Consider the following 226,711-nt stretch of genomic DNA (forward strand, 5'->3'; position numbering starts at 1 on the left):
CGCTGCCGCCTTCTTGGTTGCCGCCATGAGCATTCTCCTTGGCTGTCTGCGCCTCCTGCGCGCGGCAATCCACAGTCCGCCTAGGCCCTGTTGTATTGCTTGCGCTTGCGATACAGCGTCGAGCTGTCGATCTTCAACAGCTTCGCCGCCGCCTCCAGCGATGGCGAGGTCGCAACCACCGCTTCGATGTGCGCGCGCTCGAGATCCTCGAGGCTGACCGGATCGCCGGCGCGCAGGCCGCCCTGCGGCGCCACGGCGGCGCCGTTGAACGGCAGATGTTCGGGACGTACCGTGTCGCTGTCGCAGACGATCACCGCGCGCTCGATGGCGTTGCGCAGTTCGCGCAGGTTGCCGGGCCAGGCATGCGTGGCGAGCACCGCCGACGCGGCCGGCGACAGCAGCCGCGCCGGCCGGTCGTAGCGGCGCGCCAGCTCCACGATCAGCGTCTGCGCGATCGCCATGATGTCCTCGCGGCGCTCGCGCAGCGGCGGCAGCGACAGACTGACGACGTTGAGACGGTAGTACAGGTCTTCGCGGAAGCGCCCCTCGGCGACCATGCGCGAGAGATCCTGGTTGGTCGCGGCGATGACCCGCACGTTGGCCGTGCGCGTGTGCGGGTCGCCGACGCGCTCGTACTCGCGGTCCTGCAGGAAACGCAGCAGCCTGGGCTGCAGGCTCATCGGCAGATCGCCGATCTCGTCGAGGAACAGCGTGCCGCCCTCGGCGATCTGCACGCGGCCCGGCCGGTTGTCGGTCGCGCCGGTGAAGGCGCCGCGCACGTGGCCGAACAGCTCGCTGGCGAGCAGCTCGGCCGACAGCGAAGGACAGCTGACGGTCGCGAAGGCGGCGCGCCGGCGCGGGCTCCAGTCGTGGATGGCACGCGCCAGCATGGTCTTGCCGGTGCCGTTCTCGCCGAGGATCAGCACGCCGGCATCGGTGCCGGCGACGCGGCGCGCCAGATCGATGGCGTTGCGCAGCGCCGGGCTGGCGGTGGACAGGTCGGGCCGCTCCCTGGCCTCGCCCTCGCTCTCCAGCGCCTGCACGCGGCGTTCGAGGCGGCGCGCCTCGGCCTGCTGCGCGACGGCGTGGAGCAACTGCTCCGGCGTGCATGGCTTGACGAGATAGTCGCTGGCGCCGGCGCGCATCGCGTCGAGCGCGACCGCGACCTCGTCGGTCGCCGTCGCCATGATCACGCGCAGGCCGTGCGCGGTTTCGCGCAGCGCCGGCAGCAGTTCGATGCCGGAGCGATCGCCGAGATCGAGATCGAGCACGCAGATGTCGACCGGCGTGCGCCGCACGGCGAACTCGGCGTCCGCCGCGGACGACGCGGTCAGCACGCGATAGCCGGCGTCGTCGAGGCAGCGGCGGAACAGACGCAGCAGCGCCGCGTCGTCGTCCACCAGCAGAACGGTCAGCGCCTCGGCTTGCGTCGAGGTCGGGTCGGACCGGGTGCTGTCGGGCATGCTGTTCACCTTCCCTGGCAGGACGCCGCGAGGGCGTGGAATCGAATCGAGGCACGGCGCGTGCCACGTCGCGCGATGCGCGTCGCAGCTGCGGGATGCCGAACACGCGCGGCCGCGCGCTGCCTGCAGATTGCCGGCCCGGCGCCGGCGATCGTGCAGGCTGCAGGCAGGCGCCGCGCGTGCACCGATGCGCGCGCGGCGTGAGAAATCTGCGGCTCGGCGCCGACTGTTGAAGCGCCTTGCGATGCGCCGGCGGCTGGCACGAAGCATGAAGGAGCCGGTCTCCGCGCGGCGCCCGAACGCTGGCGTCGCCGCACGCTCGCAGCCGCCATGGAGGCATGCGTCCGCGCGGGCCGTTCCTTCTCTTTTGCGCGGCGCGCGGCGGTCACGAGGCCTCCATGAACGCCTGCTTCGGCAGCTCGATGCCGAACACGGCGCCGCCGCCGACGCGCGGTTCGTACCAGAGGTGGCCGCCCATCTGCATGACGTCCCGCTTGGCGATCGCCAGGCCCAGCCCGCTCGAATGCGGCGCAGCGGCGGGCGCCGCGGCTTCCTTGCCGAGCAGGCGCGCGTAGCGGCGGAACAGGCGGCCGCGCATCGCGTCGGGAATGCCGGGGCCGCGGTCCATCACCAGCAGGCGCGCGTGCCCGGTGCGCGTATCGCTGATCTCGATTTCGACCGGCGAGCGCTCCGGCGCGTAGCGGATGGCGTTCGACAGCAGGTTCTGCACGACGTTGCGCGCCACGAAAGGGTCGGCGCAGGCCTGCGCCGTGCCGCGCACGACGATGTCCATGCCGCGCGCCTCGGCGGCCGGCTTCTGCGCGCGCGCCGCGTGCACCGCGACCTCGCGCAACTCGATCGGCTCGGGGTGATAGCCGCGCAGGCGGCCCTCCTCCGGTCCGCAGAGAAAGCGCTGGATGAACTGCAGCGCCTGCTCGGCGCCGCCGACGATGTCGCCGAGCAGTTCGTCGCGGCGTTTCTCGTCGCGGGCGTCGCCGAGCAGGCGCGCGGCGAACAGCACGGCGCCGATCGGATTCTTGAGATCGTGCGCGACGATGTGCGCCACCTCCTCGCGCTCGCGCACCATCTCGGCGAGACGATCGCGGGCGATTTTCAGATCGAGATGCGTGCGCACGCGCGCCAGCAGCTCCTCCATGAGGAAGGGCTTGGTGATGTAGTCGACGGCGCCGGCGGCGAAGGCGTCGACCAGCACCGTGCCGTCGTTGGCGCCGGTGACGAAGATCACCGGCACGTCGGCGAAGCCGGCCTCGCGCAGCGCGCGACAGGTTGCGCGCCCGTCCATGCCGGGCATGAGGATATCGAGGAGAACCAGATCGGGCCGCCGCGCCTTGGCGCGCGCCAGGGCTTCGTCGCCGGAGCGCGCCGGCATGATCGCGTAGCCGGCCTGCTCGAGCGCGTCGCCGATCAGCTGAAGATTGATGTCGCGGTCGTCGGCGACCAGCACCAACGGGGCCCGCGCCTCATCCGCCATGGCGCCGCTCCATGGCGATCCGCTCGATGCGGATGGCAGTCAGGCCCTGCCAGCGATGCCGCAATCGCATGAATCGGTCTCCTCGCGCTCGTCCGTGAACGCCCCCGATTCCCCGATCCCCGACTTCGCGTCCTACTATGCCATGCAAAACGACAATCTCAAGCCTGCCGGAGCCATTCATCGGCGCGGCTCGGGCCGTCGCGCCGCGCCGCGTGCGGGCATCGCGCTTGCCGTCCGCCACGCACGACGACCGCATCGGCCGTCGCAATGAACGGAGAGCAGCATGGCCAGGGAACAGCAGCGCGGGCCCCGCGCCCGCAAGATCGAACTCGAACGCCGCCTCGACGCCAACGCCGAACTCGGTCGCGGCGCTGCGGCGAACGACGCCACGCCACCGCAGCAGGCGACGCCGCGCGGTCACAAGGCGCAGCAGGCGCAGCCGCATCGACCGGGCCGGCCGAGCGGCGGCAACATTCGCAATCCGCTCGACGAGGAATGAGCGGGCGCCGCGGCCGCATGCCGGCATCGGCATTCATTGCGCGCGCCGACAGTGCCGGCGCCGTGACGGACGCCGCGCGCGGCTTCAGCGGCAGACGGCGCCGCTGCCGGCGCAGGCCGTCTCTTCGATCTGGATGGTGCTGTGGGTGATGCCGAAGCGTTCCTGCAGGACGCGCTGGATGGCCTGCAGGACGGCGTCGCGACCGCCGTCGTCGCGCAGCGTGGCGTGCAGCGTGACGATCGGCCGATCGTCGCTGAGCGACCAGGCGTGGACATGGTGGATGCTGGCGACCGCGGCGATCTCGGCTTCGAGCGCGGTGGCGATCGAGCGCTCGTCGAGACCGTCCGGCGCGCCTTCGAGCAGCACGTGCGCCGACTGCCGCGCGATCGCCAAACCGCTGCGCACCATGAGCAGGGCGACGAGTGCCGAGAGCAGCGGATCGGCGGCCATCCAGCCACGCCACCAGATCAGGCCGCCGGCCAGCAGCGCGGCGACGCTGCCGAGCAGATCGCCGATCACATGCGCAAGGGCGCCGCGCACGTTGAGGTTCTGCTCGCCGCCGGAGAGGACCGCGAAAGCCGCGAGATTGACGAGCAGGCCGAGCACGGCGACGACGACGACCATGCGTCCCTGCACGTCCACCGGCTGCCAGAGCCGCAGGCCGGCTTCGACGAGGATCCACAGTGCGAGGGCGAGCAGGCCGAGGCCGTTGACGAAGGCCGCGAGCACCTGCCAGCGGTGATGGCCGTAGCTCATCGCCAGGGTCGCCGGGCGCCGCGCCGCGCGCACGGCGGCGAAGGCCATGGCCAGCGCCGCGGCGTCGGTCAGCATGTGCGCAGCGTCGGCGAGCAGCGCGAGCGAGCCGGAAATGATGCCGCCTGCCGTTTCGGCAAGCATGAAGCCCGCCGTCAGCCACAGCGCCCAGAACAGCTTGCGCTCCGAGGCGCCGGCGCCGTGCAGATGCGGTCCATGGGCGTGGCCATGCCCGTCGTGATCATGCGCGTGCCGCTGCCCGCCGGCCTGTTGCGTGCCCGGCGCGGCCCGCTCGTGACCGTGGTCGTGCCCATGGTCGTGCGCATCGTCGGCGTGGGCGTGATCGTGCGGCATGGTCGAAGCGGTGATGGCAGGGTCTACAGTATCGCCGCTCACCGCGATTCACGCACCGGCCGCCGCCGGCAGCTCGGCATCGCTGAAGCCGGCGGCACGACGCGCAGCGAGATTGAAGGGCGGATGCAGGCGCACGCCGTGTTCGGCGAGCAGGCGCGTCCAGGTGGCGTCGGGATCGAGGCGGCGTTCGGCGCAGAGATGGCGGAACCAGCGCGTGCCGATCTCGACGTGCCGCACTTCCTCGCGCAGGATCACCTCGAGCACGGCGACCGTGTCGCGATCGCCGACGTCGCGCAGGCGATCCATCATGCCCGGTGTCACGTCGAGGCCGCGCGCTTCCAGCACGCGCGGCACCAGGGCCATGCGCAGCAGCGGATCATGCGCGGTCTTCTCGGCCGCTTCCCAGAGGCCGTTGTGCGCCGGCAGCTCGCCATAGTCGCTGCCCAGCGCGCGCAGCCGCGCGCGCACCAGCAGGAAATGGCGCGCCTCGTCCTGCGCGACGCCGAGCCAGTCGGCGTAGTAGGCGGCCGGCAGCCCCGCGAAGCGCCAGCCGGCGTCGAGCGCGAGATTGACGGCGTTGAATTCGATGTGCGCGACCGCGTGCAGCAGCGCCGCCCGTCCCTCGCGCGTGCCGAGACCGCGCCGCGGCACGTCGCGCGGCGAGATCAGCACGGGCTTCGGCGGCCGGCCCGGCACCGCGCGCGGATCGTCGTCGCAGGCCGCGGCCACGTCGACGCGCAGCGCGGCGACGCGCGCGCACTTGAGATCGGCGTCGGTCTCCGCCAGGGCCGCATGCCAGGCTTTGCGCACTGCCGCGTCCATCGCCGGCTGCGTGCTGGCCTAGAGCCTGAGGCCGCGGCCGAGGTCGGCGGTGAGATCCCGCAGATCCTCGAGACCGACGGCGACCCGCAGCAGGCCCTCGCCGATGCCGGCGTGCGCGCGCGCCTCGGCGCTGATGCGGCCGTGCGTGGTGCTGGCCGGATGGGTGATCGTGGTGCGCGTGTCGCCGAGGTTGGCGGTGATCGAGATCAGCCGGGTGGCGTCGATCACCTTCCACGCCGCTTCGCGGCCGCCTTCGACCTCGAAGGCGACGACCGCGCCGTAGCCCTTCTGCTGCCGCTGCGCCAGCGCGTGCTGCGGATGCGTGTGCAGGCCCGGGTAGAACACGCGTTTGACGGTCGGCTGCTCGCTGAGCCATTCGGCGAGACCGTGCGCGTTCTCGCAGTGCGCCTTCATGCGCGCCGCCAGCGTCTCCAGGCCCTTGAGGAACACCCAGGCGTTGAACGGACTGAGGCAGGGTCCGGCCGTGCGCATGAAGCCGAACACGTCCTTGCCGACGCGCTGCGCGTCGCCGACGATCGCGCCGCCGACGCAGCGGCCCTGGCCGTCGATGTACTTGGTCGCCGAATGGATGACGAGATCGGCGCCGAGCTTGAGCGGCTGCTGCAGCACCGGGGTCAGGAAGCAGTTGTCGACGCAGAGCAGCGCGCCATGGCGATGCGCGATGTCGGCGAGCGCGGCGATGTCGACCAGCTCGACCAGCGGATTGGTCGGCGTCTCGGCGAACAGCAGGCGCGTGCTCGGACGCACCGCCTGCTCCCAGCCGGCGAGATCGCCCTGCGCGACGTAGCTGACTTCGATGCCGAACCTGCTCAGCACATTGTTGAACAGGTTGATCGTCGAGCCGAACAGGCCGCTCGAGGTGACGACGTGATCGCCCTGCCTGAGCAGCGACAGGCACAGCGTCAGCACCGCCGCCATGCCGCTCGCCGTCGCCACGCAGCTCTCGCCGCCTTCCATCGCCGCGAGGCGCTTCTCGAAGGCCTCGGTGGTCGGATTGGTGAAGCGCGAATAGATGTAGCCGGGCTCGCTGCCGGCGAACACCGCCGCCGCCTGCGCGGCGCTCTCGAAGACGTAGCTCGAGGTCATCGAGATCGACGCCGAATGCTCGCGGTTGCCGGTGCGCGGCTCGGCGGCGCGCACGCCGAGCGTGGCGCTGCCCCAGTCCGGATCGAAGAATTCGTTCACTGCCTCACTCCTGCGGGCAATGAAAAAGCCCGCCAGCATCGTTCCATGCCAAACGGGCTCGCGCCCCGTTTAGCGACATTTATTGGCGACCCGAGGCCGCCGCGCCTGCAAGCTGGGAGCAAATCGGCGCGCGCGCAAAGGTAAGACGAAAAGCTTCCGACGGCAAGGCTTTCGATGAAGCGCGAGACGGCGTCGCGAGCGGTTCGAGGCCGCGCTTGCCGCGCACAGCGGTGCCGAAGCACGGCGAGCACGGCCGGTGCAGGATCGGGCCGCGCCGCCGCCGGACCGCGCTGGGTCAAGCGTTCGGCAATTCGATGACGGTCTGCGCCTTGCGCCGCGCCGCCTTCGCCGCGTCCGAACGGAACAGCTCCAGCTGGTTGAGGTATTCGGTCGTGACGTCCTGGGTGATGTACTCGCCGGTGAACACCGAGCAGTCGAAGCGCGAGATGTTCGGGTTGCCGGCGCGCACCGCGTCGATCAGATCCTCGAGGTCCTGGTAGATCAGGCGGTCGGCGCCGAGCATCTTCTCGAGCTCGTCGACGCTGCGCCCGTGCGCGACCAGCTCGCTGGAGGTCGGCATGTCGATGCCGTAGACGTTCGGATAGCGCACCGGCGGCGACGCCGACGCGAAATAGACTTTCTTGGCGCCCGCCTCACGCGCCATCTCGATGATCTCCTTCGAGGTCGTGCCGCGCACGATGGAGTCGTCGACCAGCAGCACGTTCTTGCCGCGGAATTCGAGATCGACCGGGTTGAGCTTCTGGCGCACCGACTTCTTGCGCTGCGCCTGGCCCGGCATGATGAAGGTGCGGCCGATGTAGCGGTTCTTGATGAAGCCTTCGCGGTAATGCACGCCGAGACGCGCGGCGAGCTCGGCGCCGGCGACGCGCGAGGTGTCCGGAATCGGGATGACCACGTCGATGTCGTGGTCCGGCCACTCGCGCAGAATCTTCTCGGCCAGCTTCACGCCCATGCGCAGGCGCGCCTTGTAGACGTAGATGTCGTCGATCACCGAGTCCGGACGCGCCAGGTAGACGTGCTCGAAGATGCACGGCGAGTAGATCGGGTTGGCCGCGCACTGGCGCTTGTGCAGCTTGCCGTCGAGCGTGATCAGCACTGCCTCGCCGGGCAGGATGTCACCGAGCATTTCGTAACCGAGCGCGTTCAGGGCGACCGACTCCGAGGCGATCATGTAATCCGGCCCCTTGCTGGTCTCGCGCACGCCGTAGACGGCCGGGCGGATGCCGTAGGGATCGCGGAAGCCGACGACGCCGTAGCCGGTGATCATCGCCACGCAGGCATAGGCGCCGCGACAGCGCAGATGCACGCCGGATACCGCGGCGAAGACGTCGTCCGGCGTCAGGCGCAGCACGCCGCGCTGCAGCAGCTCGTGCGCGAAGACGTTGAGCAGCACTTCCGAGTCCGACTCGGTGTTGAGATGACGGCGGTCTTCGAGGAACAGCTCCTGCTTGAGCTCCTCGGCGTTGGTCAGATTGCCGTTGTGCGAGAGCGAGATGCCGAACGGCGTGTTGGTGTAGAACGGCTGCGCCTCGGCGGTGGTCGAGCTGCCGGCGGTCGGATAGCGCACATGGGCGACGCCCATGTTGCCGCGCAGCTTGGCCATCTGCTCGTCGGCGTTGAAGACGTCGCGCACCAGGCCGTTTTCCTTGCGCAGATACAGGCGATGGCCTTCATTGGTGATGATGCCGGCGGCGTCCTGGCCGCGGTGCTGCAGCATGGTCAGGGCGTCGAACAGATCCGAGTTGACGGCGGCGGTTTGCGAAACGATTCCGGCAATTCCACACATGGCTAAGAATCCGTAGAAGAAGTCGGTTTGGCAGCGGACGAGGCCGGCTCGAGGAAATCGAGCCAGCGCTGCGGAATGATGGTTTCGACGCCCTTGGCGATGCCGACGAAGTGCGGCACCACGGCCGACTGCTGCCACCAGCGATCCTGCGCGGCGCCCATGCGCCCGGCGATGAGCACGAACAGCACGAGGGCGATCGCCGCGCGCAGCACGCCGACGCCGCCGCCGAGCGTGCGGTCGGAAGCCGAGAAGCGGCTGTCGCGGACGGCCTGCACGGCGATGTGGGTCACGATGGCGCCGAACACCAGCGTGAGAAAGAAGACGATGCCGCAGGCCACCGCTTCGCGCAGCGCCGGATCGGCGATGCGCGCTTCGAGCAAGCCGGCCGCCTTGTCGCCGAACAGCGCCGCGACGGCGAAGGCGATGATCCAGGTCGAGAGGCTGAGCACCTCGCGCGTGAAGCCGCGCAGGATGCCGACCAGCACGGAAATCAGCGCAAGGGCGGCGATGCAGTAGTCGATCCAGGTCATGCGGGCGCGCGGCTTGGAGTGGCGGCGATTTTACCACTGCGTGACAGCCGCCGCCGAAGGAGAACTTCTCTTGCGGCCCCGCCGCGCGGCGACGCAGGGCAAGGGGCGCTTCCTCAATGGATGCGCGGCGCGGCCGTTCAAGCCCGCGCCGCGGCGATTCACGGCGCGACGACGCGCGCCTCCGGATAGCCGCCGCCCTTGAGCCTGCCCTGCGCCGCCTGCGCCGCCTCGCGCGTCGCATACGGGCCGGCACGCACGCGGTACAGCGTGCCCCTGGCGGTATCGAGCGGCGAGATGAAGCTGCTCTGCCCCAGCGCCTTCAGCTTGTCCTGCACGGCGCGCGCGCGCGCGATGTCGGAGAAGCCGCCGACCTGCACGGACCAGGCGCCCGTCTCCGGCTTGTCGCTCGCCCTGGCGGCGGTGGCCGGCTTGTCGGCGGGTTTGGCGGACGCCGGCGCCACGGCCTTCTCGACCGGCTTGCCGGCCGTCGGCGCTTTTTCCGCTGTCTTTTGCGCTGTCTTCGCCGCCGGCTTGTCGGCCGGCTTCGGTGCCGGCTTCGCGGCGCCGGCCTCGGCCGGCTTGCCCTCGGCCGCTTTCGGCGGCGGCGCGGCCGGCGCCGCTTCCTGTTCCTTCAGCGACGGCTCGAGCGCGAGCTGCACCGGCTTGCGCGCCTCGGCCTCGCCGCTGCCGTCGTCGTCGCCGGCGATGTCGGCCTCCTGCGCATCGGTGCCCTCGCCTTCATGCGCGGGCGCCGGCGTCGCCGGCGGCGGCGCGGCAAGCGTCGGCGGCATGTTGGCGGCCGAGGGCGGCGGCGGTTCGCCGCCGGCGACCTCGTGCAGCGGAATCGTCACCACGTCGACGCCCGGCTGCTGCGCCGCCTGCTCCGGCGTCGGCAGGATCGACACGATCACGAAGGTCGCGACCAGCAACACGGCGGCACCGGCGGCGCGGCGCCTGAACTTGTCATCCATCTGCATCAGGGTCGTGAAGCATCCAGTTCGTTGATCGCCGCGGCCACGGTCAGGAAGGAGCCGGTGGCGACGACGCTGCCGGCGTCGCCGACCGCGCGTCGCGCCCGGCGCAGCGCGTCGCCGATATTGTCGCAGGTCTGGCTGTCGACGCCGGCCTCGCGCAGCCGCGCCTGCAGCGCCGCGGCCGACAGGCCGCGCGGCCCGTCGAGGCCGACCGCGTACAGATGATCGGCCGCGCCGGCCAGCAGCCGGCCCACCTCGCCGACCGGCTTGTCGGCCAGCATGCCGAGCACCAGCGCGCGCGGCGCCGCCGTCTCGCGCCGCAGGAAGTCGGCGAGCACCTGCGCGGCCTCGGCGTTATGCGCGACGTCGAGCAGCACGCCGCGATACGACTCGCAACGGCCGCGCAGCCTGAGCAGCGCCAGGCCGCGCTCGCAATCGTCGCGGCGCAGCGGCCGGCGCTGCAGGCCGGCCTGCAGCGCGGCCAGGACGCCGGCGGCGTTCTGGTACTGCACGGCGCCGGCCAGCGCCGGGCGCGGCAGGCGCGTCCAGGTCTCGCTGCCGCAGCGCCAGCTCCAGCCGCCGTCCGGCAGCACGGCGTAATCGAACTCGCCGCCGAGGCGCAGCAGCGGCGCGCCGACATCCCGCGCGGCGTCGAGCACCGAGGCCGGCGGCGCGCGTTCGACGAGCACCGCCGGCCGCCCGGCGCGGAAAATGCCGGCCTTCTCGGCGCCGATCTGCTCGCGGCTGTCGCCGAGCCAGTCCCGATGATCGAGCCCGACATTGGTCAGCAGCGCGACGTCGGCGTCGACCAGGTTCACCGCGTCGAGCCGGCCGCCGAGACCGACTTCGAGCACCTGCACCTCGACGCGCGCGGCGCGGAACAGCCACAGCGCGGCCAGCGTGCCGAACTCGAAATAGGTCAGCGGCACATCACCGCGCGCGGCGTCGATCGCCTCGAAGGCGGCGCACAGCGCGGCATCGTCGGCGGTGCGGCCGTCGATCTGGATGCGCTCCGGGTAGCGCAGCACGTGCGGCGAGGTGTACAGCCCGACCCGGTAGCCCGCGGCGCGGTAGATGCCGGCGGCGAGCGTGGCGCTGGAACCCTTGCCGTTGGTGCCGGCGATGGTCAGCGTATGCGGGCCGCGATGCGGCAGGCCGAGACGCGCGGCGACGGCGCGCACGCGCTCGAGGCCGAGCGCTATCGAACGCGGATGCAAGGTCTCCTGGAACCGCAGCCACTCATCGAGACTGCGGGAGGAACGTACCGGCACTGCTCGGGTATCTATCGCGCTTCGCTGGGCGCCGCGTCGGACTTGGCGTCGGCCGGCGCGAAGTGCGTCAGCATCGCCAGAATGCGGAACAGTTTCTCGCGCATCTCGCGGCGGTCGACGATCATGTCAATCGCGCCCTTCTCGAGCAGGAACTCGGCGCGCTGGAAGCCTTCCGGCAGCTTCTGGCGCACGGTCTGCTCGATCACGCGCGGGCCGGCGAAGCCGATCAGCGCGCGCGGTTCAGCGATCTGGATGTCGCCGAGCTGCGCGAAGCTCGCCGACACGCCGCCCATGGTCGGATGCGTCAGCACCGACACGAACGGCAGGCCGCGATCGGCCAGCCGGGCCAGCGCCGCCGAGGTCTTCGCCATCTGGAACAGCGAGAACAGCGATTCCTGCATGCGCGCGCCGCCGGAGGCGTTGAAGACGATGTATGGCGTGCCGTGTTCGAGGCAGGCGTTGACGCCGCGCACGAACTTTTCGCCGACGACGCTGCCCATCGAGCCGCCCATGAAGCTGAATTCGAAGGCCGAGACCACGACCGGCAGGCCCATGACACGGCCGCGCATGACGACCAGCGCGTCTTTCTCGTCGGTATCGGCCTGCGCTTCCTTGATGCGCTCGGTGTACTTGCGGCTGTCCTTGAACTTCAGCGGATCGCGCGGGCCGATGTCGGCACCGAGTTCCTCGCGTCCGTCGACGTCGAGGAAGGTGTTGAGGCGCGCGCGCGCGCCGATCGGACGATGATTGCCGCACTTCGGGCAGACCTCGAGGGTCCGCTCCAGCTCGGCGCGGTAAAGCACCGACTGGCAGCTCTCGCACTTGGTCCACAGGCCCTCGGGAACGTTGCGCTTGCGGGCGCCCGAGGTCAGCAGCTTCGATCCAGCAACCTTGTCCAGCCAGCTCATCGATTCGGTCATGGGGTGTGGCGAAGCCAATATGTTAACCGGTCCGTCGGCCTTAGCGTTGTGCCGCGTCCGGGGCCAGGCTGTCAAGGGCGGCGCGTAGACTGGCGAGCTTTTCCTGCAGGATCCCCGGCAATGCCTGCGGCTGCAGCTGCAGGCGCTCGATTTCGGCGACCAGGGCGCTGCCGACCACGACGCCGTCGGCCAGCGCGCCGATCGCCCGCGCCGACGCCGCGTCGCGGATGCCGAAGCCGACCGCCAAGGGCAGGTCCGTGTGCCGGCGGATGCGCGCCAGCGCCGCCGCGACGCTGGCGACGTCGAGCGTCGCCGTGCCGGTCACGCCCTTCAGCGACACGTAGTAGAGATACCCGCTCGCCTCGCGCGCGATCGCCGCGATGCGGTCGTCGGGGCTGGTCGGCGCCAGCAGGAAGATGCAGTCGAGGCCGTGCGCGCGCAGGGTCGGCAGATAGCCGTCGGCTTCCTCGACGGCCAGATCGACCAGCAGCACGCCGTCGACGCCGCTCGCCTGCGCCTTTTTGGCGAAGGCCTCGACGCCGCGCGTCTCGAGCGGATTCAGGTAGCCCATCAGCACGACCGGCGTGTCGGCGTCGGTGCGGCGGAACTCGGCGACCATGTCGAGGATCTGCCAGAGCCCGGTGCCGTGCTTCAGCGCGCGCTCGCAGGCGAGCTGGATGGTCGGGCCGTCGGCCATCGGATCGGAGAACGGCACGCCGAGCTCGATGACGTCGGCGCCGCCGCGCACCAGCGCGTGCATCAGGCCGACGGTGACGTCCGGCTGCGGATCGCCGGCGGTGATGTACGGCACCAGCGCCTTGCGGTTCTGCGCCTTGAGCGCAGCAAAACGGGATTTGAGACGACTCATGTCAGCGAGATGCCTTCGAGCTTGGCGATCGTGAAAATGTCCTTGTCGCCGCGCCCCGAGAGATTGACGACGATGCGCTTGCCGGCGCCGAGCTTCGGCGCGAGCTTCTTCGCGTAGGCGATCGCGTGCGAGGATTCGAGCGCCGGGATGATGCCTTCCAGGCGCGTCAGCTCGTGGAAGGCGGCGAGCGCTTCATCGTCGGTGGCCGACACATAGCTGACGCGGCCGCTGTCCTTCAGCCAGGAATGCTCGGGCCCGACGCCCGGATAGTCGAGCCCGGCCGAGATCGAGTGCGTGCCGAGGATCTGGCCGTTCTCGTCGGCCATGATGTAGGTGCGGTTGCCGTGCAGGATGCCGGGCTTGCCGGCCGTCAGCGGCGCCGCGTGATCCGGCGTTTCCACGCCCTTGCCACCGGCTTCGACGCCATACATGGCGACCTTGTCGTAGCCGATGAAGGGATAGAACAGGCCGATCGCGTTCGAGCCGCCGCCGACGCAGGCGAGCAGCGCATCCGGCTGGGTGCCGAACTTCCTGGCGCTCTGCTCGATGACTTCGCGGCCGATCACCGACTGGAAGTCGCGCACCAGCATCGGATACGGATGCGGGCCGGCGACGGTGCCGATCACGTAGAAGGTGTCGTCGACATTGGTGACCCAGTCGCGCAGCGCCTCGTTCATGGCGTCCTTCAGCGTCTTCGTGCCGCTGTGCACCGGCCGCACTTCGGCGCCGAGCAGCTTCATGCGATAGACGTTCGGCGACTGGCGCTGCACATCCTCGGCGCCCATGTAGACCACGCACTTGAGGCCGAGTCGCGCGGCGATCGTCGCGCTGGCGACGCCGTGCTGGCCGGCGCCGGTCTCGGCGATGATGCGCGTCTTGCCGAGATGCTTGGCGAGCAGGGCCTGGCCGATGGTGTTGTTGACCTTGTGCGCGCCGGTGTGATTGAGATCCTCGCGCTTCAGCCAGATTTCCGCCCCGCCCCAGTTCCTCGTCAGGCGCTCGGCGTGATACAGCGGCGACGGCCGGCCGACGTAGTCGGCGAGATCGCGGTCGAACTCGGCGATGAAGGCGGGGTCGTCCTTGAGCCGCAGGTACGCCGCTTCCAGCTGGCGCAGCGGCTCCATCAGCGTTTCGGCGACGAACTGGCCACCGTAGGGGCCGAAATGGCCTTTCTTGTCGGGATAGTCGTAACTCATCACAGCTTCCTCATGGGCGACTCGCGCTCCAGTTTGCGTTCGGCCCGGCGCACGGCGGCGACGAAGGCCTGCATCTTGTCGGCGTCCTTGACGCCAGGCTTGCGTTCGATGCCGCTCGAGACGTCGACCGCATAGGGTTTCAGCGCGGCGATACCGCGCGCGACATTGTCGGGATTGAGCCCGCCGGCAAGGACCAGCGGCATCGCGACTTTCGGCAGCGCCTTCCATTCGAAGGTCTGGCCGCGCCCGCCCAGGCCGCCCGGCGCATGACTGTCGAGCAGCAGGCCCGCCGCGTCGCCGTAGCGCCGCGCTTCGCGACGCAAGGCAACCTTGCCGCCCATCGCGATCGCCTTCAGATAGCGCAGGCCGAAGCTGGCGCAGAAGTCCGCTTGCTCGGCGCCGTGGAACTGCAGCAGGTCCGGCTTCACGGCGTCGATCGCTTCCTGCACGAAGCCGGCATCGGGGTCCTTGAACAGCAGCACGCTGCTGACGAACGGCGGCAGGCGGCTGCGCAGTTTCGCGGCGAGTTCGAGATCGACGCAGCGCGGGCTCGCCGGCACCACGATCAGACCGATCGCATCGACGCCCAGCGCAACAGCGGCGTCGACGTCGCGGGCGCGACGCAGGCCACAGAACTTGATGCGGATGCGGGACACGGGAACCTTGTTCGTTGCTTCACGACCGCTGCGCGGCCCTCACGCCACCATTCGCCCCGCGAATGGTCCTCCCCCTCCCGCTGTGCGGGCGAGGGGCGGTGGCGTCGCTGCGCGACACTTACGCTCCCGGGAACCACGGCGTCGGCGGTTTCGGGAGCGCGAATTCTGCCGGATATTGCGGCCCCACGAAATAGAGCCCTTCGGCGGGCGCCGTCATGCCGCCCGCCGTGCGATCGCGCGCCGCCAGCACTGCCGCGACCCAGGCCGGCGGCCGCCTGCCGAGGCCGACTTCGACCAGCGTGCCGGTGATGTTGCGCACCATGTGATGCAGGAAGGCATTGCCGGCGATGTCGAGCACGACGAAGTCGCCGGCGCGCAACACGCTGATGCAATGCACCTTGCGCATCGGCGTCGGCGACTGGCACTGCGAATCGCGAAAGGAGGAAAAATCGTGCTCGCCGACCAGGGCCTGCGCGGCGGCGTGCATGGCCTCGGCGTCCAGCGTGCGCGGCCAATGCGCGGCGCGACCGAGCAGCAGCGCGCTGCGCGCGCGATGGTTGTGGATGACGTAGCGGTAGCGGCGTTCGAGCGCGCGGTACCGGGCATGGAATTCGAGCGGCACCGGCCGCACCCAGCGCAGGCTGATGTCGTCCGGCAGGTTCGAGTTCGTGCCGAGCAGCCAGGCGTAGTCGCTGCGCGTGGCGTCGGTGTCGAAATGGATGACCTGCTGCAGCGCATGCACGCCGGCGTCGGTGCGACCGGCGGCGGTGATCGTCACGACATGGTCGGCGACGCGGCCGAGCCCGCGTTCGAGCTCGGCCTGGACCGTGTGCCGGCCGCTGAGCGCCTGCCAGCCCGAGTAGGCGGTGCCGAGGTATTCGACGCCGGCCGCGTAACGCGCCACCCGCCTACCCTGCCCGCATCAGGCTGCGCGCGTCCGAGCCGTCTCTCAGCCGAGGCGGCCGAGCAGCTCGCGCGCATCCTGCTGCTGCGCCGTGCTGCCCTGCTGCAGCACTTCGTTGAGCAGGCCGCGCGCCATCTCGTTGTCGCCCATGTCGACGTAGGCCCGCGCCAGATCGAGCTTGGTGCCGGCCTCGTCGCCGGAAATCTCGCCGGCGTCGGTCGGCACCGCGTCGAAATCGAATTCGTCGAGGCGAATCTCCGCTGCCGGCGCGGGCGCCGGCGGCGGCGCGCTGGGCGGCGGATCGACATCGAAACCGCTCAGATCGAAGTCCAGCGTGTTGCCGCGATCGGCCGGGGTCGGCGCTGGCGGCGCGGCCGGTGCAGCCGGCGGCTCGCCCATGTCGAAATCGCCGAGATCGAATTCGACGGCATTGCCCGGCTCGGGCTTCGGCTCATCGAGCTTGCCGGCATCGAGCGAGGACAGTTCGAGATCGTCGAGCTGGAAGTCCAGCGTCGAGGCAGCAGGTGCGGCCGGGGCGGCCGGGGCGGCCGGCATCTCGGCTTCGGCCGTCGGCGCCGCGACTTCGGTCGCCGCGAAGCCGAGGTCGAGATCGGGTTCCAGCGTCGCGGTCGCGGCATCACCGAACAGCGGCGCGGCCGGATCGAGCTGCTGGCCCATGATCGCCAGCTTCTGCCACTCGGCCGGCGGCAGCCTGTCCTTGAGCGTCGCCGCCGTCTCCTCGAACTCCGCGACCTTGCCGGCTGCGAAATACGTCTCCGCCAGCTTGACGGCGATGTCGGTACGGCCCGGCTCCTTGGCCGCCGCCTGCTTCAGCAGCAGCGCCGCCTCGTCGTACAGACCGTAGGCCAGATGGAAATCCGCCTCCGACACCGGGTCGTTGGCATCGAGATCGATCTGCACGGTCTGCGCCGCGAACTGTCCGGTCAGGTCGAAATCGACCGGCGGCAGCGCGGCGGCCTCGGCGGCTGCGGGCGCCGCCGCCAGGGTCTGCGTCTGCAGCTGTTGCGTGGCGGCGATGTCGGCTTCCGACGCCGTATCCAGCGTTTTCTCCAGGCGCTCGAGTTCGGCCTTGGCGGAAGGCTTGTTGGTCGCCGCCGCGGCCGCGGCCGCCGCCACGCCCGCACCGGCAACACCCGCGGCCGCCATCTTGCCGGCCGAAGGCTGCGCCAGCGGCATGCGACGCGGCGCGGTCGGCGGCGGCGGCGCGACAGGCGCCGCCCGGCGCTGCTTCCAGCGCGAGTACAGATAGGCGATGCCGAACAGCAGCAGCAGGCCGAGAACGAGCGGAATCAGCAGGCTTTCGAGCAGCCCGCCCTCTTCACGCGGCGGCAGCGGCTGCGATTTCGTCGGGGCCGGTTCCGGCTCGGCGGCCGCCGGTGCCGGGGCCGGCGCCGCGGCGGCAACGCTGGCGGCGGGCGCCGGCGCCGCATCGCTCGCGCCCGGCGCGGCGGCCGTCGAAGACGCGACCGCCGGCCCGGAGGCCGGCGCGCCGGGCGGCGCGGCACCGGTCGCACTGACTGGCGGCGGCGGCGTCTCGGCTGCGGGCTGCGCGACCTTCGGCGATGCCGGTGGCGGCGGCGCGATATTGGCCGGCTCGATCTGTGGCCGGCGCGGCGGCGGCGCGGCGCGCACGGCCGACCCCGGCAGGCCGCGCAGGCGCGCGACTTCCGCCTTGGCATCGGCGGCCGGCGTGGCCTTCATCTCGTCGGCGCCGGGAACGCGCAGCATCGCGCCCTTCTGCAGGCCGTTGATGCTGCCGTCGAACGCGCGCGGATTGCCCCTGTAGATGGCGAGCAGGACCTGATCCATGGTGATGCCGGGATTCGGACGCATGCGCGTCGCGATGCTCCACAGCGTCTCGGCCGGCTTGACCGGCCCATAGAGCTCGCCCGGGTTGGCGGTGATGGCCTCGGCGCCGGACGTCGAAGGCGTCGGCACCGGCGCGGGTGCCGGCGCGGCGGGAGGCGGCGCCGGACGGGGCGCCGGCCTGGCCGGCGGCGGCTCGGCGGGCACCGCCGTCGCCTGTGCCGGCTCGACGTCGGCGATCGGCGTCGGCGTCGTGCGCCGCGCCGCGCTGTCGGCGACGCTGAATTCCGGCGGATCGAGCAGCACGGTGTATTGACGCAGGATGCGATTGCCGCCGCCGCGAATATCGAGCAGCAGCTGCACGTAGGGCTCGTGCGCGACCTGCTCGCTGCGGATCTCGATGCGCGGCGTGCCGTCCGTGCGCACGGCGAAGCGCAGGGTCGACAGATAGTCGGCATGCTCGATGCCGGCGCGCGCGAAGTCGTCGGCACCGGCGAGACCGACGCGCAGGCTCGCCGCCTCGTCGCTGCTCACCGAGCTCAGCGGAATGACCGCGTCGAAACGCTGGTTGAGGTGCGAGCGCACCTGGATCTCGCCGAGCCCGAGCGCGCTGGCGGCCGACAGCCAAAGACCGGTGACGACGCCCGCCACGGGAATCACGATGCGCTTCATAGTCCTCCAAGCCCCCCTTGGACTTCCGGCGACCGCCACAGGAGATTTCATGCTGCGGCTTAAATTACGCGTATAAGCCCTTTTATACATGATGATTTATAAATAGTCACGGATGACGATCTCGGCATTCGCCAATGCATTCAAGGCACTGCAGCGACGCACATTGTCCGCCACCAGCCATAGCTGCAGCGCATGTGCCTCGCCGCGCGGCACGCGCAGGCGGCCGACCCGGATTTCGGGGTTGAGCGCCGCGTCGGTGACCGGCGTGGCGCCGTCTTCGGCGACGCGCGAGGCTTCCACCGTGAAGCCGCTCAGGGCCTCGATCAGCGCCTGTGCCGCCGCCGCGTCAGGCGGCCGCGCGAAGCGCAGCTCGGCACTCGCCGCATATCCGTAGAACACCGGCACCTGCAGCAGCGTGGCCCGCACGGTGAGCTGCGGCAGCCCGAGCAGCATGGGCAACTCCTCGGCGATGCGGCGCTCGCGTTCGGTGCTGCCGTCGACGCCGGCGTCGCCGTCCTGGCCGAGCACGTTGAAGGCGATCTGCCGCGCGAAGTAGCGACGCTCGTAGAAGCGCGCGTTGAGCAGTGCCGTGGTTTCGCGCGCCAGATCCTCGAGCGCGGTGCGACCGCCGTCGGACGCCGGCAGAAGGCCGGTCAGCGAAACGTGCTCGAGCCCGAACCCGGCGTGCAACGCCGCCAGCACCGGCGCCAGGGCGACGTTGAGGCGGTCCGGCGAGGCGACGATGCCGCGCTCGTTGAAACGCGCCAGGGCTCTGGCGTTGACTTCCGGGACGACGAGCGGAATCGCCGAATCGCGCCAGGCCTGCCCGGTCGCGTCGATGACGACGGCGCCGGCGTCCGCCGCGCGCTCGGCCTGCGCCGACAGCTCCGCATCATCGTCGGCGAGAAACGCCAGCTGCACCTGCGTGAAATCGAAGGTGCGCGCGTCTTCGAGAAGGAGCGGCGCGCCGGCGAAGCGCACGTCGGCCTCGGACTGCGGATCCAGCACCAGCGCCGACGTCTCGCCGGCCGGAAACTTGCGTTCGGCCATCAGCTCGAACAGCGCCTCGGCAATCGGACTGTCGGCGCCGATGATGGCGATCTCGAACCGCTTGGACATGCACGCTCCTGAAAAACAAAACCCGTCCGCGAGGACGGGTTGCGGGGCGACATTCTAACGACGGCGCCGCGCCGGCGTTACGGGGCGGCTCCGGCATCAGGCGCCGAGCAGGATTCTCAGCATGCGCCGCAGCGGTTCCGCGGCGCCCCACAGCAGCTGGTCGCCGATCACGAAGGCCGACAGGTAGCCGGCGCCGAGATCGAGCTTGCGCACGCGGCCGACACCGATCTGCAGGCCGCCGGTGATCGAAGCCGGCGTGAGTTCCTTCACGGTCAGCGCGCGATCGTTCGGCACCCATTTCACCCAGTCGTTGCCGCTCTTGATGATCGCTTCGATCTCGTCGAGCGGCAGATCGCGCCTGAGCTTGATGGTCAGCGCCAGGCTATGGCAACGCATCGCGCCGATGCGCACGCACAGGCCGTCGACCGGAATCACCGACTCCGGCGTCGCCTTGCCGAGGATCTTGTTGACCTCGGCGCGGCCCTTCCACTCTTCCTTCGACTGGCCGTTCGGCAGCTGCGCGTCGATCCACGGAATCAGGCCGCCGGCCAGCGGCGCGCCGAAGAACTCGGTCGGCACGTCCTCGCGGATCGCCTTCGCCACCTTGCGGTCGATGTCGAGGATCGCCGAGGCCGGCGTCGCCAGTTCATCGGCGACCGCGGCGCTGACAACGCCCATGCCCTTGAGCAGCTCGCGCATGTGGCTGGCGCCGCCGCCCGACGCCGCCTGGTAGGTCATCGAGCTGATCCATTCGACGAGATTCTCGCGGAACAGGCCGCCGACGCCCATCAAGAGGATCGAATTCGTGCAGTTGCCGCCGATGTAGTTCTTCACGCCGCGGGCCAGCGCCGCGTCGATGACGTGGCGGTTGACCGGGTCGAGGATGATGACGGCGTCGTCCTTCATGCGCAGCGCCGAGGCCGCGTCGATCCAGTAGCCGTCCCAGCCGCTGGCGCGCAGCTTCGGATAGATCTCGTTCGTGTAGTCGCCGCCCTGGCAGGTGATGATGATGTCCATCGCCTTGAGCGCGTCGACGCTGTTCGCATCCTTCAGCGCCGGCGTCGGCTGGCCGGCTATCACCGGGCCGGCGCCGCCGACGCTCGAGGTGCTGTAGAAATGCGATTCCACCAGCGCGAAATCGTTCTCTTCCTGCATGCGCTGCATCAGCACCGAGCCGACCATGCCGCGCCAACCGACGAATCCGACCTTCTTCATCTCACTCACTCTTTGCATGCATTGCGGAGGACCATTTCATCCTCCCATTTGAAAGTCGCGTACAGGGATGTACGCGGCTTAGACAGGACGTCTCAAACTCGCAGCAATCGCATCGCCCATCTCGCGCGTGCCGATCACCGTCTCGCCCGCACTGGCGATGTCGCCGGTGCGCTTGCCGTCCTTCAGCACCCGCTTCACCGCGGCGTCGATGCGCCCGGCGATGTCGCCGCGGTTGAACGTGTACTTGAACATCATGGCCACCGACAGAATCGTCGCGATCGGATTGGCCTTGTTCTGGCCCATGATGTCCGGCGCGCTGCCATGGATCGGCTCGTACATGCCCTTGTTGTTCACGTCGAGCGAGGCCGACGGCAGCAGGCCGATCGAGCCGCACAGCATCGACGCTTCGTCCGAGAGAATGTCGCCGAAGATGTTGCCGGTGACGATCACGTCGAACTGCTTCGGACGGCGCACGAGCTGCATCGCCGCGTTGTCGACGTACTGGTGCGTCAGCTCGACGTCCGGATAGTCCTGGGCGACCTTGATCACCACTTCACGCCACAGGCGCGAGGTCTCGAGCACGTTTTCCTTGTCGACCGAGCAGACGCGCTTGCTGCGCTTGCGTGCCGCTTCGAAGGCGACGCGGGCGATGCGCTCCACTTCCGGTTCGCTGTAATGCATGGTGTCGTAGCCTTCGGCATGGCCTTCGGCATTGCTGCGCCGACCGCGTGGCTGGCCGAAGTAGATATCGCCGGTCAGCTCGCGCAGGATCAGGATGTCGAGACCCTCGATCACCTCGCGCTTCAGCGACGACGCATCGGCAAGCTCGTCGAAGGCCAGCGCCGGGCGCAGGTTGGCGAACAGGTTCAGATCCTTGCGGATGCCGAGCAGGCCGCGCTCCGGGCGCAGCTCGCGCGGCAGCTCGTCGTACTTCGGGCCACCGACCGCGCCGAGCAGGATCGCATCGGCCTCGCGCGCCGCCTTCTGCGTCGACGGCGGATACGGATGGCCTTCGGCGTCGTAGGCGGCGCCGCCGAGCTTGGCGAAGCTCCATTCGAGCGCTTCGCCTTCGGCGCGCAGCACTTCGAGGATCTTCACGGCCTCGGCCATGATCTCGGGGCCGATGCCGTCGCCGGGCAGGATCAGGATTTTCTTGGTCATCGTTTTTCGTCTTCTTCAGTCTTTAAGTCTTTGCGTGGTCTTTGCGCGCCTGCTCAACGCGCCTTCTTCACCGCGACGAAACGCAGGCGCACGTAGTCGGCGGTCCACTGCCCGACCGTGTTGGCGAGACGCTCGTGCAGGCTGCCCTGCACTTCGGCGATCAGCGCCGCGCGCTCGCCTTCCGGCACGATCGCCAGGAACGCCTGCGCGAACGTGCGCAGCCAGCCGCTGATGTCGCCGGGCAGCAAGGTCGGCCGCGGGAAGCTCTCGATGGCGACGACGTCGAAGCCGGCGGCCTGCAGGCGGCGGCGGTAATCGGCGAGCGTCGGGAAGAACCAGGGATCGGCCTGCGCCGCGTCGTAGCCGCGTCGCGCCATCGCATCGTGGATCGCGCCGCGGATCGCCGCGATGTTGCCGGCCGCGCCCATCTCGGCGACGAAGCGACCGCCCGGTTTCAGGGCACGCGCCACGCTGAGCAGCACGCCGTCGGGATCGCGCTTCATCCAGTGCAGCGCCGCGTTCGAGAACACCGCGTCGAACTCGTTCGCGAAGGTCAGCGCCTGCGCGTCGGCGAGCCGCGCGTCGACGCCGCGCTCGCGCGCGGCCGCGACCAGCTCGACGCTGGCGTCGATACCGACCACGCGCGCGCCGCTGGCCGACAGCTTCTCGGTCAGCGCGCCATCGCCGCAGCCCAGGTCGAGAATGCGCTCGCCGGCCTGCGGCGCGAGCCACTCGACGAGGCTCTCGGCGAGATCGGCGACGAAGCGGCCGTTCTTCGCGTAATCGCGCGCATCCCAGCTCTGGCCGGCCACGTCGGCGACGACCAGCGTGGTCATGACGCGAACAGCCACGGCGCCTGCTGCGCGCGCCGGGCCTCGTAGGCGCGGATCGCGTCGGCGTTCTTCAGCGTCAGGCCGATCTCGTCGAGACCCTCGACCAGGTTGTGCTTGCGGCCGGCGTCGATCTCGAACGAGAACGCATTGCCGCACGGCAGCTTCACCTGCTGCGCCGGCAGGTCGATGGTGAACTGCGCATCCGGATTCCGGGCGACGCCGTCGAAGATCGCCTGCACTTCCTCGGGCTTGAGCACGACCGGCAGCACGCCGTTCTTGAAGCAGTTCGAGAAGAAGATGTCGGCATAGCTCGGCGCGATCACGGCGCGGAAGCCGTAGTCGTCGAGCGCCCACACGGCATGCTCGCGCGACGAACCGCAACCGAAGTTGTCGCGCGCGATCAGGATCTGCGCGCCCTGGTGCTCGGCCTTGTTCAGCACGAAGTCCGGATTGACGCGGCGCGTGGCCGGATCGATCTCCAGATCGCCGGCATCGAGATAACGCCAGTCGTCGAACAGGAACGGGCCGAAGCCGGTGCGGCGGATCGACTTCAGGTACTGCTTGGGAATGATGGCGTCGGTATCGACGTTCGGACGATCCAGCGGCGCGATCTTGCTGCTGACGACAGTGAAAGCTCTCATGTTCGGGTTCCTCTAGAAGCTGCGCACGTCGACGAAGTGGCCGGCGATGCCGGCCGCCGCGGCCATCGCCGGCGACACCAGGTGCGTGCGACCGCCGGCGCCCTGGCGGCCTTCGAAATTGCGGTTGCTGGTCGAGGCGCAGCGCTCGCCCGGCTCCAGACGGTCGGCGTTCATCGCCAGGCACATCGAGCAGCCCGGCTCGCGCCACTCGAAGCCGGCGTCGCGGAAGATCTGGTCGAGACCTTCGGCCTCGGCCTGTTCCTTCACCAGACCCGAGCCGGGCACGACCATCGCCAGCTTGACGTTGGCCGCCTTCTTCCTGCCCTTGACGACCGCCGCGGCGGCACGCATGTCTTCGATGCGCGAATTGGTGCACGAGCCGATGAAGACCTTGTCGATCGCGATCTTCTCGATCGGCGTGCCCGCCTTCAGGCCCATGTAGGCGAGCGCCTTCTCCATGCCGTTGCGCTTGACCGGATCGGCCTCGTCGGCGGGATTCGGCACGGCGGCACCGACCGGCAGCACCATCTCCGGCGAGGTGCCCCAGGTCACCTGCGGCTGGATGCCGGCGGCGTCGATCTCGACGACGGCATCGAACGCGGCGCCGGCGTCGCTCTTCAGCGTCTTCCAGTACGCGACGGCGGCATCCCAGTGCTCGGCCTTCGGCGCGTAGGGACGGCCTTTCACGTAGGCGATGGTCTTGTCGTCGACGGCGACCAGGCCGGCGCGCGCGCCGCCCTCGATCGCCATGTTGCACAAGGTCATGCGGCCTTCCATCGACAGGTCTTCGATCGCCTCGCCGGCGTATTCGATGACGTGGCCGGTGCCGCCGGCGGTGCCGATGCGGCCGATGATCGCCAGCGTGATGTCCTTGGCCGTGACGCCCGGGCCGACGTGACCCTTGACGCGGACCAGCATCGTCCTGGCCTTCTTCAGCACCAGGGTCTGCGTCGCCAGCGCGTGCTCGACTTCCGACGTGCCGATGCCGAAAGCCAGCGCCCCGAACGCACCGTGCGTCGAGGTGTGCGAGTCGCCGCAGACCACGGTCATGCCCGGCAGGGTGGCGCCCTGCTCCGGGCCGATCACATGGACGATGCCCTGACGGCGGTCCATCAGGTCGAACTTGGTGATGCCGAACTCGGCGCAGTTGGCGTCCAGCGCGTCGAGCTGGGCACGCGAAATCGGGTCCTTGATGCCCTTGGCGCGATCGACGGTCGGCACGTTGTGGTCCGGCACCGCCAGATTCGCCGCCAGCCGCCAGGGCTGGCGGTGGTTCAGGCGCAGGCCGTCGAAGGCCTGCGGGCTGGTCACTTCATGAACCAGATGGCGGTCGATGTAGATGAGGGCCGAGCCGGCGCCCAGATCGCTGACGACGTGGTCGTCCCAGATCTTGTCGTACAGCGTTCTCGGCTTGTTGCTGCTGCTCATCGCGGCCTCTCCTGCAGATTTTGGGTGCGAAAGTGGCGGGCATTCTAGGAGCGCGTTACCCATAACTCCAATGAATCGTTTTCATAAAGTGCATTCCGATGCAGAATGAGTGGAATCTTTCCGCCGCACGCCGCCATGGAAACCCAGTTCCTCGCCGCCTTCGTCGAGATCGCCGACTGCGGCTCGTTCACGCAGGCCGCCGAATCCCTGCACCTGTCGCAGCCGGCGATCAGCAAGCGCATCACCGCGCTGGAGGCGCAGATCGGCCACGCGCTGTTCGACCGTGTCGGCCGCCGCGTCACGCTGACCGACGCCGGCCGCACGCTGCTGCCATACGCGAGGAAGACGCTGCAGGACATCGAGGACGGCAAGCGCGCGCTGTCGAACCTGCACGAGGAAGTCGCCGGCCGCCTGTCGTTCGGCACCAGCCACCACATCGGTCTGCATCGCCTGCCGCCGGTGCTGCGCGCGTACACGCTGCAGTACCCGAACGTCGATCTCGACATTCACTTCATGGATTCGGAAGTGGCCTGCGAGGCGGTGATCGCCGGCAAGCTCGAACTCGGCATCGTCACCCTGCCGACCACCCCGCTGCCGCAGCTCGAACAGCGCCTGGTCTGGCCGGACCCGATGGTGGTCGTCGTCGCCGCCCAGCATCCGCTCGCCGGCCGCCGCAACGTGCCGCTGCGCGAACTCGCCGAGCACCCGGCGGTGCTGCCGGACGAGGCGACGTACACGCATCGCATCGTCACCGCCGAACTCGAACGCCAGGGCGTCGCGCCGCGCGTGCGGCTGGCGACCAACTATCTCGAAACGCTGAAGATGCTGGCCGGCATCGGCCTCGGCTGGAGCGTGCTGCCGGCGTCGATGCTCGACGACACGCTGTGCGAAGTCGGCGTGCGCGGCCTCGCCCTGCATCGCGAGCTGGGCCTGGTCTGGCATCAGCGGCGCACGCTGTCCGGGGCGGCGCGCGCGCTGCTGACGCAATTGCCGGAAGCGAGTATCCGACAATGATTTCACCCGGACCGCCACGATCGGGCAATGAACGCCGCGATCCGAGTCCGTAGAATTCGCGATCCTCCAGGCCTGGGACCGAGATCCACGATGAATGCCGCCGCGCTGATCGAACGCTACTACGCCGCCTTCAATGCCGGCGACTGGAACGGTTTCTTCGAGCTGCTGGCCGACGACGTCGCGCACGACATCAACCAGGGCATACGCGAAACCGGCAAGGAAGCGTTCAGGAAATTCATCGAGCGCATGAACCACAGCTACCGCGAGCAGATCGTCGACATCGTCGTGATGAGCAATGCCGACGGCTCGCGCGCCGCGAGCGAATACACCGTGCTCGGCCAGTACCTGGCGACCGACACCGGCCTGCCGGAAGCGCGCGGCCAGACCTACCGGCTGCCGGGCGGCGCGTTCTTCGACCTTCGCGGCGGCAAGGTCGCGCGCGTGACCAACTACTACAATCTCGAAGACTGGCTCAAGCAGGTCGCCGCCTGATGGCCGAGCTTCGCATCGAGGCCTTGCGCGGCGCGGCGATCGCCACCCGGCTCGACGCCCTCGCCGCGCTGCGCATCCGCGTGTTCCGCGACTGGCCGTATCTGTACGACGGCACGCTCGCATACGAGACGAAGTATCTGCAGATGTACGTGCAGTGCCCGCGCAGCCTCGCCGTCCTGGTCTGGGACGGCGCGCAATGCGTCGGTGCCTCGACCGTGCTGCCGCTCGCCGACGCGCCCCGCGACATGCAGCAGCCTTTCCTCGACGCCGGGCTCGATCTGGCGCCGATCGACTACTTCGGCGAGTCGGTGCTGTTGCGCGAATATCGCGGCCGTGGCATCGGCGTGAAGTTCTTCGAGCTGCGCGAAGCGCATGCGCGCGAGCTGGGCCTGAGGCAGTGCGCGTTCTGCGCCGTCGAGCGCGATGACGGCGATGCACGCAAACCGGCCGGCTACGTCGGCAACGACGCGTTCTGGCACAAGCGCGGCTACCGCAAGGTGCCGGCGCTGCGCACGACGCTGGCGTGGCCGGACGTGGGCGAGACGGCATCGAGCGACAAGCCGATGACGTTCTGGCTGCGCGATCTGGAGACCGCATGATGAAGCTCGCGCTCGCGCAATTCCCGGTGTCCGAACCCCGGCAGTGGGACGATGTCGTCGCGCCGATCGAAGCCTGGGTCGGCGAAGCGGCGGCGGCCGGCGCGCAGCTGCTGGTATTTCCCGAATACGCGGCGATGAGTCTCGCCGCCCTGTTCGACAGCGCGACGCGCGCCGATCTGCAGGCGCAGGTCGATGCGATGCAGGCGCTGCGCGACGACTGGCTCGCCCTGCATCGCCGCCTCGCGCAGCGGCACGGCGTGTACATCGTCGCCGGCAGCTTTCCGTGGCGCCTGGCGCTGGAGTGCGTCGTCAACCGCGCCTGGTTCTGCGCGCCGCACGGCGGCCTCGGTTTCCAGGACAAGCAGATCATGACGCGCTTCGAGCGCGAGCGCTGGGACATCTCGGCCTCGCCCGACAGCGGCCTCAAGGTGTTCCGCACCGCGCTCGGCATGGTCGCGATCGACATCTGCTACGACAGCGAATTCCCGCTGCTGGCGCGCGCGCAGAGCGAGGCCGGCGCCGAGTTGATCCTCGTGCCGAGCTGCACCGACAGCGCCGCCGGCTATCACCGCGTGCGCGTCGGCTGCCAGGCACGCGCGCTCGAGAACCAGTGCTATGTCGCGCAGGCGCCGCTGGTCGGCGAAGCGCCGTGGTCGGCGGCGATCGACGTCAACGTCGGCCGCGCCGGCCTGTTCGGCCCGCCCGATCGCGGCTTTCCGGATTCCGGCGTGATTGTCGAAGGCGAATGGAACGCGCCGCAATGGATACACGCGGACATCGATCTCGGCGAGGTGCTGAAAGTCCGTAACGAAGGCCAGGTCTTCAATCACCGTCACTGGGCCGAGCAAGGCGAAATCGCCTTGCCGCGCGTCGAGATCGTCACGCTGTAGCACTCAACCGGGCAGGCGCTGGAATTTCGGCAGCGTTTCGAGCGCGTCGTCCCAGTTCGCGCGACTCGCGCAGAACAGATGGGCATCCGGGCGCAGTGGCAAGTCGCTGGCGAGACTGCCGGCGGCACGACGAGCATCGCACCGTTCATCTGCACGCTCGGCAGCGCCGAGCCGCAATGCGCGCAGAACGCGATGGTGGCGCGTGCCGGGCAACGTGAATTCGCCGACCTGATCCTGACCGGCCGTGCCGCACAGGCAGGAACCGTGGTGTCGCGCCGTCATCACGCCTCCATCGCCGATGCGCCGCACCGGCCGCGTCGCCTGCGGACAGGAATCGGAAGCAGGCGATCAGATGCGCGGCGTCGCCGGCACCACGTCGGCGTTCTGGCCGCGCTGGCGCAGCGCGTGGTCGATCAGCACCAGCGCCAGCATGGCCTCGCCGACCGGCGTCGCGCGCAGGCCGACGCAGGGATCGTGGCGGCCGGTCGTGCGCATCTCGGTGGCCTCGCCGCTCTCGTCGATGCTCTTGCCCGGCGTGGTGATGCTCGAGGTCGGCTTGATCGCGTAGCGCGCGTAGATGGTCTGGCCGCTCGAAATGCCGCCGGTGATGCCGCCGGAGTGATTGGCAAGAAAGCCCTGCGGCGACAGCTCGTCGCGGTGCTCGGTGCCGCGCATCCGCGCGACCGCCATGCCGTCGCCGATCTCGACACCCTTGACCGCGTTGATCGACATCAGCGCGTGGGCAATGTCGGCGTCGAGGCGATCGAACACCGGCTCGCCGAGACCGGGCGGCACGTTGGTCGCCTCGACATAAAGCCTGGCGCCGATCGAATCGCCCTCGCTGCGCAGGCGATCGATCAGCGCTTCGAGTTGCGGCACGCGCGGCGGGTCGGCGCAGAAGAACGGATTCTGCGCCACCGCGCTCCAGTCGCTCTGCGCGCAATGGATGTCGCCGATCTGTTCGATGCAGCCGCGGATCTCGATGCCGAACTTCTGGCGCAGCCATTTCTTCGCAATGGCGCCGGCGGCAACGCGCACCGCGGTTTCACGCGCGCTCGAACGTCCGCCGCCGCGGTGGTCACGAATGCCGTATTTCTGGATGTAGGCGTAGTCGGCGTGGTTCGGCCGGAACACCTGCTTGATCTTCTCGTAGTCGTAGCTGCGCTGATCGGTATTGCGGATCAAGAGCGCGATCGGCGTCCCGGTGGTCCTGCCTTCGAACACGCCGGACAGAATCTCGACCTGGTCGCCCTCCTTGCGCTGGGTGACGTACTTCGAGGTGCCCGGCTTGCGGCGATCGAGATCCGGCTGGATGTCGGCCTCGCTCAGCTCGAGACCCGGCGGGCAGCCGTCGACGACACAGCCGATGCCGGCGCCGTGCGACTCGCCGAAGCTGGTGACACAGAACAGCTTGCCGAAGGTGTTTCCGCTCATTTGACGTTCTCGACCAGGTCGGCGCGCGAGATGATGAACACGCCGGCATCGCTGCCGCCGTTGTCTTGTTCGAACTCGACCCAGGTCACCGGCAGATCGGGCCAGCGCGCTTCGAACTCGGCGACGCTGCCGCCGACTTCGCAGACCAGCCAGCCATCGTTGCTCAGATGGCGCGGCGCGTCATGCAGGATGCGCGCGACGATGTCCATGCCGTCGTCGCCGGCGGCCAGCGCCATCTTCGGCTCGTGGCGGTATTCGGCGGCGAGCGCCTTCCACTCGGCGTTCGGCACGTAGGGCGGGTTGCTGACGATCAGATCGTAGATCTCGTTGACCAGGCCATCGAAGACATCGGACTTGATCGCGCGCACGCGGTTGCCGAGAACGTGCTTTTCGATGTTGCGCCGCGCGACGGCGAGCGCCTTCGCGCTCAGGTCGGCGAGATCGACCTCGGCGTTCTCGAAGGTGGCCGCGCAGGCGATGCCGATGCAGCCGCTGCCGGTGCACAGATCGAGCACGCGCGCCGGCTCGTCGCGCAGCCAGGGCGCGAAGCCGCGCCGGATCAGCTCGCCGATCGGCGAGCGCGGAATCAGCACGTTCTCGTCGACCTCGAAATCGAGGCCGCAGAACTCGATGTGGCCGAGCAGATAGGCGGCCGGCTTGCGCGTGGTGACGCGCGCGCGCAGCAGCTTCAGGGCGGCGGCCCGCTCGCGCGGCGTGACATGGGCTTCGAGATAGATCGCCGGCACGTCGGCCGGCAGGTGCAGGGCGTGCAGCACGAGGTGGAAGGCCTCGTCGAGGGCGTTGTCGGTGCCGTGCCCGAACACCAGCCCGGCTTCGCCGAAGCGGCTGGCGCCCCAGCGCACCAGATCGCGCACCGTGACGAGGACCTCGGTTTCGCCGGCCGTCGCGCTGGCCGTCGCGGCGGAGCGGGCGGCAGGCCGGGCAATCTGGCGGGAGCGTGGCATAGGCCGTGGGCGCGGGGCGTGGCGACGATGGCGGAAAGGCGCGAATTATGCGGTGCGCCGCGGCACCACGACAAACGCTCGCGGTGGCGACGGCGCAAGCCTGTGGAATAATGCGCGTCATGTCGCCACGCGCGCTTCGCCGCCAAAAACCGGAATCCCGATGTCCTCGAACGCCTCCGCCAACCGCGGACTGCTGATCGCCGTCGCCAGTGCGACCGCGCTCGCGCTCGGCATGCTGGCGGCGATCTGGCTGCAGAAGCCGGCCACCGTCGCCTTGCAGTCGGGCACGCTGCTGCAGCAGCCGCGTCCGCTCGGCGAATTCCAGGCGGTCGATCAGGACGGCGCACCGGCGGGTCGCGCGCAGTTCGAAGGTCACTGGACGCTCATCTTTCCCGGCTTCACCTCGTGCCCGGACGTCTGCCCGACGACGCTGGCCTTGCTGAAGAACGTGATGGCCGGACTCGGCGACGACGCCGGCAAGCTCCGCGTCACCTTCCTGTCCGTCGACCCGGAACGCGACACGCCGGCCCGGCTCAAGCAGTACGTGCAGTACTTCGATCCAGCCTTCACCGCGCTGGCGCCGACGCCGGAGCAGCTGAAGGCCATCGCCCAGCAGCTCGGCGTGGCCTACGCCAAGGTGCCGGGCGCGACGCCGGACAGCTACACGATGGACCACTCGGCGGCGCTGATCCTGATCGATCCGCAGGCACGCATCGCCGGCTATCTCACGCCGCCGTTCGACGTCGCCCGCCTGAGCGCCGACCTGCGCACGCTCATCGACCGTCGCTGACCCCCTTTTCCGCACCCACTTCCGCACCATGACCGAGGCGACTCCCGCCAAGACCGACGCGCGCTTCGCCGACCGCGCCTTCGTCGCCCTGCAGCTCTGCCTGCCGACGCGCTGGCTGTCGCTGCTCGTCTTCAAGCTCACGCAGCTGCGCGCGCCGCGCTTCAAGAACGCGCTGATCCGCCTGTTCCTGCGCGGCTACACGATCGACCTGTCGGAGGCGGAATTCGACGACATCGAGCGCTACGACAGCTTCAACCACTTCTTCACCCGCGCCCTCAAGCCGGGCGCGCGGCCGATGCCGGGCAACGCGCAGGCCTTCGTCAGTCCGGTCGACGGCACCATCAGCCAGTTCGGCACGATCAGCGAAGACCGCATCATCCAGGCCAAGGGCCACAGCTTCAGCCTCTACGATCTGCTGCCCGGTGACGCCGACGCCGGCGATTTCGTCGGCGGCGAGTTCTGCACGATCTATCTGGCGCCGTACAACTACCATCGCATCCACATGCCGATCGACGGCCGCCTCGCGCACTGGAACTATGTTCCCGGCCGCCTGTTCAGCGTGAATGCGGCGACCGCGCGCGCGCTGCCGAACCTGTTCACGCGCAACGAGCGCCTCAATGCGCGCTTCGACACGCCGGCCGGGCCGGTCGCGCTGTCGATGGTCGGCGCGCTGTTCGTCGGCTCCCTGGAAACCGTGTGGTCCGGCCGCGTCACGCCGCCGCACCTGCGCCACGCCAGCGACGGCGGCCCGTACACGACCATGCAGCCGGTCGCGCTGGCACGCGGCGCGGAAATGGGCCGCTTCAACATGGGCTCGACCGTCATCCTGCTGGCGGCGCGTGGCGCGATCCGCTGGGCACAGGACATCGCGCCCGGCCAGCCGGTGCGGCTCGGCGCGACGCTCGGCAACTGGCGCCGTGCCGGCGCTTGAAGCGGCGGGCCGGCCGATCGAGACTGCGAGAACTTCCCGTCGTCCGGCGGCTCTAAGGCGCTGGATCTCAAAAGCCTGCGGAACCCGCCCCGGATGAATGCTGCAACACGATCAGCGCTGACGCGCGGCCTGCTGCCACTGGCGGTTGCGGCGCTCGTCCTGGGCAGCGGACGGGCGGCGGCGGTGTCGACCGCCGCGCTCGATCTGCCGCAACTCGGCGAGCCGGCCGACAACACGCTGTCGCCGATGCAGGAACGCGCGCTCGGCGCGCGCGTCACCGCCGAGCTTTACCGCGAGAACTACACGGTCGAAGACCCGCAGCTGATCGACTACATCAACGCGATCGGCTACAAGCTGGCCGGTGCCAGCAGCACCACGCCGCCGCCGCTGACCGTGTTCGTGGTGCAGGACCCGCGCATCAACGCCTTCGCCCTGCCCGGCGGCTACATGGGCATCAACGCCGGCACGCTGCTCGCCGCCGACAACGAGAGCGAACTGGCCGGCGTCATGGGCCACGAACTCGCGCACATCACGCAGCGCCACATCGCGCGTACCGCCGAGGATACCGAGGTCGGCACGATCGCCACCTGGCTGGCGGTGATCGCCGCGATCATCGCCGGTTCGGCCAATCCGGACGTGGTAATGGGCGCTCTCGCCGTCGGCCAGGGCATCAACTACCAGCGCCAGGTCAGCTACACGCGCGCGCACGAGCAGGAGGCCGACCGCATCGGCATCCAGACCATGGCCGCCGCCGGTTTCGATCCGAACGGCATGGCGAGCTTCTTCGGCAAGCTGCAGCAGCAGTCGCGCCTGTACGGCAACGGCATCCCGGAAATCCTGCTGACGCATCCGCTGAGCACGAATCGCATGGCCGAGGCCGCGGCGCGCGCCGCCGAGCTGCCGCGCATCCGCCACGAGGATCCGATCGAGTTCTTCGTGATGCGCGCCCGCGCGCGGGTGCTGTCGGCGGAAATGCCCGGCGAGGCGCTCGACTACTTCGCCAACGAACTCAAAGCGGGCCGCGACACGATCGAGAACCGCTACGGCCTCGCCTTCGCGCAGTTCAAGCAGAGCCAGGTCGTCGCCGCGATGCAGACGCTCGCACCGCTCGTCGACCGCTATCCGAAGCAGGCCAACATCCAGCTGCTCGACGCCGACCTGCTCGCGCAGAACGGCCGTCTCGATCGCGCGATGGACGTCTACCAGCGCCTGCTGCAGCTGTATCCGCGCTACGCGCCGGCGATGCTGGCTTATGCCGAGGCGCTGATGAACGCCGGCAAGCCCGACGCCGCGCGCCAGTACCTGCTGTCGCACGAGCAGGCGCAGGGCACGCAGCTGGCGACCTATCAGCTGCTGGCGCAGGCGGCGCGCGAGAGCGGCAATCTGGCGGAATCGGCCTACCAGATGGGCACCTACCTGCAGCTGCGCGGCGATCCGGGCAGCGCCCTCGCCCAGCTCGACGCCGGCCTGCGCCTGCCCGAACTCAGTGCCCAGGATCGCGCGCGCCTGGTCGCCAAGCGCACCGAGGTGCGCAACGCGCTGCCGGACAGCTACCTCGCCCGCTAGGGCAGCGCTCAGCGCTGCAGCAGGCCGGCCTCGTAGAGCCAGTCGCGGCAGTCGGTCAGCATGCATTCGAGGGTCTGCGGGCTGTAGCCCAGCTCGTCCTGCGCGCGCTGGCTGCTGCAGTAGAGATTCTCCGCGAGCAAGGCGACGGCATCGCGCGTGATGTCCGGTTCGCGCCCGAACAGGGGTGCCGCCCATTCCTCGACGGCGGCATAGGCGAGCAGCACGCGAGTCGGCAGCGTCTGCGGGCGGCGGCGCACCCCGAGCAGGCGGGCGATTTCGCGGACCAGGCCGACGTAGCTCGCCTGTGCGCCGCCGAGCAGATAGTTGGCGCCGATCCGGCCGCGCTCGGCCGCCGCGACATGCGCTCTGGCGACTTCATGCACATGGCAGAAACTGCCGCCGCCCGGCGGCATCGCCGGCAGACGGCGCTGCTGCACGAGGCGGAACATGCGCGACCAGGTCGAGGTGTCGTAGGGTCCGACGATGTTCGAGGGATTCATGATCACGGCCGGCAGGCCGGCGGTGATGCCCTTGCGCACCTCGCGCTCGGCAAGCGCCTTGCTGCGCACGTAGTTGATCGTCGCCGCGCTGCCGCGCGTCGGCGTGTCCTCGGTGATGGTGCCGCCGTGAATGCCGTAGGCGACGATGCTCGAGGTATGCACGAAGCGCTTGACGCGCGCCTCCAGCGCGGCGCGCACCACATTGCGCGTGCCCCGCACGTTCACCTTGATCTGCTCGACGTGCGTGCGATTCCACATGCTGGTGTTGCCGGCGACGTGGAACACGCAATCGACTTCGCGCGGAATGACGCCGCGCAGCGTGCGCAGGTCGGTCACGTCGCCGAACACGCGGCGCAGCCGCGGGTAGCGCGCCAGCGGCGCGACGTCCGACGTCGCGCGATGCAGGGCGACGATGTCCCAGCCCTGGGCATGCAACTCCGCAACGAGATTGAGGCCGACGAAGCCCGTCGCTCCGGTGACGAATGCCGTTTTCGTCAAGCGTTTCTCCTCCGCTGACGTTATGTTTATTGCCGCAGTCTAGCAGCGCTTCGACGCGACCGGCCGGATCGCGCGGCTCGATCGCCCGCGCCCGGTCCCGCGCGTTCTTGCGCATCGCCTGTCGGCGCGCGCTTGTTCGTCGGCCGGGCCCGCAGGAAAGCAGGTGCCGGACGCGACGGCGACAGCTCGACGCTCAGGCTCCCGGCAGGCGCATCGCCTCGTCGATCGGCGTGATCGTGCCCCAGCGCTTGCAGCTCGGGCACTGCCAGAACTGCTGGCGCGGCGAAAAGCCGCAATTGCCGCACTGATAGCGCGGCGAACTCTCCATCAGCCGCCGCAGCGCCTGGCGCAGGCTGGCGGCAGGCTTGTCGAGGCCGGCGGCGATGACCGCCGGCTGCTTCTCCAGGACCTCGAGGAACTGCGCCAGCACGGCGCGGCTCGGCCGCACTTCCAGGCCTGCGGCGAGACGGTCCATGGGGTCCATGCCCTCGTCGGCGAGCAGGCGCGCCTCGGCAACGTAAGGCAGGCTGCTCGACGAGATCTCCCGGGCGTCGCTGAGGAACTGCAGATAGCCCTGCTGATCGCCGGTCTTCTGCGCACAGCGGTACAGCGGCTCGATGACGTCCGGCAGGAAGCGTGGATCGAGCTGGAACGCGCGCAGGTACGCCTGCGCGGCGGCGCCGAACTCGCCCTTGCCCTCGTACAGCGCGCCGAGCAGCAGGTGCGCACGCACGCAGGCCGGATCCTCGTCGACGGCGCGCCGGGCGCGGCGCACGGCCTCGTCGACATTCTTGGCGCGGCGCGCCTCGTCGGCCATCTCGGCTTCGTACTGCGCCACCAGCGCACGCTTCGATTCGCCCTGCGCGGCCTCGAGACGGCGCGCGGCGGCGATGGCGTGCTCCCAGTCGCGGCCCTGCTCGTAGATGATGCGGATCTGGTCGAGCGATTCGGTGACGTAGCGGCCGTCGGCGACCAGTCTCTCGAACTGCGCCTCGGCGTGATCCATGACGCCGGCACGCATGTAGTCGAAGGCGAGTTCGCGGCGCACCTGCGCCTGGATATCCGGCGTCAGGTTCGGCCGCGTCAGCAGTGCCTCGTGGATGCGCAGGGCGCGATCGATCTCGCCGCGCTTGCGGAACAGATTGCCGAGCGTCAGGTGCAGTTCGACCGTCGAGTGATCGATTTCGGCCACCTGGGTCAGGGCCGCGATCGCCTGGTCGGGATCGTCGGATGCGAGCCGCGTGAGCAGGCCGCCGAGCTGTTCCGGCGCAATCGCGGCCGCCACCGCGGCGGGCTGTGCGCGCCGGCCGAGCACCCATCCCAGCACCAGTCCCAGCGGCAGCAGCAGCCAGGTGAACAGGGAGTCGAGCATGCTCAGCGCGTTTCGCTCGGCGAGGTGACGGGAAGATTGCGCAGGGTGCGCAGCTCGCCCTCGGCCTCGCGCAGCTGCTTGCGCAGGCGTCCGACCTCGAGCCGCATGCTGAACAGGCGCCCCGAGACGGCGGCGATGGTCAGCACGATGCCGATCGAGAACGCCGCGATCAGCACCGCGATCAAGGGAAACTCGGCCGTGCCGAACAGATAGTTGAACTGCACCGGCTGCGCATTGAAATAACCGATCGACGCGCCGAGCACGAGGATGACGAGCAGAACGATCAATACGGCGAGCCGGGACATGGCCGATCTCAGGCCAGGCCGACCGTCGGCTGCGACGATTCGCTCGCGGCCGCAGCATCTGCTTCGGCGCCCAGCGCGTTGACCCGCTCGCGCATTTCCTTGCCGGGCTTGAAGTGCGGCACGCGCTTCGGCGGAATCTGCACCGGCTCGCCGGTCTTCGGATTGCGCCCGACGCGCGCCGGGCGATGATGCAGCGCGAAGCTGCCGAAGCCGCGGATTTCCACGCGCTCGTCGCGCGCCAGCGCGTTGCTGATCTGGTCCAGAACCAGCTTGACGGCCAGCTCGACATCCTTGTGCATCAGATGCGTCTGCTTAGCAGCGAGCTGTTCGATGAGTTCAGACTTCGTCATAAGTCCCGGAACCATAAGCGATTTGACGCGCTAACGATAGTTAAAAAAAAAGGGCCGCGCAAGCGCGGCCCTTTCGTTTTTCCCAGAAATTCCGGGTAGATAGGCGTCAAACTTAATTATTGTTGCCGCCGATCTGTTCCTTCAGCAGGTCGCCCAGGCTGGTCTTGCCGGTCGACGCGTTGCGGCTGTACTCCGCGACGGCCTCCTGCTCTTCCTGGATTTCCTTCTCGCGCACCGACAGCATCACCGTGCGGCTCTTGCGGTCGACACCGACGAAGCGGGCATCGAGCGTATCGCCTTCCTTGAGCACCTTGGTGGCGTCGTCGATGCGGTCGCGCGACAGATCGCCCGCCTTGATGTAGCCCTCGACGCCGTTGCCGAGATCGATGACCGCACCGCGCGCATCGACCGTCTTGGCGATGCCCTTGACGATGACACCCTTGGTGTTCTTGGCGATGAACTCCGACAGCGGATCCTGCTGGACCTGCTTGACGCCCAGCGAGATGCGCTCGCGCGCACCGTCGATCGCCAGCACCACCGCGTCGAGCTCCTGGCCCTTCTGGTAGCGACGCACGGCGATTTCGCCCGGCTCGTTCCAGTCGAGATCCGACAGGTGCACGAGGCCGTCGATGCCGCCGTCGAGACCGATGAAGATGCCGAAATCGGTGATCGACTTGATCGCGCCATGGACGCGGTCGCCCTTCTGGTGGTTCTGCGCAAACTCTTCCCACGGATTCGGACGGCACTGCTTCATGCCGAGCGAGATGCGGCGGCGCTCGCCGTCGATGTCGAGGATCATGACCTCGACCTCGTCGCCGACCTGCACGACCTTGGCCGGGTTGACGTTCTTGTTGGTCCAGTCCATTTCCGAGACGTGCACCAGGCCTTCGACGCCCGGCTCGATCTCGACGAACGCACCGTAGTCGGTGATGTTGGTGACCTTGCCGAACAGGCGCGTGCGCTCCGGATAACGACGCTCGATGTCACTCCACGGATCGGCACCGAGCTGCTTGAGGCCGAGGCTGACGCGGCGGCGCTCGCGGTCGTACTTGAGGACCTTGACTTCGATTTCCTGGCCAACCTGCACGACTTCGGCCGGATCCTTGACGCGCTTCCACGTCATGTCGGTGATGTGCAGCAGGCCGTCGATGCCGCCGAGGTCGACGAAGGCGCCGTACTCGACGAGGTTCTTGACGACGCCCTTCAGCACCACGCCTTCCTGCAGGTTGGCGAGCAAGCTGTCACGCTCGGCCGAGTATTCGGCTTCGAGCACTTCGCGGCGCGAGACCACGACGTTGTTGCGCAGCTTGTCGAGCTTGATGACCTTGAACTCGAGCGGCTTGCCTTCGAGGTACGAGGTATCGCGGACCGGACGGACGTCGACCAGCGAACCCGGAAGGAACGCGCGGACCGTGCCGATGTCGACGGTGAAACCGCCCTTGACCTTGCCGGTGATGATGCCGATGACGGTTTCCTTGCCCTCGAACGCCTTGCCCAGGCGCTCCCAGGTCTTGATGCGCTCGGCCTTTTCCTTCGAGAACTTGGTCTCGCCGAAGCCGTCCTCAACGGTTTCCAGCGCCACTTCCACTTCGTCGCCGACCGCGACCTTGATCTCGCCGTCGACCGCGAATTCCTGCAGGGGAATCACGCCTTCGGACTTCAGGCCTGCGTCAACAATGACGACGTCGGGCTTCACGGCCAGCACGCGCGCATTGACGATGGTGCCGGACTGCATGGACTGGCCGCCCTTGAGGCTGGCCTCGAACAACTCAGCGAAACTCTCGCTCATCTAAAACACTCTTGAAATGGATGATTCCCCGCGCTTCCTGCTTGGGGTCCTGTCAGATAAAAAACGGCTCGCATCCTTGCTTGCCGGCCACAGGCGCAAAACTCGATGAGTCCGCCGCCGATGTTTCCTGCGCGGGACACGCGCTCAGACGAAACCGGACCTCTGCAATAAGACCTCCACTCGAGCCAGCACCTGGGTCGGTGAAAGTCCAGTCGTATCAACGACTTCAGCCCCAAGTGCCGGCCTGAGGGGGGCAATGGGGCGATTGCGGTCGCGCTCGTCGCGGGCGCGTATCTCCTCGCGAAGGGGGGCGAGTTTAGCCTCTATCCCCTTTGCGCTCAACTGCTTGAGCCGGCGCTGCGCGCGCTCCTCGGCGCTCGCGTCCATGAAGATCTTCAGCCGCGCGTCGGGGAACACGATCGTGCCCATGTCGCGACCGTCGGCGATCAGGCCCGGTGCCTCACGAAAATCGCGCTGCCTTTGCAGCAGCGCCGCGCGCACCGCCGGCTGCACCGCGATCAGCGAGGCCAGCGCGCCGGTCGATTCCTTGCGCACGTCATGCGTCCAGTCCTCGCCGTCGACCATGATCGCCTCGTCTTCTTCCGTGGTGCCGACGAAGCGGATCTCGAGCGCCGGCGCCAGGCCCGCGAGCATCGCGCCGTCGTGCGGATCGAGGTCGCGCCGGTGCGCGGCGAGCGCGAGGATGCGGTATAGCGCGCCGCTGTCGAGACGATGGAAGCCCAGCCGTTCGGCCAGCCAGCGCGTGACGAGGCCCTTGCCGACGCCGCTCGGGCCGTCGACGGTGATGACCGGAATGGCGCTCGGCCCGCTCATCCGCGAACGCGAAGATCGAGGCCGGCGCGACGCGCCAGCGCCGCGAAACCGGGAAACGAGGTGTTGACGTTGGCGCAGTCGAGGATGGTGATCGGCTGTTCGGCGCGCAGCGCGGCGATCGCGAACGACATGGCGATGCGATGATCGCCGCGCGCGTCGACCGTGCCGCCGCGCATGCGCCCGCCGGCGACGCGCATGCCGTCCGGCAAGGCGATCGCCGACACGCCGAGCGCGCGCAGGCCGTCGCACATGCTCTGGATGCGGTCGGATTCCTTGACGCGCAACTCCTCCGCGCCCTCGACGACGGTCTCGCCCTTGGCGAACGCGGCGGCGATGAAGATGATCGGGAACTCGTCGATCGCCGCGGCGACCAGCTCCTTGCCGATCTTCACGCCCGTAAGGCCCCGACCGCGCACGCGGATGTCGGCGACCGGCTCGTCGCCGAACTGCCGCGGATTCAGGAGTTCGATGTCGGCGCCCATGGCGCGCAGCACGTCGATGATGCCGGTGCGCGTCGGATTGACGCCGACCTCGGACAGTACGATCTCGCTGCCCGGCACGATCGCCGCGCCGACCATGAAGAAGGCCGCCGACGAAATATCGGCCGGCACCCGCACGTGCGTGGCGCGCAGAGGCTGGCCGCCTTCGAGCGCCGCGTAGCCGGGCCGCGCCTCGACGCGCACACCGAAGGCACGCAGCATGCGCTCGGTGTGATCGCGCGAGGCTTCCGGCTCGAACACCTCGGTCTTGCCGTCGGCGTAGAGGCCGGCGAGCAGGATGCCGGACTTGATCTGCGCGCTGGCGACCGGCGAGCGGTACGAGATGGCGTGCAGCTTCCTGTGCGGCAGGATGTTGAGCGGCGCCTTGCCGTCATTCGATTCGATGCGCGCGCCCATCTGCTCGAGCGGCGCGATGATGCGCTTCATCGGCCGCCGCGACAGCGAGGCGTCGCCGACCAGCGTGCCGGTGAAGGTCTGGCCCGACAGCAGGCCGGCCATCAGGCGCATCGAGGTGCCGGAATTGCCGAGATCGAGCGGACCGTCCGGCGACTTCAGCCCATGCAGGCCGGCACCGCGGATGCGCAGTGAAGTTTCGCCGGTGCGCTCGATGCGCACGCCCATCATCTGGAAGGCCTTCATCGTGCACAGGCAGTCTTCGCCGGTGAGAAAGCCCTCGACCGTGGTCTCGCCGTCCGCCAGGGCGCCGAACATGATCGAGCGGTGCGAAATCGACTTGTCGCCGGGCACGCGCAGCGTGCCGGCCAGGCGGCCGCCGGGATACGCGCAAAACGTCAAGGAACTCGAACTCATGGCTTTCCTGATTGCGCGCAACGAGCGCGCCACATTCGTTACTCGATCTGCGCCAGGTGGCGCTCGCGGGCGGCGCGGGCCCGCGCGAACAGCGCGCGGACCTCGTCCCAGCGCTCCTCGCGCATCAACTGGCGGATCTGCTGCAGCTCGTCGATCTGCCGGTCGAGCAGTTCGCCGACCGCCGCCGCATTGGCGCGCACGATGTCGTGCCACATCTCCGCCGAGCTGGAAGCGATGCGCGTGAAATCGCGAAAACCGCCGCCCGCGTTCGGAAAAATCGCGTCGCTGTGCGGCAGGCGCGCGAGCATGTCGACGAAGCTGTAGGCCAGCACGTGCGGCAGATGCGAGGTCGCCGCGAAGATCGCGTCGTGCCCGGCCGCATCCATCTCGACGACGCGCGCGCCGACCGCCTGCCACAGCTTCGTCACCAGCGCTTTCGCCGCCGGCGCCTGCGCCGCATGCGGCACGACGATGACGCGATGATTGCGGAACAGCTCGGCGACGCTGTTGGCGACGCCGCTCTTCTCGGTGCCGGCGATCGGATGCGCCGGCACGAACCAGGGCGGCAGCCACCCGCAAACCGCCTCGACCTCGCGCAGGACCGACTGCTTGGTGCTGCCGACATCCATGACCACGGCCTCGGCCTTGAGGCCCGGCAGGCAGGCGCGCAAGGCCTCGCCGGTGTGCAGCACCGGCACCGCGAGCACCACCAGATCGGCGTCGCGCACCGCGGCGTCCGCCGTTTCGTGCACGTGGTCGACGACGCCGAGCTTCATCGCCGCCTGACGCTGCGCGGCATCGGGATCGAAGCCGGAAATGCGCCCCACCTCGCCCGCCGCGCGCAGGGCGCGCGCAAACGATCCGCCGATCAGGCCGAGACCGATGACGGCGAGATGACGCACGCTCACGCCGCGAGCACCTTGCCCAGGGCTTCGAGGAAGCGCTCGTTCTCGGCCTCGGTGCCGATCGACACGCGCAGGAAGGTCGGCATCTCGTACGAGGCCAGCGGCCGCACGATCACGCCCTGCTCGAGCAGGCCCTGGTGGATCGGCTTGGCGTCGCGACCGAAGTCGATCGCCACGAAATTGGCCTGCGACGGCAGCACCCGCAGTCCGCGCTTGCCGAGTTCGCGCGTCAGGCGCGCCCGCTCGCGCGTGTTCAGATCGACCGAGCGCGCGACGTAGTCCTGGTCGTCGAGCGCGACTTCGGCGGCGAGCAGCGCCAGGCTGTTGTTGTTGAACGGCTGGCGCACGCGGTTCAGCACGTCGGCCAGCGCCGCGCTCGACAGCGAGTAGCCGACGCGCAGGCCGGCGAGGCCGTAGGCCTTGGAGAACGTGCGGAACACGATCAGGTTCGGATAGCGCTCGAGCCAGGCGCGCGTCGGCGGACGCAGCGCCGGATCGAGGTATTCGAAGTAGGCCTCGTCGAGCGCGACGATGACGTCGGCCGGCGCCTGATCGAGGAAGGCTTCGATCTCGGCCGGCGCCAGCACGGTGCCGGTCGGGTTGTTCGGGTTGGCGATGAACACCAGCGCGACGTCGGCATGGGCCTTCAGCGCGGCCGCCATCGCCGGCAGATCGTGTCCGTAGGGCTGCGCATCGCCGGCCGGGCGCGCCGGCACGACGACGGCGCGCGCGTCCTGCGCCTGCGTGATGATCGAATAGACCGCGAAGGCGTGCGCCGAGTACAGCGCGGCGCGGCCCGGGCCGAGGAAGACGCGGCCGAGCAGTTCGATGATGTCGTTCGAGCCGTTGCCGAGCGTGATGCGCTCGATGGCGATGTCGTGCAGCGCCGCGATCTTCTTTTTCAGGCGGTGACCGCTGCCGTCCGGATACAGCGCGATATTCTCCCGCGCGACGGCCGCGGCCAGCGCCGCGCGCACCCTGGCGCTCGGCCCGAGCGGGTTTTCGTTCGAGGCGAGCTTGATCGCGTTCGACACGCCGAGCCGGCGCTGCAGCTCGTCGATCGGCATGCCCGGCGAATAGGCCTCGAGGCTCAGCACGCCGCGCGCGGCATGGTTCAGGGTTTGATCGCTCATCTGGTTTTCTGCACCCATGACATCAGCTCTCACATCACCGCGCGCGGATAGGAACCGAGAATCTTGAAGAAGGCGGCGCTCGAACGCACGGTTTCGAGCACCTCGCGAACCTTCGCGTCGGTCTCGTGGCCGGCGAAGTCGACGAAGAAGTAGTAATCAGGCAGCACCGAGCCCTTGACCTGGCGCGATTCGAGCCGCGTCAGGTCGAGCCCCGCGTCGGCGAACGGCTGCAGCAGCTTGAACAGCGCGCCGGGCTGGTTGCGATGCGCGGTCATCACGATCGAGGTGATGTCGTCGCCGGTCGCCGCCGGCTCGTGCTTGCCGATGATCAGGAAGCGCGTCGTGTTGCTCGGGTCGTCCTCGATGTTCGAGGCGAGGATGTTGAGCCCGTTCAGGCGGCCGGCCTGCAGCGAAGCGACCGCCGCCACGCCCTTGCCTTCCGCCGCCGCGCGGCGCGCCGCCTCGCCATTGCTCGCGACTTCCTCGCGCTGCGCCTTGCCGAGATGCGCGTCGAGCCATTTGCGGCACTGCGCGAACGACTGCGGATGCGAATACACCTTGCGGATCGCCGCCGGATCGGTTTCGGCGGACAGCAGCTGGTGATGGATGCCGAGCGTGACCTCGCCGCAGATGCGCAGCTTGGTATGCACGAGCTCGTCGAGGGTGTTGCTGACGACGCCGCCGATCGAGTTGGCGACCGGCACCACGCCATAGTCGGCGGCGCCGGTTTCGACGTCGCGGAAGATCTCGTCGATGGCCCGCGTCGCGCGCGCCGTCACGCTGTCGCCGAAGTGCTTCTGCACGGCGGCCTGCGTATATGTGCCTTCCGGGCCCAGATAGGCGATCGTCAGCGGCGATTCGAGCGACAGGCACACCGACATGATCTCGCGCATCAGGCGCGCGATGGTCTCGTCGCTCAGCGGGCTGTCGCCGGCAGTGCGGTTGCGCTCCATCGCCCGGCGCAGCACTTCGGCCTCGCGCGACGGACGATAGTGATTGCCAGTGTCGCCGGAGCGCTGCTTGATGTGCGCCACTTCGAGCGCGATGCGGGCGCGCTGCGAAATCAGCGACTGAATCTGTTCGTCGAGCGCGTCGATCTCGGCACGCGCCTCGGCCAGGGTCTGCGGCACCTTCATCGGCGGCGGGTCTCTAGAAAAAGCGAAAGGCTGCGGATTCTAGCGGCAATCCGCAGCCTTCGGGCACCGCGCGCGCCTCAGCGCGCGGCGATCACGCGCGTCGCCAGCACGCCCGGAATCGCGGCGATCTCCTGCGCCGCGTCGGCCGGCACCGCCTGGTCGAGGTCGACGATCGTATAGGCGAGGTCGCCGCGCGACTTGTTGAGCAGGTCGGCGATGTTGAGCTGGCGCTTGGCCAGCGCCGTCGAGATCTGGCCGACCATGTTCGGCACGTTCTCGTTGACGATGCACAGGCGCGTCTTGCCCGGCAGCAGCGGCATCTGCGCTTCCGGGAAGTTCACCGAATTGCGGATCGTGCCGAGTTCGAGGAATTCGCGGATCTGGTCGGCGACCATCACCGCGCAATTGTCCTCGGCCTCGCCCGTCGAGGCGCCGAGATGCGGCGTGGCGATGACCTTCGGATGACCCTTCAGCGCGTTCGACGGGAAGTCGCAGGCGTAGGCGTGCAGATGGCCGGCGTTCAGCGCCTCGATGACGGCCGCTTCGTCGACGATCGCATCGCGCGCGAAATTGAGGATCACGCCCTGCTTCTTCATCAGCTTGATGCGCTCGGCATTGATCAGGCCGCGCGTCGCGTCGAGCAGCGGCACGTGCACCGAGATGAACTGCGATTTGCTGACCAGATCGTCGACCGACAATGCCTGGCGCACGCCGGAGTTCAGCTGCCAGGCGTTCTGCACCGTCATCGCCGGATCGTAGCCGTAGACCGTCATGCCGAGTTCGAGCGCGGCATTCGCCACCTTGACGCCGATCGCGCCGAGACCGATCACGCCCAGCGTGCGGCCCGGCAGCTCGAAGCCGACGAACTTCTTCTTGCCGGCTTCGACGGCCTCGTGCATGGCCTTGTCGTCGCCGTCGAGCTTCTTCACGAAGTCGAGCGACTGCGGGATGTTGCGCGCGGCGAGGAACATCGACGCCAGCACCAGTTCCTTGACGGCGTTGGCGTTGGCGCCCGGCGCGTTGAACACCGGCACGCCGCGCTTGCTCATCAAGGCGACGGGGATGTTGTTGGTACCGGCGCCGGCGCGGCCGATGGCCTTCACCGAGGCCGGGATCTCAAGCTTGTGCATGTCGGCCGAGCGCACGAGGATCGCGTCCGGGTTGGAGATTTCGGAAGCGATCTCGAAGCGCTCGCGCGGCAGGCGTTCGAGGCCGCTGACGGAGATGTTGTTGAGGGTCTGGATCTTGAACATGGCTTTATTCCTGATTGCTGTGCGGCGGCATCCCTGCCGCGACTCTGTCTCTTGATCCGGCCCCTGCCCGGCCATCCCTGGCCGGGCGTTCGCCGGGCCGAGTGCCATTCAAGGCACTCGGCTGGTTCCGGCTCAGCCGCGCGTGCGGGCAAATTCCTTCATGTAATCGACGAGCTGCTGCACGCCTTCGAGCGTCATCGCGTTGTAGATCGACGCGCGCATGCCGCCGACCGAGCGATGCCCCTTGAGGCCGTTCAGCCCGGCCGCCTTGGCGCCCTTGAGGAAGTCGGCATCGAGCTCGGCGTTGGCGAGCACGAACGGCACGTTCATGCGCGAGCGGTCCGCCTTGGCGACCGGGTTCTTGTAGAAGTCCTGCGCGTCGATGTAGCCGTACAGCAGCTCGGCCTTCTTGGCGTTGCGTTCGCCGATCGCCTTGAGACCGCCGTTGGCCTTGATCCACTTGAAGACCAGGCCCGACACGTACCAGGCGAAGCACGGCGGCGTGTTGAGCATCGACTCGTTGTCGGCCATCTGCTTGTAGTCGAAGATGCCCGGCGTGTTCGGCAGCGTCTGGCCGATCAGGTCGTCGCGGACGATGACGATGGTGACGCCGGCCGGGCCGATGTTCTTCTGCGCGCCGGCGTAGATCAGGCCGTACTTCGACACATCGAACGGCTTCGACAGGATGTTCGACGACATGTCGGCGACCAGCGGCACCGCGCCCGTATCCGGGTCGGCCGCGAACTCGACGCCGTGGATCGTCTCGTTCGAGGTCACGTGCACGTAGGCCGCGTTCGGGTCGAGCTTCCAGCCGGCGCGATCGGGAATGTGGGTGAACTTGTCGGCTTCGCTGCTCGCCGCGACATTGACCTTGGCATAGCGCGCCGCTTCCTTGGCCGCCTTCTTGCCCCAGTCCCCGGTCAGCACGAAATCGACGCTCTGCTTGCCGCGCAGCAGGTTCATCGGGATGAAGCTGAACTGGCCGGTGGCGCCGCCCTGCAGGAACAGCACCTTGTAGTTCGCCGGGATGCCGGCGACCTCGCGCAGATCCGCCTCGGCGGCCTGCGCGATGCTCATGAACTCCTTGTCGCGATGCGACATCTCCATCACCGACATGCCCGAGCCCTGCCAGTCGAGCAGCTCGGCCTGCACCTGCTGCAGGACTTCGAAGGGCAAGGTCGCCGGACCGGCGCTGAAGTTCACGACTCGTTTCATGTCTCTTCCTCTGCTTGAACCGCAATGTCTTTAATCGATGGCACGCCGGCTCAGGCCCAGCGCTCCACTTCCAGGTTCGGCACCGACGCGAACGTCGATTTCCGATCCGTGACCAGCACCAGTTGCCGCGCGACCGCCGTGGCGGCGAGCCACAGATCGAGCGGCGCCATCTTCTCGCCGGCGGCCTGCAGGTAGACGCCGAGCGTCACCGCCTGCTTCGCTTCCGCCGCGCCCAGCTCCAGGACCTGCACGCTCTGCAGGAACTCCTTCAGCAACTTGCCGTAGCGCGCCTGCGCGCGCGGGTTCAGGCGCAGCGCCGTCTCCGCTTCCGCCGCGCCGATCACCGATACCGCCACGTCGCTCGGTCGGAGCGCCTGCAGCTTCAGCACCACGGGCAGGCGGCCCTTGATCGCGGCGGCGATGGCGTCGGAATCGAGCAGGTATTTCATCGGCCCTTCACCAGCGGACCTGCGCCGCCTCCGGCAAGGCTTCGCGCCAGGCCTGGAAATCGAGCGTGTCCTCGGCCAGTTCGGGCGCCGGATTGCCGAAGTGGCGCTTCAGCGCCGCCGGCCAATCCTTCTCCTCGTTGTGCGCCAGCCAATCCTGCACGGCGAGCGTGATGACGCGATTGCGGGTCAAGCCGACCCGCGCCGCCGCCTGGTTGAGGCGATCGACCGTTTCATCATCGAGGTGAACGCTGAAATTCATGGCGCCGGACTTTAACCTAACATGACCTGTTAGTAAATATGGCGGCATGAATGGTGTAAGGTAAGCGCTTATCGTCAAACGATTTCAAGTGCCCTGTCCGGACCCCGTGCGCGGCTCATGCGCAGCCGGCCCATACGAAAACGGCGCCCGCTGGGCGCCGTCCGGTCCGGTCTATTCCGCTGCCGGGCCTTCCCCGCCCGCAACGTCCGCCGGCGGCGTGTCGCCGGCCCCGGCGGCCGCCACCGCCTCGGCGACCAGCTCGTCGTCGTCCTCGGCCAGGATGCGGTCGACGCCGACCAGCCGGTCGCCGTCCTGCGGGCGCATCAGACGCACGCCCTGCGTGTTGCGGCCCATGGTGCGCACGTCGGTGGTCTTGAAGCGGATCAGCACGCCGGACTCCGAGATCAGCATGACCTCGTGATTGTCGTCGACCGTCACGGCGCCGATCAGGCGGCCGGTCTTGTCGGACAGCGCCTGGCCGATGACGCCCTGGCCGCCGCGACCGCGACGCGGGAACTGGTCGATCGGCGTGCGCTTGCCGTAGCCGAGCTCCGACACGGTGAGGATGTCGCCGGCCTCGGCAACGATCAGCGCGATCACGCGAGCGCCGTCGCCGTTGTCGTCGCCGGCATCGGCAAGCTCCACCGCCTCCTCGACGCCGTTCTCCTCTTCGCTGCCGGCAAAGGCCTTGAGCAGGCGCATGCCGCGCACGCCGGTCGCGCCGCGCCCCATCGCGCGCACGTCGCCTTCATGGAAGCGAATCGCGCGGCCGGCGTCGGAAATCAGGATGATGTCGTTGTCGCCATGGGTCAGCGCCACGCCGACCAGTTCGTCGTCGACGCGCAGATCGACGGCGATGATGCCGTTGCTGCGCACGTTCTGGAACGCCGCCAGCGCCGTCTTCTTGACCGTGCCGCGCCGGGTCGCCATGAAGATGTACGGACCGCGCTCGACGCCTTCGACCGCGGCCTCGGCATTCTCGTCCTCGACGCCGAAGCCCTTGACCGGCAGCACGGCGTTGATCTTCTCGCCGGATTCCAGCGGCAGCAGGTTGTTGAACGGCTTGCCGCGCGAACCGCGTGAACCGGACGGCAGCTCGAACACGCGCAGCTTGTAGCACTTGCCGAGGCTGGAGAAGCACAGCAGCGTGTCGTGCGAATGCGCGACCCACAGGCGATCGACGAAATCCTCGTCCTTGGTCGTCGCCGCGATCTTGCCGCGGCCGCCGCGCTTCTGCGCCTGGTACTCGTCGAGCGCCACGCCCTTGACGTAGCCCTCGTGCGACAAGGTCACCACCATGTCGCGCGGCGCGATCAGATCCTCGTGCGCGATGTTCAGCGCGGCGTCGGTGATCTCGGTCCGGCGCTTGTCGCCGTAGGCCTGCTTGATCTCCAGAAGCTCGCCGCGGATCACCGACAGCAGGCGCGCCTCGGAGCCGAGGATGTCGAGGTAGTCGAGGATAGACTCGATCAGCTCCTGGAACTCGGCGTGGATCTTGTCCTGTTCGAGGCCGGTGAGCCGGTGCAGGCGCAGATCGAGGATCGCCTGGGCCTGGGCCTCGGAGAGCCGGTAGCCCGGCTGGCCGGGCGACCCCAGGCCATGCTCGCCGCCGTCGACGATGCCGAACTCGCGCGCCAGATCCTGCGGCCGCGACACATCGCCGCCGGCGCGCTCCAGCATCGCCGTCACCGGGCCCGGGTTCCAGACGCGCGACATCAGCCCGGCCTTGGCCTCGGCGGGCGTCGGCGAGCGGCGGATCAGCTCGATGATCTCGTCGATGTTGGCCAGCGCCACCGACAGGCCTTCTAACACATGCGCGCGCTCGCGCGCCTTGCGCAGCAGGTAGCGCGTGCGGCGGGTGACGACTTCGCGGCGATGGCGCACGAAGATTTCGAGCAGCTGCTTCAGTGACAGCAGGCGCGGCTGGCCGTTGTCGAGCGCCACCATGTTGAAGTTGAAGCTGTCCTGCAGCTGCGTCTGGCGGAACAGGTTGTTGAGCACGACGTCGGCGTTCTCGCCGCGGCGCAGCTCGATCACCATGCGCATGCCCGACTTGTCCGACTCGTCGCGCAGCTCGGTGATGCCCTCGATCTTCTTGTCCTTGACCAGCTCGGCGATCTTCTCGAGCAGGCGCGCCTTGTTCACCTGGTACGGCAGCTCGGTGACGATGATCGCCTGCTTGTCGCTGCCCTTGCCGCCGATGTCCTCGAAATGCGTGCGCGCGCGCACGACGATGCGGCCACGGCCGGTCGCGTAGGCCTCGGCGAGGCCGGCGGCGTCGAGCAAGAGGCCGGCGGTCGGGAAATCCGGCGCCGGGATGTGCTTCATGAGGCCGGCGAGATCGATGGCCGGGTCGTCGATCAGCGCCACGCAGCCGTCGATGACTTCCGAGAGATTGTGCGGCGGGATGTTGGTCGCCATGCCGACGGCGATGCCGGCGGCGCCGTTGACGAGCAGATGCGGAATGCGCGTCGGCAGGACCGTCGGCTCGCTCTCGGAGGCGTCGTAATTCGGCTGGAAATCGACGGTTTCCTTGTCGATGTCGGCGAGCAGTTCGTGGGCGAGCTTCGACATGCGCACTTCGGTGTAGCGCATGGCCGCCGGCATGTCGCCGTCGACCGAACCGAAGTTGCCCTGACCGTCGACCAGCATGTAGCGCATCGAGAAATCCTGCGCCATGCGCACCATCGTGTCGTAGACGGCGGTGTCGCCGTGCGGATGGTACTTACCGATGACGTCGCCGACGATGCGCGCCGACTTCTTGTACGGCTTGTTGTAGTCGTTGCCGAGTTCCTTCATCGCGTACAGCACGCGGCGGTGCACCGGCTTGAGGCCGTCGCGCGCGTCGGGCAAGGCGCGCCCGACGATCACGCTCATCGCATAGTCGAGATACGAACGGCGCATCTCGTCTTCGAGATTGACGCTGAGGATTTCCTTGGCGAAGTCGGTCATTGGCGGTCTTTGTCGGAGTCACGGCAGGGGCTGGGCGCCCGGCTGCGCGCGACGGTTCTGCACTCGTTTTCGACGGCGGAGAGAAGCTCTTGCGCAGCGCCGCTCGCGCGGCTCTGGACGAAGCTCTTATGGACCCGGAAATTCTAGCACGGACGAGGGCTTGGCAGCGCTTTTCGGCCGCCCCGCCGGACTTCGCGAACGGCCTTATTTTAGGACCGCGCGGACCCGCTCGCGATTGGGCTTTTCGATCACGCCGTGCTCGCAGACGATGGCGTCGATCAGCGCCGCCGGCGTCACGTCGAACACCGGGTTGAAGGCGTCGTAGCCCTCCGGCGCGACCGGCACGCCGCGGAACTCCGTCAGCTCCCTCGCCGTGCGCTCCTCGATGGGGATGTCGGCGCCGCCGCGGCAGCGCAGGTCGAAGGTTGAGCTCGGCGCGACGACCATGAACCTGACGCCGTGCTGCTTCGCGGCGACCGCCAGCGCGTAGGTGCCGATCTTGTTGGCGGTGTCGCCGTTCTCGGCGATGCGGTCGGCGCCGACGATGACCCAGTCGATCGTCTCGCGGCTCATCAGGTGCGCGATGGCGCCGTCGGCGACCAGCTTGCCCGGAATGCCTTCCTGCTGCAGTTCCCAGGCCGTCAGCCGCGCGCCCTGCAGCCAGGGCCGCGTCTCGGTGTTGTAGACGAGCTCGATGTGATGCTTCGCGTAGGCGCTGCGGATCACGCCGAGCGCGGTGCCGTGGCCGCCGGTCGCCAGCGCGCCGGTGTTGCAATGCGTGACGACGCGCGCGCCGGGGCCGATCAGCGCCGCACCGAGTTCGCCCATCTTCAGGTTCTGCGCCAGATCCTCGTCGTGGATGCGCACCGCCTCGGCCTCGAAAACAGCGAGATCCGGCTGCTTCAGCCAGGCACCGCGCATGCGCTCCAGCGCCCAGCGCAGGTTGACCGCGGTCGGCCGCGAGGCGGCCAGCGTCTCGAAGGCGCGCTCCAGCGAATCACGGTCGGCGCGCAGCGCCAGAACCATGCCGTAGGCGGCGGCGATGCCGATCGCCGGCGCGCCGCGCACCGCCATGCCGTGGATCGCCTCGGCGACGTCGGCGGCGCCGCGGCAGGCGATGTAGCGCACCTCGTGCGGCAGCACGCGCTGATCGAGCAGGCGCAGCTGGTCACCGTCCCAGATGATCGGGCTCACGTTCGAACGGGCGGCGGCGTTGCGCGACGCGGGCGTCAGCAGGGCGGACATGGCGGGCTCGGTTAAACTTCGGGCCGACATTCTATCCGCCCACGCCTTTCTCCTCCCTTCATGCAGACCGTCGACCTGCTGGTCACGCCGCGCTGGCTCATCCCGATCGAACCCGAAGGCCTGGTGCTCGAGGACCACGCGCTGGTCGTCGACGCCGGGCGCATCGCCGCCGTGCTGCCGCTGGCCGAGGCGCGGGCGCGCTACGCGCCGCGGCAGAGCGTCGCGCTGCCGCAGCACGCCCTGATGCCGGGTCTCGTCAACCTGCACACGCATGCGGCGATGAGCCTGCTGCGCGGCATCGCCGACGACCTGCCGCTGATGGACTGGCTGCAGAACCACATCTGGCCCGCGGAGGGCGCGCACGTCGGCGCGGCGTTCTGCGAAGACGGCGTGCGCCTGGCCTGCGCCGAGATGATCCGCGGCGGCACGACCTGCATCAACGACATGTATTTCTTCCCGGACGCGACCGCGCGCGTCGCCCAGCAGGCCGGCCTGCGCGCGACCGTCGGCCTCGTCGTCTTCGATTTCCCGACCGCCTGGGGCAGCGGCGCCGACGACTACATCCACAAGGGCCTCGAACTGCACGACGCGCTGCGCGACGCGCCGCTGATCCGCACGATGTTCGCGCCGCACGCGCCGTACACGGTGTCGGACGCGCCGCTGCTCAAGCTGCGCCGCTACGCCAACGAACTGGGCATCGGCATTCACATGCACGTGCACGAGACCGCGCACGAGGTCGAGACCGCGCTGGCCAGCACCGGCAAGCGGCCCTGGCAGCGGCTCAAGGAACTGGAACTGCTCGGCCCGGACTTCATCGCCGTGCACATGACGCAGCTGAGCGACACCGAGATCGCCGAGGTCGCCGAATACGGCGTGCACGTCGCGCACTGCCCGGAATCGAATCTCAAGCTGGCCAGCGGCTTCGCGCCGGTCGGCAAGCTGCTCGCGGCCGGCGCCAACGTCGGCATCGGCACCGACGGCGCAGCGAGCAACAACGATCTCGATCTGTTCGGCGAGCTGCGCACGGCGGCCCTGCTCGCCAAGGCCGTCAGCGGCGACACGCGGGCGCTGTCGGCGCCGACGGCGCTGCGCGCGGCGACGCTCGGCGGCGCGCGCGCGCTCGGCCTCGAGGCCGAGATCGGCTCGCTGGTCGCCGGCAAATCCGCCGACTTCATCGCCGTCGATCTCAGCGCCGCGGCGACCCAGCCGGTGTACAACGTCCTCTCGCAGCTCGCCTATGCGGTCGGCCGTGAACAGGTCAGCGACGTCTGGGTCGCCGGCCGGCCGCTGCTGCGCGACCGCCGGCTGACCACGCTCGACGAAACCGCCGTGATCGCCAAGGCCGGCGAATGGCAGCAGAAGATCCGCCCCTGAGCACGACATGAAGCACGCCATGAACGCAGAACCGGCAGCGCAGGCCAACGTCGACACGCGCGAGATCGCCAACTTCGAGCGGCTCGCCGCGCAGTGGTGGGATCCGCGCGGCGAGATGGCGACCCTGCATCAGATCAATCCGCCGCGCGTGCGCTATCTGGCGCAGTGCGCCGGCAGCCTGCGCGGCAAGACGGCCGTCGACATCGGCTGCGGCGGCGGCCTGCTCAGCGAGGCGCTGGCGGCCGAGGGCGCCGAGGTGCTCGGCATCGACATGGCCGCCGAGCTGATCGACGTCGCCAGGCTGCATGGCCTGGAATCCGGCCACACGCCGCCGCAGTTCACGCTCGACTACCGGCAGATCAGCGCCGAGGCCCTGGCCGCCGAACGGCCGGCGTCCTTCGATCTGGTCTGCTGCATGGAAATGCTCGAACACGTGCCCGACCCGGCCTCGGTGATCGCCGCCTGCGCGGCGCTCGCCAGGCCCGGCGCCGACCTGGTGTTCTCGACCATCAACCGCAATCCGAAGTCCTTCGCGCTGGCCGTGCTCGGTGCCGAATACCTGCTCAATCTCGTGCCGCGCGGCACGCACGACTACGAGAAGTTCATTCGCCCGTCCGAGCTCGCCGCCTGGGCGCGCGCCGCCGGCCTCGAGGTCGTCGGCATGAAGGGCCTGCGCTACAACCCGCTGCTGAAATCGGCGCGCCTGTCCGACGACATCGACGTCAACTACTTCATGCATTGCAGGAAGCCGCAATGACGATCGCCCGCGCCACCGACGCGCTCGCCCTGCCGCGCGCCGTGCTGTTCGATCTCGACGGCACGCTCGCCGACACCGCGCCCGATCTCGGCCACGCCGCGAATCTCGTGTGCGCCGAACTCGGCCTGCCGACGCTGCCGCTCGCCGACTACCGGCCGGTCGCCTCGGCCGGCGCGCGCGGCCTGCTCGGCAAGGCCCTCGGCATCACGCCCGAGCATGCCGACTACGCGCAGCGCGCCGAGCGCCTGCTCGCGCTGTATCGCGACAATCTGCTGCGGCACACGACGCTGTTCGACGGCATGGACGAGCTGCTGGCGACGATCGCCGCGCGCGGCCTCTCCTGGGGCATCGTCACCAACAAGCCGGCCTGGCTGACCGATCCGCTGGTCGAAGGCCTGCGCCTGCGCGCGGACTGCGTGGTCAGCGCCGACCAGGTCGCCCGCCCCAAGCCGGCGCCCGACGCCCTGCTGCGCGCCTGCGAGCGCCTCGGACTGCCGCCGCAGGCCTGCTGGTACGTCGGCGACGACCGCCGCGACATCGCCGCCGCGCAGGCCGCCGACATGCCGAGCATCGCCGCCGACTGGGGTTATCTCGGCGCCGACGCGCCGATCGGCGACTGGGGCGCGCAGCGCATCGCCGGCACGCCGCGCGACATCGCCGCGTGGTTGCGCGCGGCGGCGTAAGGACGGACAGCGCATGGCCTGGCGTTCCCCGAATCGCGGCGGTCTGCAAAGCCTCGACACCATGGCGCGGCTGCTGCGCGGACGCGCCAACCGCTATGCCTGGATCGGCCTCGGCGTGGCGACGCTGGCGATCGTCGCCGCCACCCTGCTGAGCTGCCAGTACGAGTTCGACGAATACACGCTCGACGGCATGCTCGCCGTGCAGCAGAAAAACCCGGCGCTGTGGCTGCTCGACCTGATGCCGATCGCCTTCCTGCTCTGGGGCCAGTACATCGGCAGCGTCATGTCGTACCAGGCCGGCGCCATGGTGCTCGACGAAACGCGCGAGCTGCGCGACGAAGCCAATCGCCTGCACTACGAGCTGAGCCGGCAGGCGGTGCCCGGCCAGTTCGGCAGCCTGCCGAACCGCCACGCCCTGCTCGGCGCCATCAACCGGCAGCTGAATCGTCCGGCTGCGCGCGGCGGCGGCGCGGCGGCCAACTTCGCGGTACTGGTACTCGGCACCGAGCACTACCACGAGATCGCGCAGGCGCACGGCGAGACGGCGGCGGCGCAGTACATCTCGCAGCTCGGCGAGCGGCTGCGCAGCGTGGTCGGCGAGGATGACGTGCTCGCGCACTTCGGCAACGACGACTTCGGCATCCTGCTGGCCACGGCCGCGGACGAAGCCGCCGCGCGCCACTACGCCAGCCGCCTGCAGCTGGCGCTCGACGTGCCGATCACCATGGGCCGCAGCGCCTTCTCGCTGCGCGCCAGCATCGGCATCGCGCTCTATCCGGCGCACGGCCCGGACGGCGAAACCCTGTTGCGCCACGCCGAGACGGCGAAGTACGCGGCGATCGCCGCGCGCCGCGACTACCTCGTCTACGATCCCGCGTTCGAGGACGCGCGCACCGAAGTCTCGCGCCTGACCGCCGAGCTGCACGGCGCGCTGTACAACGAGGGGCTCGGCGACGACTACCAGCCGCAGCAGCCGCTGCGCGCGGGCCTGCCGCCGCGCCTGCGCCTGATCCCGTACTGGGAGCACCCGCGCCGGGGGCGGCTGAACGAAGCCGATTTCCTGCATCTGCCCGATCGCGTCGGCCTCGTGCACGGCCTGACGACCTGGCTGCTGCGCGAGGGCCTCGCCCGCCTGAGCGGCTGGCGCGAAGGCGGCACGCGCGAGCTGCAGCTCGTGCTGCGCCTTCCGGACGCGGCGATCCGCGAACTCGGCTTCCACGATCTGATCCAGCGCATGCTGCGCTCGCACGACCTGCCCGGCGCCGCGCTCGTGCTCGAATTCAGCGAGGCGGCGCTGCTGCAGGCCAGCCCGACGCAGCGCGCGCAGCTCGCCGGCCTGCGGCAGTCCGGCGTCGGCCTGGCGCTGAGCGGCGTCGGCGGTCCCGGCGCGTCGGCGCTGTCGGCGCTGTATTTCCCGCTCGACGAGTACCGCCTGGCACCGACGCTGATCGAGCGCGCCGCGCGCGAGCCGCTGGCGCGCGACGTCCTGCGCAAGCTGGTCGAGCTGGCGGCCATGCTCAAGCTGCGCCTCGTCTATGCCGGTGTCGACAGCGACGCGCAGCGCCGGCTGGTCGACGAACTGGGCGGCGACTACGCCGAAGGCCTCGCCTGCCGCGCCACGCTGACGCCGCCGGCCGTCGAACGCTGGCTGACGCCGCGCCCGAGCGACGGCGCGGAGCGCGAGGCCTGAGGCGACGCGGCACGGCCGCGCGTGCTGCCGGCGCGGCATGGCCGCGCATCATGATGTACCCTGCGCGCCCCGCACGCGCCGCGCGTGCCCGAACGCGATCGCTCTTCTCCAGAATGGCCGTCATTCCCGCCGCCTACCAAGCCGCCGCCGACCTGCTCAAAGGCCGGCATCTCCTCGTCACCGGTGCCGGCGACGGCCTCGGCCGGGCCGCCGCCCTGGCGCTCGCACGACACGGTGCGACCGTCATCCTGCTCGGCCGCACGATCAGCAAGCTGGAAGCGGTCTACGACGAGATCGGCGCGGCCGGCGGCGGCGCCGCGATCTACCCGATGAATCTCGCCGGCGCGACCTGGGCCGACTACTTCGAGCTGGCCAGCACGATCGAGCGCGAGTTCGGCGGGCTTGACGGCATCCTGCACGGCGCCGCGCACTTCAAGGCTTTCACGCCGCTCTACGATCTCGAACCCAAGGAATGGGTCGAGAGCCTGCAGGTCAATCTCACCGCGCCGTTTTCGCTGACGCGGCACTGCCTGCCGCTGCTGATCAAGTCGCCGGACGCTTCCGTGGTCTTCGTCAGCGACCGCCCCGGCCGCGAGCCGCGTCCCTTCGCCGGCGCCTACGGCATCGCCAAGGCCGGCATCGAACAGATGGCGCAGATGTGGGCCGCGGAGCTGCAGTCGCATCCGCAGCTGCGCATCAACACCTTCCATCCGGGCCCGCTGCGCAGCGGCGTGCGCCTCAAGGGCTATCCCGGCGAGCTGATCGAGCAGTCGCCGCTGCCGGAAACGGCCACGCCGGCACTGCTCTGGCTGTTCGGCCCCGACAGCCGCGGCGTCAGCGGCGAGCGCTTCTGAGCGCGGCCGCGGCGCGCCACTGACGCTCAGCGCCGCGTGCGCGGCGGATGCTTCCTGCCGGCCGGGCGCGGACCGGCGCCGCGCGCCGGCCGCGCGCCGGCCGGCTTGCCGCGATCCGCGAGCTGCCGTTCGCCACGCGCGGCGGGCCGCGCATCGCCGCCGCGCCGCGCCGCCGTCGCACGCCCTTCGCGACCGCCGGCATCGCGGCCCTCGCCCGCACCGGCGAAGCGCGCCGGCGACCGGCCGCCACGCGCGTCGCCCTCGCCCCGGCCGCCAGCGCCGGCAGCGCGCGCCGCGCCCTTGGCGCCGCGGCCGCCGCGACCCTGATCGGCACGTGCCTCGCGCCGCCCTGCGGCGGCGGCGGCCGGCGGACGGGCGCCGGAACGCTCCTGCGCTTTGCCGCCGCGCGCATCGTCGCGCGTCTTGCGCGCCGCGCCGTCGCGTGACGGCCGACCGCCGCCCGACGCCGGACGCGCGGCGCGCGGCGCGCGGCGCGGACGCTCGTCCTCGTCGTCCTCGTCGTCCTCTTCGTCGTCATCGTCGTCGTAGAAGCGCGGCCCGCGCGACGGCGGCACGAACCGTCCGGCGCCGCGCGCCGGCGGCTTGCCGCCGGGTCCGGACTTGCGCGTCTCGAGGCCGGCTTCGGCTTCCGTGAGCCCGACCGCGTCGAGCACCGCGAGCAGCTCGGCCGCCGTCGCCTCGCGCGCCGTGCCGGACTTGTTGCCACGGCCGAGTTCGATGGGGCCATAGCTGATGCGGATGAGGCGGCTGACCTGCAGGCCCTGCGACTCGATCAGGCGACGCACGAGGCGGTTGCGGCCCTCGCGCACGCTGACGTGGAACCACTGGTTGGCACCCTCGCCGTCCTCGCTCTCGGACCGCTCGACGCGCTCGAAGCGCGCCATGCCGTCGTCGAGTTCGACGCCGGCCGTCCAGCGCGCGATCACCGCCTCGTCGACCGTGCCGAGCACGCGCGCCGCGTAGGTCCGCGGAATCTCGAAACTCGGATGCGTGAGGCGGCGCGCCAGTTCGCCGTGATTGGTGAACAGCAGCAGGCCGGAGGTGTTGATGTCGAGGCGACCGACCGCGATCCAGCGCCCGGACTCGAGGCGCGGCAGCTTGCGGAACACCGTGCGGCGGCCTTCGGGATCGTCGCGCGTGACGAGTTCGCCGACGCGCTTCTTGTAGATCAGCAGGCGCGCCGGATCGGCCTTGCGCTTGAGCGAGATCGCGCGGCCGTCGACGCGGATGTGGTCATTGTGATCGACGCGCTGGCCCGCCTCGGCCGGTCGGCCGTTGACGAGAATGCGGCCTTCCTCGATCAGTCGCTCGATCTCGCGACGCGATGCAACGCCGGCGGTGGCCAGCAGTTTCTGGATACGTTCACTCATGGCACGTCCTCCCGACGTTCCTGAAAGTTCGACTCCCCATGGACATGGGAGAGGCTTGGGGCGAGGGCTTGGCAGAGCGAGAGATGCGACGGGCATCGCCCCCTGACCCTCTCCCGCCGACATTCGTCGCCGGAGAGGGAACTCGTTTTGATGTGCGCTCTTAGCGCTGCTCGTCCTGGTCCGCTGCCGGCGCATCCGACGCGACGGCGTCACGATCGACGACACCATCATCCGGCGCCGCTTCCGGCACGACCGCGCCCGCTTCGCGCGCTTCGTCGTCGCCGGCAAGGTCGCCCTGCGGCGCTTCGAGCGCGTGCGGCTCGTGCAGCTGCTCGCCGAGCCGCGCGAGCGCCGTCTCCAGCTGCTGCGGGTCCTTGATCTCCGGCAGCGACGGCAGATCGTCGAGCGTGCGCAGGTTCAGGTCGTCGAGCAGCTGATGCGTGGTGCCGAACAGCGACGGCCGGCCCGGCACTTCCTTGACGCCGACTTCGCGAATCCAGCCGCGGTCGAGCAAGGTGCGGATGATGTTCGGCGACAGCGCGACGCCGCGCACGTCCTCGATCTCGCCGCGCGTGATCGGCTGGCGATAGCAGATCAGCGCCAGCGTCTCGAGCAGCGCGCGCGACAGGCGCGGCGGCTTTTCCTGGTAGAGCTTGCCGACCCACTCGGCATACTCGCGCTTGACCTGGATGCGCCAGCCGCTCGACACCTCGGCCAGCTCGGCGGCGCGCGTCGCCAGATCCTCGTTGAGCTTGGCGAGCGCCTCGCGGATGTCCTTCTTCGTCACGCCAAGCTCGTGGCCGAGCATGCGCTGCAGCTGCTCGGTCGGCAGCGGCTGCTCGGAGGCGAGCAGGATCGCTTCGAGAATGCGGTCGAGCTGGGCGATGCGCTCGTCGGCGGTGTTCTGGATGTCGAGGTCGGCTTGGCTGTCGACGGTTTCGCTCACGTCGGCGACTCCTGTTCGGTTTCTTCTTCGAGCGCGGCCGGTCGCGGCCGCGCCTGCATGACGAGGATCGGCGCGAACGGCCCCTGCTGTTCGATGTCGAGCATCGCCGAACGCGCCATCTCGAGGATGGCGAGGAAGCACACCACGACGCCGAGGCGGCCTTCCTCGGGATCGACGAGCTGGTCGAGCCGGGCCGGTCCCTGCTGGATGCGCGAGAGGATGTGCGTCATGCGCTCGCGCACGGACAGCGGCTCGCGCGACACCTCGTGATGCTTGAACAGTGCGGCGCGTTCCATGATGTCGCGGAAGGCCAGCACCAGTTCGCGCAGCGTCGGCATCGGCAGCTGCGTCGTCGTCGGGATGATCTCCGGACGCGCCTGCGCGAGGTACAGATCGCGGCCGATGCGCGGCAGCTTCTCGATCTCCTCGCTGGCGGTCTTGAAACGCTCGTATTCCTGCAGGCGGCGCACCAGCTCCATGCGCGGATCGCCCTGCTCCTGCGCCTCTTCCGGCGGCGGCCGCGGCAGCAGGATGCGCGACTTGATCTCGGCGAGCAGCGCCGCCATCACCAGATATTCGGCGGCCAGTTCGAGCTTCATGTCGCGCATCAGCTCGATGTACTGGATGTACTGCTGGGTGATCTTCAGGACCGGAATGTCGAGGATGTTCAGGTTCTGCTTGCGGATCAGGTACAGCAGCAGGTCGAGCGGGCCTTCGAAAGCATCGAGGAAGACCTCCATCGCGTCCGGCGGGATGTAGAGATCCTCGGGCATCTTGTCGAGGGCCCGGCCGTGCACCTTCGGCAGCTTGCTGACATCCGGCGCGACCACCGCGCCCTCCGCCGCCGCTTCCTGCGCTTCGTCGATCATGCCGCCACGCCCCGCTGCCAAAGCCAGACGACGCCATCCTGCGGGTCGCGCAGGCAGTCGCGCAAGCGGAAATCCAGCTTGCGCAGCACGCGCGTCGCCGCGCCTTCCCGCGCCGGCGTGCGCGCGGCGACCGTCGACGACGGCGCGTTGCGGTAGGCAAGGCCGAGCAGGCGCTGCACCATCGCCGTGGCGACGCCGCGTCCCTCGTGATGCTCGAAGGTCTGGAAGGCGATCTCGACCACACCGTCGCGCGGCGGCGTCACGAAGGCGCAGCTGCCGACGATCTCGCCGCCGCACAGCGCGAGATAGCCGATCCACGGCGGCGTGAAGCCCTCGTCGGCGTAGCGCAGCGCCGTGCCTTCGAGCACGTCGCGCGCCGCCGCCGGCATCTCGCCGGCGCAGAAGGCGGGCGTGCCGCCGTCGAGGATCGCGATCAGGCGCAGGTCGTCGGCGCGGATCGGCAGCACGGCCATCGTCATTCCGGGATGAAGCCGAGAACGTCGTGCACCTGCCTGAGGGTTGCGTCGGCCTTCGCCGAAGCCGCCTCGGCGCCGGCACGCAGGACCTGGCGCAGGCCGTCGATGTCCTCGCGCACCTCGCGGTACTTCTGCTGCACCGGCTCCAGGCAGGCGACGACCGCATCGGCGCAGGCCTGCTTGAACTTGCCGTAGCCCTGGCCGTTGTACTGCGCGACGATCGCCTCGAACGACTGGCCGCTCGCCGCGGCGAGAATCGACATCAGGTTCGACACGCCGGGCTTCTCGGCGATGTCGTAGCGGATCTCGTTGCCGGGATCGGTGACGGCGCGCTTGAGCTTGCGCGTGATCACGTCCGGCGGATCGAGCAGGTACAGGGCATTGGTTTCGGCGTCGTCCGACTTCGACATTTTCTTCGTCGGTTCCTGCAGGCCCATGATGCGCGCGCCGACCGGCGGGATCATCGGCTCCGGCACGGTGAACACCTGCCCGTAGAGATTGTTGAAGCGGAGCGCGACGTCGCGTGTCAGTTCGAGGTGCTGCTTCTGGTCGTCGCCGACCGGCACCTGCCTGGCCTGGTACAGCAGGATGTCGGCCGCCATCAGCACCGGGTAATCGAACAGACCGGCGTTGATGTTGTCGGCATGCTTGGCGCTCTTGTCCTTGAACTGCGTCATGCGGTTCAGCTCGCCCATCTGCGTGTAGCAGTTGAGGACCCAGGACAGCCGCGCGTGCGCCGGCACATGGCTCTGCACGAACAGCGTGTTCTTCGCGGGATCGAGCCCGCAGGCGATGTACAGCGCGAGGAACTCGTAGCAGCGCTCGCGCAGCACCGCCGGGTCCTGGCGCACGGTGATCGCGTGCAGATCGACCAGCATGTAGTAGCAGTCGTACTGCTCGGACAACGGCACCCAGTTCTTCAGCGCGCCGAGGTAATTGCCGAGCGTGAGACGGCCGGACGGCTGGATGCCGGACAGGACCACCGGCTTGGTGGCAGCGGGTTTCGGGTTTGCGGTGTTCACGAGCCGGACATCAGGACATCGCTCGACGTCATGCCGAGCAGGGAATAGAGAACGTATTCGGCGATCGACAGCGGCCAGTACAGGATGGCGCCGAGCAGGCCCGGAACCAGCACGAGGCCGAGCAGGATGAACATGCCGTAGGGCTCGAGCTTGGCGTACTGGTAGGCGGCGCGCGCCGGCAGCAGGCCGGTCAGTACCCGGCCGCCGTCGAGCGGCGGCAGCGGCAGGAGGTTCAGCACCATCAGCACCAGATTGATGACGATGCCGGCGACGGCCATGTAGCGCACGGCCATCCAGATACCAGCATCCGCGCCGACCGCCAGCGCCAGCTTCAGCAGCAGCCCCCAGCCGACCGCCATCAGGCCGTTCGACAAGGGACCGGCGGCGGCGACGATCGCCATGTCGCGGCGCGGATGCTTGAGATTGCGGTAGTCGACCGGCACCGGCTTGGCCCAGCCGAACAGGAAACCGCCGAGCAGCAACAGCAGCCCCGGCACGAGGATCGTGCCGACCGGGTCGATGTGGCGTATCGGATTGAAGCTCAGGCGCCCCAGCATCTGCGCGGTACGGTCACCCAGCGCGCGCGCCGCAAAACCATGCGCCGCCTCGTGAACGGTGATGGCGAAAATGACCGGCAGGGCCCAGACGGCGATCTTCTGGACCAGAGTGAGTTCGATCGGCATTCGGCCATTATATCGGGCGGCACCTGCGCCGGCCTCGCCGATCGGTGACCCGCGCGCGTTCAGAGCCCCAGCGCGTCGACCGGCCCCTTGCCCTCGCGCACCACGCGCACGCCGTCCTCGGACAGATCGAGCACCGTGGTCGGCACCGTGCCGCAGGGGCCGCCGTCGATGACGATGTCGACGAGATGGTCGAGCTGCTGGCGATGGTCCTGCGGCGCATTGACCGGCTCGTCGTCGCCGGGGAACTGCAGGGTGCAGGAGATCAGCGGCTCGTCGATGGTTTCCAGCAGGGCCTGGGCGACGACGTGATCCGGCACGCGGATGCCGATGGTCTTGCGCTTCTCGTGCGCGACGCGCTTCGGCAGCTCCTTGGTCGCCGCCAGGATGAAGGTGTACGGACCGGGCGTCAGCTGCTTGAGCAGGCGGAACTGGCGGTTGTCGACGCGCGCGTAGGTCGCGATCTCGGAAAGATCGCGGCAGACCAGCGTGAACTGGTGATGGCGGTCGAAGTCGCGGATGCGGCGCAGGCGGTCGGCGGCGTCCTTGTCGTCGAGATGACAGCCGAGCGCGTAGCAGGAATCGGTCGGATAGGCGACGACCGCACCCTCGCGGATGCGCTGCGCGACCTGTCCGAGCAGGCGCTTCTGCGGGTTGACGGGATGCAGCTCGATCCATTCGGCCACGGCGCACTCGGTTCTGGGGACTCGCCATTCTAGCCCCGCAAGCGGAGCGCCCGCCGCCGGTGCGACGCTACAATGCCGGCATGAACGCCCTGATCGATTTTCTGCCGGCCCTGCTGTTCCTCGGCGCCTATGCCGCCTACGGCATCTACGCCGCCACCGCCGTGCTGATCGTCGCCATGTTCGCGCTCGTCGCCTGGTACTGGTTCCGCGAGAAACGCCTGCACAAGGCGCATTTCGTCACCGCCCTGGTCGCGCTGGTGCTCGGCGGCCTGACGCTGTACGTGCACGATGCCAGCTTCATCAAGTTCAAGCCGACCGCCGTCTACGCGGTGTTCGCGCTCGTCCTGCTCGGCAGCCACGTGATCGGCGACAAGGTGCTGCTCGCGCGCCTGCCGCAGAAGACCATCGAGCTGCCGGACGCGGTCTGGCGCAAGGTGAATTTCGCCTGGGCGGTCTTCTTCGCGTTCTGCGCCGTGCTGAACCTCTATGTGGCATACAACTTCTCGGAAGCGGCCTGGGTCAAGTTCAAGACCTTCGGCTTCACCGCGCTGATGTTCGTCTTTCTCGTCGGCCACGCGCCGTTCCTCAAGCGCTATCTACCGCAGGAGTAAGCCGCGCGCATGCTCTACGCGATCATTTCCGACGACGTGCCCGACAGCCTCGCCAGGCGCCGCGCCCACCGCCCGGCGCATCTCGCGCGGCTCGAGCGCTTGCAGGAACAGGGGCGTCTCGTGCTCGCCGGCCCGCGGCCGCGCATCGATTCGAGCGACCCGGGCGACGCCGGCTTCTCCGGCAGCGTGGTCGTCGCCGAGTTCGAGAGCCTCGAAGCGGCGCGGGCCTGGGCGGCGGACGATCCCTTCGTGCACGCCGGCGTCTACGCGCAGGTGAACGTCTATCCGTTCGTGAAAACCCTGCCGAAGTGAACACGGTTCGCAGTGGGGGTCGCGTCGAGCGCATCCGCGCCGCCTTGCAGAGTGCCTTCGCGCCGACCGCGCTGCAGGTCATCGACGACAGCGCCGCGCATGCCGGCCACGCCGGCGCGGCGAGCGGCCGCGGGCATTTCCGCGTCGAAATCGTCGCGGCGGCGTTCGCCGGCATGCCGCCGCTGGCGCGGCATCGCGCCGTCTACGCCGCGCTCGGCGAACTGATGACGAGCGACATCCACGCGCTGTCGATCGCCGCCGCGACGCCGGACGAAGCGGCGCGCCGCGCGCCGGCATGACGCGCCGGCCCGCCGTCGCCGCCACGCTCGCTGCGCTGCTGAGCGCCGGCTTCGCCGCGCCCGCCGGTGCCGGCTGGCTGCCCGACCGCGAGCGCATCGACGCCCTGCTCGACAAGCTCGGCGGCGGCCAGCAGATCGACGAGAGCAAGAGCGTCGACTGGGGCGTGCTGCCCGGCCCGTTCTACATGCCGGAAACCAGCCTCGGCATCGGCGTCGCGCTGGTCGGCCTCTACCGCGCCGATCAGGAAAAGACCACGCCGCTGTCCTCGCTGACGCTGATGGGTTACGCCAGCGTCACCGGCGTGGTCGGCATCAAGTTCGACGACTACAGCTACTTCGACGGCGACCGCTGGCGCCTGTTCGTCGACGGCTCGCTGAGCAACGAGCCGAGCCGGTTCTGGGGCGTCGGCTACGCCGCCGGCCGCGACGACCATTGGCAGGAATACACGGCGCAGGGCTTCGGTCTCTGGCCGAAGGGCTTCGCGCGCATCGCGCCGGCGACCTGGGCCGGCCTCGGCTGGAGCGTCGTGCAGATGCACGCGAGCCAGCTCGAGGACGGCCAGGCCAATGCCATCCTCGCCACGCCGGCCGGTCGCTCCGACTTCGCCTCCGGCCTCAGTGCGCATCTGCTGCACGACACGCGCGACTTCGCGCCGAACCCGGCGCGCGGCCAGGTGCTGAGCCTCGACTATGCCGCCTACGCGCCGGCCTTCGGCGGCGAGGAACGCTTCGACGCGCTCACCGCGCGCTACGCGCTCTATCAGGCGCTCGACGCGCGCAGCATCCTCGCCTTCGAGCTGTACGGCGATTTCCGCAGCGGCGACGTGCCCTGGAACCTGCTGCCGGCGCTCGGCAACGACGCGCGCATGCGCGGCTACTACAACGGCCGCTACCGCGACCGCGATGTCGTCAGCACGCAACTCGAATGGCGCCACCAGTTCGCATGGCGGCACGGCATGACGCTGTGGGCCGGCGCCGGCACGCTGGCGCCTCGCCCCGGCGATCTCGGCGAGCACTGGCTGCCGAGCTTCGGCGCCGGCTACCGCTTCATGTTCAAGCCGCGCGTCAACGTGCGCCTCGATCTCGGCTTCGGCCGCGACAGCGCCGGCGTCTACTTCCAGGTCGGCGAAGCGTTCTGAAAGCGGCGCGCTTCAGCGCGCCGCATCTTCGTGCAGCCAGCCGCGACGACCGTCGTACTGCACGAAGGACCAGTCGCCCTCGCTGTTGTGGATACGCTGCAGGCTCTGGTAGCCGGCACCGGCCGGCAGCACGACGACCGTGCTCGCGTCACTGCGCGGCTGCAGCTTGAGCGGCAGCGGTTGCGCCGCGCGGGTGTCGCTCGCGGCCGGCGCTGGCACCGGCACCGGCGTCGGTGCGGGAGGCGGCGCCGGCTGCGCGTAGACCGGCGCCGGTTCGGGTGCGGGTGCGGGGGTCGCCACGTAGCCGTAGTCGACATCCGCGCGTCGCGCGGACGATGTGCGGCCGCCGTGGCCGAACTCCAGCATCAGGCCGGCGCTGAGAATGCCGATGTCCTTGTCGTCGGCGAAGTCCTTCGGACCGAACAGGGTTTCGTATTCGAGGCGCAGGCCGAACCAGTCGCTGAGCTTCCACACGAGGCCGAGGCCGAGGCTGCCGCCGTCGCTCGATTGTTTGGCGGTGCCGTATGCGCCGGGGTCCTGCGGAAGCGAACCGGCCGGCACCTTGATCTCGGTATCGCCGCTGTACCAGGCGCCGCGCAGCCAGAGTCCCGAGCCTTTCGGCGTCAGTTCGAGGAAATAGCCGGCGCCGAGCGTATAGCCGCTGAAATTCATCTTGATGCCGCCGTCGACATCGGCGTCGCCGGTATCGATGTAGCTCGCTTCGAGCATGATCGGCACCGGCGAGAAGCGGTAGCCGAGATACGCCTTGCCGCCATAGGCCGGATCGACGTCGGAATAATCGCTGCGATCCGCTTTCAGTCCGGAGGCGCCGACATAGAGACCGGCAAACGAGGACATCGGCGACAGCGCGGCGACGAGGCCGAGCGCCCTGATGAAGGACTTCATGAACTTCCCCTGATCGTTGTGGCGATGGCCGAAGGCCACGGCCGCGTCCCCGAACGCGGCGCAACGAGTCTAGCGACGAACGCGACGCCGCCCGGTGAACGACGTCTCAGATGCGCGGCGGCAGCAGGCCTTCGGGAACCGAGCGCAGGTGGACGTCCTGCTGCGGGAACGGCATCTCGATGTTCGCTTCGCGGAAGGCCTTGACGATGGCGAAACGCAGGTCGCTGGCGACGCTGCCCTTGGCGTCGGCATCGTCGATCGGCGCCATCAGTTCGAAGTCGAGCGAGCTGGGCCCGAAGTTGACGAACAGCACGACGGTCGCCGGCACTTTCAGCACGCGCGGATGGGCGGCGGCGATCGCCAGCAGCAGCTCGCGCACCTGCTCGGGATCGCTGCCGTAGGCGACGCCGACCGACAGCACGACGCGGCCGGCATGCGTGCGCAGATTGCGGTTCTGCACCGGATTCGACAGCAGGTTCGAGTTCGGCATGATGATCGTCTCGCGATCGCCGGTCTCGATTTCCGTGGCGCGGATGCGCATCTTGCGCACGACGCCCTCGGCGCCGCTGACGCTGATGTGATCGCCGGTGCGCACCGGGCGCTCGAAGAGCAGGATCAGGCCGGAGACGAAGTTGCTGACGATGTTCTGCAGGCCGAAGCCGATGCCGACCGACAGCGCGCCGGCGACGATCGCCAGATTCGAAAGGTCGAGCCCGGCGGAAGACACGCCGACCAGCGCGGCGATGACGAAGGTCACGTAGCCGAACAGCGTGGCCGCCGCGTCGCGCGTGCTCGGTTCGACGCCGGCGCGCACCAGCCAGTCGTATTCGAGCTTGCGGCGCAGCCAGCGCGTGAAGGTGAACAGCACGATGAACATCAGCACGCCGGCGATCAGCTTGCCGACGACGATGCGCACCCCGCCGATCTTGACGCCGCTGGAAAACAGCGTGTGCAGGAAGTCTTCGCCCTCGTCGTGCAGGCCCCAGATGTGCAGCAGCAGATAGACGACGAGCTGCCAGAGAAAGAAATGGATCGACACCAGCAGCCAGCGCAGCTCGCCGATGCGCTTGCCCTCGGCGACGCCGAGCCAGTGGCGCAGGCGGCGCTGCCAGCCGTAGCGCCCGCTGTCGAGCGTGCCGGCCAGCGCGTGCAGGGCCACGACGAAGCCGACCGCCAGCACGACGATCGCGAGCGTCGATGCACTCGGATAGAGCACCATCTGCGCCAGCAGCCGGCGGCCCGGATTCCAGTCGAACGACATCGTCAGTTTCCTTCGAGCAGGCGCTGCAGGCCGGCATAATCGAGCACCGGCACGCCGAGCTGTTCGGCCTTGGCGAGCTTCGAACCCGCCTCGTCGCCGGCGACGAGGTAGTCGGTTTTCTTCGAGACCGAGCCGCTGACCTTGCCGCCCGCCGCCTCGATCTGCGCGCCGACCTCGTCGCGCGACAGCGGCAGCGTGCCGGTGATGACGAAGGTCTTGCCGCGCAGCGGCCCTTCGACGGCGGCGCGCGGAGTCGCCGCCGCGCCCAGCAAGCCGAACTCGTGCGCCTGCGCCTCGAGCGCGAGCAGATGCTGGCGCGCGGCGGCCTTCGCGAAATGCTCGCGGACCGCGGCGGCGGTGCGCTCGTCGAGCACGCGCGCCAGCGCCACGTCGTTGTCGATGCGCGCCAGCAGGGCGGCGGCATCGTGCACGCCGCTCGCCAGCTTGTCGGCCTTGACCGGCCCCAGCCCGCGCACTTTCTGCTGCCGCAGCAGCCAGCCGACGGAGCACTGCTCGGCGGCCTCCGCCGACACCGGATGCTCGTCGCTGATCGCGATGTGCGCGAGCAGCGCGTCGACGGCGTGCGCGTTGTGGCGGTCCGCGAAGAACCAGCGGATCTCCTCGGCGGCCGCCTCGCCGATGCCCTCGACCAGCATCAGCACTTCCGGCAGCGCCTGGCGCACGCGCGCGAAGCTGCCGAGATGCCGGGCCAGATCCTTGGCGGTGGTCTCGCCGACCTGCGGGATGCCGAGCGCGTAGATGAAGCGTGCCAGCGTCAGCTCGCGGCGCGCGGCGATCGCGTCGATGATCTTGGCCGGCGCCACTTCCGCGGACTTGTACAGCGCGGCCACGTCGGCCACTTCGAGCGTGTACAGGTCGGCCGGCGTCTTCAGGCGCTCGCGCTCGACCAGCTCGGCGATCAGCGCTTCGCCGATGCCGTCGATGTCGGCGGCGCGGCGCGACACGAAGTGCTGCAGCAGCTGCTGCAGCTGCGCCTTGCAGACGAGGCGGCCGATGCAGCGGTAGATCGGCCCGTCCGGGTCCTTCTTCACTTCCGAACCGCAGACCGGGCAATGCGCGGGCATGACCACCGGCCGCGCATCGTGCGGGCGCTTGTCGATGACCACGCCCTTCACTTCCGGAATGACGTCGCCGGCGCGGCGCACGATCACGGTGTCGCCGATGCGCACGTCCTTGCGCGCGACCTCGTCCATGTTGTGCAGGGTCGCGTTGCTGACGTTGGCGCCGCCGACGAACACCGTGCGCAGGCGCGCGGTCGGCGTCAGCGCGCCGGTGCGGCCGACCTGGAAGTCGACGTTCTCGAGCACGGTCTCGGCTTCCTCGGCGGCGAACTTGTGCGCCACCGCCCAGCGCGGCGCGCGCGCCACGGAGCCGAGTTCGTCGCGGCCGTCGAGATCGTCGAGCTTGTAGACGACGCCGTCGATGTCGAAAGGCAGGCCGCCGCGCTTCGCCTGCATCGCCGCGTAATAGCGCAGGCAGCCGTCGACGCCGTGCACGCTCTCGATCAGCTCCGACACCGGAAAGCCCCAGGCGCGCAGCTGCGCCAGCACCTGCGCGTGCGTCGCCGGCCGCTGCCAGCCTTCGTGATAGCCGACCGCATAGGCATAGAAGGCCAGCGGCCGCAGGGCCGTCATCTTCGGGTCGAGCTGGCGCAGGCTGCCGGCGGCGGCGTTGCGCGGATTGACGTAGAGCTTGTCGCCGCGCGCCGCGGCTTCCTCGTTCATGCGCCTGAAGCCGGCATGCGGCAGATAGACCTCGCCGCGCACCTCGATCAGCGGCGGCGCGGCACCGCGCAGGCGCAGCGGGATCGCGCGGATCGTGCGCAGGTTGGCGCTGATGTCCTCGCCGGTCTCGCCGTCGCCGCGCGTGGCGCCCTGCGCGAACACGCCGTCGCGGTAGATCAGCGAAACGGCGAGCCCGTCGAGCTTCGGCTCGGCGACGTAGTCGACGGCCTCGCGATCCAGACCCTCGCGCACGCGGCGGTCGAAGTCGCGCAGCTCGTCCTCGCTGAAGACATTGCTCAGTGATTGCATCGGCTGGCGATGCCGCACCGGCGCGAACCTGTCGAGCGCCATGCCACCGACGCGCTGGGTCGGCGAATCGGCCGTCAGCAGCTCCGGATGCTGGCCCTCGAGTGCCTGCAGCTCGCGGAACAGCTGGTCGTACTCGGCGTCCGAGATGCTCGGATCATCGAGCACGTAGTAGCGGCGGTTGTGTTCGTGCAGCTGCTCGCGCAGCTCGGCCGCGCGGCGGCGCGCCGCTTCAGGGACGCTCACGGACCGCTCCGGCGCTCAAAGTCCGTTGCGCTTGGTCCAGGCGTCGACTTCGGCCACCAGCACACGTTGCGCCTCCGGCGTGAACACCTGGCGGTTGGCATCGAACACTTCCGCGTTGAGCTGCTCGGCCAGCGCCCGGCTCGTGGCGATGAAATCCTGCAGCGCCTCGCGCGGCTTGGCGCCGTTCGGCAGCACCATGAACACCGTCAGACCGGGCGTCGACAGGCTGTCCTGATCGGCGGGGTCGAGCGTGCCCGGCTTGATGAGGCTGGCGACGGAGAAGATCGGCCCGCTCACGCCCGGCCGGTGGTAGATCTTGCGGTCGCCGTAGACGAGGCCGACGCTGCCGAGCGCCTGGTGGATCTTCGCGCCGAAAATGGCGGTGCCTTCGCGCTCGGCGATCAGCAGGGTGACGATCTTTTCCTCGAAGACCTTCTTCGGCGCCTCGACGCTCGGCTCCTGCCGCGGCGAGGACGGCGCGCCGCCGAACAGCGGCGCCGTTTCACCCGGCTCGGTGCCCTCGCCGAAACCCGGCTCGATGCGCTTGCGCGGCTTGCCGACGCCGAACTCGTCGAACTCGCTGTCGCGCCTGGCCTCGAACATGTCCATCTGGTCCTGGCCCGGCAGCTTCGGCGCACGGCCGGCCGGCCCGCCACCGCCGCCCGGCGGCGCCCAGTCCTTCGGCAGCTTTTCGCCGCGCCGGCTCGTGATGTAGATGGCGATGACCGCCGCCGCGCCCAGCACCAGCAAGGCCCATTGCAACGCGCTCATGTCCCCGTTCCCGAACTGCTGTTGTCGGTCTGTGTGGTCAGCTCAACGGCCTGCTCGATGTCCACGCTGACGAGCCGCGACACGCCGGGCTCCTGCATGGTGACGCCGTGCAGCTGCTGGGCCAGCTCCATGGTGATCTTGTTGTGCGTGATGATAATGAACTGCACGTTCTGCGACATCTCGCGCACGACCTCGCAAAAACGGCCGACGTTGGCATCGTCGAGCGGCGCGTCGACTTCGTCCATCAGGCAGAACGGCGCCGGATTGAGCTGGAACAGGGCCAGCAGCAGCGCCGCCGCGGTCATCGCCTTCTCGCCGCCGGACAGCAGGTGGATGGTCGAGTTGCGCTTGCCGGGCGGGCGCGCCATCACGCGCACGCCGGTCTCCAGCATGTCGTCGCCGGTCAGTTCCAGATACGCCTCGCCGCCGCCGAACAGCTTCGGGAAGCGGTCGCGGAACACGCTGTCGACCTTGTCGAAGGTCTGCCTGAACAGTTCCTTGGTCTCGGTGTCGATCTTGCGGATCGCTTCCTCGAGCGTCTCCAGCGCGCCGTGCAGGTCGGCATGCTGCTCGGCCAGATACGTTTCGCGACCCTGCGCTTCCTCGAGCTCCTGGATCGCCGCGAGATTGATGGCGCCGAGGCGCTCGATGCGGCGCAGGGTCGTCGCCAGCTTCTCTTCCCAGTTCGGCAGCGTGGCTTCCGGATCGAGGGCGTCGAACAGCGCCTGGCGCTCGAAGCCGCTTTCGCGGATCTGCTCGTCGAGGCTCTCGCGGTGCGCGCGCAGGTTCTCGAATTCGAGGCGCGCCTGCTGCAGCTTCTCGACGGCGGCGTCCTTGTCGATCTCCGCGCCGCGCGCCGCCTCGATCGCCGCCTGCAGGGCCGCGTCGACGGCCGCCGCCGCCTCGCGCAGGGCACGCATCTGCTCGCGGGCGATGCCGACCTGCGCGCGCGCCTGCTCGACGCCTTGCGCCTGTTCTTCCAGCGGCTCGTTCAGCTCGGCGGCGCGCAGTTCCTCGTCGCCGCGCCGCGCCCGCAGCGACTCGCGGTTGGCCGCCAGGTCCTTGAGGCTCTGCTCGAGCGCCGACTGCGCGCTCTTGCGCCCGGCGAGATTGACCTGCAGCTGGCCGCGCGCCTGCTGCGACTGCTGCAGCGCGAGGCGCGCGCGGCCGACCAGATCGCGCTTGCGCTGCAGGGTCTGCTGCATCTCGGCGCGCTTGTCGCGCAGTTCCTGGGCGATCTGCTCCAGCGAGACCAGCCGCGTCTTCGATTCGTCGAGCTCGCGCAGCTGCTGCTCGCGCGCCTCGCGCAGCGCCTCGATTTCCTGGGTCAGCGTGCTGGCGCGCGCCTGCATCTGTTCGAGGCGCACCGCCTGCGACTGGCGGAACGCCATCTTCTGCGCCTGGCGATGGCGCAGCTGGTCGAACTTCGACGACAGGTCGCGGCGCTCCTGCTCCATCGCGTGCGTGCGAGCGCGCAGTTCGCCGAGCACACGCTCGCGATCGAGCACCTGCGCCTGCTGCTCCTCGACCTGCGCCTTCAGCTGCTTGAGCAGCTGGCCGCGGGCGATGACGCCGCCGCCGGCGTCGTCGCCGCGCTTCGGATAGCGCACCCAGTGCCGGCCGCGCCACAGGCCTTCGGCGGTGATCACCGATTCGCCCGAGGCCAGCGTCGCGGCGATGTTCCCGGCCTCGGCCGCGCTGCCGGCGATGCGGATGCCGGCGAGCCAGTCGAGCACGCCCTGCGGACCGCTGACCTTGGCGGCGAGACCGCTCGCGCCCTGCCCGCTCTGCCCGGCGATCAGCGCGACGCCGGCCTTCGGCGAGCCCGGAATGCCGCGCAGCCTGGCATCCAGATCGGCGACCAGCGGCGCCTGCAGCAGGCCTTCGAGAACCTGCTCGACCGCGGCTTCCCAGCCGGACTCGACCTGCAGCGCCGACGCAAGGCGCGGAGCGTCGGCGAGCTGGTGCTGGCGCAGCCATTGATTCAGTTCGGCATCGTCCTGGCGCAGCGCCGCCTGCTGCAGCGTCTCCAGCGAGGCCATGCGGCCGCGCGCCGACTGCAGCGACTGCCGCGTCTCGTGCAGCGCCGTTTCCGCCGCGGTGCGCTCGTCGCGCAGCTGCTGCAGGGTTTCATCCATTTCCTGCAGGCGCATCTCGGCGGCCTGCAACTCGTCGCCGAGGCCGCGCAGCTCGTGGTCGGCTTCCGCGAGGCTGGTCTGCACCGGGCCGATGTTGAGCGCCGCCAGCTCGTTCTCGAGGCGCTTGTAACGCTCCTCGCCCTGGAAGCGCGCGCGCTCGAGCTGCTGCACGCGCACGCGCTCGGCCTCGGTCTGCGTCAGCGGCGTCTCGGCGTCCTGCTGGAAGCTGTCCCAGCGGCGCTGCTCGGCCTGCGCGTCGTCCTCGGCCTCGATCAGCGCGCCCTGCGCGTTCGCCTCGTGTTCCTCGGCGGCGTAGACCTGCTGCTCCAGTTCGGTCAGCTGGCGCGCCGCCTCCTCGAGGCGCTGGCGCTCGCGCTGCTCGCGCGCTTCCAGTTCGGCAAGCTGGCGGTCGAGCTGATCCAGTTCGCGGACCTTCAGCTGCTGCAGCTCGCGCGCATGCCGCAGGCTCTGCTCCTGGCGCGCCAGCGCGGCTTCGGCCTCGTAGACCTTGCTCTGCTCCTCATTGAGTTTCTGCGCCTGCACGCGCTGCTCGATCTCGGCGGCGACGCGCGCCTCGCCGGTCTGCTGCACGCGCGTGCGCGCCGCTTCGAGCGCCGCCTCGTACTCGCCGATGGCATTCTCGTGGCCGCGACTCTGCTCCTCGAACTGCTTGACGCGCAGGGCGAGGATTTCGCCGCGCAGCTGGCGCTCGGCGGTCTTCAACTCGCGGTACTTCTCGGCGTTGGCGGCCTGCTTGGTCAGCACTTCGAGGCGCTGCGTGATCTCCGAGCGCAGGTCATTGAGGCGCGCCAGGTTCTCGCGCGTCTGCTTGATGCGCGACTCGGTTTCGCGGCGGCGGTCCTTGTATTTCGAGATGCCGGCCGCTTCCTCCAGCCACTGCCGCAGTTCCTCCGGCTTGGCCTCGATCATGCGCGAGACCATGCCCTGCTCGATGATCGCGTACTGGTTCTTGCCGCCCAGGCCGGTACCGAGGAACAGGTCGGTGACGTCGCGCTTCAGGCACTTGCGGCCGTTGAGGTAGTACTGCGAACTGCCGTCGCGGGTCAGCTCGCGGCGCACGGAGATTTCGGCGTAGGCGGCGTAATTGCCGCTGACCGTGCCGTCGGCGTTGTCGAAGATCAGCTCGACCGAGGCGCGGCCGACCGGCTTGCGCGTCTTGCTGCCGTTGAAGATCACGTCCTCGGCGTCCGAGGAGCGCAGGTTCTTCATGCTCGTTTCGCCGAGCACCCAGCGCACGGCGTCGATGACATTCGACTTGCCGCAGCCGTTCGGACCGACGACGCCGGTCAGGTTCGAAGGCAAAGGCAGATGCGTCGGGTCCACGAATGACTTGAACCCGGCGAGTTTGATACCCGAAAGTCGCATGCTTTTTTGGTTTGGGGTCTCGGGCCGGCGTTGACCGGCTGCATGGATAGGGCCGCCGCAGTCGGCGGCCGGCACTTCGGGCTAGTGTAAATTAAGCGCTTGGCCGTGGCAGCGGTCGCGCGGACGCCGCGCCGCGACGACTCCGGCGCAATGCCCGCGTGGCAACATTCTCCTTGACTTTGGACGGTTCCTTCCGATGAGTGCGCAGCCCAGCAAGACGCTGGAAACCTTCCCCAATCCGGCGCCGCAGCGCGATTTCTGCATCCGCATGCGCATTCCGGAATTCACCTGCCTGTGCCCGAAGACCGGCCAGCCCGACTTCGGCACGCTGTATCTCGAATACATCGCCGAGAAGAAGTGCGTGGAGCTGAAATCGCTGAAGCTGTACATCTGGAGCTTCCGCAACGAGGGCTGCTTCCATGAGGCGGTGACCAACCAGATCCTCGACGATCTGGTGAAGGCGCTCTCGCCGCGCTACATGCGCCTGACCGCGGTGTTCAACGTGCGCGGCGGCATCTACACGCACGTCACCGCCGAGCACCGCAAGAAGGGCTGGAAAGGCACGCTGCCGCCGCCGGCCTGGCACGTCGACCCGACCGGCGCCGGACAGACGCCCTGATCCCTGGCCCGGCCGCGCGCGCCGAAGGCGAGCCGCGCTAGGCCGGATAGCCGGTGATGCGGCGGATGCGCCGATAGAGCGGTTTCAGGCGGCCGTACATCGCGCGGTAGACCTCGCGGTACAGCGCGTCGTAGAGCTTCGCGGTCGCCGGATCGGGTTCGAAACGGCGGCCGACGCGCGTCATCGCCCGCACCGCGCTGGCGTGATCGGCGTGCCAGCCGAGCGCGACCGCCGCATTGATGGCGGCGCCGAGGCCCGAGGTCTCGTAGACGTGCGGACGTTCGGCGGGCCGGTTGAAGACGTCGGCGGTGATCTGCATCGCCGCGTCGGACTGCGAGCCGCCGCCGGACACGCGCAGCAGGCGCAGGCGCCGGCCGAGCTTGCGTTCGATCTGCTCGCCGCCGGCGCGCAGGCCGTAGACCAGGCCCTCGACGATCGCACGATAGACGTGCGCGCGCGTGTGCACATCGCCGAAGCCGATGATCGCGCCCTTGGCCTCCGGGCCCGGCTCGCGCACGCCGGGCGACCAGTACGGCTGCAGGGTCAGGCCCATGGCGCCGGCCGGCACGGCGCGGATCAGCTCGTCGAACAGCGATTCCACGGCGACGCCGCGCTCGGCCGCCAGCCGCGCTTCCTGCGCCGCGAACTCGCGCTTGAACCAGCTCACCATCCAGAAGCCGCGATAGATCTGGATCTCGGTGTTCCACGCCTGCGGCTGCGCGGCGGGATACGCCGGCACCAGGCGCTGCACTTCGACATAGCGCGGCTGCACGGTGTTGATCGTCGCCGTGGTGCCGAAGCTCAGCTGCGCGAGGTCCGGCTCGACCACGCCGGAGCCGAGCACCTCGCAGGCCTTGTCGGCGGCGGCGGCGATCAGCGGCGTGCCGGCCGGCAGGCCCAGCGCCCCGGCGGCGCCGCGCGTCAGGACGCCGAGCCGCCCGCCCGGCGCGATCAGTTCGGGCAATTGCCCGCGGCGCACGGCCAGCGCGCGCCACTTGAAATCGCCGGGCGCCGCCCACCGCAGGCGCCGGTAGTCGAACGGCAGGTAGCCGACCTGGCAGGCCGCGGAATCGACCCACTCGCCGCACAGCTTCCAGCTCAGCCAGCCGGACAGCAGCAGGTAGTGCGCGGTCTCGCGCCACAGCGCCGGCTCGTTCTCGGCCAGCCAGTTCGCCTCGGCCTCGCGCTGGAAGTGCGCGATCAGGGCGCGGGCGCCGAGCAGACGGAAGGCCGCATTCCAGGCGGGCCCGAGCGCGGGCGGATGGCGGGCGCGGCGCTGGTCGAGCCAGAGAATCGCCGGGCGCAGCACGCGGCCGCCGGCATCGCAGCAGACGACCGAGGCGCGCTGCGTGGTCAGCGCAACCGCGGCGACTTCGCCGGCGCGCGCCGGCGCCTCGCGCCACAGCGCCGCGCAGCAGTCCTGCAGCGCGCGCCAGTAGACGTCGGGGTCCTGTTCGGCGGCGCCGGGCTGCGGCGAGGCATACGTCGGCTCGAAGACCTCCTGCGCCTTGGCCAGCAGCGTACCCCGCGCGTCGAACAGCAGCGCCCGCGCGCTCTGCGTGCCGACGTCGAGACTGAGGACCAGGCCGGCGCTCATGCCCTGACCGTCGTGTCGATTGCCGGATGCGCGGCCCGCATGAGGGAGCGCGCTCCCGCACCCGTTTGCGCTGCGCGCAAAGCACCGTGTCGCGCGCTCATGGCGCGGGCGGTGCGTGGCGCTGCCGCCAGATCGTGCGATAGCGCTCGCGTTCGCGCTGCCACTGCGTCTCGTCCCAGCCGAGCTCGGCGCGGCACAGCGCGCCGACGCGCTCCAGGAAATCCTCGCCGCCGCGCGCGCTGACGAGGCCGAGGCGGGTGCGCCGCAGCAGCAGATCGTCGAGATGGTGAACGGCCTCGTGACGCAGCGCCCAGCGCAGTTCGGCGAGGCAGTACGGCGTCGCGCCGAGCGGCAGCAGTTCCTCGGCGCCGCCGGCGCGCATGCGCGCCGCCGCGCGCGCGCCGTAGCGCGCGGCGAGGCGATCGCCGGCCGCCGCCGCGGCGGCGTCGAAGACCGGCGCATCGCCGGCCTCGCGCAACGCCGGCAGCGTCCGCCGCGCGGCGCGCAGCACCTCGCCGGCGGTGACGCGGAAGGTCGTGAGCTTGCCGCCGGTCGCACCGATCAGGCCGGGCGCGATCCACAGGGCCGATTCGCGCGAAGCGCTCGAAGGCGCGCCCTCGCCGCCGCCGACCACCGGCCGCACGCCGGCGTAGACGGCGAGCGCGTCGCCGGCGCGCAGCGGATGATCGGGAAACTGCGCGCGCAATCCTTCGAGCAGATAGTCGAGTTCCGCGGGCTCGGCGAGCGGCGCTTCGAGCGGGCCGCGATGATCGACATCGGTGGTGCCGCAGAGCACGGCGCCTTCCCAGGGAAAGGCGAACACCGGCCGGCGGTCGCGGATGTGCAGCCACGACACGGCCTGACGCAGCGGCAGCCGCTCGGCGGCGAAGACCAGATGGCTGCCGCGCAGCGGACGCAGCGGCGGCGCGCCGTGCGGCGCACCCAGCAGGCGATCGGCCCAGGCGCCGGTCGCGTTGACGACCAGCGCGGCGTCGATCGCACGGCGCTCACCGTCTTTCGGGCGCTGCAGCTGCACGCCGCAGACACGCGCGTCGTCGCGGCGCAATTGCGCCGCGCAGTAGTTCAGGGCGACGCCGCCGGCGGCGACGGCGTCGCCGATCAGGCGCAGCACGAGGCGCGCATCGTCGGTGCTCGCGTCCTCGTAGAGCATCGCGCCACGCAGCTGTTCGCGGCGCAGGGCCGGTTCGCGGGCGAGCGCCGCGCCGGCCGGCAGCCAGCGCGAGCGGCGCACGCCGGCCATGGCGTCGTAGAGGCGCAGGCCGAACTGCATCAGCCAGCGGCCCGGCGGGCGATCGGCGTAGATCGGCATCACGAAGGGCAGCGGCTCGACCAGACCCGGCGCCTCGCGCAGCAGGCGCTGGCGCTCGCGCACCGACTCCAGCGTCAGCCGCCACTGGCCGTTCTTGAGATAGCGCAGGCCGCCATGCACCAGCTTCGACGAGGCCGACGAGGTGCCGGATGCGAAATCGCCGGCCTCGACCAGCAGCGCGCGCGCGCCGCGGCGCACCGCCTCGCGGAAGATGCCGGCGCCGGTGATGCCGCCGCCGACGATGACGAGGTCGTAGCGGGCGTCGAGCTGCGACAGCGTCGGCGGCGCGGGCATCGCGCTCAGACGAACAGCTTGCCGGGATTCATCATCTGCTGCGGATCGAGCTCGCGCGCCATCGCGCGCAGCAGATCGAGCCCGAGCGCGCCCTTCTCGTGCACGAGATACGGCGCATGATCGACACCGACGCCGTGCTGGTGGCTGATGGTGCCGCCGTGCGCGACGATGGCCTCCGACACGCGCGTCTTCAGCTGCCGCCAGCGCGCCAGGTCGCCGTCCGGATCGCCGCTCGAGCGGAACACGAAGGTCGAATAGACGCTGCAGCCCTGCCGGTAGACGTGCGAAAGATGCGTGAAGGCGTGCACGCGCTCGCCCTGCTCGTTCAGCACATCCTGCGCGGCCGCCTCGATCGCGCGCATCGTCGCCGTCGCCTGTGGCCAGTTGACGGCCGTCTCGACGGTATCGGCCGCGTAGCCGAGATCCCAAAGCGCATTGCGCAGCAGCGGGCCGCGGAAACGGTTCTTCGCCCAGCTCTTGCCGATCGACTTGCCGACGTGCACGCCGCGGAACTGCTTGGCGATCGCCAGCGCGTCGCGACGCATGCGGCGCGTCTCGCCGAGCGAACCCGTGGCGCCGAACACCATCATGCACTGGCCGCTGGCGATGCCGCGCATGCCGAGATAACGCTGCAACCACTTGATCAGCTCGGCATGGCCGGCGAGGCGCAGCTGCGTTTCGGTCTCGACCTCGTTCGACAGCCGCAGCATCGACAGCGGCACTTCGGCCTGCACGATCGCGCGCACCGCATCGACGCCGGCGTCCCAGCTCGGGAAGAACACGGCATGGAAATCCTCGGCCTGCGGCAGGCGGCGCACGCGCACCGTCGCCTCGGTGAGCAGGCCGAGCCGGCCTTCCGAGCCGAGCACCAGTTCGCGCAGATCCGGGCCGGCCGACGAGGCCGGCACGCCGCCAACCGCGAGCTCGCCGCGCGGCGTCAGCAGACGTCCGGCGGCGAACAGGTTCTCGATGCGTCCATAGCGCAGCGACTGCTGACCCGACGAGCGTGTCACCACCCAGCCGCCGAGCGTCGAGAACTCGTATGACTGCGGAAAGTGGCCGAGCAGGAAGCCGTGCCGGCGCAGCTGTGCCTCGATCTGCGGGCCCGGCGTGCCGGCGCCGAAGGTGGCCAGGAACGAGCGCTCGTCGAACGACAGCAGGCGGTCCATGCGCTCGAAGGAAATATTGAGCACGGGCCGCGCGCCGGCCGGCACCTGCAGATGACCGACGACGCTGGTGCCGCCGCCATAGGGCACGACGATGGCGCCGTGCTGCCGCGCCGCCTCGAGCATCGTGGCGGCTTCCTCGTGGGTGGCCGGCATCGCCACCGCGTCGGCGACCGGACCGAAGCGGCCGGCCTTCATCGCGACCCAGTCGGGAAAGCTCTGGCCGCGTGCGTGCAGCAGTCGCGCCTGCGGCGTGTCGTCGCAGCCGGCCACGCCGGACAGGCGGCTCGCCGGCACGCCGCGCAGCGCCATGTCGAGCGTCGCGTCGCGTGGCGGCGTACCGTCGCCGATGCGCGCGCGCAGGAACTCGTGCGCATCCTCGCCGAGCGCAAACTGATCGGATTCGTTACCCCAGCCGTTCCAGCGCCGCATCGCCGCTCCCCGCGTCGTGAGGGCCGAGTATAGACGGGGCGTCGCAACGATCCCGCGGCGCGACCGACAGCGCGATCGCTTCGCGGCGGCGACTCAGGCGGCGGCGCGCTTGTGCTCGGGCAGCTGCCGGCGCTCGGCGAGCACCGTGCGCAAGGTGTCGATGGTCACCCACGGCAGGCCGTCGAGGCGGCCCTTGAGCAGGCGCGTCGGCGCGCCCGGTTCGCCGAGGCTGCTGACGACGAGCGCGGCCTCGCTGAAGTCCTGCTGCAGGGTGTCGCGATTGATCGTCACCACGGCGGCGACGCCGGCGGCGGCGGCGGCTTCGAGGCCCATCTCCGAATCCTCGAGCGCGACGCATTCGTGCGGCTGCAGATTGAGCCGGCGCATGGCGAGCTGGTAGAGATCGGGCGCCGGCTTCTTGCGCTGTACCTCCTCGCCGCTGGCGATCACCTCGATCTCGGCAGCCAGCTCGGGCCCCATGCTGTATTTCAGCACCGGCTTGAGGGTCTTCAGGCTCGCGTTCGTGACGATCGCCAGCCGCAGGCCCGAGCGGCGCGCCTCGCGCATGATGCGCGCGATGCCGGGCCGCAAAGGCACGCGGCCATGGCGCATGTAACGCTTGAAGTAATGCGATTTGAGCGCGTGGACCTTGGCGACCCAGGCGTCGATGTTCTGCTGCGCCTCGGCGGCTTCGGCGCCGAGATCGGGCTGGTACTGCTGCAGATAGTGCTTGAGACGTTCGCGGCCGCCGGGCTGCTTGAGCAGCTTGCGATAGAGCTTGGGACCCCAGCGGAACGGCAGACCCAGGCTGCGAAAGGCGCGGTTGTAGGCGGGGCGATGGCCGAGCGCCTCGGTGTCCGCCAAGGTGCCGTCGACATCGAAAAGTACCGCTTTCAAACTCATGGCGTCCGCCCGGCGGCGAACGAGCCATGAGATCCATCAGGGTCCATGTCGTCATTCAGACAGTTACAAGCTGGAGCTAATGTAGCATGCGGCATCGGCCATTGCTGCACCGCGCACGCGGCCGGAACGACCGCCCGTTCGCGTTTTCATGACCGCTCATTCCATCGATCCGAGGCCGTATCGCGGCCGCTTCGCGCCGACACCGAGTGGCCTGCTGCACGAAGGTTCGCTGCTGACCGCGCTCGCCAGCTTTCTCGACGCACGCGCGCAGCGTGGCCGCTGGCTGCTGCGCATCGACGATCTCGACGCACCGCGCTGCGTCGCCGGTGCCGATCGCGGCATCCTCGCGCAACTCGAAGCGCATGGCCTGATCTGGGACGAGACACCGCGCTACCAGTCCGCGCATCTCGACGCCTATCGCGCCGCGCTGTCGCGCCTCGGGGAGAGCGGCCGGCTGTACGCCTGCCGTTGCACGCGCGCGACGCTCGCGCACGTGCAACACGAAGGGCCCGACGGGCCGGTCTACCCCGGCACCTGCCGCGACCTGCATCTGCCGCATACCGGCAACGCGCTGCGCTTCGCCTGCGACGATACGACGCTGAGCCTCGCCGATCGCATCCAGGGACCGCTGCGGCGCCGTCTCACCGAGGACGTCGGCGATTTCGTCGTGCGCCGGCGCGACGGCATCGTCGGCTATCACCTCGCCTGCGTGGTCGACGAGGCGGCGCAAGGCATCACGCACGTCGTGCGCGGCGCCGATCTGATCGGCGCCAGCTTCGCGCAGCTGGCGCTGGCGCAGGCGCTCGGCCTGCAGGCGCCGCGCTACATGCACGTTCCGGTCCTGCTCGGGCGCGACGGCCTGAAGCTGTCCAAACAGAACCACGCGCGACCGCTCGACGCCGAGCGTCCGGGCGACAATCTGCGGCGCTGCCTGACCCGGCTCGGGCAACGGCCGCCCGCCGAGCTCGGAACCGCGCCGGTTCGCGAACTGATCGACTGGGCTGTCGTGCATTGGCAAGCGGAGGCTGTCATGGCGCGAACAGTCATGACGGCCGGCGTCTAGTTCTGGCATGATGCTTTGCAGCAAACGCACTGCAGCAAAGCTGCCACGACTCCATGTCCGACATCCGCATCATCAAGAAGTACCCGAACCGGCGGCTGTACGACACACACATCAGCCGTTACATCACGCTCGAGGAAATCCGCCAGCTGGTGCTGCAGGACGTGCAGTTCCGCGTCGAGGACAAGCGCACGCACGAGGACATCACGCGCAGCATCCTGCTGCAGGTGATCGCCGAGCAGGAGGAAGGCGGCGATCCGATCTTCACGACCGAATTGCTCGAATTCATCATCCGCTACTACGGCGACCCGATGCAGAACAGCATCGGTCGCTATCTCGAACTGTCGGCGCGCCTGTTCCAGGAACAGCAGGGCCATTTCACCGATCAGCTGCGCAACATGCTCGGCCAGGCGCAGCAGCCGCTGCAGGTGCTCAAGGAAATGGCCGACCGCCAGGTGCCGATCTGGCGCTCCATCCGCAAGGAATTCCTCACCAACATCCAGGCCAGCGCCAAGGCCATCAAGCGCCGCGCCGGCATCGATGAGCACGCCGAAAAAGACGTGATGCCCTAGCGCCGGAGTGACGGGTGCGTCACATTTCCCCCGCTTTATTTTGCAACCACCTGAATAAGAAAGACATTCTTCAGCGTCAATGATTTGACGCCGCCTCCCTGCGTCCCCATACTGCGATGCAGCATGGATGCCGATCGTCGTCCCGGACGACCGGCCACCCCATCTCCTCCAGAGAGGCCGATGGCCTTTCTCGCACTAGCCCTCCGTCCGGAGGGCTTTCTTTTGGAATGGCGATTTTCCGCACGTGCAAACGACAACGGCGCACCGAAGTGCGCCGCGCCGGATGCTTCTGCTCGAGCTTCAGGCCGTCTCGGCGCCGACGTCCGCCGACTTCATCGACAGGCGGATCTTGCCGTCGCGGCTGACTTCGAGAACCTTGACGCGAACCTGCTGGCCTTCCTTGACGACGTCTTCGACCTTCTCGACGCGCTTGTCGGCGAGCTGCGAGATGTGCACGAGGCCGTCCTTGCCCGGCGCGATCGTCACGAACGCGCCGAAGTCCATGATCTTCGCGACCTTGCCTTCGTAGATCGTGCCGACTTCGACGTCACGGGTCAGCGCGTTGATGCGCGCGATCGCCGCTTCCGCCGCCTTGCCGTCGACCGCCGCGATCTTGATCGTGCCGTCGTCGGAGATGTCGATCTGCGTGCCGGTTTCCTTGGTGATCGACTGAATGGTCGCGCCACCCTTGCCGATCACTTCGCGAATCTTGTCCGGATTGATCTTGATGGTCGTGATGCGCGGCGCGTGCGGCGACAGCTGCGAACGCGGCGTCGGCAGCACCTGCACCATCTGGTCGAGGATCTGCAGGCGCGCGGCCTGCGCCTGCTGCAGGGCCTGGGCCATGATCTCGCCGGTGATGCCAGTGATCTTGATGTCCATCTGCAGGGCGGTGATGCCGTCCTTGGTGCCGGCGACCTTGAAGTCCATGTCGCCGAGGTGGTCTTCGTCACCGAGGATGTCGGTGAGAACCGCCCAGCGGCCTTCCTCGAGGATCAGGCCCATCGCCACGCCGGCGACCGGCGCCTTGATCGGCACACCGGCGTCCATCAGCGCGAGGCAGGCGCCGCAGACCGAGGCCATCGACGACGAGCCGTTCGACTCGGTGACTTCCGAGACGACGCGCACGACGTACGGGAATTCCCTGTCGAGGTCCGGCATGACCGCCGCCACGCCGCGCTTGGCGAGGCGGCCGTGGCCGATTTCGCGGCGCTTCGGCGCGTTCAGGCGGCCGGTTTCGCCGACGCAGTACGGCGGGAAGTTGTAGTGGAACATGAAATGCTCATGCCACTCGCCTTCGATCGCGTCGATGATCTGGTAATCCTTGCCGGTGCCGAGCGTGGTCACCGCCAGCACCTGCGTCTCGCCGCGCGTGAACAGCGCCGAGCCGTGGGTGCGCGGCAGCACGCCGGCCGACATCGCCAGCGGACGCACCGTGACGCGATCGCGGCCGTCGATGCGCGGTGCGCCGTCGAGGATACGGTTGCGGACGATCTTGGCCTTCAGCTCTTCGAGCTCGGCCTTCAGCTGGTTGTCGGTGAAGCCCGCATCAGTCGGGCGCGCGGCCTTGGCCTTCTTGGTGACTTCATCCAGCTTGCCGTAGCGTTCCTGCTTGTCGGTGTAGCCGTAGGCGGCGGCGATGTCGCCTTCGAACTGCGCGACGAAGGCCTTGACCGCCGAGCGGTCGGCCGGCTGCCAGTTCCACTTCGCCTTGCCGGCTTCGGCGGCGAATTCATTGATCGCCTGGATCGCGGCCTGCATTTGCTCATGGCCGAACAGCACGGCGCCGAGCATGACCGGCTCGGACAGCATCTTGGCTTCCGACTCGACCATCAGCACGGCGTCCTTGGTGCCGGCGACGACCAGTTCGAGATCCGACGTCTCCAGTTCGGTGGTCGTCGGGTTGAGGATGTAGTTGCCATCCTTGTAGCCGACCTTGGCCGCGCCGATCGGCCCCATGAACGGAATGCCGGACAGCGCCAGCGCCGCCGAGGCCCCGAGCATCGCCGGGATGTCGCCATCGATTTCCGGATTGAGCGACATCACCATCGCCACGATCTGGACTTCGTTGAAATAGCCTTCCGGGAACAGCGGACGCAGCGGGCGGTCGATCAGGCGCGAGATCAGCGTCTCCTTCTCGGTCGGACGGCCCTCGCGCTTGAAGAAGCCGCCGGGGATACGGCCGCCGGCGTAGAAGCGCTCCATGTAGTCGACGGTCAGTGGGAAGAAGTCCTGCTCGGGCTTGGCTTCCTTCTTGCCGACGACGCTGACGAAGACGACGGTGTCGTCGACGTGCACCATGACGGCGGCCGTCGCCTGGCGGGCGATCGCGGCGGTTTCGAGCGTGATGTTGTGCTTGCCGTAGCGGAACGTCTTCTTGACGGGCACGGCGGGAGTGGCAGGTACTGCCATGGTCTACCCCTGGATTCTGGCGGTAAAAACGACTGCGCCGCTGTTAGCGGCGCAGACCGAGCTCGGCGATGAGCTTCGTGTAACGGGCTTCGTCCTTACGCTTGAGGTAGTCGAGCATCTGACGACGCTGGTTGACCATCTTCAGCAGGCCGCGGCGCGAGTGATTGTCCTTCTTGTGTGCCTCGAAATGCGGGGCGAGCACATTGATGCGCTCGGTCAGCAGTGCAACCTGAACCTCGGGCGAGCCCGTGTCATTCTTGGCGCGCGCGTACTTCTTCACCACGTCCGCCTTGCGTTCAACCGTCAACGTCATTGCCATCCACTCCAAACTATTTTTCGATCTCTACAAAGTCCAATATATTAGCTTTTTTGCCGGCTTATTCACAAGTTAGGCCAACAACTCAGCTCCCCGAATCATCCTGCGGCGGCGCTTGCAGCCAGCGTTGCGGCCGCACCCAGCCCTCGGCGTCGCTCTCGGCTAGGCCGAGCAGGAACCCGCGCTCGTCGAGCACGGCCAGGCGCGCGTCGCGCACGACGCCGGCAATGCGCTGCGCGCGGCCACGCGACAGAGCCTGTGCGCGAACGGCGTCGACGGTGAGCGAAGGCCAGTGTGCGAGAGCCGCCGCGCAGCCAAGCAGATGAGCATCCAGCGCAGCGGCGCCGCCGCTTGCGGCCTCAGCTTCCAAGGCGTCCAGACCGACCATCGCGTGCCGCCAGAAAGGCGCCACGCCCGTGCGGCGCAAGGACGACAGGTGCGCGCGCTGCCCCACCGCGCCGGCCAGATCCTCGGCCAGGGTCCGGATGTAGGTGCCCTTCGAGCAGCACACCTCGATCTCGAATCGGCCCGGCTCGAAGCTCAACAGCCGCAGTTCGCGAATGACGATCTCGCGCGCTTCGCGTTCGACGCTCTCGCCGCGCCGCGCCAGCTCGTACAGCGGGCGGCCGTCGCGCTTCAGCGCCGAGTACATCGGCGGAATCTGCTTCTGCTTGCCGATGAAGCCGGCGATCGCCGCGCGCAGCCGCGCTTCGTCGAGCATGCCGGCATCGGACCGCGCGATCACCTCGCCTTCCGCATCGCCCGTGCTCGTCTGCGTGCCGACGCTCACCGTCGCACGATAGCGCTTGTCGGATTCGAGCAGCACGCCGCTGAGCTTGGTCGCCTCGCCCAGACAGATCGGCAGCATGCCGGTGGCGAGCGGATCGAGACTGCCGGTGTGTCCGGCCTTTTCGGCACGGAACAGGCGCTTGACGCGCTGCAGCGCATCGTTGGAACTCAGGTCCAGGGGCTTGTCGAGCAGCAGGACCCCGGAGATGCGCCGCCGCGGCGGGCGCGAGTGAACCGCCATCCGAGCTATTCGTCCTTGCCGGAATGATCGTCGCTGCGCACCGCGTCGCGAATCAGGGCGCTGATACGGTCGCCTTCGCGCATCGCCACGTCGGCCGTGAAATGCAGCTGCGGCACGTAACGCAGGCTGAGCCGTTCGCCGAGTTCATGGCGCAGCTTGCCGGCCGCATGCGCGAGACCCTTGATGGCGTCCTTGAGCTGCTGGTCGGAGCCGAGCAGGCTGACCGTGACGCGCGCATTGCGCAGATCGGGCGATACATCGACACCGGTCACCGTGATGCCCAGCACGCGCGGATCGGACAGCTCGTTGCGGATCAGCAGCGCAAGCTCGCCCTGAAGTTGGGTATTGAGGCGAAGCTTGCGGGGATACTCTTTCATCTTGGAAGGGGCGGGTGCGCCGTGAAAGGCGCACCCGCCGGATGCTCAGGCCGCGGCCTGCACCGTGCGGCGGACCTCGACGCGCTGGAAGCACTCGATCTGGTCGCCGGCCTTGACGTCGTTGTAGTCCTTGACGCCGATGCCGCACTCCGTGCCGGCCTCGACCTTCGACACGTCGTCCTTGAAGCGGCGCAACGATTCGAGCACGCCTTCGTAGACGACCGTCTGGTTGCGCAGCACGCGGATCGGCAGGTTGCGCTGCACCGAGCCTTCGATGACGAGGCAGCCGGCGATGTTGCCCAGCTTCGAGCTGCGGAACACCTCGCGGACCTGCGCGATGCCGACGATCTGCTCGCGCGTCTCGGTGCCGAGCAGGCCCGAGACGGCGTTGCTGACGTCGTCGATGATGTCGTAGATGATCGAGTAGTAACGAACGTCGACACCAGTGTCCTGGATGCGCTTGCGCGCCGTGCCGTCGGCGCGCACGTTGAAGCCGATGATGATCGCCTTCGATGCCATCGCCAGATCGATGTCGGATTCGTTGATGCCGCCGATCGCCGTCGACAGGACGTTGACCTTGACCTCTTCGCTCGGAATCTTGCGCAGCGCTTCGGTGATCGCTTCCGCCGAGCCTTGCACGTCGGCCTTGACCATGAGGTTGAGCGACTTCTGCTCGCCCTGGCCCATGTTGGCGAAGACCTGCTCCATGCGTACCGCCTGATTCTGCGCCAGCTTCTGCTCGCGCAGCTTCTGTTCGCGCAGCAGCGCCAGCTCGCGCGCCTTGCGCTCGTCGGCGACGACGACGACGTCGTCACCGGCGTCCGGCGCGCCGGACAGACCGAGCACCTGCACCGGAATCGACGGGCCGGCTTCCTTCACCGGCTTGCCGGCTTCGTCGAACATGGCACGCACACGGCCGAAGTGCGGGCCGGTGAGAATGACGTCGCCCTGCTTCAGCGTGCCGGCGCGCACCAGCACGGTCGCCACCGGGCCGCGGCCCTTCTCGACCGAGGCTTCGAGGATGTTGCCGCGAGCCGGGGCGTCGATCGGCGCCGCCAGCTCGAGGATTTCCGCCTGCACGAGGATCGCGTCGAGCAGGTCGTCGACACCTTCGCCGGTGAACGCCGAGACGCCGACGATCTGCGTATCGCCGCCCCAGTCTTCCGGAATGACGCCTTCCTTCGACAGTTCGTTCTTGACGCGATCGAGATCCGCTTCCGGCTTGTCGATCTTGGTGATCGCCACGATCATCGGCGCGCCCGCCGCCTTGGCGTGCTGGATCGCTTCCTTAGTCTGCGGCATCACGCCGTCGTCCGCCGCCACCACGAGGATGACGATGTCGGTGACCTGCGCGCCGCGCGCGCGCATGCGCGTGAACGCGGCGTGGCCCGGCGTGTCGAGGAAGGTGACGATGCCCTTCGGCGTCTGCACGTGATAGGCGCCGATGTGCTGCGTGATGCCGCCGGCTTCGCCGGCCGCGACGCGCGTCTTGCGGATGTAGTCGAGCAGCGAGGTCTTGCCGTGGTCGACATGGCCCATGATGGTGACGACCGGCGGGCGCGTCTCGCGCTCGCCCTCACTGTCGGCACCGGTCACCGCCTGTTCGAGGCTTTCCTCGAAGTCGGTCGCCTTGACGGTGCGCGCCTTGTGGCCCATTTCCTCGACCATCAGCGCCGCCGTGTCCTGGTCGAGCGTCTGGTTGATCGTCGCCATGATGCCGTTCTTCATCATGACCTTGATCAGCTCGACCGCCTTGACCGCCATGCGATTGGCGAGCTCGCCGACGGTGATCGCTTCCGGCACCTCGACTTCACGCACGATCGGCGCGACCGGCTTCTCGAAGCCGTGCGCGTTGTCGAACTTGATGCGGCCCGAAGGCTTCTTCTGCTTCTTGTCGCGCTTGCCGCCCTTGCCTTCCGACAGATGCAGTTCCTGGCGGTGCACGCGATCGTCGCGGCCGCCGCGGCCACGCTCGCCGGCCGGTGCCGGCGCGGGCGCGACCGCCGCCGCCGTGGCCGGTGCACGCACGTCGCCACGACCGGCCGGTGCCGGCTGCGGGCGCTGTGCCGCCGCCAGCTTGGCGGCTTCCGACGCGCGGCGGATGTTCTCGGCGGCGCGATTGCGGGCCTGTTCGCGCTCCCACTTCTCGCGATACAGCGGATCTTCCTTCAACAGGCGTTCGTGCTCGGTGCGACGCGCCTTCTCGGCGGCCTCCGTCTCGGCGCGCTGGCGTGCCACTTCCTCGTCGCGCTGCTGGCGGTCGAGCTCTTCCTGCCGACGCTTGGCTTCGGCCTCGGCCGCGGCCTGCGCCGCAGCCTCGCGACGCGCCTGTTCGGCCGCCGCAAGCTCTTCGGCGCGACGCTGTGCTTCCGGGTCGACCTCGACGACGGCCGGCGCCGGCGTCGCCGGAAGCACGCCGACGGTTCCCGCCGCTTCGGGCGCGGGCGTCTGCGGCAATTCGTCGCTCTTCACGAACGTGCGCTTCTTGCGCACTTCGATGCTGATGGTCTTGGACGGCGCACCACGGCCGCCGCCGAGCTTCAGCTCGGTCGTTTCCTTGCGCTTGAGCGTGATGCGGCGCGGCTCGTTGCTGACCAGACCGGTCTTCTGCTTCAGGTAATTGAGCAGAGCGACCTTGTCGTCGGCCGAAACCGCGGACTGCGCGTCGCGAACCGACACGCCCGCCTCATGAAATTGCGAGAGCAGCTCGTCCACGGGACGATTCAGCTCTTTGGCGAATTCTTGAACAGTTACGTTAGACATCCGTACTCCCCAGGCGCGAGCCCAGATTTCCTGATTCGTGTTAGGCGTACGCCTTGGCGCGCGCCGACATGATCAGCTTCGATGCACGTTCCTCGCCGAAATCCGGCAGCGTCTCGAGCAGTTCGTCGGTCGCGAGGTCGGCAAGCGCCTCGCAGGTGGTCACGCCAGCTTCGGCGAGCTGGTAGGCGGTATCCTCATCCATGCCGTCGACGGCCAGCAGATCTTCGGCAGGCTGCGCATGGGCGCGCTGCTCGGCCTTGGCGATCGCCTTCGTCAGCAGCACGTCACGTGCACGGTTGCGAAGCTCCTCGATGATCTGCTCATCGAATTCTTCGATCTGCATCATTTCCTGCGCCGGGACGTAGGCCACTTCCTCGAGCGTGGTGAAGCCTTCCTGCACCAGCACGCTGGCCACCTCGGCATCGACGTCGAGATGCTCCATGAACATCTGCAGGACCGACTGGTTCTCCTGTTCCTTCTTCGACTCGGCGTCGGCGGTGGTCATGACGTTGAGCGTCCAGCCCGTCAGCTCCGACGCGAGGCGCACGTTCTGGCCGCCGCGGCCGATCGCCTGCGCGAGTTTCTCCTCGGAGACGCCGATCGTCATCGAGTGCGCTTCTTCATCGACGACGATGGTTTCGACCTCGGCCGGTGCCATCGCGTTGATGACGAACTGCGCGACGTTGTCGTCCCAGGGCACGATGTCGACGCGTTCGCCGGCGAGTTCGTTCGACACGCTCTGCACGCGCGAGCCACGCATGCCGACGCAGGCCCCGACCGGATCGATGCGCTTGTCCTTGGCCTGCACGGCGATCTTGGCGCGCAGGCCCGGATCGCGGGCCGCGCCCTTGAGCTCGATCAGGCCCTGCGCGATTTCCGGCACCTCGAGCTTGAACAGCTCCATGAGGTATTCCGGCATCGTCCGCGACAGGAACAGCTGCGGACCTCGAACCTGCGGGCTGACCTCATACAGATAACCGCGGATGCGGTCGCTCGGACGGATCGGCTCGCGCGGGATGAGATGATCGCGCAGGATGATCGCTTCGGCGTTGCCGCCGAGATCGACGATCACGCTGCCACGTTCCAGACGCTTGACCTGGCCCGAGATCAGTTCGCCGACGCGATCCTGGAAGGCCGCGACGATCTGCGCCCGCTCGGCCTCGCGCACCTTCTGCACGATGACCTGCTTGGCCTTCTGCGCGCCGATGCGGCCGAAGTCGACCGACGCCACGCTGCGCTCGATCACATCGCCCGGCTGCGCATCCGGCTTCTCCTTCTGCGCGTACGACAGCTTGATCTGGCGTTCGGGAAACTCGAAATCCTCGCTGTCGTCCGCGAGTACGGTCCAGCGACGAAAAGTTTCGTACTCGCCGGTCTCGCGATCGATCGACACGCGCAGTTCCGACTCGTCGCCGTACTGTTCCTTGGCCGCCGAGGCCAACGCCGCTTCGAGCGCCTGGAAGATCAGCTCTTTCTCGACGCCCTTCTCGTTGGAGACGACATCGACCATCAGCAGGATGTTCTTGTTCATACCGTGCTTCACTCCTGATCGTAATCCGGCACGAGCCGCGCCCGCTCGATCTCGGACAGCGGAATTTCAGCCAAGCCTTCTTTGCATTCGAGCCGCAGCGTGTTGCCGTCGATGCCGCGGATGAAGCCGACGTAGCGGCGACGGCCATCGATCGGCGCGACCAGCTGCACGCGCGCCTGCTCGCCCAGGAAGCGCTCGAAATGCGCCGGCTTGACCAGCGGGCGATCGAGCCCGGGCGACGACACTTCGAGACGATAAGCGCTGCGGATCGGATCCTCGACGTCGAGCACGCCGGCGACTTCCTTGCTCACGCGCTCGCAATCATCGATGGTGATGCCGGCCGGAGCATCGATAAAGAGGCGCAGCATGGCATTGCGCGGGTGCGGACTGTATTCGAGCAACACGAGCTCATAGCCGAGGCTCTCCAGCACCGGCTCCAGCATCTGCTCCAGACGTTCCTGCATCGCCGCCAAAGGCACGCTCCGAAAACGCAAAAATTACCACGCAAAACAAAAAAGCCAATAAAAAAGGCCCGCAAGGGGCCCTTTTCAAGCCAACTCTTTGGAAGCGTCGATCGCCTACGCGGCGGCCGGGCGCCCCATTTATCTACCCCTGAGAAGCTAGATAAATGTGGTAGCGGGGGCAGGATTCGAACCTACGACCTTCGGGTTATGAGCCCGACGAGCTGCCAGACTGCTCCACCCCGCACCAGACAGACGATGATTATAGCGGCCCAGTCACCGCCATTACAAGGAAACTCCGCCTACTTGCATGATGTAACTGGTGAAATTTCCATAGCCCAATCGCGTACCGCTGCGCCCGGGGCGGCGAGTATAGACATATGGATGCGGGATTGCACCAAGTTTTTTGAGCGCCGCACATCGGCCGTGCCTTCCGAAATGCCGCGGCAGCGTGCAGCATCACCGCGCCTTCGCCGGCGGCCTGCTCGTTCACGGCGCCGGACTTCTCGATCCGGCCGGGCCGGCCGGGGAGGAGGCGGCGCGCTCGATGGTTCCCGGCGATGCCCGGTCGCCGCATCTTGCACAGCTCGGCTACCGGCTTCACGACCTGGGCAAGCTGTGATCTTTCGGCGAGCTGCGCCGCCACGTCTGTGGCCTGGCCGTGCGCCACGAAATCGCCACATCGAATTGCTGGCACTGCGCCTGCGCTGGCTGGAGCTGCGCGATCCCGGGCTGGCCACGGGCTTGCGCGCCGCTTTCGATTTTTTCGCGCCACCTTTTGGTGCACGGAAGATCCCGCGCTACCTCATGCCGAGGTCGTGGCGACGCTCGATCAGTGAAGCACAGGCCGCCATCACGGTCGCGATCTCGCCCACCTGCTGGTGCCGGGATGCCTCGGCGGCACGAGCCGCAACGATCGCGTCCACGTCATCAAGACGCGCCATGCTGGCCTAGGCTCACGCGTCGGGGAATACCGACCTTAATCTTTACCAGGGAATGCTCGATGAGTGACTGGCATCAGCTCGTGCCCGCGGCGGCGGACAAGATCGTGGCTTTACAAACCTAGTTCTTAACTATGTGATGGTCGTCGCCGAAGCATTTTGAGTCGCCGGACGACCCCTGCGCCGGATCGTAGTGGTTGAAGCTGAACATCCCTCAGTTATAGTGGCGCTCCAGTCGAGGAGCAGTCATGGATCTGAAGGGCAGCAACGTGGTGGTGACGGGCGCATTCGGCAGCCTGGGCGCTGCGGTCATGCGCGGCGCATTGGCCGCGGGCGCGAACGTGGCCGGCATCGACCGGATCGCCGCTGCGTCCGCGGCGGACGCGTTTGGAGCAGCGCGGCTGTATGGCGATGTCGATCTCGGTGACGCCCGCGCGGCAAGCGCTGCACTGGATCGCATCGCCGCCGACCTGGGCGGCATCGACGCGCTGGTCAACGTCGCGGGCGCGTTTCGCTGGGAAACCCTGCAAGGCGGCAAGCTCGAAACCTGGGACCTTCTCTACAACGTCAATGTCCGCACCGCCGCCGCAGCCAGCCAGGCCGCGCTGCCGCATCTGCTGAGGCGTGCGCCGGGCGGACGCATCGTCAACATCGGTGCAGCCGGCGCCATCAAGGCGGCCGCGGGAATGGGCGCCTACGCGGCGTCGAAGGCCGGCGTGGCCAAGCTGACCGAAGCGCTCGCGGAGGAACTCAAGGACCACGGCATCACCGTGAATGCCGTGCTGCCGAGCATCATCGACACGGCCCCCAACCGCGCCGACATGCGCGATGCGGACTTCAGCCGATGGGTCACTGTCGACCAGCTCACCGACGTGATCCTGTTCCTGCTGTCGCCCCGATCGCAGGCCGTCACGGGCGCGCTGATTCCGGTCGTCGGCCGCGTCTAGGCTGATTCGCGCGGCGCGCCGTGCGCCCGCACCAGCGAGCGCCGGTAGGCACCCGGCGACACGCCCCGCACGCGCTTGAACGCTTTGGAGAACGCGACTTCGGACTGGTAACCCAGCTGCTCGGCGATCATCGCGGTGCGGCGCTCTCCACCGGCCAGGCGCATGGCGGCCAGGTGCATGCGCCAGCGCGTGAGGTACTGGATCGGCGGCTCGCCGATGAGTTCCATGAAGCGTCCTGCGAGTGCCGAGCGCGACATGCCGGACCTGTCGGCCAGTGATTCCAGCGTCCAGGGCTTCTGGGGCGCCGAATGGATCGCCTGCAGCACTTTGCAGATCTTGGGATCGGCCAGACCGCGCAACCAGCCAGAGGTTTCTTCCGGCCGCTGCAGCCAGTGGGTCTGGATGATGCGCAGGAACAGCAGATCGCCGAGCCGCTTGCAAACCGCCTGGTTGCCCTGCTCGCTCGCGGCGGCCATATCGACCTCACCCAGGATCAGATTCATCAGCGGCTCCAGCCAGCGACGCGCCGCCGAGTCGCCGTAACTGCTCAGATGAATGAATTCGGGCAGGGCGTTGATCAACATGTCGCCGGCAACCTCTGGAAGATCGATGGCACCGCCGACAATGTCAGTTTCCGCTCCACCGCCGCCGGCGCGAATGATAAAGGGCGGTATATCGCGCAGCCGGATGCTGTAATCCGGCAGGTAGTGTTCCTGGATCAGTTCCACCAGCGGGCGCGGATTGGCTTTGGCGTCAGAAGTGAACGTGCTCTCGCCGCCGCGTGTGAACATCACGAAATCGCCCCGGCAGAGCTTCATCGGGGGCTGTCCGTTGCGGCTCAGCAGGCATTCGCCGGCAGTCACGCAGAGAAAATGCGCGGTCCTGTTCAACGGAATGTTGAACCCCCACGGCGCCGTCAGCTTGAGACAACCGAAAGAGGTGTTCTCGATCTGGACCGAAGAAAGAATCTCGCTGAGCAAATCCATCGGCGGCGAACGACCTCGTCCTGTGGTTGAGCGGCGGCCGAATCACCCGCCACCACGAAGCGTCGCATCGTCCCGGAAGGCGTTGCCGACCCGCTCGTATCGATCATGTCCGGCAACCCGGCGATACCGTTCCGGCAGGCGCAGTCCGACGCCTTGCCACTGTTTCCCACTCCGGCGCCGGGATATTACTGGCAGTCCACGGATGCTGTCCAAACGTCCAAACCTCGCCGCCCCCGGTTGAAGCTGACTATCTTTTAGTTTTAGCATCAATTTTATAACGACAAGATTTAGAGGGGAAGATAGATGCTGATCGCTGCCGCCTTCGGGCGCACACACGCCGGCAGACCACGTCAATCGCCAGGCCATCGGGCTGCTCAACGCTTGCGGCTGCGGCCCTGGCGCATCCGAAAGTCTGGTCATGCGCCCATTCACGGGACGCACGGCAGGCCCGCGTAATCGCCAGGCCCGTTCCGGGCACCTGGAAAACCCATTCAAAAACGAGCTGCGGCCTTGTGACCGACGGCTTTCGACTAGGAGAGTCCATCGTGATGAATCGAACGATTTTCGGCTGCTGCGTCCTGCTGACCGCCACGATTCCCCCGGCAATGGCGCAGATGGAGACGCCGGCACCGGACGGCGCCGCGCAGCAACCGCCAGCCAGCTCACCCGCTGTCCCGGAATCGGCACCGACGGTGTCGCCGGACGCGGCGTCCGCACCGCCCGCCGGTGCCACTGAGCTTTCGACGATCCCGGTTGACGTCCCCGCCGAGCCGACTCCTGCACCCCAGCGCGAAGCCCAATCCAATCGCCTGATCGAAGAAGTGATCGTCACGGCGCAAAAGCGTGAGCAGAACCTGCAGGACGTGCCGATCTCGATCCAGGCGTTCACGGCCGATCAGCTCGATGCCAGGGGCATCAACAACCCGACCGACCTGCAGAGCAGTACGCCTGGCCTGACGATGACGACGAACGCGGGCTTTGCGATCACCTATCTGCGCGGCGTCGGATCGGATGCCTTTCTGCTGGCCGATCCGAGTGTCGCGACCTATATCGATGGCATCTATTTTCCTTTTTCCAGCGGTCTCGCCCAGTCATTCGGCGCGCTCGAGCGCATCGAAGTGCTGAAAGGCCCGCAGGGCACGCTGTTCGGCCGCAACACCACCGGCGGCGCGATCAACATCATCACCAAATCGCCGAGCCAGACGGCGGAAACCGAAATCCAGAGCAGCTACGGCAGCTACAACACCTCGAAGACACGGCTCTATACCAATCTGCCGCTGACCGACACGCTGGCCGTCAGCGCCTCCGGCCTCTACGAGAGTACCGACAACTACTACAAACTCACCGACGAGTCGCCGTTGCAGAACATTCCGCGCGATGTCTCGCGCGGCGCACGCCTGAAGCTGCGCTGGCAACCGACCGACGACATCGACATGATGCTCGGTTACTTCCGCCTGGAGCAGGACGGCCTCAATTCCGCGCTGCAGCCCAATGTTGCGCCCAGCACGCTGTCGACCCTGCTAGGCGTCAAGCCGCAGCCTCGCAACTACACCGCCAGCGTCGATGCGCCGATCTCGTTCGAGATCGACAACAACGTGATCTATGGCGAGATCAAATGGACGACGCCGTGGTTCGACACCAAGTTGCTCGGCAGCGACCAGAAGATGCACAACGAGGGCCACACGGATTTCGACGGCGCACCGCAGCCGATCGCCGCGTTCTCGGCGCCGATTTACGCCGACATCGACACTGCCGAATTGCAGATCCTTTCCAACAAGGACACGCCCTGGCATGAGCATCTCGAGTGGATCGCCGGCGCTTATTTCATCAAGGCCCATCAGGGCCTGGACGCCAGCCTTGGCCTGCTGGGCGGCGAGCAGGCGGAACTGCTGGGCATTCCGCTGAGCGCGGTCGACATGCTCTACAGCCACCTGCCGACGGGTCTGCAGAATCTGCTCGGCGGCGTCCCGTCGCCGGCCGGCGTCAACGTCCGGCTGTCGGGCGCATCGGATCTCCAGTCGACCGCCTTCTTCGCACAGTTCACCGGCTATCTGACCGATGCGCTGTCCCTGATCCTCGGCGGACGCTATCAGACCGAGACCCGCGACCTGAAGCGCTCGAACTTCGGACTGCAGAATCTGGCCGGCGGTCAGACCACGCTGATCAACTATGCGCAGGACAGCCGCGATGAGTCGAACTTCTCGCCGAAGGTGTCGGTGAACTACAAGGTGCTCGACGACACGATGGTGTATGCATCGTGGCAGAAGGGTTTCAAGAGCGGCACCTTCAACGTCATCAATCTCTACAACACACCGGAGTACGTCAAGCCGGAGCAGATCGAGGCGATCGAGCTCGGCGTCAAGTCCGAATTTTTCGACAAGCGCGTGCGCCTGAACGTCGCCGCCTTCCAGAGCAAGATCGACAATCTGCAGGTGCAGTTCATGTCGCTGTTCGCGGGCGGTGCCGTCACGCTGGAGAACGCGGCGAGCGCACGCATTCGCGGGGCGGACTTCGACATGCTTGCACAGCTGTTCCCGGACACGATCGACGATCTGGTCCTGACGCTGTCCGGCTGCTACCTCGACGCCAAGTATCTCGATTATCCGAATGGCAGCGGCTACGACGCACCACTCTTGGGAATCGGCGCATTCGGCTTCTTCAACTTCAAGAGCGGCGACTACTCCGGCAACAATATGGTCCGCTCGCCGAAGTTCTCCGGCACGGTGGGCCTCAGCAAGACCTTCCATTCGACCTGGGGGCCGATCGAAGTCGCGAGCGATCTCTATTACACGGCGAAGTACTACTACCTGCCGCAGAATTCCAAGGTCTTCGAGGAACCCAGCTATATGACGGTCGGCGCGCACGTCAGTTATCTGTATGAACCGTGGGGCATGCGGTTCACGGTGTTCGGCGACAACCTTGGCGACACCAAGCATTCGTATGGCCAGTTCGAGACCGACTTCGGCGTGCTGGAGCCGCTCGCGCCACCGCGGACAGCAGGCGTGCGCGTCAACTGGACATTCTGATCTGCCCTACGGAACACGGGAGAAGCTTCGATGAAACAACTGTTCTCGAAAGGGCCTGCGGCCGGCCTGTGCATGGTGGCATTCGCCCTGCCGGCGGCGGCACTTGCCCAAGACACCGATTCGCCGCTGCGCAACGGTGCATATGTCGCGCCCATGGCGTCGTACGTCTGGAGCGACGACAAGCACATGGATGACGGTTTCGGCGGATCGTTGGCCCTGGGCTATCGCCAGGCCTGGTACGCGCTCGAACTCAGCGGCCTGTACCAGGCGATATCCGCCGGCGACGGCAACACCGCCAAGCTGACCGGGGCCGGCGTCAACGCGCTGCTGTTCCCGGCACCGCGCCTTTCCGGGCTTTACCTGCTGGTTGGCGCCGGCGGCATGCAGATCAAGAGCTATCCGACCGGCGGCGACTCGACGCAGTTCTCGAACACCTTCGTCAACGCCGGTCCCGGCTATCTGTTTCCGCTAAAGGCGGGCCGCTATGACTTCGCCGTCCGCACCGAAGTGCTGTACCGCTATGGACACCGGGACTCCAGCCCCTTGGATACCACGATGGCGCCCGACAACTTCAATTACGTGCTCGTCAACGTCGGCTTCCAGCTGCCGCTGAACCGGGCCGCCGCGCCACCGCCGCCGCCGGCCAGCGAACCGATCGCCGTGGTGCCGCCCGCGCCGCCGCCGGACAGCGACGGCGACGGCGTGCCGGACGACCGCGACCAGTGCCCCGGCACGGCGCAAGGTGCGCAGGTCGACGATGTGGGCTGTCCGCTGCCGCCGCCGTGCGAGGCGCCCGCGCCGGGGCAGAAGGCTGACCTCGCCGGCTGCGCGGCCGGCGACAGCATCTTGTTGCGGGGTGTGAACTTCGAATTCGACAAGGCCACGCTCACGCTAAATGCCAAGACCCTGCTCGACGGCATCGGCGACGCGCTGATCGCGGCACCGGCCATCAAGGTCGAAATCGCCGGATACACCGACGCCAGGGGCAGCGATGGATACAACCAGAAGCTGTCGCAGCAGCGCGCCGAATCGGTAGTGCAGTACCTGACGGACCGAGGCGTCGACGCCGGACGGATGACGGCCCGGGGCTATGGCGAGACGCAGCCGGTGGCGGACAACGACACCGATGAGGGCCGCGAGCTGAATCGCCGCGTGGAGCTGAAGGTAACCGAAGGCGCCGCCACCGCCACCACCGCCCCACCACTGGCCGCATTGCCGGCTGCAGACGCCGCCGCGACGGAAGCGCCGCCGCCGCCGGAAGTTCCCGCGGACGCGCCGGCCCCGGAAGTTCCGGCGGACAAGCCGCCGGTGCCGTAAACGCGGCGCGGCGACGGCGGCCCGTTTCAGCGGGCCGCCGCTCCCGGCATCGCGATCTCGCTGAAGCCCTGTTCGCCGAACGCGAACTGCTTCTTGCCCCAGCCCAGCGCGTACGTGGTGTTGGCGGCGGCGACGAAACGCAGGGTCTTGAACTTCCAGCCCTGCGCCGTGCGCACGTATTGCTCTGCGTAGGTACCCAGCGTCCACAGCGCTTCTCGATCCGGCATTGTCGCCGTCACCAGCACGTGCCAGTGGCCGGTCGCGGCATCGCCGTCGACCTCGATCAGCGGGTTGGTCACGTAGTGCACGATGAACGGCACCGCCGTGAAGCGCTCGAACAGTTCGCGGATGCCGTCGCGGCCCTCGGCATAACCCGCATTGGGCCGGCCGTCCCAGACACCGTCCTCGACGAACATGTCGGCGACCTCGGCGGCAAAGCGGTGCGTGCCGACGCCGCCCCAGCCGCCGTCGTTGAGATTCACGTAGCGTGCCTTGAGCCGCACGATGGCCTGCTGGTCTTCCAGCGCCTGTACGCGTTGTTCGAGCGTCTTGTCCACCGGATCGTTCTCCTTGATTGTTCGAGCCTGGGCGATGCTATTCCAGCAGCCGCTGCTGCAGCAGCCGGCGACGTTCGGCAGTAAGCCCGAACGCCTGTTCCAGATAGACGTCCACCGAGCCGTAGTCGACGCACAGCTGGTCGATCGCAGCGGCGAGGTACTCGCGCTGCACGCCGCAGACCAGGCGGATCAGCAGCGGATCGGGCTCGCGGTTCAGCGCCTTGGAAAGCAGCGTCTTGCCGTGCTCCCACATCGCCGCGACGCTGGCAGCACTGGACGACAGCAGGTAGTCGTCATAGATCGCCGGCTCCTCGACGTCCAGCGCGAGCAGCAGCATTGCCACCAGAAAACCCGTGCGATCCTTGCCAGCCGCGCAGTGGATCATGAGCGGCCGCGGCGGCCCGCTCAGCAGGTAATCCACGACCGCGCCGCAGCGGCCGTGGAATGCCTCGGGCATGCGCCGGTAGTTGTGCTGCATGAGCGCGAGCATCTTGGCCGCATCGGGTTCGGCGACGATGAGCTCGACGATGGCCTCGGTGGCGGCGCGCAGGTGATGATTGTTGACATCGACATGGGCGTCGTGGAGATCGAGCCCCTGCAGCCAGGCCTGTGGCGCACGTGCGCGCTCGTCCACGCCGCGCAGGTCGCAGACCATGCCCAAGCCTGCGGCCTGCAGGCGTTGCAGATCCTGTGCCGCGAGATGGTTCATGAGCGGCGCGCGGAAGATGCGTCCGCGCCGCAGCCGCCGGCCGTCGCGACTACGGCAGCCTCCCACGTCGCGGAAATTGGGAATGCCGTCGAGTAGCAAGCCTTGCTCGTGCATGTGTCCTTCGGGATGCAGGCGATGCCGCAGATCGTCTGCGCCTGCGCCGGCAAGCTGTGGCCGGGCCACGAGCGGGCCGTGCATCGCCGACGCCGGTGTCGTGTCCGTAGCGGTTTGTCTTGATCTCCTGTTGTTGACTTTATACTCGTAAAGATTTCATTGTCCACTAAAGCCCGGTGCTGCGACGCGCCGCGCACACATCGAAAACAGCACAAGACCGCAGAGGAGAACATTCGTGGCCCAGCCTTCATCGTTTTCGGATTCGCTTGCAGAACCGTTCCCCGAGTCAGTGTCGGATCTCACGCCGCAACGACTGACCGCGCTGATTTCCAGGCACCATCCCGGCACCGTGGTGCAGGGCTTCGAAGTGCTCAAGTCCAGCCAGTACGGCGAGGCCATGGTCTCCACCTCGGGACGCGCACTGTTGTCGCTCGACTATGCGCCAGGCACCGGCGCGGACCTGCCGCAACGCGCCATCCTCAAGCTGCCGCGCGAGATCAGCGAGATGATCGCGCCGATGTACGTCAACGAAGTGCGTTTCTACACGCAGATCGGCAATGAGATCGGCATCGAGACGCCGCGCCTGCTCGGCGGCACCTGCGATCCCAAGTCGGGCCGCTACGGTCTGCTGCTCGAAGACCTCACGCTGCGCAGCGCGCGCTTCCCCAACGTCACCGAAGAGATCACGCTGGCGCAGATCGAAACCCTGCTCGACACGCTGGCCGCGCTGCATGCCCGCTACTGGCAGAGCCCGCGCTTCGCGTCCGATCTTTCATGGTTCGAGACGCATGTCGATGGCCCGGTGTGCCGGCTGATGAACGACATCGTGCCGATGATCATCCAGCAGGAAATCGACAACAATCCGTTCAAGCGCGAACTGGTGCAGCGCCTGCGCACCAGCGGTCCGCAGCTGCTGGCGGGCACGCAGGCCGTGCAGCGGCATCAGGCGAAGCTGGCGCAGACCGTGCTGCACGGCGACACGCACCTGGGCAACACCTACCTGCTGCCCGACGGCCGCGCCGGCCTGCTCGACTGGCAGCTCACCGTGCGTGGCCATTGCGCGCACGACGTGAGCTACCTCATCACGACCGCCTTGAGCATCGGCATGCGCCGGCAGCACGAGCGCGAGCTGCTGCGCCGCTATCTGGATCGCCTCGCCGCGCTCGGCGTGGCGCAGCCGCCGAGTTTCGAGCAGCTGTGGGCCGAATACGCACGCGCGCTGGTGTGGGGCGTCTACATCGGCTGGCTGACCACGCCCGTGGTCAACTACGGCTGGGAGATCAACGTGGTGAACCTGCTGCGGCTGTCGACCGCCTACGAGGACCTGGACACTGCGCGGCGGGTCGCGGAAGTCCTGTAGGCGCTTTCAGTGGACTTCGGTGCGCCGTAATCGCGGAAGGAAGGCCTGGTTGCCGCTCCCGGAAGGAGCGGGAAACCAGCAAGGCTTTGCGCCACGCAAGAGCATCGGTCCCGGCAGCGAGGTGCGCCGCGTCATCGCCCCTCGAGGCCGGGACTGGCGCTCCTCCTGCAAACGCCGGTTCGGTGCGGCTTCGCGCCACTTCATTTGGCCTTCTTCACCGCCGCCTTTTTCGCAGGCGCCCTGCCCTTGCCTGGCGTGCTGCCCACACTGGGCGTCTGCAGCGCCAGGTAGATGAGATCGGCGACGTCGTCCTGCATCTTCGCCGACGGCAGCTTGCGCTCCTGCGAATGCAGCAGGAAGAACAGGCGATCCATCATGAGGATCAGCAGCACGAGTTTGTTCTGCACGCGTTCCTTGTCGGCAGGCGGGTAACTCTTGAGCAGCTTCTCGAGGCCGCCGGTGATGCGGTAGCCGTCGGTGATCACGTCGGCGGCAAGCTCCGGCTCCGCGCCCATCGCGTCCCACAGCGCCTCGCAGCGCACATGCGTGTTCGCCCACATCCGCGCATAGTCGTCGACCCAGGCGCGCACTTCCTTCCAGCCCGGGCTGGCGCTGGCGTCGAGCTTGGCCAGCATGACGTCCATCTCGGCATTGACCTCGTCGCGGAACAACCGCACGAGGTCGGCCTTGTTGCGGAAGTGCTGGTAGAACGTGGTGTGCGTGGTGCCCGCGCGCTGGGCGATCTGCTGGATGGTGGTGGGGCGAAAGCCCTGCGAGGCGAACAGCTCGGTTGCGGCCTTGATCAGCCGCTCGCGCGTAAGCTTCTTGAACTCCTCGCGCAGGGAAGTGCGCTGCCCGTCCGCCGCCGCTACCGCTTTCGCCATTGCTCCGCTTCCTTCGCCGATCGATCGGTGCCTAGCTTAGCAAGCAAGTCTCGACATGCGCTCACGGCCTGCGTTATCTTTACGACTATAAGGTTAGTTTCATCTATCGCATCCTTTCACTCGACTGTCACGGTCCGCAGTTCGGAGCCGGGCGGCAGAAAACCCAGAACGTACCGCAGCAGCGGAGGACCCCCATGAGCTCTGCACCCATCCCGGATCGCGCAATCCTGGTCGACATGTATCGCAAGATGACCACGATCAAGCAGAACGACGAGAAGTCGCGTGCGATCATCCTCAGCGGCAAGATCCCCATGGTCTACTACTCGCCGCGCGGACAGGAATGCATCCCCGCCGCGGTGTCGGTGAACCTCACGCCCGAAGACAACATCTGCACGATCTATCGCGGCACCCACGACATGATCGCCAAGGGCGTGCCGCTCAAGGACCTCTGGGCTGAGCTCGCGGGCCGCGCAACGGGCACTTGCAAGGGCAAGGGCGGCCCCATGCACATCACGCATCCGGCCTCCGGCGTGCTTGTGACCACCGGCATCGTCGGCTCCAGCCTGCCGATCGCCAACGGCGTGGCGCTGGCCTCGCAGATCCGCGGCGACAAGCGCGTGGCCGTAGCCTATTTCGGCGACGCGGCGTCCAACATCGGCGCCTTCCACGAGGCGCTCAACATGGCCGCGGTGTGGAAGCTGCCGGTGATCTTCGTCTGCCAGAACAATCGGTACGGCGAGCACACCAAGTACGAGAAAACCACGGCGGCCAAGCAGATCGCCGACCGCGGCGCCGCCTACTCGATGCCCGGCGTGCGCGTCGACGGCAACGACCCGGTGGCCATGTACAACGTGGCCAAGACCGCCATCGACCGCGCGCGCGCGGGCGAAGGCCCCACGCTGATCGAGGCCATGACCTTCCGCTTCTATGGCCACGTGTTCGGCGACGCCGACAAGTACATGGATCCGGGCGAGAAGAAGGCCGCGATGGCGGCCGACCCGGTTCCGCGCTACCGCCAGTGGCTCATCGACAACGGCCACATCACGGCCGGCGAACTCGAGACCATGGAGAAACAGATCGACGCCGAACTCACCGAGGCCATCGAAGCCGCCATCGACGCGCCGTGGCCGGAAGTCTCCGAGCTGCGCAAGGACGTCTTCGCCGAAGAAATCGCGGCCTGAGCTCGCGGCCCAAACGAGAACACCATGACAACCGAAAGTCCCAGCAAGCCCGCCGTCAAGAAGATCGGCATGATCCAGGCGCTCAACATGGCGCTGCACGAGGCCATGTCCAAGGACGAGCGCGTGATCGTGCTCGGCGAGGACGTGGCCGACCCTGAAGAAGGCGGCATCGTCGGCGTCACCAAGGGTCTGTCGACCGCCTACGGCGACCTGCGCTGCCGCTCCACGCCGATCTCCGAGCAGGCCATCGTCGGTGCCGCCATCGGCGCGGCCATCGTCGGCATGAAGCCGATCGCCGAAATCATGCTGATGAACTTCACCACGGTCGCGATGGACATGATCGTGAACCACGCGGCCAAGCTGCGCTTCATGTCCGGCGGACAGACCGGCGTGCCGCTGGTGATCCGCACCGCCACCGGCGCCGGCCTGTCGGTGGGCGGCCAGCACGCCGACTACTACGAGGCCTGGTTCGCGCACACGCCGGGCATCAAGGTGGTGATGGCCTCCACGCCCGCCGACGCCTACGGCCTGCTGCTGTCGGCCATCGACGATCCCGATCCCGTTATCTTCGTCGAGAACACGCTGCTGTACTTCTCGCAGGGCGAGCCGCCCGAGCCGGGCAAGCGCGTTCCGCTGAGTGTCGCCAACGTGGTCAAGCCCGGCAGCGACGTCAGCCTGGTGTGCTACGGCTCGCACGTGGCGCCGTCGCTGGCCGCGGCCGGCAAACTCGAAGCCGAAGGCATCTCGGTGGAAGTCATCGACCTGCGCACCATCTCCCCCTGGGACCGCAAGACCGTGCTGGCCTCGGTGGCCAAGACCGGCCGCGCGGTGATCACGCACGAGGCGGTCAAGCCCTTCGGCGTGGGCGCCGAGATCTCGTCGGTGATCCACGAGGAACTGTTCGACAAGCTCAAGGGCCCGGTGCAGCGCGTGGGCGCGCCCTACTGCCCGGTGCCCTACTCCAAGCCGCTCGAAGTCGCTTTCATGCAAGGTGCCGAGGCCATCGAGGCCGCCGTGCGCAAGACCCTGCAGGCGCGCGCCGCCGCCTGACCCACCTACTACCGAAAGAGAAATCATGGCCACACCCATCCTCATGCCCAAGGTCGGCTTTTCGATGAACGAAGGCACGGTCGCCGAATGGCTGGCCGCCGACGGCGCCCAGGTGACGCAAGGCGAGCCGCTGTTCAGCCTGGAGAGTGAGAAGTCGGTACAGGAAATCGAATCGCCGGCCACCGGCAAGCTGAAGATCATCGCCGTCCCCGGCGAGGTCTACGAGGTCGGGACCGTGCTTGGCGAAATCACGTGAGCACGCCCGCCGCGCCCGCGAGCCCGCCGACGCTGACCGAGGCGCTTGCCTCGCTGCCGCCGCTGCCGTCGATCGACTTCTCGCTGTTCGGCGAGGTGGAGAGCAAGCCGGTGACGCGCATCAAGCGGTTCACCGCCGCTTTCCTCGCGCGCAACTGGGTGACGATTCCGCACGTCACCCATCAGGACGAAGCCGACATCACCGCGCTGGAGGCGCTGCGCCGCAATCACGTGGCGCCGTCACCGGACGTCAAGATCACCGTGCTGCCGTTTCTGATGAAGGCGGTAGTCAAGGCACTCGCGCAGTATCCCCAGTTCAACGCTTCGCTCGACGCGACCGGCGCCAACCTCGTATTCAAGAAATATTTCCACATCGGCATCGCAGTCGATACGCCCCGCGGCCTGCTGGTGCCGGTGATCCGCAACGTCGATCGCAAGAGCATCGCCGAACTGTCCGCGGAACTTGCCGCGATCTCGCGCAAGGCACGCGAGAAAGGCCTGTCGATGGACGAAATGTCCGGCGGCTGCTTCTCCATCAGCTCGCTGGGCGGCATCGGCGGCACCGCGTTCACGCCCATCATCAACGCGCCGGAAGTCGCCATCCTCGGCGTCTGCCGCTCGTTCCAGAAACCCATGCCGAACCGCGACGACCCGCAGCGCATCGACTGGCGCACCATGCTGCCGCTGTCGCTGAGCTATGACCATCGCGTGATCGACGGCGCCGATGCCGCGCGTTTTTGTGCGTCCCTCGCCGCGAGCCTGGCCGAGCCGGAGTCGCTGGCCTAGTTCCGAACAAGCCCTCATCCGCGCCTGCAGGGCAGCCTCTCGCGCACGCGCAGAAGCAACGTCAAGCTCGCGCTATCGGGATGCAAGCCGCCTGGCTAGCGATGCGCTCGCCAGCCGTCGAGCAGCAGATCGACCACACTGGCGGCGCGCTTCTTGAGCACCGCGGCCGACGTCGGCGGATCGGCCAGCAGGAAGTTGAATCCGCCCATCGCGAGAATCGCGAGGTCCAGCGTCGCGGCTGCGGGATCGGCCACGCGCAGCAGGCCGTCGCGCACCGCCTGCCGCAGGTAAGCCGTCACGGGTTCGAACAGATGACCCACCTCGGCCAGCATGGCCGCGGCGATGTCCGGGAAGCGCTGCGACTCCGCGATCAGCAGGCGCGCGAGCCCGCGCAATACCGGATCGGCCGCCAGCGTCTGCACCTGGCGCACGATGCTCGTGAGCACCGATTCGAGCAGCTGATCACCCTGGATCGAGGTATCCAGTTCGCTGCGCACGCGCGCCAGGCCATGCAAGGCGGCGGTGCGGAACAGCTCGTTTTTGGTCTTGTATTGCAGATAGACCGTGTTCTTGCTGACTTTCGCGCGCCGCGCGATGCCGTCCATGCTCGCGCCTGCATAGCCCTGCTCCAGGAACACTTGCAGTGCGATGCCGAGCAGGTCCTCGCGGAAACGCAGCGCATCCGCATGCGACGGTCGGCCGCGCGGCCTGCGCTTGGGCGCGCCCTGCGCGGGCTTGTGTGCGGCGGCGGGCCGCCGGTTGTTCGGAGATGGCATGGCCGCCATTTTACGCGAGCCTTGCGGAGGTAATAATTGGACACTATAGTCCTATTAATAGGACCTTATGTCCTTCTTAAACAGACTGGAGAATCGCCATGAAAACGGCCGCCGCAACGCTTCCGCCCAAGCCCCGCTCCGCCGGTGCACAGCTGATCGAGTCCTGGCAATGGACCGCGAGCCAGATCGGCAAGGGCTTGTGGCTGGCGCTCAACGCGCCGCGGGAGATCAGCGCGCGCCCCGATCACGTGCCGGCCGATCGCGTGGTGGACTTCGACTTCGCCAACATGGAAGGCGCCGAGACCGACGTGCACGCGGCCTGGAAGCGCCTGCACGACGGCCCCAGCCTGTTCTGGACGCCGCGCAAGGGCGGCCACTGGGTGGTCACGCGCGCCGAACTCATCGATATGGTGCTGCGCGATCCCGAGACTTTCTCGAGCACCGAGGTGATCCTGCCGCGCGGCTCCAAGCCGCTGCGCCTGCTGCCCATCGAGGCCAACCCGCCCGACCATCAGCACTACCGCGCCCTGGTGATGAGCTGGTTCACACCCAAGGCGGTGGCGGCCATGAAGCCCGGCATCCAGGAGCGCACGATCGAGATCATCGAGGCGATGCTGCCGAACGGCCGCTGCGAATTCGTCTCGGAATTCGCCAAGCGCCTGCCGATCGCGATCTTCCTGCAACTCGTCAACCTGCCCATGGAAGACCGCGAGAAGCTGCTGGAATGGACCGAAACCGCGGTGCGTTCCAAGAACGCGCTGCATATCCTGTCGTCGTTCCTCAAGACCAACAACTACATCGAGGGCTGGATCCGCAGGCGCCGCGCGGAACCGGGCAACGACCTGTTCAGCGCCATCGTCAACGGCCGCATCCAGGGCCGCCCGCTGACGCACGCCGAGATCCAGGGCATGCTCACGGTGATCCTGTTCGGCGGGCTCGACACGGTGGCGGCCATGCTCGCGTTCATGACCAAGTTCCTGGCCGAGAACCCCGGCCATCGCCAGCAGCTCATCGACCGCCCGGAACTCATTCCCGGCGCCATCGACGAACTCATGCGCCGCTACGGCATCGTCAACCTGTCGCGCCTGGTGGCGCGCGACTGCGTGATGGACGGCGTGCGCCTGAAGAAGGGCGACATGATCCACATTCCCAACAGCCTCTATGGCGTGGACGAGCGCCGCCATGTGAATCCGCTGGACGTCGATTTCACCGCCCCGCTCAAGGCCGATCGCCACGCCTCGTTCGGCCTGGGCATCCACCGCTGCGCGGGCGCGCTGCTGGCGCGCATGGAACTCGCCATCTTTCTCGAAGAGTGGCTCAAGCGCATCCCCGACTTCTCGATCGCGCCGGGCGAGCGGGCGCGCACCGCCACCGGCCAGGTCAACGGCGTGACCTACCTGCCGCTGGTGTGGAAAACCGCCCGGGCGTGAAAGTGAAGCGGTCGCCCGGCGCGGCCGCCTTCACTGGAAGTAGGCCGAGCCCGCGCCGAGCCGCTCGCGGCATTCGAGCACGATGCGCCGGATCAGATCGGCGCAGCTCGGCACGTCGTCGATCAGGCCGATGACCTGGCCGCCCCAGACCAGGCCATTTTCCACCTCGCCGCTTTCCAGGGTCGCCCGTCCACGCGCGCCCGCAACCAGATGATGGATTTCGGCGAAGGCGACGCCGCCCGGGCGGCGCTCCATGGCCACCACCTCGTCGGAAATCGCGTTCTTCACACAGCGCGCCGAGTTGTTGAGCGTGCGGAAGATCAGGTTGGTGTCGCGCTCGCTCTTGTCGACCAGCAGCTGCTTGACCCTGGCATGGATCGGCGCCTCCTGCGTCGCGCAGAAGCGCGTGCCCATGTTGATGCCCTCGGCGCCCAGCACCAGCGCCGCCGCCAGGCCGCGGCCATCGGCGATGCCGCCCGAGGCGATCAGCGGCACTTGCAGCCTGCGGGCCGCAGCCGGAATCAGGACCAGGCCGCCGACGTCGTCCTCGCCCGGATGCCCGGCGCACTCGAAGCCGTCGATCGAAACCGCATCCACGCCGCGACGCTGCGCTGCCAGCGCATGCCGCACCGCCGTGCACTTGTGCACGATCTTCATGCCCGCCGCCTTGGCCTTGGCGATGAAGGCCTCCGGCACGTTGCCCGCGGTTTCCAGGATCTTCACGCCGCCGGCGATCGCCGCGTCGAGGTAAGCCTCGTAGGGCGGCGGAGCGGCGGCCGGCAACATGGTCAGGTTGACGCCGAAAGGCTGCGCCGTCATCGACCGGCAGCGCGCGATCTCGTCGGCGAGCGCCTCGGGCGTCGGCTGCGTCAGCGCGGTCAGTACACCCAGGCCGCCCGCGTTGGAGACCGCCGACGCCAGCTCCGCGCGTCCCACCCATTGCATGCCGCCCTGGATGATCGGAAAGCGGATGGCGAGCAACTCGGTGACGCGGGTGCGCATGCGCGGCTCGGCTGGGGCAACGCTGGGACGGGATTCTTGGTTCACGGCGATTCTTTGTCGAACTCTGGTTGCGGCTGGGGCGGTGTTATGACAGCATCTCATTTATTATGTTAGCCATACACACATAGCGTTAGTATTACACACTCTAGTAGCTCGGCCGGCATCGAGGCAAGACCGTCGGCACCGACATCCAGCGCGCCCGAGGAACACCATGCGAAGCGAGCACTACCCGAACCTGCTGGTCGAAGCCGAGCCCGGGCCCGAGATCGTCACCGTCGCCATCGACCGCGCCGACCGGCTCAACATGCTGGATGGCGAAACCCAGCGCTCGCTGGCGAGCTTCCTGTTCGACGTGTCGCACGATTCGGGAGTGAAGGTGGTGGTGCTGACCGGCGTCGGCGCGAGCTTCTGCAGCGGCGCCGACCGCGATCATCTGCATCAGCTGGCCGATCAGCCCGAGCAGCTGGCACGAGCGCTGAGCCAGACGCGACAACTGCTGCTCGCGTTGCTGGAGTGTCCCAAGGTAGTGATCGCCAAGCTCAACGGCGACGCCATCGGCCTCGGCGCCACCCTGGCCCTTTTCAGCGACATTGCGGTAGCGGCGGAGCACGCGCGCATCGGTGCCTGCCGCGTGCAGCCGCGTATCAGTGCCGGCGACGGCGGCGCCCTGCTGTGGCCCCATCTGGTCGGCTTCGCGCGTGCCAGGCAACCTTGGTATCGCGACGACCTGTTCAGTGCCACCGAAGCCGCCGAGATGCGGCTGATCGCCGACGCGGTGCCGGCCGAGGCACTCGATGCCGTGGTCGACGACTGCGCGCGGCGCCTGGGCAGTGGCGCAATCGAGGCGATCCGCGACAGCAAGGCGGCCGCCAACCAGCAGCTGACGCGCCTGTTGTATTCGGTGCTCAACGCGCCGGGCCTGTACGAGCGGCCCGAGCCCTGCCCCATGCAGCGCACCGGCGCCGCCGCGCCAGCGGCCTCGCCGCAGGTCAGCTGCGAATGAGCATCGCACCGGGCCGGCCGGGAATCCCGCGATGAACCTGCAACTGAGCACCGAGGACGAGCGCTTCCTCGCCGAGGTCCGCGCCTTCCTCCACGGCGCCTTGCCGGAGGACGTCCGCCGGCGTGCGCTCACGCCGCTGCATCCGCCGCACGAGGACGACCGCCGCTGGTGGAACCGCCAGCTCTACGAACGCGGCTGGGCCGCGCCAAGCTGGCCGGTGGAATACGGCGGCTGCGGCTGGTCGCCGCTGCGCGCGCACCTGTTCGAACAGGCCTGCTGCGAGGCCGGCGCGCCGGAGCTGCGCTGGCAGGGCCTGCGCCTGTTCGGGCCGGTGCTCTACACCTTCGGCACGGCCGAGCAGAAGGCGCGCTACCTGCCGGGCATCCTGCGCGGCGACACGCAGTGGGCGCAGGGCTTCTCCGAGCCCGGCGCCGGCTCCGACCTGGCCTCGCTCAAGACCTCGGCCGTGCGCGACGGCGCTCACTACATCGTCAGCGGCCAGAAGATCTGGACCAGCGAGGCGCACTACTCCGAGATGGGCTTCTTCCTGGTGCGCACCGATGCCTCGGTGAAGCCGCAGGCCGGGCTGTCGATGCTGATCATCGACCTGCGCAGTCCGGGCGTGACGGTGCGGCCCATCACCATGCTGCACGGCGACACGGCGGTGTCGGAAATCTTTCTCGACCAGGTACGGGTACCCGCCGAAAACCTGCTGGGCGAGCCGGGCAGCGGCTGGACGCAGGCCAAGTTCCTGCTCGGCAACGAGCGCACCGGCGGCGCCGAAACCCATCACTCGCGGCGCATGCTGCGGCGCGTGACCGCGCTGGCACGCACCCGCCTGCGCGAAGGCCGGCCGTTGATCGAGGACGCGCGCATCGCCGCGCGCATCGCCGACGTCGGCGCCGACCTCGAAGCCCTGGAGTGGTCGGTGCTGCGCGTGCTCTGCGGCGCGCCGCAGCGCTGGGCCGAGGCGGCCGTGACCAGCGCGCTCAAGGTGCGCGGATCGGAAATCCAGCAGCGCGTGTCCGAGCTCGGCATGGAGATTTTGGGCTTCGACGCGCTGCGCCAGTACGGCCGCGACGAGGGCTTCGCCAGCCGCGACCTCGCTGCCGGCATCACCGCCGACCTGCTCTACCAGCGCGCGTCCACCATCATGGGCGGCGCGCGCGAAGTGCAGAAGAACATCATCGCCAAGCTGGCCTTCGGCCTATGAACTTCGAACCCAGCGACGAGCAGCGCATGCTCGCCGAGGCCGCCGAGCGCTACCTGCGCGACCATGGCGACGGCGACCACGACCACTGGCGCGCCTTCGCCGACTTCGGCTGGCTGGCGCTGCCGCTGCCCGAGGACGCCGGCGGCCTCGGCGGCAGCGATCTCGACGTCGGCGTGATCTGCCAGGCCTTGGGCCGCGGCCTGCTGCGCCTGCCCTACGTCGACAGCGTGGTGCTGGGCGGCGGGCTGATCGCCGCGAGCCGCGATGCGGCGCTGCGCGGCGACCGCCTGCGCCGCATCGCGGCGGGCGAGGCGGTGGTGGCGCTGGCCCATCGCGAAGCGGCGATGCGCAGCGATTACGACCTCGCCGTCACCGCCACCGCGGCGCGCATCGACGCGCAGTGGAAGCTCGACGGCCGCAAGCCGGGCGTGGTGCACGGCGCGCGCGCCGATCACTGGCTGGTCTCGGCGCGCATCGGCGATCAGGGGGCCGCGCTGTTCGTGGTCGACCGCGACGCCGCCGCCATCGAGCAGGACTACGCGCTCATCGACGGCAGCCGCGCGGCCGACCTGCGACTCGAGGCCACGCCGGCGCGCCTGCTGCTGGAGCCCGCCGACCTGCCCGAGGCATTGGAAAAGGCGCTGGACCGCGCCGTCGTCGCCGCCAGCGCAGCCGCCGTCGGCCACATGGACGCGGTGCTCGAGCAGACCGCCGATTACCTGCAGCAGCGCCGCCAGTACGGGCGAGCGCTGGCGCAGTTCCAGGTGCTGCAGCATCACCTCGCCGATATGCTCATCGACTGCGAACAGGCGCGCTCCTCGCTGCTCGCCGCGCATGCCGCACTGCAGGCGGGCGACCCGGACCGGCGCCGCGGCGTGGTGTCGGGCACCAAGGCGCTGATCGGCAAGGCGGCGTTGTCGGTGGCCGCGCTCGGCATCCAGCTGCACGGCGGCATCGGCGTCACCGAGGAATACGCGGTGGGCCGCCGCTACAAGGCGCTGCTGGCCTATGCGCAGCGTTTCGGAGACCGCGAATTCCACCTGCTGCGACGCGCCGCGACCGCGGCGCCGTTATCATGAGTACGTTTGCGTTAGTGACAGTTACGCGATAATCTTTCCGCTAACGCAATGAACTGCGCGCGCCGTGACCGGCGGCGGCGTCGCACAAGGGCCGCCGATCGTAGTAGCGTTCGGGCAAACCTCAACAGGGCGGAATCGATGGCGGGCAAGGTGAGACTGAAAGTGGCAGCCAAGCTGCAACCCAAGACGGCGGTCAGGCCAGGCAGCGCGGCGGCGCCGTCCTCGCTGCGCGACGAGCACCGCCGCATCACGCGCGAACGCCTGGTGTCGGCTGCCAACGAGCTGTTCAAGACCCAGGGCTTCCGTGCCACCACGGTCGAGAACATCGCGCGCATGGCCGGCACCACGGTGACCACGTTCTACCGCTACTTCAACAGCAAGTCGGAGCTCGTGCACCTGTTGCAGGAGCAACTGTCTCTGGAGATGGCGGCCGTGGTCCAGCCGCTGGATTCCATCGCCCCCACGCGCGAGGCCGTGCGCCTGTGGATGAACAGTTACTACGCGATGTGGAAGCGCACCCACGTTCTCTGCGACGCCTACTGGGAAGCCGTGGGCGCCGACGCGGAACTGGCCTCGGACACCATTCCCGAGGGCTTGCGCCTGACCGCCCAGCTGCCCCGGCTCATCGGCCGATTCGAAGCCGCCACGCGCGACGAGGCGCAGCTGCGCGTGACCACGGTGATTCTCACGCTCGACCGCGTCTGCCTGCTGGTGCAATGCGAAAACAGGCCGGCCGAGAAGTCAGCCGTGCTCGATGCCTATACCGAGGTGCTCTGGCAGACGCTGTTCGGGCAGCGCGAGGCACCATGCAAGCGTAAATAAGTCACAACGGCACCGGCCCTGCGAACCGCGGGCCGGGCCTTTCGAAACAGGCGAGACCGACGACAGATCGATCCGCCGACGTATGAGGAGAAGACGATGGACGGAGACAAGAGGCAGTCTGCGCGCCGCATCCCCAAGGAGCGCTACCTCTCGCGCGAATTTTTGCAACGCGAGAAGGATCGGCTGTGGCCGCGCGTATGGCAGGTGGCCTGCCGGCTCGAGGAGATTCCCAAGGTCGGCGACTACGTCACCTACGACGTGGCCGACGAAACCATCGTGGTGGTGCGCACCGCGGCCGACCGCATCAAGGCCTATCACAACGTCTGCCCGCACCGTGGCCGTCAGCTCGTGCAGGGCTGCGGGCACGCGATCAACTTCCGCTGCCCCTATCACGGCTGGACCTTCAGCATCGAAGGCCGCAACGTGCATGTGCAGGATCGCCAGGATTACGGCGACACGCTGAACCCGTCGGAGCTCGACCTGCTCGAAGTCAAGCTCGATACCTGGGGTGGCTTCGTATTCGTCAACATGGACCCGGCCTGCGAGCCGCTGGCCGAGTTCCTCGATCCGCTGCCCGAATATCTCGACGACTTCGAATTCGAGAACATGCGCTATCGCTGGTACGTCACCACGGTGATGCCGGCCAACTGGAAAGCCACGCTCGAAGGCTTCATGGAGGGCTACCACGTCGCCGCCACGCATCCGCAGCTGCTGCGCTACCTGGGCGACGACTACACGCAGAGCTACGCGCTGGGCAAGCACGCGCACTTCGGCTACTGGGACATCAAGGCGCCGCCGGGCATGCCCTCACCGCGGCTCAAGGGCAGCGGCGAAGGCGGCGACGTGCGCGCGGGCGTGGTCGCCTTTTTCGAAATGTTCGAGCAGCAGCTCGCTGCCATCTGGACCGACCGCGACTACGAGGCCGCCAAGGCCGCGATGGCCAAGGCGCCCGCCGACATCGACGTGATAACCGCCTTCGGCATGGCCGTGGAAGCCGGCCGCGCCGCGGCCGAGGCCGAGGGCGCGGGCTATCCGCCGAAGCTCACCTTCGAGAAGCTCGCGCGGGCCGGCAGCGACTTCCACATCTTTCCCAACTGCGTGACGCTGCCCTGGTTCGACGGCACCCTGTGGTATCGCGCGCGCCCGAACGGCGACGATCCCGACAGCTGCATCTTCGACATCTGGTCGCTCAAGCGCTATGCGCCCGGCAAGGAGCCGCCGCTGCAGCGCCGCAAGGTGGATCTGAAGGCCGGCGACAGCGTCTGCGTGATCCTCGACCAGGACCTCAACAACCTTGACCACATCACGCGCGGCATGAAGTCGCGCGGGTTTTCCGCGGCGCGGCCCAACCCCGTGCAGGAAGTCGAGATCAGCCATTTCCATTCGACGCTCGACCGCTATCTCGACTAGACACCGCGCGCCTTCGCAAACAAGGCGCGTCGGGGCCGCCGTAACGGCGCAGGAGATCCTCCGCGATGAAGTTCGACCATCAGTACGATTTCGTGATCGTGGGCAGCGGCGCGGCGTCGATGTGCGCGGCGCTGGTCGTGCAGCAGCAGGGCAAGCGCGCCCTGGTAGTGGAGAAGACCGACCAGGTGGGCGGCTCCACGGCCATGTCCGGCGGCGTGGTGTGGATACCCGACAATCCCGCCATGAAACGCGCGGGCGTGGCCGACAGCTACGAAAAAGCGCGTGAATACCTCGATGCCTGCGTGGGCGACGTCGGGCCTGCGTCTTCGCCGCAGCGCCGGCATGCGTTCCTGAGCCAGGGTCCCAGGGCCATCGAGTTTCTCGAACGCCTGGGCATGGAGTTCGTGCACGCCGAGGGCTATTCGGACTACCACGAGGGAACCCGGCCCGGCGGCATTGCGCGCAGCCGCTCGCTGGTCGGCCGCATTTACGACGCGCGCCGCCTGGGCGCATGGCGATCCCGGCTGCGCCGTTATCCCGGCATCCCGCCCATGGAGATGCACGAGTCCGGGCCGCTGGGGCTCAACGGGCGCACCTGGGAATCGGCGCGCACGTTCGCACGCGTGGCGCTGCGCCTGCTGCGCAACAAGCTCGGCGCCGACCTGGTCGGCACCGGCGCGGCGCTGCAGGGACGCCTGCTCGAGATCGCGCTGCGCCACGAGGTTCCGATCTGGCTCGATGCGCCCGTGCAGCGCCTGATCACCGACGACGATCGCGTCGTCGGCGTGGAACTGCACAAGGACGGCAAGACGCTCCGCGTGGGCGCCGCCGACGGCGTGCTGCTCAACGTCGGCGGCTTCTCGCACAACCGGCAGATGCGCGAGCAGTATCAGCAACAGCCGACCGGCACCGATTGGACGCACGCCAATCCCGGTGATACCGGCGAACTGCTGCAAGCGGCGATCGGCCTGGGCGCGGACGTCGCCCTGATGGAACAGAGCTGGTGGGTTTCCACCTCGGTGACGCCGGACGGACAGCGGCTGATCCATCCGTTCGACATGTCCAAGCCGTACTGCATCCTCGTCGACAGCGGTGGCTCGCGCTACGTCAACGAATCCACCTCCTATATGGAAGTCGGCATCCGCATGTATGCACGCGACCGGATCGTACCGGCGGTGCCGAGCTGGCTGATCATGGACAGCCGCCACCGCAAGCGCTATCGCTGGGGAGGGCTGCCCGGCGGCGAACCGCCCAGGGCCTGGCTCGACAGCGGCTACATGATCCGCGCCGATTCGCTGGATGCGCTGGCGGAAAGCTGTGCGATTCCGGCCGCCACGCTGCGCGCCACGGTGGCGCGCTTCAACGATTTCGCGCGCAGCGGCGTGGACGCGGATTTCCAGCGCGGCATGAGCGCCTACGATCGCTGGCAGGGCGACCCGGCCGCCGGCCCGAATCCGAACCTGGGCAGCATCGAAAAGCCGCCGTTCTACGCCTGTCGCCTCTATCCGGGTGACGTCGGCACCTGCGGCGGCATGCTGACCGACGAATACGCGCGCGTGCTGCGCCAGAACGGCAGCACGATCGCAGGGCTCTATGCGACCGGCAACTGCACGGCTTCCGTCCTCGGGCGCGCCTATCCCGGCGCCGGCGCCAGCATTGGCGCCTCGCTGACGTTCGGCTACATCGCCGCCCGGCATGCCATCGACGCCTCGACCCCGGCCAGCGCCGGCCCTCACGTGTCCAAGAGCATCCATGAGTCTTGCCATGCCAGCTGAATCCGCCACGACCCCGGGATTTTCGAAACTCTTCGCACCGGGGCGCTTCGGCCCCCTGCAGGTCCGCAACCGCATCGTGATGGCGCCGATGACGCGCCAGCTCAGCCCGGGCGGCATGCCGCACGAAGGCGTGGCCCGCTACTACCGCCGTCGTGCGGAAGCCGACGTCGGCCTGATCATCACCGAGGGCTGCTGGATCGATCATCCGGGCGCGTCCAATGATCCCGGCGTTCCGCGCTTCTACGGCGATGCATTGGACGGCTGGCGCAAGGTACTGGCGGAGGTGCATGCCGCCGGCGCCAAAATCATCCCCCAGCTCTGGCATATCGGCCTCTACACGACTGCCGCCGTCGCCGGTTTCGAAAAGGTCAACGACCAGCTGCGGCCCGATCAGGTCGGGCCGTCCGGCTACTCGGGCACCATCGGCGTCGCGCCCACGCTGCGCGGCAAGCCGATGACCGACAGCGACATCGCCGACGTCATCCAGGCCTATGCGAAAAGCGCCGAGGCATCGCTGGCGCTCGGCTTCGACGGCATCGCGCTGCATGCGGCGCACGGCTATCTGATCGACCAGTTCTTCTGGGCCGAGACCAACCGGCGCGACGACCGCTACGGCGGCAGCATCGCGGCGAGAACCACCTTCGCCGCCGAGATCGTGCGCGAAATCCGCCGCCGTACTGCGCCGGACTTTCCCATCATGCTGCGCTTCTCCCAATGGAAACTGCAGAACTACGCGGCGAAGCTCGTCCAGACGCCGGACGAGCTGATGCAGTTTCTCGCCCCGCTGGTGGATGCCGGGGTCGACATCTTCGACTGCTCGCAGCGCCGCTTCTGGGAGCCCGAATTCGCCGGCAGTGAACTCAATCTTGCCGGGTGGACGCGCAAGCTGAGCGGCAAGCCGACCATGACGGTCGGCTCGGTCGGCCTCGACGGCGAACTGATTGCCAGCTTCAGCGGGGAAGCGAGCCATCCGGCGAGCCTGGAGAAGCTGTTCGCCCGCCTCGAACGCGACGAATTCGACCTGGTAGGCGTTGGCCGGGCGCTGCTCGCGGACGCGGAGTGGGCCAGGAAGGTGAGAGCCGGCCTCATCCACACGGCCAAACCCTACTCGGCCGCCGCGCTCGCCGAACTGGTGTGACAGACCACGGACCCGCCTACGGCGCAAGACGACACGAGGAGAACGAAATGCCGACGAAAGACCAGACCGCGCAGACACTGATCGATCTGCAGGACGTGCAGCGGGTCAAGTCGCTCTATTGCGATTTGATCGATCGTGTGATGCGGGAGCGCCGGCCGGAGGACGCCGAGCAGCTCAGCCTGCTGTTCACCGAGGACGCGCTGCTCGACTTCGGCACCCTGCCCTTCGGCCGGCACCAAGGGCGCGCGGCCATTACCCAGCTGTTCACCGAAACCCTGCCGCAGGCGGTCTGCTGGATGTGGCATTCGGTCAGCACGCCGATCATCGACATCCAGGGCGATCACGCGACCGGCAAGTGGACGCTGTACGCGCTCGCCGTTCCCGCAGCCACGCCCGAGGCCCCGGCGTTCCCGACCTTTGGCCGCTATGCCGACGAGTTCCGCCGCATCGACGGCCAGTGGAAGCAGAGCCTGATGCGCTTCCACAACGAGACGCGCTGAAGATCCGGCCGCAGACGGGGCCGCCAGGCGGCACGCGCCCCACAGTGAACGGACGCCCAGGGCCGCACCGGCGGTAAGCGGTACTTCCGAGGCCCGGGCCGGCGCCGCTGATCAGCTGCTGCAGGCATCCGCTCCGTGGCCGGTTTTCTCTGCACGGTGCTCACTCGAAGTCGTAGTTGACGCGCACGCCGTAGACCGACTTGGGCGCGCGGGTGTCGTTGGTACCGAAGTCGGTGATGAACAGGCCGGTCGTGTATTCGGCATTGGTGATGTTGGTGCCGAACAGCGTGACCCGCAGATTCCACGGCTCGACCAACAGGCCGACGTGCGCACCGAGCACGCCGTAACCCTTCTGTTCGGATTGCGGGCTGTTCTGCGCCAGGTAGTAGAGCTTGGTGCTGCGGTAATAGTCGACGCCCAGTTCCAGCGGTCCGATCGGCGTGGACAGCGTCTGCACCAGGTTGGCGGTGCCCGACAACTTGGGCGAGCGCACGCCGCGGTTGCCCTTGTAGTCATTGTTGCCGGAATAGATGCCAGTCACTTCGTTGAAGCCGGAGCCGTTGGGATAAGACGTGTAGTAACAGTCCACGTAGGCACCGCTCAGGGTCAGCACCGGGCCGCCGATGCTCGGGAACAGCTGGATCAGCGAGTCGAAGTCGACACCCTGCGAACGCAGCGACCCGGCGTTCTCGAAGCTCACGGTCCCGCCGTTCAGCAATGACGCGAACTGCACCTGCACGTCGTCGAGATCGTAGCGCCAGGCCGCGGCGTTGAGCACGACGGTATTGTCAAACAGCCGTGTCTTGATGCCCAGCTCGTAGGCGGTCATCTTCTCGGGCTTCACTTTCTCGACAGTGGTGTCGAGAAAATTGGTCACGTTGTAGACCGAGCTCTTGGTCGCGGTCTGCGCCGTGGCGTAGAGCAGTGGATCGCTGCCGAGCCAGCCCCAGCCCGGGCGGAAGTCCAGGGAGATCTTCGGATCGAAGGAGTTGGTCGTGTCCTCCAGGTCCGGATCGTTGTTCGCGCTCTTGTCGAGGTACTGGATACGATTGCCGTTCGTCTCCAGCAGACCGGCGCTGGACTCGATCACGCGGCGCTTCTCGTCCTGGAAGCGGGCGCCCAGCGTCAGCGAGAACCAGTCGGTGACTTTGGCGGTTGCCTGCGTGTAATAGGCGAGCGAGCGCGTCGCCTGCAGGCCGGTGATTTCGATCACGCCGCCGGTCGGAATCGGCAGGCCGCCGGCGGCCTTCTTGATGACATTGACGATGGCCGGCGGCAAGTCCAGGCCGAGGATCGTTCCGTTCTCGATATCGGTGTTGGTGGCGTTGAAGGTGGCGCGCTTGAGACCGGAGTCGGACCAGAAGTAGTACACACCGAAGATGTACTGCAGCCAGTCGCTGCCCCAGGACGTGTCGTTGGAGATCAGCTGCAACTCCGCAGTGCGCACGTCGGCCTGACCCGGATCGGCCTGGAAGCTCACCAGCGGCAGCGGCGATCCGTCGAAGTCGAGCACCTGCCGGTTCTCGATGTGCTGATCGCTGCCCAGCAGCTTGATGTCGAGCCAGTCGGTGAAGAACTGCAGGTCGCCCGAGTACGTGGTGCTATTGATGCTGAAGGCGATGGGTGTGTCGAGCGAGCCCTTGTAAGGATCCTGCGGCCGGATCGCGGCACCGAGGATCGGACTCGGATGGTCGTTGGGGCCGAATTGCGCGCTCTGCGACGACTCGTCCAACTTGTAGGCCATCAGGTTGAGTTCGGTCCACTCGGCCGGCGCCCAGCGCAGCTTGATCCGCCCGCCCTTGGTCCGGTTGTTATCCTCGGCCTGGCCGTGAACGGTTCCGTCGGTGTAGGGCCGGCCCTCGTTGAAAATGCCGCTGAGGCTGATGCCCAGCGTGCCATCGATCAAGGGCACACCGACCGAGGCGCGTGTCTGCCAATAGTCGAAATCCTTGTAGGTGGCCTGCGCGGATACGGTGTAGTGGTCCAGGGGCGCCTTCTTCGTGACGATGCTGATGGCGCCGCCGATGGCGTTGCGGCCAAACAGGGTGCCCTGCGGCCCCTTCAGCACTTCGATGCGCTCCACCTCGCCGAAGTCGCTGACCAGGCCGACGCCAAACGGGTTGTAGACGCCGTCCACGTACTGCACGACGCTGGGGTCCGCGAACAGGAAGGCGTCGGAGCCGATGCCGCGCAAGTAGGTCATGGCATAGCCGAACGAACTGGTGACCGTCAGCGAGGGCGTGATGCGCGGCAGTTCCGCCGTCGAGGTGATGCCGCGCGCGTCGAGCGAGTCCGCGCTGAAGGCCTGCACCGAGATCGGCACGTCCTGCAGGTTCTGCTCGCGTTTCTGCGCGGTCACCACCACCTCTTCGATCAGGCGGTTGCCGGATGCGCGGTCTTCCGGCGGCGGCGGCGGTGCATCGGTGGCCACCGGAATGGTCGCGAGCTCCTCGTCGCCCTGCGGCGGCGCCGGCGGCGCCGGCTGCGCAGGGCCGAGGTCGCTGGCCTGGTCGGCGGCGGGCTGAATCTGCGCCAGGCTGCCGTTGCTCGCGGCGAACGCGAGCAGGGCGAGTGTCACGCTGGGAATCGGACGTCTGGACATTGGGATTTCCTGTCACGGATGGCGAATGACAGCCGGCTGGAGCAGGCACGCTCGACGCAGCGGCACCGGGGCGGCCAGCGTCGCGCGGGGCGCCGACGCCGGCTCAGGCGATGCGGCGTTCGGTGATGGGCCGGAATACCGACGCCGCCACGCGCTCCATGTCCATGGCCGGAGATACGGGCATGGCGGCGCTGCCGGCGAGCGCCTCGAGGCGCGCGCGGATGCCTTCCGGGTCCTCGGTTTCCACCTCGTAGATCGCCAGGTACGGAGCCGGCATCGCGTTGTCGCCGACTACCTGGAAGCGTTGTGCGGCGACGAAGCCGGGCACTTTGAGCACGTCACCCAGATGCTGCTCGTCGTACCAGCGGTTGTAGTCCGGCTCTTGCCCTTCCGCGGGTCGGGTGAAGACGACATATAAGACCTTGGCCATCGGATTCTCTCCCCTGTGACTTCTTCCCGCGACCAGCCGCGTGTATCGCCGATGCGTAAGACTCATCGCGCGCATGGCGAACACCGCTGCAGCCCCTTGGGCGAGCGGCGGATCGCTATCGTGGATTTTTCATGTATCGCGCTGCCGCGCGAATCGCCTGGAAGACAACATCGCTTTCTCCTCGCACGTCGGCATCTCTCGTTCTGATCGGAGCCGGCGCTGCGGCCGGTGCTCCGTACCGAGTGGCTGCCGCATGCCGCCGCGACGCCCTCGATGTGTGTCACGATGCTATTGCATTACGCTGACTAACGCAACCATACAGACACTGCCGTTTTGTCTGCTATCATCTCGTTTCAGTTATTCGAATACCAAAAAACCCAGGGGCGCAGGATAGCGCCTCATATGGGGAGAGCCTGACGAATGAATGCAGCGCCCGACAGCCGCACCCTGCTCGCCATTTATCGCAAGATGTCCGCGATCAAGCACAACGACGAACGCTTCATCAGCACCATGCTGGCCGGCCGGCTGAGCATGCCCTACTACTCCGCACGCGGGCAGGAATGCATTCCCGCGGCGATCAGCGTGCTGCTGCGCGACGACGATTACCTCGTCACCATCTACCGCGGCGTGCACGACATGATCGCCAAGGGCGTCCCGCCCCGGCTGATCTGGGCGGAGTTTGCGGGCCGCAGCACCGGCACCTGCAAGGGCAAGGGCGGACCGATGCACGTGACGCATCCCGAGTCGGGCTGCATGGTCACCACCGGCATCGTCGGCGCGGGCATGCCCATCGGCTGCGGCCTGGCGCTGTCGGCGCAGCTGCGCGGCGATGGCCGCGTCACCGTGACCAACTTCGGCGACGGCGCCAGCAACATCGGCGCCTTCCACGAATCGATGAACCTCGCGTCGGTGTGGAAGCTGCCGCTGGTCTTCGTCTGCCAGAACAATCGCTATGCCGAGCACACCGCGCTGGCCACGGGCACGTCGATCGAACGCATCGCCGACCGCGCGGCCAGCTATGGCATGCCGGGCCTGCACGTCGACGGCAACGATCCGCTCGCGGTCTACGCCGCGGCACAGGAGGCCATCGAACGCGCGCGCTCGGGCGGCGGACCCACGCTCATCGAAGCCATGACCTTCCGCTTCAACGGCCACCTGATCGGCGACTCGGGCGACTACATTCCCAAGCCCGAGTACGCGGCCGCGGTGGCCGCGGACCCCTACCCGCGCTATCGCCGATGGCTTGCCGACAATGGCCACGCAAACGCCGGCGAACTCGATGCGATCGACGCTGCGATCAAGGCCGAAGTCGATGCCGCGATGCAGTTCGCATTCGACAGCCCGCTGACCGATGTCGCCGAAGTCACCCGCGACGTGTTCGCCGACCACGCCGCCTGAGGAGCGCCATGACCATCCAGACCAGCAAGGCCGACAAGGCGACGATCGTGCAGGCCCTCAACTGGGCGCTCGACGATGCCATGGCCGCGGACGACCAGGTGATCGTGTTCGGCGAGGAAGTGGCCGACCCCGAGGGCGGCGGCCTGATGAAAGTCACGCAGGGCCTGTCGACCAAGTACGGCAGCCGCGTGCGCTCGACGCCGATCTCGGAGATGGCCTTCACGGGCGCCGCGGTGGGCGCGGCCATCACCGGCATGCGGCCGGTGATCGAGATCATGCTCATGAACTTCCTGGCCGTGTGCATGGACCCCATCACCAATCACGCGGCCAAATTGCGCTTCATGTCGGGCGGCCAGACCAGCGTGCCGATGGTGATCCGCACCATGACCGGCTCGGGCTTCCAGACCGGCGGCCAGCATTCCGATTTCCTCGAAGCCTGGTTCTGCCACACGCCCGGCATCAAGGTGGTGATGCCGTCGAACGCGGCCGATGCCTATGGCTTGATGCTGGGCGCGATCCGCGACCCCGACCCGGTGCTCTTCGTGGAGCACCTGCTCAGCTACTGGACGCCCGGCGAGCCGCCCGAGCGCGGCAAGGCCATCGCGCTGGGCAAGGCGCGCATCGCGCGGCCCGGCAGGGACGTCACCCTGATCGGCTACAGCCGCTCGATGATGGACCTGCCCGTGGTGGCGCAGAAGCTCGCCGGCGACGGCATCGACTGCGAGATCGTCGACCTGCGCACGGTGTCGCCGCTCGACATGGACACCATCCTCGGCTCGGTGCGCAAGACCGGCCGCGTGGTGATCGTGCACGAGGCGGTGAAGTCGTTCGGCGTGGGCGCCGAAGTGGCCTCGCGCATCTACGAGTCACTGTTCCGCGAACTCAAGGCGCCCATCGCTCGCGTGGCGTCCAAGGACGCGCCGGTGCCGTTCGCCAAGCACCTGGAAGCGGCCTTCCTCTACAGCCACGCGGAAATCGAAGCGGCCGTGCGCGGCACCTTGCTCTGATCCGTCCGGTTCACCCGTGATCCCCCGCGGGCGATCACCGATCTGCTCCTCCTTCTGGTGACGCCGGCCACGGCCTGGCCGCTCGTGGCACTACATGGTCGTGCAGGGACTCGCGCAGGGCCCGGGCAACATGCAGCTGCGCGCCATCGTCGCCGACGTCGCAGACCGCCAGCGCCTCGAAGCGGGCGTGGATCGCGCCGGCCTGCCCTTGGCACCGAACTAATAGTTCGTTAGTTTCTGGCCTCCACCCGCTCGCCACGCAGCGGCACTTACCAGTCGCTTCCGCGTCCCATGCACGGGAACCAGGAGGCCGTAGTCCCAGGAGATCGCGTCATGGCAGAAAGCACTTCCCACCCCGGCCTTGCCACGGCTGCACTGCGCGAGGCCGCGCAACGCATCGCCGCGCAGCTGCCCGCGCGCGCCGCGCAGGCCGACCGCGAGCGGCTGATTCCCGACGAGACCATCGCCGCGCTGCGCGAGGCCGGCCTGCTGCGCCTGCTGCAGCCCGCGCGCTGGGGCGGCCACGCGGCGCACCTGCAGCAGATGATCGACATCGCCAACATCCTCGCCGAACAATGCCTGTCGACGGCCTGGGTGTTCGGCGTGCTCAGCGTGCAGAGCTTCATGCTGGCGCTGTTCGACGAGCGTGCACAGCGCGACGTCTGGGGCGAGGACGACAGCGCGCTGCTGTCGTCCTCGTTCATGCCCGCGGGCAAGGTCACGCGCGCCGACGGCGGCTTCCGCCTGAGCGGGCAATGGCCGTATTCCAGCGGCAGCGCGCATGCGCAATGGGCGCTGATCGGCGGCATCGTTCCGCCGGCCTCGGCCGAAGGCAAGCCCGAAATGCGGGTCTTCCTGGTGCCGCGCAGCGATTACCAGATCGTCGACACCTGGCACACCTTCGGCCTGCGCGGCACCGGCAGCAACGACCTCAAGCTCGCCGAGGCCTTCGTGCCCGAGTATCGCAGCTGGTCGCCGGGCCAAGGCCTGCTGCCGGGCAGCAAGCAGTCGATCCACGAAGAAGCCTTGTTCCGCATGCCCTGGCTGTTCATCTTCGGCTCGTCGGTCGCCGGCCTGGGAATCGGCGGCGCGCGCGGCGCGATCGCCGCGTTCATGGAGACCGCGCGCGCCAAGCTCGCGGGGCCGCCCGGGCCGAGCAAGCTCGACCCGGCGGCGCTGCAGGCGGCCGCCAAGGCGCGCAGCGAGGTCGACGAACTCGACGCTTCGCTGCGCCGCAGCGTTGCGCGGCTGATGGACTGCGCCGCATCCGGCGCGGCGATGGCACCTGCCGAGGCCTGGCAGCACCGCGTGGTGCTGAACTCGGTGGTGCGCCGCTGCACCGCGCTGGTCGACGGGCTGATGCCACACATCGGCGCCAAGAGCGTGTTCTCGGCGCATCGTTTCACGCGCTACTGGCTCGACCTGTGCGCGGCGCGCGCGCATCCGGGCAATGACCCGGCGACCGCCGCGGCCGAACTCGGCAAGCTGCTGCTGGAGAGCAGCGCGCCCGGTTGAACGCGCCGCGGGAGCGCCGGCGCCCGGCGCGCCGGTTCCAGCGCGGACGCGCTTCGGATGATCGTTTCCGCACTGCAAGCTGCATCGAAAACTGACAAGCCCGCATTGCATCAATCCATTAGATGATGGATAGTCAGTTTTCGAGAGGGGCCATCAGACCCGCATGCATGCGGGCGTATCGCATAAGGAGGACACATGGATCTGGGTATCGCAGGCAAGGTCGCCGTCGTCGCCGGCGGAAGCAAGGGCATCGGCCGCGCCGCGGCGCTGGAACTCGCGCGCAACGGCTGCAAGCTGGTGATCGCGGCGCGCACGCAGAAGAACATCGACGAGGTGGTGGACCTCATCCGCGCCGAAGGCGGACAGGCGGTCGGCATCGCCACCGACCTGCTGCAGCTCGACAACTACGCCAAGGTACTGCACGCCTCCGAGCAGGCCTTCGGCGCGCCCGACATCGCGATCCAGAGCATCGACGGCCCCAAGTCGGGCTCGTTCCACGATCTGCGGGAAGAAGACTTCGCCGAGGCCTTTCACCTGAGCGTGCTCACGTTCTCGCGCTTCGTGCGCACCGTGATTCCGCACATGAAGCAGCAGCGCTGGGGCCGCGTGGTGCTGATCGGCTCGGGCGCCGTGAAGCAGCCGGTGCGCTCGACGCTGAACTTCAGCTACGCGCTGACCAACACGGTGCGCATCGCCGCGGTGGGCCTGCAGAAGACGCTGGCCTCGGAACTCGCGCCCTTCGGCATCACCATCAACACCGTCGCCACGGGCGTGATCGACACCGAGCAGCGCGCCGGCTTCTTCAAGGATCGCGCGGCCGACCTGGGCATGAGCGAGGAGGCCTGGAGCCAGGCCTTTTTGAGCATGATTCCCATGGGCCGCTACGGCAAGCCCGAGGAAGAAGCCAGCCTCGCGGTGTACCTGTGCTCGCAGCGCGCGGGCTATACCACCGGCGAGACCATTCTCTGCGACGGCGGTTTCGTCCAGAGCATGTTCTAAAAGCCGGCGCATGGAGCTGGTCGTCATCATCGGCGTGGGCGGCATGGGCCTGGCCTGCGCGCGCCGGCTGGGCGCGGGCCATCGCCTGCTGCTGGCCGACTGCGACACCGCGCGCCTGCAATCGGCCGCCGACGAGCTCGGCGCCGACGGCTTCGACGTGCGGACGAGCGTGATGGATGTTTCCGACCGCGATTCGGTCGCGACGCTGGCGCGGGCCGCGCGCGACTGCGGATCGCTGCACACCCTCGTGCTCACTGCCGGCGTGTCGCCGCTCATGGCGGACAGCAGGCGCATCTACGAAGTCGACCTGCTGGGCACGGCGCTGGTGCTCGATGCCTTCGTCGAAGTCGCGCGCGCCGGCAGCGCGGCCGTGGTGATCGCGAGCATGGCCGCTTCCTACCTGCCGCTGGCGGCGGAGCTGGAACGCGCACTGGCCAGCGTGCCGGCCGCGCAGCTGCTGGACACGGTCGCGGGCCTGCACCACGACGCGCCGCAGCTGGCCTATTGCCTGGCCAAGCGCGGCACGCAGCTGCGCGTGCAGGCGGCGGCCCTGCCCTGGGCCGCGCGCGGCGCGCGCGTGGTGTCGGTGAGTCCGGGACTCGTCGCCACGCCCATGGGCCGGCTCGAGCAATCCAATGCCGACGTGGCCGCGGTGCTCGCCGCCTGCCCGCTGAGGCGCATCGGCACCGCCGAGGATATCGCCGCGGCCGTGCAATGGCTGGCCAGCCCGGCGGCGAGCTACGTCACCGGCACAGACCTGCGCATCGATGGCGGATCGGTGGCCGCGCTGCTCGCGGGCTGATGCGACAAAGCGCGACGCGCCTCTACGGAATCGCGATGTCCAGGCGCAGAGCCCATCACGACCGAGCGAACGGTCCTCGCCTTCCGGTCCCCGGCACTGCTTCGTCGAACAACAGGGGTATCTCCGCATGCTCTCCGGCAACAAGATCCTGATCACGGGCGCGGCCGGCAGCGTGGCCTCGCCCATCACCGAAAGCCTCGCGCGCGACAACGAGGTGTGGGCGCTGGCGCGCTTCGGCAACCCGGCCGACCGCGCGCGGCTGGAGGCGCTGGGCGTGCGCAGCTGCAGCGCCGACCTGGGCAGCGGCGAGCTTTCCGGCGTGCCGGACGATTTCCACTACGTGCTGCATTTCGCGTTCGCGCGCGTGCCGCAGGGGCCGGGACAGTTCGACCAGGCCTTCCGCACCAACGGCGAAGGCACGGGCTTTCTGCTGCAGCACTGCCGCAAGGCCAGGGCCGCGCTGGTGGTGTCGTCGGCCGCGGTGTATTCGCCGCACGACGATCCCTACCACGCGCACGACGAGGACGGCCTGCTGGGCCGCGCCTGGGCCACGTGGTCACCCAGCAGCCCGGTGTCCAAGATCGCGGAGGAAGCCGTGGCGCGCTTCTGCGCGCGAGCCTTCGATCTGCCCACGACCATCGTGCGCCTCAACACCGTCTATGGCCGCGCCGGCCATCTGCCCTCGCTGCACATCCGCGCGATGCAGGCGGGCCAGAACGTGCCGCTGCCGTTCGACCCCAACCCGCACAGCCCCATCCACGTCGACGACCTGTGCGCGCAGGTCGAGGCCCTGCTGGGCTCGGCCGGCGTGCCGCCGCTGGTCACCAACTGGGCCGGCGACGAGGTGATCACCGCGCAGCACTGGTGCACCTCGGCCGCGCAGCAGCTGGGCGTGGAGGCCCGGCTGATCGTCAACGAAGTGCCGGGCGCGCCGCGTGGCAACGTCGCCGACATCACCCGTCGGCGCTCCATCACCGGGCCTTGCACGGTGCGCTTCGACGACGGCCTGCGGCGGCTGCTGCAAACCTTCCATGGCGCGGGCTGAGGCGATGACCATCGAGGCCGGCCAGCTGCTCGACCAGGCGCGCGCGCGCAGCGGCCTGCGCGACTTCGGCGACGAGGCTTTCCTGCTGCCGCTGCGGCGGCTGGTGGAGTCGATCAACGCCGAGAGCCAGCTCTCGCAGGTGGGCCGCGTCGCGGTTCCGGAGATGCTGATCGCCTCGCTGGTCAACCGCCTCGAAATCGAGGACTGCTACGCACGGCATCCGGAGATCGAGGACGAGCAGATCGTGGCGCCGCTGTTCGGCATCGGCCTGCCGCGCACCGGCAGCACCGCGCTGGGCTACATGCTGTCGCTGGACCCGGCAACGCGCGTGCTGCGCGAATGGGAATCGGGCCGTCCCTGCCCGCAGCCCGGCGCTTCCGGAAGCGAAGCCGATCCCCGCATCGCCGCCGCGCAGGCCGCGGCCGACGCTTTCGAAGCGCTCGTGCCGCAGCTGCGCAACATGCTGCCGCGCGGCGTGGAAGGCCCGCAGGAGTGCTACACGCTGCTGCAGCTGTCGTTCTCCACCTCGGCACTGGAGGCCTTCATGCACGTGCCGGGCTACGTGCAGTGGGTGATCGGCGACGGCTTCGACATGCGGCCGGCTTACCGCTATCACCGCCGCGTGCTCAAGCTGCTGCAATGGCAGAGCGGGCCGCGGCGCTGGTTCCTGCGCGCGCCCGTGCACCTGTTCGCTATCGACGCGCTGGATTCGGTCTACCCCGACGCGCAGTTCGTGATGACGCATCGCGATCCGGCCAAGGCCCTGCCCTCGCTGTGCTCGCTCATGCACCAGATCCGCTGCGCCTTCGTCGACAACCCGCAGCCGCAGGCCTTCGGCCGCGCGCAGGCACAGCAGTGGGCGCTGGCACTGCAGCGCGCGCTGGACTTTCGTGCGCGCGTGGGCGAAGCGCGGTTCTTCGACGTTTCGCATCGCCGACAGACCGCCGACCCGCTGGAGCAGATCCGCAAGCTCTACGACTGGCTCGGCTGGCGGATGGACGAGGCCTTCGATGCGCGCCTGCGCGCCTGGCAGAACGCCAACCCGCAGGGCGCGCACAAGGTCGACCCGGCGTTCTTCGGACTCGATGCGAGCGGGCTGGCGCAGCGCTACGCGTTCTACGCGGACACCGGCATCGCGCAGCGCGCGGAACAGGCCGGCCTGCCGCGCGCAGACGAACTCTGCGCGTAGCGGCTTCGCCCGGGCTGCTACTTGGTTGCCTTGGACTCCTTGTACTTCTTGAGCGCGGCGGTGACGCCGTTGTGCACGGCGGTGGCGTTGCCCCAGCCGCAATAGAAGGCCAGCTGCAGCACCATCTCCTGGCACTGCTCCTCGGTGAGTTCCTTGTTCTTGAGGGCGCCGGTGACCTGGATCTCGATGAGGTCGGCGCGGTTCATCTGCGCGGTGGCGCCGATCACCAGCATGCGACGGTCGCGGATCGACAGCCCGGGCCGCGACCAGACGTCGCCGAACAGCCAGCGCACCGTGGCGTCGACGTAGGGCGGCAGTTCCATCGAGGCCGGCGGCATCGGCACGGTGCCCTTGCCGTAGACCTGGTCCATCATCTGCAGGCCGCGCAGCTTCGGGTCCTCGTCGAGCTTGGGACCATGCGGCGTGGTACCCGGCGGCAGGCCATAGATCAGGTCGCCGCGCTCCATCGACAGCCGCGCGCCGGGGACTTCGACGCCGAGACTGTCGGCCAGGTCGATGCCGGCGTCGAGATCCTTGTAGAGCAGGTTGGCCCAGCCGCGGAACTGCTCCATGGCGGCTTCGGGCAGGCCCTGCAGCGGCTTGGTGCCACGCTTTTCCAGCAGCAGCGTGCTCATGATGTTGTGCGGGTCGCTCTTGCGGATCACTTCGATGAGCTTGCCGATGTCGACACCGGCGGCCTCGGCCAGCAGGCCGCCTTCGTAGGCGCCCAGCGTGGCGGCGTAATGCATGATGTTGCGCGCGACCTTGGCCGCCATGCCCGCGCCGATCGGGCCCATGTGCGAGAACAGCACGGCGAAGTCTTCCATCACGCCGCGCACCGACTCGACGGTCTCGGCATCGCCGCCGGCCATGAGCGCCGAGCCGCCGTTGGCCACCGAGCCGCCGCCCGTGGTGATCGCCACGTCGATGAGCTTGAAGCCGCTCTCGGCCGCGCGCTGTGCGAACTCGCGCACGATAGTCACGCGGATGGTGCTCATCAGCGCCACCACCAGCTCCGGCCGCGCCGAGCTTGAAATGCCCTTGTCGCCGAAGATCACCGTCTCGGCCTGCTCGGCATTGACCACCGACACGATGATGACGTCGGAGCGGCTCGCCACTTCGGCGGGCGAAGCGCAGGCCTTGACGCCTTCGACCGCGGCCACGGCCGCGGGACGCACGTCGTAGCCGCTCACTTCCCTGCCCTTGCGCACCAGGCAGGCGGCCACGCCCGCCCCGATCATGCCCATGCCGATCACGCCGCAGCGTTGCTGGCGTACCGCGGATACCTGCGTCATTTTTTGCTCCTGAAGGGTGTGCCGATTGCTGCAAAGGGTATGCGAAGGCCGGTGGATGGCTCAGGCGCTCGCTGTCGAATTGGAAGCAGCCGCGGAAGCGGCGCGCGCTCGACTTGCGCGCGCCGCGTTGTACGAGGCGCCCCATGGCCGCGAACGCGGGCCATGACGCAGCGGCGAGGATGCCTGGCCATGGGCGAGGTCCTTGCGCAGGCTGGCGTGGGCGCTTGGCATGGGCACGGATCGGCGGCGTGCTTCAGGGAACCAGGGCGCTGGCCTGGCCGAAGAGCTCGCGGATCGCGATCACCGGCGTGCACAGCAGCAGCCAGTAGCTGGCGTTCCAGACCAGCAGCCAGCTCAGCGCACGCAGCGCCTCGCGCTTCCAGCCGGGTGGAAAACGGTCGGGGCGCAGCAGGCGCTCGAAGCGCGGACGGCCGGCACTGTCCTGCTGCAGGATCAGGTAGCAGGTGACGCCGCCGAACAGCCCGAACGGAATGCCCGGATACAGGACCGGCTGCTGGCCCTTGGCCGTGCTCAGCGCCGGGCCGATCACGTCGACGTAGGACCACTGGCCTGCGTAGGCCACCGAAACCGCCTCGAAGGCGAGGTTGATGGCGAACAGCGCCGGCCCCGCGGTGAGCAGGCAGACCAGCAGCGGCGGCGCGGACGGAAACCTGCGGGTGGCGGCGCGCGTGAGCCACAGCATCGCCGCGAACGCCGACCACATGAACACCGGGTACGAGAAGATCACGAACCAGGGCTTGTCGGGCGTGGTCCATAGCGTCGACTTCCAGGGCATCATGTGGAAGCTCGGGCTCCACAGCAGGTAGGCACCCCAGTCGGCGTAGAACTCCTGCCAGAAGATGCCCAGGCCGGCGATGGCGCACAGCGCCGGGATGCTCAGCGTGCCGCGCCGGCGCGCCTCGATGCCATATCCCACCAGCAGGGCGAGCGCGATGAGCACGCTGCCGATCTCCACGCCGCGGGCACCGTCTCCGGCAAGATAGGTCGCGGCGACAGGCACGGTGCTCATGCGCGGCGATTCCATACCAGCGGCAGCTCGTTGACGTGGATCACGTTGCTGAGCATGAACGGCACCTTGAAACCTTCCTCGATGCGAAACTCCGGGATCGACTTGAGCATCTCGCGCAGCGACACGTCCAGCTCGCGCCGCGCCAGATGCGCGCCCAGGCAGCGGTGCAGGCCGAAGCCGAAGGTCAGGTGCACCGGCCGGCGCTCGATGTCGATGGTCTGCGGATTCGGGAAGGCCTCGGGGTCGTTGGAGCCCAGCGGCGTCGACATGGCGATGCGATCGCCCGCCTTGATGGTGACGCCGTGCAGCGTGAAGTCCTGCTTGCACAGGCGGAAGGTGGTCACGGCCGCATAGGCGCGCAGCAGCTCCTGCAGCGCGTTCTCGATTTTCGACGGGTCCTCGCGCAGCTCTCGCTGCAGCTCGGGGTGACGCGCCAGGTGATAGAAGTGCAGGCCGAGGTTGGCGGTCACCGTGTCGAGCCCGCCCAGGAACAGGTTGAAGCAGTGTCCGAACACTTCCTCGCGCGACCACGGGCGGCCGTCGACCCTGAGCTTGAGCACCTGGCTGATGAGGTCGTCGGCCGGATCGGCGATGCGCGCGTCGACGGCCTGGTAGAGCATGTCCTTGGCCAGCCTCACCGCGCGGCCGCGCACTTCCCAGGTGGGCGCGTGGACCAGCGCGTTCTCCCAGTCGAGAAATTCCTGCATGCGCTCCTGCGGCAGTCCCATGAGGTCGAGGAAGATCGATACCGGGAACGGGATCGCGTAGTCCTTGATGAAGTCGCAGCCGTCGCGATCCTTGATGCGCGCGATCAGGCTCTGCGAACGCTCGCGCACCTTCTGCTCCAGCTCCGCCATCTTCTTGGGCGTGTAGAGCGGATTGAGCGCGGTGCGGAACGCGCTGTGGGTGGGCGGATCGAGTTCGGTGGGAATGATGTCCCAGCTCTCGCCGATCATCGCCGCGAACTGCGTGTTGCCGCGCTTCATCACTTCAGTGGTGTTGTCGTAGACGCGCTTGAGGTCTTCGTTGCGGCGGATCACCCAGCCACCGCCCGCGGCGCCCGGAAACACGTCCGTGCCCCAGAACACCGCCGGCCCTTCGTGAATCCTGGGCACGAGCTCGGCGAAGGGATCGACGTAGCTCACGGCGCGCGGCGTCAGCGCGAAGGGACGCGCGAGTTCGGGCGGGACATGGGACGGAATGCTGCTGGAGGGATCGGGCTGCATGGTTCTGCCACTGGCTGATCAACAGGTTGTCGGGTGTCGCGGACGCGTGGCCGTCGGCGCGGGCGCCCACAACGATGGCGCGGCCGAAATCCGCGCCGGGTGCAAGCGGTCAGGCCATCATGCTAGCTGACGTTCCGCCAGTTTTGCACCTGCCGGCGCGATCGGCCTGGCGCGCGGCTGCTAGCATCTCGGCTGCGGCATGAGATCCTCCGGCACCCGTCGTCGCAGGCACCTGCATGGCGGCATCGATCGCCGCGCTTATCGATATCGAGCGTCCGGTGGCGACAGCGGCGCCCCGAATCGCAAAAAGCATAGAGGGATGCGACGTGGGCCGTCACGCGAAGAAATGTAATAGGCGTTCTCCGGCGTTTTCGGGCGTGGGCTGCGCCAGGGGCCGCGGCGCTGTGGTTATCTCGCGACTGCGCGTCGCGCCGGCGAGACCGCCGCATGAATGGCGCGGCATTGTCCAATGAGCAACAAGAAGTCGGAAACCCTGCAGCGGGTGCTGGAGATCGCCAGCCTGCTGTTCGTCGAACATCCCTTTGCCGAAGTTTCGGTCATCACCATTGCCAGGCTGGCGCATTGCTCCACCACCACCCTCTACGACGTCTTCGGCAGCAAGGAGCAGCTGTTCGCCGCGGCCGTGCGGCAGCGGCTCGCCGAGTGCCTGCCGCAGCTGGACACGCTGCACGAACGCCAAGGCCTGGACGCGCTGCTCGAATTCACCAGGGCGCGCATCGAGGCGCTGTCCCGGCCGACCACGCGCGCGATCCTGGGCGCGATCAGCAAACAGGCTGAAATCCTGCAGCCGGTGCTGGCACGGCAGATGACCGAAGCGCAGCGGGAAACCGACGAGACGGCGTATCGCTGCATCCGCGGCGCACTCGCAGAAGGTTCCCTGCGTCCCTTGCCCGAGGAAACCCTGCGCTACAGCATCTTCGCGGTGAGCGCCTACGGCCCCGGCTTGCTGTCGCTGTACGGCACGCAGTATCCGGTGTCGATGCCCGACGCCATCCGCATGACCTTCGAGCCGATCGTCTCGGAGTCGGGCAAGGTGATACTCGAACGCTACCTGCGCGCGCAGGCCGCGGACAAGCGCGGCTGAGGCGTCGCCCAGCTTCGCCACCGGCCCGCATCGCTGCGTCGGCGCGCCACGCGCCCGGCGCGAGCCGATCTTCGCGATGGAGCCATTGCTCAGGCGATCCCGGACTTCCGTCTCAGGCAAGCGAGGGCCGAGGATGATGTTTCGTATTCCGCGCTGAAGCTGTCGGCGTCGGCGTCGGCGTTCAGACAATAGCGGCCAGGGCCGGACTGGCGGGCGCAATTAACTGGCAGATTATCAGTTTTTGAAGCCGCGCCGCAACGACGGCGGTCAAGGCGGTGGCAGCGCTCCGGTCGCATGCTGCGACCACATTCCCACAGCGCCGGAGCGAGACATGACGACAGCCGCCTACCCCATTTACGACGCCGATCAGCACTACTACGAAACGCCGGACGCGTTTCTGCGCCATCTGCCGAAGGAGTTCCGCAAGGAGTTCCAGTACGTCACCGTCAACGGCCGCACCAAGCTCGCCATCGGCGGCATGTTGTCGGACTACATTCCGAATCCGGGCTTCGAGGTGGTGGCGGCGCCGGGCTCGCATGAGAATTGGTATCGCGGCGAGAACCCGCAGGGCCTGTCGTTCCGCGAGTTCGGCGGCAAGCCGGTGCCTTCCGCTGCGGCCTTCCACGAGGGCAAGGCGCATCTGCAGGAACTCGACCGCCAGGGTGTGCAGGCGGCGATCGTGCTGCCGACGCTGGCTTCGGTGATCGAAGGCCACATCGGCCACAAGACCGACGCGGTCGCCGCGCTGTTCCACTCGCTCAACCAGTGGGTGGCCGACGAATACGGCTTCGGCAACGGCCGCCAGTTTCCGGCGGCGGCGATCAATCTTTCCAACCTCGACAACGCACTGCGCGAACTCGACTTCGTGATGAAGGCCGGCGCGCGCGTGGTGCTGGTGCGTCCCGCGCCGGTGCCCGGCCCGCACGGCGGACGCTCCTTCGGCTTTGCGGAATTCGACCCGTTCTGGGCGCGCGTGGCCGAAGGCAAGATCCTGGTGGTGATGCACACCTCCGATACCGGCTACGACCAGATCTACCGCTGGTGGACCGAAGGCGCGGCCGGCGAATACCGCCCGTTCGAGAAGGATGCGTTCAAGGAAGTGCTGGACATCGCCCTGGGGCGGCCGATCCAGGACGCGCTGTCGGCGCTGATCTGCCACGGCGTGTTCGACCGTCATCCCGGCGTGCGCGTGGCCTCGCTGGAGAACGGCTCGGCCTGGCTGGCGCCGCTGCTCGGCCGCCTGGAGAGCACCTTCCACAAGATGCCCAAGGCCTTCAGGCAGGACCCGGTGGAGGCCTTCCGCCGGCACATCTACATCGCGCCGTTCTACGAGGACTCGGTGCGCAAGGTGGTGGACCTGATGGGTGCCGACCGCGTGCTGTTCGGCAGCGACTGGCCGCATCCGGAAGGTCTCGCCAATCCCATGGATTTCCTCAAGGACATCGCCGATCTCAGCGCGCAGGAGCAGCAGCAGGTGATGAGCAGCAACCTGAAGAACCTGCTCGACGGCCGCTGGAACTGAGCCGGCTCACCGGAGGAGATCGACATGAACGACTTCACCCGGCCCGAGCCGGCCCTGCCGCCGCATCGGCAGGTGCGCGCGGACTTCGTCCCGCAGGAGGACAACACCTCGCCGGCCATCGCGCAGCTGGAGCGCGAGCGCCTGTGGCCACGCGTCTGGCAGATGGCCTGCCGCGAGGAGGAGATTGCGCAGGTCGGCAATTTCGTCACCTACGAGATTCTCGACCAGTCGATCATCGTCATCCGCGTGTCGGAGACGGCGATCAAGGCCTACCACAACGTCTGCCCGCACCGCGGCCGTCAGCTGATGCAAGGCTGCGGCAGCGTCAACAAGCTGCACTGCGCCTTTCACGGCTGGCAATGGACGCTGCGGGGCGAGCTGCTGCGCGTGCAGGACCGCGAGGACTGGAACGGCTGCAGCGACATGGCGGACCGCGACCTGCGCCTGGCCGAAGTGCGGCTCGGCCGCTGGGGCGGCTTCGTCTTCATCAACCTGGATGCGGACGGCGAAGCCTTCGACGATTTCATCGCGCCGGTGCGCCGCGCGCTGGACCCCCTGGGCTTCGAGGAGTACCGCTTCGGCTGGTACAAGACGCTGCTGCTGAAGGCCAACTGGAAGACCGCGATCGAGGCCTTCCAGGAGAGCTATCACGTCGCCAGCGTGCACCCGCAATACCTGCCGGTGGTCGACGAGCTCAACAAGAGCTACGCCGAGGGCCAGCACTCCAAGCATGTGTACCTGTTCCAGCGGCCGATGGGCGCGCCCTCGCATCACACCACGCTGCCGGTGCCTGCCGACCTGCGCGCCGGCGTGGCCGGCGTGCTCGCCGCCTTCCGCGACTGGGTGGGTGATGCGGAGGGCAAGGGCCAGGTCACGGCGCGCAGCGCTGCCGCGGCGCAGCGCGTGCTCACCGAGGTGCCGGAAGGCACGCCGCCGCAGGAGGTGATGATGGCCGCCATCGGCTTCATGCTCGAAGCCGCGCATGCGCAGGGCGTGCAATGGCCCAGGCTGACGCCGGAGCAGACGATGGCGGCCGGCGTGGACTGGACCGTGTTCCCCAACATGGGCCTGGTGTTCGCCTTCGACGGCTGCTTGGTGTTCCGCGCGCGGCCCAATGGCAGCGACCCGGACAGCTGCATCTTCGACGCCTGGTCGATCCTGCGCCTGGCGCCGCAGGAAGTGCCCAGGCTGCAGCGCGAGTTCTACCCCGACTGGAAGGCGCGCGAGCACGAGATTCCCGGGCTGCTGGTGCAGGACCTGCGCAACATGGAGTTCGTGCAGCGCGGCCTGCATTCGCTGGGCCTCAAGGGACTGCGGACCAACCCCGTGCAGGAAGTGCAGGTTTCGCATCTGCACCGCGTGCTGCACCGCTATCTCTACGGCGACGACGAGCTGCGCGCCTGAGCCTGCGTATCCGAGGACCATAGCCATGAACGACTTCTCGCAGCCCGCCGCAATGGCCCCGCTGCCGCCCAACGTGCGGCCCGAGCAGGTGCACGAGCACCCCTTGCGCATCGGCCTGACCAGCTTCGATCACCCTTATGAAACCCTGGTGCCGGCACTGGCCGCGGGGCCCGAGGTGTACTACAGCCTCGACGGCTATCCGTTCAACCGGCCGATGTGGGTGTTCCGCACACTGGCCGACATGACCGCCATCTACCAGGACACCGAGCACTTCTCCAGCAAGGACTTCGCGCCGCATGCCAAGTCCGTCGGCGACAGCTGGAGCCAGATTCCGGCCGAAACCGATCCGCCGATGCACGGCCGCTACCGCGTGATGCTCAACCCGCTGTTCACGCCGGTGCGCATCGCCGCGATGGAAGCGCATGTGCGTGACTGCGCGCGTCACTACATTGCGCAGTTCAAGGACCGCGGCGAGTGCGACTTCATGGAAGAGATGGCCATGAAGTTTCCGATCCGCGTGTTCCTGGAGCTGGCCGGGCTGCCGCTGGACCAGGTCGACACCTTCCTCGAATGGGAGAGCAAGCTGATCCGCCCCCATTCCATGGAAGAGCTTGCCGACGGCACGCGCCGGGTCAAGCACTACCTGCTGGGCGTGATCGAGCAGCGCAAGCGCGACCCTTCCGGGCCCGATCTGATCAGCCACGCCCTGCGCGCCGAAGTCGACGGGCGCAAGCTCGACGACGACGAAATGCTGGGCTTCTGCTTCAACCTGTTCATCGGCGGCCTCGACACCGTGGCCACCAACATGGGCTGGCATTTCCGCCACCTGGCCGAGCATCCCGAGCACCAGGCCGAGCTGCGCGCGCATCCCGAACGCATTCCCGCGGCCGTGGAGGAACTGCTGCGCGCCTACGCCGCCGTCACCACCTTCCGCACCTGCATCAAGCCGATCACGCTGCACGGCGTCGACCTGCTGCCGGGCGACAAGGTAGCGCTGGTGACCGCGCTGGGCAATCGCGATCCGCAGGCCTTCGAGGCGCCGCACGAAGTACGGCTGGACCGCAAGCCGCGGCATCTCAGCTTCGCCAGCGGGCCGCACCGCTGCCTCGGCGCGCCGCTGGCACGCCGCGAGCTGGTGATCGCGATGGAAGAAATGCTGAAGACGCTGCCACCGTTCCGCATCCGGCCCGGCGCGCGCATCGAGAGCACCATTGGGCCGGTGATCCAGCCGCTGACGCTGCCCCTGGTGTGGTAGCGGGCGCGCCTCAAGCCGCCGGCCGCGGGGGCCGCTCGCCGGCCAGAGCCGCGGCCCCGCTTCCGTTGCGCGGCCGTCGCCGCCGACCCGGCGGTGGATTCAGACCTTCCACACTAGCGGCAGGCTCAGCGGCTGAATGATCGGACCGATCGAGGTGGTAATGGTGGCGCCTGGCTTGATGCGGAATTCCGGGATCGCCTTGAGGAATTCCTCCATCGCGAAGATCAGCTCGCGGCGTGCCAGCGGCGCGCCGACGCAGCGATGCGGGCCGGTGGCGAAGGTGGTGTGGCGCGGGTTGCGGTCGAGCTTCACTTCGTTGGGATGGTCCCAGCTCTGCGGATCGCGGCCGGCCAGCGAAGTGACCATCGACACCTTGTCGCCCGGCATGATCTGCACGCCGCCCACCGTCACCGGCTTGATGCAGGTGCGGTAAGTAGTGACCGCACCGTAGGCGCGCATGAATTCTTCCAGCGCCGCCGGGATCTGGTCGGGATTGGCGCGCAGGAAGTTCTGGTGCTCGGGATGCTCGGCCAGGTGACGGAACTGCAGGCCCATGTGCGTGGACACGGTGTCGAGCCCGCCGATGAACAGGTTGAAGCAGAAGCCGACCATCTCGTCGTCGGTCAGCTTGCGGCCCTGCACCTCGCTCTGCACCACGTAGGAGATGAAATCGCCGGTGGGATTGCGGCGGCGGTCTTCGATGGTCTCGATCAGGAAGTTCTTGACCAGGCGCGTGCCCTCGGCCATTTCCTCGATCGACTTCGGATGCGTCAGCTTCATCTCCCAGGCCATGAACTTGTCCAGCTCGTCCAGCGGCAGGCCCATCAGCTCCAGGAACACCTGGATCGGGAACTGGAAGGCGAGGTCCTTCATAAAGTCGCACTCGCCCTTGTGCTTGAACTGGTCGATCGCGTCCTTGGCGAACTGGCGCACATGGTCTTCGAGTTCGGCCATTTTCTTCGGCGCGAACAGCGGGTTCATGATGTTGCGGTAGAGCTGGTGCATCGGCGGATCGGTTTCCGCCGGGATCTGGCTCCAGTTCTCGCCGAGCAGCTTGGCGAAGGGCGCGAAGTCCTTGCTCGAGAAGTGCTCGGTGTCCATGTACACGGCCTGCTGGTCGGCGCGGCGCAGCAGCACCCACACGGCGGAGCCGCCCGGATAGCCGTCGCGCGCGTAGAACACCGGCGGATACTCCGCCTGCATCTTCGGGATCACGGTCTCGAAGGGGTTTTCCTGGGTGATCATGCCCAGGCTCATCGGATACGGGCTGCGCACCAGCTCGGCCGGCACGTGCGGCGGTATTTCCTTGCTGGCGGGGCTCAGCAGCTTGCTCAGATCCATGGTGAAGCTCCTTGCTCGGTTACGGGGTTCTACGGGTTCAAGTGTTGGCTGAAGAATCAGGCCAGGTACTGCGCCAGCAGCGCGCGCAGCGACGCGACCATTTCGGCGTCGTCGGACAGCGGTTGAATGATCGCGGCGTCCACCGCGATGTCGCGCGGCACGCCGGCCGCCAGCAGCCGCGCCGCCGCGACCAGCACGCGCGTCGAGGCCACTTCGCGCAGGCCCGAGCCCGACAGCCGGCGGATCGCCTGGCCCAGCGTCACCAGCCAGGCCGCGTCGGCCGCGGCCACGCCGGACTCGTGCGCGACGATGCGCTGCTCGAGTTCGCGCGCGGGATAGCCCAGTTCGATGGCCACGAAGCGCTGCCGCGTCGACGGCTTCATGTCCTTGAGCACCGACTGGTAGCCGGGGTTGTACGACACCACCAGCATGAAGCCGGGCGCGGCTTCGAGCGTGATGCCGAGACGGTCGATCGGCAGTTGCCGGCGATGATCGCTGAGCGAGTGCAGCACCACGGTGGTGTCCTGCCGTGCCTCGACGATCTCGTCGAGATAGCAGATCGCGCCCTGGCGCATCGCGCGCGTGAGGGGGCCGTCGGACCACACGGTGTCGCCGCCGCTGAGCAGATGGCGGCCGACCAGATCGGAAGCCGACAGGTCCTCGTGGCAGGCCACGGTGATCAGCGGCCGCTGCAGGCGCGCGGCCATGTGTTCGACGAAGCGCGTCTTGCCGCAGCCGGTCGGGCCCTTGAGCAGCACCGCGAGACGCTGCTGCGCGGCGGCATCGAACACGGTTTGTTCGTGCGCCTGCGGCAGGTAGTACGGCACTTCGCTCGACGCGGACTCCGGCGGACGATGCAGGGAAACGGACATCAGGCTGCCTTGTTCAATGGCGTGCCGCTGCTGCGCTGCCGCTTGGTTTGGGTGAGCCGCAGCGCGTTGACCAGCAGCGGGCCTACGAGAACGCGCATCGAGCGCCAGTCGGGTGCCGCCGCGTGGCAGGCGGCGCCGAACACGCGCGTCAGCACCTCATCGGCGGTTGCGCTGCCCAGGGTGATGCAGGTCGCGCCGATGCCGGCGGCGCGCACTTCCTGCAATGCGCGCGCGGCGTCGGCCTCGGCGTAGGGGCCTTCGTAGGCCTCGTCGTAGGCGAAGCCGTCGCTGATCACGATCAGCAGCCGGCGCGCGCCGGCCTGCTGCCGCAGCATCCAGGCGCCGTGGCGGATCGCCGTGCCCAGGCGCGTGTAGGCGCCGGGCTCGACGCCGCCCAGTCGGCGCGCGACGTCGAGGCTGGCCGGTTCGTCGAAGCGCTTGATGCGGCGGAAATGCACCTGCCCGCGGCCGCGCGAATGGAAGGCCTGCAGGCCCACGCGGTCGCCGTGCGCGTCGAAGGCATCGAGCAGCGCGGCCGCGGCGTCGAGCTGGTGGTCGTGCACGCGGCGGCCGTCGGCCGCGCGCTCCAGCACCGAGCCGGAGATGTCGAGCAGGATCAGCACGCCGAGGTCGCGCGCGCGCCGCAGCAGATCCACCGCGATGCGCTCGTCGGGCCTGTGGCCGCTGCGCAGGTCGATCAGCGCCTGCGTGGCGGCGTCATAGTCCAGGTCCATGCCCCGCGGCTGGCGGCGGCTGCGGCGCAGCTCGCGGCCCAGCTGCGCCACCGCGCGGCGCACCGCGAGGTCGTGGCGGATGCAGGCTTCGCCGGCGCTGGCTTCGAGGTTCGCCACCGAGCACCACTGCGGCCGGTAGCGGCGCCGCACCTCGTCCCATTCCGGCCAGGTCGCGACCGTGGGCCCGCCCAGTGCGTCGGCGTCGCCCGCGGCGCCCGGCGCCCGCACGCGCGTGATGCTGCCGGGCATGTGCGGCACGTGGCCGCTGCTGGGGCCGTCGCCGGCCGCGCCGCCCTCGCCGTCCGCGCCCAGGCGCGAATGGCGCTTGCGGCCGAACAGCTGGCTGAGCATGCGCGTGAGCGCGTTCTCGCGCATCGCCAGCTGCGACAGCAGCGCCTGCAGCTGCGAAGTGGAGCCCGCCTCCTGCGCGCTGTCGTCGGTCTGCGGCGGCTGCGCGGCGTCGCCGAACTGGCGCGAAGTCCTGGCCACCGTGCTGGCCAGCGTGGCGGCGGCGAGGCGCGGACGCAGCGTTCCCAGCCATTGCGGCGCGGCCGGCAGGGGCCGATGGCCCAGCGCCAGCTGCAACGCCTCGGCGGCGCTGCCGGCGGCCGGCAGGCCCAGCGCATCGATCGCCCGGGCGATGCGCGGCGGGATCAGCGGCCCCAGCTCGCGCGCGGCGCGGCTGCCTTCGATCAGCAGCCAGCGGCGGCAGGCCGTGCGGCTGCCGCGCAGGGCGCGCAAGGCATCGGGCTGCAGGCTGCCGGCGCCGATCAGCGCCGCATGCAGCGCCGCCGCGAGCAGCTGCTGGTCCGGCGTGAGCCCGGCGGCCAGGCGCAGCGCCGGACCGTCGAGGCAGCTCACGCCGTCACCTGCTTCCACGACCGTCAGCGGCTGGCCGGCGACGGCGGTCGCGAGCAGCGTGACCAGCGAGGTGGACGACGCCGGCATGGCTTCAACCCGGCGGCGGCAGCTGCGAGTGGCGGATCGGGATCGGCACGCCCGGCCCCGGGCAGGCCATGGGCGTGCCCACGCCGCACATGTGGTTGTGCAGGTGGCTGGCGTAGCCCGAGGGCGTCTGCACGTTGGGACTCTCGAGGTTGATGGCCGCCAGCGCGACGCCGTAGCCGATCAGCAGCACGTTGACGAAACCCACCACCGCGAGCAGCCGCAGGCCGGTGCGCGCGGTCTCCGACACCTGCAGCGCGTCGGCGCCGCGCTCGACCACGCTGCGGCCGCGATCGTCGCGGAAGAAGCGCAGCGCCGCGGTGGCGACCCACACCGCGCCCCAGACGATGGGGTTGTAGACCGGGTACTGGTAGGTTTCGCCGCTCCAGATCGCGAGGCTGCGTTCGGCGCCCGGATAGGCCTGCACGCCCAGGCGGTTCATGACCAGTTCCTCGACCAGCAGCGAAATGCCACAGAACAGCCAGGCCACGGCCACGTAGCGCAGCACGCCTGCATCCGGCCAGCGCCGGCGCGCCCACTGCATGAGCAGGCAGGCCACGATCGGCACCCACAGGAATACCTGCGAATAGCCGAACGGCGCGGTCAGCAGGATCGGTTCGGCGTAGAACTCCGCGCGCGGCGCCAGCCAGCCCGGAATGTACGGCCCCCAGCTCTGCAGGTTGACCATGGCCGAGCTGCCGAAAAACTGCGGGCGGATGAAGTTGGCCAGCGGATCGGCCCAGCCGGCGAGCGCGCCGCCGATGAACAGCATGGCGTCGAAGGTGAGCTGCTTTTCCCGGATGGAGCGCAGCGTCACGTAGACCGCGCCGGCGATGCAGGCGCCGACGCCGAAGACCTGGAACAGCAGGCAGGCGATGCGCGTGTAGCCGGGCACGTCGGCCGGATCGGGCACGATGGGCTTGGCGCCGCCATCGGCGATCCAGGCGCCGAACACGTAGATCTGCAGCACGATGAAGAAAGCGCCGAGCGCCGCCCAGGCGACGGTGCCGTTGAAACTGCCCTGACGCGCCAGGCTGGCCGCGATGACGGGCGCGCGGCCGGCGCGGCCGGTGGTGATGGTGCTCATCGAAGTCTCCTGCCGGCGGCTGTGCCAGCGCATCGTTCAAATTGGCAATTGGTGATTCCCGCGAAGGCCGCGGTCCGCATTCCATAGCCGCAGCTGCGACTCGTTGGGTCGCGCGCAGCGGATGGCCGCCGGCGCGGGAATGACGGCATGGGGCCTCGGCGCCATCAGCTCAGCTCCAGGTGCAGCCGCGTCAGCCTCAGGCTGTCGATGCGCCAGTGCTCGCCGCGGCGCGCATAGGTTTCGTGGTAGTGGCCGTAGCCGTGCAGCCGGCTGAAGGGGCCTTGCCTGGGCGCGTCGGCCGCCCACACCAGCAGGTCTTCCATGGCCCAGATGCCGGTGGCCTTGTCGGCCGACAGGATCTCGATGCGCGGCATGTGCCCGTGGTGCACGCTGGTCACGCCCGTGAGCAGGCGGCTCACGGTGTCGGTGATGGCCGCAGCGGTCTTCACGACGTTGCCGGCACCGGGCTGGTCACCGGCGATGTCCATGGTGGCGTCCTCGGTGAACAGCGCGCCCCACTCGCTCCACCGCTTGCCGTCGAGGCACTCGAAGTAGCGCGCCTTCAGCTGCTTGATCTGCTCGATGGCGAACAGCGCCTCGATACGGTCCATGCCTGGCGTCCTCCACCCCTTGTCGTTAGCTGACATATCGTCATCTTTGCGGCCGAAGCACCGCGCTCGCTCGCGCGGCCTATCGCGGCAGGCCGCTCCACACGAACTTCGACGGCGTCGGCGGCGTCAGGCCCAGCATCTGCGCCAGGTAGTGCGTGCCGAAGTTGTCTTCCTCCAGCTCGCGCGAGTCGGCGGGAAGCCGCCCCTGGCGCTTGAGCAGCCGCGCCAGGCCCATGATGTTGACGGTCATGCGGAACGCCGCCAGCACCATGAGGTAGTCGAGGTCGCGCGCCGGCAGCCCGCTGCTTTCCTGCCACAGCGCGATGGTCTCGGCGGCATCGCCCAGGCCCGGCAGCCGCGGCAGGCCGAAGGCCACGCTGTTGGCGTGATCGAGCAGCAGCCACCAGGCCAGGTCACTCACCGCGCCGCCCAGCGACATGAGATCCCAGTCCAGCACGGCCACGCAGCGGTCGTCGCGGAAGATCATGTTGCCGATGCGCGCGTCGCCCCAGGCGAAGGCCGCGGGATGATCCTTGGGCAGGTGGTCGAGCAGCCATTGCGCGGCGGTTTCGAGGATCGCCTGTTCGCGGCCCTGCGCGGCCCAGCGGTACGAGGCGATGTAGTAGCGCACCAGTTGTTCGAGCCCCGAATCGCCGTATTCCGGACGATCGAGGAAGGCCACGCGCGCCGGGTCCACGCGATGCATCCGGCTCATCACGCGCACCGCGTCGCTCCACATGGCGTGGCGCTGACGCGGCGTGGCGTCGAACAGGAAGCCGGTGGCGTTGTACGGCGGCACGTCGGCCGGCACCTGGCCGTCGATGCGCTCCATGAGGTAGAACGCGCGCCCGATGATGCCGGCGTCGGGCTCGTAGCCATAGACCTTGGGCACCGGCACGCCGGGCAGCCCGGCCAGCGCCTGCAGCGCGCGCGGGTGGTCCTCGAAGCGGAAATCCATGTACATCGCGTCCGGGGTGTCGAGCCGCAGCACGTAGCGGCCGTCGCGCTGCACGCCACGCTCGGACCAGCGCGCCTCCAGCATCAGCGTCTCGTTGGCCACGCCGTTGCCCGAAGGCGCGCGCAGTTCGGTGATCGTCACGGGTGCTCCGCCCGCGAGCCTGTGCGACAGCCAGGGCTGCAGCTGTCGCTGAGTGGCCGCAAGATCGCGCTCATGGCCGCGCAGCGGGATGCCCGGCCCGCGGGTTTCGGCTTGCGTTGCTGCGGTTTCGGCCATGGTCATGTTCTCCTCCATGCTGTTTGTCTTTTGCCTGTGTTCCACGGGCGCCGCCGGCGCCGGCTACAGCCTCATGAAACTCGCGCCCAGCAGCAGCAGCGACAACGACGCCAGCAGCGCGAATCCGATCCATTCCGGCGCCGACAGCGCCTCCTGCGGCCGCGTGTCGCCGATGCGCGCGCGCAGGCGTTCGCGATGCGCCAGGAACAGCGGCACGAAGATGCTGATGGTGATCGTCATGCCGGCGAGTACGTACCACCAGGTGCTTTTCATGTTCAGGCGGCGGCCCTCGCCGATCATCCACAGCAGCACCGCGGCGGTCAGCATGAAGGCGTCGATGCTGATGGAGCGCGTTCCGGGCGTGAGCAGCATGTCGGCGACCAGCTGGTGCAGCATGCCGGGCATGCCCAGGTGCCCATAGGCGAGGTTCTGCGACCAGGTGCCCACGGCCGCGAGCGCCGCGATCAGCAGGTAGATCGTGAACTTGGCGCGCTGGCTGGCGTTCATGCGCTGCCACGCTGCAGGCGCGCCGAGCGCTCCATCAGGCCGTAGCTCTCGTCGCCGTCCCACAGCCAGTGGCCATGGCCGGGCGCGTAGATCCCGTAGGGTCCGTCGAAGTCCGCGCCGAACGCCATGCCCAGCGGCTTCTGCGGCGTGGCGTAGTGCGTGCGGATGGTGGTGCACCGCAATTCATGCAGGCCCAGATCGGACTGCAGCTTGACGGTGAACTGCTCGCCGCGATTGCGCAGGCGCTCCAGCTTCGGCGCCTCGACGATGCCGGCGTGATGCAGCTTGCCGTCGACGGTCACGAAGGCGGTATCGAGCGTGATGCGGCCCTCGGGCGTCCACATGCGCTGCAGGCCGAAGCCGCGGCGGCTCTGCGGGAACCAGGCGGTGGCCAGCACGTGCCCGCCCCACTGGTCCATGCCGTGGCCGCGACGTCCGCGCGAATGGTCGCGCATGCCGGTGCCGGAGAACGGCTGAGTCTTGCCGCGCAGCGTCACCGTGCCTTCCACCGTGTACAGCTGCTGGTAATGCGAGCTGGCCCAGACCTGCTCCTCCATGCTGCCGCCGCCGTAGCGGCTGGTGGCCGACTGGTGCGCGTCCCAGACCGGCGCCTGCATGGTGGCGGTGAGCTCGATGCGGGCGAGCTCCTTGGCGCCGTCGCGCAGGCGGCCGCTGCGCATCTCCTCGTCGCTGCTGTGCGTGACCAGGCCGTCGAAGCTCGCGGTCCAGGTCTTGAACGGCTCGACGCAGCGCAGCCGCAGATTGGCGCCGGCGGGGCGCTCCTCGGCGGCCGGCCGGCGATAGGCGTACATGCTCAGCTGCCCCTCGTCGCCGGGCAGCGAGATGATGACCTGGTCCTCGTAGATGCCGAAGTCGTCCGGCCAGGTGCCCAGGTGCAGCCACAGGCCGACGTCGATCTTCGGATCATAGGTCACGATCATGAAGTTTTCGGCGAAGCGCTCGACGCCGCTGGCGCCGGTCAGCGCGTATTCGCGGGCCGGCTCGAGGCCGGAACTCAGATCGGGGGACTGCGGGCCCTGCTGCATGCACTTCTCCTCTGCTGCAGGTCGTCGCCTGCGTGGTTCGCTTTCAAACTCGTTTGCGCCGTCGAGGCTCGGGCCTCGCAGCGCCATACCCACTTTTGCCTCAGCCGACGCTGGCCCGCGCCGCAGCCACCACCGGCAGCGCCTGCTCCATCGCCGCGCTGCGGCCCGCGCGACGCCCCGCGAACACGCAGTCCGCGATCGACGTGCCGCTCACGTAGAAGCGCGAGCAGATGCCGACGGCGTTGCGGCCCGCCGCGAACAGGCCGGCGATGCGCGAGCCGTCCTCGCGCTTGACGTGACCGCTGGCCTCGTCCACCACCAGGCCGCCCATCGGGATCGACGGGCAGGGATATTTCTTGCTGTCGATCGAGATGTCGATCGCGTAGTACGGACCGTCGACGAGCGGATCGAGATACTCGGCGCTCTTGCCCAGGGGATCGACGCCGCTCGCCACTGCCGCGTTGTACTCGGCCACGGTGCGTTCGAGATTGGCGGCCGGGATGCCGCACTTTTGTGCGAGTTCGGCCAGCGTCTTGCCCTTGCGCGTGTTGGTGAGCAGGTTGATCAGCAGGGTGAAGCCGTAGGACAGCCATTCCGGCAGCCAGCCTTTCTCGAAGGTCGGCAGCACATTCTTCCAGGCCTCGCGATACAGCGGCTTGTCGACGATGAGCAAGGCCTTGCGATCGGGCAGCGCGGCGATGCGCTCGCCCATGCGGCCCAGGTAGACGTCCTCTGACACGAAGCGCTCGCCGCCGCTGCTCACCGCCACGCCTTTCACGAACGCGGTGGGCGGGCTGATCGAGCGCCAGGCCGAGACCCGCTCCATCTCGCCGACGGCGCCGCCCGCGGTCTGGCCCAGGCGGATGCCCGCGCCGTCGCAGCCGACGCTGCCCAGCGCCATGGCGCCGGCATAGTTGGGCGCGTAGTGGCGCACCATCGGGCGGTTCATGGCGAAGCTGCCGGTGGACAGCACCACGCCGCGGCGCGCGCGGATCAGCAGGCGCTGGCCGTCGTTCTGCTCGAGTGCGGCGGTCTTGCGTGCGGCCCACTGGATCACCGGCTCGAAGTAGTTGAGCCCGGCGTTGACCAGATTGATCAGCCGGCGGTGCTTCTTCCAGGCCTTGGCGCCGGGCGGGATGCGCCGCACCTCGACGCCCACCACCGTGCCGCTGCGGTCCAGCACCAGGCGCGAGGCCGGCGCGTGGGTCATCAGCCGCACGCCCTTGGCCAGCGCCGAGGCCTTGAGCGCCTTGAACAGCACGCCGCCGGTGTAGCCGTCGCCGAACACGCGATGGCCGCGCGGCGCCGGCTTGGCGTGCTCGCGATAGCCGGCGACGAGCTCGTTGCCCGAGAAGTACAGGTAATACTTGTTGGGCGGATACGAGCGCTTGGTCTTGTACAGCGTGCTGTTGAAACCCACGCCCTGCTTCTGCAGCCACTGCAGGTTGTCGTTGCTGTCGCGACAGAAGCGCATCAGCGTCTCGTCGGCGACCACGCCCTCGGTTTCCAGCTTGAGGTAGCGGTACATCTCCTCGGGCGTGTCCTCGTAGCCGGCATCGCGCTGCACCTGCGTCGCGCCGCCGTAGTAGATGCCGCCGCTGATGGCCGTCGAGCCGCCGCCTTCGAAGCGATCCACCGCGAGCACTTCGGCACCGGCATCGCGCGCCTCGATGGCCGCGGACGCACCGGCCGCGCCGAAGCCCACGATCACCACGTCGGCACTCTCGCTCCACTGCGCACGCTCGACGTCGTCGAGCACCAGCGGCGGTTCGACGGGCGAGTTCCAGTTTGCATCACCGGGCTTCATGGTCTGGGGTTCTCGAAAAAGTTCTTTGCCGGTGCTCAGGCCGGCAGGTAGTCGGTGGCCGGCAGCGGCTCGTGGCGCGGACCTTTCCAGGCCGCCCAGGCGCGATCGCGGTAATCCACGTAGACCTTGGCGCTATGGTTCATGTGTGCCGCGAGGTCGGGCGCGTGGCCATCGGCCATGCGCAGGATCTGGAAAGCGAACCACATGCTTTCCATGAGCACGGAGTCGTAGGTGGCGCCGTCCATTTCGCCCAGCTGCGACTGCAGCAGTTGCTGGTAGTCGAGCGCGCGCTCGGCCGCGCCCGACATCAGCCGCGCCGGCAGGTCGGGCTCGATGCACAGCGGCCGGCCGATGCCGACGGCGTCGACCAGCTTGGCCTGCAGCGCTTCTTCCATGGCACGGCGCGTGCGGAAGCCGCCCGTGACCATGAGCGGAATCCTGCAGACCTCGCGCACGCGCGCCGCGTAGTCGAGGAAATAGGCCTCACGGCGACGCGTGCTGTCCTTGACCGGCGCCGCGCTGCCGGCTTCGCCTTCCGAGCCGAACATGCTCATCTGCTCGAAGTTGCCGCCGGAGATTTCCAGCAGGTCCACGGACTCGTCGTTGAGCCACTGCACCACGCGCATGCATTCCTCGGCGCTGAAGCCGCCCTTCTGGAAGTCCGCGGAATTGAGCTTGAGGCCGACGGGAAACTCGGCGCCGACGGCACTGCGAATGGCGCGCAGGATCTCCAGCAACAGGCGCGCGCGGTTCTCCAGCGAGCCGCCCCAGCGGTCCTCGCGCCGGTTGGTCCGCGGCGACAGGAACTGCGAGATCAGGTAGCCGTGGGCGCCGTGCACCTGCACGCCCGTGAAGCCGGTCTCACGCGCAACTTTCGCGGTGTAGGCGAAGCGCGCGATCACGTCGTGGATCTCGTCCTCGGTCATCGCGCGCGGCATGCCGAAGTAGTCGCCGAGCTCCACCTTGACCGCCGACGGAGCCAGCGGCTGCGGGTTCACCATCGCCGAAGTCTGGCGGCCGGTATGGCTGATCTGCAGCCAGAAGTGGTTGCCGGCGACCGTGCCGGCCCTGGCCAGCGACTTGAGCGCGGCACGGTCGACCACGCCGTCGATGAGCACGTTGATCGGGTTTTCGAGATGACGGCCGTCGACCATCACGTTGCCCGACAGCAGCAGGCCCGCGCCGCCTTCGCTCCAGCGGCGATACAGCGCGTCGAGGCGCCGCGTGGAATTGTTGTCTTCGCCCGCGAGCTGCTCGCTCATGGCCGCCTTGACGATGCGGTTGGGCAGCACCGCGCCGCAGGGCAGCGCGAGCGGCTGGCTCAGGATGCTCATGGCTGACTCCTAGTTCGCGTACAGGTACTGGTGCAGCACTTCGTGGAAATGCGAGATCTGCACTTCCTGCACGGGGTTGGTCCGCAGGCCCTTGAGGCCCAGCGAATGCAGGCCGCGCTGGATGCTCTCCATGTTGCGCAGGTCCTGCACCAGCAGCTTGGGAATCTTGTCGACGTGGTCCTTCCAGTCCGCGTAGAACTCGCGTTCCAGCGGCGGCACTTCATGCGGCGCCATGCGCAGGATCGACCACATGTCGAAGATGCAGGACTCGTGATCGTCGCCATTGGGCCGCGCGCGGAACACCAGGCAGCCGTCGAACGCGAACACCAGCACCATGTTGGGGAAGATGTTCCAGTCGACGCCGGCGTCCATCGCCTGTTCCATGCTCAGGATCGGCCACTGCACGCCTTCCTTGGCGGCGGCTTCCATCATGAAGCCGATCGCCGCCATGGTGACATCCATCGGCGACAGGCCGGCCGGCAGCTCGGTGAGCACTCGCTGCGCGGCATCGGCGCTGCGCACCGTGACCTGGCCCTTGCCCTCGGCGTCGCCGACCCATTCCTTGAACACGGCGAGCACGTTGGCGATGCCTTCGCGCAGGTCCTCGGGCACCGGCTTGCCGGTGCGGAACGACGGCGCGCCCATCGGCCGTTCCAGGATGTAGACGTGCTTGCCGTGGAGGCCTTCGGCGAAGCTCTTGTTGCGCTCGTCGACCATCGGCAGGTACTGCGGATGGATGGAGGCCACGTGGTAGCTCTCCATGAAGGATTCCAGCGCGGTCTTCCAGTTGGCCTTGATGACCATGGTCTTGTACCAGGCGAAGCGCATGTCCTCGAACTTCATCGGTCCGAGCGCGCGCATCACCGGCGCCATGTACTGCTCGAAAGGCTCGCAGTCGGGATCCATGTTGATGTACACGAAGCCGCCCCACAGGCCCACGCGCACTTCGGAGAGACCCAGGTCGCTGTCCTGCATCTGCTCGCAGCCGTCGTAATCCTCGCGGTCCTGGATGCGCAGCAGTTCGCCGTCGAGGCTCCACTGCCAGCCATGGAAGCGGCAATGGAACTTGTTGACGGTGCCGCAGCCGGCGGTGAGCTGCTGGCCGCGGTGCTGGCAGACATTGTGGAACGCCTTGATGGTGCCGCCTTCGGTGCGCACCACGATGATCGACTGGCCGATCACCTCGTAGGTGACGAAGTTGCCGACCTGCGGAATCTCTTCCTCGCGGCAGGCCATCTGCCAGGTGCGCGTCCACAGCGCGGTTTTCTCGAGCCGGGCGACTTCCGGCGAGATGTTGTCTTCCTGCGGTACGAAGTCCGGGCGGACGGCGCGTTCGCCGCGGGGTATGCTCAAGTCGTTCATTTACTCCTCCATCGTCGCGCCGGGGGCTTGTCCACTTTGGGCTGCGCCCGGACTTTATAGCACTAAATGCGCGTTAGCTGAATACTTGTCAGTTCTGTGTACACAGTGAAACACGAGGTCAGCCCGTGCGCCGCGATCGCTTGCCGCGCGGTCTCGTGGCAGCCGCCGCGCCCGCCGGCCGCAAGGGTGTGGCGATGCCCGCGCCCTCGCGCATGGCCTCCGCGCCGCCCACAATGAAACTCACCATACGCTCGACGCGCGTTTCGTAATCGAAGGAACTGCACATACCGCCCGACAGTTTTTCGAGTTCGTAGACTTCGAAAACGACGTGGTTGATCATCCAGTGGATGAAGTACATCAGCCAGCAGGCACGCTCGCGGTCGTACCCCGCGCGCAACAGTTCCTCCAGATAGCGCGCAAACACCGGCTCGTAGGCATCGCGCAGCGGCTTGAGCAATTCAGGACGCTGACTGAGGCTGTCCGAATGGATCATGAGCTTGAGGTAGTTGCGCCAGCCCTCGTCCTTTCTGGGGAAGCTCACGATCGGCGTCACGAAGGCGCGCACGATGGCTTCCACCGACAGCGGCTTGCCCTGCTGCCGCGCCAGGGCTGCGGTGAGCGAGCGGAAGGTGGCCTGCGTGACCGTCTCGGCGCGGCGCGCGACCACCCGCCGGAACAGCTCATCCTTGGAGCCGAAGTGGTAGCGCGTGAGGCTCAGTTCGGTTCCGGAGAGCGCCGCGACTTCGCGGATCGATACGCCGTGATAGCCGCGCAGCGCGAACAGCTGCTCGGCCGCATCCAGGATGCGCCCCGCCGTCGAACCCGTATCGATCGAACCGTCCACCCGCCGCTCCTGCCGTCCGCGACCTGCTCCGGACCGCGCCGCCTCGGTGTCGATTAAACCGCGGCTTGCACGACTGTGCAATATCTGGCGAACTAGCGCAGCCGGACGTCGGCACCCGCCTGCGCCCCCGCAGCTGACAATCCGTCAGTTTTGGGTCGCCGGGCGAATCACACTTGGAGGAGGCAACAACGATGTCGAACATCTCATTCACCGGCCAGACCGTGGTCGTGACCGGCGCAGGCAACGGCCTGGGCCGCAGCTATGCGCTCGATTTCGCGCGCCGCGGAGCAAACGTGGTGGTCAATGATCTCGGCACTTCGGTGGCAGGCGTCGGAGCGTCGCAGTCGGCCGCCGACAAGGTGGTGGCCGAGATCCGGGCCGCCGGCGGCAGCGCGGTGGCCAGCTACGCCTCGGTGGCCAGCTCGGCCGGAGCGGATTCCATCATCCGCACCGCGGTGGATACCTTCGGCCGCGTCGATGCGGTGATCAACAATGCCGGCATCATCCGCGCGTCGGCCTTCGAGAACGTGCCGGACGAAGACCTCGACATCCTTCTCGACGTGCATCTCAAGGGCTCGCTCTACGTGAGCCGCGCGGCCTATCGCGTGATGCTGGGCCAAGGCTACGGCCGCATCGTCAACACCTCGTCCGCGGGCGGCATGTTCGGCGACGACACCATGGCCTGCTACGGCGCGGCCAAGGCCGGCATCCTGGGTCTGACCAACAGCATCGCGCTGGCCGGCAAGCCGCACGGAATCCTCTGCAACGCCGTGGGGCCGCAGGCGGCCACGCGCATGGGCGACAACATCGATCCCGAGACGGCCGAGAAATTCAAGGCACTGCAGGTTCTGTTCGTGAACTCGATGTCCCCCGACTTCAACGTGCCGCTGGTGGTCTATCTGGCGAGCCGCGAATGCCAGACCACGCATTCGTTCTACACCGTCTGCGGCGGACGCTTCGCGCGCGCCTTCATCGGGCTCACCGCGGGCTGGGAAGGGCCGCTGGACGTGCCGCCTACCGCGGAAGACGTGCAGGCGCACTTCGCACAGATCGAGGATCGCAGCCGCTATACCATTCCCGACAGCGTCGCCGGCGAACTCATGGAGCGCGTCGGCGCGCTATCGAGCAGACAGCAGCGCTGACACGACCGCGCGGGCTTGGCGCCGGCCGGCCCCGCGCCGGCCGGCCCCGGGGCGAGGCGCCAAGGCGGCTCGCCCCTGCCGGTGCCCCGCCCTGCCGCCGATCGGCGGCGCTGCGCGGGCGCTCGGGCCGCCCTCGCGCCTTGCAAGCGCGCGAGCAGCGGCCGCCGGCCCGGTCACGCCGCGGCGGTCACGTGGCCGGTCAGCGGCTGCATCGGCACCGCCACGATGTTGACGGTGTCGATGGCCTCGCTCATCGGCACCGCCGTGGTGCCGCTGCGCGAGCGCAGTTCGGCCAGCGTGGCGGCAAGGTCGTCCGTCTCGATCTCGTAGATCGCCACGTAGCGCCACGGAAAATTTTCGGCCAGGAGCACCGGCTCCACCAGCTGGAAGCGCTGAGCGCCGACGAAGCCGGGCACGCGCACCACGTCCTGCAGATGTTGCCTGGAATACCACTCGTTGTATTCGGCCTCACGGCCCTCGACGGGATTTGACAGCACCAGCAGCCGGTAGCTCGCCATGGGTTCTCCTCGCGGCTCGGGGTGGGCGTGGGATCAGGCGCCGGGCGCGATGAAGCGCCCGGACGGCTGGCCCATCATCTGCGAGTAGACCATCGGCTGCTTGCCGTCGAGATCGCGGATGCCATAGCGCAGGCCCAACTCGGCGCCGATCAGCGTCTGGCCCGACAGCGCCATGCGCTCCGGATCGCGCCACAGTCTTTCGAGCACCAGGCCGGTGAAATCCGGCGTCTCGAAGTTGGGCAGGTTGGCGGCTATGTCCGGCGGCAGATGCTCGCGCGGGATCGACTGCAGCATCTCGGTGAGGATGAATCCCGGCCAGATGCTCACGGACGCGACATCGTGGCCACGCAGGTCCACGGCCATGTCGAACGACATCTTGTCGGTGCCGGCCTTGGCCGCGCCGTAGGCCGGGCCATGGAAATACGACACCGCGCCGTAGAACGACACGTGCGCCATGAGCGCGCCGCCGGTCTCGATCATCAGCGGCGTCGCGTAGTAGGCGGCGACGTAGTTGGAACGCAGGCCGACGTCGATCATGTCGACCAGGTGCAGCGGCTTCTCCCAGTACGGGCCGGGCACGGCCAGGTCCATGGGATACACCGCGGCGGCGTTGTTGACGAGCAGATCGAGGCGACCGCTGTCCTTGCGCACGCGCTCGAAAAGCGCCTTCACTTCGTCGTCCTTGGCGTGGTCGACGCGCACGGCTATACCCTGGCCGCCGGCGGCGGTGATCTCGGCGGCGACGCGGTCCAGCGCATCGTCGCCGCTGCTGCGGCCGGTGACGTAGACGGTCAGCCCGCGGCTTCCCAGCGCGCGCGCGATACCGCGGCCCAGGCCGCGACTGGCGCCGGTGACGACGGCGATTCCCTGTGTCATGCCTGCTCTCCTCAGTGTGTTCTTGCCGCTGTTGTAGAAGGGCAGCAAGCCCCGGCTCACAGATTGGTTTGACGGCCTACCTGGCAGCGGGACGTGTGCCCTCTCCTAACCTCATTCAATTGGAAGCCGCGTAATCCGCGAACATCTCGCGCACCGCGCCCAGGCTGACCTTGAGCGAGGGCGTGCGCGGCAGGCGCTCGACGAAGCGGATCTGCGCGGGCACGTGATGCGAGGGCAGATGCTCGCGCAGGAAATTCTTCAGCTCGGCCTCGCTGGGCTCCGCGACACCGGCGCGCAGTTCCACCGCCGCGACCGGAATCTCGCCCAGGCGCGCCTCGGGCAGGCCGACCACCGCCGCGTCGAGCACCGCGGGATGGCGGATCAGGGTCTTCACCACCGTCTCGGGCAGCACCTTGAAGCCGCCGCGGATGATCGCGCCGTCGCCGCGGCCGTGCAGCGTGACGAAGCCGTCGGCGTCGATGGAGGCGATATCGGTGGTGCGGATCCAGTCAGGGTTGACCAGCGGCACCAGCGCTTCGAGATAGCCCTGCTCGCCGGGCGCCACCTCGATGCCCGACTGCGGATCCACCACGCGGATCTGCACGCCGGGGAAGGCCTTGCCGATGCTGCCGCGCTTGGCCTCGCCGTACCGCTTCACCAGGTCCGGCGTCCACGCGATGATGGTGCCGGCGAACTCGGTGGCCCCGTAGCCCCAGACCACGGGCAGGCCGTAGGTCTGTTCGAACCGCTGCTGCGTGGCCGGCTCCAGCGGCGCCGAGCCGCCGAAGATGAACACCAGCGAGGCCAGGTCCTCCTTGGGGACCTTGGCTTCGAGCACCATGCGGATCACGGTGGGCTGCACGCCGACCTTGGTGATCTTGTAGCGCTTGATCGCGCCGACCCAGTCGGCCACGTTGAACTTCTCGAGCAGCACCATGCGCTTGCCCACATAGGTGGCGCCCAGCAGCTGGCACACGCCGCCGATGCCGCCGAACGGCCAGAACACCAGATCCGGCGGCTCGTCGGCGTCGGGCATCACCTGCGCGGTGGCGCTGGACACCGCGCGCTCCAGCACCGGCATGCGGATGTGGATGCGCTTGGGCGCGCCGGTGGTGCCGCTGGTGAGCACCTCGATGCCGGGCTCGGCCGGCGCCTCGCGGAACGGCCCCGCGCCCAGCGTGCTCAGCTGCGGCACCAGCGCCACGCGCGGGCCGCTGATGGCCACGGCGATGCCCAGCGAGCCCGCCGCGCGCGCGGCCTCGATCACCGGCGCGGTCCAGTCCTCGCGGTCCGCGACCACCGCCGCAAGCCCGAGCTTGGCCACGTCCTTGGCGATCGCCTCGGGCGACTGGAAAGCGTAGATCATCGAGAACGAGCGGTTGGCCGCGACCAGGCCGAGTATCGCCGCCGCATGCGGCACGCGGTTGCGCACGACGATGCCGACGGCGCTGGTCTCGGGCACGCCGGCCTGCCTGAGCAGGGCGGCGATGCCGTCGGCGTAGTCGGCGAGCTCGCCGCGCGTATACCACTGGCCCTCGAACTCGATCGCGGGGGACTCGCGATCGCCGAGAAACTGCTTGCGGATGGTGGCTGTGAAATCCATGAGGCCTCGATGCAGCGGACGGGCGGAACGGATCAGATCTGCGACTTGGGCAGGCGGATTTCGATGCCGTCGAGCTCTTCGGACAGGCGGATCTGGCAAGTGAGCCGGCTGTTGGGCTCGCCGTAGAGCACGCCGTCGAGCATCGACTGCTCGGTCTCGTCGGCGGGCGCCAGGCGGGAGTTCCACGGCTCCTGCACGTAGCCGTGGCAGGTGCCGCAGGACGCGCTGCCGCCGCAGTCGGCGATGATGCCGGGAATCAGGTGATCGACGGCGATCTGCATCAGCGACTGCCCGGAGGGCCCTTCCACCGTGTGGGCCTTGCCGCTGTGTTCGATGAAGACGACTTTTGGCATTTTGCTGGTTCTCGAAAGCGATTGGGATTGGGCACGCGCCGCAAGCACTGCGGCGGTCTGGGGCCGGCTCATCTGACGGATCGTCAGCTTTATATTCCGCATTATACGATCGTGCAACTTCCGCGGCCGTTTTCAGCTCCTGGCCGCGCGGATCACGGCGCGGCCGTTGCCGATGGCCACCACGTCGCGCACCGGCACGCGCACCGTGAAGCTCACCTGCTCGCCGTCGACCCAGATCTCGGTGCGCAGCGTTTCACCGGGATAAACCGGCGCGGTGAAGCGCGCGGCAATCTCGGCGATGCGGCTGGCGTCGTAGCCGCACACCGCCTGCAGCAGCGCATGGCCCGCGACTCCGTAGGTCGCCAGCCCGTGCAGGATCGGCCGCTCGAAGCCGGCCTTGCGCGCCACCGCCGGGTCGGCATGCAGCGGGTTCATGTCGCCATTGAGGCGGTATTGCAGGGCCATGCGCGGATCGGTGGCGATGTCGCAGACGAGGTCGGGCGCGCGCGCGGGCATCGCCGGCGGCGGCGCCGCCGCCTTGGCCGGGCCGCCGATGCCGCCGTCGCCGCGGCAGAACAGCGTCTGCGTGGAGGTGCACAGCGGCTCGCCGCTGGCGGCATCGAAGATGCGCCGCTCGTAGTACACCAGGGCACCCTTGCCAGGGCCTTTGTCGATGATGTCGACGATGCGCGAGCGGCCGGTCACGCTGGCCTGCGGCGGCAGCGGCCGATGCAGCACCAGCCCCTGCTCGGCGTGCACGATCTTCACCCAGTCGATGCCGCTGTCGAGCTCGCGCGCCCAGAAGCCCGGATGCGCCAGCACCACGCCCATGGTCGGCAGCACGCGCAGGTTCTTCTCGTAGACGTAGGCGAGCTGCGCCTCGTCCAGCGGATCGGCGCCCAGGCCCAGGCTCAGCGCATAGCGCATGGCGTCGGTGGCGGTATAGGTCTGCCGCGAGTCGGGGATCGCGAGTTGCAGCAGCTGGTCGTACTGGGCAGGCATTGGCGGGCTCTCCGAATCTGCTTTTTCTGTCGGGCCGTGCGGTCGGGGTTTACGCCCCTCCCGCGAAAGGCCTGTGCGGTCTACACACCACGGAACGGCGGCGCCGGCTTCTTCTCGCGGAAGGCCTCGACCGCGGCCAGGTGATCCTGCGTGAGATACAGCGCGGGCTGCACGTCCACTTCGGCGCGCAGGGCATCGTCGAGCGTGGCGATGCCCTTGGCGTAGGCGGCCTTGAGCATCGCCATCGGCAGCGGCGCGGCCGCCGTGTAGCCGCGCGCCATTTCCAGCGCCGCGGCCAAGGCCTCGCCGGTGTCGACCAGCTGGTCGGCCAGGCCCAATGCCAGTGCTTCGTCGGCCAGCACCGTGCGCGCAGTGAAGAACAGCTGCCGCGCCTGGGCCATGCCGACGCGCTGCGGCAGGCTCCACAGCGCGCCCATGTCGGGCAAGAGGCCCACCTTGGTGAACACCGCGGCGTACTTGGCGCTGCGCGACGACACCACGGTGTCGCAGGCCGCGGCCAGCGACAGGCCGGCGCCGAAAGCGAAGCCTTCCACCGCCGCGACCACCGGCTTGGGGCCGCCCGCCAGCAGGCGGATCACGCGATGCGCCGATTCGATGCGCTGGCGGCTGCCCAGCATCGGCCGCTCGCGGGTCATCGGCGACACGTCGCCGCCGGCGCAGAAGTGCTCGCCGGCGCCGGTGAGCACGATCGCGCGGCAGGCCTCGTCGCCGGCCAGCTGCGTGAGCCGCTCGATCAGCTGGTTGAGCATCTCGGTGGACAGCGCGTTGCGCCGGGCCGGCGCGTTGAGCGTGACCACGGTCACCGCGTCATGGGCTTGCAGCTGCACGAGTTCACTCACGTCGTTCTCCTTGACTCCAGGCTCAGGCCAGGAGCGCCTGCAGAATGCCGATCGCGGCGATCGGCTGGTCCAGCATCAGGTGATGATGCGCGTCCGGCACCATGATGGGCTCGCGGCGCACCGGCAGCGTGGCGGCCACGCGGCGCATGCATTTTTCATTGACGACGAGGCTGTGCTCGCCCCATACCAGGTGCACCGGGATCGGGATGCGCCGCAGGATCGCCGCGCCATCGTCCTCGGTGGGGCCGCCGCCCGGCAGCCGGATGTCGAACTTCCAGGTCCAGCCGCCGTCCACCTCGCGCAGCGCGCCTTCGGCCAGGTATCGCAGCAGGGCCGGATGCGCGGGCTGTTCCGGAGACAGGCGGAAGCGCGCCATCGCCGCCTCGCGTGTGGCATGCACGCGGCCGCTGCCGATGCGCGGGTGTTCCGCGACGGGCCCCATGTCGGCGAAATGCACATAGCTGTCGACCGCGACCGCGCGCGTGAACATCGCCGGCTGCTCGCTGCAGGCGCGCAGCAGGCGCGCGCCGCCATAGCTGTGGCCGACGGCGATCGGCGTGCGCAGGCCGCTATGTCGCGTCACTGCGACGATGTCGTCCGCGAAGTCACCGGCGCCGTAGTGCGCGCGGCGCCCGCTGTCGCCCATGCCCGAGAGCTCCATCACCACGACATGGAAGCGGTCGGCGAAGATCGGTGCGATGAAGTCCCACCAGCGCAGATGCGCGCGGTAGCCGGGCACGAACAGCAGCCCGGGCAGGCCGCTGCCCGCGTCGTTCCACTCCAGATAATGCAGGGCGATGCCGCCGTTGTCGGCGTAGCGCGAGACACCGGGTGTCGCGATCGCGCGCTGCAGCCACGACGGGTTTTCCATCGTTATCAGACGGCGGATGCGGCGATCCGCGCACGGCATTCGGTGACCATGCGCTGGATCAGCTCGTGGCAGCTTGGCACGTCGTCGATCAGGCCTACCACCTGCCCGCCCCAGATCAGGCCGCCGTCGACCGCGCCGGTCTCCAGTGCCTCGCGGCCGCGCACGCCTTTCACCAGATGATGGATGTCGCCGAATTCGCAACCGCCGGGACGGTATTCGGTGGCCACCACTTCGTCGGAAATGGCGTTCTTGAGCACGCGGCCGCTGTTGTGCAGGGTGCGGAAGATGATGTTGGTGTCGCGCTCGCTCTTGCTGACCATCATTTGCTTGATGTTGTCGTGGATCGGCGCCTCTTGCGTTGCACAGAAGCGCGTGCCCATGTTGACGCCCGCGGCGCCCAGCACCAGTGCGGCGGCGAGGCCACGGCCGTCGCCGATGCCGCCCGAGGCGATCACGGGAATCCTGAGCTTTCTGGCCGCAGCCGGGATCAGCACCAGGCCGCCGATGTCGTCCTCGCCCGGGTGGCCCGCGCATTCGAAGCCGTCGATGCTGACGATGTCGACGCCGTTGCGCTCGGCCGACAGCGCATGCCGCACCGCCGTGCACTTGTGCAGGATGGTGATGCCGGCGTTCTTGGCCTTGATGATGAACTCGCGCGGATTGTTGCCCGCGGTCTCGAGGATCTTCACGCCGGACTGGATCACCACGTCGAGGTAGGCCTCGTAGGGCGGCGGCGTGGCGCTGGGCAGGATGGTGAGGTTCACGCCGAAGGGCGCGTCGGTCATCTTGCGGCAGCGCTCGATTTCCAGCGCCAGCGCGTCGGGCGTGGGCTGGGTCAGCGCGGTGAGAATGCCCAGGCCGCCGGCGTTGGAAACCGCGGACGCGAGTTCGGCGCGTCCCACCCACATCATGCCGCCCTGCACGATCGGATAGCGGATGCCGAGCATCTCGGTGACGCGCGTCTTCATCGCGGGCGCATCGGCGGCGCCGGGCTGGGCAGCAGCTTGCATCGGGGTCACTCCGGTTTCGAGAGTCATGACGGTTGTTATTGCTGCACCAGCGGCCGCGCGATCACCAGGCGCTGGATGTCGCTGGTGCCCTCGTAGATCTGGCACACGCGCACGTCGCGGTAGATGCGCTCGACCGGGAAGTCGTCCACGTAGCCGTAGCCGCCGTGAATCTGGATGGCGTCGGAGCAGACCTGCTCGGCCATCTCGGACGCAAACAGCTTGGCCATGGACGCCTCGCGCAGGCAGGGCTGCGCGGCTTCGCGCAGGCTCGCGGCATGCAGCACCATCTGCCGCGCCACTTCGATCTTCGTGGCCATGTCCGCCAGGCGGAAGGCGACGGCCTGGTGCGAGATGATGGTGCTGCCGAAGCTCTTGCGGTCGTTGGCGTAGCGCACCGCGGCTTCGAAGGCCGCGCGCGCCATGCCCACGGCCTGCGAGGCGATGCCGATGCGGCCGCCCTCGAGATTCGACAGCGCGATGCGATAGCCCTCGCCTTCCGCACCCAGCATCTGGTCGGCCGCCACCTCGCAGTCCTCGAGCGCGATCTGCGCGGTGTCGGACGCGTGCTGGCCCATCTTGGCTTCGAGCCGCGCCACGCGGTAACCCGGCGTGTCGGTGGGCACGATGAAGGCGCTGATGCCCTTCTTGCCCGCGGCCGGATCGGTCACCGCGAACACGATCGCGATCTGCGCGTTCTTGCCGCTGGTGATGAACTGCTTGGTGCCGCTGATGACCCAGCCGCGATCGCTGCGCCGGGCGCGCGTGCGCAGTGCCGCGGCGTCCGAGCCGGCCTGCGGCTCGGTCAGGCAGAACGCGCCCAGCTGCTCGCCGCGCGCCATCGGCTTCAGGAAGCGTTCCTTCTGCGCGGCGTTGCCGAACTTGTAAATGGGCATGCAGCCTACCGAGTTGTGCACGCTCATGATGGTGGAGGTGGCGCCGTCGCCCACCGCGATTTCCTCGAGCGCCAGCGCGTAGGCGACATGGTCGGCACCGGCGCCGTCGTATTCCGGCGGCACCAGCATGCCGAGCAGTCCCATCCGGCCCATCTCGCGCAGCGCCTCGGCCGGGAACGTGTGGCTTCGGTCCCATTCCGCGGCATGGGGCGCGAGGCTCTGCGCGGCAAAGCTGCGCGCGGCCTCGCGGATCATCGTCTGGTCGGACGTGAGTAACATGGTTCTTCGCTGGTTCCAGGAATCGGTAACAGGAATCGGCGGCGTGGAGCGCCCGCCGGCACTCTGGGGTGTCGTCGGGGCGATCGATCCGCCGTCCGTTTCCGCGCTCTCTTGAGCGGACTATAAAACTGACGTGGCGTCAGCTTATCATGTCGACATTCGAATCGACACCGGGCGCGATCCGCACCTTCGCAAGCCCGGTACGCCCTGCAAGCTGTTTCGCGGAAGGAGACGGTCGCCATGCGCAATCACCTGCCACTGACCCTGGCGGACATGCTGGAACTCAACGCGGTCCGCTTCGGCGACACGCCCGCCTACATCGTCGGCGACCGCCAGCTCACGCATCGCCAGCTTCTGGAACGCGCCCGGCGCCTCGCCTCGGCGCTGGAACGCGCCGGCGTGCGCAAGCAGGACCGCGTGTCCATGCTCGCGATGAACTGCATGGAGTACGGCGAAGTGCTGGCCGCCGGCCAGCTCAGCGGCATGATCATCGCCACCGTCAACTTCCGCCTCGCGCCGCCGGAGATGGCCTTCATCATCAAGGACGCGGCACCGCGCGTGCTGATCTTCGAGGCGCAGTACCTGGACGTGGTCGGCCAGCTGCGCGCCGACTTCAAGACCATCGAGCATTATGTCTGCATCGGCGGCAGCGCCGACTGGGCGCAGGACTACGAGACCTTCGTCAAAAGCGGCGACGCGGCCGGCCCCTCGATCCACGCGGTGGAAGAGGACATCGCCTGCCTGATCTATACCAGCGGCACCACCGGCCGGCCCAAGGGCTGCATCTGGGGCCAGCGCGAATACCGGCAGATGGCGCACACGCTGTCGAACGAGCAACGCACCGGCCTGGCCGACAAGGCGTTGCTGGTGATGCCGATGTTCCACATCGGCGCCATGGCGATCCAGCTCGCCATCCATTTCCGCGGCGGCACCGTGCACCTGCATCGCCTGTTCGACCCCGCCGCGCTGCTGGCCGACTCGGTGCGCGAGCGCATCACCGTCTGGCACCTCGCGCCGACCATGGTGCAGATGGTGCTGGAGCAGCCCGGCATCGAGAAGCTGGATCTGTCCGCGCTCAAGAAGATCATCTACTCGGCCTCGGCGATGCCGGGCCCGGTGCTGCTGCTGGGCATGCGCCTTCTGGGCGAGAACGTGTTCCTGCAGTTCTACGGCCAGTCGGAAGCCATCATCACCGGCCTGCAGCCCGAGCAGCACCGTCCCAACGGCAGCGAGCGCGAACGCCGCTGGCTCACGTCGGTGGGCCATCCCTTCCCCAACACGCTGCTCAAGATCGTCGACGAGGAAGGCCGCGAAGTGCCGCGCGGCAGCGCCGGCGAAGTGGCCGTGAAATCCACCGCGATGGCGCGCGGCTACTGGAACAACCATCCCGGCACGCTCGAAACCTTCCGCGACGGCTGGTGCCACACCGGCGACATGGGCCGTCTCGACGAGGACGACCTGCTGTACCTGGTCGACCGCAAGAAGGACATGATCATCTCCGGCGGCGAGAACATCTATTCGCGCGAGGTTGAAGAGGCGCTGCTGCTGCATGCCGCGGTTTCCGAATGCGCGGTGATCGGCCTGCCCGACGCCAAGTGGGGCGAGTCGGTGTGCGCGGTGGTGGTGCTGCGCGCGGGGCTGTCGGCCACCGAGGCGGAGCTCATCGAACACACGCGCCGGCAGATCGCGAGCTACAAGAAGCCCAAGAAGGTTTACCTGGTGAGCGAGCTGCCCAAGCTGCCCACCGGCAAGATCAACAAGGTGCAGCTGCGCCAGCAGTACGCGGTGCCTGCGGAGACGCAGGCATGAGCGCCGTCAATGATGCGGCCGCGCTGCAGACGCTGATCGCCAAGGACTGCATCACCCAGGTGCTGATCCGCTACTGCGACGCCGCCGACAGCGCCGACGAGGCGCTGCTGCGATCGGTGTTCCATGCCGACGGCAGCGACGAGCACGCCGGCATGTTCGCCGGCAAGATCGACGAGCTCGCGCCGATGATGGTGAAAATGCATGAGCGCTTCACGCTCACCCAGCATTCCATCGACAACATCGCAATCGAGGTAGACGGCGACGTCGCGCACAGCCGCTGCCGCATCACCGCGCATCACCGCTACGAGGTCGACGGCCAGGCCTATCACCTGATCGCCGGCGGTCGCTACATCGACCGCTTCGAAAAGCGCGCCGGCGAGTGGCGCATCGCGCACCGCCTCACGTATATGGACTGGACGCTGACGCACCGCGTCGAGGACGGCCTGCCCTCGCCGTTCTGAAAGCCCGAGGTCGTTTCGGGCCCCGAGCGGCCGCCATTGCGGCGCAAGGCGCGCGCGGCGGCACTGGCGAGCGGGCTGGCCCGCCGAACGAGCAAAGGCGGGTAGCACCCGCCTTGCGAGAGCGGCTCAGGCGTTTTCGGCCACGCGGTTGAGCACCGGCGCGCCCAGCGCGGTGCCATACAGCACCGTGACGCTCGACAGCTCGGCGGTGTCCGACATCGGAATCTTGCCGCCCGCCATGGCCTCGTTCATACGCTGCAAGACCTCGTCGACGTGTTCGGCATCGACTTCGTAGAGGGTGACGTACTGCCACGTCGGCGCGCCCGGCGCGGCGGCGATGGTGTTGAGGCTGAAGCGCTGCGCCGAGTGGATTTCCGGTGCGATGCGCAAGGTGTCCGGCACGTGCTGACGGTCGTACCATGCGTTGAATTCTGCTTCCGCGCCCGGCTTGGCGTTGCTGAAAACCAGCAGCTGTCCTTTCTTCGACATGTCGTCTCCTCCTGTTGATAGCGCTCAGCGTTTGCCGGCGGCTTCTTCCGTGTTGAGTGAATCATCGAGGTTGGGCACGCTGCCCAGGCTCGCACCGCCGTCCACTACCAGGTGATGCCCCGTGATATAGCTCGACTCCGGTGCGGCCAGGAAGGCGACGGCGTTGGCGATCTCGGTGGTTTCTCCGATGCGCGCGACCGGGAAGCTCGAGGTGATCACCTTGACCATGTCGGCCGGCAGGTACATGCGGTCGGATGCAATCAGGCCCGGGTCGACCGTGTTGAAGGTGATGCCCAGCCGGCCGTATTCCACCGCCATGCCGCGGATCAGCGAATTGATCGCCGCCTTGCTGGCGCCGTAGGGCACGATGCCCGGCGAGTTGAGCCGGTTGCCGGCGCAGGACGAGATGCAGATCATGCGGCCGGTGCCGCTCTTGGCCAGGTGCGGAATCGCATCCTTGGCGAACCAGAACGTGGAGTAGAAGTTGCTCCGCGTCATCAGATCGAAGTCGTCATCGGTCATCTCGACCACGGCGCCGTTGGGCGCGTCGGCCGCGCACAGCACCAGGATGTCGAGCTTGCCGTGCCGCTGCACGGTGTCGTCGATGAGCGCCTTGCTCGCCGAGCGCTCGGCGAGTTCGAAGCCGGCGTACAGCGTCGCCTTGCCGCCCTTGCCGGTGATTTCGGCGACCACGTCCTCGCCGAACTTGGCGGTGCGCACCGCCACCACCACGGTCGCGCCCTGATCGGACAGCGTCCGGGCGATGGCCTTGCCGATGCCGCGGCCGCCGCCGGTAACGATCGCGATCTTTCCTTCCAGCTTGCCGCCCATGGCGTCTCCTCTCTAGTTTCGGTGAATGGAATTCAACTTGGGCGATGCCATGGGATGGGTCTCCCATGGACTCGTCGTTCCCACGCAGACGGCGACCCGACGCCCGCCCGGGTCAGCACGCGCGTAGGATGCACGGCCTCGTCGCCTGCGCGGGGGATGACGCCTTCAAGTCGATGCCTGGAGCGAGCTTACTTCCAGTCGCCTTCGAGCAGCGCCTTGAGGTTGCTGCTCATGACCATCTGCTGCTCCTCCGCATTCAGATCCTCGATGTCGCGGAAGAAGTCGAGCGGCTTGGCCAGCCCTTCGGGATGCGGCCAGTCGCTGCCGAACAGCACGCGGTCCATGCCGATCAGGTTGGCCACGGTGCGCACCGAATCCTCGTAGAACGGCGCTACGTAGACGTGCCGGCGGAACGCTTCCACCGGGTCGGTTTTGAAGTCGCGCGGCATCTTGTGGTAGGTGCTCTCGAAGCGCTTGAGCAGCGGCTCCAGCCACGACGAGCCGTTCTCCAGCGAGGCCACGCGCACGCCGGGATGGCGATCGAACACGCCGTGGCAGATCAGCGCGGCCAGCGCGTCCTGGATCGGCCGGCCCAGCACCACGTCGATCACTTCCTTGAACGGGTCCTTCTCGAAGGGCCGCGTCTCGCCCGCACCGCCCTGCGTCCACCACTGGTAGATGCGGTCGTAGCCGGTGTCCGAGGTGTGCAGCGCGACCAGGATCTTGGCCTCGGCGCAACGCGCCCAGAACGGATCGAATTCCTTGAAGCCGAACGAGCGGCTGCCGCGCAGGCCGGGCACCGGCGCCGGCCGCAGCAGCACCACGCGCGCGCCGGCCTCGATCACGAAATCGAGTTCTTTCAGCGCGAGTTCCAGGTTGGCCAGGTTGATCGCGGCCACCGGGAACTGGCGGCCGTTGGCGAAGCCGTATTCGTCACGCACCCACTGGTTGAGCGAGTGGAACAGCGCCGCGATGACGTCCGGCTTGTCGCCCAGGCGTTCCTCGATGACCGAGGCCAGCGTCGGCAGCAGGATGCTGGCGTGCACGCCGTTCTTGTCGAGTTCCTTCAGGTGCGCCGGGCCGCTGTGGAAGGCGGCGTCGGACGGAACCGCCTTGCCGCCGATCTCGCGCAGCGACAGGCCTTCGGGATTCTGGCCGCGGAACCATTTCTCGTGCGCGCCGGGCGCGGCGACGACTTCGAACGCGGGGTTCGGGATGTATTCCGACAGCACGCCGCCGACGGCGAGCTTGGTGCGGCCATTGACCGTCACGTACTGGAATTCTTTCTTGAACTGCTTGGGCAGATAGCGCAGAAACGCATCGGGCGTTTCGTAGTAGTGCTGGTCGGCGTCGTAGATCGGGTAGGCGGGGCTGTTCATGAGGGTCTCCTGCGGCCGGTTCGGCTCCCGGCCATGACTAATACTAACTGATCGTCAGTTCTGTGCGCGTGCGGCGGCCGGCTCGGCGCATTCGCGCAGGGCCAGCTGCTCCAGGTGGAACTGCGCGCTGCCGAGTTCGTTCTCGAACACGGTCATGCGCTTGAAGTAGTGCCCGATGCTGTATTCCTCGGTCACGCCGATGCCGCCGTGCAGCTGAATGCCTTGGGCGCAGACGAAGCGTCCGCTCTGCCCGACCCGGGCCTTGGCCACCGACAGCGCGGCCTGGCGCGCCGCGAGCGGCCGTACCAGGTAGGCCATCGCGCGATAGACCATCGAGCGCGACAGCTCCAGCTCGATCAGCATCTCGGCCATGCGGTGCTGCAGCGCCTGGAAGGTATTGAGCGTGACACCGAACTGCTTGCGCGTGCGCAGGTAGTCGCGCGTGATCCACATCGCCCGCTCCATCACGCCGACGGCCTCGGCGCACAGCGCGATGAGCCCGCGCGCATGGCCGTATTCGAGCGCGGCCCAGCCCTCGCCCACGGCGCCGAGCAGATCGGCCGAGGTCACGCGGACGCCGTCGAGCGTGACTTCGGCGCTCCAGCGATTGTCGATCAGGCGCACATCGCGGCGCTGCAGGCCGGGCACGTTCGCATCGATCAGGAACAGCGTGATGCCCTGGCGATCCCGGGAGCCACCCGAGGTCCTTGCGGAAACGATGAAGCGATCGGCGACGTTGCCGCCCATCACCAGCGTTTTCTCGCCATGCAGCGTCCAGGCGCCGTCGCCGGCCGGCCGCGCCTGCGTGGTCACGTGCTCGATCACGCCGCGCGACTGCACCTCGTGATGCGCCAGCGCGGGACGCAGCTCGCCCGCGCACAGCAGCGGCAGCAATTCCCTGGCCTTGTCGGCATCGGCTGCGAGCAGCGTCTGCGCAGCCAGCACGCCGATGCCCCAGAACGGGTCGACCACCAGGTTGCGCCCGAACTCCTCCATCAGCAGCGCGGCTTCGACGATGTCGCCGCCCAGGCCGCCGCAGTCCTCGGGCAGCGAGGCGGCGAGCCAGCCCATCTCGGCGAACTGGGCCCAGCGCGCGGCGTCGAAGCCACCGTTCACGGGCGCGTGCAGGCGCTGCTCCAGCGAGCACTCCTTTTCGAGAAAGCGGCGTGCGCTGTCGCGCAGCATTTCCTGCTCGTCGGTGAGGCGAAAGTCCATGTTCAGAGACCCAGGAACGAGCGCGCGATGATCGTGCGCTGCACTTCGTTGGCGCCGCCGTAGATGGTGGCGGCGCGGCGATACATGAAGTCGGCGACCACGCCGGGCGCATAGTCGGGCCCCGGCGGCCAGTCGGGCTTGGCATCGGGGTCTTCGCCGGGCTCGGCGTAGAGATAGCTGCCGTACTGCTCCAGCGCCTCGACGGTGAGTTCGCCGATGCGCTGCACCAGCTCGGAGCCACGCACTTTCAGCAGCGAGCCGTAAGGCAGCACGGCGCCTTCGGACTTCTCGGTCAGGGCGCGCAGCGTGAGCCATTCCAGCGCGCGCAAGTCGACTTCCAGCTGCGCCAGCCGCGGCGCGAAGCCCGGCAGGTCGATCACGCGGCAGCCGTCGCTGCGCTCGTGCATGGCGATGTGCCGCAGCTGCGCCAGCTTGCGCTTGTTGAGCGGCACTTCGGCACTCGTGGCACGCTCGTTCTCGAGTACGGCCTTGGCGTAGGTCCAGCCCTTGTTCTCTTCGCCCAGCAGGTTGCTCACCGGAACACGCACATTGTCGAAGAAGACTTCGTTGAGGCTGTGCGCCTCGCCGATGTCGATGATGGGCCGCACCGTGATGCCGGGCGTGGCGGGGTCCACGCACAGGAACGAAATGCCGCGCTGCTTGGCCTCGGGATTGGTCTTGACCAGCAGGCCGATGATGTCGCAGGTGTGCGCGCCGGTGGTCCAGATCTTGTGGCCGTTGACGACGTATTCGTCGCCGTCGCGCACGGCGCGCGTGGCCAAAGCCGCCAGGTCGGAACCGGCGCCGGGCTCCGAGAAGCCCTGGCCCCAGTAGAGCTCGCCCTTGAGGATGCCGGGCAGCAGGCGCGCCTTGAGTTCGGCGCCCGCGTAGGTGTAGATCACCGGGCCGAACATGCGCAGGCCGCCGTTGTCGGTGGCTGGCGCGCCGGCCAGCGCGCATTCCTCGTCGAAGATGAACTGGCGCAGGTGCGACCAGCCGGTACCGCCGTATTCGACCGGCCAGTTGGGCGCGCCCCAGCCGCGTTCGAACAGCGTGCGCTGCCAGCGCCGCTGATCGGCGCGAATGGGATGAAAGCCGCAGGCGCCGCGCCTGGCGAGATCGGGCGGAAGGTTTTCCTTCAGAAAGGCACGGACTTCTTGGCGGAAGGCCTCGTCTGCGGGATCGAGCTTGAAATCCATGGAGTGGTCGGTCGGTTCTTGTCTTGTTGTTGTGTGTCAGCCGATGGGGTACACGATCGCCTTTTCCTGCATGTACTCGGCGAGCCAGCGCGAGCCGAACTCGCGGCCCACGCCCGAGCGCTTGTAGCCGCCGAAGGGCACTTCGACGGTGAGGTCGTTGAGGCCACCGTTGATCCAGACGTTGCCGGTGCGCAGGCGCCGCGCCATGCGGTAGGCCTGGGCCTTGTCGGCGGAATTCACCGCGCCGTACAGGCCCAGCGGGCTGTCGTTGGCCAGGGCGATGGCTTCGTCGTCGGTGTCGTAGCCGATCACGCAGCCCACCGGCCCGAAGATCTCGTCCTGCGCCAGCGCCGAGCGGTTGTCGACATCATCGAACAGCGTCGGCTCGAAGAAGTAGCCGCGCTGCAGGTGCGCCGGCCGCTTGCCGCCGGCCACCAGCCTGGCGCCGCTGTCCAGGCCCAGCTGCACGTAGCGCTCGGTCTTGTCGCGCGCGGCGGCGCGGATCATCGGGCCCATGAGCACGCTGGGGTCGGCAGGATCGCCCTGCTTCCAGTGCGCCAGGGCACCCTTGATCGTGGCCACGAACGCCGCGCGCACCGAGTTGTGCACGATGTAGCGCGTGAGCAGCGCGCAGCCCTGGCCCGAATGCATCGTGAAGCACATCAGCGCGAGCATGGCCGAGGCCTGCACGTCGGCGTCGGGGCGCACGATCAGCGCCGACTTGCCGCCCAGCTCCAGGTGCACTTTCTTCAGCGTCGGCGCGGCCTGCGCCATGATGATGGCGCCCACCGCGTCCGAGCCGGTGAAGCTGATCAGGTCCACGCGCGGATCGGAGGTCAGCATCGCGCCCACGTCGGCGCCGCCGGTGACGATGTTGAGCACGCCGCGCGGCAGGCCCGCGGCCTCGGCGATCTCCCCGAACAGCAGCGTCGAATACGGCGTGAACGGCGAGGGCTTGACGACGATGCTGTTGCCGGCCATGAGCGCCGGCGCGATCTTGCCCATGCTCAGGAAGAACGGATAGTTGTAGGCGGTGATGCCCACCACCACGCCGTAGGGCTCGCGCTCCACGGACGCGGCGCCGATCATGTCGTGGCCGCGCGGATCGTAGGGGTTGCGGTTGATCTCCACCGGCGTCATTTCCGGCTTCATGCCCAAGCCCTGCTCGATGGCGAAGTCGAGCGCGCGCATGGCGCCGCCGAACTGCGGGCCGTTCATGATGCCGAAGGTGGCGCCGGCCTCGGCCGTGAGCAAGGCCTTGATGCGGTCGCTGTTCTCCACGAGCGCATCGCGAAAGCGGTACATCACCTGGGCGCGCTGCTTCATCGACATCTGCGACCAGGGCCCGTGATCGAAGCTGTGGCGCGCCGCGGCGATCGCGGCCTCGGCCTCGGCCCGGCCGCCGATCGGCGCCTGCCCGATGACCTCCTCGGTGGCGGGATTGATCACCGGATCGCGCGCAGGCTCACCCGAAGCGACCCAGGCGCCGTCGATGAAAAGCTTGTCGATGTGGGTGTAGGGAATCGTCATGAAGGTCAGCTGCTCTGTATTTGTGCGTAGCCGTTGTTCATCACCACGCCGTCGCGTTCGACGGCCTTCACGCGGAAGGCGAGGCGGCCTTCGCCGAGCTGCCAGATCTCGGTGCGCAGGGTCTCGCCGGTGAACACCGGGCCGGTGTAGCGCAGCCCGAGCTGCGTCAGGCGCGCCGCGTCGCCGCCGCAGGCGCCGAGGATCAGCGCGCGCCCGGCCAGCCCGAACGCGCAGACGCCGCGCAGCATCGACTGCGCCGCGCCGCCGCCGGCGTTGCGGGCGGCATCGAAGATGGCGGGCAGCTTGTAGGGCGCGTCGTCGTCGCGCGGCGTGGGCAGGTCGATCACCGCGTCGGGCGCGCGCTCCGGCGGCGGCGGGCTGGGCTTGGGCGCTTCGCCGGTGGCGCCGCCCTGGCCGCCGTTGCCGCGCAGGAACATCGTCACCTTGACCGTGGCGACGTGCTCGCCGGCGGCGTCGGTCAGGCGCGCGCTTTCGTACATCAGCGCGCCCTTGCCGGCGCCCTTGTCGTAGATCTCGTCCACCGCGAACTGCGCGGTGATGCGGCCCTGCGGCGGCAGCGGCCGATGCAGCGTCACCGCTTCCTCGGCATGCAGCATGCGCGTCCAGTCGATGCCAGTCCCGGGCTCGTTGGTCCACAGCGCGCCGGCGCTGCCCAGGATCACCGCCATCATCGGCAGCGCTTTGTCGCCGTCGATGTAAGGCCTCTCGATGGCCGCATACGCCGGCGCCAGGCCGGCGCCGATGGCATGCGCGAACGCGGCGCAGGCGGCGCGATCGTAGTCTTCGCTGCAGGGCGCGATCGGCCAGTGCTTGACGGTGTGATAGTCGAACGGCATGGCGGTGGCGTCGCGGCTCAGGACTTGAAGCCGGCGTTCTTCTTGGCCGCTTCGATCGACCGGGCCATGCCGGCCGCGACCACGTCCTTCCATTCCTGCGTGGACGTGCTCAGCAGATGCGTGTCGAAATGCGCGGCCAGCGAATTGCGGAAGCCCTGCATGTCGGCCGTGCGATTGAGCGAGCGCTTGATCATGCGCATGGCCACCGGAGGCGCCAGCGCGATGTGCTGCGCGAGCTTCATGGTGAAATCCTCGAGCTCGGCGCGCGGCACCACGTGGTTGATCATGCCCCACTCCTTGCCCTCGGCCGCGGTGAGCTTCTGGCCGGTGAACAGGAACTCCTTGGCCTTGCGCGTGCCCAGCACCCAGGGATGCACCAGCACTTCCACCGCGGCGGCGGCGAGGCTGTGCACCACCGGATCGGAAAACAGCGCGTCTTCGCTGGCCACCATGAGATCGCACATGTTGGCGACCATGAAGCCGCCCGCGATGCAGGCGCCCTGCACCTGCGCGATGGTGGGCTTGGGGAAATCCCAGATGCGCAGCGCGTTGCCGTAGTAGTGCTCGATTTCCCAGAGCCAGTGCTGCTCGGGCGTGAAGCTGCCGCGCGTGGCCATGCCGTCGGTGAGGTCGTGGCCGGCGGAGAAATGCTTGCCCTTGCTGCCGAGGATCAGCACGCGGATGGCGTCATCGTTCTTGGCGCGTTCCAGCGCGTGGTCGAGCTCGCCGAGCAACTGCTCGGTCTCGGCGTTGCCCTTGTCCGGACGGTTGTGGCAAACCCGCACCACGCCGCCGAAGACCTCATAGCTGATCTGCTCGTATTCCATGGTCGGGTCAGCCCTGCTGGCCTGCTGCAAGAGCAAGCGGGATGGACGGCGAAGACTTCATGCGTCGAACTCGGCGTAGCCGTTGCTGAGCGCGATCACGTCGCGCTCCACTATGCGCATGCGGAAGGCGGCAGCGCCCGTATCCAGCGTCCAGACTTCCAGCGCGAGCGTCTCGCCGGGATAGATCAGGTCCGTGAAGCGCACGTTCAGTGCGCGCAGCCGCTCCGGCCGGTTGCCGCAGAGCAGGCCGATGATGCCGCGCCCGGCCATGCCGTAGGCGCACAGACCATGCAGGATCGGCTGACGGAAGCCGGCTTCGGCCGCGGCGGCGGGATCCACGTGCATCGGATTGTCGTCGCCCGAAAGCCGGTACAGCGCGGCCTGCTCGGGGCGCGTGGTGAGCACGAGCCTGAAATCGGGATCACGATCCGCGGGCAGGACCTGCGGCCGTGGCGCGCCGGTGGCCGGGCCGCCGAAACCGCCCTGGCCGCGAATGAAGGCCGACAGTGCAACGGTGGCGTAGAGGCTGTCGTCGGCGGCGTCGTGGATGCCCACGGAATAGAACAGCACCGCGCCCTTGCCCGGGCCCTTGTCGTAGATCTCGTCGACCTTGGCGCGGCCGACGATGCGGCCCGCGGCCGGCAGCGGCTTGTGGATTCTCAGGAACTGCTCGCCGTGCACGACGGTGCGCCAGTCGATGCCGGTGCCGGGCGCGCGCATCCACATGGGATCGGCGCCGAGCACGGTGGCCATGGTCGGCAGCGCGCGCAGCTCGGGGCCGTAGATGTACTGCAGCTCGCCCGCGCTCACGTCGGAGGGCTGGCCGGCACCCACGCCCAGGGCGTAGATCATCGTGTCCCGCGCAGTGAACACCTGCTCGATCGGCGCGATCGACCAGTTCTTCAGGGTTTCATAGACCAGCGGCACGACTTCTCCTCGCAACGGTTTCAGAGTCGTTTCCTCTCGCCCCGCTTCTGTTCGAGCGGGTGGCACAACCTGTTCGCCAATATCGCTCTGCTCATCCAAAACTGTCAAGTAGTTAGTTTTTTATTTGTCGATCACGCAGGCGATTGCACGATCGTGCAACGGCTTCTATCATGCGTCGCTGAATGATCGTCAGCCGCCCAGCGAGGCCCGTCATGGCACTGTCCAATCGCATCGCCGATTTCGACGACGCGGCGTTTGATCCCTTTGCGACTTTCGAGTCGGCGACGCAGTCGCACTCGGGCGAAGATCCGTATCGGCGGCTCGCGGAAATGCGCCGGCAAGGATCGGTGTTCGAGCTCGATTACCGTGAGTTGCTGGGCTCGCCGCCGGACCTGACCATGGCCGGCCTGCCCAAGTACATGGTGCTCGGCGCGGCCGATATCCAGCACGTGCTGGAGACGCCGCAGCTGTTCTCCAACACCATCTTCGAGCGCAACGTCGGCCTGTGCTTCGGCCGCAGCCTCACGGTCATGGACGCGCCCGAGCACACCCGCTACCGCCGGCTGTTCCAGAAGGCCTTCATGCCCAACGTGGTGGCCAAATGGGGCGATACGCTGGTCGATCCGGTGGTGCACGGACTCATCGAGAACTTCAGGGCCAAAGGTCGCGCCGACCTCGTGCGCGAGTTCACCCAGCACTACCCGTTCCAGATCATCTACCGCCAGCTGGATCTGCCGCAGGACGACATCGCGGTGTTCCACAAGCTGGCCGTGGGCCTGACCTGCATCGTGGTCGACGTGGCGCACGGCGTGGAGGCTTCGCAGAAGCTCGGCGCCTACTACGCGCTGCTGCTGGAAGAACGCCGCAACGGCGGCGGCAGCGACCTGGTGAGCACGCTGGCGCAGGCCGAGATCGATGGCGAACGCCTGCCCGACGAGGTGCTGGTGTCGTTCCTGCGCCAGCTGATCAACGCCGCCGGCGACACCACCTATCGCGCCACCAGTTCGCTGCTCGTCGGCCTGCTGAGCAATCCCGAGCAGCTCGACGCGGTGCGCCGCGACCGCGCCCTCATTCCTGCCGCGATCGAGGAAGCGCTGCGCTGGGAACCGCCGGTGACGGTATGCCCGCGGCTGACGATGCAGCCGGTGGTCCTGGACGGCGTGGAGATTCCGGCGGGCGCCGAGATCGACGCCATGACCGGCGCCTACAATCGCGATCCGGGCCGCTACGACGAGCCCGACCGCTTCGATATCGGCCGCAGGCCGCAGCGCCACATGGGTTTCGCCTATGGCCAGCACGTCTGCATCGGCCAGCACCTGGCGCGCGTCGAGATGACGCGCGCGCTCAACGCGCTGCTGGATCATCTGCCCAACCTGCGCCTCGACCCGGACCACCCGCCGCCGCAGGTGCTGGGCGTGAACATGCGCGTGCCGCCCGCGGTGCACGTGCGCTTCGATACCTGAGGCCACTGCCAATGAAGACCTGGCAATGCCTGACCTGCGGCTTCATCTACGACGAGGCTCTGGGCCTGCCGCAGGAGGGCATCGCGCCGGGCACGCGCTGGGAGGACGTGCCGGCGGGCTGGCGATGTCCCGACTGCGGCGCGGGCAAGGCGGATTTCGAGATGGTGGAGCTGTAAGCAACGCACAGGCAGACAGGTACCAGGAGATCCCCGCATGCTCAGGCTTCAGGAAATATCCGACCGCCTCGAAATCCAGCAGCTGATGACCGACTACGCCAGCGCCATCGACCGCCGGCAGTTCGACGAGCTGGACCGGGTCTTCACGCCCGATGCCTATATCGACTACCGCGCCATGGGCGGCATCGACGGGCGCTTTCCGCAGGTCAAGGCCTGGCTGAGCCAGGTACTGCCGGCGGTGTTCGCCTCCTACCAGCACATGAACGGCAACCTGTCGATCCGCTTCGATGGCGATGGCGCCACCTCGCGCATGATCTGCTTCAACCCCATGGTGATCGAAGTGCCGGGCAAGGGCCGCCGGACGCTGTTCGTCGGGCTCTGGTACGAGGACGTGCTGCTGCGCACCGCGGACGGCTGGCGCATCAGCGAACGCCGTGAGCAGAAGTGCTTCGACCACAACCTGCCCGAAGGCTTCGGCGCGCCGCAGATCGACGTCGCGGGCTGACCGCTGCCCGCGACGTCTTGCGATCACGCGATCAGCGTGCCGCCATGCGCAGCGCGGCGTCCAGGCGGATGGTCTCGCCGTTGAGGTAGACGCTCTCGACGATGTTGAGCGCCTGCTTCGCGTATTCCTCGGCGCGCCCGAGCCGCTGCGGGAACGGCACCGTCACCGCGAGGCTCGCGCGCACGTTCTCGGGCAGGCCGGCCATCATCGGCGTCTCGAACAGGCCCGGCGCGATGGTGCAGACGCGGATGCCCGATGCGGCGAATTCGCGCGCGGCCTGGATGGTCAGCGCGATCACGCCGCCCTTGGACGAGGCATAGCTCGCCTGGCCGATCTGGCCTTCGTAGCCCGCCACCGACGCGGTGTTGACGATCACGCCGCGCTCGCCGTCCGCCAGCGGATCGAGCTTCATCATGTCGGCCGCCGCCAGGCGCAGCGTGTTGAACGTGCCCACCAGGTTCACCTCGATGCCCTTGCGGAACTCGTCGAGCGGCATCGGCCCGTTCTTGCCCACGATCTTGGCCGCGGGCGCGATGCCCGCGGTGTTGACCAGGATGCGCGCGGCGCCATGCGCCTGGCGCGCGGCGGCCACGGCGGCCTCGGCGCTGTCCGAACTCGTGACGTTGCACTGCGCCGCGAAGCCGCCGATCTCGGCGGCCACGGCCTGGGCCAGCTCGATGTTGAAGTCCAGGACCGAAACCTTGGCACCGGCCCTGGCCAAGGCGCGCGCCGTGGCCGCGCCGAGCCCGGACGCGCCGCCGACGACGAGGGCCGCAACTCCCTTGATATCCATGTGCTGCTCCCGCTTCGATGGTTGACTGCGGGCTAGCGCCCTTCGAACACCGGCTTGCGCTTGCCGAAGAAGGCTTCCAGCGCTTCGCGGAAATCGGCGCTGCCGGCATTGGCCGCGAACTGCGCGGCCTCCGCGTCCAGCTGTTGACGAAGCTCGCGGCCGCCGCTGTCGCGCAGCAGGCGCTTGATGCTGCGCAGCGCCAGCGGCGCGGACTCGGCCAGCCGGCGCGCCAGCTTGCGCGTCTCGTCCTCCAGCGCGGCCAGCGGCACCACGCGATTGACCAGGCCCAGGCGCAGCGCCTCGGCGGCATCGAGGTTGTCGCTGAGCATGATGATCTCCATGGCCTTGCGCAGGCCCACCAGGCGCGGCAGCGTCCACGACGCCGAGCAGTCCGGCGAGTTGCCGACCCTGGCGTAGGCCATGTTGAGCACCACGTTGTCGGCCGCGATGGCGAGGTCCGCGGCCAGCGCCACGCTCATGCCGGCGCCGGCCACCGCGCCGTGCAGGCTCGCCAGCACCGGCTGCGGCGCCGCGGCCAGGCCTTCGACCGCGGCGTGGATGGGCCCGATGAGTTCGCGCGCCGCATCCGGCGCGTTCTCGCCTGCCGCGCGGAAGAACGCGAGGTCGCCGCCCGCGATGAAGGCGCGGCCCGCGGCGGTGAGCAGGATCACGCGCGTGGCCGGGTCGGCCGAGGCCGCGGCCACCGCGTCGCGAAACGCGACGGCGGTCGCCACGTCGACGGCGTTGAGCACCTCGGGACGGTTGAAGCGGATCTCGGCGATGCCGTCGGCGATGGTGAGCAGAACCGGCGCGGAGCTCGTCATGGCTCGCTCACTCGTGCGTGAACCTGGGCTTGCGCTTCTCGCGGAAGGCGTTGATCGCCTCCTGATGGTCCTTGGTCTGGCCGGCGATCATCTCGTAGGCCATGCCCGCGTCCATCATGCTGTGCGCCAGCTGGCGCAGGCCGATGTTGACCGTGGCCTTGGTCCAGCGCAGCGACTGCACCGGCATCTTCAGCAGGCGCTGCACGTAGGCGTCGACCGCGGCGTCGAGCTGGTCGGCCGGCAGCGAGGCATGGATCAGGCCCATCTGCACCGCGTCCGGCGCCTTGATCAGGTCGCCCGTGAACATGTAGTGCTTGGCGCGCGCGTAGCCGATGAACTGCGGCAGCATGAGGCCGCCGCCGTCGCCCGCGATCAGGCCCACGTTGTTGTGCGGATCGCCGAAGCGCGCGGTGTCCACCGCGAACACCACGTCGCTGAACAGCGCCAGCGTGGTGCCCAGGCCGATGGCGTCGCCGTTGACCTTGCAGATGATCGGCTTGTCGCAGTCGAGCAGGCTGAAGGCGATGCGCTTGGCTTCGCGGATGGTGCGGTGCATGAGCTTGGGCTCGTCGCGCAGCTTCTGCATGTATTCCAGGTCGCCGCCGGCGGTGAAGGCGCGGCCGGCGCCGGTGATCACGATGATCTCGCTGTCGTCGTCCTCGGCCGCGTCGGTGAACAGGCGCGACATTTCGCGATGCCCGGCCTCGCTGAAGGCGTTGAGCTTCTCGGGATTGTTGAGCGTGATGTTGAGCACCTTGCCGGCGCGCTCGACCTTGAAGAACGTGTAGTGCGAGAAATCCATGATGGATGCTTCCTAGATGAGATGAGGCAGCTCAGAGGGTTGCGGCGGTGCCGAGGATCATGGTGGCTTCGCTGGACAGCACGCCGCCGTTGGCGTGCGCGAGTGCGAGTTCGGCGCCGGCCACCTGGCGCGCGCCGCCCTGGCCGCGCAGCTGCACGCAGGCTTCCACCATCGTGAACAGGCCGTACATGCCCGGATGGCAGCACGACAGGCCGCCGCCGTTGGTGTTCACCGGCAGCTCGCCGCCCGGCGCGATGCGGCCTTCGGAGACGAAGCGCCCGCCTTCGCCCTTGGGGCAGAAACCCAGGTCCTCGAGGAACAGGATGGTGTTGATGGTGAACGCGTCGTAGAGCTCGACCACGTCGATGTCGGCCGGCTTCACGCCTGCGAGCGCGAACGCGCGCCTGCCCGATTCGAGCGCCGGCGTGACCGTGAGATCGGCCATCTGATCGATGCTCGCATGCTCCACCGCGGCCGCCGCGCCGAGGATGTACACCGGGTCCGCGCGCAGGTGCCGGGCGCGATCCGCACGCGTGATCACCACGGCGGCCGCGCCGTCGGTGATCAGGCAGCAGTCGCGCGCACTCAAGGGGTCGGACACCATGCGCGCCTTCACGCATTCCTCCACCGTGAGTTCGCCCTTGCCGTACATGAAGGCTTCGGGGTTGAGGTTGGCCCAGCGGCGCGCGGCCACCGCCACTTCCGCGAGCTGCTCGCGCGTGGTGCCGTACTGGTGCATGTGGCGCGCGGTGGCCAGCGCATACGACGACAGCGGGTTCATCGGCTTGTACGGCGTCTCGAACGGCGAGCTCTTGCGCAGCGTGACCAGGCCGCCCGCGCTGCGCTGGTTGCTGCCGTACATGATGAGCGCACAGTCGATGTAGCCCGCGTCGAGCATCAGCGAGGCGACGATGGCATGGCTCAGGAACGCCGAGCCGCCCGTGCGATTGCAGTCGGTGTAGCGCGGACGGATGCCCAGGTATTCGGCCGCGGCCAGGCCACCCAGCGCGTCGTCGGGCAGCGCCACGAACAGCGCATCGACGTCGGGCAGCGTGAGATGGGCGTCGGCCAGCGCGCGCGCGGCCGCCTTGGCGGCCATGTCGAGCGGACGATGCCCCGGGCACTCGCCCATGCCGTAGGTGGCGGCGCCGACGATGGCGGCGCGGCCGCGCGGGAAGGTTTCCATTTGCTTGGATTCCGGTGCGCGCGATCAGGCCGCGGCGTGCGCGGCCGCGGCCTGTTCCATGTAGTCCTTGAGGTCGGCGTGCATGGGGTTGTGCATCAGCAAGCCGCCGTCGATGCCGTAGACCTGGCCGGTGATGTAGGCCGCCTCGCCCGAGGCCAGGAAGGTCACCAGCGCGGCGATGTCCTCGGGCTTGCCGAACTCGAGCAGCGTGTGGCGCTTGAGGATCTCCATCATGCCGGGCGGCGAGCCTTCGAGCGCCGGCGTCATCACCAGGCCGGGCGCCACCGCATTGCAGCGCACGCCCTGGTGCGCGTACTGCGCGGCCACATACTTGGTCAGCGTGTAGATCGCGCCCTTGGACACGCCGTAGGCGATGCGCACCAGGTCGCCGCGCGCGCCCGCGCCCGATGCGGTGTTGACGATGGAACCGCCGCCGCTCCTGATGATGTGCGGGATCGCGTACTTGCAGCCCAGCAGGTAGCCGCGCAGGTTGACCTGCATCACGCGGTCCCAGATCGCGATGTCGATGTCCACCGCGGTGGTGTCGCCCATCTGGATCGGCGCCGACACATCGGCCGCGTTGTTGTGCAGCACGTCGAGGCGGCCGAAATGCTGGACCGTGGCCTCGACCATCTTCTCGATCGAGCTGGCCTCGGCGGCATCGAACTGCACCGCGAAGCCGGCCGGGCCCAACTCCTTCGCCAGCACTTCGGCGCGATCGCCGGAAACGTCGGCCACGGCCACCTTGCCGCCCTCGGCCACGATGCGGCGACACACCGCCGCGCCGATGCCGGATGCACCGCCGGTGACGATCGCCACCTTGTTCTCGAATCTGTTCATGCTGTTTCCTCCGTTGACTGCGGTTTCAGGCACGCGCCTGCGCAAAATGTGTTTCGTGTCCGGCCAAGCTCAAGCCTGCGGCCGCCGCTTGATCATGCGCAGCGGCCGGTATTCGAGCACCGGCGTGCCGTCCTGCTTGATCACGCGGTTGCGGGTACGCACCAGGCCGCGTTCCGGGCGGGTTTCCGATGCGCGGGCCTCGATCACTTCGCTCTCGACATGGATCGTGTCGCCGACGAAAGTCGGCGCGCGCACCTCGAACTCCATGCTGAGGAATGCCAGTCCCGTCGTCTGGAACGTGGCCTGCATCAGCAGGCCCTCGGCGAAGGAAAACACCAGGGCGCCCGGAACCAGGCGGCCGGCATAACCGGCTTCCTTGTGCACGTGCTCGACATTGGTGAACAGCACCTCGGTCATGCCGGTGACGCCGATGAAGCCGACCAGATCGGCCTCGGTCACGGTGCGGCCCAGCGTCCTGAAGCGACGGCCGAGCGGCAGGTCCTCGAAACGGAAGCCCAGGCCGACGGTTTCGATATCGTCACTCATCGTTCAGTAGACCTCGAACAGGCCGGCCGCGCCCATGCCGCCGCCGACGCACATCGTCACCACCACGTATTTCGCGCCGCGGCGACGGCCCTCGATCAGCGCGTGGCCGGTGAGCCGCGAGCCGGTCATGCCGAACGGATGGCCCAGCGCGATGGCGCCGCCGTTGACGTTGAGCAGATCGGGATCGATGCCCAGCGTGTCGCGGCAGTACAGCGCCTGGCAGGCGAAGGCCTCGTTGAGCTCCCACAGGCCGATGTCGCCGATCTTCAGTCCGTGCCTGGCCAGCAGCCTGGGGACGGCGAACACCGGGCCGATGCCCATCTCCTCGGGCGGATTGCCCACCACCATCATCCCGCGGTAGGCGCCCAGCGGCGTGAGGCCGCGGCGCGAGGCCAGGCTGGCTTCCATCAGCACGCAGGCCGAGGCACCGTCCGACAGCTGGCTGGCGTTGCCGGCGGTGACCGTGCCGCCGTCCTTGATCACCGGCTCCAGCGCGGCGAGCTTGTCGAGCGTGGTCTCGCGCGGGCCTTCGTCGCGCGTGAGCGTCACTTCCTGGTAGCTCACGGCCCTGGTGGCCTTGTCGACGATCTGCATGGTCGCGGTGATCGGCACGATTTCGTCGTCGAAGCGCCCGGCCTTCTGCGCGGCCGCGGTGCGCTGCTGCGAGACCAGCGAGAACGCATCGGCGGCCTCGCGCGAGATGCCGTACTTCTTGGCCACGAACTCGGCCGTCTGCAGCATCGGCAGGTAGGCATGCTGCGATTGCGCGATCACGTTCTCGTCCTTGTCGCGGATCGCCCACTCCAGGTAGGGCTGCGACAGCGCGCTCACGTTCTCCGAGCCGCCGGCGACGACCACGTCCATGCCGTCGACCATGATCTGCTTGGCGCCGGTGGCGATGGCCATGAGCCCCGAGGAACACTGGCGGTCGATGGTCTGGCCCGAGGCGCTCTCGCCCAGGCCCGCGGCCAGCGCGGCCGCGCGCGCCAGGTTGCGGCCCGCGGTGCCGGCGGTGAGCGCGGCGCCGATCAGCACGTCTTCCACTTCGGCGCCTTCGATGCCCGCGCGCGCCACCGCGTGGCGGATGGCGTGCGCCGTCAGCGTGGGCGACTTGATGTGGTTGAGCGCACCGCGGTTGGCACGGCCGATGGGCGTGCGCGCGGTGGAGACGATGACGGCTTCACGCATGGGAGGCTCGCGGATTCAGACGATGGCGGAGGCGTGCGGAATGCGCGGCTCGCCCAGGTACTGGCGATAGCTGGGCGGCTCGACGCCGCCCACGTCCTTGATGCCGTATTCCCGCGCGAGCTCGGCGACGATGAAGGTGTGGCCGGAGCGTTCCATGAGCTTGGGGTCCAGGTAGTGCGCGGCCAGCACGTGGCCGCCGAACTCGGGCGACTCGGTGATCTTGAAGCTGCCCGCCGCGCCCGCGTCGTAGCCTTCGGGCATGCTCGCGGTCACCAGCGCGTGGCGTTCGGTGGCCACCGCGCCGAACCAGTACGACACCGCGGCCACGCCGTAGTCGCGCAGGTCCACCGCCATGTCGGCCGCGAACTTGTCGTGCCCGGCTTTCTGCGCGCCGTAGATCGGCCCGTGGATGTAGGACACCGAGCCGTAGGTGGAGGTATTGCAGATCAGTCCGCGGCGCTGCGCCACCATGAGCTTGGCGGCGTGCCAGCTGGCGATGAACGAGGAGCGCAGGCCGACGTCGAGCAGGCGCACGGTGTCGAGCGACTTCTCCCAGAAGCCGCCGTGGGCGAAGATCTCGTTGTTGATGTAGGCCGCGTTGTTCACGAGGATGTCGAGGCGCCCGTTCTGCTCCTTGGCCACGCGCTCGAACAGGCTGGCGATCTGCTCGTCGCTGCCGAAATCGCAGGTCACGCCGATGCCCTTGCCGCCCGCCGCGGTGACCTGTTCGGCGGCTTCGGCCACCGATCCGGGGAACTCGCTCTGTCCCGCACTGGCCGTGCGTCCGGTCACGTAGACGGTGGCGCCGTGCGCGCCCAATGCCACGGCCATGCCGCGGCCGACACCGCGGCTGCTGCCGCTGACGACGGCGACGACGCCCTTGAGGTCCTGGGTCATGCTGTGCTCCTCGATGCTGTTTCTGGATAGCGGCTGCGATGGATGGCTGTACTGGGCGCAAGACGCGCTGCGAACTGCTGCAAGCGAAGGACCCCGGCCTTCACGGCGCACTCGCCGTGATGCCGGTCCACAGCGCGGCGCCGCCCGCGGCCAGCGCCTGGCGGCCGAGGCGCTCGGCCCACCAGCCCTCGCTGCCGGCCTCGTCGCGCCACTGCCAGAGCCGGCGCGTGTGGTAATGCAGCCGGTGTTCGTCGGTGATGCCGATGGCGCCGAACACCTGGTGCGCGATGGCCGCGCCGCGCGTGGCCGATGCACCCGCGCGGATCTTGGCGACCGCCGCGCCGCGCTCGGCCGCGGCCGCGTCGCCGCCGTCGAGCTGGCGTGCGGCGTAAACGGCCGCCACCTGCGCGGCGGCGGTGAGTTCGGCGAGCTCCGCGATCTGGTGCTGGATCGCCTGGAACTTGCCGATGGTCCTGCCGAACTGGCTGCGCGTGTTGGCGTAGTCGACGGCGAGCGCCAGCGTCTGCGACAGGCCGCCGGCCAGCTGCAGCGCGCGCAGCACGGCCAGCGGCGCCAGCAGGCCGGTGTCGCCGAGCACGGCGGGCGCGGCGACCGCGTGCAGCGGCTTGGCGCCGCGCAGCCGCAGGCGCGCGGCGGGCAGGCGATCGAGCGTTTTCTGAGGCTCGAGTTCGGCGTCGCGCGCCGACAGCAGCACGAGCTGCCGCGCGCCGGCGCCCTGCGCGATGGCGACGACGGCCTCGGCCTGCGGCGCCCAGGACACCAGCGCGTCCTCGCCGCTCACGCGGCCTTCGGCGTCCAGGCTCAACGGGCCGCCGGCGACCGCGAGCGGCGCGGCCGGCGCTTCGATGCCGGCAGCGCCGAGCGCCCAGGCCGCGAGCATGGTTTCGCCCAGCGGCACCGGCGGCAGATGCGAGCCCAGCAGCTGCAGCAGGCCGGCGGCCTGCGCCCACGACAGGCCCGCGCCCCCGACGGCTTCGGGCGCCAGCGCGGCAATCACGCCGATGTCGCCGATCCCGCTCCACAGCGCGCCGTCGAAGCTGCCCTGCTCCGCGGCCACCAGCGCTTCGCGCGTGACGGTCTTGGCGAACAGCCTGGCCAGCTGCTCGCCCAGCAGGCCGGCGATGTCGTCGTTGTCGGTACTCATCGCAGCCCCAGCCCGCGCGCGATGATGCCGCGCATGATTTCGCGCGTGCCGCCGCGCAGCGAGTAGGTGGGCACGCTCTGCACCAGGTAGGCCTGCAGTTCGGACAGTGTGTCGCCCTCGGTCAGCACCGGCGCGTGGTCGGTGATCTCGCGCACCAGCTCGGGCAGGCGCTGTTCGAAGGTCGTGCCCAGGTCCTTGGTCAGCGCGGCTTCCTGCGCGGGCGTGGTGCCGGCCGCGAGCTGGCCCAGGATCGACAGCGACATCTCGCGCAGCGTGACCACGTCGGCCAGCGCCTCGCCGAGGCGGCGCGCCGACAGGCGATCCGCGCGGCCGGCGGCGTTCACGGCGTCGATGCTCAGCGGCAGCAGCGGGAACGAGCTCAGGTAGCGATCGGGCCCGCTGCGCTCGAAGGCGAGCTCGGCATTGGCCTGCGCCCAGCCCTCGTTCTCGCGGCCCACCAGCGATTCGTCGGGCACGAACACGTCGTCGAACACGATCTCGTTGAAATGCGCTTCGCCGGTGAGATCGACGATGGGCCGGATCTCCAGGCCCGAGGACTGCAGGTCGATCAGGTACTGCGACAGGCCCTTGTGCTTGTCGGCTTCGGCGGTGCCCTGCGAGCGGAACAGGCCGATCATGAAATCGCAGTTCTTGGCGTAGGTCGTCCAGATCTTGCGGCCGTTGAGCCTCCAGCCGCCGTCGACGCGCGTGGCGCGCGAACGCAGCGAAGCCAGGTCCGAACCCGCGCCCGGCTCCGACAGGCCGATGCAGAACGCGGCTTCGCCCGAGGCGATCTTCGGCAGGAAGCGCCGCTTCTGCGCCTCGCTGCCGATGCGCAGCAGCAGCGGGCCGCTCTGGCGATCGCCCACCCAGTGCGCGCCCACGGGCGCGCCGGCCGCGAGCATCTCCTCGACCACCACGTAGCGCTCCAGCGCCGAGCGCTCGTGGCCGCCGTAGGCCTTGGGCCAGGTCATGCCGATCCAGCCGCGCCGGCCGACTTCGCGGCTGAAGGCGCGGTCGAAGCCGGTCCACGAATGGCCGATGTCCCAGCCGCTCCAGCCCTGCGAGGCCTCGCCCAGGAAGGCGCGCACCTCGCGGCGCAGGCCGTCGAGCTCGCGCGGGATTCCGAACGCCGGATAGTGGAAAGACGTGCTCATGTTCAGATGACGTTGGCAGCGCGCAGCTGTTGCAGGCGCTCGGCGCCCAGGCCCAGCCATTCTTCGAGCACGGCGTCGGTGTGCTCGCCCACCAGCGGCGGCGCCATGCGATAGGTCACCGGCGACTCGGAGAATCGCATCGGGCTGGCGGCGGTCCTGACCTTGCCCATCACCGGATGCTGCAGCTCCACGACGATGCCGCGCGCCTGCACCTGCGGGTCCTGCTCGACGGCGGCCATGTCGTTGATCGGACCGCAGGACACCGTGCCCTCGTTGAGCAGCTTGACCCACTCGGCCTTGGTCCTGCCGCGCAGCGCCTCGGCCACCAGGCTCTTGAGCAGCGCACGGTTGGCGACGCGCGCGCCGTTCTTGGCGAAGCGCGGATCCTCGGCCCACTCCGCGTGCCCGAGCAGCCTGGCCAGGCGCGCGAACTCGCGATCGTTGAAGGTGGCGATGAGGATGTAGCCGTCCTCGACTTCATAGACGCCGTAGGGCGCGGCGCTGGGATGATCGTTGCCGGTGCGGCCCAAGTGCGTGCCGGCGTTGAACCAGGCCGAGAAGGTGTTGAGCATGGCGCCCAGCTGCGCTTCGAACAGCGACACGTCGATGTGCTGGCCCAAGCCGCTGACGTGGCGGCGGTTGAGCGCGGCCAGCACGCCGATGGCCGCATACAGGCCGGCGCAGATGTCGGAGATCGGCACGCCCACGCGCATCGGCCCGGCGCCGGGCTCGCCGTCGCGCGGACCCGTCACCGACATCACGCCGGCCATGGCCTGCACCAGGTAGTCGTAGCCCGAGCGCGTCGAGTAAGGGCCGGTCTGGCCGAAGCCGCTGATCGAGCAATAGATCAGCCGCGGGTTGATCTGCCTGAGGTCCTCGTAGCCCAGGCCATACTTGTCGAGCGTGTGCGGACGATAGTTCTCCAGCAGCACGTCGGCCTTGAGCGCGAGCTCGCGCAGCAGCTGCGCGCCTTCGGGCTTGGCGTAGTCCACCGTGATCGAACGCTTGTTGCGGTTGACCGACTGCGCGTAGGTGGACTCGCCGGTGTCGGCGCCGCTCTGGTCCTTCATCCACGGCGGGCCCACGCGGCGGCAGTCGTCGCCTTCGCCCTGGCGCTCGATCTTGATCACCTCGGCGCCGAGATCGCCGAGGATCTGCCCCGCATACGGACCCGCGATCACGCGCGTCATGTCGAGGACGCGGATGCCGTCTAGCGCTCCGGCTGAAAACATGTCGATGCTCTCCGTTCTAATTCTTGATCTGGCTCTTGGCCGCGGCTTCGGCGGGCAGGCCGAGCACGGTCTTGGCGAGGATGTCGCGCTGGATTTCGTTGGCGCCGGCGAAGATGGTCACCGGCCGCGCCATCATCAGCTGCCAGTGCAGGTCGGTGAGTGCGCCGCCGATGCGCGTGTCACCGACGATGCCGCCGCTCTCGGCCGCCACTTCCTGGTTGAACTCGGTCAGGCGATGCAGCAGCTCGGAGGCATAGACCTTGAGCATCGACACTTCGGGGCCCGGCTTGCCGCCGTCGGCGACGGCGTCGCAGATCTCGGCATAGAGCAGGCGGTAGTCGTGCAGGTCGGCCGCGAGCTGGGCGAGGCGATCGGTGACGCCGGCGTCGCCGGACAGGCCCAGTTCGCGCACCAGCGTGTGCGCCAGTTCCAGCGCCTTGCCGGCCAGCGCGGGGCTGCCGATCCAGATGCGCTCGTAGCCCAGCAGCGCCTTGGCCACGGTCCAGCCCTGGTCGATCTCGCCCACCAGCTGCGAGGCCGGCACGCGCACCTTGTCGAAGAAGACTTCGCAGAATTCGTCTTCGCCGGCGAGGTTCACGATGGGCCGCACGGTGATGCCGGGTGATTGGAGGTCGATCAGCAGGAAGCTGATGCCCTGCTGCTTTTTGGCGAACTTGCCGGTGCGCACCAGCGTGAAGATGTGCGTGGAGTCGGTGGCGTGGGTGGTCCAGATCTTCTGGCCGTTGACCACGAACTCGTCACCCTCGCGCACCGCGCTCGTGCGCAGGCTGGCGAGGTCGGACCCCGCGCCGGGCTCGGAATAGCCCTGGCACCAGACGTCTTCGCAGGACAGGATGCGCGGCAGGTAGTGCGCCTTCTGCGCCTCGCTGCCGCACTGGATCAGCGTGGGGCCGAGCTGGGTTTCGCCGAGGTCGATGATGCGCGCGACGCCGGCATGCTCCAGCTCCTCGTGATAGATGAGCTGCTTGCGGAAGCTCAGGCCCATGCCGCCGTATTCGCGCGGCCAGGCGGGCGCGCGCCAGCCGGCCTCCTGCACGCGCCGCAGCCAGGCCACCGCGGCGTCGCCGCGCAGGCGCCGGAACGGGCGATGCGAATCCTGCCGGAGTTCGGCCGGATAGTTGGCCGCGAGCCAGGCGCGGAAACGCTCGCGGAACTGATCGTCGGACAGCAGATCGAGGTTGCCCGGCTCAGACATGCTCGGCCTCCGCCGTGATGGCCATGAAGCGACGGCGATGCTGCGGCGGCGTGCCCAGCCAGGCGTAGGCCTGCAGCTGCGCGCGCACGTACAGGCCGATGTCGGCCTCCTCGGTGAAACCCATGGCGCCATGCATCTGGATGGCCTCGCGGCCGATGCGCTGCGCGGTGTCGGCGCAGCGCGCCTTGGCCGCGCTGATCGCGGCGCCCGCGTCTTCGCCGCCCTCGTAGGCACGCAGCGCGTTGCGCCAGCTGGCGCCCGCGAGCTGCACGGCGATGTAGAGGTCCACGCAGCGATGATGGATGACCTGGAACGAACCGATCGCGCGGCCGAACTGCACGCGGCCTTTCACGTAATCGAGGGTGCGGTCGAGCATGCCGCTGGACAGGCCTTCGAGCTGCGCGGACAGCGCCACGCGGCCCGCATCGAGCGCGCGCCGCAGCGCCATCTTGGCGCTGTTGCCCGACAGCAGCGGCGCGCCGAACAGGATCGGCGCGTGATCGAAATGCACGGTGCTGACCGTGCCCAGGCCGGCCGCGAAATCCTCGCGCGCGACGCCAGCCGCATCGGCGGCGACGGCGACGATCGCCAGGCCGGCTGCCTCCTGCACGCTCACCAGCAGCACGCCGCCGTCTTCCACCGCGGGCACGAAGAGCTTGCTGCCGCTCACGCGGCCGTCCTGCAGCCGCGCGCGCGGCGCATCGGCGTCGAGCTGGTCGCGCGCCTCCTGCCAGGCCAGCGTGATCAGCCGGTCGCCGCCCTGCAGCGCGGCCGCGAGTTCGCTGGCGCCCGGGGTGCCCGCGAACGACAGCAGCACGGCCGGCATCACCGACGCGGCTACGTAAGGCGCAGGGAATGCGCTGCGGCCGAACTGCCCGGCCAGCACCGTGGATTCGCGCAGGCCCATGCCGCTGCCGCCGAGCGATTCGGGCAGCTCCAGCCCCAGCCAGCCGAGCTCGCCCATCTCGCGCCAGAGCGCGCGGTCCACGCGCTGCGGCTTGCCGATGCCGCCCTTGAGGCGCGACAGCTGGTGGCGGCCTTCGAGGAAGTCCGCCGCGCTGTCGCGCAGCATTGCCGAAATGTCGTCCATCGTCAGTGCATCAGATGGCGATGGTGTAGCCGCCGTTGACCGACAGCACCTGCCCGGTCACATACGAAGCCGCTTGCGAGAGCAGGAACGCCACCGGCTTGGACACCTCTTCCGGCGAGGCCCAGCGGCCCAGCGGAATCTGCGCCAGGTAGTTGTCCTTGAAGCGCTCGTCGGTGCGCACGGTTTCGGTCATGGCGGTCTCGACCACGCCGAAGCACACCGCATTGGCGCGGATGTTGTGCTTGGCCCATTCGCGCGCCACCGTCATGGTCATGCCGAACATGGCCGATTTGGCCGCGGCGTAGTTGATCTGGCCCAGGCTGCCGCGGCGGCCGGCATCCGATGAAATGAACACGAAGCTGCCGGGATCCTTGTCGCCGGCCTTGGCGCGCTCCAGCATGTGGCGGCCCACGGCCTGGGTGAAGTGGAACGAGCCGTTGACGTGCACGTCCATCACCAGGTTGAAGTTGGCCACCGACATCTTCTCGATCAGCGCGGGGCGGCCGATGCCGGCGTTGTTGACCAGACCATGGACGGCACCGTAGGTGGCGACGGCCTGGCTCACCGCCTTCTCGGCCACGGCCGGGTCGGCGACGCTGCCGTCCACGGCCAGGAAGCGGCCCTGCGGCAGCGCGGCCCGGGCTTCTTCCAGCGTTTGGGCGTTCATGTCGACGCCGACGGCATTGCCGCCGAGTTCGATCACCAGCTTGCTGATGGCCAGGCCGATGCCCTGCCCCGCGCCCGTGACGATGATCGTGCGCCCTTCCAGCGACATGGGGTTGCTCATGCTGTTTCCTTGTTCGAAGACGTTTTGGGTTTCGGCGGCGCGACGCGGCGGACGTGCCTTGGAATCATCTCGTGCGGCATCACGCGGGATCGAACACCACGTAGGCGAGGTCGGCCTCCTGCACGATACGCGCCTTCACCGGCATGTCGATGCGGACCTCGCCAGGGTCGATGCCTTCGACGCGCGTCATCAGGCGCGGCCCTTCTTCGAGTTGCACCAGCGCCACGTTGTGCGAAGGCGTGGGTGGTTTGGCGCGCACTACGGTGGTGGAATACACCAGGCCGCGGCCGCTGGCCTCCACCCATTCCAGATCCTCGCTGCCGGTACCCGGCGCGATGGCACGCGGGTAGAACACGTAGCGCCCGCTGGACGCGCTGCGCTGGATCATGAAGCGACCCTGCCTGAGAAAGGCCTGGTACTCGTTTTCGGGAAGTAGTGTCGCGCTCATATCGTCTCTTTGCTGCCTCGTGGATGGCACGGCGGATGATCACCGAAGGCGGCGCGGGTTCCTCGTCCCGCATCTAATAACTGACATACTATCACTTATAGCGCGGCCATGGCCAAGCTCGCGCATCGGCCTGCGGCCGGACACGGCGACATCGAATCAGCGACGACCGTCGGCACAACGGTGCTTGCCAATTCGCCGAATCAAAAGCTAACATTCCGTCAGTAGTTGGAACAAGATCACAAGTGCAACCGCCCCGCGGCGCACGACTTCCCGGACCTCGAGGCCGACCCGGGACAGCCAACAGGCCATCGTGAGGAGGTTACATGGTCGTCTTGCTCCAGGCTGCCGCATGCCGTTGGCGTGGCGCCCTGCCTTTCCCACGCATTCCCCTTGCTTCGGCGGCCCGCACGCGGCTGCCGTGTTTCGCCTGGCGTGCCCGCCTGCAGTGGGCATGGGGAGAATGAATCCATGAAGGGTCTCGCAGGCAAAAGGATCGTGATCGCAGGCGCCGCTACCGGCATCGGCGCGGCCACCGCGGAACGCCTTGCCGCAGAGGGCGCGCGCGTGATCGTCGGCGACATCAATGTCGACGGTGCGCGGGCCACGGCGGAGCGCATCGGCAAGGCCGGCGGCGAAGCCAGAGCCGTGGCGTTCGACATGGCCGACGGCGCTTCCATCGCGGCGCTGATCGCTTCGGCCGTCTCGGGCTTCGGCGGCATCGACGGCCTGGCCAATGTCGCCGCCGACCTGTCGCCGCAGACCATGGGCGGCGATGCCGACGTGCTCAACATGTCGGTGTCGATCTGGGAACGCACCTTCCGCGTCAACGTGATCGGCTACGCGCTGGCCTGCCAGGCGGCCATCCGCGAGTTCACCCGCCAAGGCAAGGGCGGCGCCATCGTCAACGTGGCGTCCGAGGCCGCCAACGCCGGCGAGGACACGCGTCCCGCTTACGCGGCATCGAAAGCCGCGGTGACCGCGCTCACGCGCCATGTCGCGCTGCGCTTCGGCCCCGAAGGCATCCGTTGCAACAGCGTGGCGCCGGGCATCGTGCTGAGCGAGACCGCCATCGAACAGATGCCGGCCGACTTCAAGCAGAAGTGGCTGATGATGACCACGGTGCGCCGCTTCGGCCGCCCCGACGACATCGCCGGCACCATCAGCTTTCTGCTGTCCGACGATTCCAGCTACATCCACGGACAGGTCTGGCACGCCAATGGCGGCAGCCACTTTCACGGTTGAACCGGAGCACATCATGTTCGACGTCTATTGCACGCAGTTCGGCGCCACGCCCAATGTCTACAAGGTGCTGGTACTGCTCGAGGAACTGGGGCTGGAGCATCGCATCATCCCGGTGGATATCCGCCGCGGCGAGCAGTTCCGCCCGGAGTTTCTCAAGATCAGCCCCAACAACAAGGTGCCGGTGCTGATCGACCACGCGCCGGCCGACGGCGGCGAGCCGCTGGCGGTGTTCGAGTCCGGGGCGATCCTGGTGTATCTGGCCGACAAGCAGCAGCGCTTCATCCCGCCGGTGAGCCAGCCGCGTGCGCGCAGCGAGGTGCTGCAATGGACGTTCTGGCAGATGGCCGGCTTCGGCCCGCACTGGGGACAGTTCGCGCACTACACCATGTACGCGCCCGAGCCCATGCCCTACCCCACCGAGAAGGCGCGGCGCGAGCTCGACCGGCTGTTCGGCGTGCTCGACACGCGGCTCGAAGGCCGCGAGTTCATCGCGCAGGACCAGTACAGCATCGCCGACATCATCAGCTTCGCGTCGACGATGAGCTACGAGCGCTTCAGCCCGCACATCGACCAGCTGTTTCCCAACTTCTGGCGCTGGTGGAACGCGATCCGCGAGCGCCCGGCGGTGAAGCGCGCGTTCGATCAGCAGGCCGTCCGCAACGACACCGGCGGCAAGCCTTACGCGGAAGATCCGCTGGCGATGAAGATGATCTTCCAGCAGACCAGCCGCTATCTCAAAGGCGAGCTGCCCACGGCCTGAGCCCGCGTGCGACATCCGTCGCGCGCGCGCATTACTGACTGTTCGTCAGTTTTATTTCAATCGGCGGCCGCGACGGCCGCATGGCGGAGACGTCAAATGGATCTAGGTATTGCAGGAAAGATCGCGATCGTCACGGGCGGCTCGCACGGCATCGGCCGCTCGATTTCGGATGAGCTCGGCCGCAACGGCGTCAAGGTGGTGGTGGTGGCGCGTGGGCAGGAACAGCTCGACGCAACCGTCGCCGCCATCCGCGCCGAAGGCGGTGAAGCGGTCGCGGTGTCGGCCGACCTCACCTCGCTGGACATGCACGATCACGTCGTCGCGCAGACCGTCGCGGCCTTCGGCAGCACGCCCGACATCGCCATCTATTCGCCGGTGGCGCCGCCGCCGGGCCCGTTCGAGCAGTTCACCGACGAGGACTTCGACCGCTCCTACGCCTACGTGGTGAAGGGCTTCGCGCATTTCGTGCGCGCGGTGTCGCCGGGCATGAAGCAGAAGCGCTGGGGCCGCATCATCACCATCGGCTCGGGCTGCGGCAAATGGCCGGTGCGCAGCTCCACCGCCGGCTTCGACTACGTGCTGGCCAACACCAACCGCCCGGCGGCTCTGGGCCTGTCGCGCAGCATCGCCGATGCGCTGGGGCCGTTCGGCATCACCGTCAACACGATTCCGCCGGGCTTCGTCGAAACCGGCGAAAACTACCAGGCCTGGTTCCAGTACTGCGCCGACAACGCCGGCCAGAGCTACGACGACTTCATGGCCCACCTGCTCAAGCGCATTCCGCTGAACCGCTTCGGCCGGCCCGAGGAAGTGGGCCATCTGGCGGCCTTCCTGTGCTCGCAGAGCGCCGGCTACATCACCGGGCAATACCTGGTGGTGGATGGCGGCAACATGGAGACCTACTACTGATCCAGGGCACGTCCTGCCGCGGGTCATCGGTCGCTTTTTTCAGTCGCAATCGACAGTGGAGCAGCACGACATGGGCAAGCTGGACGGAAAGGTCGCCGTGGTCACCGGCGCGGGCCGCGGCATCGGCCGCGCCATCGCATTGGCCTATGCCGCCGAAGGCGCGAAAGTGGTGGTGGCCTCGCGCACCGGCTCGACGGTGGACAAGGTGGTGGGCGAAATCGTCGCCGCGGGCGGAACGGCGCTCGGCCTGAGCTGCGACGTCGCCCAGCGCCAGCAGGTTTTCGCCATGATCGAAAAGGCCGCACAGACGTTCGGCACGATCGACATCCTCGTCAACAACGCGCAGGGCTTCGGCAAGGAAGGCGCGCTGACGCACGCGCCGGTGTTCGTGCCGATCCAGGACTTCGATGAAGAGGTGCTGGAATTCACGTTCCGCTCGGGCTTCATGTCGACCCTGTGGGCGATGAAGGCCGCGTTCCCATACCTGAGCCGTGCGGGCGGCAAGATCATCAACTTCGGCTCGCCGCAGGCGCAGGTCAATCTCGAAGGCGGCATGGCATACAACATGACCAAGGAAGCGGTGCGCTCGCTGTCGCGCACCGCAGCCCGCGAATGGGGGCCGCTGGGCATCACCGTCAACGTGATCAATCCGATCATGCTGACCGACGCGCTCAAGGAGGCCTATGAGACGGCGCCGACGACTTTCGACGGCACCATCGCCCAGGTGCCGCTGCGCCGCTTCGGCAAGCCGGAAACCGACCTCGCGCCGGTGGCGGTGTTCCTGGCCAGCCGCGACTCCGACTTCCTCACCGGCATGACCATGCAGGTGGATGGCGGCTTCTTCATGCGCGCCTGAGACCGGACGACACGGCATGACGATGGGCAGGCGGGTGCGGATCGGAAGCTTCGTCGGCGACGTCACCGGCCGCCGGAACGGCGGTGGAGGGACGGCGTACAGCAGGCTCGCGCATGCGCCGACCGGGCCGCGGCCAATCGAGCGCCGGCGGCAGGCCGGCGCGCGCACCGGCGAGACGCCGCGGCCGATGCTGCCGGCCGATCCGTCGCTGCATGCCTGACGGCGACGGCGTGGACGGCCGCTTCGACGTCGTGGTCGCCGGCTCGGGCAGCGCCGGTCTTTCGGCCGCGACCGTCGCCGCAAGGCACGGGCTGAAGGTGCTGCTGCTGGAGAAGACCGCCTATTTCGGCGGCGCCACGGCCTGGTCCGGCGGCGGTTGCTGGGTGCCCGCCAATCACCTGATGCTGGCGGCCGGCCTGCACGACGACGCGGCTCGCGCCACGCGCTACGTGCAGCAGGTGGTCGGCGATGCGCTGCGTGGCCATCTGCTCGATCGCTTCCTGCGCTACGCCCCGCAGATGCTGCTGTGGTTCGAGCAGCACACGCAGCTGCGCTTCGAACTCACCGGCGCGATGCCGGACTATCACTCCGAGCTGGAGGGCGCCGCCGCCCAGGGCCGCCTGCTGGTGCCGCAGGAATTCGACGGGCGCAGGCTCGGCGCGCGCTTCGCGCAGCTGCGGCCGGCCCTGCAGGAGTTCAATGCGCCCGGCGGCATGATGGTGGGCTTCGCCGACGCCGATCACCTCATCAACGCCACGCGTTCGTGGCGCTCCGCATGGCATACGCTGAAGCTGGCCGCGCGCTACGCGGCGGATCGCCTGCGCGGCCATGCGCGCGGCACGCGCCTGACCATGGGCAATGCGCTGGCGGCGAGGCTGCTGGCATCCGCGGCCGACGCCGGCGTGACGCTTTGCAACCATAGCGCCGCGCTCGGCTTGCTGCGCGATGGTTCGCGCGTCGACGGCGTGCTGGTGCGCGTCGCCGGCGAGACGCGGCGCGTGTCCGCCAGCCGCGGCGTGGTGCTGGCCAGCGGCGGCTTCTCGGCCGACCCGGCGATGCGCGCGCAATACATTCCCTACGCCGAACATCACCAGTCGCTGATGCCGGAGGGCAACACCGGCGACGGCCTGAGGATGGCGCAGGCGGTCGGCGCGGCGATGAACCCGCGCAATCCGAGCAACGCCGCCTGGAACGTGATCTCGCTGCATCGCCGCCGCGACGGCAGCCTGCAGAAATTCCCGCACCTGTTCCTGGACAAGCCCAAGCCCGGCTGCATCGCCGTCAACGCGCACGGCCGGCGCTTCGGCAACGAGGCCTCGCTGATGTTCACCGAGGCCATGCACGCCAGCGGCTCGGTGCCGGCCTGGCTGATCTGCGACGGCCGCTTCATCCGCCGCTACGGGCTCGGCCTGGTGTATCCCGGCGGCCACGGCATCAAGCGCCTGCTGCGCGACGGCTACCTGATCGAGGCCCCGACGCTGGCCGAACTGGCGCAGCGCCTGCAGATGCCGGCCGATGCGCTGGTCGCCACCGTCGCCGAGTTCAACCGTCACGCCACCCGCGGCCAGGACCCCCTGTTCGGCCGCGGCGTCAGCGGCTTCGACCTGTCGATGGGCGATCCCGCGCATCGTCCCAATCCGTCGCTCGGCGTGCTGGAGCGGGCGCCGTTCTATGCCGTGAAGATCTTTCCCGGCGACGCGACGACCACGCTCGGCCTCAACGTCGACGGCCACGGCCGCGCACTCGACGCCGGCGGCCAGCCGATCGACGGGCTCTACGCCTGCGGCCTGGACATGAACTCGCTGTGGGCCGGGCGTCCGCCGGGCAACGGCTGCAACCATTCCGTCAATCTCACTTTCGGCTACCTGATCGCACGCCATCTCGCCGGCGTGCCGGCCGGCTAGCCGTCAACAATGGAGACTGCTTCGATGCGCCCTACCCGCATGTGCCGCGTGGCTTACGTGACCGACGACATCGACCGCAACGTCGCGGCCTTCGAGCGCGCGTTCGGCCTGACCTTCAAATGGCCCGACATGGGCGACATCGGCGTGCGCGTCTGCATCGGCGAGCACGGCCTGGAGCCGCTGCAGCCGCAGCGCGACCTGCCGTTCCTGCACGGCATCCCGCATCCGCTGCTCGAAGTGGCGCTCGCGGTGGACGATGCGGACACGGTGAAAGAGGCACTGGTGGCGGCCGGACATGTCGTCACCGCGCCCAGCTGGCTGCCGATACCGGCCAAGTTCGAATACCTTTTCGGGCCGAGCTTCCACGGCATTCCGCTGATGATCTGCACCGACGGCGACAACGAGGCGCAGCTGGCGCCGTTCAAGGACCTGGAGTCGGCGGCCGCGCCCAAGCTCGGCCTGGTGAGCCTGACGGTGCCGGACCTCGACGCAGCGGCTGCGGATTTCGAACGCTTCTTCGGCATGCGCTTCGGCGATGCCGATGCCGCCGGGCTGGGCCGGCGCGCCAAGACCGGCGCCCATCGCATCAAGCTGGTGGAAGGCGCGGCCGATGCGAGCCTCGCCGCCGCAGTGCGCGCGCCGCTCGCGGCCCTGGAGTTCATGGTCGACGACGTCGAGGCCACGCGTGCGCGCCTGCAGCAGCAGGGCTCGAAGATCTTGCTGAGCCATCGCCTGGCCAGCGGCCGGCACAAGCATTACCTGCAGATCGAAGGCCTGCCGCTGGCGATCTACGACGCGGCCGACGATCGCGCCGAACGCGGCCTGCCGCAGTCCGGATGAAGAGGCCGTGGCGGCGCGCAACCTTGATCGGCTCCTGCCGATTCCCTTGGACGATCAGGCGGTAAATATGGATTTTCCGATATGGCTTGTTCACCAAGCCCCAAGCAAACTGACCCACCACCAGCCGCAGCCAGCAGCCTCTTTCGAGCGCCTGCCAGCCGCTGCGGACATCAGCAGCACCTTCATCCCGCGGAGGACACGGTGATTCCCGATCTCAAGCAGCTCGACCCGGCCAAATTCGAACATCTCGACTTCGACATGTATGGCCAGGCCATCAAGTCCGACCCGTCGAAGTATTTCCTCAAGTGGGCGCAGCAGCCGCCGCGCTACATCCGCCAGGACGGCCACATCCACGCGTTCGCCACCCGCCACAAGGACGTGAAGTTCGGCCTGATGAACCAGGAGTTCATCAGCGCCGTGCCGGTGCCCGGCACCGGACTCGACAACATCGACTACTTCAACGGCCTGCCGATCATCGTCGAAGTGGATCCGCCGCAGCACACGCGCCTGCGCCGCCTGATGCAGCCCGCGTTCACGCCGCGCCGCGTGGCCGAGGCGCAGGCCGGCCTCAATGCGCTGGCCCACCAGATGATGGACCAGCTCGAAGCGCGCGGCAGCGACATCGACGTGATGGCCGACGTCGCCATCCCGTTCGCGGTGACTGTGCTCCTGGGCCACTTCCTGGCGGTGCCGCAGCAGGACTGGCCGCTGTTCCTGCACTACTCGCACTCGATGAGCCTGGTCGGCAACCTCAAGGCCGGCGAACCCAAGCCCAAGGAATACATGGATGCCTACAACGCCATGTATGCCTACTGCGAGAAGCTCATCGAGCAGCGCCGCGTCGAACCCAAGGATGACCTCATCGGCAGCATCATCGACTCCGACATCACCACCGAGGAGCTGTTCGCCACGCTGATGGTGCTGCTCACCGGCGGCATCGGCACCATCTCGGCCACCATCGGCCTGGCCGCGCTGCGCTTCGGCCGCCACCCGGACCAGATGGAACTGCTGCGCAGCGATCCCTCGCTGATCAACAGCGCCATCGAGGAGGTGCTGCGCATCGACTGCCTCGGCAACTTCCGCCATCGCTGGGCCAAGAAGGATTTCGAGTTCGAAGGCCTGCAGGTCTGGAAGGGCATGCCCATCGCGCTGTCGCTGGGCGCCGCCAATTATGACCCGGAGCTGTATCCCAATCCCGAGAAGTTCGACATCCGCCGCGCGCCGACCGACGTGTCCTCGTTCGGCTACGGCATTCACTTCTGCATCGGCCAGGCCATCGCGCGGCCGTCGGTGCGCACCGCCACGCTGGCGCTGATCCAGCGCTTCCCCGCGCTGCGCCTGGCCACGCCGGACTTCGAGCCGCTGTGGGGCGGGCTGCCCACCGAGCGCTCGCCGGTGAACGTCAACATGAAGATCAAGTGAGCCGACGCCCATGCTGACGGTCAACTTCATCCTCGCCGACGGCAGCAAGCGCGCGGTGCAGATCGCGCCGGGGCGCACGGTCAAGGAGGCGGCGGAGGACAACCTCATCCCCGGCGTGCTCGCGCTGTGCGGCGGTACCTGCACCTGCGGCACCTGCCACGTCTACGTGGGCGATGCCTGGGTGGAGCGCTTCGCCAAGCCCTCGATCGACGAAGAAGGGCTGCTGGAAGGCACCGCCGCCGAACGCCGCGAGGGCAGCCGCCTCAGCTGCCAGCTGCCGCTGACCGAGGACATGGACGGCATCACCGTCACCGTCCCCGACCAGCAGCAATAGAACGACTGCAGGCCGCGGCCAGTGCGGGCACCCTCGATACGACAGCGTCGAGGGCCGCGGCCAGCGAAGCCACTGGCTTCAGCGAAGACCGCCGCGGCATCGACCGCGGCGCCGCGACCGCCAACACCGCGTCCACCAGCCGCGACCTGCAGCGCATGGAAACCTTCACCCGCGTCTACGACACGGGGCTCGAGGAGTTCGGCCGCGTCGGCGTGCGGGACGCCAAGGCGAGCGAGGTCGGCCTGCGGGCCGCGTGGCTAAGGGCACCTTCTTCTTTCACTTCCCGACCAGGGACCAGGTGCTGCTGGAGCGCCAGCGCCGTATCTCCGTGGCGGTGGCCAAGCGTATCGACACGGCGTGGCAGCCCGGGCCCGTCACGGCGGATCAGCGCCCACGGTGGCCGCCACGAGCGCTTCGCTGATGTCCCACAGGCGCCGCGCGCCCTCGTCGCTGCGCGCGGCTGCGCTGGGCTGACGCAGCTTGCGGCGAGCGTAGTAGCCGCCGCTGCGACCTTCGAGCGAAGCATCGGTGGCGAGCCAGACGATGGTGTCGGCGCCGCGCTCGGGCGTGAGCATGAAGTGGCGCGTGATGCGGTCGAGCGCGCGCATCCACGCGCTGCCATGCGTGCCGAAGCGCGAATGCACCGCGCCCGGATGCGCCGCATTGGCGGTGACGCGATCCGGCGGCAGGCGCCGCGCCAGCTCGCGCACGTGCAGGATGTTGGCGAGCTTGGCCTGGCCATAGGCGCGCAGCACCACGAAGCCCTGGCGCATCTGCAGATCGTCCCAGCTCATGTCCCTGACGAAGCCGTGCGCCACCGACGACACGTTGACGATGCGCGCCGGCGCCGCCCGCTCCAGCAACGGCAGCAGCCGCTGCGTGAGCAGGAAGTGGCCGAGATGATTCGCAGCGAAGGTGGACTCGAAGCCCTCGTCGGTGAGGCGATAGCCATCGGCAAGCCCGCCGGCATTGTTCACCAGCACGTCGACGCGATCGGTCAGCGCGGCGATGGCATTGCTCGCGCGGCGCACCTGCGCCAGCGAACCGAGGTCGCACAGCACCAGGTCGAGCGCGGCCGGGCCGCCGACCGCGGCGCGGATCTGCGCCAGCGCAAGCTCGCCGCGTTCACGGCTGCGCACCACCACGATCACGCGGTAGCCCTGCCTGGCCAGTGCCGTCGCGGTCACCTGGCCCAGCCCGGAACTGGCGCCGGTGACCACCGCCGTGCGGGCGCCGGCGCCCGCATGTGTCGGTCGTGCTGACATCGCTGTCTCCTGTCTTGCCGCGAGCCAAGGTGATGGCGCCGCCAAGGGTTCATCGGCGCATGTCGTCCAGAATCAGGTCCGCTGCGCGCCAGGCCAGCGCCATCACCGGACCGCAGGGATTGGCGGACAGCTGCTCGGGCAATACCGACACGTCCATCACCCGCAGGCCTTGCACGCCGCGCACGCGCAGGCGTTCGTCGAGCACCGCCATGGGATCGTCGGCACGGCCCATCTTGCAGGTGCCGCAGCCGTGGAAACTGGTGGAGCCGAAGCGGCGCCCGTAGTCGATGATCTCGTCGTCGGTATGCACGCCGGCGGTGGCGCCCACCTCGCCCTCCACGTAGGGAGCCAGCACCGGCTGCGACATCAGCCGGCGAATGAACCGGACCAGGCCGATGGTCACCTGCCGGTCGTAGTCGGTGAGCAGATAGGCCGGCGAAATCTTCGGCAGCTGCGCCATGTCGGCGGATTGCGCGGTGACGCTGCCCTGGCTGGTACCGCGCAGCGGATAGCCGAACATGTGCATGCCCGGCTGCTTCTCCATCGCCGCGCCACCCTTGGCCATGGCCTCGAAATCCAGGCTGTAGGGCGCGAACATCAGCTGCGCGTCGGGGCGATCGAGGTCCGGGCGCGTGCGGATGAAGGCGGACATCTGCGTGGAGCCCCAGGACATCAGGCCGCGATGCGCCACCAGGTAATGCAGCACATGCCCGAGCAGACGCAGGCCGGCGTAGTCGCGGTTCTCGCTGTCCTGGGCATGGCGCAGGCGGAACTGCAGCCAGAAGTTCCAGTGCTCGCGCAGGTTGGCGCCCACGCCGGGCAAGTCCTGCAGCAGCGGAATGCCGAGCGACTGCAGCAGCGGCGCCGGGCCGATGCCGGACACCTGCAGCAGCTGCGGCGAATGGATGGCGCCGGCGCTCAGGATCACTTCTCCCTGCGCGCGATACTGCGCGGCGCTGCCGTCAGCGAGCGTGCAGGCCACGCCGACGGCGCGCCGGCCTTCGAACAGCACGCGGTCCACGCGGGTCTGCGTCAGGATCCTCAGGTTGGCCCGGGCGCGCACCTCGGGCGTGAGAAAGGCCTTGCCGGCGCTGACGCGCTCGCGCGTCTTCGGGTCGATGTTGTAGACGATGTAGCTGATGCCTTCCTGATTCGGAAGATTGGGCTCTTCCTTGATCGGCAGGCCCATGGCCTTGCCGGCCTGCAGGATGGCCTCCGACAGGCGCGGCTTTTGCGGATGCAGCATCAGGTCCAGCGGACCGCCGCGGCCGCGAAAATCCGTGGCCGGCAGCTCGTGGTTTTCGAGCTTGATGAAATACGGCAGCACCTCGCGCCAGCTCCAGCCCGCAAGGCCGAGTTCGGCGAGGCGGTCATAGTCCTGCGGCTGGCCGCGGTGATAGACCATGCCGTTGACCGCGCTCGATCCGCCGATGAGCTTGCCGCGCCACCATTTTTCCGGCCGTGCGCCGGGCACGCGCTCGTGGTGGTCGGTGTCGTAGAACCAGGCGCGCCTGGGATCGGTCATGAGCTTGCCGAAGCCCTTGGGCATCCTGACCATGAAGCTGTCGTCCGACGGGCCGGCTTCGATCAGCAGCACCCGGTGTGCAGGATTCTCCGACAGCTGGCGCGCCAGCACGCAGCCGGCAGTGCCGCCGCCGGCGATGATGATGTCGTAGATCTCGGCCACGCCGCTCTCCGTCTTGATGTCAGGTGATCCGCTCGCGAGCGGCGCGTTGTTACAGGGTGAAGCCGCCGTCGAGCAGGATGGTCTGGCCGGTGATGTACCGGGCCTGGTCGGATGCCAGAAAGGCGAACAGGTCGCCGGCCTCGGACGGCGTGGCGGGCCGGTCGATCCCGTTGATGAGCTGGTTGAGCAGCACGGTGGTGCGCTCTTCCTGCGTCTGCGGGTCGGCGGGATTTTCGCGCGGGATCCAGTTGCGGAACTGCTCGCGGGTATAGGCATGCACCCAGCCGATGCCGACCGCGTTGCTGCGGATGCCGTTCTCGCGTTCCTCCTTGGCGATCTGCCGCACCAGCGCTTCCACCGAACCTTTCGACAGCGGCGAAATGCCGTCGAAGGCGACGTAGCGGCGCAGCGCCATGGTGCTGCAGGTGGTGATCGATCCGCCGCCGCCGGCCCTCATCGCGCGGATCGCGGTATGGAACACGCGGTAGTAGCCCAGCGCATCGCCCCACATGAACTTCTCCACCTCCTCGATACTGAAATCCGCGAGGCGGTTGAAGGTGACCGGCACGCCCGCACCGCAGGCCACGGTGTGCAGGCGCCCGTGTTCGCTCACCACCTGGTCGACCACGGCCTGGATCGAGGCGATGTCGGTCATATCCATGGTCTGCGCGGTCACGGCGTGGCCGGCGTCGCGCAGCTCGGCCTGCAGCGCCTGCGCGCGTTCCTTGCTGGCGCCGCGATAGGTGAACACCACCGGCACGCCGGCGGCGGCCAGCCGGCGCACCACGCCTTCGCCGACGTTGCCGGTGCCGCCGGTGACCAGCGCGCCGCCCTCGGGATACGTCAGAGTGATCGTCATGGTTTTGCTCCTCGTCGCCAAGGTGGAATTGCTGAAACGGGCCTTCAGCCGCCGAGCCCTTCGGCCGCCAGCGCACGCACCACACCGGGCCGCGCCGCGATGGCCGCGGCATGGCGCGCGAGGCTCGGCCATTGGGCGATGTCGATGCCAACCGACTTGCACCAGCGCGTGGTCACGTACAGGAAGGTGTCGGCCACGCTGTAGTCGTCGCCCAGCAGATACGGCTGCGCGCCCAGCACCTTCGCCGCATACGCATAGCGGTTCGACAGCTTCTGCACGGTGCCGGCGAGCACCGCCGGCGGCGCGTCGGCGATGGTGAAGCGCATGAACACCTGGTGCAGCTCCGACGAAACGAAGTTGAGCCACTCGGCCAGGCGGTAGCGCCCGAAACTGCCGGCCGGCGGCGCCAGGCGCGCCGCAGGTGCGAGGTCGGCGATGTACTGCAGGATGGCCGCGCTCTCGGTGAGCACCTGGCCGTCGTCGAGCACCAGCGCAGGCACGCAGCCTTTCGGGTTCACCGACAGCAGGCTGTCGCCGTCGGCCGTCAGCTTGGTGGCGTGATCGATGCGCGCCAGCGTGTGCGGCAGGCCGGCCTCTTCAAGCGCGATGTGCGCGGCCAGCGCGCATGAATCGGCGGCGTAGTACAGCTTCATGCGGATTCTCCTCGTCGTCTCGCTTGCGGCGCCGTTGGCTCGACGCGCCCTTGTCTTTTGGCGAACCTCTGCACCGCAAAAAAACACGCCGCTCTGGCGCGCTTTTCTCCGGGCGGTGCGGAGTTGACCTTACGATAGTAAAGCATCTTTAGGCCATGAAGCAGTTCGGCCCGAACCGCCCAGGCGCCGGGGCCTTCCAGCTTTCCTGCATTCACCGGCCGGCAATATTTGTAACTGACGCTATATCAGTTTTATACTGATTCCTCAAGCGCACGTCCGATGCGCCGCATACAGGAGGAGAGCAGACCAAGGCGCTCGGAGCGCTACACGCATCGCCGGCTGCCCGTTCGAGCAGGCCGCAGACGACAACGACAACAGCCGCGGCACCATCGCAATCACTGCGCTTCCCAAACTGCGCGGTCCGCGGACGCTGGTGCATTGGAGAGAACATGCCTACCGACAAGGTCAACTTTGTCTGCAGGATCTGCCAGGCCTGCTGCAATCTGGTGGCGGTGCGCGACGACGGCCTGATCCGGGACATCCGCGGCGACAAGACCGATCCCGTGTACCACGGCTATTCCTGCATCAAGGGCCGTGAAGCGGCCACCGTGCATGCGCTGCCATCGCGCCTGCTGCATTCGATGAAGCGCCAGAGCGACGGCCGGCATGCGCCCATCGCCGCGCAGCGGGCGACAGCGGAGATCGCCGAACGGCTGCGGGCCATCGTCGCCGAGCACGGACCGCGCGCGGTGGCGCTGTACATCGGCACGCACGGCTACATCAACTTCCCCGCGCAGGCCCTGTCGTACTCGTTGATGAAGGCCATCGGCAGCCCGATGGTGTTCAACACCGCGACCATCGACCAGCCCGGCAAGGGCATCGCCATGGCGCTGCACGGCATCTGGCTGGCGGGCACGCCGCCGATCGAATCCTGGGACGCGCTGCTGCTGGTCGGCGCCAACCCGATCGTCTCGATGACCGGCGGCCTGGGCGTGAATCCCGCGCGCACGCTCAAGCAAGGGCAGTACCGCGGAATGAAGCTGATCGTGGTCGACCCGCGCGTGACCGAGACCGCGCGCCGTGCCGACGTCTTCCTGCAGTGCCGCCCGGGCGAGGACGCGGCGGTGCTCGCCGGCCTGATCCGTCAGCTGCTGGCCGACGGACACATCGACGCGGATTTCGTCGGCGCCGAGACCGAAGGCCTGGAAGCCTTGCGACAGGCGGTGGCGCCCTACACGCCCGAGCACGTCGCCGAGCGCGCCGGCATCCGCGCCGACGAACTGCTCGCCGCCGCGACGGTGCTCGGCGGCGCGCGGCGCGGCGCCGTGTTCTCGGGCACCGGCGCCAACATGTCCGGCCAGGCCAACATCGTCGAATACTTGGGCCGCGCGCTGAGCAGCCTGCGCGGCTGGTGGCTGCGTGCCGGCGAGGTCAAGGTCAACCCCGGCGTGCTGATCGACCCGCTGCCGCCGCTGGCGGCCTCGCCCGGGCCGTTCCCGGCGGCCGGCTTCGGCGAGAAGCTGCGCGTGCGCGGGCTCACCGACACCGCGGCCGGGCTGCCGACCGCCGCCTTGTCCGACGAGATCCTGTTGCCCGGCAGCGGACAGGTGAAGGCCTTGATCGTGGTCGGCGGCAATCCGATGGCGGCCTGGCCCGACCAGCTCAAGACCCAGGCGGCGATGGAGACGCTGGATCTGCTGGTCTGCCTGGACCCGCGCCTGGAGGGCACGAGCCGCTACGCGCATTACGTGCTGGCGCCGGCGCTGTCGCTGGAGGTGGAGAACACCACCGCCGTCAACGAACTGGTCAGCAGCTTCGGCCCCGGCTGGGGCTACGAGGCGCCTTACGCGCAGGTGTCGCCGCCGCTGCAGGCGCCGCCGCCCGGCGCCGATGTGCACGAGGAATGGTCGCTGCTCTACGACATCGCCCGCCACATGGGGCTGTCCTTGTCGATCAGGCCGCTGGCGATCCTCGATCCGGCACGCGCCGCGGCCCAGAGCAGCGAGGTCGACATGCAGCACAAGCCGACCACGCAGGACATCTGGCGCATGGTGCTCAAGGGTGCGCCGGTGGACTACGACAGCGTGCGCGCCGCCGGAGCCGGCGGCCATGTGTTCGAGCGCCCCCTGACGCGGGTCCAGCCGAAGCCCGAGGGCTGGAGCGGCCGCCTCCAGCTCGGCGCCGAACCGATGATGCAGGAGCTCGCGCGCATCGCCGCCGCCAGCGCCGCCCGCTCCGGCGCTGAAGAATTCCCGCTGCGACTGCTCAGCCGCCGCATGCACGACGTGCTCAATTCCAGCTGGCACGACAACCCGCGTCAGCAGCGTCCCTGGGCCTACAACCCGGCGTTCATGAACCCCGATGACCTGGCGCGCATCGGCGCCGGGTCCGGCGACATCGTCGAGATCCGCTCGGCGAGCGGCAGCATTCTCGGCGTGGCGCAGGCGGCGCCGGACGTGCGCCGCGGCTGCGTGTCGATGAGCCATTGCTGGGGCGGCAATCCCGATCAGCCCGACCGGCCCGAATCCGGAAGCAGCACCGCGCGGCTGCTGCGCAACGATCAGGATTTCGACCCGTATTCCGGCATTCCGCTGATGAGCGGCGTGCCGGTGCGCGTCTCGCGCGCTGCCGGGCAGCTGCCGGCGACGCAGGCGGCGGCGCTCGCCGCCGTCCCCTAAGCCCGCAAACCACCCGACGACAAAGACCGCGGACCTCCGCGACGCCCTCGCCGTCCCTCTGATTCGCAAGGAACTCTCATGTCTGCCAACGCGATGCTTCCCGAATCCTTCCGGCTGGACGGCCAGGTCGCCATCGTCACCGGCGGCGGCCAGGGCATCGGCCGCGCCAGCGCGCTCACGCTCGCCGCAGCCGGCGCCGCCGTGGTCTGCGTGGACCTGCCCAGCGGCAGCGGCGCCGAAACCGTTGCGCTGATCGAAAAAGCCGGCGGCCGCGGCCGGCTGGTGCTGGCCGACGTCACCCGGCCCGAGGACGTGCAGCGTCTGGCCGACGAGGCTTTCGCGACTTTCGGCGGGCGCATCGACATCCTCATGAACAATGCCGGCGGCGCGGTGTTCCGCCCCTTCCTCGACATCGACAAGGCACACTTCACGCAGCATTTCGAACTCAATGCGGCATCCGCCTTCCTGGTCACCCAGGCGGTGTCGCGGTACATGCTCGAGGCCGGCCGCGGTTCGGTGCTCAACGTCTCATCGGGCGCGGCGCGCTTCGGCATCCGCGGCATGGCTTCGTACTGCGTGGCCAAGGCCGCGGTCGAGCAGCTCACGCGCGCGATGGCGCAGGAGCTGGCCCCCAAGCTGCGTGTCAACTGCGTGTCGCTGGGCGCGGTACGCACGCCGGCGATGGACAGCTTCTTCGTCGCCGACCCGCAAGCCAAGCGCAAGATGGAGGAGCGAACGCCGCTGGGCCGCCTGGCCGAGCCGCAGGACATCGCCAACGCGGCGCTGTTCCTGTCGTCGCCGGCGGCGGCCTACATCACCGGCGCGGTGCTGCATGTCGACGGCGGCCTGCAGGACACCAACATGCCCTCGAAGCTGCCGGACCTCTGAGCCGGACGCACGCGCATCAACGCCGGCACTCACGGCGTCCACGGGCAGCACACCGCTTCAACCGCAACGGAGAACGCGCAGATGGGCACTATCGACACTTCCGCTTTCGACGCGCACGACCAGCGCGTGCACGCCTGGCTGGAGGGCCATCTGGGCAAGGTGCAAGCCTTCGTGCGACAGGCGCGCTGGCGTCCCGCCTGGGAAGTGGACGTGCAGACGCCCGCCGGCCTCGAATCGCTGATCGTGCGCGGACGCCGCGGCGTGGACTACGTCGGGCCGATGAGCTTGCGGCAGGAGATGGAGGTGCATCGCATCCTCGAACGCCACGGCGTGCCGGCGCCGAAAGTGCGCGGCCTCATCGAGGAGCCGCTGGCCATCGTCATGGAGCGCCTGCGCGGGCAGATCAGCCTGAGCACCGCCGTCAGCGACCAGGCGCGCGCCGCCATCCGCGAACAGTACGTGCAGGCGCTGGTGAAGCTGCACTCGATCGACATCGAGGAATTCCGCGCCGCCGGCCTGACGATTCCGGAGACGCCGCGCGAGACCACGCTGAACCTCTACAGCCTCTGTGAACGGCTGTACCGCAAGAAGAAGCGCAAGCCCTTCGCGGTGGTGGAATTCGTCTGCGAATGGGTGCGCCGCAACGTGCCCGCCCATCGCACACGCCGCGCCTTCGTCACCGGCGACTCCGGCCAGTTCCTGTTCGACGGCCACCAGCTGACCGGCCTGATCGATTTCGAGCTCGGCTACATCGGCGACCCCATCTCCGAATTCGCCGGCATGCGCATCCGCGATCCCTCGGAGCCGATCGACAACATCGACGGCCTGGTCGAGCGCTACGCACAGCTCACCGGCGATCGCGCCGACAAGTTCTCGCTGGAATACCACACCGCCGCCTTCGCCAACTGCACGCCGCTGCTGATGTCGTCCTTCGCTCAGGATCCCGGCCCGGAAGATGATTACGTCACCTACCTGAGTTTCTGTCTCGGCACTTCGCGCTGGACCATGACCTCGATCGCCTCGGCCATCGGCATCGAACTGCCGGCGATCGCCGATCCGCTGGAACGTCCGCTGAACTACGGCGGTGGCTATGCGCGCCTGTTCCAGGGCATCGCCACGATGTCCGAATCCGGCCCGGACGATGCGCCGGGATTCAGCCGCCAGCGCATGGAATGCCTGGGGCTGTATCTGGACCGCTGGAACCGCTACGGGCCGGACATCGTCGCCGCCGATCTCGACGGCGCCTCCGAGCTGCTGGGCAAGCGCCAGACCGACAGCGAAGCCGCCGAGTGGGCACTGGAAGCCCTCATTCCGCAGGCGAGTCCCGACCACGACGAGCGCTTCCTGCGCTACTTCCACGGCTGGCTCGAACGCCGCAATTTCCTGCTGCGCGGCTGCGGGCCGTCGGCCATGCTGGTCGACCAGAAGATGCAGCCGGTGAAGGGCCTTTCGACGATTTGAGACCCCGGCAGCGGGCGCCGCTTTTTACGGAGGAGCAACGGTGAATCAGGATCTGAGTGGCGTGGTGGCGGTGGTCAGCGGCAGCAGCCGCGGCATCGGCAGCGGCATCGCGCGGGCGCTGGGCCGGCACGGGGCGACGGTCTACGTCACCGGCCGCACCGCGCAGGCCGGACAGTCGCCCTACAAGGGCTCGGTCGCCGAGGTGGCCGAACAGGTGGACGCCGCTGGCGGCAAGGGCATCGGCGTGATCTGCGACTTCGGCAGCGACGAGCAGATCGCCGCGCTGTTCGAGCGCGTCGCGGCCGAGCAGAACGGCCGCCTGCACATCCTGGTCAACAACGCGGCGCACCTGACCGAGGAATCCAGCCTGATCGCGCCATTCTGGGAGAAGTCGCTGGACACGATACGGCTGCTCGACGTCGGCCTGCGCTCGTCCTTCGTCGCCAGCTGGCATGCGGCCAGGCTCATGGTGCCGCAGCGCAGGGGGCTGATCGTCAACACCTCCACCTATTCGGTGCTGTCGAGCATGATCGGGCTGGGCCCGGTCTACGGCACCCAGAAAGTGGGGCAGGACCGGCTCGCCTTCGAGCTGGCGGTGGAGCTGCGTCCGCACGCGGTGGCGGCGGTTTCCTACTGGTACGGCGCGGTGGCCACGGAGCGGCACCTAGCCGCCGCCGCCAAGGCCGGCGGCGAAGGCTATGGCGCGGGTTCGGCCGGCAGCTTCCGCGTGGTGGAATCGACGGAATTCAGCGGCCATGTGATGGCGGCCATGTACCACGATCCGAAGCTGATGGAGCGCTCCGGCCAGGCGCTGATCGTCGCCGAGCTGGCGCTCGAATACGGCATCCGCGACGCCGACGGCGTGCAGCCGCCGAGCTATCGCGAATACTTCGGCGGACCGCCAGCGCCCAATCCGCAGACTTCTCCGCCGACCGCCGCCTGAGCCGAGCCGATCAGTTGATGGCAGGCGAAATGCCGCCGTCCACGCGCAGGTTGGTGCCGTTGATGTAGCCCGACAGCGGGCTGGCGACGTAGGCGACGAGATTGGCGATGTCCTCGACCTCGCCCACGCGATCGACCGTTTGCGTCCAGAAATTGTCGAGCACGTAGCGCTCGGTGCGCCGGATGTCGTCGCCGAAGCCCAGGCCGGCGCCGACGCCGAGCATCCACTCGTCGAAGGTCGGCGTGCGCACGATGCCCGGCGACACGGTGTTGACCGTCACGCCGGTCTTGGCGAGCGCCTTGGACAGGCTCAGGGTCAGCCCGACCAGCGCGAGCTTGGCCGAGTTGTATTCGGCCACCATCGCCGGCGGCGTGGTCGCGGCGGAGCTGGCGATCTGGATCACGCGGCCCCAGCCGCGCTCGCGCATCGCCGGCACCAGCAGATGGATCAGGCGCACGGTGGCGACCACGTTCTTGTCGTACATCGGCGCCCAATGTTCCACCGGCACTTCGAAGAACGGGATATTGCCGTTCTCCGGATTGGCGCCGCCGGCATTGTTGACCAGGATGTCGATGCCGCCGAAGGCCGCCACCGCTTCGCGTGCCACACGCCCGGCCTGCTCGGCGTCGGTGAGATCGCCGACGACGAAGGCGGCGCTGCCGCCGCCGGCGCGAATCTGCTCGGCCACTTCGCGGGCCCGCGCCTCCGAGCGGCCGTGAACGACCACCGAGGCGCCTTCGGACGCGAGCACGCGCGCAATCTGGGCGCCGATGCCGGCGCTGCTGCCGGTGACCAAGGCGCGATGACGGCTTTCGAATTTCAGGTCCATACAGTTTCTCCCTGTGCTTGCCTCAGCGGATGGTCAGACGGCGGGGTCGCCCTTCAACAGGTAAAAGTAAAGGATGGCGATGCACACCATCACCACCCAGGCTTCGAACAGCAGCCGCAGCGGCAGCGGCGCATGGCGCAGCTCCATGAAATCGAGGCCGATGAAACGGACCTTGAGGAAAGCCACGACGACGACCGCGACGCTGGCCAGGTGCTGCCATGCACCGAGGGTCGTAGATTCCCAGGACAGCAGCGTGGCGGCGATCAGCAGCAGCCAGACGCCGATGACGCGGCGCCGGGTGCTCATGCCACGGGCCTTCGCCACGGAATGGCTCTTGCGAACGGGGCGATCACGGCTTAGCGCACCAGGTAGAACAGCGCGAACAGCACCACCCACAGCAGGTCCACCAGATGCCAGAAGGCGCCGCCGCCTTCGAGCGCGCCGATGGTGCCCGCGTCCCGCGCGTGCAGCTTGCTGAGCATGAATCCGAGCACGCCCAGGCCGATCAGCACGTGCAGCAGGTGAATGCCGGTGAAGGCGAAATAGAACATGAAGAAAGGATTGCTGTTGAGCGTGATGCCGGCGGCGATCTTCTCTGTGTACTCGACGGCCTTCACCGCGCAGAACCCCGCGCCGCAGGCCATCGCGGCCAGGATCAGCGCGGGCGCGCGGCGGCCTGCGGCGCGCGCGTCCTGTACTGCCAGCGCGACGGCGAGCGAGCTGCTCAGCAACAGCAGGGTGTTGAACAGCCCGAAGCCGCGGTTGAGCTGGAGCTGCGAGGCCCGGTACAGCGCGGGATCGTCAGCGCGATACGCCATGTAGGTCAGAAAGAACAGGCCGAACATCAGCAGGTCGCCGAAGATAAACACCCAGACGCCGGCCTCGCCGGGCAGGCGCCTCGCTGCGGCCGGCAATGCGGTTTCAGAGCGCACGCGCGCGCGCCGCGGTCAGCGCCGGATGCCGGGCGCCGCGCCACATCGCCCAGACGACGACGACGATCCAGATGCCGAAAACGATGGCCGGAACCCAGAAGCTGAACAGCCCGTTCCACGCGAACGGGCCGCTCTTCACGAACGGCAGGATGCAGCCGGGCGCCGACAGCGCCGCGACCCAGAAGCTCAGATAGCCGATCCACCGCGGAAAGATCGGTGCGGCATTGACGTCGCCGATCACGGCGAATCCGACGACGCCGTACAGGACCAGGGCCGGCATCGCCGGAAACACCAGCATGTAGACGCCCAGGTCGAACAGCAAGCGCACGGTGTCGTCCGAGAGCTCCGGGCGATACACCGCCTCGATGAAGAACACGGCGAGCAGGAACAGCGGCATGAAGCCGAACACCGCGACCATGACCGCCGCGTTCGACAGCGGCGAGCCTGCCGATTCCATGCGCCTGGTGCAGGCGAACAGACCGCCCAGGAAGACGAAGTACAAGGAGCCGGCCAGCGTGACGATGACGCCGCCCAGCATGATGCCGATGCGATGGTCGCGGAAGTGCTGGGCGACTTCGGCGGCCGTCAGCAGCGGCGACAGCGGCGGCAGCATCTGCCAGGCCGGCCAGATCGCCACGAACAGCAGGAAAGTGGACAGCAGCCCGATCAGGGCACAGACGCGAATGCTCCGGTTCATCGACCTCTCCTCCTCTGAGCGGCTGCGATGGCAGCCGCTACTTGGTTTTCTCTTTTGCGACGGCCGGTCGAGCGGTCGCCGCGTCCCGGTAGTGCCGGGACTTCAATTCAGGTCAGGCGCAGCAGATTGGCCGGGTCGAACGGCAACGGCGGCTCGCCCGCGGCGATGCGTTCGATCCAGCGCGGATCGTTGAGCGCGGCACGGCCGACGCCGATCAGGTCGAACTCGCCGGCCGCAAAGCGCTCGCGCACGCGGTCGAGATTGTTGACGCCCTCCACCAGGCTCGCGCCGCCATCGGAAGGCCGGAACGGCTTGCCCAGGCCGACGCCGCCCACCGCCATCGTCGGCCTGGCGGTGAGCTTGCGCGCCCAGCCGGCGAGGGTGAGCGGGGAGCCCTCGAAGGCCGGCAGGTCGAACGAACGCGCGCTCGCGTCGAAGGCATCGACGCCGGCATCGGCCAGCGGGCCCAGCAAGGCTTCGAGCTCGCCCGGCGTGGTCGCCAGCCGCGCCTTGTAATCCTGCTGCTTGTGCTGCGAAAAGCGGAACATCAGCGGCCGCAGGCCCAGGCTGCCGCGCACGCTGTGCACCACCTCGGCGGCGAAGCGCGTGCGCGCGCCAATGTCGCCGCCCCAGTGATCGCTGCGGCGATTGGTGTAGCTCCACAGGAAGCTGTCGATCAGGTAACCGTGCGCGCCGTGCAGTTCGACGCCGTCGAAGCCGGCTTCGACCGCCGCGGCGGCCGCACGGCCATAGGCGGCGATGACGTCGCCGATCTCGGACTCGCTCATCGGCCGCGTTTCGGCGAGCAGGTACTCGACTTGCTCGCGCGTGATCGAGACCACGCCATCGCCCGGCCCCCAGATGCCGGAAGGCCGCAGCCCGGCGATGTGCGGATGACGGCTGCCGCGCGGATCGCGGAACGGGCCCTGGTGCCAGAGCTGCGCCAGGATCACGCCGTCGGCCGCGTGCACGCGATCGGTCACGCGCTTCCACGCGGCGATCGACGCGGCATCGTGCAGCAGCGGGATGCCGGGCTTGTCGACCGCGGCGGCATCGTCGATACCGATGCCCTCGGTCACGATCAGGCCGAAGCCGTGCTGCGCGCGGCGTTCGTAGTAGCCGGCGACGTCGTCGCCCGGCACACCGCCCGGCGAGAATTCGCGCGTCATCGGCGACATCACGTAGCGGTTGCGCAGAGGCACGCCGGCCAGCGTGAAGCCGGTCAGCAGCGGATCGGCAGATGTCATCGCCTCACTCATGTCAGATACCCGCGAAGCGCTTCGATATGCCGCGACGCCGCGCGGCGAGTTGCTGCTGCCGGCCGTGGGCATCGATGCGCTTCACCGACGGCGGCAGTTGTGCGAACAGCTCGCTGCGCGCCACACGTCGCATCGTCGGCTGCGGCGCGGAACTCGCACCCATCCAGCGGCACACCAGATAACCGGCGGAGTAGCCCGAGGCATCGAGCCAGTTGGGCACGCCGGGATCGTCCTGCGATACCACCAGGATCAGCTCGCCGTCGTCTTCGAGCACGGCGTGGTGATGATTGGTACCGCTGAGGCGATGGCGGTAGTCCATCGTCTCCATCCACCAGTTGCCGAACTCGAAGTTCCAGAAGCTGTATTGCGTGGGCGGCCGCACGCGGATGATCAGCGCCTCGTCCGTTTGCAGTTGCCAGTACGCCAGGAAGGGCTCGCCGCCGGGCGTGGCGTCGATGCCGTTGTGGGTGAGCTGGCGGAACGACAGGAACTCCAAGGGCCGCTGCTGCCACAGCGTCAGCGTGTTGTGCCAGTAGCGGCTCACGTCACCGAGCCAGTCGGCGCTGCGGCGCAAGCCGGCGGTCAGGCTCTCGACGCTCAGCCCGGGCGGCGGCAGCGCGTCGCCGAGGCGTTCGATGTGCGCCGTCAGCGGCTGCTCGTTTTCCCAATCGCCGAAGAACTGGCGGATGGTGACGCGGATGGTCTTCTCGCTCGTCCTGAGCCAGTTGCCTGGCTGCGGCGTCGGGCTCAGCCGCAACTCGAAACGACCGTCGGCATCGGCCTGCAGATCCCTGGCCAGGATCGTCGCGGAAGCGGCACCGCCCCAGGGCGTGGCGCCGGCGTCGATCACGGTGAAGGCGACGAAGGCCGCGCTGCCCAGCACGCCGCTGATGCGATAGGTCTGCGCGCCGTCGATGGCGGCGCCGAGATACAGCGCATCGGCATTGTCGCCGCCCTGCTTGCGGCGCCAGTCGAAGTAATGCGTCAGCTCGGGCCGCAGCGGATCGTTGTTTTCGTACTGGATGTCGAGCGCCAGCGCGATGTTGCGCGCCAGCATGCGCAGGCCGGCGGCGCGGTCCTGCGGCGTGGCAGCTGCGTTGTCGCGGAACACCACCTCCTTGGCGGACCTGAGGCGGTCACAGAAATCGTCCCAGGCAAGTGCCAGTTCGGCATCGTGCGAATCGTTGCTCGTCACCGCTTGCTCCTTGCTGCCGGCGTGTATCAGCGTTTTGTCAGCGCTCCGCGGGAACACCGTAGTGCCGCTGATAGCGGGCATAGCAGGCGCGTGCGCGCCGCTCCTCTTCGCCTTCCGCCGTCTGGTAGCGGTGAGCGCCGAACTTGCCCTGCGGCTTGGCCGCGATATAAGCCTGCATGCGCTGCTCGGCCTCCGGTGCCAGCGTCAGACCCATGCGCGTGTACAGCGCCTTGAGCGCATCGAGCGGACGGTCGATCAGATCGGCGTACAGCACGTCGAACACGCTGGAACGCGGCACGACGCCGCTTTCGATCTGGTCGATCACCATGTCCAGGCCGGCGGCGGTAGCCTCGGGCGTCAGCACCTTGTCGAAGCTCGACATGTCGAAGGGCTTGTCGCTGCGCATCCAGCGCAGGGTGCCGAGCAGGCTGGCGTTCGAGGCATTGCAGCGCACCGGGTCGCGGTGCGTGTGCACCACGCGCGCATCCGGAAACACCTCGAGCAGATCCGGCAGATGCCACAGGTGCGGCGGGGCCTTGAGCAGCCAGTGCCGGCGCGGGTTCTTCCACTGCAGCAGCTTGAGCAGCCGGCGATGGTAACCGTACATGTATCCCCAGTCGGCCTTGGCGTAGAGCCAGTTGATGTAGCTGGGGATGTCGAGGCGTGCGGCGAGGTTGTCCGACATGAACGAGTAGATGAAGGCCTCGCTGCATTCGTTGGGAAGGCGCGCGCCCATCTCGTGCATCGCCCTGAACGACGGCGCGATGCGGTCGTACATCGTGAGGATCGCCTCGGCGCGCTCGATGCGCGGATCGCTGCGATAGGTCGCGGCTTCCGGCGGCGGGCACGGCAGCACGATCTCCCAGCTCAGCAGCGGACCGAACTGCGGATCTTCGGCCAAGATCTCGAACAGGATGGAGGTGCCCGAGCGCGGCAGGCCGGTGATGATCACCGGCGCGTCGATCACCTCGTCGTCGATCTCGGGATGCTGCGTATAGGCCTGTTGAATCTGCAGGCGGCCCTTGAGCGCGCGCAGCAACTCGTCGCGCGTGAACAGGCGGCCGAACAGGTTCAGCTCGGCCTCCTCGTTCAGCGCCTTCACCAGTACCGCGAACGGCTCGCGCCAGCGATCGTCGCCGAAATCGCTCAAGCCCAGGCTGTCGGACGCGGTGCGGATCAGCTCGTCGGCTTCGAGCGGCACCAGCGCCCGCGGGCTCATGTCCCAGGCTTCGCCGTTGAGCTGCTGAATCCAGGCCGGGCGTTCCGGCGCGGTCCAGCCCGACGCGCTCATGTTGTTACCAGGCCGAGCGATGCATGCCGCCGTCCACCGGGATCCAGGTCCCGGTGATGTAGCCGGCGTACTGCGAGGCCAGGAACACGATCAGCGCGCCCTCTTCTTCGGGCTGGCCGAAGCGGTTCACCGGAATGTGGAAGGTCTTCTGGATGTAGTTCTCGATGTTCTCCTTGCCGATCTGCAGCTGGTCGGCGAACAGCTTCACCGACGGCGTGAGGATCCAGCCGGTGCCCACGGTGTTGACCGTGATGCCGAAGGGACCGAGATCGTTGGCCAGGGTCTTGTTGAGCACCACCACCGGCGCGCGCGCCACGTTGTGCAGCAGGTGCTCCATTTCCGGCGGCGGCTCCTTGGCCGCGGCCGAGCCGACGTTGATCAGGCGTCCCCATTTCTGCTGCTTCATGTGCGGGATCACCGCGCGCGTGAGATGCACCACGCTCATCGCGAGGTCGTTGAAGGCTTTCAGGTACTCCTCGTCCTTGAGCGTGTCGAAGGTGCCCTCGCCTTCGGCGCCGCCCGCACCCAGGTGCACGTTGGTCACGGCGATGTCGGGCAGCCCGAAGGTGTCGCCCGCGAACTCGACCGCGCGCTTGACCTCGGCCGGCTGCGTGAGGTTCACCGCGATGCCGGCAGCGCTGCCGCCAGCGGCCTTGATGGCGGCCACGGTTTCATCGATGCCCGCCTGGCCACGGCCGGTGACCACGACCTTGCAGCCTTCCTTGCCGAACAGTTCGGCCGCCGCGCGGCCGATGCCCTTGGTGCCGCCGGAAACGAATGCCACCTTGCCTGCGATGCCCAGATCCATGAGTTGCTCCGTTGATTGATTGATGCTGCGGCGGACTAGGCCGGCACGGCCGCCGCATGGCGCTCGCGGCCTTCGTCGCGCAGCAGGAAATACGACAGCGCCGGAATCATCACGAGCGCGCCGGCGATGTTCCAGAGGAACATGAAGGTCAGCAGCAGGCCCATGTTGGCCTGGAACTTGATGGGCGACCACGCCCAGGTGACCACGCCCGCCGCCATCGTGAAGCCGATCAGCAGCACCACGCGCCCGGTGAAGCCCAGGGCGCGCGCGTAGGCCTCGCGCAGGCTGCCGCCGCTGCGCTGCACCTGCAGCTGGATGCTCAGCAGGTACAAGGCGTAATCCACGCCCACGCCCACGCCCAGCGCGATCACCGGCAGCGTGGCCACCTTCATGCCGATGTTGAGTTCCACCATCAGCGCCTCGCAGATCACCGAGGTGATCACCAGCGGCACGATCGCCACGATCACCGCACGCCAGCTGCGGAACGCCAGCAGGCAGAGCAGCGAGGTGGCGGTGTAGAGAAAGATCAGCATGGTGCGGTTGGAATCGTGCACCACGATGTTGGTGATGGCCTGGATGCCGGCCGAACCCGCCGCGGGCAGAAAGTGCAGGTCGTCGGTGTCGTGCTGCTTGGCGAATGCGATCACCGTGTCGGTGACGCGTTCCAGCGTGTCGGCGCGGTGATCCGACAGGTAGGCGATCAGCGGCGCGGCCGCGCATTCGCGGTTGGTGAGGTCGGGACTGTTGGCCACCATGTAGTCGCGCGCGTTGAGCAGCACGTTCTCGCGGCGGTTGATGGTGAGCCACTTGGGCGAGCCTTCGTACAGCGCGGTGGTGGTGGAGCGGATGGCGTCGGCCGCCGACACCACCACCTGCACGCCCGGCACCGCGCGCAGCGTCTGCGCGAGACGGTCCATCTCCACCAGCGTGGAAAACTTCTCGCAGCCGCCGGGCGGTGTCTTGACGATCACCGCGTACTGGTCGGACGAAAGCCCGTAGTGCTCGTTGACGTAGGCGACGTCGCGGTTGTAGCGCGAATCGGGCCACAGCTCCGGCGCACCCTTGTCGAGATCGCCCACCTTGAGATTGCGACTGATGCCGAAAGCCACCGTCGCGACCACCGCGGCGAGCACCACCGCCAGGGTAGCCCAACGGCGTTCCGTGAACGGTAGCAGAAGGCGCTGGCCCAGCGGCTCGCCGCCCGGTAACGCTTCCCTGCGCTGGATGTCCAGGCGGCGCCTGGCCGCTCGCGGGCTCACGCCGACGTAGGACAGCAGCACGGGCAGAAGCAGCAGCACCACGAACACCAGGATGGTCACGCCGATCGACGTCATGAGCGCGAGGTCGCGGATCACCGGGATGTCGATGACCATGAGCACGGCGAAGCCCACCACGTTGCACAGAATGGCCGCCAGGCCCGCCAGGAACAGCCTGCGGAACGTGTAGCGCGCGGCCACGTAGCGATGCGTGCCGCGCGCCACGTCCTGCATGATGCCGTTCATCTTCTGCGTGCCGTGGCTGGCGCCGATGGCGAAGATCAGGAAGGGAACAAGCACCGAGTAAGGGTCCAGCGCATAGCCCAGCAGCTGGATGATGCCGAGCAGCCACAGCACCGCGACCAGCGCGGCGGCCACCACCAGCAGCGTCGAGCGCACGCAGCGCGTGTAGAAGTACAGCACCGCGAGCACGATCAGCACCGACGCCGCGAAGAACCCCATCACCTTGTACAGGCCGTCGATGAGATCACCCGCGAGCTGCGCGAAGCCAACGACGTGGATCTTGACCTTGTCCGAACCGTAGTCGTGGCGGATCTTGGAAAGTTCGCCGGCGAAGCGCTGGTAGTCGAAAGGCGCGCCGGTGTCCGGGTCGTGGTCCAGCAGCGGCACGAACACCGTGCTCGACTTGAGATCATTGGCGACCAGGTCGCCGATGAGGCCTGCGCGGTAGACGTTGGCGCGCAGCTGGTCGATCGACGCCTTGCTGCCGTTGTAATCTTCGGGCATCACCGCACCGGCCGAAAGGCCCTCCTCGGTGATCTCGGTCCAGCGCACCAGCGGGGTCCATAGCGACTTCATCCATGGCCTGTCGACGCCCGGGATCAGGAACACGGTGTCGCTGATCTTCTGCAAGGTCTGCAGATAGTCGGGGTCGAAGATGTCGTCGCCGCTGGTTTCCACCACGATGCGCACCGAATTGCCGAGGCCGCCCAGTGCGTCGCGGTTCTCGAAATAGTTGCGGATGTAGGGATGCGACTGCGGAGTCATCTTGTCGAAGCTGGCGTTGACGGTGAGCATCGTCGCGCGCCAGCCCAGGAACACGGTGGCCATCGCGCACAGCACGATGAGCACGCCGCGGAAGTTGAACACCGCCCGCTCGACGAAGCCGCCGGAGCGGCGGTCGAAATCCTCGACCCGCGCGATCACCGGCATGTCGTCGATCGAGTTCTTTGCAACGGCCATCGTGAATCTCCTGAAAGCCCTAGCGGCCCGTGGCGAGCGACTCGACGGCCACACCGGCGGTGCCGAAGACGGCCACCGCGTCGGGCGCGATCGGGACCACGTCGGCGAAAAGCATCGGCCGCGTGACCGTGAGCGGTTTGAACTGCCGGGCCTGCGCATCGGTACTCAACAGCACCCGCGCGTTCTGCGTGACCATGATCACGCGGCCGTCGGCCAGGGTGGCGGCGGCGTTCACCGCGGCGCCCGCGTCGGTCTCTATCGCCGTCCAGGTCTCGCCGGCATCGGCGCTGGCGTATGCGGTGCCGCGCAAGCCGAAGGCGATCAGCTTGGCGCTGTCTCCGGTAATGCCGAAGAACGTGCCCTTGTATGGCGTCTGGTGCAGCTTGAACTTCTGTTTGCCGGCATCCCACTTGAACACCACGCCCTGTTCGGCCGCGATGTAGAGTTCGCCGTTGATGCGCGTGATCTGGTTGAGATGCAGGCCGCGGTCGTTGTCGATCCTGTGCTGCCAGGGTTCCCAGTTCGCGCCGCCGTCGGCGGTAGCCATGATGTTGCCGAAAGGCCCCACCAGGTAGCCGTTGTGCTCATCGACGAAGAGCACGTCGAGCCATGGCAAGTCACCGGCGCCATCGCCGCAGTTGCCCTTGACCTGCATGATGTACGGCTGGACCGAGGCGTCGCCGCCGTCGAGCTTCTGCTGGTAGTAGGCGGTCATGCGCTTGCAGGCCGCGGCACCGTCGAACTGCTTGACCCAGGTGTTGCCGCCGTCCTCGGTGTGCAGCACCACGCCGTCATGGCCCGCCGCCCAGCCCTTGCCGTCGCCGACGAACGAGAGCGCCACGAGATCGGAAGACACCGGCGACGGCTGCTGCTTCCAGGTCTTGCCTTGGTCGTCGGAGGTGGCGATCACGCCGCGCAAGCCTACTGCGACGATGCGCGTGCCGGAAAGCGCACCCGCCAGCAGCGGCGCCGACGACACCGAGTTGGGCACTTCGGGAGCCGGCGTCACCGCCGGATCCTTGAATGTGTTGGCTGCAGCCGCTCCGGCACTCGCCAGGGCCAGCCCGCATATCAGCAGATACGACAAACTGTGACGCATGAAAATCGTCTCCGGGACAGTGCGGGCTTTGGCCGGCCTTCCCTACGATAGAGCCCGTCGGCGAGCGAGCGGAACGCGAACCGCCTCGCCGTCGCCTGTCCTCGATTCGACGTCGCCCCGGTCGGCCGGACCCGGGGCGACGCCGCCAAGGCGCCTAGCGCACGCCCTGCTGGAGCAGGTAGTCCGGCGAGGTGTCGTTTTCAGGACGCGGCTTTTCCAGCGAACGCATGCCGCAGCCTTCGTCGCAGCCCATGTGCGCAAGGAAAGCCACCGTGTTCCTGGAATGATCGAACACGATGTTGGCCGGCGTGTAGGCGCTGGGATGGAAGTAGTCCTGCGTTTGCGGAGAGATCATGGTGCGGTAGTACTTGCCGCTGGCGTCCCAGCCCGACCACATCACTTCGTTCCAGGTGTCCTCGTCGAGGTAGAAACGCTTGCGCGCTACGACATGGCGCTTGCCCGGCGCGAGCGTGGCTTCCATCACCCAGACACGGCGCAGCTCCCAGCGGAACTTGTCGGTCTTGAAGCTGCCCGGCAGGGCGATATCGGCGACTTTGGTGTGGAACTGGAAATCGTAGTCGTTGGCGGGAATGTACATCTCCTGCTTGCCGATCAGCTTCCAGTTGTAACGGTCGAGCTTGCCGTAGAAAGTGTCACCCTCGTCACCGAAGTCGGCGCCGCCATAGGTGGCATTGGGCGTGTCGTAGCTGACTTCCGGTGCCAGGCGCACCCGGCGCTGGCCCGGATTGTAGATCCAGACCGACGCGTCGTTCTTGGCATAGCTGACGTAGTTCCACGTGACGACCGCCGTGCCGTTCTGACGCGGCGGCGCGACGAGATGCAGAAGCTGCCGCGCCGTGAACGGCGTGCCGATTTTGTCCGGCGCGCTGAAGGGATGGTAGAAGTAATCTTCGGACCGATTGATGAAGTTGAGCCGGCCCGCACTGTCGACCAGGTAAGCCTCGAAGGTGAGATCCATCTGCGGCCAGCGAAAGCGCATGTTGGAATTCCACTGCACTTCGGCGCCAGTCTTGGGGATCGGGAACGGCACGCCGGGATGCGCGCCTTCCACGCCGTCGATCTCGCCCACCATCTTGGCGTGCGTGGCGTTGTAGATCATGCCCTCCTCGGCGTACTTGGGAAACGCAGCGGTCCGGCGCGTCGGGTACACGTCGATGAAGAAGGTGTCGGGATAACGCTCCATCAGGTACAGCTGGCCTTCGGACAGCTTGTCCTTGTACTTCTCCTTGTTCTTGTTGTCGATGCGGAACAGCGGCTTGTCAGCTGGGAACGGGTTGATCAGCTTCATGTCGCCAGCCTTGGCGCCGGGCGGCGGCGTGGTCAGGCCGCCGGTGTAAGCCGGGATGGTGCCTTCTGCGTTGCCGGCCTTCTCGGCGCCCCAGGGGGTGAGCGTGGTACCGAGCTGCTTGGCCTCGTCCTCGCTCACGGCAGCCGAAGCGGCGCTGGCGCCAAAAGTCGCAAGGACTGCTACGGCCAGCATCGATTTCATCTTCATTTGCACGGTGCCTCCAATCAGAAAGTGGTCTTGGCCGTCAGCATGATGCGGCCGCGATCATTGTAGAAATAAGTGCCGGAGCCGCCCGGGTAGTAGCCCGCATCGTTGACGTCTTCATGCTTGGCATAGGAGCCCTGGTACGACAGCGTGACTTCGTAGAGCTGGCGGATGAAGGCCTTGATGCCGGCCGAATACACCATGCTGCCCTGGTTTCCACCGCCGATGCCAGCGTAGTTGCCGGTGATGCCGTAGCTGACGCTGATCGGCGCGGACAGATCGACGCCGGCAAAGGTCTGCGGCCACTGCGGCTCGACATTGACCTGTGCCGCCAGATAATTGTCGGTGGAGCAGCCGGCACGCTTGCCGCCGCTGCCCGGCGGGCAATTGGCGGTACCGTTTCCGTTGTAGAGCTCTTCGTGATCGGTGATCTTGTCGAGGTGGGTATAGGCGATTTCGGCGATGACCTGCCCCGTGGGCGCGACGAAGGTGGTGGGCAGCACGATGATCGCGTTGACCACGGCGTTGAGCAGGTTGCCGCGCGGGCCCCTGCCATCGGCCGCGATGCCCACGTTGTTGAGCGCGCTGTCGAAGCGGTACGAGACTTCGCCCGCGTAGCTGATGCCGCCCAGCGCCTGGCTGTAGCTGGCGCCGACCAGCTGCGTGCCACGGTTATAGGCCAGGGCATAGGTGCCGGCGTTGAGGCCGCCTTCCGCACTGGGCGTCGGGCTGGTCTGAACCACCTCGGGCGCGCTGTAGGGCGTGACCTCGTCGAACTTGCGGTAATACAGGCCCAACTGGCCACCGCCCCACCAGGGCGTGGCATAGCGCATCATTGCGCCGTAGTTGCCCTCTGCGTCGGGCTCGTTCGCCGACTTGCGGGCCAGGAACACCGGCTGGTCGGTCGACGCGCCGACGACGGCGCCGGGCAGCACGGTGCCGGTGAAGAAGCGGTCCGGCCCCTGGAACAGCCAGCCCACCGCACCCAGGTACGTGCCACCTTCGGGATTGCGGCTCGGCTTCCAGTCGAGGAAGTACTGCACCGCCACCGACAGGTTGCCGGTCAGCTGCGCCACCGAGGAAATCTGCGCCACGGGCAGGAACACCTCCTTGGTCTCGATGCCGGGGCTGGTGATCGCCTTGAGGCCGTCGATCGGCGCCTGCGAGTACGAGATCGCCTGGTTGCCGAAGAACAGGCCTTCGCCCCAGTAGATGGTGTGCTGGCCGGCCTTGACGTTGACCGAGACGTCTCCCAACTGGAACAGTGCGAAGGCGAAGGCATCGAGCACTTCGCCGCTCGGCCCGCGGTAGTAGCGCTTGGTGTAGTTGGAATACTGGTTGCCGTAATAGCTCGACAGCTCCGAGTATGGCACGCTCACGGGTATCGCAGTCCCCGCGCCCGGGCTGCCTTCGGGGATTACGAAAGTGCTGTTGTAGGTGCCAGGATGGGTCTTGACGTCGGTGTCGTGGTAGGCCTGGTCATACCAGCCCGCGCCCGACACGCGCACGCCGTAGCGGTTCTGGTACGACAGGTCGACTTCTTCGAGCACGTCGAGACGGGCATTGATGATGTCGCCCTGGTCGAACTTGTAGTCGCTTTCGTCGTTGAAGGTGTTGCCGGCGATCTTGTCATCGCGATCCTGCACCCGCACGCCCGTGTTGAATCGCAGGGTAGTGTCGGCGTTGAGCCGCCAGTCCGGCACGCCCAGATTGATCGGCGCCGCTTGCGCCGCGCCCATCGCGGTAAGCCCCGCCGCGACGGCGAACGGCTGTTTCATCAGCTTCAAATATCGCCAGCTTTTTCTCTTGTTCATTCTCTCTCCTCCACCTACGTTGTAGGACGATGCCACTTACCGGAACTGACCTTCTGAACGCGGGCACGGCCTGCTTGTTCCGTCACAGCCGTGCCATTTGCTCTTCGGGAGACGATCAAAGACGGGGAGCGGCCGATGCGTGCCGTGATGAGCGGCCCGCCACCAACGAAAGCTGCCGTCCGGCAGCTGCGCGAGCCGCCATCGAGGGACTGACCATCGACGACGCAAGGTCTTTGGGCTCCGCGACGGCGATCGGTTTCGCCTTACTCACCATTGCCGCTCTCCTCCTGCTGACACGCCCCCTGTCGAGACGAGGGCTTATAAAACTGAAATATACTCAGCTATTGGCCGACAAGCAACATATCGTCAGTTTTTTTTCGAGTCGGGATTCGCGAGCGGCAAGCACGAGCCGACGATCGCAGGCCGGCCTGCAGCGGCCGCGCTTGTCCACCGGCGCATCAGCTGATATATCGTCAACTCTGCCGTGCGTAAGTCCTCGCCCCGGCGCGTTATGACGGCAGCAAGATTCCACTAAAATAATGCTGTATCGCCCAGGCGGAACGTACAACCGAAGCCGAGTCCATGAGCCAGACGATCACGACCAACAAGCAGGGGCAGGAACTCGGACGCAAGGGACACAACTCCAGACTCAGGCTCATGGAAGCCGCAGAACGCCTGCTGCGGACGCAGTCGCCGGTGACCCTGACGGCAGTGTCGATCGCCAAGGAAGCCAAGATGTCGTCGGCCGCCTTCTACCTGTACTTCGAAGACGTGCGCAACGTCCTGCTCGCGCTCAGCGAAGCCGCGGCCACCGAGATGGCCGAGGCTCACCAGATCCTTCAGCAGCCCTGGGACGCCAAGGAACCGGATTTCAGGCACGCCTTCGATCTGGTTTCGGCTTTCTACAGGGTCTACGAACGTCATAGCTCGGTGTTGCGTTACTGCAACCTGGAAGCCGACCGCGGCGACGTGCGCTTCGAGCAAGTACGGCTCAGCATCGTGGTTCCATTCTTCGAACAGGTTGCCGAGCGCATCTACGCGGCGTCGGCGAAAGACGCACGGCGTTCGCGCGGTGATGCCTATGCCGAGGCGATCGTGCTGGTCTCCGCCATGGAGCGCAGTGCATCCAGCGACCCCAAGAAAGTGCAGAGCACCATCGGAACCAAGCGCCTGCAAGAGGCCACGGCGCGGCTGCTCGCCTGGCGCCTGAGCCCGTCTGCGGCCCATTCCATGTCACTCGGAACCGCAGACCCGCCGGCCAAGCCGGCCAAGCCTGGCCCGGCGAAAGCAACGAGGAAAAAAGCCAAGGCGGTTCGAGCCGGCTGAGGCCGGCGTCATCGACGCGCAGACCATGTGACTCGGCTCCTTGCCCGTCTCCCAGATGCTGCTGGTCGGACAGCGCATCCTCTTCGGAGGAAACCCTGGACCGTCGAGGCCATCGATGAGGAGCAGAAGACGATCGATGTGGCCGAGCGCGCAGCGGGGCCTGGCCCGTCGAAAAAAGGCACTGCGGAACCCCATAAACAACAACGCCGGCCCAACTGCGGCCGGCTTGCTTTGGTGCCCACGGAGAGACTCGAACTCCCATGACTTTCGCCGCTACCACCTCAAGGTAGTGTGTCTACCAATTCCACCACGTGGGCAAGAACGCGGGGTACCGCAACGGGGCGCGAATTCTAGCGCCTCGTTTTCGATTTGTCTCTATTCGGGAACGACGGGCGCCTTCTTTTCATCGGTCGTCGCCGGCGCTGCGGGAGCCGCAGGCGTTGCCGGCGCGGTCTCGGCCGCCTTGGCGGCTTCGGTCGAGACGCGATCGACGATCGAGCCGCTGCTCGTGTCGCGCTGACCATGCACGAGGTAGGCAAGCGCGAGGCTGACGGCGAAGAACACCGTCGCCAGATAGGCCGTCGAGCGCGACAGGAAGTTCGCCGAACCGCGCGAACCGAACACCGTGCCCGACGCACCGCTGCCGAACGCCGCGCCGGCGTCGGCGCCCTTGCCGTGCTGAATGAGGATCAGGCCGACCAGCGCCACCGCGACCAGCACCTGAACAACCACCAGAATCGTGTACATGCCTTAGCTCACTGACAGAGCGACTGCGCCAAGGCGCAGATCGCCAGGAATTCCGCTGCCTTCAGCGATGCGCCGCCGATCAGGCCGCCATCGACATCGGCATTGGCAAACAGGGTCGCGGCGTTGTCCGCCTTGACGCTGCCGCCATAGAGAATGCGGGTCGAATTGGCGATTTTAGCATTCGTCTTGGCAAGCTGACCACGGATAAAGGCGTGCGCGGCCTGCGCCTGTTCCGGACTCGCCGTGCGGCCGGTGCCGATCGCCCATACCGGCTCGTAAGCGATGACGGCCGACTTGAACGCCGCCGCCCCCGTCAGATCGACGACCGCGCCGAGTTGTCGCGCCAGCACGCTCTCCGTCTGCCCGTCCTCGCGTTCGGCGAGCGTCTCGCCGAGGCAGAGCACCGGCACGAGACCGCAGGCCTGCGCGGTCTTGAACTTGTGCGCGACCAGCGCATCGCTCTCGCCGTACAGCGAGCGGCGCTCGGAATGGCCGACCAGGACGTACGAGCAGCCGACGTCCTTGAGCATGCCGCCGTGAATCTCGCCGGTGAAGGCGCCGGGTTTTTCCTGTTCGCTGAGCGTCTGTGCGCCGAGCTGCACGCTGCTGCCGTTCAGCGCCGCGCCCACGGACTCGATGTACACCGCCGGCGGGCAAACGACGATGTCGATGCCGGGGAAACGCTTCGAATCGAAGACCACGTCGTGCACGAGGCTCGCGTTCGCGTCACGTGCGCCGTTCATCTTCCAGTTACCCGCCACCATCTTGCGCCGCGCCATCTCTGCACTCCGTTATCGCGTTTCGTGGAATCCTGGAAAAACTCAAGCCCGGGCCGCGTCGACGGCCGCGGCGAGCGACTGCGCGCTGCTCTGCGCGAGCGCCTCGTCGTCGGCTTCGACCATCACCCGGATCAGCGGCTCGGTGCCGGATGCGCGCAGCAGCACGCGGCCGCGCGCGCCGAGGGCGGCGACGGTGGCCGCTTCCGCATCGCGCACCGCGCTGCTGGCCAGCACATCGGCGGCCCTGCCCCGCACCGGCAGGTTGATCAGCACCTGAGGAAATCGGTGCATGCCGGCCGCAAGCTCCTGCAGGCCGCGCCCCTGGCCGACCGCGGCGGCCAGCACCTGGAGCGCGGTGACGATGCCGTCGCCGGTCGTGGTGCGGTCGAGACAGATCGTGTGGCCGGAGCCTTCGCCGCCGAGCATGCCGCCCGTCTCGCGCAGCAACTCCATCACGTAGCGGTCGCCGACCTTGGCGCGCCGGAATTCCACCTTCAGCGCTTCCAGCCCGCGCTCGAGCCCGAGGTTCGACATCTGCGTGCCGACCACCGGACCGCGCAATTCGCCGGCGGCCAGACGCGCGCGGGCGATGATGTAGAGAATCTGGTCGCCGTCGATCTCGTTGCCGGCCGCATCGACCATCAGGCAACGGTCGGCGTCGCCGTCGAGCGCAATGCCGAGATCGGCGCCCCACTGGTGCACCGCGGCCTTGACCGCGCCGAGATGCGTGGAGCCGCAACCGGCATTGATGTTGAGGCCGTTCGGGTGATCGCCGATCGCCACGACCTTCGCGCCGAGCTCCTCGAAGACCGCAGGCCCGACCCGGTACGCCGCACCGTTCGCGCAGTCGACGACCAGTTTCAGGCCCTTGAGATTCTTCTCGCCGAAAGTGCCCTTGCAGAATTCGATGTAGCGGCCCGCGGCATCGTCGATGCGCTTTGCGCGGCCGAGCTGGTCGGGCGCGACGCAATCGAGCGGCGCGTCGATCATGCGTTCGATCTCGAGCTCGATGTCGTCGCTGAGCTTGCCGCCGTCAGGACCGAAGAACTTCACGCCATTGTCGTGATGCGGGTTGTGCGAGGCGGAGATGACGACGCCGGCCTGCGCGCGCAAGGCGCGCGTGAGATACGCGACGCCCGGCGTCGGCAGCGGCCCGAGCAGATCGGTCTCGACGCCGGCCGCCGCGAACCCGGCCTCCAGCGCGGATTCGAGCATGTAGCCGGAGCGGCGCGTGTCCTTGCCGACCACCACCCGCGCACCGCTGCCATTCGCCAGCACGCGCCCGGCCGCCCAGCCCAGCTTGAGCGCGAACTCCGGCGTCATCGGCGACTCGCCGACCCGCCCGCGCACCCCATCGGTTCCGAAATACTGCCGGCTCACGTTTCCCTGGCTCTCCGCAGCGCGTGCGCGACGCGAATCGCGTCGGCCGTCGCCTGCACATCGTGGACGCGCACTATAGCGGCCCCCTGCCAGACGGCAATGGCCGCGATGGCGAGGCCGCCTGGCAGACGCTCGCCGACGGCGCGCCCGAGCAGCTGGCCGAGCATCGACTTGCGCGAGGCGCCGATCAGCAGCGGCACGCCGAGCGCGCGCAGCGCCTCGCCGTGCGCCAGCAAGGCGAGGTTATGTTCCAGCGTCTTGCCGAAACCGATGCCGGGGTCGACGCAGATGCTGGCGCGCGCGATGCCGGCCGACTCGCAGGCGGCGATGCGCGCGGCGAGGAACGCGCACACCTCGGCAACGACGTCGTCGTACCGCGGCGCGTGCTGCATGGTCTTCGGTTCGCCCTGCATGTGCATCAGGCAAACCGCGGCGCCGGTGTCGCGCACGGCCTCCATCGCGCCCGGCGTCCGCAGGGCATGGACATCGTTGACGAGTTCCGCGCCCGCGGCGCAGGCAGCGCGCATGACGGCGGGCTTCATGGTGTCGACGGAGACGACGACGTCGAGCTCGCGGCGGATCGCCTCGATCACCGGCACGACACGATCGATCTCCTCCGCCTCATCGACCGGCGCCGACCCCGGTCGCGTCGATTCGCCGCCAACGTCGATGATGCGCGCGCCCTCGCCGGCCATCTCGCGCGCGCGCCGCAGGGCCGCCGCCGGATCGACGTGCCGTCCGCCGTCCGAGAACGAGTCCGGCGTGACGTTGAGGATGCCCATGACCGCCGGCGCGTCGAGCGGCAGCGTGCGGCGCGGCAACTGGAGCTGCATGGCGGAGCGGACGCGGGGTGCCGGCGCAAACGACGAGGCCGGCTCGCGCCGGCCCCGGGACTTCAGGTCTGCTGGCTCGCCGGCTTCGGCGCACCGCCGGCCGGCGTCGGCGGCGCATCGGGCGCCGTCGCGGTCGGCGCGGCACCGCCGCCACCCGGCCGCGAACTGTCGCTCCAGCTCTCCGGCGCGCCCGGATCCTGGCCGGCCATGATGCGGCGAATCTGCTCGGCGTCGATCGTCTCGTACTTGATCAGCGCCTGCGACATCGTGTGCAGCTTGTCGAGGTTGCCGACGATGATGCTTTTGGCCTTGGCGTAGTTCGCCTCGATGATCTTGCGGATTTCCTCGTCGATCGTGTGCGCCGTCTCGTCCGAGACGCTCTTGGTCTGCGTCACCGACTTGCCGAGGAACACTTCACCGTTGTCTTCGGAATACGCCAGCGGCCCGAGCTTCTCCGACAGGCCCCACTTGGTGACCATGTTGCGGGCGATATCGGTCGCGCGTTCGATGTCGTTGCTCGCGCCGGTCGTGACCTTCTCCGGCCCGAAGATCACTTCCTCGGCGATGCGGCCGCCGAACAGCGAGCAGATCGACGAGTTGAGGCGCTGCTTGGTGTAGCTGTAGCGATCCTCTTCCGGCAGGAACATCGTCACGCCGAGGGCACGACCGCGCGGAATGATCGTCACCTTGTAGACCGGATCGTGCTCCGGCACCGACAGGCCGACGATCGCGTGGCCGGCTTCATGGTAGGCGGTCAATTTCTTTTCGTCCTCGGACATGACCATCGAGCGGCGCTCGGCGCCCATCATGATCTTGTCCTTGGCGCGCTCGAAGTCGTCGTGGTCGACCAGGCGCTTGTTGGCGCGCGCGGCGAACAGCGCGGCCTCGTTGACGAGGTTGGCGAGGTCGGCGCCCGAGAAGCCCGGCGTCGCGCGCGCGATGATCTCGGCCTTGACGTTGTCGGCCAGCGGCACGGCGCGCATGTGCACCTTGAGGATCTGCTCGCGGCCGCGCACGTCCGGCAGCGGCACGACGACCTGGCGGTCGAAGCGGCCCGGGCGCAGCAGCGCCGGATCGAGCACGTCCGGACGGTTGGTCGCGGCGATGACGATGACGCCTTCGCTGCCCTCGAAGCCGTCCATCTCGACCAGCAGCTGGTTCAGCGTCTGCTCCCGCTCGTCGTGGCCGCCGCCGAGGCCGGCACCGCGATGGCGGCCGACGGCGTCGATTTCGTCGATGAAGATGATGCACGGCGCGTGCTTCTTGGCCTGCTCGAACATGTCGCGCACGCGGCTGGCGCCGACGCCGACGAACATTTCGACGAAGTCGGAACCGGAGATCGTGAAGAACGGCACGCCCGCCTCGCCGGCGATGGCCTTGGCGAGCAGCGTCTTGCCGGTGCCCGGCGAGCCGACCATCAGCACGCCGCGCGGAATCTTGCCGCCGAGCTTCTGGAACTTGCCCGGGTCCTTGAGGAAATCGACCAGTTCGGACACTTCCTGTTTCGCCTCCTCGCAGCCGGCGACGTCGTTGAACGTGATCTTGACCTGGTCGGCGTTGAGCATGCGCGCGCGCGACTTGCCGAACGACATCGCACCGCGACCGGCGCCGCCGCCCTGCATCTGCCGCATGAAGTAGACCCAGACCGCGATCAGCAGCAGGATCGGAAAGGCGTTGAACAGCAACTGCAGGAGGATCGGCGTTTCCTTCGGCAGCGAGCCGCTGAACTTGACCTTGTTGTCGAGCAAGGTCCCGACCATCGCGCTGTTGTCGGTTTCCGGGCTGA

At 68.3% G+C, this 226,711-nt stretch carries 213 protein-coding genes and 2 tRNA genes (2 of these 215 cut by a window edge); 71 read left to right on the forward strand and 144 right to left on the reverse strand.

The genetic code is table 11. The features are described from left to right. The 3 genes from K344_RS0100265 to K344_RS0100275 all read right to left on the reverse strand — a co-directional run. Positions 1-27, reverse strand: partial view of a DUF6496 domain-containing protein gene (locus K344_RS0100265; RefSeq protein ID WP_028078992.1) — the 5' end (the start) only. It extends 237 nt beyond the left edge of the window; the window shows 27 of its 264 coding nt (coding positions 1-27); the start codon lies at positions 25-27; the stop codon falls past the left edge of the window. Positions 28-80: 53 nt separating this feature from the next. Beyond that, on the reverse strand, positions 81-1,463 hold the full coding sequence (locus K344_RS0100270) for a sigma-54-dependent transcriptional regulator (protein WP_051361800.1): 1,383 nt from the start codon (positions 1,461-1,463) through the stop codon (positions 81-83). Positions 1,464-1,848: 385 nt separating this feature from the next. Then, positions 1,849-2,955, reverse strand: coding sequence for a hybrid sensor histidine kinase/response regulator (locus K344_RS0100275; RefSeq protein ID WP_028078994.1), 1,107 nt, complete (start codon positions 2,953-2,955; stop codon positions 1,849-1,851). Between K344_RS0100275 and K344_RS23745 the strand changes: the two genes are divergently transcribed. Continuing rightward, positions 2,954-3,226, forward strand: coding sequence for a hypothetical protein (locus K344_RS23745; protein WP_157622693.1), 273 nt, complete (start codon positions 2,954-2,956; stop codon positions 3,224-3,226). The genes K344_RS0100275 and K344_RS23745 overlap by 2 nt on opposite strands. A gap of 12 nt (positions 3,227-3,238) precedes the next feature. Further along, entirely contained in the window at positions 3,239-3,454 is a 216-nt protein-coding gene (locus K344_RS0100280) for a hypothetical protein (protein ID WP_028078995.1), read from the forward strand. An 84-nt stretch (positions 3,455-3,538) separates the two neighbouring features. On the opposite strand, the gene K344_RS0100285 is transcribed toward K344_RS0100280, so the two are convergent. The 19 genes from K344_RS0100285 to leuC all read right to left on the reverse strand — a co-directional run bounded on the left by K344_RS0100285 (position 3,539) and on the right by leuC (position 24,611). Continuing rightward, entirely contained in the window at positions 3,539-4,561 is a 1,023-nt protein-coding gene (locus tag K344_RS0100285) for a cation diffusion facilitator family transporter (protein WP_028078996.1), read from the reverse strand. Between the two features lie 48 nt (positions 4,562-4,609). After that, entirely contained in the window at positions 4,610-5,383 is a 774-nt protein-coding gene (locus tag K344_RS0100290; RefSeq protein WP_028078997.1) for a ferritin-like domain-containing protein, read from the reverse strand. Between the two features lie 18 nt (positions 5,384-5,401). Then, positions 5,402-6,589, reverse strand: coding sequence for an O-succinylhomoserine sulfhydrylase (locus K344_RS0100295; protein ID WP_028078998.1), 1,188 nt, complete (start codon positions 6,587-6,589; stop codon positions 5,402-5,404). A gap of 295 nt (positions 6,590-6,884) precedes the next feature. Further along, positions 6,885-8,396 carry an amidophosphoribosyltransferase gene (purF, locus tag K344_RS0100300; RefSeq protein ID WP_028078999.1) on the reverse strand — a complete coding sequence of 504 codons (1,512 nt, stop codon included), beginning with the start codon at positions 8,394-8,396 and terminating at the stop codon, positions 6,885-6,887. A 2-nt stretch (positions 8,397-8,398) separates the two neighbouring features. Further along, positions 8,399-8,926, reverse strand: coding sequence for a CvpA family protein (locus K344_RS19405; protein WP_051361715.1), 528 nt, complete (start codon positions 8,924-8,926; stop codon positions 8,399-8,401). Between the two features lie 158 nt (positions 8,927-9,084). Beyond that, positions 9,085-9,897, reverse strand: a complete 813-nt coding sequence (locus K344_RS0100310; RefSeq protein ID WP_169729218.1) for an SPOR domain-containing protein — start codon at positions 9,895-9,897, stop codon at positions 9,085-9,087. Between the two features lie 5 nt (positions 9,898-9,902). Further along, a complete protein-coding gene (gene folC, locus K344_RS0100315) occupies positions 9,903-11,171 on the reverse strand; it encodes a bifunctional tetrahydrofolate synthase/dihydrofolate synthase (RefSeq protein ID WP_028079001.1) in 1,269 nt (422 codons plus the stop codon). 11 nt (positions 11,172-11,182) lie between these two features. Further along, positions 11,183-12,091, reverse strand: coding sequence for an acetyl-CoA carboxylase, carboxyltransferase subunit beta (accD, locus tag K344_RS0100320; RefSeq protein WP_028079002.1), 909 nt, complete (start codon positions 12,089-12,091; stop codon positions 11,183-11,185). Positions 12,092-12,131: 40 nt separating this feature from the next. Next, positions 12,132-12,959, reverse strand: coding sequence for a tryptophan synthase subunit alpha (gene trpA / locus K344_RS0100325; protein WP_028079003.1), 828 nt, complete (start codon positions 12,957-12,959; stop codon positions 12,132-12,134). Continuing rightward, positions 12,956-14,155: a tryptophan synthase subunit beta gene (gene trpB / locus K344_RS0100330; RefSeq protein WP_028079004.1), complete on the reverse strand. Its 1,200-nt coding sequence runs from the start codon at positions 14,153-14,155 to the stop codon at positions 12,956-12,958. The genes trpA and trpB overlap by 4 nt, the downstream gene beginning before the upstream one ends. Beyond that, on the reverse strand, positions 14,155-14,811 hold the full coding sequence (locus tag K344_RS0100335; protein WP_043113413.1) for a phosphoribosylanthranilate isomerase: 657 nt from the start codon (positions 14,809-14,811) through the stop codon (positions 14,155-14,157). The genes trpB and K344_RS0100335 overlap by 1 nt, the downstream gene beginning before the upstream one ends. A 118-nt stretch (positions 14,812-14,929) precedes the next feature. Continuing rightward, positions 14,930-15,715, reverse strand: a complete 786-nt coding sequence (truA, locus tag K344_RS0100340; protein WP_028079006.1) for a tRNA pseudouridine(38-40) synthase TruA — start codon at positions 15,713-15,715, stop codon at positions 14,930-14,932. Between the two features lie 45 nt (positions 15,716-15,760). Further along, complete coding sequence (locus K344_RS0100345; protein WP_028079007.1) at positions 15,761-18,214, reverse strand: motility hub landmark protein FimV; 2,454 nt, start codon at positions 18,212-18,214, stop codon at positions 15,761-15,763. A gap of 96 nt (positions 18,215-18,310) precedes the next feature. Beyond that, the gene (locus tag K344_RS0100350; RefSeq protein WP_028079008.1) at positions 18,311-19,333 is read right to left on the reverse strand and encodes an Asd/ArgC dimerization domain-containing protein; all 1,023 of its coding nucleotides are present in this window, start codon (positions 19,331-19,333) and stop codon (positions 18,311-18,313) included. A gap of 96 nt (positions 19,334-19,429) precedes the next feature. Continuing rightward, the gene (asd, locus tag K344_RS0100355) at positions 19,430-20,548 is read right to left on the reverse strand and encodes an aspartate-semialdehyde dehydrogenase (RefSeq protein WP_028079009.1); all 1,119 of its coding nucleotides are present in this window, start codon (positions 20,546-20,548) and stop codon (positions 19,430-19,432) included. A 78-nt stretch (positions 20,549-20,626) separates the two neighbouring features. Beyond that, complete coding sequence (leuB, locus tag K344_RS0100360) at positions 20,627-21,709, reverse strand: 3-isopropylmalate dehydrogenase (RefSeq protein WP_028079010.1); 1,083 nt, start codon at positions 21,707-21,709, stop codon at positions 20,627-20,629. A gap of 53 nt (positions 21,710-21,762) precedes the next feature. Continuing rightward, positions 21,763-22,545: a class I SAM-dependent methyltransferase gene (locus tag K344_RS0100365; RefSeq protein ID WP_043113415.1), complete on the reverse strand. Its 783-nt coding sequence runs from the start codon at positions 22,543-22,545 to the stop codon at positions 21,763-21,765. Next, a complete protein-coding gene (gene leuD, locus K344_RS0100370; protein ID WP_028079012.1) occupies positions 22,542-23,183 on the reverse strand; it encodes a 3-isopropylmalate dehydratase small subunit in 642 nt (213 codons plus the stop codon). The genes K344_RS0100365 and leuD overlap by 4 nt, the downstream gene beginning before the upstream one ends. 12 nt (positions 23,184-23,195) lie before the next feature. Further along, positions 23,196-24,611, reverse strand: coding sequence for a 3-isopropylmalate dehydratase large subunit (gene leuC / locus K344_RS0100375; RefSeq protein ID WP_028079013.1), 1,416 nt, complete (start codon positions 24,609-24,611; stop codon positions 23,196-23,198). A gap of 135 nt (positions 24,612-24,746) precedes the next feature. Between leuC and K344_RS0100380 the strand changes: the two genes are divergently transcribed. The 4 genes from K344_RS0100380 (at position 24,747) to K344_RS0100395 (ending at position 27,606) form a co-directional block, all read left to right on the forward strand. Next, positions 24,747-25,625 carry a LysR family transcriptional regulator gene (locus K344_RS0100380; RefSeq protein ID WP_028079014.1) on the forward strand — a complete coding sequence of 293 codons (879 nt, stop codon included), beginning with the start codon at positions 24,747-24,749 and terminating at the stop codon, positions 25,623-25,625. Positions 25,626-25,715: 90 nt separating this feature from the next. Beyond that, positions 25,716-26,117 carry a ketosteroid isomerase-related protein gene (locus K344_RS0100385; protein WP_028079015.1) on the forward strand — a complete coding sequence of 134 codons (402 nt, stop codon included), beginning with the start codon at positions 25,716-25,718 and terminating at the stop codon, positions 26,115-26,117. Next, positions 26,117-26,716 (forward strand): GNAT family N-acetyltransferase, encoded by a 600-nt coding sequence (locus K344_RS0100390; protein WP_028079016.1) that lies wholly within the window; start codon positions 26,117-26,119, stop codon positions 26,714-26,716. Before K344_RS0100385 ends, K344_RS0100390 begins: the two co-directional genes overlap by 1 nt. Then, positions 26,713-27,606, forward strand: coding sequence for a carbon-nitrogen hydrolase family protein (locus K344_RS0100395; RefSeq protein WP_028079017.1), 894 nt, complete (start codon positions 26,713-26,715; stop codon positions 27,604-27,606). Before K344_RS0100390 ends, K344_RS0100395 begins: the two co-directional genes overlap by 4 nt. Positions 27,607-27,609: 3 nt before the next feature. On the opposite strand, the gene K344_RS19410 is transcribed toward K344_RS0100395, so the two are convergent. The 3 genes from K344_RS19410 to prmB all read right to left on the reverse strand — a co-directional run bounded on the left by K344_RS19410 (position 27,610) and on the right by prmB (position 30,005). Then, on the reverse strand, positions 27,610-27,888 hold the full coding sequence (locus K344_RS19410; RefSeq protein WP_051361716.1) for a hypothetical protein: 279 nt from the start codon (positions 27,886-27,888) through the stop codon (positions 27,610-27,612). 66 nt (positions 27,889-27,954) lie between these two features. Then, the gene (gene aroC, locus K344_RS0100405) at positions 27,955-29,040 is read right to left on the reverse strand and encodes a chorismate synthase (protein WP_028079018.1); all 1,086 of its coding nucleotides are present in this window, start codon (positions 29,038-29,040) and stop codon (positions 27,955-27,957) included. Beyond that, positions 29,037-30,005 (reverse strand): 50S ribosomal protein L3 N(5)-glutamine methyltransferase, encoded by a 969-nt coding sequence (gene prmB, locus K344_RS0100410; RefSeq protein WP_084196776.1) that lies wholly within the window; start codon positions 30,003-30,005, stop codon positions 29,037-29,039. The genes aroC and prmB overlap by 4 nt, the downstream gene beginning before the upstream one ends. 160 nt (positions 30,006-30,165) lie before the next feature. On the opposite strand from prmB, the gene K344_RS0100415 reads away from it, so the two are divergent. From K344_RS0100415 to K344_RS19415, 3 genes are all read left to right on the forward strand, one after another. Next, positions 30,166-30,795 carry an SCO family protein gene (locus K344_RS0100415; protein WP_051361717.1) on the forward strand — a complete coding sequence of 210 codons (630 nt, stop codon included), beginning with the start codon at positions 30,166-30,168 and terminating at the stop codon, positions 30,793-30,795. Positions 30,796-30,823: 28 nt separating this feature from the next. Next, a complete protein-coding gene (asd, locus tag K344_RS0100420; RefSeq protein WP_028079021.1) occupies positions 30,824-31,726 on the forward strand; it encodes an archaetidylserine decarboxylase in 903 nt (300 codons plus the stop codon). 93 nt (positions 31,727-31,819) lie between these two features. Further along, entirely contained in the window at positions 31,820-33,292 is a 1,473-nt protein-coding gene (locus K344_RS19415; protein ID WP_245586057.1) for a M48 family metalloprotease, read from the forward strand. 8 nt (positions 33,293-33,300) lie between these two features. On the opposite strand, the gene K344_RS0100430 is transcribed toward K344_RS19415, so the two are convergent. From K344_RS0100430 to mtnA, 16 genes are all read right to left on the reverse strand, one after another. Further along, positions 33,301-34,290 carry an NAD-dependent epimerase/dehydratase family protein gene (locus tag K344_RS0100430; protein WP_028079022.1) on the reverse strand — a complete coding sequence of 330 codons (990 nt, stop codon included), beginning with the start codon at positions 34,288-34,290 and terminating at the stop codon, positions 33,301-33,303. Between the two features lie 193 nt (positions 34,291-34,483). Then, entirely contained in the window at positions 34,484-35,662 is a 1,179-nt protein-coding gene (locus K344_RS0100435; protein WP_028079023.1) for a tetratricopeptide repeat protein, read from the reverse strand. A gap of 2 nt (positions 35,663-35,664) precedes the next feature. Then, positions 35,665-35,967 (reverse strand): LapA family protein, encoded by a 303-nt coding sequence (locus tag K344_RS0100440; protein WP_028079024.1) that lies wholly within the window; start codon positions 35,965-35,967, stop codon positions 35,665-35,667. An 8-nt stretch (positions 35,968-35,975) separates the two neighbouring features. Further along, positions 35,976-36,317 (reverse strand): integration host factor subunit beta, encoded by a 342-nt coding sequence (locus tag K344_RS0100445; RefSeq protein ID WP_028079025.1) that lies wholly within the window; start codon positions 36,315-36,317, stop codon positions 35,976-35,978. A gap of 112 nt (positions 36,318-36,429) precedes the next feature. Continuing rightward, positions 36,430-38,106, reverse strand: a complete 1,677-nt coding sequence (gene rpsA / locus K344_RS0100450; RefSeq protein ID WP_028079026.1) for a 30S ribosomal protein S1 — start codon at positions 38,104-38,106, stop codon at positions 36,430-36,432. 144 nt (positions 38,107-38,250) lie between these two features. Next, positions 38,251-38,940, reverse strand: a complete 690-nt coding sequence (gene cmk / locus K344_RS0100455; RefSeq protein ID WP_028079027.1) for a (d)CMP kinase — start codon at positions 38,938-38,940, stop codon at positions 38,251-38,253. After that, a complete protein-coding gene (gene aroA / locus K344_RS0100460; protein WP_028079028.1) occupies positions 38,937-40,250 on the reverse strand; it encodes a 3-phosphoshikimate 1-carboxyvinyltransferase in 1,314 nt (437 codons plus the stop codon). The genes cmk and aroA overlap by 4 nt, the downstream gene beginning before the upstream one ends. A gap of 38 nt (positions 40,251-40,288) precedes the next feature. After that, positions 40,289-41,158 carry a prephenate dehydrogenase gene (locus K344_RS0100465; protein ID WP_028079029.1) on the reverse strand — a complete coding sequence of 290 codons (870 nt, stop codon included), beginning with the start codon at positions 41,156-41,158 and terminating at the stop codon, positions 40,289-40,291. Continuing rightward, entirely contained in the window at positions 41,155-42,288 is a 1,134-nt protein-coding gene (gene hisC, locus K344_RS0100470) for a histidinol-phosphate transaminase (protein WP_051361719.1), read from the reverse strand. Before hisC ends, K344_RS0100465 begins: the two co-directional genes overlap by 4 nt. A 29-nt stretch (positions 42,289-42,317) precedes the next feature. After that, complete coding sequence (pheA, locus tag K344_RS0100475; RefSeq protein ID WP_043113419.1) at positions 42,318-43,424, reverse strand: prephenate dehydratase; 1,107 nt, start codon at positions 43,422-43,424, stop codon at positions 42,318-42,320. A gap of 77 nt (positions 43,425-43,501) precedes the next feature. Continuing rightward, a complete protein-coding gene (locus tag K344_RS0100480; protein WP_028079032.1) occupies positions 43,502-44,677 on the reverse strand; it encodes a phosphoglycerate dehydrogenase in 1,176 nt (391 codons plus the stop codon). Between the two features lie 132 nt (positions 44,678-44,809). Then, positions 44,810-45,892: a 3-phosphoserine/phosphohydroxythreonine transaminase gene (gene serC / locus K344_RS0100485; RefSeq protein ID WP_028079033.1), complete on the reverse strand. Its 1,083-nt coding sequence runs from the start codon at positions 45,890-45,892 to the stop codon at positions 44,810-44,812. Positions 45,893-45,942: 50 nt separating this feature from the next. Then, the gene (locus K344_RS0100490; RefSeq protein ID WP_028079034.1) at positions 45,943-46,341 is read right to left on the reverse strand and encodes a PIN domain-containing protein; all 399 of its coding nucleotides are present in this window, start codon (positions 46,339-46,341) and stop codon (positions 45,943-45,945) included. A 7-nt stretch (positions 46,342-46,348) separates the two neighbouring features. Continuing rightward, positions 46,349-46,600 carry a ribbon-helix-helix protein, CopG family gene (locus tag K344_RS0100495; RefSeq protein WP_028079035.1) on the reverse strand — a complete coding sequence of 84 codons (252 nt, stop codon included), beginning with the start codon at positions 46,598-46,600 and terminating at the stop codon, positions 46,349-46,351. A gap of 171 nt (positions 46,601-46,771) precedes the next feature. After that, positions 46,772-49,552 carry a DNA gyrase subunit A gene (gene gyrA / locus K344_RS0100500; RefSeq protein ID WP_028079036.1) on the reverse strand — a complete coding sequence of 927 codons (2,781 nt, stop codon included), beginning with the start codon at positions 49,550-49,552 and terminating at the stop codon, positions 46,772-46,774. Between the two features lie 204 nt (positions 49,553-49,756). Continuing rightward, positions 49,757-50,797, reverse strand: a complete 1,041-nt coding sequence (gene mtnA / locus K344_RS0100505; protein WP_051361720.1) for an S-methyl-5-thioribose-1-phosphate isomerase — start codon at positions 50,795-50,797, stop codon at positions 49,757-49,759. 60 nt (positions 50,798-50,857) lie between these two features. On the opposite strand from mtnA, the gene K344_RS0100510 reads away from it, so the two are divergent. The 5 genes from K344_RS0100510 (at position 50,858) to K344_RS0100530 (ending at position 56,155) form a co-directional block, all read left to right on the forward strand. Continuing rightward, entirely contained in the window at positions 50,858-52,171 is a 1,314-nt protein-coding gene (locus tag K344_RS0100510; RefSeq protein ID WP_028079038.1) for a TRZ/ATZ family hydrolase, read from the forward strand. A 19-nt stretch (positions 52,172-52,190) separates the two neighbouring features. Next, positions 52,191-52,928, forward strand: coding sequence for a bifunctional 2-polyprenyl-6-hydroxyphenol methylase/3-demethylubiquinol 3-O-methyltransferase UbiG (gene ubiG / locus K344_RS0100515; RefSeq protein ID WP_028079039.1), 738 nt, complete (start codon positions 52,191-52,193; stop codon positions 52,926-52,928). Then, positions 52,925-53,611: an HAD family hydrolase gene (locus K344_RS0100520; protein WP_028079040.1), complete on the forward strand. Its 687-nt coding sequence runs from the start codon at positions 52,925-52,927 to the stop codon at positions 53,609-53,611. The genes ubiG and K344_RS0100520 overlap by 4 nt, the downstream gene beginning before the upstream one ends. Positions 53,612-53,624: 13 nt before the next feature. Further along, positions 53,625-55,301, forward strand: a complete 1,677-nt coding sequence (locus tag K344_RS0100525) for an EAL domain-containing protein (RefSeq protein WP_028079041.1) — start codon at positions 53,625-53,627, stop codon at positions 55,299-55,301. A gap of 113 nt (positions 55,302-55,414) precedes the next feature. Then, positions 55,415-56,155, forward strand: coding sequence for an SDR family NAD(P)-dependent oxidoreductase (locus tag K344_RS0100530; RefSeq protein ID WP_028079042.1), 741 nt, complete (start codon positions 55,415-55,417; stop codon positions 56,153-56,155). Positions 56,156-56,181: 26 nt separating this feature from the next. Here the strand turns inward: K344_RS0100530 and K344_RS22685 are convergent, their stop codons facing one another. The 7 genes from K344_RS22685 to K344_RS0100565 all read right to left on the reverse strand — a co-directional run bounded on the left by K344_RS22685 (position 56,182) and on the right by K344_RS0100565 (position 62,225). Then, complete coding sequence (locus K344_RS22685) at positions 56,182-57,546, reverse strand: pseudouridine synthase (RefSeq protein WP_051361721.1); 1,365 nt, start codon at positions 57,544-57,546, stop codon at positions 56,182-56,184. Positions 57,547-57,706: 160 nt separating this feature from the next. Continuing rightward, a complete protein-coding gene (scpB, locus tag K344_RS0100540; RefSeq protein ID WP_028079043.1) occupies positions 57,707-58,492 on the reverse strand; it encodes an SMC-Scp complex subunit ScpB in 786 nt (261 codons plus the stop codon). Beyond that, on the reverse strand, positions 58,489-59,361 hold the full coding sequence (locus tag K344_RS0100545; RefSeq protein WP_028079044.1) for a segregation and condensation protein A: 873 nt from the start codon (positions 59,359-59,361) through the stop codon (positions 58,489-58,491). The genes scpB and K344_RS0100545 overlap by 4 nt, the downstream gene beginning before the upstream one ends. Then, positions 59,358-59,834: a GNAT family N-acetyltransferase gene (locus K344_RS19425; protein WP_051361722.1), complete on the reverse strand. Its 477-nt coding sequence runs from the start codon at positions 59,832-59,834 to the stop codon at positions 59,358-59,360. The genes K344_RS0100545 and K344_RS19425 overlap by 4 nt, the downstream gene beginning before the upstream one ends. 2 nt (positions 59,835-59,836) lie before the next feature. Beyond that, positions 59,837-60,859, reverse strand: coding sequence for a tryptophan--tRNA ligase (gene trpS / locus K344_RS0100555; protein WP_028079045.1), 1,023 nt, complete (start codon positions 60,857-60,859; stop codon positions 59,837-59,839). After that, a complete protein-coding gene (locus K344_RS0100560; RefSeq protein ID WP_028079046.1) occupies positions 60,856-61,542 on the reverse strand; it encodes a site-2 protease family protein in 687 nt (228 codons plus the stop codon). The genes trpS and K344_RS0100560 overlap by 4 nt, the downstream gene beginning before the upstream one ends. Before the next feature lie 59 nt (positions 61,543-61,601). Then, complete coding sequence (locus K344_RS0100565; RefSeq protein ID WP_028079047.1) at positions 61,602-62,225, reverse strand: L-threonylcarbamoyladenylate synthase; 624 nt, start codon at positions 62,223-62,225, stop codon at positions 61,602-61,604. 80 nt (positions 62,226-62,305) lie between these two features. Between K344_RS0100565 and K344_RS0100570 the strand changes: the two genes are divergently transcribed. The 4 genes from K344_RS0100570 to K344_RS0100585 are packed head-to-tail and all read left to right on the forward strand — an operon-like array spanning position 62,306 to position 64,586. Further along, entirely contained in the window at positions 62,306-62,836 is a 531-nt protein-coding gene (locus K344_RS0100570) for a septation protein A (protein ID WP_028079048.1), read from the forward strand. 9 nt (positions 62,837-62,845) lie between these two features. Further along, entirely contained in the window at positions 62,846-63,148 is a 303-nt protein-coding gene (locus tag K344_RS0100575) for a YciI family protein (RefSeq protein ID WP_028079049.1), read from the forward strand. Further along, complete coding sequence (locus K344_RS0100580; RefSeq protein ID WP_028079050.1) at positions 63,145-63,447, forward strand: BolA family protein; 303 nt, start codon at positions 63,145-63,147, stop codon at positions 63,445-63,447. The genes K344_RS0100575 and K344_RS0100580 overlap by 4 nt, the downstream gene beginning before the upstream one ends. After that, positions 63,444-64,586, forward strand: coding sequence for a BamA/TamA family outer membrane protein (locus K344_RS0100585; RefSeq protein ID WP_028079051.1), 1,143 nt, complete (start codon positions 63,444-63,446; stop codon positions 64,584-64,586). Before K344_RS0100580 ends, K344_RS0100585 begins: the two co-directional genes overlap by 4 nt. A gap of 12 nt (positions 64,587-64,598) precedes the next feature. Here K344_RS0100585 and K344_RS0100590 read toward each other — a convergent pair whose 3' ends face one another. The 5 genes from K344_RS0100590 to smc form a co-directional block, all read right to left on the reverse strand. Continuing rightward, positions 64,599-65,492: an outer membrane beta-barrel protein gene (locus K344_RS0100590; RefSeq protein ID WP_157622695.1), complete on the reverse strand. Its 894-nt coding sequence runs from the start codon at positions 65,490-65,492 to the stop codon at positions 64,599-64,601. Between the two features lie 106 nt (positions 65,493-65,598). Beyond that, a complete protein-coding gene (locus tag K344_RS19430) occupies positions 65,599-66,753 on the reverse strand; it encodes a mechanosensitive ion channel family protein (protein ID WP_051361723.1) in 1,155 nt (384 codons plus the stop codon). Between the two features lie 2 nt (positions 66,754-66,755). Beyond that, the gene (gene ligA / locus K344_RS19435) at positions 66,756-69,050 is read right to left on the reverse strand and encodes an NAD-dependent DNA ligase LigA (protein WP_043113420.1); all 2,295 of its coding nucleotides are present in this window, start codon (positions 69,048-69,050) and stop codon (positions 66,756-66,758) included. A 15-nt stretch (positions 69,051-69,065) separates the two neighbouring features. Next, positions 69,066-69,821, reverse strand: a complete 756-nt coding sequence (locus tag K344_RS22690) for a cell division protein ZipA (RefSeq protein WP_051361724.1) — start codon at positions 69,819-69,821, stop codon at positions 69,066-69,068. Next, a complete protein-coding gene (smc, locus tag K344_RS19445) occupies positions 69,818-73,345 on the reverse strand; it encodes a chromosome segregation protein SMC (RefSeq protein WP_084196784.1) in 3,528 nt (1,175 codons plus the stop codon). The genes K344_RS22690 and smc overlap by 4 nt, the downstream gene beginning before the upstream one ends. A gap of 196 nt (positions 73,346-73,541) precedes the next feature. On the opposite strand from smc, the gene queF reads away from it, so the two are divergent. Then, the gene (gene queF, locus K344_RS0100620; RefSeq protein WP_028079054.1) at positions 73,542-73,964 is read left to right on the forward strand and encodes a preQ(1) synthase; all 423 of its coding nucleotides are present in this window, start codon (positions 73,542-73,544) and stop codon (positions 73,962-73,964) included. A gap of 37 nt (positions 73,965-74,001) precedes the next feature. On the opposite strand, the gene K344_RS0100625 is transcribed toward queF, so the two are convergent. From K344_RS0100625 to K344_RS0100640, 4 genes are all read right to left on the reverse strand, one after another. Continuing rightward, positions 74,002-75,561, reverse strand: coding sequence for an FGGY-family carbohydrate kinase (locus tag K344_RS0100625; RefSeq protein WP_028079055.1), 1,560 nt, complete (start codon positions 75,559-75,561; stop codon positions 74,002-74,004). A gap of 97 nt (positions 75,562-75,658) precedes the next feature. After that, positions 75,659-77,185: a glycerol-3-phosphate dehydrogenase/oxidase gene (locus tag K344_RS0100630; protein WP_043113422.1), complete on the reverse strand. Its 1,527-nt coding sequence runs from the start codon at positions 77,183-77,185 to the stop codon at positions 75,659-75,661. 5 nt (positions 77,186-77,190) lie between these two features. Beyond that, positions 77,191-78,783, reverse strand: coding sequence for an FAD-binding oxidoreductase (locus tag K344_RS0100635; protein WP_028079057.1), 1,593 nt, complete (start codon positions 78,781-78,783; stop codon positions 77,191-77,193). A 93-nt stretch (positions 78,784-78,876) separates the two neighbouring features. Continuing rightward, positions 78,877-79,686, reverse strand: a complete 810-nt coding sequence (locus K344_RS0100640; RefSeq protein WP_028079058.1) for an HAD-IA family hydrolase — start codon at positions 79,684-79,686, stop codon at positions 78,877-78,879. Positions 79,687-79,834: 148 nt separating this feature from the next. Here K344_RS0100640 and gluQRS point away from each other — a divergent pair, with 148 nt between their 5' ends. Beyond that, a complete protein-coding gene (gene gluQRS / locus K344_RS0100645; RefSeq protein WP_028079059.1) occupies positions 79,835-80,749 on the forward strand; it encodes a tRNA glutamyl-Q(34) synthetase GluQRS in 915 nt (304 codons plus the stop codon). A 53-nt stretch (positions 80,750-80,802) separates the two neighbouring features. Then, complete coding sequence (phaR, locus tag K344_RS19450; protein ID WP_043113423.1) at positions 80,803-81,318, forward strand: polyhydroxyalkanoate synthesis repressor PhaR; 516 nt, start codon at positions 80,803-80,805, stop codon at positions 81,316-81,318. 300 nt (positions 81,319-81,618) lie between these two features. On the opposite strand, the gene pnp is transcribed toward phaR, so the two are convergent. The 8 genes from pnp to K344_RS0100690 form a co-directional block, all read right to left on the reverse strand. After that, on the reverse strand, positions 81,619-83,730 hold the full coding sequence (gene pnp, locus K344_RS0100655) for a polyribonucleotide nucleotidyltransferase (RefSeq protein ID WP_043113425.1): 2,112 nt from the start codon (positions 83,728-83,730) through the stop codon (positions 81,619-81,621). A 43-nt stretch (positions 83,731-83,773) separates the two neighbouring features. Continuing rightward, on the reverse strand, positions 83,774-84,043 hold the full coding sequence (gene rpsO / locus K344_RS0100660) for a 30S ribosomal protein S15 (RefSeq protein ID WP_028079061.1): 270 nt from the start codon (positions 84,041-84,043) through the stop codon (positions 83,774-83,776). 88 nt (positions 84,044-84,131) lie between these two features. After that, on the reverse strand, positions 84,132-85,076 hold the full coding sequence (gene truB, locus K344_RS0100665) for a tRNA pseudouridine(55) synthase TruB (protein ID WP_028079062.1): 945 nt from the start codon (positions 85,074-85,076) through the stop codon (positions 84,132-84,134). 5 nt (positions 85,077-85,081) lie between these two features. Beyond that, positions 85,082-85,453, reverse strand: coding sequence for a 30S ribosome-binding factor RbfA (rbfA, locus tag K344_RS0100670; RefSeq protein ID WP_028079063.1), 372 nt, complete (start codon positions 85,451-85,453; stop codon positions 85,082-85,084). A gap of 45 nt (positions 85,454-85,498) precedes the next feature. Then, complete coding sequence (gene infB / locus K344_RS0100675) at positions 85,499-88,216, reverse strand: translation initiation factor IF-2 (RefSeq protein ID WP_028079064.1); 2,718 nt, start codon at positions 88,214-88,216, stop codon at positions 85,499-85,501. A 40-nt stretch (positions 88,217-88,256) separates the two neighbouring features. Beyond that, complete coding sequence (gene nusA / locus K344_RS0100680) at positions 88,257-89,747, reverse strand: transcription termination factor NusA (RefSeq protein ID WP_028079065.1); 1,491 nt, start codon at positions 89,745-89,747, stop codon at positions 88,257-88,259. A gap of 8 nt (positions 89,748-89,755) precedes the next feature. Continuing rightward, positions 89,756-90,211 carry a ribosome maturation factor RimP gene (gene rimP / locus K344_RS0100685; protein ID WP_028079066.1) on the reverse strand — a complete coding sequence of 152 codons (456 nt, stop codon included), beginning with the start codon at positions 90,209-90,211 and terminating at the stop codon, positions 89,756-89,758. A gap of 167 nt (positions 90,212-90,378) precedes the next feature. Further along, positions 90,379-90,455 (reverse strand) — tRNA-Met (locus K344_RS0100690). A gap of 204 nt (positions 90,456-90,659) precedes the next feature. Between K344_RS0100690 and K344_RS23750 the strand changes: the two genes are divergently transcribed. After that, complete coding sequence (locus K344_RS23750; RefSeq protein ID WP_157622696.1) at positions 90,660-90,830, forward strand: hypothetical protein; 171 nt, start codon at positions 90,660-90,662, stop codon at positions 90,828-90,830. 178 nt (positions 90,831-91,008) lie between these two features. Here K344_RS23750 and K344_RS23755 read toward each other — a convergent pair whose 3' ends face one another. Further along, entirely contained in the window at positions 91,009-91,152 is a 144-nt protein-coding gene (locus tag K344_RS23755; protein WP_157622697.1) for a hypothetical protein, read from the reverse strand. A gap of 245 nt (positions 91,153-91,397) precedes the next feature. Between K344_RS23755 and K344_RS0100705 the strand changes: the two genes are divergently transcribed. Continuing rightward, the gene (locus K344_RS0100705) at positions 91,398-92,096 is read left to right on the forward strand and encodes an SDR family NAD(P)-dependent oxidoreductase (RefSeq protein ID WP_028079067.1); all 699 of its coding nucleotides are present in this window, start codon (positions 91,398-91,400) and stop codon (positions 92,094-92,096) included. Here K344_RS0100705 and K344_RS0100710 read toward each other — a convergent pair. Then, positions 92,093-93,082: an AraC family transcriptional regulator gene (locus K344_RS0100710; RefSeq protein WP_028079068.1), complete on the reverse strand. Its 990-nt coding sequence runs from the start codon at positions 93,080-93,082 to the stop codon at positions 92,093-92,095. The genes K344_RS0100705 and K344_RS0100710 overlap by 4 nt on opposite strands. Before the next feature lie 548 nt (positions 93,083-93,630). On the opposite strand from K344_RS0100710, the gene K344_RS0100715 reads away from it, so the two are divergent. Beyond that, entirely contained in the window at positions 93,631-96,108 is a 2,478-nt protein-coding gene (locus K344_RS0100715; protein ID WP_084196786.1) for a TonB-dependent receptor, read from the forward strand. A 75-nt stretch (positions 96,109-96,183) separates the two neighbouring features. Further along, positions 96,184-97,425: an OmpA family protein gene (locus K344_RS22695; RefSeq protein ID WP_157622698.1), complete on the forward strand. Its 1,242-nt coding sequence runs from the start codon at positions 96,184-96,186 to the stop codon at positions 97,423-97,425. 26 nt (positions 97,426-97,451) lie between these two features. On the opposite strand, the gene K344_RS19460 is transcribed toward K344_RS22695, so the two are convergent. After that, positions 97,452-97,982 carry a nuclear transport factor 2 family protein gene (locus tag K344_RS19460; RefSeq protein ID WP_051361728.1) on the reverse strand — a complete coding sequence of 177 codons (531 nt, stop codon included), beginning with the start codon at positions 97,980-97,982 and terminating at the stop codon, positions 97,452-97,454. 37 nt (positions 97,983-98,019) lie between these two features. Continuing rightward, positions 98,020-98,889 carry a tyrosine-protein phosphatase gene (locus K344_RS0100730; protein WP_084196790.1) on the reverse strand — a complete coding sequence of 290 codons (870 nt, stop codon included), beginning with the start codon at positions 98,887-98,889 and terminating at the stop codon, positions 98,020-98,022. Positions 98,890-99,094: 205 nt separating this feature from the next. Here K344_RS0100730 and K344_RS19465 point away from each other — a divergent pair, with 205 nt between their 5' ends. Next, the gene (locus K344_RS19465) at positions 99,095-100,165 is read left to right on the forward strand and encodes a phosphotransferase (protein ID WP_051361729.1); all 1,071 of its coding nucleotides are present in this window, start codon (positions 99,095-99,097) and stop codon (positions 100,163-100,165) included. A 200-nt stretch (positions 100,166-100,365) separates the two neighbouring features. Here the strand turns inward: K344_RS19465 and K344_RS22700 are convergent, their stop codons facing one another. Beyond that, positions 100,366-101,049 carry a TetR/AcrR family transcriptional regulator gene (locus K344_RS22700; RefSeq protein ID WP_028079071.1) on the reverse strand — a complete coding sequence of 228 codons (684 nt, stop codon included), beginning with the start codon at positions 101,047-101,049 and terminating at the stop codon, positions 100,366-100,368. 194 nt (positions 101,050-101,243) lie between these two features. Between K344_RS22700 and K344_RS0100745 the strand changes: the two genes are divergently transcribed. The 4 genes from K344_RS0100745 to K344_RS19475 are packed head-to-tail and all read left to right on the forward strand — an operon-like array spanning position 101,244 to position 104,321. Further along, positions 101,244-102,230, forward strand: coding sequence for a thiamine pyrophosphate-dependent dehydrogenase E1 component subunit alpha (locus tag K344_RS0100745; protein WP_028079072.1), 987 nt, complete (start codon positions 101,244-101,246; stop codon positions 102,228-102,230). A gap of 24 nt (positions 102,231-102,254) precedes the next feature. Next, positions 102,255-103,280, forward strand: coding sequence for an alpha-ketoacid dehydrogenase subunit beta (locus tag K344_RS0100750; protein WP_051361730.1), 1,026 nt, complete (start codon positions 102,255-102,257; stop codon positions 103,278-103,280). Between the two features lie 25 nt (positions 103,281-103,305). Then, entirely contained in the window at positions 103,306-103,536 is a 231-nt protein-coding gene (locus K344_RS0100755; RefSeq protein ID WP_028079074.1) for a biotin/lipoyl-containing protein, read from the forward strand. Further along, positions 103,533-104,321: a 2-oxo acid dehydrogenase subunit E2 gene (locus K344_RS19475; protein WP_051361731.1), complete on the forward strand. Its 789-nt coding sequence runs from the start codon at positions 103,533-103,535 to the stop codon at positions 104,319-104,321. The genes K344_RS0100755 and K344_RS19475 overlap by 4 nt, the downstream gene beginning before the upstream one ends. Before the next feature lie 95 nt (positions 104,322-104,416). On the opposite strand, the gene K344_RS19480 is transcribed toward K344_RS19475, so the two are convergent. After that, entirely contained in the window at positions 104,417-105,097 is a 681-nt protein-coding gene (locus tag K344_RS19480; RefSeq protein WP_169729219.1) for a TetR/AcrR family transcriptional regulator, read from the reverse strand. A gap of 98 nt (positions 105,098-105,195) precedes the next feature. Between K344_RS19480 and K344_RS0100770 the strand changes: the two genes are divergently transcribed. Next, on the forward strand, positions 105,196-106,527 hold the full coding sequence (locus K344_RS0100770) for a cytochrome P450 (protein WP_051361732.1): 1,332 nt from the start codon (positions 105,196-105,198) through the stop codon (positions 106,525-106,527). Positions 106,528-106,557: 30 nt separating this feature from the next. Here K344_RS0100770 and K344_RS0100775 read toward each other — a convergent pair whose 3' ends face one another. Then, positions 106,558-107,631 (reverse strand): NAD(P)H-dependent flavin oxidoreductase, encoded by a 1,074-nt coding sequence (locus tag K344_RS0100775; RefSeq protein ID WP_157622699.1) that lies wholly within the window; start codon positions 107,629-107,631, stop codon positions 106,558-106,560. Between the two features lie 109 nt (positions 107,632-107,740). Between K344_RS0100775 and K344_RS19485 the strand changes: the two genes are divergently transcribed. The 8 genes from K344_RS19485 (at position 107,741) to K344_RS0100815 (ending at position 116,469) form a co-directional block, all read left to right on the forward strand. Continuing rightward, positions 107,741-108,532: an enoyl-CoA hydratase/isomerase family protein gene (locus K344_RS19485; protein WP_051361733.1), complete on the forward strand. Its 792-nt coding sequence runs from the start codon at positions 107,741-107,743 to the stop codon at positions 108,530-108,532. Between the two features lie 31 nt (positions 108,533-108,563). Beyond that, positions 108,564-109,745, forward strand: a complete 1,182-nt coding sequence (locus K344_RS0100785) for an acyl-CoA dehydrogenase family protein (protein ID WP_028079077.1) — start codon at positions 108,564-108,566, stop codon at positions 109,743-109,745. Continuing rightward, a complete protein-coding gene (locus K344_RS0100790) occupies positions 109,742-110,824 on the forward strand; it encodes an acyl-CoA dehydrogenase family protein (protein ID WP_028079078.1) in 1,083 nt (360 codons plus the stop codon). Before K344_RS0100785 ends, K344_RS0100790 begins: the two co-directional genes overlap by 4 nt. A 138-nt stretch (positions 110,825-110,962) precedes the next feature. Beyond that, positions 110,963-111,646 (forward strand): TetR/AcrR family transcriptional regulator, encoded by a 684-nt coding sequence (locus K344_RS22705; RefSeq protein ID WP_051361734.1) that lies wholly within the window; start codon positions 110,963-110,965, stop codon positions 111,644-111,646. Positions 111,647-111,742: 96 nt separating this feature from the next. Then, on the forward strand, positions 111,743-113,056 hold the full coding sequence (locus tag K344_RS0100800; RefSeq protein WP_028079079.1) for an aromatic ring-hydroxylating oxygenase subunit alpha: 1,314 nt from the start codon (positions 111,743-111,745) through the stop codon (positions 113,054-113,056). Between the two features lie 65 nt (positions 113,057-113,121). Then, entirely contained in the window at positions 113,122-114,831 is a 1,710-nt protein-coding gene (locus K344_RS19495) for an FAD-dependent oxidoreductase (protein ID WP_051361735.1), read from the forward strand. Next, the gene (locus K344_RS0100810) at positions 114,809-115,969 is read left to right on the forward strand and encodes an NADH:flavin oxidoreductase (RefSeq protein WP_245586059.1); all 1,161 of its coding nucleotides are present in this window, start codon (positions 114,809-114,811) and stop codon (positions 115,967-115,969) included. The genes K344_RS19495 and K344_RS0100810 overlap by 23 nt, the downstream gene beginning before the upstream one ends. Before the next feature lie 47 nt (positions 115,970-116,016). After that, entirely contained in the window at positions 116,017-116,469 is a 453-nt protein-coding gene (locus K344_RS0100815; protein WP_028079081.1) for a nuclear transport factor 2 family protein, read from the forward strand. A 160-nt stretch (positions 116,470-116,629) separates the two neighbouring features. Here K344_RS0100815 and K344_RS0100820 read toward each other — a convergent pair whose 3' ends face one another. Further along, entirely contained in the window at positions 116,630-119,071 is a 2,442-nt protein-coding gene (locus K344_RS0100820) for a TonB-dependent receptor (protein ID WP_084196794.1), read from the reverse strand. Between the two features lie 103 nt (positions 119,072-119,174). Further along, positions 119,175-119,501: a DUF4286 family protein gene (locus tag K344_RS19500; protein ID WP_051361736.1), complete on the reverse strand. Its 327-nt coding sequence runs from the start codon at positions 119,499-119,501 to the stop codon at positions 119,175-119,177. A gap of 420 nt (positions 119,502-119,921) precedes the next feature. Here K344_RS19500 and K344_RS0100830 point away from each other — a divergent pair, with 420 nt between their 5' ends. The 8 genes from K344_RS0100830 to K344_RS19505 all read left to right on the forward strand — a co-directional run bounded on the left by K344_RS0100830 (position 119,922) and on the right by K344_RS19505 (position 127,456). After that, positions 119,922-120,899, forward strand: a complete 978-nt coding sequence (locus K344_RS0100830; RefSeq protein WP_028079083.1) for a thiamine pyrophosphate-dependent dehydrogenase E1 component subunit alpha — start codon at positions 119,922-119,924, stop codon at positions 120,897-120,899. Positions 120,900-120,907: 8 nt separating this feature from the next. Then, positions 120,908-121,906: an alpha-ketoacid dehydrogenase subunit beta gene (locus K344_RS0100835; protein ID WP_043113428.1), complete on the forward strand. Its 999-nt coding sequence runs from the start codon at positions 120,908-120,910 to the stop codon at positions 121,904-121,906. A gap of 94 nt (positions 121,907-122,000) precedes the next feature. After that, on the forward strand, positions 122,001-122,129 hold the full coding sequence (locus K344_RS24745) for a hypothetical protein (protein ID WP_281169415.1): 129 nt from the start codon (positions 122,001-122,003) through the stop codon (positions 122,127-122,129). A 110-nt stretch (positions 122,130-122,239) separates the two neighbouring features. Then, complete coding sequence (locus tag K344_RS0100845) at positions 122,240-123,421, forward strand: acyl-CoA dehydrogenase family protein (RefSeq protein ID WP_028079085.1); 1,182 nt, start codon at positions 122,240-122,242, stop codon at positions 123,419-123,421. Between the two features lie 195 nt (positions 123,422-123,616). Further along, on the forward strand, positions 123,617-124,420 hold the full coding sequence (locus K344_RS0100850; RefSeq protein WP_028079086.1) for an SDR family oxidoreductase: 804 nt from the start codon (positions 123,617-123,619) through the stop codon (positions 124,418-124,420). Positions 124,421-124,430: 10 nt separating this feature from the next. Further along, on the forward strand, positions 124,431-125,222 hold the full coding sequence (locus tag K344_RS0100855) for an SDR family oxidoreductase (RefSeq protein WP_028079087.1): 792 nt from the start codon (positions 124,431-124,433) through the stop codon (positions 125,220-125,222). Positions 125,223-125,349: 127 nt separating this feature from the next. Continuing rightward, on the forward strand, positions 125,350-126,267 hold the full coding sequence (locus K344_RS0100860) for an NAD-dependent epimerase/dehydratase family protein (protein WP_028079088.1): 918 nt from the start codon (positions 125,350-125,352) through the stop codon (positions 126,265-126,267). 4 nt (positions 126,268-126,271) lie between these two features. Beyond that, positions 126,272-127,456, forward strand: a complete 1,185-nt coding sequence (locus K344_RS19505) for a sulfotransferase family protein (protein ID WP_169729220.1) — start codon at positions 126,272-126,274, stop codon at positions 127,454-127,456. A 17-nt stretch (positions 127,457-127,473) separates the two neighbouring features. On the opposite strand, the gene K344_RS0100870 is transcribed toward K344_RS19505, so the two are convergent. The 3 genes from K344_RS0100870 to K344_RS0100880 all read right to left on the reverse strand — a co-directional run bounded on the left by K344_RS0100870 (position 127,474) and on the right by K344_RS0100880 (position 131,007). Further along, positions 127,474-128,808 carry an NAD(P)-binding domain-containing protein gene (locus K344_RS0100870; RefSeq protein ID WP_281169420.1) on the reverse strand — a complete coding sequence of 445 codons (1,335 nt, stop codon included), beginning with the start codon at positions 128,806-128,808 and terminating at the stop codon, positions 127,474-127,476. A gap of 196 nt (positions 128,809-129,004) precedes the next feature. Then, positions 129,005-129,781: a spirocyclase AveC family protein gene (locus K344_RS0100875; RefSeq protein WP_157622700.1), complete on the reverse strand. Its 777-nt coding sequence runs from the start codon at positions 129,779-129,781 to the stop codon at positions 129,005-129,007. Continuing rightward, positions 129,778-131,007, reverse strand: coding sequence for a cytochrome P450 (locus tag K344_RS0100880; RefSeq protein WP_028079091.1), 1,230 nt, complete (start codon positions 131,005-131,007; stop codon positions 129,778-129,780). The genes K344_RS0100875 and K344_RS0100880 overlap by 4 nt, the downstream gene beginning before the upstream one ends. Positions 131,008-131,476: 469 nt before the next feature. Between K344_RS0100880 and K344_RS0100885 the strand changes: the two genes are divergently transcribed. The 4 genes from K344_RS0100885 to K344_RS0100900 all read left to right on the forward strand — a co-directional run bounded on the left by K344_RS0100885 (position 131,477) and on the right by K344_RS0100900 (position 136,293). Then, positions 131,477-132,112, forward strand: coding sequence for a TetR/AcrR family transcriptional regulator (locus tag K344_RS0100885; protein WP_028079092.1), 636 nt, complete (start codon positions 131,477-131,479; stop codon positions 132,110-132,112). A gap of 331 nt (positions 132,113-132,443) precedes the next feature. Then, positions 132,444-133,634 (forward strand): amidohydrolase family protein, encoded by a 1,191-nt coding sequence (locus K344_RS0100890; RefSeq protein WP_028079093.1) that lies wholly within the window; start codon positions 132,444-132,446, stop codon positions 133,632-133,634. A 24-nt stretch (positions 133,635-133,658) separates the two neighbouring features. Beyond that, positions 133,659-135,038 (forward strand): aromatic ring-hydroxylating oxygenase subunit alpha, encoded by a 1,380-nt coding sequence (locus tag K344_RS0100895; protein WP_028079094.1) that lies wholly within the window; start codon positions 133,659-133,661, stop codon positions 135,036-135,038. A 25-nt stretch (positions 135,039-135,063) separates the two neighbouring features. Beyond that, on the forward strand, positions 135,064-136,293 hold the full coding sequence (locus tag K344_RS0100900; protein ID WP_028079095.1) for a cytochrome P450: 1,230 nt from the start codon (positions 135,064-135,066) through the stop codon (positions 136,291-136,293). A gap of 99 nt (positions 136,294-136,392) precedes the next feature. On the opposite strand, the gene K344_RS0100905 is transcribed toward K344_RS0100900, so the two are convergent. From K344_RS0100905 to K344_RS19530, 12 genes are all read right to left on the reverse strand, one after another. Further along, positions 136,393-137,634 (reverse strand): cytochrome P450, encoded by a 1,242-nt coding sequence (locus K344_RS0100905; protein WP_211234441.1) that lies wholly within the window; start codon positions 137,632-137,634, stop codon positions 136,393-136,395. A 56-nt stretch (positions 137,635-137,690) separates the two neighbouring features. After that, the gene (locus K344_RS0100910) at positions 137,691-138,506 is read right to left on the reverse strand and encodes a CbbQ/NirQ/NorQ/GpvN family protein (protein WP_028079097.1); all 816 of its coding nucleotides are present in this window, start codon (positions 138,504-138,506) and stop codon (positions 137,691-137,693) included. Further along, complete coding sequence (locus tag K344_RS0100915; protein ID WP_028079098.1) at positions 138,506-140,188, reverse strand: nitric oxide reductase activation protein NorD; 1,683 nt, start codon at positions 140,186-140,188, stop codon at positions 138,506-138,508. Before K344_RS0100915 ends, K344_RS0100910 begins: the two co-directional genes overlap by 1 nt. A gap of 4 nt (positions 140,189-140,192) precedes the next feature. Continuing rightward, a complete protein-coding gene (locus tag K344_RS19510) occupies positions 140,193-141,272 on the reverse strand; it encodes a spirocyclase AveC family protein (RefSeq protein WP_157622701.1) in 1,080 nt (359 codons plus the stop codon). 164 nt (positions 141,273-141,436) lie between these two features. Continuing rightward, positions 141,437-141,883 (reverse strand): nuclear transport factor 2 family protein, encoded by a 447-nt coding sequence (locus K344_RS0100925; protein WP_028079099.1) that lies wholly within the window; start codon positions 141,881-141,883, stop codon positions 141,437-141,439. Between the two features lie 79 nt (positions 141,884-141,962). Then, entirely contained in the window at positions 141,963-142,982 is a 1,020-nt protein-coding gene (locus K344_RS0100930) for a phosphotransferase family protein (protein WP_169729221.1), read from the reverse strand. A gap of 198 nt (positions 142,983-143,180) precedes the next feature. Next, on the reverse strand, positions 143,181-143,624 hold the full coding sequence (locus K344_RS19515; RefSeq protein WP_043113431.1) for a DUF2834 domain-containing protein: 444 nt from the start codon (positions 143,622-143,624) through the stop codon (positions 143,181-143,183). Beyond that, entirely contained in the window at positions 143,621-144,670 is a 1,050-nt protein-coding gene (locus tag K344_RS23760; RefSeq protein ID WP_051361740.1) for a DUF7064 domain-containing protein, read from the reverse strand. Before K344_RS23760 ends, K344_RS19515 begins: the two co-directional genes overlap by 4 nt. Positions 144,671-144,770: 100 nt before the next feature. Next, complete coding sequence (locus K344_RS0100945; RefSeq protein WP_028079101.1) at positions 144,771-146,477, reverse strand: FAD-binding protein; 1,707 nt, start codon at positions 146,475-146,477, stop codon at positions 144,771-144,773. A gap of 35 nt (positions 146,478-146,512) precedes the next feature. Continuing rightward, positions 146,513-147,811, reverse strand: coding sequence for an NADH:flavin oxidoreductase/NADH oxidase family protein (locus K344_RS19525; RefSeq protein WP_051361741.1), 1,299 nt, complete (start codon positions 147,809-147,811; stop codon positions 146,513-146,515). A 9-nt stretch (positions 147,812-147,820) separates the two neighbouring features. Beyond that, positions 147,821-149,173 carry an aromatic ring-hydroxylating oxygenase subunit alpha gene (locus tag K344_RS0100955; protein WP_028079102.1) on the reverse strand — a complete coding sequence of 451 codons (1,353 nt, stop codon included), beginning with the start codon at positions 149,171-149,173 and terminating at the stop codon, positions 147,821-147,823. 118 nt (positions 149,174-149,291) lie between these two features. Beyond that, complete coding sequence (locus K344_RS19530) at positions 149,292-150,017, reverse strand: TetR/AcrR family transcriptional regulator (RefSeq protein WP_051361742.1); 726 nt, start codon at positions 150,015-150,017, stop codon at positions 149,292-149,294. A gap of 191 nt (positions 150,018-150,208) precedes the next feature. On the opposite strand from K344_RS19530, the gene K344_RS19535 reads away from it, so the two are divergent. After that, the gene (locus K344_RS19535; protein WP_043113432.1) at positions 150,209-151,159 is read left to right on the forward strand and encodes an SDR family NAD(P)-dependent oxidoreductase; all 951 of its coding nucleotides are present in this window, start codon (positions 150,209-150,211) and stop codon (positions 151,157-151,159) included. A 173-nt stretch (positions 151,160-151,332) separates the two neighbouring features. Here the strand turns inward: K344_RS19535 and K344_RS0100970 are convergent, their stop codons facing one another. From K344_RS0100970 to K344_RS0101010, 9 genes are all read right to left on the reverse strand, one after another. Beyond that, complete coding sequence (locus K344_RS0100970; protein ID WP_028079103.1) at positions 151,333-151,677, reverse strand: DUF4286 family protein; 345 nt, start codon at positions 151,675-151,677, stop codon at positions 151,333-151,335. A gap of 33 nt (positions 151,678-151,710) precedes the next feature. After that, complete coding sequence (locus K344_RS0100975) at positions 151,711-152,553, reverse strand: SDR family NAD(P)-dependent oxidoreductase (protein WP_028079104.1); 843 nt, start codon at positions 152,551-152,553, stop codon at positions 151,711-151,713. Positions 152,554-152,668: 115 nt separating this feature from the next. Then, on the reverse strand, positions 152,669-154,156 hold the full coding sequence (locus tag K344_RS0100980) for a class I adenylate-forming enzyme family protein (protein WP_051361743.1): 1,488 nt from the start codon (positions 154,154-154,156) through the stop codon (positions 152,669-152,671). 32 nt (positions 154,157-154,188) lie between these two features. Next, the gene (locus K344_RS0100985) at positions 154,189-154,509 is read right to left on the reverse strand and encodes a 2Fe-2S iron-sulfur cluster-binding protein (RefSeq protein ID WP_028079106.1); all 321 of its coding nucleotides are present in this window, start codon (positions 154,507-154,509) and stop codon (positions 154,189-154,191) included. A 132-nt stretch (positions 154,510-154,641) separates the two neighbouring features. Further along, a complete protein-coding gene (locus K344_RS0100990) occupies positions 154,642-155,511 on the reverse strand; it encodes a MaoC/PaaZ C-terminal domain-containing protein (protein WP_028079107.1) in 870 nt (289 codons plus the stop codon). Positions 155,512-155,591: 80 nt separating this feature from the next. Continuing rightward, the gene (locus tag K344_RS0100995) at positions 155,592-156,371 is read right to left on the reverse strand and encodes an enoyl-CoA hydratase/isomerase family protein (protein ID WP_028079108.1); all 780 of its coding nucleotides are present in this window, start codon (positions 156,369-156,371) and stop codon (positions 155,592-155,594) included. Positions 156,372-156,393: 22 nt separating this feature from the next. After that, complete coding sequence (locus tag K344_RS0101000) at positions 156,394-157,242, reverse strand: alpha/beta fold hydrolase (RefSeq protein WP_028079109.1); 849 nt, start codon at positions 157,240-157,242, stop codon at positions 156,394-156,396. 5 nt (positions 157,243-157,247) lie between these two features. After that, positions 157,248-158,210: an NAD(P)H-dependent flavin oxidoreductase gene (locus K344_RS0101005; protein ID WP_028079110.1), complete on the reverse strand. Its 963-nt coding sequence runs from the start codon at positions 158,208-158,210 to the stop codon at positions 157,248-157,250. A gap of 77 nt (positions 158,211-158,287) precedes the next feature. Further along, complete coding sequence (locus K344_RS0101010; protein ID WP_028079111.1) at positions 158,288-159,424, reverse strand: acyl-CoA dehydrogenase family protein; 1,137 nt, start codon at positions 159,422-159,424, stop codon at positions 158,288-158,290. A gap of 240 nt (positions 159,425-159,664) precedes the next feature. Here K344_RS0101010 and K344_RS0101015 point away from each other — a divergent pair, with 240 nt between their 5' ends. After that, entirely contained in the window at positions 159,665-161,233 is a 1,569-nt protein-coding gene (locus K344_RS0101015) for an AMP-binding protein (RefSeq protein ID WP_028079112.1), read from the forward strand. Next, the gene (locus K344_RS19540) at positions 161,230-161,694 is read left to right on the forward strand and encodes a nuclear transport factor 2 family protein (RefSeq protein ID WP_051361744.1); all 465 of its coding nucleotides are present in this window, start codon (positions 161,230-161,232) and stop codon (positions 161,692-161,694) included. Before K344_RS0101015 ends, K344_RS19540 begins: the two co-directional genes overlap by 4 nt. A gap of 126 nt (positions 161,695-161,820) precedes the next feature. On the opposite strand, the gene K344_RS19545 is transcribed toward K344_RS19540, so the two are convergent. From K344_RS19545 to K344_RS0101065, 9 genes are all read right to left on the reverse strand, one after another. Next, positions 161,821-162,183 carry a DUF4286 family protein gene (locus K344_RS19545; RefSeq protein ID WP_043113433.1) on the reverse strand — a complete coding sequence of 121 codons (363 nt, stop codon included), beginning with the start codon at positions 162,181-162,183 and terminating at the stop codon, positions 161,821-161,823. Between the two features lie 24 nt (positions 162,184-162,207). Then, a complete protein-coding gene (locus K344_RS0101030; protein ID WP_028079113.1) occupies positions 162,208-163,014 on the reverse strand; it encodes an SDR family NAD(P)-dependent oxidoreductase in 807 nt (268 codons plus the stop codon). A gap of 188 nt (positions 163,015-163,202) precedes the next feature. Further along, entirely contained in the window at positions 163,203-164,393 is a 1,191-nt protein-coding gene (locus K344_RS0101035) for an amidohydrolase family protein (RefSeq protein ID WP_028079114.1), read from the reverse strand. 54 nt (positions 164,394-164,447) lie between these two features. Then, the gene (locus tag K344_RS19550) at positions 164,448-165,608 is read right to left on the reverse strand and encodes an acyl-CoA dehydrogenase family protein (protein WP_043113436.1); all 1,161 of its coding nucleotides are present in this window, start codon (positions 165,606-165,608) and stop codon (positions 164,448-164,450) included. Positions 165,609-165,610: 2 nt separating this feature from the next. Then, positions 165,611-166,807 carry an acyl-CoA dehydrogenase family protein gene (locus K344_RS0101045; RefSeq protein ID WP_028079115.1) on the reverse strand — a complete coding sequence of 399 codons (1,197 nt, stop codon included), beginning with the start codon at positions 166,805-166,807 and terminating at the stop codon, positions 165,611-165,613. A gap of 36 nt (positions 166,808-166,843) precedes the next feature. Beyond that, complete coding sequence (locus K344_RS0101050; RefSeq protein WP_028079116.1) at positions 166,844-168,337, reverse strand: aldehyde dehydrogenase family protein; 1,494 nt, start codon at positions 168,335-168,337, stop codon at positions 166,844-166,846. A 5-nt stretch (positions 168,338-168,342) separates the two neighbouring features. Next, positions 168,343-169,194 (reverse strand): FAS1-like dehydratase domain-containing protein, encoded by an 852-nt coding sequence (locus tag K344_RS0101055; RefSeq protein WP_028079117.1) that lies wholly within the window; start codon positions 169,192-169,194, stop codon positions 168,343-168,345. Between the two features lie 17 nt (positions 169,195-169,211). Then, on the reverse strand, positions 169,212-170,021 hold the full coding sequence (locus K344_RS0101060; RefSeq protein ID WP_028079118.1) for an enoyl-CoA hydratase: 810 nt from the start codon (positions 170,019-170,021) through the stop codon (positions 169,212-169,214). Between the two features lie 57 nt (positions 170,022-170,078). Further along, positions 170,079-171,047 (reverse strand): MaoC/PaaZ C-terminal domain-containing protein, encoded by a 969-nt coding sequence (locus K344_RS0101065; protein ID WP_245586061.1) that lies wholly within the window; start codon positions 171,045-171,047, stop codon positions 170,079-170,081. Positions 171,048-171,160: 113 nt separating this feature from the next. Here K344_RS0101065 and K344_RS0101070 point away from each other — a divergent pair, with 113 nt between their 5' ends. Genes K344_RS0101070 through K344_RS19555 form a run of 3 tightly spaced genes read left to right on the forward strand, consistent with a single transcriptional unit; the run spans position 171,161 to position 173,092 of the window. Beyond that, complete coding sequence (locus K344_RS0101070; protein WP_028079120.1) at positions 171,161-172,411, forward strand: cytochrome P450; 1,251 nt, start codon at positions 171,161-171,163, stop codon at positions 172,409-172,411. Between the two features lie 11 nt (positions 172,412-172,422). Beyond that, on the forward strand, positions 172,423-172,587 hold the full coding sequence (locus K344_RS0101075; protein WP_028079121.1) for a rubredoxin: 165 nt from the start codon (positions 172,423-172,425) through the stop codon (positions 172,585-172,587). Positions 172,588-172,624: 37 nt separating this feature from the next. Then, positions 172,625-173,092 (forward strand): nuclear transport factor 2 family protein, encoded by a 468-nt coding sequence (locus K344_RS19555; protein WP_051361745.1) that lies wholly within the window; start codon positions 172,625-172,627, stop codon positions 173,090-173,092. A 31-nt stretch (positions 173,093-173,123) separates the two neighbouring features. Here the strand turns inward: K344_RS19555 and K344_RS0101085 are convergent, their stop codons facing one another. The 15 genes from K344_RS0101085 to K344_RS0101155 all read right to left on the reverse strand — a co-directional run bounded on the left by K344_RS0101085 (position 173,124) and on the right by K344_RS0101155 (position 187,263). Next, positions 173,124-173,885, reverse strand: coding sequence for an SDR family NAD(P)-dependent oxidoreductase (locus K344_RS0101085; protein ID WP_028079122.1), 762 nt, complete (start codon positions 173,883-173,885; stop codon positions 173,124-173,126). A gap of 32 nt (positions 173,886-173,917) precedes the next feature. Continuing rightward, positions 173,918-174,709 (reverse strand): enoyl-CoA hydratase/isomerase family protein, encoded by a 792-nt coding sequence (locus tag K344_RS0101090; RefSeq protein WP_028079123.1) that lies wholly within the window; start codon positions 174,707-174,709, stop codon positions 173,918-173,920. A gap of 7 nt (positions 174,710-174,716) precedes the next feature. Continuing rightward, entirely contained in the window at positions 174,717-175,511 is a 795-nt protein-coding gene (locus K344_RS0101095; protein WP_028079124.1) for an enoyl-CoA hydratase/isomerase family protein, read from the reverse strand. A gap of 31 nt (positions 175,512-175,542) precedes the next feature. Continuing rightward, positions 175,543-176,697, reverse strand: a complete 1,155-nt coding sequence (locus tag K344_RS0101100) for a thiolase family protein (protein ID WP_028079125.1) — start codon at positions 176,695-176,697, stop codon at positions 175,543-175,545. A gap of 24 nt (positions 176,698-176,721) precedes the next feature. Next, positions 176,722-177,537, reverse strand: a complete 816-nt coding sequence (locus K344_RS0101105; protein ID WP_028079126.1) for an SDR family NAD(P)-dependent oxidoreductase — start codon at positions 177,535-177,537, stop codon at positions 176,722-176,724. Between the two features lie 69 nt (positions 177,538-177,606). Beyond that, a complete protein-coding gene (locus K344_RS0101110) occupies positions 177,607-178,083 on the reverse strand; it encodes a MaoC family dehydratase (RefSeq protein WP_028079127.1) in 477 nt (158 codons plus the stop codon). A gap of 3 nt (positions 178,084-178,086) precedes the next feature. Beyond that, entirely contained in the window at positions 178,087-179,271 is a 1,185-nt protein-coding gene (locus K344_RS0101115) for an acetyl-CoA C-acyltransferase (RefSeq protein WP_028079128.1), read from the reverse strand. 15 nt (positions 179,272-179,286) lie between these two features. Beyond that, positions 179,287-180,168 carry an SDR family NAD(P)-dependent oxidoreductase gene (locus tag K344_RS0101120; RefSeq protein WP_028079129.1) on the reverse strand — a complete coding sequence of 294 codons (882 nt, stop codon included), beginning with the start codon at positions 180,166-180,168 and terminating at the stop codon, positions 179,287-179,289. Positions 180,169-180,268: 100 nt separating this feature from the next. Continuing rightward, a complete protein-coding gene (locus tag K344_RS19560) occupies positions 180,269-181,333 on the reverse strand; it encodes an acyl-CoA dehydrogenase family protein (protein ID WP_051361746.1) in 1,065 nt (354 codons plus the stop codon). Further along, positions 181,330-182,490 carry an acyl-CoA dehydrogenase family protein gene (locus K344_RS0101130; RefSeq protein ID WP_028079130.1) on the reverse strand — a complete coding sequence of 387 codons (1,161 nt, stop codon included), beginning with the start codon at positions 182,488-182,490 and terminating at the stop codon, positions 181,330-181,332. Before K344_RS0101130 ends, K344_RS19560 begins: the two co-directional genes overlap by 4 nt. A 2-nt stretch (positions 182,491-182,492) precedes the next feature. After that, positions 182,493-183,722, reverse strand: a complete 1,230-nt coding sequence (locus K344_RS0101135) for a CaiB/BaiF CoA transferase family protein (protein ID WP_043113437.1) — start codon at positions 183,720-183,722, stop codon at positions 182,493-182,495. A 16-nt stretch (positions 183,723-183,738) separates the two neighbouring features. Further along, positions 183,739-184,938, reverse strand: coding sequence for an acyl-CoA dehydrogenase family protein (locus K344_RS0101140; protein ID WP_028079132.1), 1,200 nt, complete (start codon positions 184,936-184,938; stop codon positions 183,739-183,741). Beyond that, positions 184,931-186,028 (reverse strand): acyl-CoA dehydrogenase family protein, encoded by a 1,098-nt coding sequence (locus tag K344_RS0101145; protein ID WP_028079133.1) that lies wholly within the window; start codon positions 186,026-186,028, stop codon positions 184,931-184,933. The genes K344_RS0101140 and K344_RS0101145 overlap by 8 nt, the downstream gene beginning before the upstream one ends. Before the next feature lie 10 nt (positions 186,029-186,038). Next, positions 186,039-186,815: an SDR family NAD(P)-dependent oxidoreductase gene (locus K344_RS0101150; protein ID WP_028079134.1), complete on the reverse strand. Its 777-nt coding sequence runs from the start codon at positions 186,813-186,815 to the stop codon at positions 186,039-186,041. Positions 186,816-186,894: 79 nt separating this feature from the next. After that, entirely contained in the window at positions 186,895-187,263 is a 369-nt protein-coding gene (locus K344_RS0101155; protein WP_028079135.1) for a Zn-ribbon domain-containing OB-fold protein, read from the reverse strand. A 360-nt stretch (positions 187,264-187,623) separates the two neighbouring features. Here K344_RS0101155 and K344_RS0101160 point away from each other — a divergent pair, with 360 nt between their 5' ends. From K344_RS0101160 to K344_RS0101200, 9 genes are all read left to right on the forward strand, one after another. Continuing rightward, positions 187,624-188,505 carry an SDR family NAD(P)-dependent oxidoreductase gene (locus tag K344_RS0101160; protein ID WP_211234442.1) on the forward strand — a complete coding sequence of 294 codons (882 nt, stop codon included), beginning with the start codon at positions 187,624-187,626 and terminating at the stop codon, positions 188,503-188,505. A gap of 13 nt (positions 188,506-188,518) precedes the next feature. Continuing rightward, entirely contained in the window at positions 188,519-189,265 is a 747-nt protein-coding gene (locus K344_RS0101165; protein ID WP_028079137.1) for a glutathione binding-like protein, read from the forward strand. A 96-nt stretch (positions 189,266-189,361) separates the two neighbouring features. Beyond that, a complete protein-coding gene (locus K344_RS0101170) occupies positions 189,362-190,174 on the forward strand; it encodes an SDR family oxidoreductase (RefSeq protein ID WP_028079138.1) in 813 nt (270 codons plus the stop codon). Positions 190,175-190,244: 70 nt separating this feature from the next. Further along, positions 190,245-191,030 (forward strand): SDR family NAD(P)-dependent oxidoreductase, encoded by a 786-nt coding sequence (locus tag K344_RS0101175; protein ID WP_028079139.1) that lies wholly within the window; start codon positions 190,245-190,247, stop codon positions 191,028-191,030. Between the two features lie 16 nt (positions 191,031-191,046). Then, a complete protein-coding gene (locus K344_RS0101180; protein WP_028079140.1) occupies positions 191,047-191,250 on the forward strand; it encodes a hypothetical protein in 204 nt (67 codons plus the stop codon). Beyond that, on the forward strand, positions 191,243-192,934 hold the full coding sequence (locus tag K344_RS0101185) for an FAD-dependent oxidoreductase (protein ID WP_028079141.1): 1,692 nt from the start codon (positions 191,243-191,245) through the stop codon (positions 192,932-192,934). Before K344_RS0101180 ends, K344_RS0101185 begins: the two co-directional genes overlap by 8 nt. Positions 192,935-192,958: 24 nt before the next feature. Next, positions 192,959-193,774: a VOC family protein gene (locus tag K344_RS0101190; protein ID WP_157622702.1), complete on the forward strand. Its 816-nt coding sequence runs from the start codon at positions 192,959-192,961 to the stop codon at positions 193,772-193,774. A gap of 201 nt (positions 193,775-193,975) precedes the next feature. Then, positions 193,976-195,196, forward strand: coding sequence for a cytochrome P450 (locus K344_RS0101195; protein WP_028079143.1), 1,221 nt, complete (start codon positions 193,976-193,978; stop codon positions 195,194-195,196). A gap of 10 nt (positions 195,197-195,206) precedes the next feature. Then, positions 195,207-195,530 carry a 2Fe-2S iron-sulfur cluster-binding protein gene (locus tag K344_RS0101200; protein ID WP_028079144.1) on the forward strand — a complete coding sequence of 108 codons (324 nt, stop codon included), beginning with the start codon at positions 195,207-195,209 and terminating at the stop codon, positions 195,528-195,530. A gap of 374 nt (positions 195,531-195,904) precedes the next feature. Here K344_RS0101200 and K344_RS0101205 read toward each other — a convergent pair whose 3' ends face one another. From K344_RS0101205 to K344_RS0101220, 4 genes are read right to left on the reverse strand one after another with little or no spacing between them, the layout of a single operon-like run. Continuing rightward, positions 195,905-196,795: an SDR family oxidoreductase gene (locus tag K344_RS0101205; RefSeq protein WP_051361747.1), complete on the reverse strand. Its 891-nt coding sequence runs from the start codon at positions 196,793-196,795 to the stop codon at positions 195,905-195,907. A 49-nt stretch (positions 196,796-196,844) separates the two neighbouring features. Then, the gene (locus K344_RS0101210) at positions 196,845-198,482 is read right to left on the reverse strand and encodes a GMC family oxidoreductase (protein WP_028079146.1); all 1,638 of its coding nucleotides are present in this window, start codon (positions 198,480-198,482) and stop codon (positions 196,845-196,847) included. Between the two features lie 49 nt (positions 198,483-198,531). Continuing rightward, complete coding sequence (locus K344_RS0101215) at positions 198,532-199,341, reverse strand: SDR family NAD(P)-dependent oxidoreductase (RefSeq protein WP_028079147.1); 810 nt, start codon at positions 199,339-199,341, stop codon at positions 198,532-198,534. A 44-nt stretch (positions 199,342-199,385) separates the two neighbouring features. Further along, complete coding sequence (locus tag K344_RS0101220) at positions 199,386-199,994, reverse strand: glutathione S-transferase N-terminal domain-containing protein (RefSeq protein WP_028079148.1); 609 nt, start codon at positions 199,992-199,994, stop codon at positions 199,386-199,388. Between the two features lie 449 nt (positions 199,995-200,443). Between K344_RS0101220 and K344_RS19565 the strand changes: the two genes are divergently transcribed. From K344_RS19565 to K344_RS0101240, 4 genes are all read left to right on the forward strand, one after another. After that, on the forward strand, positions 200,444-202,672 hold the full coding sequence (locus tag K344_RS19565; protein WP_051361748.1) for a molybdopterin-containing oxidoreductase family protein: 2,229 nt from the start codon (positions 200,444-200,446) through the stop codon (positions 202,670-202,672). A 78-nt stretch (positions 202,673-202,750) separates the two neighbouring features. Continuing rightward, on the forward strand, positions 202,751-203,560 hold the full coding sequence (locus K344_RS0101230; protein ID WP_051361749.1) for an SDR family NAD(P)-dependent oxidoreductase: 810 nt from the start codon (positions 202,751-202,753) through the stop codon (positions 203,558-203,560). Positions 203,561-203,641: 81 nt separating this feature from the next. Beyond that, entirely contained in the window at positions 203,642-205,021 is a 1,380-nt protein-coding gene (locus K344_RS0101235) for a phosphotransferase (protein WP_028079150.1), read from the forward strand. A 40-nt stretch (positions 205,022-205,061) separates the two neighbouring features. Further along, positions 205,062-205,964: an SDR family NAD(P)-dependent oxidoreductase gene (locus tag K344_RS0101240; protein ID WP_028079151.1), complete on the forward strand. Its 903-nt coding sequence runs from the start codon at positions 205,062-205,064 to the stop codon at positions 205,962-205,964. A 10-nt stretch (positions 205,965-205,974) separates the two neighbouring features. Here the strand turns inward: K344_RS0101240 and K344_RS0101245 are convergent, their stop codons facing one another. The 12 genes from K344_RS0101245 to K344_RS0101300 all read right to left on the reverse strand — a co-directional run bounded on the left by K344_RS0101245 (position 205,975) and on the right by K344_RS0101300 (position 219,860). Next, complete coding sequence (locus K344_RS0101245; RefSeq protein ID WP_028079152.1) at positions 205,975-206,793, reverse strand: SDR family NAD(P)-dependent oxidoreductase; 819 nt, start codon at positions 206,791-206,793, stop codon at positions 205,975-205,977. A gap of 33 nt (positions 206,794-206,826) precedes the next feature. Next, complete coding sequence (locus K344_RS0101250; protein ID WP_028079153.1) at positions 206,827-207,099, reverse strand: cytochrome C oxidase subunit IV family protein; 273 nt, start codon at positions 207,097-207,099, stop codon at positions 206,827-206,829. A 50-nt stretch (positions 207,100-207,149) separates the two neighbouring features. After that, positions 207,150-207,707 carry a cytochrome c oxidase subunit 3 gene (locus K344_RS0101255; RefSeq protein WP_028079154.1) on the reverse strand — a complete coding sequence of 186 codons (558 nt, stop codon included), beginning with the start codon at positions 207,705-207,707 and terminating at the stop codon, positions 207,150-207,152. A 7-nt stretch (positions 207,708-207,714) separates the two neighbouring features. Next, positions 207,715-208,422, reverse strand: coding sequence for a hypothetical protein (locus K344_RS19570; protein WP_051361751.1), 708 nt, complete (start codon positions 208,420-208,422; stop codon positions 207,715-207,717). A gap of 107 nt (positions 208,423-208,529) precedes the next feature. Further along, positions 208,530-209,669, reverse strand: a complete 1,140-nt coding sequence (locus tag K344_RS0101265; protein ID WP_028079155.1) for an oxidoreductase — start codon at positions 209,667-209,669, stop codon at positions 208,530-208,532. 13 nt (positions 209,670-209,682) lie between these two features. After that, on the reverse strand, positions 209,683-210,876 hold the full coding sequence (locus K344_RS0101270) for a DUF1214 domain-containing protein (RefSeq protein WP_028079156.1): 1,194 nt from the start codon (positions 210,874-210,876) through the stop codon (positions 209,683-209,685). A 37-nt stretch (positions 210,877-210,913) separates the two neighbouring features. After that, positions 210,914-212,167 (reverse strand): sulfotransferase family protein, encoded by a 1,254-nt coding sequence (locus K344_RS0101275; protein ID WP_028079157.1) that lies wholly within the window; start codon positions 212,165-212,167, stop codon positions 210,914-210,916. A 4-nt stretch (positions 212,168-212,171) separates the two neighbouring features. Then, positions 212,172-212,975, reverse strand: a complete 804-nt coding sequence (locus tag K344_RS0101280) for an SDR family oxidoreductase (protein ID WP_028079158.1) — start codon at positions 212,973-212,975, stop codon at positions 212,172-212,174. A 35-nt stretch (positions 212,976-213,010) separates the two neighbouring features. Continuing rightward, positions 213,011-215,434, reverse strand: a complete 2,424-nt coding sequence (locus K344_RS19575) for an efflux RND transporter permease subunit (protein ID WP_051361752.1) — start codon at positions 215,432-215,434, stop codon at positions 213,011-213,013. A 19-nt stretch (positions 215,435-215,453) separates the two neighbouring features. Beyond that, positions 215,454-216,533 carry a WD40/YVTN/BNR-like repeat-containing protein gene (locus tag K344_RS0101290; protein ID WP_028079159.1) on the reverse strand — a complete coding sequence of 360 codons (1,080 nt, stop codon included), beginning with the start codon at positions 216,531-216,533 and terminating at the stop codon, positions 215,454-215,456. Between the two features lie 154 nt (positions 216,534-216,687). Next, positions 216,688-217,980, reverse strand: coding sequence for a DUF1329 domain-containing protein (locus K344_RS0101295; RefSeq protein ID WP_051361754.1), 1,293 nt, complete (start codon positions 217,978-217,980; stop codon positions 216,688-216,690). 86 nt (positions 217,981-218,066) lie between these two features. Next, complete coding sequence (locus K344_RS0101300) at positions 218,067-219,860, reverse strand: DUF1302 domain-containing protein (protein WP_043113438.1); 1,794 nt, start codon at positions 219,858-219,860, stop codon at positions 218,067-218,069. 582 nt (positions 219,861-220,442) lie between these two features. Here K344_RS0101300 and K344_RS19580 point away from each other — a divergent pair. Then, positions 220,443-221,186, forward strand: a complete 744-nt coding sequence (locus tag K344_RS19580) for a TetR/AcrR family transcriptional regulator (RefSeq protein ID WP_051361756.1) — start codon at positions 220,443-220,445, stop codon at positions 221,184-221,186. Positions 221,187-221,418: 232 nt separating this feature from the next. Here the strand turns inward: K344_RS19580 and K344_RS0101310 are convergent. The 6 genes from K344_RS0101310 to ftsH all read right to left on the reverse strand — a co-directional run. Beyond that, positions 221,419-221,503: transfer RNA gene (locus K344_RS0101310), tRNA-Leu, on the reverse strand. Positions 221,504-221,561: 58 nt separating this feature from the next. After that, entirely contained in the window at positions 221,562-221,933 is a 372-nt protein-coding gene (gene secG / locus K344_RS0101315) for a preprotein translocase subunit SecG (RefSeq protein WP_028079162.1), read from the reverse strand. Between the two features lie 8 nt (positions 221,934-221,941). Further along, on the reverse strand, positions 221,942-222,712 hold the full coding sequence (gene tpiA, locus K344_RS0101320; RefSeq protein ID WP_028079163.1) for a triose-phosphate isomerase: 771 nt from the start codon (positions 222,710-222,712) through the stop codon (positions 221,942-221,944). 42 nt (positions 222,713-222,754) lie between these two features. After that, entirely contained in the window at positions 222,755-224,092 is a 1,338-nt protein-coding gene (gene glmM / locus K344_RS0101325; RefSeq protein ID WP_028079164.1) for a phosphoglucosamine mutase, read from the reverse strand. Continuing rightward, on the reverse strand, positions 224,089-224,925 hold the full coding sequence (gene folP / locus K344_RS0101330; RefSeq protein ID WP_028079165.1) for a dihydropteroate synthase: 837 nt from the start codon (positions 224,923-224,925) through the stop codon (positions 224,089-224,091). Before folP ends, glmM begins: the two co-directional genes overlap by 4 nt. 62 nt (positions 224,926-224,987) lie before the next feature. Further along, a protein-coding gene (gene ftsH, locus K344_RS0101335; RefSeq protein ID WP_028079166.1) for an ATP-dependent zinc metalloprotease FtsH crosses the window boundary here: on the reverse strand, positions 224,988-226,711 show its 3' portion. It continues 217 nt past the right edge of the window; the window shows 1,724 of its 1,941 coding nt (coding positions 218-1,941); the start codon falls outside the window, past its right edge; its stop codon occupies positions 224,988-224,990.

It is taken from the genome of Solimonas soli DSM 21787 (genome assembly GCF_000474945.1).
GTDB lineage: Bacteria > Pseudomonadota > Gammaproteobacteria > Nevskiales > Nevskiaceae > Solimonas > Solimonas soli.

Excerpts from the sequence above, each read along its gene's own strand:
- K344_RS0100270 (WP_051361800.1), bottom strand. The coding sequence starts at position 1,463 with ATGCCCGACAGCACCCGGTCCGACCCGACCTCGACGCAAGCCGAGGCG.
- K344_RS23745 (WP_157622693.1), top strand. The coding sequence starts at position 2,954 with ATGGCGCCGCTCCATGGCGATCCGCTCGATGCGGATGGCAGTCAGGCC.
- K344_RS0100275 (WP_028078994.1), bottom strand. The coding sequence starts at position 2,955 with ATGGCGGATGAGGCGCGGGCCCCGTTGGTGCTGGTCGCCGACGACCGC.
- K344_RS0100280 (WP_028078995.1), top strand. The coding sequence starts at position 3,239 with ATGGCCAGGGAACAGCAGCGCGGGCCCCGCGCCCGCAAGATCGAACTC.
- K344_RS0100285 (WP_028078996.1), bottom strand. The coding sequence starts at position 4,561 with ATGCCGCACGATCACGCCCACGCCGACGATGCGCACGACCATGGGCAC.
- K344_RS0100290 (WP_028078997.1), bottom strand. The coding sequence starts at position 5,383 with ATGGACGCGGCAGTGCGCAAAGCCTGGCATGCGGCCCTGGCGGAGACC.
- purF (WP_028078999.1), bottom strand. The coding sequence starts at position 8,396 with ATGTGTGGAATTGCCGGAATCGTTTCGCAAACCGCCGCCGTCAACTCG.
- K344_RS19405 (WP_051361715.1), bottom strand. The coding sequence starts at position 8,926 with ATGACCTGGATCGACTACTGCATCGCCGCCCTTGCGCTGATTTCCGTG.
- K344_RS0100310 (WP_169729218.1), bottom strand. The coding sequence starts at position 9,897 with ATGGATGACAAGTTCAGGCGCCGCGCCGCCGGTGCCGCCGTGTTGCTG.
- accD (WP_028079002.1), bottom strand. The coding sequence starts at position 12,091 with ATGACCGAATCGATGAGCTGGCTGGACAAGGTTGCTGGATCGAAGCTG.
- trpA (WP_028079003.1), bottom strand. The coding sequence starts at position 12,959 with ATGAGTCGTCTCAAATCCCGTTTTGCTGCGCTCAAGGCGCAGAACCGC.
- trpB (WP_028079004.1), bottom strand. The coding sequence starts at position 14,155 with ATGAGTTACGACTATCCCGACAAGAAAGGCCATTTCGGCCCCTACGGT.
- K344_RS0100345 (WP_028079007.1), bottom strand. The coding sequence starts at position 18,214 with ATGAAGCGCATCGTGATTCCCGTGGCGGGCGTCGTCACCGGTCTTTGG.
- K344_RS0100350 (WP_028079008.1), bottom strand. The coding sequence starts at position 19,333 with ATGTCCAAGCGGTTCGAGATCGCCATCATCGGCGCCGACAGTCCGATT.
- asd (WP_028079009.1), bottom strand. The coding sequence starts at position 20,548 with ATGAAGAAGGTCGGATTCGTCGGTTGGCGCGGCATGGTCGGCTCGGTG.
- leuB (WP_028079010.1), bottom strand. The coding sequence starts at position 21,709 with ATGACCAAGAAAATCCTGATCCTGCCCGGCGACGGCATCGGCCCCGAG.
- K344_RS0100365 (WP_043113415.1), bottom strand. The coding sequence starts at position 22,545 with ATGACCACGCTGGTCGTCGCCGACGTGGCCGGCCAGAGCTGGGATGCG.
- leuD (WP_028079012.1), bottom strand. The coding sequence starts at position 23,183 with ATGAGAGCTTTCACTGTCGTCAGCAGCAAGATCGCGCCGCTGGATCGT.
- leuC (WP_028079013.1), bottom strand. The coding sequence starts at position 24,611 with ATGAGCAGCAGCAACAAGCCGAGAACGCTGTACGACAAGATCTGGGAC.
- K344_RS0100380 (WP_028079014.1), top strand. The coding sequence starts at position 24,747 with ATGGAAACCCAGTTCCTCGCCGCCTTCGTCGAGATCGCCGACTGCGGC.
- K344_RS0100385 (WP_028079015.1), top strand. The coding sequence starts at position 25,716 with ATGAATGCCGCCGCGCTGATCGAACGCTACTACGCCGCCTTCAATGCC.
- K344_RS0100390 (WP_028079016.1), top strand. The coding sequence starts at position 26,117 with ATGGCCGAGCTTCGCATCGAGGCCTTGCGCGGCGCGGCGATCGCCACC.
- K344_RS0100395 (WP_028079017.1), top strand. The coding sequence starts at position 26,713 with ATGATGAAGCTCGCGCTCGCGCAATTCCCGGTGTCCGAACCCCGGCAG.
- K344_RS19410 (WP_051361716.1), bottom strand. The coding sequence starts at position 27,888 with ATGACGGCGCGACACCACGGTTCCTGCCTGTGCGGCACGGCCGGTCAG.
- aroC (WP_028079018.1), bottom strand. The coding sequence starts at position 29,040 with ATGAGCGGAAACACCTTCGGCAAGCTGTTCTGTGTCACCAGCTTCGGC.
- prmB (WP_084196776.1), bottom strand. The coding sequence starts at position 30,005 with ATGCCACGCTCCCGCCAGATTGCCCGGCCTGCCGCCCGCTCCGCCGCG.
- K344_RS0100415 (WP_051361717.1), top strand. The coding sequence starts at position 30,166 with ATGTCCTCGAACGCCTCCGCCAACCGCGGACTGCTGATCGCCGTCGCC.
- asd (WP_028079021.1), top strand. The coding sequence starts at position 30,824 with ATGACCGAGGCGACTCCCGCCAAGACCGACGCGCGCTTCGCCGACCGC.
- K344_RS19415 (WP_245586057.1), top strand. The coding sequence starts at position 31,820 with ATGAATGCTGCAACACGATCAGCGCTGACGCGCGGCCTGCTGCCACTG.
- K344_RS0100435 (WP_028079023.1), bottom strand. The coding sequence starts at position 35,662 with ATGCTCGACTCCCTGTTCACCTGGCTGCTGCTGCCGCTGGGACTGGTG.
- K344_RS0100440 (WP_028079024.1), bottom strand. The coding sequence starts at position 35,967 with ATGTCCCGGCTCGCCGTATTGATCGTTCTGCTCGTCATCCTCGTGCTC.
- K344_RS0100445 (WP_028079025.1), bottom strand. The coding sequence starts at position 36,317 with ATGACGAAGTCTGAACTCATCGAACAGCTCGCTGCTAAGCAGACGCAT.
- rpsA (WP_028079026.1), bottom strand. The coding sequence starts at position 38,106 with ATGAGCGAGAGTTTCGCTGAGTTGTTCGAGGCCAGCCTCAAGGGCGGC.
- cmk (WP_028079027.1), bottom strand. The coding sequence starts at position 38,940 with ATGAGCGGGCCGAGCGCCATTCCGGTCATCACCGTCGACGGCCCGAGC.
- aroA (WP_028079028.1), bottom strand. The coding sequence starts at position 40,250 with ATGAGTTCGAGTTCCTTGACGTTTTGCGCGTATCCCGGCGGCCGCCTG.
- hisC (WP_051361719.1), bottom strand. The coding sequence starts at position 42,288 with ATGAGCGATCAAACCCTGAACCATGCCGCGCGCGGCGTGCTGAGCCTC.
- pheA (WP_043113419.1), bottom strand. The coding sequence starts at position 43,424 with ATGAAGGTGCCGCAGACCCTGGCCGAGGCGCGTGCCGAGATCGACGCG.
- K344_RS0100480 (WP_028079032.1), bottom strand. The coding sequence starts at position 44,677 with ATGTTCAAGATCCAGACCCTCAACAACATCTCCGTCAGCGGCCTCGAA.
- serC (WP_028079033.1), bottom strand. The coding sequence starts at position 45,892 with ATGAAACGAGTCGTGAACTTCAGCGCCGGTCCGGCGACCTTGCCCTTC.
- K344_RS0100490 (WP_028079034.1), bottom strand. The coding sequence starts at position 46,341 with ATGAAATACCTGCTCGATTCCGACGCCATCGCCGCCGCGATCAAGGGC.
- K344_RS0100495 (WP_028079035.1), bottom strand. The coding sequence starts at position 46,600 with ATGAATTTCAGCGTTCACCTCGATGATGAAACGGTCGATCGCCTCAAC.
- gyrA (WP_028079036.1), bottom strand. The coding sequence starts at position 49,552 with ATGACCGACTTCGCCAAGGAAATCCTCAGCGTCAATCTCGAAGACGAG.
- mtnA (WP_051361720.1), bottom strand. The coding sequence starts at position 50,797 with ATGTCCGCCCTGCTGACGCCCGCGTCGCGCAACGCCGCCGCCCGTTCG.
- K344_RS0100510 (WP_028079038.1), top strand. The coding sequence starts at position 50,858 with ATGCAGACCGTCGACCTGCTGGTCACGCCGCGCTGGCTCATCCCGATC.
- ubiG (WP_028079039.1), top strand. The coding sequence starts at position 52,191 with ATGAACGCAGAACCGGCAGCGCAGGCCAACGTCGACACGCGCGAGATC.
- K344_RS0100520 (WP_028079040.1), top strand. The coding sequence starts at position 52,925 with ATGACGATCGCCCGCGCCACCGACGCGCTCGCCCTGCCGCGCGCCGTG.
- K344_RS0100525 (WP_028079041.1), top strand. The coding sequence starts at position 53,625 with ATGGCCTGGCGTTCCCCGAATCGCGGCGGTCTGCAAAGCCTCGACACC.
- K344_RS0100530 (WP_028079042.1), top strand. The coding sequence starts at position 55,415 with ATGGCCGTCATTCCCGCCGCCTACCAAGCCGCCGCCGACCTGCTCAAA.
- K344_RS22685 (WP_051361721.1), bottom strand. The coding sequence starts at position 57,546 with ATGAGTGAACGTATCCAGAAACTGCTGGCCACCGCCGGCGTTGCATCG.
- K344_RS0100545 (WP_028079044.1), bottom strand. The coding sequence starts at position 59,361 with ATGATCGACGAAGCGCAGGAAGCGGCGGCGGAGGGCGCGGTGGTCGCG.
- K344_RS19425 (WP_051361722.1), bottom strand. The coding sequence starts at position 59,834 with ATGGCCGTGCTGCCGATCCGCGCCGACGACCTGCGCCTGATCGCGATC.
- K344_RS0100560 (WP_028079046.1), bottom strand. The coding sequence starts at position 61,542 with ATGCCGATCGAACTCACTCTGGTCCAGAAGATCGCCGTCTGGGCCCTG.
- K344_RS0100570 (WP_028079048.1), top strand. The coding sequence starts at position 62,306 with ATGAACGCCCTGATCGATTTTCTGCCGGCCCTGCTGTTCCTCGGCGCC.
- K344_RS0100575 (WP_028079049.1), top strand. The coding sequence starts at position 62,846 with ATGCTCTACGCGATCATTTCCGACGACGTGCCCGACAGCCTCGCCAGG.
- K344_RS0100585 (WP_028079051.1), top strand. The coding sequence starts at position 63,444 with ATGACGCGCCGGCCCGCCGTCGCCGCCACGCTCGCTGCGCTGCTGAGC.
- K344_RS0100590 (WP_157622695.1), bottom strand. The coding sequence starts at position 65,492 with ATGAAGTCCTTCATCAGGGCGCTCGGCCTCGTCGCCGCGCTGTCGCCG.
- K344_RS19430 (WP_051361723.1), bottom strand. The coding sequence starts at position 66,753 with ATGTCGTTCGACTGGAATCCGGGCCGCCGGCTGCTGGCGCAGATGGTG.
- K344_RS22690 (WP_051361724.1), bottom strand. The coding sequence starts at position 69,821 with ATGAGCGCGTTGCAATGGGCCTTGCTGGTGCTGGGCGCGGCGGCGGTC.
- smc (WP_084196784.1), bottom strand. The coding sequence starts at position 73,345 with ATGCGACTTTCGGGTATCAAACTCGCCGGGTTCAAGTCATTCGTGGAC.
- queF (WP_028079054.1), top strand. The coding sequence starts at position 73,542 with ATGAGTGCGCAGCCCAGCAAGACGCTGGAAACCTTCCCCAATCCGGCG.
- K344_RS0100625 (WP_028079055.1), bottom strand. The coding sequence starts at position 75,561 with ATGAGCGCCGGCCTGGTCCTCAGTCTCGACGTCGGCACGCAGAGCGCG.
- K344_RS0100630 (WP_043113422.1), bottom strand. The coding sequence starts at position 77,185 with ATGCCCGCGCCGCCGACGCTGTCGCAGCTCGACGCCCGCTACGACCTC.
- K344_RS0100635 (WP_028079057.1), bottom strand. The coding sequence starts at position 78,783 with ATGCGGCGCTGGAACGGCTGGGGTAACGAATCCGATCAGTTTGCGCTC.
- K344_RS0100640 (WP_028079058.1), bottom strand. The coding sequence starts at position 79,686 with ATGAGTTTGAAAGCGGTACTTTTCGATGTCGACGGCACCTTGGCGGAC.
- gluQRS (WP_028079059.1), top strand. The coding sequence starts at position 79,835 with ATGACCGCTCATTCCATCGATCCGAGGCCGTATCGCGGCCGCTTCGCG.
- phaR (WP_043113423.1), top strand. The coding sequence starts at position 80,803 with ATGTCCGACATCCGCATCATCAAGAAGTACCCGAACCGGCGGCTGTAC.
- pnp (WP_043113425.1), bottom strand. The coding sequence starts at position 83,730 with ATGGCAGTACCTGCCACTCCCGCCGTGCCCGTCAAGAAGACGTTCCGC.
- rpsO (WP_028079061.1), bottom strand. The coding sequence starts at position 84,043 with ATGACGTTGACGGTTGAACGCAAGGCGGACGTGGTGAAGAAGTACGCG.
- truB (WP_028079062.1), bottom strand. The coding sequence starts at position 85,076 with ATGGCGGTTCACTCGCGCCCGCCGCGGCGGCGCATCTCCGGGGTCCTG.
- rbfA (WP_028079063.1), bottom strand. The coding sequence starts at position 85,453 with ATGAAAGAGTATCCCCGCAAGCTTCGCCTCAATACCCAACTTCAGGGC.
- infB (WP_028079064.1), bottom strand. The coding sequence starts at position 88,216 with ATGTCTAACGTAACTGTTCAAGAATTCGCCAAAGAGCTGAATCGTCCC.
- nusA (WP_028079065.1), bottom strand. The coding sequence starts at position 89,747 with ATGAACAAGAACATCCTGCTGATGGTCGATGTCGTCTCCAACGAGAAG.
- rimP (WP_028079066.1), bottom strand. The coding sequence starts at position 90,211 with ATGCAGGAACGTCTGGAGCAGATGCTGGAGCCGGTGCTGGAGAGCCTC.
- K344_RS23755 (WP_157622697.1), bottom strand. The coding sequence starts at position 91,152 with ATGGCGCGTCTTGATGACGTGGACGCGATCGTTGCGGCTCGTGCCGCC.
- K344_RS0100705 (WP_028079067.1), top strand. The coding sequence starts at position 91,398 with ATGGATCTGAAGGGCAGCAACGTGGTGGTGACGGGCGCATTCGGCAGC.
- K344_RS0100710 (WP_028079068.1), bottom strand. The coding sequence starts at position 93,082 with ATGGATTTGCTCAGCGAGATTCTTTCTTCGGTCCAGATCGAGAACACC.
- K344_RS0100715 (WP_084196786.1), top strand. The coding sequence starts at position 93,631 with ATGAATCGAACGATTTTCGGCTGCTGCGTCCTGCTGACCGCCACGATT.
- K344_RS0100730 (WP_084196790.1), bottom strand. The coding sequence starts at position 98,889 with ATGCACGGCCCGCTCGTGGCCCGGCCACAGCTTGCCGGCGCAGGCGCA.
- K344_RS22700 (WP_028079071.1), bottom strand. The coding sequence starts at position 101,049 with ATGGCGAAAGCGGTAGCGGCGGCGGACGGGCAGCGCACTTCCCTGCGC.
- K344_RS0100745 (WP_028079072.1), top strand. The coding sequence starts at position 101,244 with ATGAGCTCTGCACCCATCCCGGATCGCGCAATCCTGGTCGACATGTAT.
- K344_RS0100750 (WP_051361730.1), top strand. The coding sequence starts at position 102,255 with ATGACAACCGAAAGTCCCAGCAAGCCCGCCGTCAAGAAGATCGGCATG.
- K344_RS0100755 (WP_028079074.1), top strand. The coding sequence starts at position 103,306 with ATGGCCACACCCATCCTCATGCCCAAGGTCGGCTTTTCGATGAACGAA.
- K344_RS19480 (WP_169729219.1), bottom strand. The coding sequence starts at position 105,097 with ATGCCATCTCCGAACAACCGGCGGCCCGCCGCCGCACACAAGCCCGCG.
- K344_RS0100770 (WP_051361732.1), top strand. The coding sequence starts at position 105,196 with ATGAAAACGGCCGCCGCAACGCTTCCGCCCAAGCCCCGCTCCGCCGGT.
- K344_RS0100775 (WP_157622699.1), bottom strand. The coding sequence starts at position 107,631 with ATGAGATGCTGTCATAACACCGCCCCAGCCGCAACCAGAGTTCGACAA.
- K344_RS19485 (WP_051361733.1), top strand. The coding sequence starts at position 107,741 with ATGCGAAGCGAGCACTACCCGAACCTGCTGGTCGAAGCCGAGCCCGGG.
- K344_RS0100785 (WP_028079077.1), top strand. The coding sequence starts at position 108,564 with ATGAACCTGCAACTGAGCACCGAGGACGAGCGCTTCCTCGCCGAGGTC.
- K344_RS0100790 (WP_028079078.1), top strand. The coding sequence starts at position 109,742 with ATGAACTTCGAACCCAGCGACGAGCAGCGCATGCTCGCCGAGGCCGCC.
- K344_RS22705 (WP_051361734.1), top strand. The coding sequence starts at position 110,963 with ATGGCGGGCAAGGTGAGACTGAAAGTGGCAGCCAAGCTGCAACCCAAG.
- K344_RS0100800 (WP_028079079.1), top strand. The coding sequence starts at position 111,743 with ATGGACGGAGACAAGAGGCAGTCTGCGCGCCGCATCCCCAAGGAGCGC.
- K344_RS19495 (WP_051361735.1), top strand. The coding sequence starts at position 113,122 with ATGAAGTTCGACCATCAGTACGATTTCGTGATCGTGGGCAGCGGCGCG.
- K344_RS0100810 (WP_245586059.1), top strand. The coding sequence starts at position 114,809 with ATGAGTCTTGCCATGCCAGCTGAATCCGCCACGACCCCGGGATTTTCG.
- K344_RS0100815 (WP_028079081.1), top strand. The coding sequence starts at position 116,017 with ATGCCGACGAAAGACCAGACCGCGCAGACACTGATCGATCTGCAGGAC.
- K344_RS0100820 (WP_084196794.1), bottom strand. The coding sequence starts at position 119,071 with ATGTCCAGACGTCCGATTCCCAGCGTGACACTCGCCCTGCTCGCGTTC.
- K344_RS19500 (WP_051361736.1), bottom strand. The coding sequence starts at position 119,501 with ATGGCCAAGGTCTTATATGTCGTCTTCACCCGACCCGCGGAAGGGCAA.
- K344_RS0100830 (WP_028079083.1), top strand. The coding sequence starts at position 119,922 with ATGAATGCAGCGCCCGACAGCCGCACCCTGCTCGCCATTTATCGCAAG.
- K344_RS0100835 (WP_043113428.1), top strand. The coding sequence starts at position 120,908 with ATGACCATCCAGACCAGCAAGGCCGACAAGGCGACGATCGTGCAGGCC.
- K344_RS24745 (WP_281169415.1), top strand. The coding sequence starts at position 122,001 with ATGGTCGTGCAGGGACTCGCGCAGGGCCCGGGCAACATGCAGCTGCGC.
- K344_RS0100845 (WP_028079085.1), top strand. The coding sequence starts at position 122,240 with ATGGCAGAAAGCACTTCCCACCCCGGCCTTGCCACGGCTGCACTGCGC.
- K344_RS0100850 (WP_028079086.1), top strand. The coding sequence starts at position 123,617 with ATGGATCTGGGTATCGCAGGCAAGGTCGCCGTCGTCGCCGGCGGAAGC.
- K344_RS0100855 (WP_028079087.1), top strand. The coding sequence starts at position 124,431 with ATGGAGCTGGTCGTCATCATCGGCGTGGGCGGCATGGGCCTGGCCTGC.
- K344_RS0100860 (WP_028079088.1), top strand. The coding sequence starts at position 125,350 with ATGCTCTCCGGCAACAAGATCCTGATCACGGGCGCGGCCGGCAGCGTG.
- K344_RS19505 (WP_169729220.1), top strand. The coding sequence starts at position 126,272 with ATGACCATCGAGGCCGGCCAGCTGCTCGACCAGGCGCGCGCGCGCAGC.
- K344_RS0100875 (WP_157622700.1), bottom strand. The coding sequence starts at position 129,781 with ATGAGCACCGTGCCTGTCGCCGCGACCTATCTTGCCGGAGACGGTGCC.
- K344_RS0100880 (WP_028079091.1), bottom strand. The coding sequence starts at position 131,007 with ATGCAGCCCGATCCCTCCAGCAGCATTCCGTCCCATGTCCCGCCCGAA.
- K344_RS0100885 (WP_028079092.1), top strand. The coding sequence starts at position 131,477 with ATGAGCAACAAGAAGTCGGAAACCCTGCAGCGGGTGCTGGAGATCGCC.
- K344_RS0100890 (WP_028079093.1), top strand. The coding sequence starts at position 132,444 with ATGACGACAGCCGCCTACCCCATTTACGACGCCGATCAGCACTACTAC.
- K344_RS0100895 (WP_028079094.1), top strand. The coding sequence starts at position 133,659 with ATGAACGACTTCACCCGGCCCGAGCCGGCCCTGCCGCCGCATCGGCAG.
- K344_RS0100900 (WP_028079095.1), top strand. The coding sequence starts at position 135,064 with ATGAACGACTTCTCGCAGCCCGCCGCAATGGCCCCGCTGCCGCCCAAC.
- K344_RS0100905 (WP_211234441.1), bottom strand. The coding sequence starts at position 137,634 with ATGGATCTGAGCAAGCTGCTGAGCCCCGCCAGCAAGGAAATACCGCCG.
- K344_RS0100910 (WP_028079097.1), bottom strand. The coding sequence starts at position 138,506 with ATGTCCGTTTCCCTGCATCGTCCGCCGGAGTCCGCGTCGAGCGAAGTG.
- K344_RS0100915 (WP_028079098.1), bottom strand. The coding sequence starts at position 140,188 with ATGCCGGCGTCGTCCACCTCGCTGGTCACGCTGCTCGCGACCGCCGTC.
- K344_RS19510 (WP_157622701.1), bottom strand. The coding sequence starts at position 141,272 with ATGAGCACCATCACCACCGGCCGCGCCGGCCGCGCGCCCGTCATCGCG.
- K344_RS0100925 (WP_028079099.1), bottom strand. The coding sequence starts at position 141,883 with ATGGACCGTATCGAGGCGCTGTTCGCCATCGAGCAGATCAAGCAGCTG.
- K344_RS19515 (WP_043113431.1), bottom strand. The coding sequence starts at position 143,624 with ATGAACGCCAGCCAGCGCGCCAAGTTCACGATCTACCTGCTGATCGCG.
- K344_RS23760 (WP_051361740.1), bottom strand. The coding sequence starts at position 144,670 with ATGCAGCAGGGCCCGCAGTCCCCCGATCTGAGTTCCGGCCTCGAGCCG.
- K344_RS0100945 (WP_028079101.1), bottom strand. The coding sequence starts at position 146,477 with ATGAAGCCCGGTGATGCAAACTGGAACTCGCCCGTCGAACCGCCGCTG.
- K344_RS19525 (WP_051361741.1), bottom strand. The coding sequence starts at position 147,811 with ATGAGCATCCTGAGCCAGCCGCTCGCGCTGCCCTGCGGCGCGGTGCTG.
- K344_RS0100955 (WP_028079102.1), bottom strand. The coding sequence starts at position 149,173 with ATGAACGACTTGAGCATACCCCGCGGCGAACGCGCCGTCCGCCCGGAC.
- K344_RS19535 (WP_043113432.1), top strand. The coding sequence starts at position 150,209 with ATGTCGAACATCTCATTCACCGGCCAGACCGTGGTCGTGACCGGCGCA.
- K344_RS0100970 (WP_028079103.1), bottom strand. The coding sequence starts at position 151,677 with ATGGCGAGCTACCGGCTGCTGGTGCTGTCAAATCCCGTCGAGGGCCGT.
- K344_RS0100975 (WP_028079104.1), bottom strand. The coding sequence starts at position 152,553 with ATGACACAGGGAATCGCCGTCGTCACCGGCGCCAGTCGCGGCCTGGGC.
- K344_RS0100980 (WP_051361743.1), bottom strand. The coding sequence starts at position 154,156 with ATGGATTTCACAGCCACCATCCGCAAGCAGTTTCTCGGCGATCGCGAG.
- K344_RS0100985 (WP_028079106.1), bottom strand. The coding sequence starts at position 154,509 with ATGCCAAAAGTCGTCTTCATCGAACACAGCGGCAAGGCCCACACGGTG.
- K344_RS0100990 (WP_028079107.1), bottom strand. The coding sequence starts at position 155,511 with ATGCCTGCCCAGTACGACCAGCTGCTGCAACTCGCGATCCCCGACTCG.
- K344_RS0101000 (WP_028079109.1), bottom strand. The coding sequence starts at position 157,242 with ATGGAAAACCCGTCGTGGCTGCAGCGCGCGATCGCGACACCCGGTGTC.
- K344_RS0101005 (WP_028079110.1), bottom strand. The coding sequence starts at position 158,210 with ATGAAGACGCGCGTCACCGAGATGCTCGGCATCCGCTATCCGATCGTG.
- K344_RS0101010 (WP_028079111.1), bottom strand. The coding sequence starts at position 159,424 with ATGTTACTCACGTCCGACCAGACGATGATCCGCGAGGCCGCGCGCAGC.
- K344_RS0101015 (WP_028079112.1), top strand. The coding sequence starts at position 159,665 with ATGCGCAATCACCTGCCACTGACCCTGGCGGACATGCTGGAACTCAAC.
- K344_RS19540 (WP_051361744.1), top strand. The coding sequence starts at position 161,230 with ATGAGCGCCGTCAATGATGCGGCCGCGCTGCAGACGCTGATCGCCAAG.
- K344_RS19545 (WP_043113433.1), bottom strand. The coding sequence starts at position 162,183 with ATGTCGAAGAAAGGACAGCTGCTGGTTTTCAGCAACGCCAAGCCGGGC.
- K344_RS0101030 (WP_028079113.1), bottom strand. The coding sequence starts at position 163,014 with ATGGGCGGCAAGCTGGAAGGAAAGATCGCGATCGTTACCGGCGGCGGC.
- K344_RS0101035 (WP_028079114.1), bottom strand. The coding sequence starts at position 164,393 with ATGAACAGCCCCGCCTACCCGATCTACGACGCCGACCAGCACTACTAC.
- K344_RS19550 (WP_043113436.1), bottom strand. The coding sequence starts at position 165,608 with ATGGACTTTCGCCTCACCGACGAGCAGGAAATGCTGCGCGACAGCGCA.
- K344_RS0101045 (WP_028079115.1), bottom strand. The coding sequence starts at position 166,807 with ATGGATTTCAAGCTCGATCCCGCAGACGAGGCCTTCCGCCAAGAAGTC.
- K344_RS0101050 (WP_028079116.1), bottom strand. The coding sequence starts at position 168,337 with ATGACGATTCCCTACACCCACATCGACAAGCTTTTCATCGACGGCGCC.
- K344_RS0101055 (WP_028079117.1), bottom strand. The coding sequence starts at position 169,194 with ATGCCGTTCGACTATCACACCGTCAAGCACTGGCCGATCGCGCCCTGC.
- K344_RS0101060 (WP_028079118.1), bottom strand. The coding sequence starts at position 170,021 with ATGGAATACGAGCAGATCAGCTATGAGGTCTTCGGCGGCGTGGTGCGG.
- K344_RS0101070 (WP_028079120.1), top strand. The coding sequence starts at position 171,161 with ATGGCACTGTCCAATCGCATCGCCGATTTCGACGACGCGGCGTTTGAT.
- K344_RS0101075 (WP_028079121.1), top strand. The coding sequence starts at position 172,423 with ATGAAGACCTGGCAATGCCTGACCTGCGGCTTCATCTACGACGAGGCT.
- K344_RS19555 (WP_051361745.1), top strand. The coding sequence starts at position 172,625 with ATGCTCAGGCTTCAGGAAATATCCGACCGCCTCGAAATCCAGCAGCTG.
- K344_RS0101085 (WP_028079122.1), bottom strand. The coding sequence starts at position 173,885 with ATGGATATCAAGGGAGTTGCGGCCCTCGTCGTCGGCGGCGCGTCCGGG.
- K344_RS0101090 (WP_028079123.1), bottom strand. The coding sequence starts at position 174,709 with ATGACGAGCTCCGCGCCGGTTCTGCTCACCATCGCCGACGGCATCGCC.
- K344_RS0101095 (WP_028079124.1), bottom strand. The coding sequence starts at position 175,511 with ATGGATTTCTCGCACTACACGTTCTTCAAGGTCGAGCGCGCCGGCAAG.
- K344_RS0101100 (WP_028079125.1), bottom strand. The coding sequence starts at position 176,697 with ATGGAAACCTTCCCGCGCGGCCGCGCCGCCATCGTCGGCGCCGCCACC.
- K344_RS0101105 (WP_028079126.1), bottom strand. The coding sequence starts at position 177,537 with ATGAACAGATTCGAGAACAAGGTGGCGATCGTCACCGGCGGTGCATCC.
- K344_RS0101110 (WP_028079127.1), bottom strand. The coding sequence starts at position 178,083 with ATGAGTGACGATATCGAAACCGTCGGCCTGGGCTTCCGTTTCGAGGAC.
- K344_RS0101115 (WP_028079128.1), bottom strand. The coding sequence starts at position 179,271 with ATGCGTGAAGCCGTCATCGTCTCCACCGCGCGCACGCCCATCGGCCGT.
- K344_RS0101120 (WP_028079129.1), bottom strand. The coding sequence starts at position 180,168 with ATGACCCAGGACCTCAAGGGCGTCGTCGCCGTCGTCAGCGGCAGCAGC.
- K344_RS19560 (WP_051361746.1), bottom strand. The coding sequence starts at position 181,333 with ATGAGTACCGACAACGACGACATCGCCGGCCTGCTGGGCGAGCAGCTG.
- K344_RS0101130 (WP_028079130.1), bottom strand. The coding sequence starts at position 182,490 with ATGAGCACGTCTTTCCACTATCCGGCGTTCGGAATCCCGCGCGAGCTC.
- K344_RS0101135 (WP_043113437.1), bottom strand. The coding sequence starts at position 183,722 with ATGTTTTCAGCCGGAGCGCTAGACGGCATCCGCGTCCTCGACATGACG.
- K344_RS0101140 (WP_028079132.1), bottom strand. The coding sequence starts at position 184,938 with ATGTCTGAGCCGGGCAACCTCGATCTGCTGTCCGACGATCAGTTCCGC.
- K344_RS0101145 (WP_028079133.1), bottom strand. The coding sequence starts at position 186,028 with ATGGACGACATTTCGGCAATGCTGCGCGACAGCGCGGCGGACTTCCTC.
- K344_RS0101150 (WP_028079134.1), bottom strand. The coding sequence starts at position 186,815 with ATGAGCAACCCCATGTCGCTGGAAGGGCGCACGATCATCGTCACGGGC.
- K344_RS0101155 (WP_028079135.1), bottom strand. The coding sequence starts at position 187,263 with ATGAGCGCGACACTACTTCCCGAAAACGAGTACCAGGCCTTTCTCAGG.
- K344_RS0101165 (WP_028079137.1), top strand. The coding sequence starts at position 188,519 with ATGTTCGACGTCTATTGCACGCAGTTCGGCGCCACGCCCAATGTCTAC.
- K344_RS0101170 (WP_028079138.1), top strand. The coding sequence starts at position 189,362 with ATGGATCTAGGTATTGCAGGAAAGATCGCGATCGTCACGGGCGGCTCG.
- K344_RS0101175 (WP_028079139.1), top strand. The coding sequence starts at position 190,245 with ATGGGCAAGCTGGACGGAAAGGTCGCCGTGGTCACCGGCGCGGGCCGC.
- K344_RS0101180 (WP_028079140.1), top strand. The coding sequence starts at position 191,047 with ATGACGATGGGCAGGCGGGTGCGGATCGGAAGCTTCGTCGGCGACGTC.
- K344_RS0101185 (WP_028079141.1), top strand. The coding sequence starts at position 191,243 with ATGCCTGACGGCGACGGCGTGGACGGCCGCTTCGACGTCGTGGTCGCC.
- K344_RS0101190 (WP_157622702.1), top strand. The coding sequence starts at position 192,959 with ATGCGCCCTACCCGCATGTGCCGCGTGGCTTACGTGACCGACGACATC.
- K344_RS0101200 (WP_028079144.1), top strand. The coding sequence starts at position 195,207 with ATGCTGACGGTCAACTTCATCCTCGCCGACGGCAGCAAGCGCGCGGTG.
- K344_RS0101205 (WP_051361747.1), bottom strand. The coding sequence starts at position 196,795 with ATGTCAGCACGACCGACACATGCGGGCGCCGGCGCCCGCACGGCGGTG.
- K344_RS0101215 (WP_028079147.1), bottom strand. The coding sequence starts at position 199,341 with ATGACGATCACTCTGACGTATCCCGAGGGCGGCGCGCTGGTCACCGGC.
- K344_RS0101220 (WP_028079148.1), bottom strand. The coding sequence starts at position 199,994 with ATGAAGCTGTACTACGCCGCCGATTCATGCGCGCTGGCCGCGCACATC.
- K344_RS19565 (WP_051361748.1), top strand. The coding sequence starts at position 200,444 with ATGCCTACCGACAAGGTCAACTTTGTCTGCAGGATCTGCCAGGCCTGC.
- K344_RS0101230 (WP_051361749.1), top strand. The coding sequence starts at position 202,751 with ATGTCTGCCAACGCGATGCTTCCCGAATCCTTCCGGCTGGACGGCCAG.
- K344_RS0101235 (WP_028079150.1), top strand. The coding sequence starts at position 203,642 with ATGGGCACTATCGACACTTCCGCTTTCGACGCGCACGACCAGCGCGTG.
- K344_RS0101245 (WP_028079152.1), bottom strand. The coding sequence starts at position 206,793 with ATGGACCTGAAATTCGAAAGCCGTCATCGCGCCTTGGTCACCGGCAGC.
- K344_RS0101250 (WP_028079153.1), bottom strand. The coding sequence starts at position 207,099 with ATGAGCACCCGGCGCCGCGTCATCGGCGTCTGGCTGCTGCTGATCGCC.
- K344_RS19570 (WP_051361751.1), bottom strand. The coding sequence starts at position 208,422 with ATGAACCGGAGCATTCGCGTCTGTGCCCTGATCGGGCTGCTGTCCACT.
- K344_RS0101265 (WP_028079155.1), bottom strand. The coding sequence starts at position 209,669 with ATGACATCTGCCGATCCGCTGCTGACCGGCTTCACGCTGGCCGGCGTG.
- K344_RS0101275 (WP_028079157.1), bottom strand. The coding sequence starts at position 212,167 with ATGAGCGCGTCGGGCTGGACCGCGCCGGAACGCCCGGCCTGGATTCAG.
- K344_RS0101280 (WP_028079158.1), bottom strand. The coding sequence starts at position 212,975 with ATGGATCTGGGCATCGCAGGCAAGGTGGCATTCGTTTCCGGCGGCACC.
- K344_RS19575 (WP_051361752.1), bottom strand. The coding sequence starts at position 215,434 with ATGGCCGTTGCAAAGAACTCGATCGACGACATGCCGGTGATCGCGCGG.
- K344_RS0101290 (WP_028079159.1), bottom strand. The coding sequence starts at position 216,533 with ATGCGTCACAGTTTGTCGTATCTGCTGATATGCGGGCTGGCCCTGGCG.
- K344_RS0101300 (WP_043113438.1), bottom strand. The coding sequence starts at position 219,860 with ATGAACAAGAGAAAAAGCTGGCGATATTTGAAGCTGATGAAACAGCCG.
- K344_RS19580 (WP_051361756.1), top strand. The coding sequence starts at position 220,443 with ATGAGCCAGACGATCACGACCAACAAGCAGGGGCAGGAACTCGGACGC.
- secG (WP_028079162.1), bottom strand. The coding sequence starts at position 221,933 with ATGTACACGATTCTGGTGGTTGTTCAGGTGCTGGTCGCGGTGGCGCTG.
- tpiA (WP_028079163.1), bottom strand. The coding sequence starts at position 222,712 with ATGGCGCGGCGCAAGATGGTGGCGGGTAACTGGAAGATGAACGGCGCA.
- folP (WP_028079165.1), bottom strand. The coding sequence starts at position 224,925 with ATGCAGCTCCAGTTGCCGCGCCGCACGCTGCCGCTCGACGCGCCGGCG.